Genomic DNA, 228,240 nt, shown 5'->3' with positions numbered 1-228,240 from the left:
CTTGAACACCCCGGCACTGCGCCCGACAGAGTAAATCGTCTTACTGGTCATCACATTGGCCAACACCTGCCCACTGCGCACATCGACAGCACGAAGGTTCACCGACACCTGATCCACCCGATACTCCCGGGAGATATCGATCCCCAAATACCGCGCCCCTTCCCCACCGCTGCGCACGTTGGTGTCATAGGCAATAATCCCGCCCTCAAGCATCAAATTGGCCGCCTGCAACGGTGGCAACTCACCCTGGATATTCACCGGCGTATTCGGCTTTTTCTGCGAGGCGCGAATGATCTTGCGCTCGGTCAACAGGTTCTGCAGCCCCTCACGTTCCAGCACCACAAACCAGCCACTGGCCTGCAACGCATCCATCAACATGCTTGCCGCGCCCTGGGTCACGCTGGTGGAAAACGAACTGGCCGGGGTCGGTTTGTACTGCCCGGTCTGATCCCGGAAACCATACACCACCGCCATCAACCGGCCCTTGGGCCGTGGCATGTTCAGCAAGTCGTAATAGGTCGACGCCCGAGGTGTCAGGGTCGGTGATTCGGTGTCCTGCTCGGCCCCCATCGGCTCGCGCAAACTGCACCCTTGCAATGCCGCCAACATCAGCCCTAGCGCTATTATTTTTTTCATGTCCTTGACTCCCCATCGATCCATATCCCCGTCAAGGGGCCAGGCCATTCACCTGGATTTCGGAAACTTCACCGGTCGCTCGGTCGGTCACTTCAATAGTCAGTGCACCGGAGTCGTCGATGACGTTCACAACAAAAGCGTCGGTGGTCAGGCTCCCGGCATTGCCCGCGGAGATGTTGTCCATCAACTGCCCCAGCAACCGTGATTGCAGCTGACTGGTGAAGCGCTCCAGGGCCGACGTGCCGGCCGCGCTGGTACGGTTCTTCAAGTCAGGGTCGTCGTAATCGTTCTGCGCCTGGGCGTTGTTGAGCAACCAGGTCCCGTTCAACGGGTTGCCGCCAAACGACGGGTTGATCGGCGTGTAGACCAACTCCGTGGCCTGGACCAGCCCACAGCTGCCCAGCCCCAATAACCACATGCCCGTGCGTTTCGAGAAAGTTCCAGTGTTCATAGTTCGTCCCTCTCAAGGTCGGTGGTGTCCTGCAACAAGGTTTCCAGCTTGCGCTGGACGATCTGCACGCGGACCAGATCGGCAGCCTCGTAGGCCTCGTCCTTCAACTCCACGGTGTTCGGCGGCAGGAAGCGCCGGTAAACCAATCGTTGCTGATATTCCACGGTCACCAGGCTGCCCCAGCGTGCCGAAGGTCGTTCACGCACCACCAGGTTGAAATCCATCGGGCTGGTGGCGCGCAGGCGTTCACTGAACGAGTAGTAAAAGTCGTGGCCGATGTGCGAGATCGTGTCGTCGACGATAAAACCCAGCATTTCGTCTTCTTCGGCAGCCGACACGAAGGACGTCATCAGCATCAGGACCAGGGTCGGTAGCCAGTGTCTGTTCATGGCCTCACTGCCCCAGCGCCTGAGGCGTTTTGGATTGGCCTTTGGGCGCGGACGCGCCATCGAGGAAGTCTTTCTCGGCCACGAACTGCCAGTCCTTGTAGCTCGCCATGCCGGTGAAGTCCGACCATTGACTGGGGAAGTCCGCCTGCTTGAGCGGCGTGTCCGTGGAGGGACTGCTGAGGCCGGTGATGCGCCCGTCGAACCCGCGCATCAACGTCCATTCGCCGCCACCAATCGGGTCTGGGTACAGGTTGCGCAAGTGGTGTTTGGGCGATGGAAAACGCTCGTCCTGCAACAGGTCCGCCAGCTCTTTCGGGTACTGGGCCAGACCAGGTGAACTGCGGTAGTAACTGCGTAATGCCTGAGCGTATTGAGTGCCGACCCAGAGCAACTGCCGTTCACGATCACGGCGCGACGCGGTGGACCACAACTCGCCGGCGCTGGCCAGGCCCATGCCGATCAACATGATCAGAAACAGCACACCCAGGTAAGTGAACCCGGCCTCGTTCGAGGGCTTACCACTCGGAATAAAGGCTGCCATCACGCGCCCTCCCTGTGGCCCCGCTTTTGATATCGGCGACTCCGCCCGGGACGCCGTCAGGTGGCGCCACCAGCACCCAGAGGTCTTTGCGTTCGGCAATCGGGTCCATTGGCGGGTTGCGCAGGTAACGCTGCTCGACCAGTTGTTCGATGGAGTCTGGATAACGCCCGGTGTCGCCGTAGTAGTGGTCCAGCGCTTCGCGCATGGCCGACAGGCTCTGGCGCAGCGTGGTCTCTTTCGAGACCTCGAGGCTGTTGAAATAGCGTGGCAAGGCGATGGTCATCAGGGTGGCGATGATTGCCATGACCACCATCAGTTCCAGCAGGGTAAAACCCTTTTCCCGACGCATATGCTCACCACTCCTTGTACGCGATGCCGTTGAGCCCCTTGCCGCGCGCCTTGGAGTAAACGTCAAAGACGTCTTCGCCCTCCCGCGGGTTTTGAGCCGTACTGTCGTAGGAGCGCACGCCCCAGCCGCCTTCGTCGTCACGTTTGACCGGCGCCAGCGGGTCATGGGGCACGCGCCGTAAAAAGAAGAACTTGGCGCCCTTGGCGCTGCGCACATCGCGCACACCGTCCACCAGCACTTGCAGGTTCGGCGGGTAGCCGCTGCTGTTCAGGGATTTCTCGATGTAGCCGGCGTCGAATGCACGCTTGTAGGCGTCGATGGCATCGCGAATCTGATACAACGCCGTGCGCAATTCCTGCTCCTTGCCCCGGCGCACCACGGTCTCGGTCAGCGGTGCGGCCATGCCGGCCAGCAGGCCGATCAGGGCCAGCGTCACCACGACTTCGATCAGGGTAAAACCGCGTTGCGAGGCGTTCATGATCAACGCTTCTCGACGACAACAGTGGTGGAAGTGGAAGCAACCGGCCGATCGATGTGTTCGTTCTGGATCGGCGCTTCCATCCGACGGTCCGGCGCCTGGATGTGCATGCTGGTTTCGGTACCGGTGGTGAACTCCATGTCCGACGGGCTCTGGTACGGCAGGTTGCGCACGATCCGCGGCGTAATCGACAGCACCAGCTCCGACTTGCCGACGGTGTCCTTGTTGCTGCCGAACAAGCGGCCAAGACCTGGAATGTCGCCAAGGCCGGGGATTTTGTTGCCGGTGGCGCCATGGTCGTTGCGCACCAGGCCGGCGAGGATCTGGGTTTCGCCGTCATGCAGACGCAGGGTGGTCTGGGCGTTGCGGGTATCGACCTGAACCGGAATCGTGCCTTGGCGGGTCGGTTCCAGCGGCGTGGCGTTACTCACCTCCAGGGCGATTTTGATTGCCACTTCGTTGTTCAGGTGCACGGTCGGCTGTACTTCAAGTTTAAGACCGACATCGAGGTAGGTGACGCTTTCGGTGATCACCGGGCCTTGAGTCGAAGGCACCGAAGTGGCGCTGATAATCGGTACGCGCTGACCAATGTGGATGCGCGCCTGTTCGCGGTTGCTGACGCGAATCACCGGGCTGGCCAGGGTGTTGATGTCGTTGTCCTGGGCGTTGATCTTGGCCTGCGGCGACGGCGAGATGGAGATCCGGCTGGAGTTGATGCCTTTGAGTTGATCGAGCAGGGTCACGGCCGAGCCGTCGCTGTTGACCACGCCGAAGGTGTTCGGCCATTGCAGGCCAAGGTCGAGAATCCGCTGGGTGGCGACTTCCATCACCTCCACTTCCAGTACCACTTCAGGGTTGGACTGGTCCTGCGATTGCAGGAGTTTTTCAGCCATGCGGACAGCGTCTTCAGAGTCGCGCATGGTCAGGGTATTGAGGCGTTCGTCGACGAACACATCGCGGGTCTTGAGCATGGTTTTGATCATGTTCAGCGCGGTGTTGGCATCGATGCTGGTCAGGTAGAAGGTGCGCATCACCAGCTCTTGGTAATCCTTGAGCTTCTGTGGTGAGTCCGGGTAGATCAGCAAGGTGTTTTCGTTCACCACTTTCTGGTGCAGCTGGTTCTGTTGCAGCAGCAGTTCCACCGCGTCTTCGATGCGCACGTCACGCACGAAAATGGTGGCTTTCATGTCCGGGCGCAGGTCCTTGTCGAAGATGAAGTTCAAACCGGCGACCTGCGACAGCACTTCGAAGATGGTTTTCAGGTTGGCTTCGCGAAACTCCAGGGTCACCGGCCGATCGAGACGGGTCCGCAGTTGTGGGTATGGAATCACGTTGCGGCTTTGCACCAGGCGGACGTTGCTTTGCAGCTCCAGCGCCCCTTCATTATTCGGGTCCAGTTCGAGGATCTGTTTCACCTGGCGGTCGGCACCGTAGATGTCACCCCGACGCAGGTCACCACGGGCCAGTTCGAGTTTTTCATCCAGGCTGCGCATGTGATCGAGCTGACGCAGCGAGTCCTGGGCACGGCGGTTGTTCGGTTCGATGGTCAACACCCGGCCGAAAGCCTGGCGGGCAGACGCAAAATCACGCTGGGCGCGATCCATGTCGCCCTGGGTCAACAGCGCCGTCACTGCACGAGCACGGCCGCTGTTCAGGGCCAGGTGCAGCTCGGTGTCGCGAGGGTTTTCCTTCAGCCCTTCCTCGATGCGAGCCAGGCCGGCTTCGTACTGTCCCGACTCCATCAGGTCGGTCGCCTCTTGCTTGGCAACCTGCGCCGAACTGCACGCGGCCAGTCCTGCACAAAGGCAAAGGTTCATCAGCAAACGGGATCTGTTCATTGCGTGCTCCCCACAGACAAAGTCTGAGACAAATGCAGAGGCAGGTAGACAAAGCTGAGTTCCACGTCGGAAATCCCCTCGATCCGCCAGGTGTCGTCGATCACATCCCCCTTGCGCACGACGTATATTTTTTCGCCGCTCTGCAAAAACACTTGCAGGTCGGAACGGTCATTCAGCTTGCCAATGAACTGGAAAGGCATCGGTGGTGCCGTGGGGACTTGCACCTCCGTGGTCAGGTTGACGGGTTGTTCGTTGACGGTGGCGAGCTGCGGCGCTGCCGTCCAGCTGCGGGCGGCGAACAGGTCACCCGCCGGGCTCAGGTCCTTGATCGCTGCCGCTGTTTTGCCGGCGGATGCGGCGGGCAGCGCACCACGGGTTTTGCTGTTGGTCGGGGTGGTCACGGCGGCCACCGACGTATCGCCCTCCTCTGACGACGTGAAGTATTCAGGCAACCAGGTCAGCGCCGCCGCCACACCGAAGAACGCCACCCAACCCACTGCGCGTTTGGTATTCATCATGACCTCGACAAGTAAAGGGTCATGCGGATCCGCCCGGTCAGGTCGGTGTCGGCGATTTTTTTACGCTGGAACTCCACGTCCTCCACCACCACCGCCGGCAACTGGCCGAGCAAGGCGTGCAGGAAGCGCCGCAGTTGCGGGTAGCTGCCGCGCACTGGCAGCAGAATCTGATAACGGGCCAGGTGAGTCTTGGGGTCGATGCCCAGGGAATATTCGCCACGGGCCAGGGTGATGTGCTCCTGCGCCGCCAGCGCGTAAATCTTGTCGATGGCCACGGTGGCCTGCGGCTGGGACGGCAACTTGCTGCGGAAGTCGTCGAGCTGACGTTGCGGCACCACCGGCGCGGCAACACTGCCGTCTTCGACTTTGGCCAGGTACTCGCCGGCTTCGCGCGTCTGCTGGCTGAGCGTTTGCAGCGACTGCCAGTCCGGCATCAGGCCCACCAGGCCATACACCAGCGCCAGCAGCAACATCGCCAGCCCTGCCAGGCCGGGAATGCCCAAGCCTTGCAGGTATTCGTGGACGATCAATCTAGGGATTTGCATCGCCAATCTCCCAGCTAGCCGACAGGTTGAATTGCACCGGGTGTTCCGGCACGTTCGCGACGATTTCGTGGCTGAGCAGCGACACATCGGACAGCTCTTCGCTGGCTTCGAGGCTGCGGTGGAAGTTGAGCATGGCTTCCAGATCCCGCGCTTCGGCGCTGATTCGCACCTGGCCTTTGCGGGCATCCGGGGTCAGGGTCAATAACGCAATGTCGTCCCGGGGCATGGCTTCAAGCATGGCGAACAGACGCTCCCAAGGTCGGCGCAACTGCTGGGACACCTTGCGCATCTCGGCCAGGTTGTGCGCCTGTTCACGGGTTTCGGCCGGGGTCAGGCTGACCTTGCCGCCCGTGTCGCCGGTGAGTACGCGCTGAGTGGTTTGCAAATGGCCTTGCTGTTGCGCGGCCTGTTCACTGACATGCTGCTGAACAAAGAAGCAGGTCAGCGTCAGCACCACGCCACCGACCAGCAGGCTCCAGCCCAAAGGGCCCGAGCGACGGCGCGGCTGGAAGTCGAGCATCAGGGGGCGCATGTCAGGCCACCGCCCGGGACATGACGTACAAGCCATCGCGTACGGATGTCCGGTGTTCTTCGAGGGTGCGCAGGTGCACACCGGGTACGTCAGGGTGCGAGTCAATGCGTGCCGGCGCGTGCAGGTAAACGTTCAGAGGTCGCTCGCTGGTGGACGCCTGCAATTGGCTTTCACGACCGATCAACGCGGTCAGCGCGACGTCGCTGTCGCTGCTGCCCACCGAACGCACCGATGCCCAGCGCCCTTCCCGCGCCAGCAACAACACACTGCGCACCGGTTCGGCGACGACGAACAGGAAGTCGCCGGCGTCGAAGCTTTTATCGAAGTGATTGAACGCCGCCATCAGGTACGGCTGCACCGAACGCAGGCGCAGGCCACGCCCCGTGACCAGCGTGCGCAGATGCGTCAGCAAGTCTTGCGGCAGCGCGGTGGCGACCCGGTCATAACCCGCCGGCTCAGCCGACAACACCATGCTCCAGGGTTGCGCCGGTACGCCGTAAAGGTCTTCGAAACACAGTTGGGCAAACCCGAGCAATTCAGCAGGGCTGCTGATTTGTTCGCTCCAGGGCACCAGACAGAAGCGGCTGAAGTGCCCGGAGATCACCACACTCAATTCGGCACCGGGACGGGTGTGTTCGCCCAGCAGACGGTCGAGGGTTTCCAGCGCCACGGCCCAGGCATGGAAGCCTTCGTCGATAAAGCCGACGCTGCCCAGCCACAGGGTTTCACTGCCACGACGCTGGCCCAGACCGACACCACTGGCACCGAGCACGGCGACAAAACGATCACGAGATAAAAGTGACACGATTGATCTCCTCGAGCGTGGTCCGCCCCTCTGCAACCAGTTCCAGTGCCGACTCGCGCAACAGGCGCAAGCCACGGCTGCACGCCAGGGCCTTGATTTTCGAAATGGGTTGGCGCTCGACGATCATTTGCCGCAGCTCGTCGTCGAGGTGCAGCAGTTCGGCAATCGCCGTACGCCCGCGGTAACCGGTGCCCCGGCAATGACCGCAGCCCTTGCCGTGGACAAAGTGGTAGTGATCGACCTGTTGCGGATCGAGACCCGAGAGGCGCAATTCTTCATCGGTCGGGTAAGCCGGTGCGCTGCAACTGGCGCAGACCAGGCGGATCAGCCGCTGGGCCAGCACCGCATTGAGTGCCGACACGAGGCTGTAAGGGTCGATTTCCATCTGGGTGAACCGGCCGATCACGTCGAACACGTTGTTGGCGTGAATGGTGGTGAACACCAGGTGCCCGGTGAGCGCCGATTGCACGGCGATCTGCGCGGTGTCGGGGTCGCGGATTTCACCGACCATGATCTTGTCCGGGTCATGGCGCAGGATCGAGCGCAAACCACGGGCGAAGGTCAGGCCTTTCTTTTCGTTGACCGGGATTTGCAGCACGCCCGGCAGTTGGTATTCCACCGGGTCTTCAATGGTGATGATCTTTTCCACGCCGTGGTTGATCTCGGTGATCATCGCGTACAGCGTGGTGGTTTTGCCGCTACCGGTGGGGCCGGTCACCAGCACCATGCCGTAAGGTTCGGCCGCCAGCCGACGCAGATGGCGCAGGGTTTCTTCTTCGAAGCCCAGGGCTTGCAACTGCACGCCGCAAACCTTGTCGGCCAGGTCCTGTTTGTCGAGGACCCGCAGCACCGCGTCTTCGCCGAAAATGCTCGGCATGATCGACACCCGAAAGTCGATCTGCCGGCCGCTGATGCCGATCTTGAAGCGACCGTCCTGGGGCACGCGTTTTTCGCCGATGTCCAGTTCGGCCATGACCTTGACCCGGGAAATCACTTGCTCGGCGAATTCGCTGCCCTGGATTTTGCTGATGTTGTTCAGCACGCCATCGATCCGGTACTTGATCACCAGACCGCTGCCGGTGGTGCCCAGATGGATATCGCTGGCGTGCATTTTCAGCGCGTCGTAGAGGGTCGAGTTGACCAGTTTGACGACGACGCTGGCGTCTTCGCTGATGCTGGTCAGGGACAGGCTTTGCAGGGTATCGATTTCGACATTGGCGTCGGCCTGGGCGTTGAGCGATTCCACGGCGTGGAAGCTCTCTTCGTGGCGTGCCAGGTAGGCCTTCAGGTCGTCGGCATGCACCAGGTACAGCGGCGCGCCGTGCAGGCAATCGTCGATCCAGGCCAGGCGTGAAGTATCGAAGGGGTCGGCAAAAACGCCAATGACCGCATCGTCGTGACGCAGCAGGATGAATTCGCGTTTGAGGCATTGGGCCAGGGTTACCCGGTCGAACACCGGAGTGGCTTTGAACAGGCTGTCGGTGTCGAGCACCGGATAATGCAGGGTCGCGCCGAGGCACTGGATGAAGGGCATGGGGGCCAGTTCGCATAACCCCCCGAGGGCTTCCAGTACCCGTTCGCCGGAACTGGCGGCGAGCGAGCGTGCCAGGGCCAGTTGCTCACTGGAAAAGCGCGACGGTACACAGTCCGACAGCGCCGGTTCGACGGCAAGGAATAGACGGTCCATGGCATGCTCTCCAACGCCGGGGGCTTTGAGCCCTGTCGACGCGGCAGGCCATTGCGGCGGAAGCCGGAACGTCTTGTCGCGCCACTACTCCCCGGTGAGCAATTGTTCGTCGTCTGGTGCCTTGGAGGTCGATGTGTTTCGTCGACGATCTGCCAGCACCCAACTGCCGTCGTACAACTGCAGCGGGAAACTCTCGGACCTGCTCTGGCGTCGTTCGACAAAACCTTGCGAATTGCTCATGCCTGCTTTGGGTTCGCGCTCCATCCCCAGAAGGTCGCAGACTGCTCGGGCCAATTCCGCCAATGGAAACGGTTTGAACAGGATATGGCTGACTCCCAGTTGCCGGGCCCGCTCACAGACTTCAGCGGTTGGGTGCCCGGTAATCAGCACAAAATGACACTTCCTGTTCTGGCGGACAGCATCGAGCACCTCAAAGCCTTCCATGTCGGGCAAGCGGTAATCGAACACCATCACATCGGGTGAAAAACGCTCGGCCTCGCCGATTGCCATCGCACCGTCGTGAGCTATCCGGACGTCCAGCGCTTGCGCCTGAAGGTAATCCTTGAGGTTTTCGGCAAGCAGCTGTTCGTCTTCGACAACCAGTATTTTGTTTAACAAGGTCGACTCCTTGAAGCCGCAGGTCCGATGTTCCAGCCCTGGGAGTACGCGCCTTCACTGAGGCTAACGCACACTTCATGCCAGGCTGAGCGTCGGTTTTTTACCGTTGCACGTCTTTGATTTTCATGAAAAAACCATTTCGTCCAGAAACTCCATCCCCCAAAGGCGGGGAAGCACTCGGATGGACCTTGAAGCATTTCCCCACTATTGGGGGGGGGAACCCTCAATCATCGTCAACCCGTTCGATTCGATTGCTTGATCGCAGTTGCGCGAGAACCTGTAGACGAGCCTGAGCCTGTTGCTGTCGGGCAAGGTAAGCCCGGACCATTTCAAGCCCTTGCACCTCTGAGACATCGGTCGCCTCCAAGTGGTTCTGCAGGTAAATCAAATGCCAGCCCAACGCTGTACGCACCGGTGTACTGACAGCCCCCGGTGCCAGGGCAAAGGCCGCGGCTTCGAATTCAGGCATCATCCGTCCACGAGGAAAATAGCCCAGATCACCGCCCTCGCTGGCGGAAGCATCTTCGGAATCGGCCCGGGCCACGCTGGCAAAGTCCTCACCCGCACTGATTTTCACACGCATCTCCTCTAAGCGTAGCCGGGCCGCTTCAACCGCGGCGGCATCCGCGCCTTGGGGCACTTTGATCAGGATGTGCCGTGCCTGGATGTGTTCCGGCCGGTTCATCTCGGCGCGATGCTCTTCATAGAACGCGCGGACCTGTTTTTCGTCAGGCCCGGCGACCTGCGTGAGGTCGGCAAACACTTGCTGGGCCGCGAGCTCACGGCGGGTGTACTCGGTGTAACCGACTTCGTCAAAACCGGCGTCTTCCAGGCGTCGGGCGAACACGTCGGCACCGCCCATGGCCTGCCGGGTCTGATCGACCTGACGTTGCACCACCGCGTCACTGACCACCACCCCGCGCTTGACGGCTTCTTGCCACAGCAACTCTTTGTCAATCAAGGCTGTCAGTGCCGCCTGACGTAAGTGTTTGTAGGCCTTGGGGTTGCGGAGGCTGCCCACCGCCCGGCCCTGATCCTCCAGGTATTCGGCGAAATAGCGCTCCAGGCGAAGCTCGGAAATTTCCTCGCCATTGACCCGCGCGGCGGCCGGGCCATTGCTGCAGAACGCCACGGGAACCCACAGCGTGAGCAGGAGCAACAGAGTCTTGAGCGGCATGATCGAGACCTCCAGTCAGGGTGTAGCGGCAATGGGTTTATAGGGCGCGACCAGATAAAAGCGCTGGCCGGGCAAGTCCACGGTGACGATATGCGCGCCACGCAAGCCGAGGCGGCGGCCCGGACCGAAGCTGATCAGCGGGGTCAGCCCGGTATCGAAGTCATGCAGGCCTTCCAGCGCACTGATGAGTTTCTCGCGGCTGGCGTCGCGCCCGGCCTGTTTCATGCCTTCGCTGAACAGCAACATCGAACTGAACGCGCCGACTTGCAACATCGCGTGCTGACCGCCGAGCCCCTGGCGTTGGCGCACTTGGGTCAGGGCCAGACGTCCGGCCAGCGTCCAGTCACTGGGCACGAACGGATAAGCCAGAAACACCCGCCGGGAAAAATCACTGGGCACCTGCAACAGATCACCCGCCACCTGGTTCGACGCAGCGAACAGATAAGGCACCTGCCCCGCCGCCTGCAAGCGCTCGGCGAGGCGACTGAAACCGCCGCCGCTGCCCAGGTAAAACACCGACCGCGAGCCCAGTGGCAGTTCGTCTTGCGCCGAGTCGTAAACTTTCAGACTGACCTTTTGCCAGTCGTGATCCTGCAAGTACTGGCCGAGGCTCTGCGCCGCCAACCGTTGACTGGGCTCGTCCGGGTAAGTGATCAGCGTCGGCCCCTGGAGCACCCGTAAATTAATGGTGGCGTAATCGGCCAGGGCGATCAGTTGCTCGCGCAACCCCGGCAGCGGTTCGAAAATCTGCCGACTGGCCTGCGCCGTGCCCAGCAATGACAGCGGTCCGATCAGCGGAATGCCGGCCCGTTCCAGGCGCGCGGCCAGGTCCGAGTCCAGTGCCGGCGCCAGCGGCGCGATCAGGGCGAACACCTGTTCCTGCTCGATCAATCGGTCCAGCGCCTGCTCGGCACTGGCGCGGTCTGGGCCCGGATCGACGATGGTCAGGCGCAACTGCCGGCCATGAATCCCGCCCGCTTCGTTGATTCGCGCCACGCTGCCCCGGAGCACCGCTGCCACCGTGGCGCCCTCCTCGCTCAACGGCCCCTGGCTTGGCAACAAGGTGCCCAGGTGCAGACTGTCGGGGGTCAGGCCGGGGTCGCGGTCCTCGGCTACGCGTTTGAGGTAGGCCGTGAGGTTGCGCTGATCATTCATCGACAGGACGAAGCGCGGCATCGCCGGGTCGAGCCGATTGTTGCCCGGATCACGCCCTTCCTGGATAGCCCGCGCCAAGGTGTCTTCGGTGTACGCCGGGTACGCACGGCCATTGATGTGCTGCTGGCCGTAGGTGCTGGTGAGCCGCGACCAGCTGAGATCCGGCGGTCGCACCCCGCCTTCGGGCCGCCCGAGGCCATCGGCGCCGTGGCAGTTGGCGCACGGCAGGCTGGTGGCGGGCAACAGTATGTCCGCCGCCCCGACCCGCGCCATGATCGGCTCGCCACTCGCGGACACACCCTCGCGATACAGCCGTTTACCGGCGCTTTCGCTGGGGCTCAGCGGCAACGCATCAGCGGCGAAATGCAGGCCGCCAAGCAGTAGCAGGCCGAGAGCGAGTGAAGTTCTCATGGCGCGGGCTCAACGACCGGCCACGGGCATTGTCAGCAACTGCAAGCGCTGGGCAATGGCGGCGGCCGGGGCATCGGGACGGATTTTGCTCCAGCGTTTATTGGCCACGTCACCCACGATCAGTTGTGTTGAATGCTGCTCGGGGGTCGGCACGATCTGGCCGATGCGCCCCAATACAAGGTCCATCTGTGCCTTGTCGCCGGTAAGAAAAAGCCAGTGGGGGCCATCGACGCCCTGCTTCAAGGTGTAAGCCTTGAGTACCGCTGGCGTGTCGCGCAGCGGATCACTGGTAAGGGAGATAAACGTGATGCCGTCAGCTTTGTCGCCCAGCAACTCACGCACTTCCTTGAGCTTGCGGGTGATCAGCGGACAGGCATCGTTGCAACTCGTGAAAATCACATTGAGCAGCACCACGCGGTTCTGCAGCGCGTCACTGTAGAAGCGCAGGGTCTCGCCGTTCTGGTCCTGCAACGGCGTGTCGGTGAACCAGGTTTTCGCATCGCGGGTGCCAGTGCTCGTAACCAAGCCGGGCGGTGCGGCAACGGCGGACACCTCAGGTGCCGGCTCTTTGTGCCCTTCGTGGGCGGACGCCAGCGAACTGAACAGGCAAAAGCAAACCGTCAGGGAGATCCAGTCGAGGGCTCTCATGGCTGCTGCTCCATCGCGATGGCCGTGTGCTTGGCGTGGACGTTGCGCTGCCCGCTGAGTTTCTCCACTTCACGGGCCAGCACCGTCGGGTCGGTGAAGCCGTAATAGCGGGTCCAGTGGCGACTGTTGCCGTCCCCCACCAAAATCAGTGGCTGATGGTTTTTGAAGTCCCCACTGAAGGTGCCCAGTCCCTTGAGGGTTTCGTTGATCGACTGCGAACTGCCGGTCAGCCAGCTCCAGCCCGGGCCGTGCTGGAAGTGGCGGGCGTAGTCGTTCAGGCGTTTGGCGTCATCGCGCTGCGGGTCGATGCTGATCGACACCAGTTGCACTTCGCCGCCGACCCGGGCACCCAGCTGTTTTTGCACCTTGCCCATGATCGACGACACCACCGGGCAAACCGTGGTGCAGCTGGTGTAGATGAAGCTCATGACCACAATCTTGTTGGTCACCAGGTCTTTTTCCAGGCGCACCGCTTTGCCGTTCTGGTCCACCAGCGTCACGTCGGCGAACTTGATTTGGGCGCTTTCCGAACGGGCGCTGCTGGCCGGCATTTCGTGACCGGCGTGTTCATCCGCCGAGTGGGCCAAGGCCTGGCCGATACCGGCGGCCAGCAGGCAGAACGTCAGCAGTCCACGGTGTGCGAATCGGTTCATGTCGAACTCCTTTTAGTGGGCATCGCCGGGCAGGACCCGAACGCTGGCAAAAGTTTTGTCGTCGAAACTCGCGCCCAGCGACGCCGCGCGAACGTGCAGGTACCAGGCGCCGTTCTGGTCGAGGGTCACCGGGGCTTCATAAACGCCGTCGCCCACTTCCAGCGCGGCGACTTGCCGGACCCTGGACGTCGGGGCCCGGAAGTAGCGCACCTGAACGTCCTTGACCCCGCTGCGCTGTGCTTTCTGCTTGCCCTGAACGATGCGAAAACGCACCACGTAAGGACTGCCGAGGGCGGCCGTTGACGTGTCGAGCATGAACTCCACCTTCGGCACACCCGGGTGCCGGATGAGGGTTTTATCCGGCTCAACCAAAGCCGTGAAGCAATGGATGATGTTCGGCTGGTTGAGCAGGAAGGCCACGTCGAAGCGTCCGGCGGCGGGCAGTTTGATCCGGGCGCTGTACAGTCCCGGCTCGACTTCGCGCAGACTGCGGTCGATGACCATCGCCGCCCGCGCCACCTGCCCGCGATTGGGGTAGCCGGACATCGGCGCGTTCATGCCTTCGGCGTAGAAGTAGGTGGTGTTGTCCACCGGGTTGACCACAAACACCGCGTTGTCGTCCCGCGACACCGCCAGGCTCGATGCCAGCGGCAGGTCACCGGCCAGCCGTGGCGCCTGAGGCCCGGCTTCGAAACCCTGGCTGATCGGCGTGCGGCCTTCACCCAAGGACGACAGGTTGATCATCGTGACTTTGGCCGAGGCCAGTCCGCGAATGTAGGCGTAGGCCTTGGTGAACACCACTTGATAGGGTTCAGCGGACACGTCCAGTTCATGGATCAACGAGTCGGTGGCCGCGTCGATCACCGAGGCCTGGTTCTCCAGCGTGTTGAGCACGATGCCGAAACGACCGTCAGCGCTGAAACCCATCGGGCCCAGGCCCTGTTTCATCTTGATCACCCGCCGGACTGCGAGGCTGGCGGTGTCGACCACGGTCACCGTGCCGTCCTTGCCATCGGCGACATACACCGCCTGAGACAGCGGCGAGTACGCCACGGACAACGGGTGCGAGCCGGTCTTGAGTTGCTTGCTGATGGTCAGGCTGGCGATGTCGATGAGGCTCACCGTCCCGTCATCGCGGTTGGTGACGAAGGCAAAACGACTGTCCTTGCTGAAGGCAATTTCGTGATGCCCGGCACCGGTGGCCAGGTGTTTGATCGTCTTCAGGCTGCGCGTGTCGATCACCGTCACCCCGGACGCCTCGGCCGATTTCGCGTTGTTGCCGACCCACAGCAGACGCTCATCCGGTTGTAATGCCAGCCGTACCGGGTTGCTGCCGGCAGCCACCGAGTCGATCAACTTGAATTGCTCGCTGTCGATCACCGCAATCTCATCTGCGGTTGGCATTGAGACAAACGCCCGCTTGTTGTCTCTGGGCGTGACCCAATCCATCGGCGGTTGCTTGATGTCGATCCGCGCCATCGTGCTGGTGATCCCGCCCACCGACACCGACGGATCGACCACCGAGACGCTGGCATCGCGGTTCATCACCAGCAGGAAGTAGCTGTTCAGATCGAGCAACGGCCGCGCGCCGATGCTCGATTTCAGAAACACCCCGACCCGGGATTTGCAACTGTGTTCGCGGCCCTGGGCCTGGTCGGCGGCGACGGTTTCCGGATCGAGCCAGGCACCGGGTGCGACACCCGACAGTGGCTGGCCCGAAGCGCTGTCAGTGACCCGAAAGCGCACGTCGGCGAATCCACCCTCGCGCAGCACGCCGTCCTGCGCCAGCGGCCGCACCTCGAGCGCCACCGACACCCCGTCACGCTCAAGCGTCTGGCCGCCCCAGGTGTTCGGCAGCGCGACCTCGCTCAGCGTGGCCGCAGGCGTCGTGCGCCATACCCCCAGCCAGATCAGCGCCAACCCTACAACGAGCGCACATCCGGCGATTTTGATGGTCCTGTTCATAACACTTCTCCCCTTTCTAATCTGAGCCTGCCGTAACGCCCCCCTGTGGGAGCGAGCTTGCTCGCGATAGCGGTCTGACAGTCGACATAAATGTTGAATGTGCTGGCCTCATCGCGAGCAAGCTCGCTCCCACAGGGGTGGTGCCATCCACCACCCCATCCCGACACCTACGGTGCCGGAGCCGGTTCAGGTTCGTTGGTCACCCGCAGCAATCCCCAAAGCCCGGCGGTGTTGCCGTAAGCGCCGTAGTCTCGGAACAGGTAGTCGCCCGGTATTGCATTGCTGCCCCCGGCGCTTGGGTGCATGAAGCTGAAGTGCGCCGCCGGCAAGATGCTTTCGTGGGCGCCGATGTACATCGACATCGGGTTGTAGCCGAACCGCACCGAGCCCACCCCTGGCGTGCTCATCGGATAGCCGCCGGTATCGCTCTTCTCCGACTGGAACGGGTTGACCGACCAGACGTGACCGTCCAACTGAAAGGTCGAGCCGCGACTGCCACCCGTAGGCATCATGATGTGCGTGCGGAACGGTTGCCCCGGTTTCACATAGAGCACCGGCGTTTGCGGATCGCCCCCCACCAGCGCATTGCTGAAGGCCATGTGCGCGTTAGGCACGTCGCCGTAACCATGGCCATCAGCGTGGCCAAACGGCGCATCCGGTGGCAGGCCGAAGCGGTACCACATCGGTTCGGTTTTGTAGTTGATGGCCATGCTCGAGTTGTCCTGCGGATCGGTCGGTACACCGGCCTCCGAGGCAATACCTTCCACCGGACGACCATTGGCCCAGCGCATGTTCAACGCCTTCTGCCAGACCATCGCAAAATCGCGGTAGGTGGTTTGCCCCGGTGCAGTGACCGTCGCCGAGACTTTGCGTGCATCGTCAACCCAGGTGGCGCCGACCGGCAGGATGCTCATCGCACCGCCCAGGCCTTTTTGCGGCTGCTTGATGACGTCCGCCGGGGTGAAATTCAACCCGCCGAACTCCACCGCCGTGGCGTTGATGTTGTCGACACTGCGGCCCAGTTGCGTGATCGGCTTGCCTTCACGCTCCAGGTGCCCGGCGTAGTACTGATAAGTCCGCGTCGGGTACGCGCCGACATTGCCGACACGCGGCGGCACGGTCTGGATCGGGTTGGTGCCGACGTTGGTCCCGTCGGATTTGGTGATGTCGTACGCCAGCAATTGTGCGTGCAGGCCCACCGTGCTGGATGGCCGCATCAGGTTATTGCTGAAGGTGGTCGAGCCCTCGCCATGGTTGCGGTCACGCTTGACCATGCCCATCACCGAGGCCGTCTGGGTCAGGTCCGGCATCACGCTGGGCAGACGGTTTTCCAGGGTGATGTTGATGCAGTCACCCGCCGCTGCGCGCAGCACCAGCGGTTCGACGGGCACACCGGGTTTGAGCTTGCCGGTGATCGGATCGAGATCGCCCTTGCGCACATAAAGGATCGCCGTCGGGTCATGCAACGGGCCGCTTTGCCCGCCGATGGTGAAGGTCGTCCCGTCCTCGGGGTCGTTCACCGTGACCTGAGGAATGCTCACTGCCCGCGAGTTGTAGACCAGGGTGCCGCCCGCCGGCTTCAACGGCCCGCCGACGTGTTGCCCGATGCCGGCCGGATCGGCCATCGACAGGTTCAACGGATTGCCAAGGATGTCGTTGGCCAGTGCCGCGACCACTTCATAGTTGCGTTGTGGTGTCGGCCGGGTGCCGATGCCATTGGGGTTGGCGCCGATCCGTGGGCAGATGCCATCGAACGCCACGGTGTTGCGCATACCGGCTGGTTTTGCGTTGTTCGGCAGCGCGAACAGGTCGCTGCGCTGGGCCGTGTAGTTGCGCATCACGCCCCAGATTCCGCTCCAGTAACCTTCCAGGGAGGCGTCCATCGAGTACAGGTAGTCCCCGGTGGTCGCGGCCGCGCTGGAGATCATCGACACCGGCGCATTGAAGCCCATCTGCTCGGAGATCCCGATCATTTGCGACGAACGCCAGCCGGAGTTGGAGCTGTTGCCGAAACCGGAACCGCTTTGCAGCCACTTCACGCCGTGCAGGGTCACGTTGTGCTCTTCTTCGTGGCCACCGGCATGCACCCGCAGCCGCACGTTGTCACCGGTGTAGGTGCGCAGCATCGGGGTGAACGGGTCACCCGGTTCGGCGCCGCCACGGTTGATGTGTGGCGGGAACAGCGTAGTACCGCCGGTTGGACCGGTGGCCGCGGTGACGAGGTTCGGTGCCAGGTTCATCGCTGGGATGGCGCGGTCGGTACGGCTTTGCATGGCGTACGCCAGGTCACCGCCGAGGCCGTCGGCCTGCATGCCGCGCTTGCCGTCCGGGCCGACCTTGTTCGGGTCGTACACCCGCAGGGCCAGCGGTTCGTTGCGGTAATTGACCACGAACATGCCAGGGTCATCGACCGAGATGGCTTGCGGGCATGGCCGGCTTGGGCAACCGGGCATCAGTCCACCGCGGGCTTCGACCACCTGTTCAAGCAGGGTCTCGGCTTCTTTGCGCACCGGCGGGTTGATCGCGTAACGGAAGCTGTCAGCGGTGGCCGGGAAGGCTTGCGGATTGGGCACGCCGTTGGGGCCGGCGCCGACGTACACACCGGCTTCATAGGCGTGCTGGAAGTCGCTGTATTCGAGGAAGAACTCACGGAAGCTGTCGTTCTTGCCGTCGCCGTCCAGGTCACCGGTGGACACCACCGCTTGCCACGAGGTTGGCCCGCCGTCCTGCCGCGCGCCGCTGTACAACGGCTCGCCGGTTTCGGCGTGGAACCAGGTCGAACCGGCCGGTTCAGCCAGCACGGTGGCGTACAGACCGATCTGTTGGTGAGTCGATGGCCCGAGATGGTCGTGGGTGAAAATGGTTCCCAGGCCACGGTCGACGCCTTTGGCGTTCACCACCGGATCGACAAACCAGCGTTGCATCGCCGTCCGCGCTCCGACCCAGTCGGCCCGGCCGTATTGGCCGAAGAACGGGTGAGCCTTGGCTTTCGGACAGGCCGGCGTGCCGTCACGCGGATCGGTGCCTTGGCACTGGTTGAACTCGCGAATGGCGCGGATGCGTTCTTGCACCGCACCGGGGGAAAGCACGCCGTCCTCGTAGTTCCAGCCATTGGCCGAACCGTCGGCGGCCGTCAGGTCCCATTTCGGCAGGTGAATGTGCTGACCGATTACATCAGTCGGCGTGCGCACCTGATAGTCGTCCATTTCATAAGTGGCCGGCACCAGGTTGGTTTGCTGGTACTGCACGCAGTCGAAGGTGTTCATGCGCATCACCAAAGGTTCTGGCGGACGCTGTTTGGTAATCACCGGCCAGGCGTCTTCCCACAGCGCGAGAATGCGCGCTTGCGGGAAGTGGTAACCGACCTTGTTGTAGACCGCGTCGAACTGGATGTTCGCGGCTTTATAGACCCGTGGACGGTCGGCGGTGAACGTCGAGGAACCGCTGAAGGACATGCCGTCAACCCGTTCACCGCTGTTGAACTCACCGGTCCCGGCGCTGCTGGTCAGGCGTTTTTGCCGGTCATCCATGCACGGTTCGTAATACGGTGCGCCTGCGATCGGCAAGGCGCCGTTGGTGCGGAAGTTGCGCGCCACGATTTGATTACCGGGCAGCACGGCGAAGCTCGGATGGTCTTTTTTTGCGTGGAACGCCATGGCCGCCTGTTCGACTTCGGTGCCCTCTTCCGGCATGTAAATGGGTTTGGCGCGAGTCACTTCCTTGGAGAAATCCAGGGACGTGGTAATGGTGTGCGCCTGGCCGCCGGAGGAGAAACCGTCCAGAGAATGGCGCCCCAGACCGCCATCCCAACCACCGGACTGAGCCGGGTCGAGATTGGCCCACAAGGCGTTGCCGCTGGTTTTCAAGGCCTGCGCCTTGGCAGCGTCGAGCATGTCCAGCGGTGGGGTCGGTGGGCGTTGGCCGACCGAGCTTTCCATGCCGCCGATCCAGAACGGATAGCCAGGGTTTTTCAGGCTGCCGTCGGCATTGCGGTTGGCTTCACTGCGATCCACCAGGGCCAGGGAACCGATGGCCTGAGCGCCGCCGTTACCGCTGATTTGTTCGCCGTCGTCGTCATCCTCCTCGTCATCGTCGTCATCATCACCGGCCACCAGGGTGTCGCCGATTTTCGGCACGACCGCGACTTTGCCCGGCATCGGCGCCATGGCTTTGCCTGGCAGCGGCACAACGGCTGGAATCGGCGTACCGGCGACGATCTCGCCATCGGGCAAGGCCCGGGCGCCTGCCGCCGGTTTACCGCTGCGCAGTGCATAAGGTTCGCTGTGATAACCGTCGGCGCCCTGCTGGGACACCTCGAGTCTGGTGCCTTCTTCAAAGACGTCATGCACCCGCCACATGCTCCACATGCCTTGGGCAAAGTGCGGGTAGAAGTGGCAGTGATAGATCGCATCGCCCGCGACCCGGTTGCGGTTGCCCGACCCACCGTTGGCGATTTCGTAGGTGTAACCGGCGCCCGGACCGATGCCTTGGGCGTCCACATAGTCGGAGTTGTCGTCGTTGGGGTTGAACAACCACTGGTGCCCGTGCAGGTGGAAAATGTGCTGCTCGTGACCGTTGTGAGTATTGCGGAATTTGATGAAGTCACCGATGTAGCTGTGGTTGACGTTGGACGGCTCGGACGGGTACAGCGCCATGGTCGCCTTGACCCCGACCTGATCGGCGCTCGGCGTTTCACCGGGACGAATATTTTCCAGGCCAGCGTTGGCCGGCACGTCCACCAGCATCGCCACGTCGCCGACGGTGTGCGAGCTGAGGAAGAATTCTTCATAGGCGCACGACAGACAATCGTGCATCGGCCCGACGCCCAAACGGTTGGCAACCACTTCGGCGCCCATGCCACCGGAGCCATAGTTGATCATGAACGAGTCGCGGGTCGGCTCCAGCACGTGGGCCATCACCGGGTCCGCCCAGTAAGCGGGGAACGCCTGGGTCGCGGCGGTTTCATCCTGGAACTGCGAGGCGAAATCACGGAACGGTTCCAGACGATTCGGGATCGCCGGGTTGCGTTTACCGATGGCTTCCAGCGGATAAGTCGACGGCGGGAAGCTGCCGTCGGCGTTGCTGCCCATCACGATCGCGTCGCTCTCGCTGGAAATGATTTCATTCCCGTCGACCATGTTGATGATCGGCGTGCCGGCCTTGCCTTCACGTATCCACGGCGCGCGTTGCGGGTAGCGCGCCTGGTAATCGACAATCGGTTGACCGGCCGGGGTGCGGCCGACGCTGGCCAGGCGCATTTCCTCTTCGGTCACGGTGTTGCGATAGGTACGGCCGCCCTTGGGCACCACCACCACTTGGCCGAATAGCCCGTTGGCCACGTTGCCCGCATCCCCTTCACCGCCGAAGGTCGCGCCGCGGCTGCTGGCGGCAAACGCCCCTTCGCGCTCGGCGTACAAGGTGTAGGAACGGGTGGCGCCGGGGGCAATCAAGGTATTGGCGTTACGCCCGGTATAGGACGCAATGTCGTCGATGCTGTTGACCGCTTGCATGCCGTTGACCTGGAAGCCGACGTGGCGGTCGGCGACCTGCTCATCGACCTTGAATGGGTCCATGTTGCCGATGGCGACTTCGCCCTCAATCTCTTCCTCCCCTTCGTTTTCATGGCTGCCGGGGTTGGCCTGGTAGGCGAGCAAGTTCTGCAGGTTGATGGTCAAGCAGTCACCGGCAGCGACGCGCAGCACCAGTGGACGCGGACGCTTGTCGGGCCGCAGCGAGACTTTGCCCGGCACCGCCGCCCCGCCCTGGGCCAGGGACATCTCGTGATCATCGACCACATCGCGGCGCAGGGCGAACATCATGCCGTTGGCGTTCTGCGCGCCGAGGCGGTTGAACATCAGCGGCTGATCCAGCGCCACGATATTGGCCACCAGATTGCGCTCGCAACGCACGGCCGCTTCGGCCAGCTCGATGCCCAGCATCGACGCCACCAACAGCAGCAGATTAAACAAGGACGGAGCGTAGGGTATGCCGGTCATGATCACGGGCCTCGCTGTGGTACTCATTAGGAATAAGTCTCGACAAATCCCCTTGAGCAATCCGCATGCCATAAATAATTTTGTTATTTTTCAATCGATTACATAAATGACTTAACAACTCGGGGGATATTCCCCACCCATTCCCCACTTTCCGGGCCGGGCGACGACTTCACCAAAAAACTCAAATTCCGTAGCAGCTGTCGAGCCTGCGAGGCTGCGTTCGACTGCGAAGCAGTCGTGAGATCCGGCAACTCGGTGTTTCAGGAAAACCTCATGCTCAGGTTTTACGACTGCTGCGCAGCCGAACGCAGCCTCGCAAGCTCGACAGCTGCTACAGGACGATTGTGGTCTTCGGTCGGCGGTACGGATCGGGTTGCCCCACAAATGGGGGGAAACCCCCAATCACAGCGGCGCATCCGCGGCCAGGCCCTGCAAGCGTCGGTATTGGCGCAAGACACTGGGCACGTAACGCTGGGTTTCGGCGAACGGCGGGATCACCCCGCCACGGCTGAGCACCGCTTTCGGCCCGGCGTTGTAGGCCGCCACGGCGAGGCTGATGTCGTTATCGAACAGGGTCATCAGGTGCTTCAGGTATTTGGCGCCACCCTGAATGTTGGCTTTCGGGTCGTAGACATTCTTCACCCCCATCTCCCGGGCGGTGTCAGGCATCAATTGCATCAACCCGCCCGCGCCTTTGGATGACTGCGCATGGGAGTCATACGCGGACTCGGCCTGGATCACCGCATGCAACAGCGCCGCCGGCAATTCATTGGCTGTGGCAGCCGCCGAAACCAGCTCGGCATAGGGCTGCCGGGCAATCATCTGCGGTTGCTGATCCATGCTGACCCGGGCGGTTTCAGGCTCGTGAATCACCCGTTCATAGGTGCGACCGGGACGGTGGACATTGGACAGAACGTAGCTGCCCTTGGCGTCCACGGAAACGAACACATCGGCCTGTACGACGCCGGCCAGCACAAGCAGGCCGAGCAGTCCTGTGGTGAGTGTTTTCATTTTTATGCCTCTCCTGCCCGGCCCCGAAAAATGGGGCTAATGCCCCAATGGCCGGTAGTAAACCAGTCATACGCAAGCACTGTGCCGGATGCGCGAAGGCCCGTAATTCAGGGGTTGCAGAGGAATGCCCGGGCATGTGCATGGCAATTGCATAAGCCTTCACGGCGACCCTTCTGCCGACTGTGTGAGGTCATCATGAATCAGCGTTTGCGTTCCGCCCCGCGTGCTCAAAGCGGGTTCACCCTGCTCGAACTGTTGGTGGTGTTGGTGGTGCTGGGGCTGCTGGCTGGCATCGTCGCGCCGAAGTATTTCGCCCAACTGGGCCGCTCCGAAGTGAAGGTGGCCAAGGCGCAAATAGAAGGCCTGGGCAAAGCACTGGATCTGTACCGACTGGAGGTAGGTCATTACCCGTCGACCGAACAGGGTTTGCAGGCGCTGGTGACCGCGCCCAGCGATGAAACCAAATGGACCGGCCCTTACTTGCAGAAAAAACTGCCGCAGGATCCGTGGGGCCGTAACTACACCTATCGCTGCCCCGGCGAAAATGGCGAATACGACTTGCTGTCCATGGGCAAGGACGGGCAACCCGGCGGCGAAGGCGAAAACGCCGAAGTCACCAGCTGGCAATGACGGGAGGCGATCATGCGTTTTCATCTCAAAGCCGTTGGCAAGGCCGGCGTCGTTTCGATGACCGTCGAGGCGCTCGGCCACAGCGAAGCCCGGCGTATCGTTGAAGACCAGGGCTACCGGGTGATCAGCCTGTACGCCGAGCGTCACTGGCGTGCGTTGCGGGTTCGACAGCGCGAGACCTTCAACCTGGTGCTGTTCAGCCAGGAACTGACGACGTTGCTCAATGCCGGCCTACCGTTGATCGATGCGCTGGAAAGCCTGGCGGAAAAAGAGAACGCGCCCCAGGCCCGCAAGACCTTGAGCGAACTGGTGCGTCTGCTTTATGAAGGTAAATCGTTCTCCCAGGCACTGGCCCAGTTGTCGGCGGTGTTCCCTCCTCTTTACGTTGCGTTGGTACAGTCCAGCGAGAAGACCGGCGCCGTGGGCGATGCCCTGGGCCGCTATGTCAGCTATCGCCAGCGCATGGACGAGGTTCGGCAAAAAATCGTCAGCGCGTCGATCTACCCCATGCTGTTGCTGGTGGTGGGCGGTGGCGTGGTGTTGTTTCTGATGGGTTACGTGGTGCCGCGCTTCAGCCTGGTGTTCGAAGGACTGGGCTCGAACCTGCCGTGGCTGTCGCAGATCCTGATGAGCAGCGGGATGTTCCTGCACGCCCATCAGGGCGAATTCTTCGGCGCATTGCTGGCGATCATCGTCGCCCTCACCTTCCTCCAGCGCCAACCGGCCTTTCGTCGGGGCCTGGACCGTGTGATCGAAAAACTCCCGGCGGTCCATCAACGCATTTTCATGTACGAACTGGCGCGCTTCTACCGCTCGCTGGGGATTCTGCTACAAGGCGGCATTCCCCTCGTCACCGCCATGGGCATGGTTCGCGGCCTGCTCACCGTCGCCTCCCGCGCGCGCCTGGACCAGGCCTGCGAACGGGTGCGCGAGGGTCAGTCGCTGTCGACCGCCCTGGAACTCAATCACCTCGTGACACCGGTGTCCCTGCGCTTGCTGCGCGCCGGCGAGCAGTCCGGCAACCTCGGGCAAATGATGGAGCGTAGCGCCGACTTCTACGACGAAGAAATCAGCCGCTGGATCGAATGGTTCGTGCGGCTGTTCGAACCCTTGCTCATGACCTTCATCGGCCTGCTGATCGGGGTGATCGTGATCCTGATGTACATCCCGATTTTCGAGCTGGCCTCGAGTATTCACTGACCCCTAGAACAGGGTCGAGCGGCACGTTGCATTGTTCATCGACTTACAAATGAATAAATCGATGCGTTGAAGTGTTTATCAACTGAATCAAGCAGCACGTTGCATTGTTCATCAACGTTCCAACCCGAACAAGAAGACGGAGAACGACATGCACATCAACAAGCTTTTACTGGCAGTAGCGATTGGCGCAGTTCTGTCGGCGTCTACCGTATTGATTCCGGACAGCCTGTCCGGTGTATCGAGCGCACAGGCCAAGGATGGCGGGAGTGGCGGAGGGGGTGGCGGCTCTGGTGGCGGGGGCGGTGGAGGCTCTGGCGGTGGGGGTGGCGGCTCCGGGGGTGGCGGGGGCTCTGGCGGCGGTGGTGGAAGCGGTGGCGGCGGCAATGGCGGTGGTCACGGTGGCAGCGGCAGCGGAGGCAATAGCGGCGGTAACGGGGGAAGCGGCAGTGGCGGCAATAGCGGCAGCGGTCACAGTGGCAGCGACCATGGCTCGGGCCATTCCGGTAACACAGCCTCCTCCGGACGCAATGGCACTCACGCCGAGCCCGGTGATGATCATGGGGTTCATCGCGCCGGTGAAATTGGTGACGACCACGGCGTTCATCGCGCCGGTGAAGTCGGCGATGACCACGGAGTACATCGTGCCGGCGAAATCGGCGATGACCACGGCGTTCATCGCGCAGGTGAAGTCGGCGACGATCACGGCGTGCATCGCGCCGGTGAAGTCGGCGATGACCACGGCGTACATGTCGGCGGTGAACCGGGTGACGACCATGGTGTGCATGTTGGTGGCGAGCCAGGCGATGACAAAAGGTCCTGACAACCGCTGAACCCCAAAGCTCCACAAATCCCCTGTGGGAGCGAGCCTGCTCGCGATAGCAATCTGTCATTCAACATGACGTCGTCTGACACTCCGCCATCGCGAGCAGGCTCGCACACTGGCATGTGCTCATGCTCTACAACACACCCTCAGTCTGATCCAGGCGCTCGCGCAAAAACTCGATCAACGCCTGCACCGGCCGTGAACTCTGGCGGTGCTGCGGATACACCGCCGATAACGTCAGCGGCTGCGGACGCAACTCATCCAGCACCGGCACCAGCCTGCCGTCCTTCAACGCCGAACCGACAATGAAGGTAGGCAAGTAAGTAATCCCCATGCCGGCAATCGCCGCGTCCCTGAGCAATTCACCATTGTTGACCCGCATCCGCCCGGTGACATTGACCACCAACGGCTTGCCCTGCCCTTCGAAACGCCATTGCACTTGACGCCCGTGGCCGTAAGGCAGGCAGTCATGGCTGTGCAGGTCTTCGGGTTTGAGCGGCGTGCCGCGCTCGGCCAGGTAAGTCGGGCTGGCGCAGTACACCCGCTGAATGGAAGCGATGCGTCGGGCGATCAGCGTCGAATCTTCCAGAATGCCGATGCGCAGCGCCAGGTCATAACCCTCACTGAGCAAATCCACCGGCCGATCACTGAGGTCGACTTCCACCGTGACATCGCGATAACGCTGCAAAAACACCGGCAGCAAACAGCCCAAATGCGCCACCGCAAACGACAACGGCGCGGTGATACGAATAGTGCCGCGGGGCTCGGTGGTCTGGCCGGCGATGCCCTGCTCCACTTGCTCGATTTCGCCCAGCAGGCGCAAGGCTGACTCGTAATAACTCTGCCCCAGTGGCGTGACGTCCAGTCGCCGCGTGGAGCGATTGAGCAGACGCACCCCCAGACGTTCTTCGAGTTGCATCAAGCGCCGGCTGACGAACTGCTTGGACAGGCCCAATTGATCGGCCGCCGCGGTGAAGCTGCCGGAGTCCATGACCTGGCAAAAAATACGCATATCTTCGAATGGGTTCATTGTCACGCCTTGGTTGACAGTCAAACATTTTATAGCCGCTTTTTCCTTTTTAGACACCTTATTAATCTGTGTCCACGGTGCAGCGACAGCCGCTGCTTCTAACCCCAGACCGAACACACAATTAAAAAGGAATTAACCATGAACATCGTCAAAACAACCCTGACCGCTTCCCTCCTCGCCCTGGCCGTAGGCAACGCCTTTGCCGCTGGCAGCCCGGGTGTCGAACACAACACGCAAGCCTTCCTCGAAGCCCTCGCTGCCGGCGGTGGCAAGCCGCTTGAGCAACTGAGCCCTGCAGATGCCCGTGCGGTACTGACCGGCGCGCAAAACTCGGTGAAGGTCGATCTGTCAGGTGTGGACGTCAGCGACCGTGCGATCAAGGTCGATGGGCAAACCATCAACCTGAAAATCGTGCGGCCGGCCAAGGTCAAAGGTGAATTGCCGGTGTTCATGTTCTTCCACGGTGGCGGCTGGGTGTTGGGCGATTACCCGACTCACCAGCGTCTGATCCACGACCTGGTGGTCGGCTCCGGTGCTGTCGCGGTGTATGTCGATTACACGCCGTCGCCGGAAGCGCACTACCCGACTGCGATCAACCAGGCTTACGCCGCGACCCGTTGGGTGGCCGAGCATGGCAAGGACATCGGCGTCGATGGCAAACGCCTGGCAGTGGCCGGCAACAGCGTCGGCGGCAATATGGCGGCGGTCGTGGCCTTGATGGCCAAGGAACAGAAAACTCCGGCGCTGCGCTTCCAGCTGTTGATGTGGCCAGTGACCAACGCACAGTTCGATACCGGGTCGTACCAGCAATTTGCGGAAGGCCACTTCCTGACCAAGGGCATGATGAACTGGTTCTGGGACAGCTACACCACCGACACAGCCGAGCGTGCGCAGATCCATGCCTCGCCGTTGCAAGCCAGCGCCGAACAGCTCAAAGGTTTGCCTGCGGCCCTGGTGCAAACCGCCGAGTTCGACGTGTTGCGTGACGAAGGCGAAGCCTATGCCCGCCACCTCGACGCGGCCGGGGTGCCGGTCACGGCCGTGCGCTACAACGGCATGATTCACGACTTCGGTCTGCTCAACCCACTGAGCCAGATTCCGCAAGTGAAAGCAGCGGTTCGCCAGGCAGCACTGGAACTCAAGACGCATCTGAACTGAGCCCCCTCGCCTCGCCACGCAGAAATGCGTGGCGAAGCTGCTACGCGAATCGAAAGCAATCTTTAGCCGGAGTTTCCCCATGTCCTTTTTCCTTGCCCATCTGCTGTCGTGGAGTGCCCTGCTGCTGGTGATCGACGCCGTGCTCTGGCACCTCGCGCCGTTCAAGCATCGCGTCACGCGGGTCGGTGTGCGACTGACGCTGTTCGTAATGTTCAGCGCACTCGCGATCAATGCCGGCGTGAGTCCGTTGCAGGCGCCGCTGTTCGCCGAGGATCGCGTGGCGCAATCGGGCGCCACGGCGCTGGGGATTCTCTGGTGGCTGTACGCCGCACGGGTGCTCACCGAAGTCATCGGTCTGGTACTGATGCGCCGCATCGGTCACAGCGGTCGGTTGCTGCAGGATGTCATCGGCGCGCTGGTGTTTCTGATCGCCATCGTCGCGGCGGCCGGTTATGTACTGGAGCTGCCGGTGAAAGGTTTGCTGGCGACTTCCGGCGTCGTGGCAATTGTCGTGGGCCTGGCGTTGCAAAGTACCTTGAGCGACGTGTTTTCCGGGATCGTGCTCAACACCACCAAGCCGTATCAGGTGGATGACTGGATCATGATCGACGGCGTCGAGGGCAAAGTGCTCGACATCGACTGGCGCGCCACCCACCTGCTGACCAGTGCCGGCAGTACCGCGGTGGTGCCGAACTCGGTGGCGGCCAAGGCAAAAATCGTCAACCTCAGTCGGCCGAACAACATGCACGGCGTGTCGATCAGCATTCAAGTGCCTAACCACATTCGCCCGCGTCGGGTGCTGGATGCACTGGACCGCACGCTTCAGGGCAGCAGCAGTTTGCTGCTCAACCCGGCACCGAAAGCAGTGCTGAAAGAGTCTGGCGAAACCATGTCTGAATACGTAGCCAGCGGGTTTATCGCCGAGTTGGGTAAAAAAAGCGAAGTGCGCAATCAACTGTTCGACCTGGTGCATCGGCACCTCGAAGCGGCGGGGATTTCCCGGCAGCTCGATGGCGTGATTGAACCGACGACCCGCGCACGGGCGTTGCTCGATGAAGTGAAAATCTTCCGTTCCTTGAGCGAGGATGAGCGTGATCAGATCGCCCAGTCGATGGTCGCGCAGCAGTACGCGGCAGGTCAGGTGGTACTGGAATTGGGCGAAGTGCCAGACAGCTTGATGGTGATCGCCACCGGCGTGGTCAGCGCCACCGTGCCCAATGGCACTGGGCAAACCGAAGCCGGGCGTATGGGGCCGAGCGAAGTCATGGGCGAGCAAAGCATTCTCGCCGATACGCCCTCGCAGGCGACCTTCACCACATTGACCTCGTGCATCATTTACCGGATCGACAAATCCCTGACCCGTAACTGCATGGAACAACGTGTCGAAGTGGGTCGGGCGTTGAACAAGTTGCAGGCAGTCAGACAGCAGAGCAGTCGGTTGGCGTTGATGACCACACCGGTGCCGATCAGGAAAAGCGGATTCCTGAGTTGGCTGCACAAACGCCAACCGGTGTAACGGGCCACACGGTCCATGTAGCAGCAGCCTCGCAAGCTCGACAGCGGCTACAAAAAGCTCATTCGCCAGACGCAAAAATGCCCGCGCATTCGCGGGCATCTTTCTGTGCGATCGCAAACTTACTTCGAAGACAGCACCGAGTAGCTGTTCATCAAATTGCGGTAGTTCGGAATGCGCGGTGACAGCAGGTTCGCCAGGCCTTCCATGTCGTTGCGCCAGTCGCCCTGCAGCTCGCAGGCCACCGAGAACCAATTCACCAGTTGAGCACCGGCCGCCGCCATGCGCGCCCAGGCTGCTTGTTGCACGGTTTCGTTGAAAGTACCCGAGGCATCGGTCACCACGAACACTTCAAACCCTTCAGCCAGCGCCGACAGCGTCGGGAACGTCACGCAAACGTCGGTGACTACACCGGCGATGATCAGTTGCTTGCGGCCAGTGGCTTTAACGGCTTTGACGAAATCTTCGTTATCCCAGGCGTTGATCTGGCCTGGACGCGGGATATACGGCGCGTCTGGGAATTGCTCTTTCAACTCGGGAACCATCGGGCCGTTCGGGCCGTTTTCGAAGCTGGTGGTCAGGATGGTCGGCAGCTTGAAGAACTTGGCCACATCGCCCAGGGCCAGTACGTTGTTCTTGAATTCGTTCGGCGAGAAATCCTGAACCAGCGAGATCAGGCCCGTCTGGTGGTCGACCAACAGAACAACAGCGTCATCTTTGTTCAGGCGTTTGTACGGAACGTAGCTCATGTGAAACTCCTCGGTGGATGGGTGTTACATACGGCGCCGACGTGAAGGGTCGGCGCTTTTTTTGATCGTCAGAATGCGAAGCACGAGCAGCCAAACGCGCCCCAGAAACCCGCGAAATCGCTGACCGGCGCATTCGACAACCGCGCCTTTTCATGGCTATGGGAATGCACGCCGCACGGCCCGCTGCAATGGTGAACCTGCGCCTGCATCGGTGAGGTCGGACGCCAGTGCCCCGGCACTTTCACCACCGGCGACCAGTCCGGCAGCACCGGTACGCTGGCCGGCCCGAGTTTTTCGAAGTCACCGGCGGCGTACACCACCTTGCCGCCGACCACGGTCAACACCGACTCGATCCACTTGATCGCTTCTTCGTCGACGCTGAAAAAATCCGCGCTCAAGGCTGCGACGTCAGCCAGTTGGCCGACCTTGATCATGCCTTTCTTGCCCTGCTCGGAAGAGAACCAGGCGCTACCGTGGGTGAACAGCTCCAGTGCGGTTTGACGGGACAAGCCCTCGGCATGCAGTTCCAGACCACCGACCGTGCGACCGCTGACCATCCAGTACAGCGAAGTCCAGGGGTTGTAGCTGGACACTCGCGTGGCATCGGTGCCGGCGCCGACCGGTACACCTTCGGCCAGCATGCGTTTGATCGGTGGGGTCGCTTCGGCGGCTTTGGCGCCATAACGCTCAACGAAGTATTCGCCCTGGAATGCCATGCGATCCTGAATCGCGATACCGCCACCCAGCGCCCTCACCCGCTCAATGTTCTGCGGTGTAATGGTTTCGGCGTGGTCGAAAAACCACGGCAAACCGTTGAACGGAATGTCGCGATTGACCTTCTCGAACACGTCGAGCATGCGGCTGATGGATTCGTTGTACGTGGCGTGCAAACGGAACGGCCAGCGCTGCTCGACCAAGTGGCGCACCACCGGCTCCAGCTCGTCTTCCATGGTTTGCGGCAGGTCCGGACGCGGCTCGAGGAAGTCCTCGAAATCCGCCGCCGAGAACACCAGCATTTCCCCGGCGCCGTTGTGCCGCAGGTAATCGTCGCCCTGATGCAGGGTCATGCTGCTGGTCCAGTTTTTGAAGTCGGTCAGCTCTTCCTTGGGCTTCTGGGTGAACAGGTTGTAGGCGATGCGAACGGTCAGCTGCTGGTCCTTGGCCAACTGCTCGATCACCTGATAATCGTCCGGATAATTCTGGAAACCGCCGCCGGCATCGATGGCGCTGGTCAGGCCGAGACGGTTGAGCTCGCGCATGAATTGGCGGGTGGAGTTGACCTGATACTCCAGCGGCAACTTCGGCCCCTTGGCCAGGGTCGAGTAGAGGATCATCGCGTTGGGCCGGGCGACCAGCATGCCGGTCGGTTCACCGTTGGCATCGCGCACAATCTCGCCACCCGGCGGGTTCGGCGTGTTGCGGGTGTAACCGGCCACGCGCAACGCGGCACGGTTGAGCAAGGCGCGGTCGTACAAATGCAGGACAAATACCGGTGTATCCGGCGCGGCCTGATTGAGTTCTTCGAGGGTCGGCATGCGCTTTTCAGCGAACTGGAATTCGTTCCAGCCACCGACCACACGCACCCATTGCGGCGTCGGTGTGCGGTCGGCCTGATCCTTGAGCATGCGCAGTGCGTCGGCCAGTGAGGGGACGCCTTCCCAGCGCAGTTCGAGGTTGTAGTTGAGGCCACCACGGATCAGGTGCAAGTGCGAGTCGTTGAGGCCGGGAATGACGCAGCGACCCTTGAGATCGATGACCTGTGTGCCCGAACCGCGCAGGGCCATGGCGTCGGCGTCGGTGCCGACTGCGACAAAGCGACCGTCGCTGATCGCTACAGCGCTGGCGCGTGGGTTTTCACGGTCAACGGTATGAAATTGGCCATTGAATAAAATCAGATCGGCGTTCATCGCTTTTCCTTGGGCTGAGTGGAAGAGGACAGCCAGGGCGCGAACAAACGCGTCGCCATTGGCATGAACAGGTACACCACCGACACGACGATGGTCAGCGTGATCAGGAACGTCGCGACCACGTAATTGGACAGGAAGGTATTGAGCTGCAGCAGCGGCCCCCAGATCAGTGGCACCAGCAAGGTGTGCGGCAAAATCACCAACAACGTCACCACGGCCTGCTTCCAGCGCGGCGGTGGTGGCGAAGCGGCGTCGGCTTGCGGCGCGAACCAGAATTCGTTGACCGGATTGACCTCGGTCTGGTCGCCGTCAGCGAGCATCGGCGTGGCTTCGTTGACCAGTCCCAGCCGTTGCGGCGAATCGAGCCAGCGCTGCATCGATTCGGTCGAGCAGAAGCGCAGCACGCAGGTGTACAGGTCAAGACCGGCACTCTTGCCGCGAATCACATCGACACCCAAGTGCCCTTCCTGTTGCCCGGCAATGCTGACAATGTTGCGCAACCAGGCTTCGTAGGGCACTTCAAACCCCGCCTTGACCCTGTGCTTGATGACCAGTGTCACGACTTCCTCGAAACGATTGGATTCAGGCATAACGCAAAACTCCAGGGAAACGGACATTGAGCGCCAGCCGTCCCGGCCCGGCGATAAGAAGGCTGGTGAACAACATCATCAGCAGCCAGCCGAACTGCCCTTCATCGAGGCTCCATTGCGGATGCACAATCAACAGCGCGATCAGCAGCACACACAGAATCGGCAGGCACGCCAAACGCACAAAAACCCCGGCGACGATTAGTAACGGACACAGCACCTCGGCGAAAATCGCCAGCATCAGCGTGACGTTCGCGCCCAGGTGAAACGGGTCTTCGATGGTTTGCAGTTGAGTGCTGTAGTTAAGCAGTTTCGGCAAACCGTGCACCCACAGCAGAAACAAACCACCGCTGACCCGCAAAAAAAACAGCCCGAGATCCTGGGCTCGTTCATCCCATCGCGAAACGTTCATGGGCTACCTGCACTAATGAGAAACCACCGGCAGCGATGTGCCGGAACGTCATTCGATAGTGCCGGTGTGGGGAGGGGAAAAATTGGATGTACGTGCTCTTTTTGTGGATGAGCCCGGCGGTACGACCCACCGCAGATCCCTTGTGGGAGCGAGCCGGCTCCGGGCGGCGTTCCGACGATAGCGGTGGGTCAGGCAATATCAATGCTCAATGACACATCGCCTTCGCGAGCAGGCTCGCTCCCACAGTTGGACGGGGTACATCAGGATATAAACAGGTCGGCTGCCAGGCCGTCTTCGCGGGCAAGTCGGATCGCCGCACCGCTCGCTCCTACAGGGAATCGGGCAGGCGGGAATGTGGTCGGCCCGGAGGTCGCCATGTTCAAGCTGAAACAGGCAAAGGCTTTGACATGAACTCACTGATCCGCGACCGCAACCATCGCTCCGCCGGATCGTTGTCATGCACCCCGCTCCAGGCCATCGAAAGCTGCGCCGCATCGATGGGAAACGGTGGATCTTCAGCCCGCAACGCACACCCATCAACCAGCGCGCACGCCGCATAATCAGGCACGGTGGCGATCATTTCAGTGCCGGCAAGCAACGCGCGCAACCCGCTGAACTGCGGCACGCCCAATACCACGCGACGGCTGCGGCCGACCTTGGCCAGATCCAGATCGATGTTGCCGCTCAGGTCGCCGGAGAACGACACCATGGCATGCGGTCGTTCGCAGTATTCGTCGAGCGTCAGCGTCCCCGGTCGTTTGTCCCCACGCAGCACTTTGCAGGGAATGTCCCGCAACTTCTTACACTTGGCATTCGCAGGTAAATCCGTAGTGTAGCTTACCCCCACGGAAATTTCTCCCGAGGCCAGCAATGCCGGCATCAGCAGATAGTTGGCGCGACGCACCACAACGACGATCCCCGGCGCCTCTTCCTGCAGTTGCCGCAACAGCGGCGGAAACAAACCGAACTCGGCGTCATCCGACAGGCCAATGCGGAACACATCGCAGCTTGTAGCGGGATCGAATTCCTTGGCTCGACTGACCGCCCCGGAAATCACATCCATCGCCGGTTGCAGTTCCTTGAGGATCGCCAGTGCCCGCCCCGTCGGTTCCATCCCGCGGCCATTGCGCAACAGCAGCGGATCGTCGAACAGATCCCGCAACCGCCCCAGCGCCGCACTCACCGCCGGCTGCCCCATGAACAGTTTTTCAGCCACACGGGTGAGGTTCTTTTCGAACATCAACGCTTCGAAAATCACTAACAGGTTCATGTCGACGCGGCGCAAATCGTTACGGTTCACAGGCACGGTTCCTTTGTGTGTTCAGCCAGGCACTAAGCGGTGGACTTTACTCGATCAGCGGTACGTTGGCCGCACGTTTGTAAGGACCGTACTCCACCGGTATCCATTGGAAATGCTTGCCCTCTGCCGCGATATGGCCGATACCCGGAAACGGCAAATGCGCCGCTGTTACCCAGATTTTGCTCGCCGCTGCATCGCTGAAAACCTTGGCACGGCTCTTGATCGCTTGCTGACTGTTGACGTCAAAACCGATCGACACTTCAGGGTGCTCGAACTGCACCGCGAGGTTATGCACCAGGTCGCCCATGAACAGAATGCTCTGACCCTGCGAGCTGAAGCGGTACGTGGTGCTGCCCGGCGTATGACCGGCCTCGAGAACCGCCTCCATACCCGGCACGGGCGACTGACCGGCATCGAACGTCTTGAAGCGACCTGCCGCGACGTAGGGCGCGGTCGAGTCCTGGGCGATTTTGAAATACGGCTTGGCACCCTCGGGCGCCTTGGCTAGGGCCTGGGGATCAAGCCAGTAGTCAGCTTCTGCCTTCGCAACAAAGACCGTGGCGTTGGCGAAAACCGGTTTCTGTTGGCCGTCGACCAGTCCGCAGACATGGTCCAAATGCAGGTGGGTCAACAAAATCGTATCGACCTGCGCAGGCTCATAACCGGCGGCTTTCATATTGTCTGACAGCATCCCGGCTGTAGCACCAATGCACTGGCCGGCGCCGGTATCGACGAGGATCAACTGCTTGCCAGTGTTGATCAGAAAGGCGTTGAACGCGGTTTGTACGCCCGGCGTTTCAATCGAACGGCGAGCCAGCAGCGCGCGGATCTGACTTTGGGTCAGGCCCTTGAGCAGTTTGGGCGACAGATCGTTGTAGCCGTCGAACAACGCCGTCACCTCGTAATCGCCCACCGCCAACCGGTAGTAACCCGGCACTTGTGTGCCGACTTGCGCCGGTGCCTGAGCCGAGGAAATGCCGGACGCCAGCGCTACCGCGAGCCCCAACGCGCAAACCAGAGAATGTTTCATTCCACCACCTTGGTCGAGTCAGAAGAGCGGCCACGTACAACGCCGCCAGATGACGTCGATTTTGCACGGCTCGCCCCCGTAGAAATTGCAGCAATGTGCTGAGTTAGCGCCGTTGGTTGCCACCCACACCGACGGAATTAACAACGTTTAACTCGCCTGCCAGAGCCCTGCTGCCAAAAATGAAGCTCACCGACACGGACATTTGTCATGGCCCATTCTCAGCAAAGCGTCGCCCGCGCGACGGCCACTGAAACGCGAAAGAAAAACACCGGCGGCCTGACCCCTTGGCGCGAAAGCCTGGCCAAGCAACTGATCCTCGAGCGCCTTGGTGAAACCGTAGAAGTCACTGAACTGGCACGGGCCTGCGCCCTCTCACGCAGTCATTTCTCCCGCGCGTTCAAGTGCAGCACCGGGCTCTCACCTCAAGACTGGATTCGCAACCAGCGCATCGCCCGCGCCAAGCAATTGATTCAGAGCACCGACCTGACGCTGACGCAAATCAGTCTCGAATGCGGCTTCTGCGATCAGGCGCATTTCTGCCACATCTTCACTCGCAATGAAGGCATCACTCCGTTTGCGTGGCGTTGCCGCGCTGTGCGCGCCCTGCCCCAACGCCCCGTAGACCCGCCAACACATTTCCTGTAGCAGCTGTCGAGCCCCGGCGAGGCTGCGTTCGGTTTGGGCCGCATTCGGACGAAGCAGTCGCAAAATCCGAGAACGCAGCCTCGCCGGGGCTCGACAGCTGCTACAGAGCCTCCATGGCATAGGATCGGGACGCTTAGTCCTTCAAAAACGCCAACAGATCAGCGTTGAGCTGATCCTTGTGGGTATCCGTCAATCCATGGGGAGCGCCCGGGTAGACCTTCAACGTAGATCCTTTCACCAGTTTTGCAGACGCAATGCCCGCCGCTTCGATCGGCACCACCTGGTCAGCATCGCCATGTACCACCAGCGTCGGTATATCGAACTTCTTCAGGTCTTCGGTGAAGTCGGTTTCGGAGAACGCCTTGATGCAGTCATAAGCGTTCTTGTGGCCGGAGGTCATGCCTTGCATCCAGAACCAGTCGATCATGCCCTGAGATGACTTGGCGTCCGGTTTGTTGAAGCCGAAGAACGGACCGCTTGCGAGGTCGATGTAAAGCTGCGAACGGTCGGCCAGGGATGCCTCGCGAATGCCGTCAAACACTTCGATCGGCAGGCCCCCGGGGTTGGCTTCAGTCTTGAGCATCAGCGGCGGCACCGAAGAAATCAGCCCGGCCTTGGCCACGCGCCCGGTGCCGTGACGACCAATGTAACGCGCCACTTCGCCGCCGCCGGTGGAGAAGCCGAACAGCACGACGTTTTGCAGATCCAATAACTCGATCAACTGCGCCAGGTCATCGGCGTAGGTGTCCATGTCGTTGCCGGTCCATGGCTGGCTGGAGCGGCCATGACCGCGGCGATCATGGGCGATCACCCGGTAGCCTTTGGAGGCCAGGAAGATCATTTGCGATTCCCAGCTGTCGGCGTTCAACGGCCAGCCGTGGCTGAAGACAATAGGCTGACCGGTGCCCCAGTCCTTGTAATAAATCTCGGTGCCGTCTCGGGTCGTGAACGTACTCATGCGATGTCTCCTTAGCGAGTGTTGGGGTGTATCAAACCGGTGAGTGACTCATGCGTTCAGCCAGCCGCGCCACTCGCTCGCCCAGATGCGCGGCGGTGCAGCGGTCTTCGGGGGGCGGTGCGCATTCGGGGGACTGTTCGACATTCGACTGCGCCATGGCGCCGAGCGAGCTGCCCAGGCGATTCATTTGCCCATCGAACTCGCCCGTACTCGAACGCGCCGGCAGCAGGTCGAGGCCGACCCAGATCATTGAATGCTGCGCGGCGAACACTGCCATCTGCAGCAAGGTGTTGAGTTTGTCGCCGCACAGGCAGCCGGAATTGGTGAAGCCGGCCGCCAGTTTGTCGCGCCAGGGTTGGGCCAGATAGAACGCCGCCGTGGCTTCCATGAACCCCTTGAAGGGTGCCGACGCGCTGCCCATGTAAGTCGGCGCGCCGAAGATGATCGCGTCGGCGCTGTGCAAATGGTCCCAGTGCCGGTCCACGTCCTCGACCGAAATCAGCTGGCAGGTACTTCTCAAGTGCCTTTCCACACCTTGGGCCACGGCTTCGGCCATGACGCGGGTGTGCCCGTAGCCACTGTGATAGACCACCACCACGTTGCTCATTCCCGCGTCCTCATGACATGTTTAATCCCTACAGGGGAGAGTTTTGGGCGTAGACCAGACTCAGGACGAGTTAAACGTTGTTAATTTTCCCTGGTGCGCCAAAAGCCTCAGCGATATCTTCAAGACCGTCGCGCCCAATAAATACGGAACTCATGAACAGGGGCCGCAAACCAGCGGTTCAGGCGGACATTGAAGAGTCATCCGGCCAGCGCATTGCGCTGCCGTAAAAACCTGACGAATATGCTCGGAAACCGCGTACCAGACGGCGGCAAGCAGGAGTGACACGTTGACCCTTCCCCCCGAACAAGCCATCCATTTCGGCCCCTACCGGATCTATCCCGGACAACGTCTGGTCATGGAGGCCGATCAGCCCCTGCGCCTGGGTCGGCGTGCGATGGACATTCTGTTGATCCTTTTGGAACACGCCGGGAAGGTGGTCAGCAAACAAACGCTGATCGCCGGGATCTGGCCCAAAAGCGTGGTGGAAGACATCAACCTGCGGGTGCACATGGCCGCATTGCGCAAGGCCCTCGGTGACGGCCAGGCCGGCCAGCGTTACATCGTCACCGTGGCCCAGCGCGGGTACAGCTTTGTGGCGCCCTATTCGCTGGAGCACATCGAGCACCCTCCAGGGAGCGAAGCGCCCGCGCCGAGCGGTCACAACCTGCCCGTTCGTCGAACCCGCATGATCGGTCGCCAGTCCCTCGTCGATAGTCTGATGGTCCAGCTGTCACGCCAGCGTTTCATTACCCTGGTCGGCCCCGGCGGGATCGGCAAGACCACCGTGGCCCTGCGTGTTGCCGAACAACTGATCGGGCGCTACCGGGATGGCATTCGTCTGCTGGACCTGGCGCCGATCAACGATCCGTCGATGATCACCGTTCACCTGGCGACATTGCTCGAACTGTCTTTGCACGACGCCGAGCCGATGAGCGGCCTCGCCGCGTTCTTGCGCGACCGGCAGATGCTGCTGGTGATCGACAACTGCGAACACCTGGTCGACGCCATCGCATTGCTGAGCGAGAGCATCCTGCGCGCCGCGCCAGAGGTGCACATTCTGGCCACCAGCCGTGAGAGCCTGCGGGCCGAAGGTGAATGTGTCCAGCGCCTGGAGTCGCTGGACTGCCCTCCCCCCATCGCCGTACCAGACCGCACTCAAGCCCTTACATTTTCCGCCCTGCAGTTGTTCGTCGAACGCGCGATGGCCAGCCACGACAGCTTCGAACTGACCGATGACGAGCTGCCGCTGGCGATTGAAATCTGCCGGCGCCTGGACGGTATTCCACTGGCGATCGAATTGGCGGCCGCGCAAGTCAGCAGCCTCGGATTAAGCGGATTGCTGACCCAACTCCAAGGCAGTTTTCGCCTGCTCACCCAGGGTTGTCAGACCACGTTGGGCCGACACCAAACCCTGCGTGCCACGCTGGACTGGAGCTTCGAGCTGCTGAGTGCCTGCGAACAAACCTGTCTGCGCCGACTGGGTGTGTTCAGAGGCGGATTCACCCTGGAATCGGCGGCGGTGATCGTCGGCGAACACATCGAACCGCAGGCAGTGTTTGGCTCGATTACGCAACTGGTGGCCAAATCGCTGCTGAACGTGGAAGTGGGTGACGAAGAGGTGTTCTACCGATTGCTCGACACCACCCGCAGCTATGCCCTGGAAAAACTCGACCAGGCCGCCGACCTGCCCGATACCCGCAAACGTCACGCCGAACGCTGCCTGGCGTTGATGAATCAAGCCCAGCACGAGTGGGAGCTGATCCCGACAAGCACGTGGATCGAGCGTTATGCCCGCAGTCTGGAAGACATTCGTTCGGCCCTCGACTGGGGCTTGGACGCACAAGGACCGCAGGCATTGGCGATCCGCCTGACGGCCACTTCCGCGCCGCTGTGGCAGGAACTGTCGCTGCTCAAGGAGCACGGCCTGTACGTGCGCAAGGCGCTGTCACTGCTCGATGCAACGTCCGATCCTTGCCCGCAGCTGAAAATAGCCCTGCATCTCGCCCTTGGCAGCGCCTGCTATCACACTCAGGTCGGCACGACGGAAACCGTCGAGGCGTTCGTCAGCGCCAGAACCCTGGCCAAACATTGCAACGATTTGGCCGGTCAGTTGCGGGCGGTGTCCGGGCACATGGCGGTCAACCTCTGTTGCGCCAACTATCAAATGGCCTTGGAACAGAGCCGGCAATTCGATCGGTTGGGGCTGCACGGCGATGCGGTGGTGTCCCTTAGCACGCATCGCTTGCGGGTCCTCGCGTTGCACTTTGCCGGGGACCAGCAGCAGGCGCGGGTGAATGCCGAACAGGTCCTTCAGCGCATGGCCCAGAGCGGCCACCTCAACCGCTTCACCTACGGTTTTGGCGTGCACTACGATCAGAGCGTCGCCGCCCTGACGATTCTGGCGCGCATCCTCTGGTTGCAGGGGCAACCGGAACAAGCCTGGCGCACCGCCCGGCAAGCGCTGGACATTGCGATCCAGATCAACCACGGCACGTCCATCTGCTACACCCTGGCGCTGGCCGGTTGTCTGATCGCTCACTACAACGGCGATACCCATACCGCTCGTGAACTCTTGCGCCTGCTGCTGGAACAAGCACAGAAACACTCAGTGCTGCTGTTCTACACCTGGGCCCGGCACTATGCGCAGGTGATCGACCGCGCCGAGGCGCACTTGCCTCTTCAGCCAGGCGTGGGGCTGATCAAGGACATCATGGTCACCCTGGATTGCGGTTTCGTCGATGACGCCCTGTTGCAACGGGCCGACACCGGTACGGCCGGCTGGAGCACGGCGGAAGTTCTGCGGGCCCGGGCTGATGCACTGCTGGCCGAGAATTGCCCACTGAAAACCGAAGCGGCCGAGGCCGTGCTGATCAGGGCATTAAATGTGGCGAAACACCAGGGCGCCCTGGCTTGGGAACTGCGAAGCGCCACCTCGCTGGCGCAACTTTGGCAGCGTCAGGGCTTGTATCAGCAAGCACATGAGCTGCTGGCACCGATCTACCATCGGTTCACCGAGGGATTTTCTACACCGGACCTGAGCAAAGTCCGTCGATTACTCGACGAGCTCCATGGGCAACTGCACGCCTGAGACCCAGCGCGCCCGGCTGATGTAGTGCGAATAGCGCCGCTCAAACGCCCGCAGATGGCCGCTGTGTTCGAGCTTCTCAAGGGCATACGTGCGCGTGGTGTTGAGTAAGCGATAACGGGCTGTGCCGTTGACCTGATCCATCGAGAGCAACGATTTGGCGACCAATCGCTTCACCAGTTCCGCCAGTTGATCGGGCTTCAGCTCCACGCAACTGCACACGCCAATCGCGGCATCGAGGGTGAAGGACATTTTGAACACCGACAGGCGCTGCAACACGGTTTGTTCCAGCAGGCTCAGCCGCTCATAGCTCCAGTCCAGCGCAGCTTTGAGCGTCTGATGTCGGGGCACCGCCGTGCGCCGACCTTGGGTCAGCAGCTGAAGACAGTTATCCAGCTGAGCTTGCAAACCGACCAACGCCAGCGCGTGGATCTGCGCCGCTGCCAGTTCAATGGCCAGTGGCAACCCATCGAGCCGCCGACAGATTTCACGGACCGCCTGGAGGTCTTGTTCGCGCAAGGCAAACCCTTGTTGACGGGTTCGGGCACGACTGACGAATAGCTGCACCGCCGAATACCCCATGGCTTCGGCGACACTGTGCAACGCCGACACGGGCGGCACCGCCAGAGACGGCAGACGCTGGACCGTTTCTTCTGCCGCCTGCAAAGGCTCGCGGCTGGTCACCAGAATGGACAACCGAGGTGCCGACATCAGCACATCCTCGACCAGGGTTCGGCAGTGTTCCAGCAGGTGATCGCAGTTGTCGAGCACCAGCAACGTGTGCCGGTTTGCCAGCCCGTCCAGCGTCGTGCCGATCTCTCGTTCAAGGGTCTGGGTCAGATGATCGACCACTTGAGTGGGGTCATCGATCGCCGCGAAATCAACCAGCCACACGCCATCTTCATAGTGCTGCAACAGCAGTTCGGCGACACGCAACGCCACCGTGGTCTTACCGACGCCGCCGGGGCCAACCAGGGTCATGAAACGCCGAACCGGCAACTGCCGGACGAGACTGCCGACCATCGAATCTCGGCCGGTCACCGGCGTGAGTCGTGCAGGCAGGTTGTGCTGATGTTTTTGAACGGTCTCGATCAAGACCTGCGTGCCCGCGGGCGCAGGCTGCACCGGGGCGATAAAGCTATAACCGCGTTGGGGAATGTTGACGATGTAGCGCTGGCCATTCTGCCCGTCGCCAAGCGCCCGACGCAGGGCCGCAATGTGCACGCGCAGGTTGATTTCCTCGACCACGGACGTCGGCCAGACGTGAGCAATCAGTTCGTCCTTGCTGACCACGTTGCCGGCGCGCTCGACCAGCACCTGGAGGATATCCAGTGCCCGACCGCCCATGCGCAGCGGTCGATCACCGTCAAGGATCAGCCGTTGCCGCAGGTGGAATGCATAAGGCCCGAATCGCAGCACCGCATCGCTGTTTAAATCTCTGAGGCTGTTCATGCACATTCACGTGCTGAAACCTGGCCCGGCTCACAGTGCAGCAACATCCCTTGCACCCGCCCTCCAGGCTCCCGCACCTCCATTGCAAAGCGTTCAGGGTATCTTGGCAGGCATCAGTGACGGTACAACTGCCACGGTGGGAGCGTCACAGCCATCACGGTGCGCATAACGGACAAGAAGGCTCTAGCTGAACTGTTCGCGGTATTGGGTCGGGGTCAAACCGAGCTTCTCACTGAACAGAAAGCGCATGTGCCGCACGCTGCCGAAACCACTTTTGAACGCCACTGTCTTGAGCGGCAAGTCGCTGGTTTCCAGCAAATTCCTGGCGCAATCAATTCGTGCGCTTTGCAGAAACTCCATGGGTGTCAGGTTCACTTCCCGAGCAAACATCCGGGCGAAGTGCCGCGCACTCATGTTCGCGAGGCTGGCCATGCGTTCAATGCTGAAGGCTTCATCAAGATGCTCAAGCACATGGTTTTGTACTCGGGTCATCGGCGTTTGATGGGGCGCGACAGCGGTCATCAGCGGACTGAACTGCGCCTGGCCACCCTGACGTTTCATCACCACCAGCAGCACTTTGGCCACGTCCTGGGCGACTTTCTTTCCATGGTCTTCGGCCACCACCGACAACGCCAGGTCGATACCCGCGGTGACACCGCCGGAGGTGATGAGATTGCGGTCCTGCACGTAAATCTGATCGGTCTCGACGGTGGCCTTCGGGAAGCCTTTGATCAGTCGTTCGGTGTAATGCCAGTGGGTGGTCACGCGATAACCGTCCAGCAAACCGGCATGCCCCAGCACAAACGCGCCGGTGCAGATCGAGCCGTATCGCTCGGCGCGACCGACCGCGGCTTTGAGCCAACACAACAACGGTGGATGTTTTTCGTTGTAGGCACCCGGACCGCCCGGCACCAGCAACAGGTCAAACGCCCGATCCGCCTGATCGATGTGCAAATCGGCCTGGACGCTGACGCCGTTGGAGGCACGCAGTGCGCCATGTTCGGTGCCGATGGTCGACAGTTCGTAACGATCATCCGCTGCCAGATAGCGATTGGCGATGGAAAACACTTCCATCGGGCCTGCCATGTCCAGCAGCAGAAAGTCCGGAAACAACACCATAGCCACGGTTTTCATGGGTTCAAATCACTGAAGTCATAAGAAGGTCCGTCTGCCAAATACCGGCATCCGAAGAGTGCGGTGCATTATGGCCAAATGTGGCATCAGCGTCGGAGAAGAATACGTGATCGCCAGTCGATTACTGTCAACTTAAAAGGGACAGTATTTCAGTTTCTATCTACTTATTGCATCAGCCAGTAACCATTAACCTTCTCCTCACTCGGACGAATCAACGTCCCCACAGGAGATTTCATCATGCTGACCCTTCGCAAAGCTTCGGATCGCGGCGCGGCCAATCACGGTTGGTTGAAGTCGTTCCATACCTTTTCCTTCGCCAACTATCGCAACCCTAAAGAGCAGGGTTTTTCCGACCTGCTGGTGATCAACGATGACCGGGTTGCCGCCGGTAAAGGCTTCGGCCAGCACCCACACCGCGACATGGAGATTTTCTCTTATGTGCTCGAAGGTGCTTTGGAACACAAAGACACCCTGGGTACCGGCTCGGTGATCCGCCCCGGTGACGTGCAATTGATGAGCGCCGGCAGCGGCGTGGCGCACAGCGAATACAACCACTCGACCACCCGGCCGGTGCACTTCCTGCAAATCTGGATCGTGCCGGAGGTCAGCGGCGCCAAACCGCGTTATCAGCAAGAGCACTTCAGCACGCAGAAGAAACGCGGCCGTCTGCAACTGATCATCTCCCCCGACGGGGAGAAGGGTTCGCTGAAGGTGCGTCAGGATGCACGGGTGTATGCCGCGTTGATCGACGGCAAGGAAAGCGCAACGCTGGAGTTGGCCTCCAATCGCTATGCTTATGTACATGTGGCCCGCGGCAGTGTTGAACTCAACGGCGTGCCTTTGCAGGAAGGTGATGGTGTGCGGGTTCGCGATGAACAGGTACTGGCCCTGAGCAACGGAGTGGATGCCGAAGTGCTGGTGTTTGACCTGCGGCCCCAAGAACTGCCGGAAATGCCATAAAGATCAAGAGATCGCAGCCTCGTTTCACTCGACAGCTCCTACAGGGATTTGCGTACACCTGTAGGAGCTTGCGATCTTTAGCTTTAGTCCCGAGTGCCAGAAAACACCGCAACAATCTCATCAATCACTACACGGACTCTGGCGGTATGCCGCAGGTCTAACTGATCAATACCCCTCACCTGCCGCCTGGGCGCCGCTGATGATCGCGATGCCCGAGCTGGTGCCCAGTCGCGTGGCGCCGGCTTCGATCATCGCCAGCGCGGTCGGGTAATCACGCACGCCACCGGAAGCCTTGACCCCGATGACCGCGCCGACGGTGCGGCGCATCAGGGCGACATCTTCCACGGTGGCGCCGCTGCGGCTGAAGCCGGTCGATGTTTTGACGAAAGCGACATTCAGCTCCCGGCAAATCTCGCAGGCCTTCACTTTTTCGGCGTCGGTGAGCAGGCAGTTTTCCAGAATGACTTTCAGCGGCACACTGCCGCAGGCCTGTTTGACCAGGGCGATGTCGTCCCGCACCTGATCGAACAAGCCGTCTTTCAACCCGCCGATGTTCAACACCATGTCGATCTCCCCGGCACCGGCGGCAATCGCCCGCTCGGCTTCGAAGGCTTTGGTGTCGCTCAGGCCGGCACCCAGCGGGAAGCCGACCACTGCGCAGATGTTGACGCTTTGCCCTGCAAGGCATTGAGCCGCATGAGGGACCTGCCCCGAGTTCACGCACACCGAATAGAAGCCGTGTTCTACGGCTTCGCGGCACAACGTTGCGATTTGCTCGCGGGAAGCATCAGGCGCCAGCAAGGTATGATCGATGTACTGCGCCAACGCTTGGGGTTCGAGGTGTGCCATCGCAAAAACTCCTGTTTGTATATTCAAATGCCCCTGCGCCACAATCGAGGGTGATCCGCGCAAAAACGTTACAAAACTCACAAATAATGTTACTTAAATAACACCAACAATCAACCCCGGAATGCCTGTGGACAGTAAAAAAGCCGAGCGTCTCAAGCTGATTCAACAAGCCCTGCAAGACCAGAGCGCCATTCATCTGCGCGAGATGGCGGCGTTGCTGGACGTGTCCGAGATGACCCTGCGCCGCGACCTGAGCAAGTACACCGACCATCTGCGGCTGCTCGGTGGCTACATCACGAAAATTCACGACGGCAGCGAGCCCGGCGATTACCGCGTGGCCGAACAGGACACCCGGCACGTCGAAGAAAAACGCCGTATCGGCAAACTCGCCGCCGGGTTTATCCAACCGGGCGACACGGTGTTCTTCGACTGCGGCACCACCACACCTTTCGTGGTCGACTTCATCCCCGACGAACTCGAATTCACGGCGGTGTGCAACTCCCTGAACGTGCTGCTCAAACTCTCGCAAAAGCCCAACTGCCACATCGTGATGTGCGGCGGCACGTTCCACCGCAAGAACCAGGTGTTCGAGAATCAGAGCGAAACCGGCATCCTCGACAGCGTACGCCTGACCTGGGCTTTCGTTTCCGCTGCTGGCATCAGCCAGGACTTCGGCGTGACCTGCTTCAACTTCAATGAAGTGGAGGTCAAACAGAAGGTCCTGCGTCAGGCGCAACAGCGGCTGCTGCTGGCCGACCACAGCAAATTCGACACGGTGCGCACTGCGCATTTCGCCAATCTTGAAGACTTTCAGTTCGTGGTCAGCGACAAGAAAATCCCCAAGGCCTACCGCGACGCCATTACCGCCAGCGGCGCGCAGTTGATCATCTGATCAGGGCCTGTTGTTCCGCTGCACTGAGGTAACCGGTGGTGACGCTGAAATCAGCCGTCGCCCCCGCTGCCAGTGACCGCACGTGGCCCTTGGCGGACTCGGCGCGATAGCCTTCCGGTTCGCATGTAGCCGGCAGCACGAACGCCGACACTTGCTGATCGGCGTTATGCAGAATCCAGCGTGCTGCATGGTCGAATTGGTCGGGGCGGTAGCGGGTATAGAACGCTGCGCCGTCCGGATGGCTCAGCAGAAAGTGCGCGTGGCCACTGTCATCCGCCCGCACGCCGTCGAAGAAAAACACGATCTCAGGATCGTAGAGCCGCGGCTGATCCAGGCATGTGAACTGCTCCGGGTCTTTCGCCAGCACCTGCATGTATTCAGTCCAGACCGGCGTCGGTTTCACGTGGGCCGGCACGCTGCTGCGCAAGCGCACCCGCTCGAAACCCAAAGGCTCGATGAAACGAGCGCCTTCGACATAGGCGTAATTCATGTGCGCCATGTACATCAGGTCCATCGGTTTGCCCGCGAGATTGGTCACCTGCATGGCGATGTCGAACAGCCCTGAGTCAGCCCGTAAAGTCACGCTCGGGCTGGCACGATAACGGTCACCAAAACCCTGCACGTATTCGTACTCGCCACCCAATCGCAGGTATTGACCGACGCTGTCTTCACCGACCTCCAGCCAGGCGCGATCCATGGTCGCGCAGGGCATCTCGCCGTGTAGCGGATGATCATCCTCGGGACTCGGGCAACCGTTGCGCAGCAGGCCGCTGTGAAACATGAAACAGCCGTAGGTGCCGATCACCGTCGGGCTGGGTTTGGGCTGGCTGAACAGGTTGCGCATGGTCAGGTCGCAACCGTCGAACACGGCGGACCAGATCATTTGCCCCTGATACGGCAGCACCACGAGACGGCCGCGATGGTTGGCCAATTCCACGGCCAGCACGCCACTGGGATAGACCCAGGCGCTGACCGTGAACGCCTCGGATTCCAGCAAGGTTTTGCGCCCCTCGCCGAACTGCGACGGATGAAGATTGATCCGCGTATTCATGACACGACCACCGCACCCACCGGTGCCCGCTCGCTGTCGGAATGACGCAGGCAACGCATCGCGTACATCACGATCACGATGAAGCACAGCAGCGGCACGCTATAGGCCAGTTGCATGTTGCCGCCGCTGTAGTCAGACAGCAGCCCCTGGAAGATCGGAATCACCCCGCCACCGACGATGCTCATTACCAGCAGCGAACCGCCGACACCGGTGTCTTCACCCAAGCCGTCAATCGTCAGGCCGTAGATAGTCGGCCAGCACGGACCGAGGAACACGCTCACGCCAACGGCTGCGTATACCGCCGTGATGTTCGGCACCAGAATGGTGTACGCCAGCAACGCGATGCACAGCACGCCGTACACCGCCAATACCTTGGCCGGGTGCAGTTTGCGCATCAGCACGTTGGCGATCAGCTTGCCGACAAAGTACGCGGCAAACGTCGTCAACAGAAACCACGAGGCACTGCGCTCGTTCATGCCGCCCAACTGCATCGCCAAGCGGATGGTGAAACTCCACACCCCGACCTGGGCTCCGACGTACAGAAACTGCGCCAACACACCAAAGGTAAACCGCTTGTTGCGCCACAGCCGCGACAGGCTCTGGCCGAGGCTGGCAGTTTTCTTGCTGCTCGGTTGATTTCCTTTGCACGCGGGAAACCGGGTGATGGCGATCAAGATGAACATCAGCACCAGCACCGCGATCATCCATTTGTACGGCAGCAACGTGGACTGGATCATTTGTAGTTGCTGGATCGCCGCGTCCGAGGCGCTCATTTGCGTGAGTTGCTCGCGGGTGGCGTCGGTATCCTTGAACATCACAAAGCTGCCGACATAGACCCCGGCCATCGCACCAAACGGGTGGAAAGTCTGGGAAATATTCAGGCGACGGGTACCGGTTTCACGCGGGCCCATCAGCGTCGAATAGGTGTTGCACGCGGTCTCGAGAAACGACAGGCCCGCCGCGATCACGAACAGCGCCAGCAGGAACATGCCGTACTTGGCGGTCGATGCCGCCGGGAAGAACAACAGGCAACCGAACATGTACAGCATCAGGCCGATCAGGATGGTGGTCTTGTAACTGAAACGGCGGACCACCAGCGCAGCCGGAATCGCCACGAAGAAATAGCCCAGATAAAACGCCGACTGCACGAACGCGGTCTGGAAATCGCTGAGCAAAAAGGCCTTCTTGAAATGCGCGATGAGCACGTCGTTCATGCTCGCGGCCGCCGCCCACAGCGCAAAGATGCTGCACAGCAAAATGAAGGCGAACCAGGGCGTACGGTTCAGGTAGAAACCATCGGGCGTCTGTTGGAGCGGAGGCTTTGTCATTGTTGTTCTCCGTGGTGAGCTTCGGGATGGTGGAGCGGTTGAATCACCTCAACGTCAGGCGTCGAGGCTGCGCTGGAATTCAGCGAATGTGTGGGCGTCCGGGTAGGACGTCTGGGTGCCAAGGCCCGTGACCGAGCAGGCGGAATACGCCACGGCCTGAGTCATGGCGGCGCGGATATCACGGTCGCGGCTCCAGTGATGAATGAAGCAACCGATAAAAGCGTCTCCTGCCCCGGTGGTGTCGCGTGCGGCGACAGACAGGCCGGGAATCTGAAACTCGCCCTCCTCGCCGACATACAGCGCGCCTTGCTGGCCGAGGGTCACGATGACGTGGCGGATGCCGCTGGCGACCAATGTCTGGGCGGCGCTATGGGCCGACTCCGGCGAGTCCACGGTCTGGCCCGTAATCAACGCCAGCTCGGACTCGTTGGGCACCAGGAAATCCAGTTGCGCCAGGTGTTCACGGCTCAGGCCCGCCAACGCTGGTGCCGGGTTGAGCAGCACCGGAATGTTGTGTGCGCGGCCGAACTCGATGGCGTAGTAAACGGTGTCGACGTTGATTTCCAGCTGCAGAACGATCAGCGAACATTCACGCAACGCCTGCGCGGCCGCGTCGATATCTGCCGGGGCGAGATGCGCGTTGGCGCCTTTGACGATGAGGATGCTGTTGTGCGAGTCAGCCTGAACGAAGATCGGCGCCACCCCGCTGGACACGCCGGGGACACGCTGCACGTAATGGGTGTCGATGCCAAAGCGCTGGAAGTTGGCCAGCGTGTTGTCAGCAAACAGGTCATCGCCGACCTTGGTGAGCATCAACACATCCGCCCCAAGCTTGGCGGCGGCAACCGCCTGATTGGCGCCCTTGCCGCCACAACCGAGGGCAAATCCCGGCGCTTCGAGCGTCTCGCCCTGGGCCGGCATGCGATCGATGTAGGTGATCAGATCCACCATGTTGCTGCCGATGACTGCGATCTTGCTCATTGCTATCTCACCTTGAGGCGTTTTTGTGTTGTTATTTAAATAACATTTTGTGTGATTATTCAATCTTTTTTATTGGGTGGCGTATGAAGCAAAGACGAATGGCTTTGCGGATGGCTATAAAGCTTTATGGGCAGTAATGGCCTCATCGCGAGCAAGCTCGCTCCCACATTGGAATGCGTTCCCCTGTGGGAGCGAGCCGGCTCCGGGCGGCGTTCCGACGATGAGGCCCTGAGCATCACCGACTGATCCGGGCTATTCATACGACTGTCGAATTTATCCCCACCTTTCCCCACGCTTCTGTTAAAACCCGAGCTTTCCTTTTCATCCTCCGGACCCCTGCATGATTTCGAATGTGATGAGCCGCTTGAGCCGACGCTGGCTGCCGCTGCTGTGCATGGCCGTACTAATCGTCGGCTTGCCGGTGAGCTGCGGCGTGCTCAAGTACACAGAGCGAGAGCTGCTGTTTCGTATCGAGCCGGGCAACGCTGGCTGGTATCGCGGCCTGCCGCAAGACGTTCAGGAGTTCGACATCAAGCCCGCCAGCTTCAAGGCCGGGCAAAGCCTGCATGCCTGGTGGTGGCCGGCCGCGCGTCGTGATGCGCCGTCGATCCTCTATCTGCATGGCGTGCGCTGGAACCTGACGGGCCAGGCGTTCCGCATCGAGCAATTGCGCGCCATGGGCTATTCGGTGCTGGCCATCGACTACCGCGGGTTTGGCCAGAGCAAGGGTGATCTGCCATCGGAAGCCAGTGTTTACGAGGACGCGCGAGCCGCCTGGGAGCGCTTCACCCAGATGCAACCGGACGCCAACAAGCGCTTGATCTACGGCCACTCACTCGGTGGCGCGGTGGCTATCGACCTGGCAGCAGACCTGGCCGCGCAGGCGAAAAAGAACCATGGCGTGGTGCCGGTGCGCGGTCTGGTGATCGAGTCCACCTTCACCTCGCTGGGCGATGCCGTGGCGCAAGTGGCCGACAGCAACCTGCCAGTGAAATGGTTGCCGGTGCGCTGGCTGCTGTCGCAGAAATTCGATTCCATCGACAAGATCGTCGACATCAACATGCCGTTGCTGGTGGTTCATGGCTTGGCCGACCCGTTCATGCCATCGCGGTTCAGCCAGCAGTTGTTCAATGCCGCCAGCGAGCCCAAGCGTCTGCTGTTGGTACCCGGCGGTACGCACAACAACAGCATGAGCCTGGGGGGTAGCCAGTATCGCCAGGCACTCGACGGCTTGATGAAAACAAAACCAGCGCAGATGGCCGGGCCGGCAGTGACGCGGGTTTCTCGGGAGTCTTGAGATCTATCGGTAACCGCGGGCCTGCAAATCAAACAACTGTGCATAGCGCCCGCCCGCGGCCACCAGACTGTCGTGATCGCCTCGCTCAAGGATCGCTCCCTGGTCCAGCACGATGATGTGGTCGGCATTGCGCACGCTGGAAAACCGGTGAGAGATCAGCAACGTCATCCGGCCTTCAGTGTGCTCACTGAAGTGCTCAAACACCGCTGCTTCCGCCGCCGGGTCGAGTGCCGAGGTCGGCTCATCCAGAATCAGGATATCGGCGTTGCGCCGCATGTAGGCGCGCGACAACGCGATCTTCTGCCATTGCCCGCCGGACAGCTCCTGGCCGCCGGCAAACCACCGCCCCAATTGCGTGGCATATCCTCGATCCAACCCTTCGATAAAGGGTGCAGCCATGCCCTCGGCGGCGGCGGCCTGCCAGCGCTGTTCATCGTTGAACGCCAGTGTGTCACCGACGCCGATGTTCTCGCCGACGGAGAATTGGTAGCGGATGTAGTCCTGAAAAATCACCCCGATGCGCCGCCGCAGCGCGTCTTCTTCCCACGCTTGCAGATCGCTGCCGTCCAGCAGGATACGGCCCTGATCAGGACGGTACAGCCGCGTCAGTAATTTGATCAGCGTGGTCTTGCCCGACCCGTTCTCCCCCACCAGCGCCACACTGTGGCCGGGCACAAGGTGAAGATCGATGCCTTCCAGCGCGGCGCGACTGGCACCTGGATAACGGAAACCGACGTTCTCGAAACGCAGGCCATCGCCGGGTACCGCGCCCACGGTGAGGTTGCCGGTATCCGCCACAACAGGCTCGGCCAGGTATTCATAAAGACTGGAGAGGTAAAGGCCATCTTCGTAGAGACCGCTGATGGCACTCAGGCTGCTGCTCACCGCCGTCTGCCCCTGCTTGAACAACACCAGGTACATGGTCATCTGCCCGAGGCTGATATTGCCATGGACGGTATCGACCACCACCCAGGCATAGGCCAGATAAAACGCACCGGTGCCCAGTAGACCGAGGACAAATCCCCAGCCATCCCGACGTAATGTCAGGCGCCGGTCTTCGGCATAGAGCCGCGCGAACGTCTCGCGATAACGCTTCAACAGCAGCGGCGCGAAGCCGAACAGTTTGACCTCTTTGATGTAGCCCTCGTGAGAGAGCAGCGTCTCGATGTAACTCTGTTGCCGACTCTCCGGCGCGCGGCGAGTGAACAGTCTGAAAGCATCACCGGAAAAATGCGCTTCGGCAAAAAATACCGGTAGTGCGCCGACCACCAGCAGCACCAGCGCCCAAGGCGAAAAATGCACCAGCAACACACCGAAGCTGATCAACACGATCAGGTTCTGGATCAGCCCCAACGACTTCATCACCAGCGCCAACGGCCGAGTCGAAGCCTCGCGGCGCACCCGAATCAGCTTGTCGTAGAACTCCGAATTCTCGAACTGCACCAGCGATAACGTCTGGGCCTTCTCCAGAATCATCGTGTTGACCTTCTGCCCCAACTGCACCCGCAATAGCGATTGCTGGACCGACAACGCCCGTTGAGTCCCGGACAGCAACGCGAGCACGCCCGCTTCAAACAGCACATAACGCACGACCGGCCACAACGGCGCACTGCCCTGCTGCGCGTGCAATTGCATGGCAGTGACCACCGCATCGACGATACGTTGGCCTAACCAGGCGGCCAGTGCCGGGAGTACGCCGGCGATCAGCGTCGCCAGCACCAATCCCAGAAACAGTCCGCGTGACGTTGCCCAGACCAGCAGCAAGGCGCGTCTCGCCTGGTCGAGTAACGAGGTGAAACGATCAAGAACAGGGTTCACTCCGTGAGCTCCCCCTGATACCTCGCCCGATACCGTCCCGGACTTTCCCCCGTCCACTTCTTGAACGCCCGGTGAAACGCGCTTGGCTCCTGAAAGCCAAGCTGCTCGGCAATGTCACTGATGCTCGCTCGGCTCTGGCGCAGCTGTTCGAAGGCTACGCCACGCCGCACCTCGTCCTTGATCTCCTGATACGAACACCCTTCACGCTCCAGCTTTCGGCGGAAGGTGCTGGGGCTCAGGTGCTGTTCCAAGGCGAAGGCCTGCAAGGTCGGCCACTGGCTGTAATGACTGTTGCGCAGGCGCTGGTGGACCTGCGACGCCAGGCCATGCTGATTACGAAAACGGATCACCAGCCATTGCGGCGCGGTGCGCAAAAACACTTTCAGTGAGGCCAGATCCTGAACCACCGGCAGACGCAGATAGTGGCTGGCGAATTCGATTTCGGTGCGCTCCGCGCCAAAGGTCAGGTTCGGTCCCCAGAGCAAACGGTCATCGCTGAGCGACACACGTTCATGGCGAAAATCTGCGCGGTCGATGGGGATGCGCCGCCCGCCCAGCCAGCAGAGCAGACTGATCATCAACACCAGAAACGTCTCCTCGCCCAAACGACTGACGTCGCTGTTTGGCGAGTGGTTCTGCAGGCTGATCACCGCACGTTTTCCGCGCACCGTCAGCGTGCCGCGAAAGTCCTGGAGGAATAGCGCGAAATTGGCCAGGCATTGGCGCATGGCTTTGTGCAGGTCAGGTTCCTGAATCAATGCCCGGCAGATCAGGGCGAAACCGCCCGGCGGCATGCCATGGGAGTCGAGCCCGAAAAACTCATCGTTGAGCTCGCGGATCTGAATCAACCACAACGCGGCAAACGCACTCGCCGGTACACGTGCAGTGGGCTGCTCCATCAACGCCGGATCGATGCCGGCCTGTTCAAGCGCAGCCCTCTGACGTTGCGGATTGTTGCCCAGCCCATGGATCATTGCCTGCACGAAGTAGGCAGAAACCGAGTCCTTTTCCCGCATGTGAACGCTTCTCTCCCCATCACCCGAATGGCAAAAAACACCAGTGCCGTTGAACAGTTTCGGCATAGGACAACCGCCCTGCCGGCTCTAGACTCGCGGCCAATAGTACGCCTTCGGCCACTACGGCGGCCAAGGTATCGCGGGATTTGATCGGAAGGACAGAACATGAATCTGCAAAACATTGGCGTGATCGGCGCAGGCACCATGGGCAATGGTATTGCGCAAGTCTGCGCCTTGGCCGGTTTTAACGTGACCTTGCTCGACATCTCCGAGAGCGCCCTGCAAAAGGCCGTCGCGACCGTCGCCAAAAACCTCGATCGGCAGGTTGCCAAGGAAACGCTGACGCAAGAGCAAAAGCTCGCCGCCCTCGATAAGATCCGCACCAGCACCGACTACACCAACCTGCAGAACGTGCAACTGGTGATCGAAGCCGCGACCGAAAACCTCGAGCTGAAACTGCGCGTGCTGCAACAGATCGCCGCGCAGGTCAGCGACGATTGCGTGATTGCCTCCAACACGTCTTCGCTGTCCATCACCCAACTCGCTGCCAGCGTGAGCCAGCCTGAGCGTTTCATCGGTCTGCACTTCTTCAACCCGGTGCCGGTGATGGGCCTGATCGAGGTGATTCGCGGTTTGCAAACCAGCGACGCCACCCACGCCCTGGCGCTGGACATGGCGACCACTCTCGGCAAAACCGCGATCACCGCGGGCAACCGTCCGGGTTTCGTGGTCAACCGGATTCTGGTGCCGATGATCAACGAAGCGATCCTGGTGTTTCAGGAAGGCCTGGCCAGCGCCGAAGACATCGACGCCGGCATGCGCCTGGGCTGCAATCAGCCGATCGGGCCGTTGGCGTTGGCGGACCTGATCGGTCTGGACACCGTGCTGGCGATCCTCGAAGCCTTCTACGATGGCTTCAACGACAGCAAGTACCGCCCTGCTCCACTGCTCAAGGAAATGGTCGCCGCCGGTTACCTGGGGCGCAAAACGGGGCGTGGCTTCCATGCCTATGCCTGAGCGTTGCTCGCGCTTTGCCGAGTACCGGGACAAGGTGCTGGAGCTGTTCGCCTGCAAAGGTTTCGGACAGGTCGGCATGCGTGAGCTCGCGACCTGCCTGGGGCTCGCTCCCGGCTCGTTGTATCACCATTACCCCAGCAAACAGCACTTGCTGCTCGACCTGATCGAAGAGTTCTACGAAGAGCTGCTGGCAACCTTGGGGCGTATCGAGCAAAAGGCGCCGGCAAAACGTGACAAGCTCCATGCCCTTATCCGAGCGCATTTGAACCTGCATCAGGAGATGCCCTGGCATTTTCGTCTGGCAGAGCGTGACAGCGGCTGCCTGAATGAAGAGCAACAGGAACGGGTTCGGCAGCTGCGCGAGCAATACGAGCGCAAATTGCTGCTGATGCTCGGGGCCCGATCCCGCTTCAGTGAACAGGGTTTGCTGGCCGCCGGACATGCCATCGCTAACTTACTCAACAGCGCACCCGGCTGGTTGGCGCAACATTCGCTGGATGAGCAAGAGCGCGTTGAGCTGTTGGAGAGTCTGGTGAGTGGAGCCATCGAACGTTTGCTACGCCCCGCGGCTCCACGGGCAGTAGCTTGAGGAACCGGGATCACTACTGAGGCGCTAGAAGCCATAAGCCACGCCGCTTCAATAGAAAAAACATCTAAACGATTCCTGCCAATCACGATATCTAACGCTTTGCTAAAGGGAGCCCAATCACTGCGGAGCCGGAGGTGAATTCAGCCTCCCTCCGCTTCTTCGTTACCGGGAGCAAAGCATGAAAATCAATCCCTACTTGATCTTCAACGGCGACTGCAAAGCCGCCTTCACCTTCTATGCCCAAAGCCTGCCAGGCCAGATCGAAGTCATGATGACCTTCGGCGAAAGCCCCGCGCGCGAGCACTTTCCGACGGACTACCACAACCTGATCATCCACACCCGCCTGCTGGTGGGCGATCAGGCGATCATGGGCTCGGACACAACACCTGATCGCCCTACTGACGAAATGAGCGGCTGTTCGGTTTCGCTGAATGTCGACAGCATTGCGGAGGCTGAACGGGTCTTCGCTGCATTGTCGGAAGACGGCAGCGTTCAAATGCCACTGGAAGCGACGTTCTGGGCAGCACGCTTCGGCATGTTGGTTGATCGGTTTGGTGTGTCGTGGATGGTGAATTGCGAAAAGGATCAGTGAAACTCACTTTCTCAAGGCATGAAAAAAGCCCAACCTGGAAAGGTTGGGCTTCTGGCAACTGCCGGACCGTCTGCTACCGTCAACACGCTACCTCGTACAACTGCGGATTGTTCGGAGGAACCCCACCATGCCTGCCCATGATGTGCCTTGGTCCACTCGTTTCAAACTGTCACTGCTGGCCGGAGGACTCACCGCCACTCTGCTCGCGCTGAGTGGCTGCGCCACCGTCGACGCCCAGACCACCGCCTATGTGGGCGTAGAGCATCCCGCACCGACGCTCGCCAGCGAGGTCGTGGTGCTGCGCACCGAGCCTCTTCGCCCTCACGTCCGATTGGGTGAGGTGGTCATCGATGCCAGCGTCGAGCCTGCTCCTCCCATCACTCAGGTAGAAGAAAAACTACGCGACGAGTCCGCCAAGCTCGGCGGCGATGCCGTGGTGGTGGTCTACGACCATATCCAACCGGTGGGCGCCTATGTCAACGGTCCACTGTGGGCTCGCGACGTAAAAACCATCGAAGGTCGGAAACTCAAAGGGATTGTGATCAAGTACCGGTAATGTCCGTTCGCACTTTCCTGCGAGCAAAACAAAACCCCTACCTGCATACGCAGATAGGGGTTTCGGAATTTAATCTTGACGATGACCTACTCTCACATGGGGAAACCCCACACTACCATCGGCGATGCATCGTTTCACTGCTGAGTTCGGGATGGGATCAGGTGGTTCCAATGCTCTATGGTCGTCAAGAAATTCGGGTACTGAGTCGTGACCTGTTGGTCTCGCTTCAGCAAATTGGGTATGTGACAGCAGGTGTTTTGTGAGTATCTCGAACTTTCGGTTCGTTTCGTCTTCACACACCGCAATCTGGTGCCTTTTCAGGTCAGCAAATTGCTTGGGTGTTATATGGTCAAGCCTCACGGGCAATTAGTATTGGTTAGCTCAACGCCTCACAGCGCTTACACACCCAACCTATCAACGTCGTAGTCTTCGACGGCCCTTCAGGGGACTCAAGGTCCCAGTGAGATCTCATCTTGAGGCTAGTTTCCCGCTTAGATGCTTTCAGCGGTTATCTATTCCGAACATAGCTACCCGGCAATGCCACTGGCGTGACAACCGGAACACCAGAGGTTCGTCCACTCCGGTCCTCTCGTACTAGGAGCAGCCCCTCTCAAATCTCAAACGTCCACGGCAGATAGGGACCGAACTGTCTCACGACGTTCTAAACCCAGCTCGCGTACCACTTTAAATGGCGAACAGCCATACCCTTGGGACCGGCTTCAGCCCCAGGATGTGATGAGCCGACATCGAGGTGCCAAACACCGCCGTCGATATGAACTCTTGGGCGGTATCAGCCTGTTATCCCCGGAGTACCTTTTATCCGTTGAGCGATGGCCCTTCCATACAGAACCACCGGATCACTAAGACCTACTTTCGTACCTGCTCGACGTGTCTGTCTCGCAGTCAAGCGCGCTTTTGCCTTTATACTCTACGACCGATTTCCGACCGGTCTGAGCGCACCTTCGTACTCCTCCGTTACTCTTTAGGAGGAGACCGCCCCAGTCAAACTACCCACCATACACTGTCCTCGATCCGGATAACGGACCTGAGTTAGAACCTCAAAGTTGCCAGGGTGGTATTTCAAGGTTGGCTCCACGCGAACTGGCGTCCACGCTTCAAAGCCTCCCACCTATCCTACACAAGCAAATTCAAAGTCCAGTGCAAAGCTATAGTAAAGGTTCACGGGGTCTTTCCGTCTAGCCGCGGATACACTGCATCTTCACAGCGATTTCAATTTCACTGAGTCTCGGGTGGAGACAGCGCCGCCATCGTTACGCCATTCGTGCAGGTCGGAACTTACCCGACAAGGAATTTCGCTACCTTAGGACCGTTATAGTTACGGCCGCCGTTTACCGGGGCTTCGATCAAGAGCTTCGCGTTAGCTAACCCCATCAATTAACCTTCCGGCACCGGGCAGGCGTCACACCCTATACGTCCACTTTCGTGTTTGCAGAGTGCTGTGTTTTTAATAAACAGTCGCAGCGGCCTGGTATCTTCGACCGGCATGGGCTTACGCAGTAAATGCTTCACCCTCACCGGCGCACCTTCTCCCGAAGTTACGGTGCCATTTTGCCTAGTTCCTTCACCCGAGTTCTCTCAAGCGCCTTGGTATTCTCTACCCAACCACCTGTGTCGGTTTGGGGTACGGTTCCTGGTTACCTGAAGCTTAGAAGCTTTTCTTGGAAGCATGGCATCAACCACTTCGTCACCCAAAGGGTAACTCGTCATCAGCTCTCGGCCTTAGAATCCCGGATTTACCTAAGATTCCAGCCTACCACCTTAAACTTGGACAACCAACGCCAAGCTGGCCTAGCCTTCTCCGTCCCTCCATCGCAATAACCAGAAGTACAGGAATATTAACCTGTTTTCCATCGACTACGCTTTTCAGCCTCGCCTTAGGGACCGACTAACCCTGCGTCGATTAACGTTGCGCAGGAAACCTTGGTCTTTCGGCGTGGGTGTTTTTCACACCCATTGTCGTTACTCATGTCAGCATTCGCACTTCTGATACCTCCAGCAAGCTTCTCAACTCACCTTCACAGGCTTACAGAACGCTCCTCTACCGCATCACCTAAGTGATACCCGTAGCTTCGGTGTATGGTTTGAGCCCCGTTACATCTTCCGCGCAGGCCGACTCGACTAGTGAGCTATTACGCTTTCTTTAAAGGGTGGCTGCTTCTAAGCCAACCTCCTAGCTGTCTAAGCCTTCCCACATCGTTTCCCACTTAACCATAACTTTGGGACCTTAGCTGACGGTCTGGGTTGTTTCCCTTTTCACGACGGACGTTAGCACCCGCCGTGTGTCTCCCATGCTCGGCACTTGTAGGTATTCGGAGTTTGCATCGGTTTGGTAAGTCGGGATGACCCCCTAGCCGAAACAGTGCTCTACCCCCTACAGTGATACATGAGGCGCTACCTAAATAGCTTTCGAGGAGAACCAGCTATCTCCGAGCTTGATTAGCCTTTCACTCCGATCCACAGGTCATCCGCTAACTTTTCAACGGTAGTCGGTTCGGTCCTCCAGTTAGTGTTACCCAACCTTCAACCTGCCCATGGATAGATCGCCCGGTTTCGGGTCTATTCCCAGCGACTAGACGCCCTATTAAGACTCGCTTTCGCTACGCCTCCCCTATTCGGTTAAGCTCGCCACTGAAAATAAGTCGCTGACCCATTATACAAAAGGTACGCAGTCACCCAACAAAGTGGGCTCCCACTGCTTGTACGCATACGGTTTCAGGATCTATTTCACTCCCCTCTCCGGGGTTCTTTTCGCCTTTCCCTCACGGTACTAGTTCACTATCGGTCAGTCAGTAGTATTTAGCCTTGGAGGATGGTCCCCCCATATTCAGACAAAGTTTCTCGTGCTCCGTCCTACTCGATTTCATGACTAAGAGATTTTCGCGTACAGGGCTATCACCCACTATGGCCGTACTTTCCAGAACGTTCCGCTAATCTCAAAGCCACTTAAGGGCTAGTCCCCGTTCGCTCGCCACTACTAAGGGAATCTCGGTTGATTTCTTTTCCTCAGGGTACTTAGATGTTTCAGTTCCCCTGGTTCGCCTCTTAAGCCTATGTATTCAGCTTAAGATAACCATCTTATGATGGCTGGGTTCCCCCATTCAGACATCTCCGGATCAAAGTCTGTTTGCCGACTCCCCGAAGCTTTTCGCAGGCTACCACGTCTTTCATCGCCTCTGACTGCCAAGGCATCCACCGTATGCGCTTCTTCACTTGACCATATAACCCCAAGCAATCTGGTTATACTGTGAAGACGACATTCGCCGAAAATTCGATAATACTCAATTAAGAGCAACTCACAAATTTTACCTTAGCCTGATCCGTTACCAGTGAAAGTAACGTTCAGTCTATCTTTCTATCACATACCCAAATTTTTAAAGAACGATCTAATCCAAAGACTAGAAATCAACATTCACCATCATCACGATGGAATGCTCATTTCTAAGCTTTCAACAAACAGAAGCAGTTAGTGGTGGAGCCAAACGGGATCGAACCGTTGACCTCCTGCGTGCAAGGCAGGCGCTCTCCCAGCTGAGCTATGGCCCCGTATTTCTACAGGTTCCCACACAAAATTGGTGGGTCTGGGCAGATTCGAACTGCCGACCTCACCCTTATCAGGGGTGCGCTCTAACCAACTGAGCTACAGACCCAATTTCGAGCTTTAAGGCCGACCTCACCCTGCTCTTTACCACAGAGCATGGGGTGCGTTCCAACCAACTAAGCTACAACCTGTTAGGGCTGCTTCTTATCGTCTTCTTCAATGAATCAAGCAATTCGTGTGGGAGCTTATGGAGCAGCTGATGTCGTCGACTAAGGAGGTGATCCAGCCGCAGGTTCCCCTACGGCTACCTTGTTACGACTTCACCCCAGTCATGAATCACACCGTGGTAACCGTCCTCCCGAAGGTTAGACTAGCTACTTCTGGTGCAACCCACTCCCATGGTGTGACGGGCGGTGTGTACAAGGCCCGGGAACGTATTCACCGCGACATTCTGATTCGCGATTACTAGCGATTCCGACTTCACGCAGTCGAGTTGCAGACTGCGATCCGGACTACGATCGGTTTTCTGGGATTAGCTCCACCTCGCGGCTTGGCAACCCTCTGTACCGACCATTGTAGCACGTGTGTAGCCCAGGCCGTAAGGGCCATGATGACTTGACGTCATCCCCACCTTCCTCCGGTTTGTCACCGGCAGTCTCCTTAGAGTGCCCACCATTACGTGCTGGTAACTAAGGACAAGGGTTGCGCTCGTTACGGGACTTAACCCAACATCTCACGACACGAGCTGACGACAGCCATGCAGCACCTGTCTCAATGTTCCCGAAGGCACTCCGCTATCTCTAGCAGATTCATTGGATGTCAAGGCCTGGTAAGGTTCTTCGCGTTGCTTCGAATTAAACCACATGCTCCACCGCTTGTGCGGGCCCCCGTCAATTCATTTGAGTTTTAACCTTGCGGCCGTACTCCCCAGGCGGTCAACTTAATGCGTTAGCTGCGCCACTAAGAGCTCAAGGCTCCCAACGGCTAGTTGACATCGTTTACGGCGTGGACTACCAGGGTATCTAATCCTGTTTGCTCCCCACGCTTTCGCACCTCAGTGTCAGTATCAGTCCAGGTGGTCGCCTTCGCCACTGGTGTTCCTTCCTATATCTACGCATTTCACCGCTACACAGGAAATTCCACCACCCTCTACCATACTCTAGCTTGTCAGTTTTGAATGCAGTTCCCAGGTTGAGCCCGGGGATTTCACATCCAACTTAACAAACCACCTACGCGCGCTTTACGCCCAGTAATTCCGATTAACGCTTGCACCCTCTGTATTACCGCGGCTGCTGGCACAGAGTTAGCCGGTGCTTATTCTGTCGGTAACGTCAAGACACCAACGTATTAGGTTAATGCCCTTCCTCCCAACTTAAAGTGCTTTACAATCCGAAGACCTTCTTCACACACGCGGCATGGCTGGATCAGGCTTTCGCCCATTGTCCAATATTCCCCACTGCTGCCTCCCGTAGGAGTCTGGACCGTGTCTCAGTTCCAGTGTGACTGATCATCCTCTCAGACCAGTTACGGATCGTCGCCTTGGTGAGCCATTACCTCACCAACTAGCTAATCCGACCTAGGCTCATCTGATAGCGCAAGGCCCGAAGGTCCCCTGCTTTCTCCCGTAGGACGTATGCGGTATTAGCGTCCGTTTCCGAGCGTTATCCCCCACTACCAGGCAGATTCCTAGGCATTACTCACCCGTCCGCCGCTCGCCACCAGGTACAAGTACCCGTGCTGCCGCTCGACTTGCATGTGTTAGGCCTGCCGCCAGCGTTCAATCTGAGCCATGATCAAACTCTTCAGTTCAAACATCTTTGGGTTTTTAAGAAACCCTAAACTTGGCTCAGCAATCGTTGGTTACATCTTTGATTTCTCGCGGAGTAACTTGCGATGCTGATAATCTTGTTGACTATCAGTCTGACTCCACAAGCACCCACACGAATTGCTTGATTCAGTTGTTAAAGAGCGGTTGGTTAAGATCTTTCGTCTCAACCGAGGCGCGCATTCTACAGCAGCCTCTGTTGCTGTCAAGCGGTTATTTTTCGAAGTTTTCAAAGTTTCCTTTGCAACTTCAACCACTTGCGCTTGCGATCTCTCGTTAGCGGGAGGCGAATTCTACAGCGTTAGTCGCTGCTGTCAACACCTCTTTTACACCGCTTTCGACCGAGAAGATCGAATCGTCAATCAAGCTAAACCACCCTGCCTGACCGACTCCTTCTGGACTTCGATGACCTGAAGCAACTCGCTGTCGAAAACTGCGTAACTCGTTGTTTACCAAGGAGTTTTCCGTTTCGACTGCGCCGGAAGTGGGGCGAATTATAGACTTCCAGAATCTGCTGTCAACCCTTAATTGAGTTTTTCTATCAATCACGTGCAGAACGCCGGAAAACAGCCCGTTTCTCCTCTATATAGAAGAGCAAAACGAATCCTTCTATATAGAGGGCGGCCCAATCAGCTGCCATACACTTTCGCAGCGGGCACCGCCCGGGCCATCAATTGCTCTACTGCCTGCCCCACCTCGCCCACCGCCCAACGCCCTTGCCTGTCCAGTTCCGGACCTCTACGCCAGCCGTCGGCAATCGACAACTTGCCGCCCTCGACTTCGAACATCTGCCCGTTCACCGCACTGGACGCTTGCGAGCCGAGCCAGACCACCAACGGCGCAACGTTTTCCGGAGCGAAGTAGTCGAAGCCCTCTTCGGGTTTTTTCATGCTATCGGCGAACACTTGCTCGGTCATGCCGGTGCGCGCGGCCGGGGCCAGGGCGTTGACGGTTATGCCATAGCGACCCAGTTCGGCCGCCTGCACCAGCGTCAACGCAGCGATACCGGCCTTGGCAGCGGCATAGTTGGACTGACCGATGGAGCCCTGCAAACCGGCCCCGGAACTGGTGTTGATGATCCGCGCACTCAGCTGCGCCCCTCCCTTGGCCTGCTCGCGCCAGTAACGCGCGGCGTGGCTGGCGATACAGAAGTGGCCTTTGAGGTGCACGGCCACCACCGCATCCCAGTCGGCTTCGGTGAGGCTGGCGAACATTCGGTCGCGACAGATGCCGGCGTTGTTGACCACCACGTCCAGGCCGCCGAAGGTTTCGATGGCCTGGCGCACGATCAACGCCGCATCGTCGTAGCGGGTGATGTCGTTGCTGTTGGCCACGGCGCTTCCACCCAGCCCAAGAATTTCGCCGACCACGGCCAGCGCCGCTTCACGATTGATATCGTTGACCACCACGTTAGCGCCCTCGGCGGCGAAGGCCAGCGCGTAGGCCCGGCCCAGACCACCGCCGGCACCGGTGATGATCACTACGCGGTTCTCACAGATTTTCATGTTCCTGCTCCCTTCAAATACATCGCTTACAAGCGTTCGATAATCGTCACGTTGGCCTGGCCGCCACCTTCGCACATGGTCTGCAAACCGAAGCGTCCCCCGCTGCGCTCCAGTTCATGCAACAGCGTGCACATCAACCGAGTGCCGGTGGCGCCCAACGGATGGCCGAGGGCAATCGCCCCGCCGTTGACGTTGGTCTGTTCATGGGGATAACCCGTCTCCTTGAGCCAGGCCATGGCCACCGACGCGAAGGCTTCGTTGATCTCCACCCGATCGATGTCTTCCAGCTTCATCCCGGCTCGCTTGAGTGCATAAGCGGTGGCCGGGATGGGAGCGGTGAGCATCCAGATCGGGTCTTCGGCGCGTACGCTGAGGTGGTGGATACGCGCGCGCGGTGTCAGCCCATAGCGTTTGAGTGCCGCTTCAGAAACGATCAGCATCGCGCTGGCCGCGTCGCAGGTCTGGCTGGACACTGCCGCGGTCACCCGGTCGCAGCCAAACAGCACGTCCAGTTCGGCCATTTTCGCCAGACTGGTCTGTCGCGGCGTTTCGTCGTGCACGACCCCGGCCAGTGGCACGATTTCCCGGTTGAACCGTCCTTGCTCGATGGCCCGCAATGCCCGCTGATGGGACTCCAGTGAATAGGCTTCCAGTTGTTCGCGGGACAGCCCCCACTTCTCGGCAATCATCTGCGCCGAACGGAATTGAGTCGGCGGTTGTGCGCCATAGCGCCGGACCCAACCTTCGGAGCCGCTGTACGGATCACTGAAGCCCAGTGGTTCGGCAGCGATCATGGCTGAGGAAATAGGAATCTGGGTCATGGTTTGCACGCCGCCGGCGACGACCACATCCTGAGTGCCGCTCATCACCGCTTGGGCGGCAAAGTGCACCGCTTGCTGGGACGAACCGCACTGGCGATCGATGGTGGTGCCGGGTACTGCATGCGACAGGCCCGCGGCCAGCCAACAGGTGCGGGCAATGTCCCCGGCCAGCGGACCGATGGTGTCGACACAACCGAAGATCACGTCGTCGTAATCGTCATCGGGGATGTCGTTGCGCTCGACCAGCGCACGCAAGACGTGGGCGCCCAGATCGGCGGCGTGAATCTGGCTCAAACCACCTTTGCGCCGCCCAGTGGGCGTGCGCAGGGCGTCGACAATATAGGCTTCAGGCATGGTGTACCTCGGGGTAAATGTTGACGTCAGGCACAGTCGCCGTCAGAAAGTTTTACCAGCACCCAGTGCTGGATTGCCGTCGAACAAAGCCGCGCGGATCCGCCCTTTATGATGGCCGCGATCACCCCAGACCTTGTCCAGCGCCCAGGCGCGTTTCATGAACAAATGCAGGTCGACTTCCCAGGTGTAACCCATGGCGCCATGGGCCTGAATGGTGTTTTTTGCGGCCAGCATCGCCGCTTCCGCCGTCGCCAGTTTGGCGTGGGACACCAGCACGTCTTGCCCCGGTTGCTGCTCGGCCACTGCGTAGGCGGCGCGATACAGCGGCCCTTTGGCGAACTCGATCTGCACCGCGACGTTGGCCATCAAATGCTTGACCGCCTGAAACGAACCCACCGGTTTGCCGAACTGTTTGCGTTCAAAGGTGTAATCCACCGCGAGGTCGACCATGCGCTTGGCCAGCCCCAGCATTTGCGCAGCACAGCCCAGCGCGCCACGATCAAACGCGGCGGCCCACAAGCGCCGACCCTGTTCGCCAGCGGCCACGCAGGTGGCGGACGTTGGCGTCCAGTCGACCTGAAACAGCTGACGACTGGGATCGACCGACACATTGCGGGTCAAGCGCACCGCGCCAGGTTCGACCGCATGCACCTCATCGCCATGGGCCAGCAACAACAAATCGGCGACATGAGCATCGCTGACCAGCGGGTTACCCGGTTCGGCAATCGCCAACCGCGCACGGCCTTCGGCGACGCGCGCCAGCCAGTGCTGTTTGAGCACCGCGTGGCTTTCATCAAGGGCGGCGAGCAACGGCACGCCGATCAGCATCGTGTCCACCAGCGGCTCGGGCAGACCGGCATAACCACATTCCTGAGCGAGCAGAATGAAGTCCAGCTCATTCATGCCCATCCCGTCTTGCTCTTCGGGAACGGTCAGCGCGGTCAGGCCCAACTCCACCAATTGGGCCCAGAGCTGATCGCTGCGCCCGCTGTCGCTGAGCCACAATTCGCGAATGCGCTCTGGAGTGACCTCGTTGATCAGAAAACTTCTGACGTTGTCCTGAAACAGCAATTGGTCGCGGCTGAAACTAAAGTCCATGGTCTATTCCTCAGGCACGCGGCATGCCGAGCATGCGTTCGGCAATGATGTTGCGCTGGATCTCGTTGGTGCCGGCGTAGATCGGCCCGGCCTGGGCAAACAGAAAGCCTTCCAGCCAATGGCCGACATCGCCCGCAGCAGGTGCTTCGGGCAGCAGCTCGCCACGCAAGCCGAGAATGCTCATGGCGGTGTCGTGCATGCGCTGATCGAGTTCCGACCAGAAGATTTTGTTGGTCGAAGACTCTGGCCCGATCTTGCCGCCCTGCACCAGTTTCGAGGCGGTCATGTAGGTGCTCAGGGTGTAAGCCTCGGCGTCCAGCCAGGCGCGCATCACCGACTCGCCAATGGCCGGATCGCGGTCAGCCTGCTCGCGGTTGGCCTGGTACAGCTGCACCAGTCGCCGAGCGGTTTCCTGAAAACGTGCGGGTGAACGCAGCAGCAAACCGCGCTCGAACCCGGCGGTGGACATCGCCACATGCCAACCCATGCCCTCGCCGCCCAGCGCGTTTTCCACCGGAACCTTGACGTCGTCGAAGAAAATCTCGGCGAACCCGGGCAAGCCATTGAGCTGAGGAATCGGCCGAACCGTGATCCCCGGACTGTCGAGCGGTAGCAGAATAAACGTCAGGCCCTGATGGCGCTGCGAATGGGGGTCGGTGCGGAAGATACCGAACACCCAGTCGGCCCACACGGCGCGAGTCGACCAGGTTTTCTGGCCGTTGATCACGTAATGGTCGCCCACCCGTTCGGCCTTCGAGCGGATTGCCGCCATGTCGGAACCCGCGCCCGGTTCGGACCAGGCCTGGGCCCAGATGTCTTCGCCAGTGGCCATGCGTGGCAGAAAGCGCGCCTTCTGTTCCTCGCTGCCATATTCCATCAGCGTCGGGCCGAGCAGGAAGATGCCGTTCTGGTTAACCCGTGCAGGCGCGCCAGAGCGGTAGTACTCCTCCTCGAAGATCAACCACTCGATCAAGTCGCAACCGCGCCCGCCGAGATCGATCGGCCAGGTGACCATGCCCCAGCGACCGTCGTTAAGCCGGTTTTCCCAGGCACGGTGCTCGGCAAAGCCTTGCTCGGTGTCGAACGATTGCAGCGGTTCACGGGGTACATTGGCCGTCAGCCAGGTCCGCGCCTCGGCGCGAAAGGCCTGCTGGGCCGGGGTGTATGTCAGGTCCATGAGAGTGCCTTCAGCCGTTGAAGTGGGCATCGCGCTTCTCGACGAACGAGTCGCGTGCTTCCTGTGAGTCCAGTGAGCGATAAGCCTCGAGCGTGAAGCCCTGCTCCCAGCGATATTTGTCTTCCAGATTGCCGTCTTCGATACCGCTCAGCGCTTCTTTGGCGAGGCTGATCATGGCCGGGCTCTTGGCGGCGATGGTGCGGGCGATCTGCAGCGCGGCCTCACGCAAGTCCTCGCGCTTGACCACACGCTCTACCGCACCCAGGCGCCAGGCCTCGGCGGCGTCGATCATTTCGCCGGTGAAGTACATGTGACGGACTTTCTGTACCGGGAACAGCCGCTGCAAATGCGCGCCGCCACCCATGGCACCGCGATCGACCTCGGGCACGCCGAAACTGGCGCACTCGGAGGCCACCAGAATGTCGGCCGCGCCGCAGATGCCGATGCCGCCGCCGAGCACGAAGCCGTGTACCGCGACGATCACCGGTTTCGGGTTGCGGTGGATCGCCTTGAAGCTGTCGTAGTTGCCTTTGTTCACCGCCACGATCAGGTTGCCGTCGGCGGCCAGTTCCTTGATGTCGACCCCGGCACAGAAGCCGCGCCCTTCGGCCCGAATCACGATCACCCGCACGCTGGCGTCGCGACCGAGGCCTTCGATCTCGCTGGCGATATCGGCCCAGCCCTGACAATTGAAGGCGTTGACCGGTGGCTGGTTGAACACCAGTTCGGCGATGCCGTTATCGATACTGACGCTAAATGGTTTCATGCCTTTCCCCTTCACGACACACGGCGGCACAGCTCGCCCAGACGCGCTTCGGCGTCACGGACGATCTGTTCAATCAATTGGGCGCAGCTGGGCAAGCTGTCGATGGACGCGGCGATCTGGCCGGCGGGCAGTACACCTTCGGCGGGTAACCCGTCGACCATGGCTTTCTGGATCACCATCGGCGCGTTGGCGGCCATGATGCTTTGGGCGGCCGTCAGCTCACCGCTGCCGCGCATTTTCAAAACGCTGCCGAGCAGTTGCGTCAGGCTCATGCCACTGTGGCGGCGGTACGCCAGGCCACTGCGGACCGCCAGCAACAAGCGTTTGAGACCACCACTCGCTTCAAGCTGGTTGAGCAATTCGTTGCGAATCATCCGTTGCGGCATACCGTCGATGGCGCGACTGATGATGATCGCCGCCGGGTCCTTGACCGCGAGGTAACGCGACAGGGTCGCCTGCGGCACCGGACTGTCGGCGCACATCAGAAAGCGCGTGCCCATGGCGATGCCTTCGGCGCCATAGGCCAGGGCCGAGACCAGGCCTTTACCATCCTTGAAACCACCGGCGGCGACCACGGGCACCGAGACCGCATTGACCACTTGATCGAGCAGCAACGAAGTGGGCACCGACCCGGTATGCCCACCGCCCTCACCGCCTTGTACGGTGACCGCATCGGCACCCATTTCCACGGCTTTTTGCGCGTGCTTCAGGGCGCCGACCGTGGGGATGCACACCACACCGGCGTCCCTCAGACGGCTGATCATTTGCTTGCCGGGCGAGCGGCTGTAGCTGACCGCCCTGACGTTGTGGCGCAGCACCAGCTCGACGATCTCTGCGGCGTTGGCCTGGTACATATGAAAATTGACCCCGAAAGGCTGATCGGTCAGACGCCGGGTTTCAAGGATCGCTGCCTCCATCCGCTGAGGCTCGATGGTCGCCCCGGCGAGAAAGCCGAAGGCGCCGGCATTGCCGGTGGCCGCCACCAGCTTCGGGTCGGCGACCCAGCCCATTGCGGTCTGGATGATCGGATAACGACAGCCGAGCAATTCGGTCAGACGGGTATTCAAAGAGATCGCCATGCTCACGCCCCGCCCGAGGTGCGTTGCGAACGGGCCATGGCCTTGGCGTCATATCCGCCCAGTCGGTCACCCGACATCAGCTCATTGTGCGCATGGGCGAAGTGGTGCAGGCCGAAGACCATGTCCATGGTCGCGCGCTTGCCCATCAGGTCTTCGGCGTTGTTGACCGCCTGCTTGCTCAGTTGCAGACCGAGGCGCGGCATCTGTGCGATGCGTCCGGCGATGTCGAGGGTTTCCTGTTCCAGCAGATCGCGGGCAACCACCCGATTGAGCATGCCCATCTGGTAGGCGCGCGCCGCCGGCATGCGCTCGCCGAGGAACAGAAACTCCTTGGCGATGCGCGGGTTCAGCTCATGCACATGGGCGAAATACTCGACCCCGGGAATGCCCATGCGCACCACCGGATCCGCGAAGTATGAATCCTCACTGGCGACGATCAGGTCGCACACCCAGGCCAGCATCAGCCCGCCCGCGATGCACGCCCCCTGAACCATGGCGATGGTCGGCTTGGGCATTTCGCGCCAGCGCCGGCACATGCCCAGATAGACTTCCTGCTCTCGGGCATAGAGAAACTCGCCGCCCGGCTTGTTGGTGTGGTCGTACCAAAGGCTCGCGCGGTCGAAGGTCTGATCGACGTCGCGACCCGGCGTGCCGATGTCATGCCCGGCGGAGAAATGCTTGCCGGCACCCCGCAGCACGATGACTTTCACCTCATCGTCATCGCAGGCCTGGCGAAACGCCGCGTCCAGCGCGTAGGTCATCTGCGAGTTCTGCGCGTTGTGGTATTCGGGGCGGTTCATGGTGACCAGGGCCACCGCACCGCGCACCTCGTAAAGCACCACGTCAGCCTCGTTCTTGTCGTAATGTTCAGCCATCACTTTTCTCCGAAACGGGGGCGCTCAGCGTTGGCCTGGCGGGTTGTCTTTGAGCTGGCCGGCACGCAGGTTGTGCGGGTCCAGGCGCTGTATCAGCTGTAATTGCTCGATGGTCGGGGCGGCCGTGGTCGGGCAGTCTTGCGGCACATGCAGGGCAAATCCGGTGTTGTCCTGAACCTCGGCCACCGTCACGCCGGGGTGCAGCGAGCGAATCCGCATTTGCCGCTGCGGGCCCAGGAAATCCAGCACGCAGAGGTCAGTGATGATCAGGCGGATATCGATCTCGTCCAGCGACCAGCCGCGCGCCAGACGCGCCGGGTTGTAGCCAACCGAGGCGACCATATCGACCTCGCCTTCGACGAACACCCGACGGTTGTGGCTGGGCACGCAAAAGGAGTTGGCGTGGCTGATGGAGTTGCCGGGAAAACCGCGCACGCCGAGCATTTGCGCCTTGGGTTTGGCGTAATTACCAATGCATGAAATGTTGGCCTGGCCGAAGCGGTCAATCTGGGTCGGGCCGACCAGCGCATGGCGCTTGCCGCCCCAGACATTGTCGAAAATCCGCGAGAAACCCATCCAGCTATCGCGCTTGGGTTGATAACCGTTTCGCGCGCCCAGCGGCACCGGTTCGGCAACCATGTAGGCTTCGGAGTCGGTCATCAGCAGCTGCGGATTGCTGCTGAGCATGGCTAGTGACGCGGCGAGGCGTGGGATCACGCCGATGCCGCTGGCCAGAACCTCACCATCTTCACGCCAGGCTTCGGAGGCAGCGCAGATCATCAATTCGGCGAGGCTGTAATTGGTAGTGCTCATCGCAAGGCTCCCTTAAAAAATCGGCAACGGCAGTTGGCGGATCGCAGCCAGGCCGCCGACCTTGTCCAGGTACTGTTCGTGGGTGCAGTCGACGTAGTCCCGGACGTAGCCCTGCCAGCCATCGACGGCCTGGGCTGAAGCGTTGTAAGCCTTGAAGTGCGCCACGTCGAAACCGTACAACGGCGCGCAGGAAGACGGATGCGCGCCGCCCGGCACGTGGGCCACGCCGGTGGTCAGGTTGCGTTCCCAGAACACTTGATGTGCTTGCCCGGCATCGGCGTGAAAATACTCGCTGTCCACCCGTTCATCGCAGGTCACGTAGCTGTGAGTCGCGGCACGCACGAACAGGTCGTCCATGTAGTGATCGGGGCCGCTGATCTGGCAGACACCGCGCGCATCGGCACGGTCGACGTGAATCAGCGCCGCATCGAGTTTGAGCGCCGGCATGGCGACCCAGTCCTTGCCGTCGGCATAGGGCGAAGCGATCAATTTGATCTGCGGGTTGTGCCGCAGCACATCGGTGCCCAGGCCTACCGCCGTCGGAATAAACGGCACATTCATCGCAGCAGCCCGAAGACCTAGCAGCAGCATGCCTTCGTCGATTTCCATCACCTCCAGCGCCGCCTCTTGGCGTGCCTTGCGGAAGTACGGCTCCAGTGGAATGAAATCCAGGGAAACAAAGGCGAACACCAGTTTCCTGATCTTGCCGGCCGCGCAGAGCATGCCGACATCTGCACCACCGTAGGCGACGACGGTGAGGTCCTTGAGGTCCGAGCGCAGAATCTCCCGCACCAACGCCATGGGTTTGCGTCGCGGTCCCCAGCCACCGATACCGATGGTCATGCCGTCACGCAGTTGGCCGACCATCTCGGCCGTGGTCATTCGCTTGTCCATCGTCATCGTCCTCATTGGCGACCGACACTGAAGTCGTGGCCCCAGTGGCTGACCACGGTGCTTTCAAAAGGTGTGTGGCAATCCCAATCCACCACCAGGCCATCGCAGCCGTACTCCAGGTCAAACCCGGACGGCGTCTTGATGTAGAACGAAATCATCTGATCGTTGGTGTGCTGGCCCAGGGTGGCCGACAGCTTCACGCCGTTGGCGTGCACCCGGTCCAGCGCTCGACCGACTTCGTCCAGCGCGTTGACCTCGACCATCATGTGCACGCAGCCGTGGGGCATCGGGCACTCGAAGATCGCCAGCGAGTGATGCCGACCGTTATTGCAGTGCAGGAAGTGGATGCGCTTTTGCGGCTCGGCCAGGTCCGGGGTGAAGCGGACTTTCATCAGGTCGGACAGTCCGAAACCGAGTACTTGCTCGTAGAAATCCCGGCAGCGCTCGAAGCTCGGCGCCGGTAGTACCACGTGGCCCATGCCCAATTCGTTGGTGACGAAACCCTTGACGCCGACCGGCGAGACGAAGCGTGCGAAGTCCTGCAACGGGCCCCAGAACAGTTCGTGACGGTTACCATCCGGGTCGCTGAAGTGCACCAGTTCCTGGACCTTGCGAACCTCGGCCTGGGCCACGGTGCCGCGGGTAACTTGCACATCGGCCTGTTCCAGAACGCTGACGGCGTGTTCAAGCGCCGCTTTGCCAGGCACTTCCCAGCCGCACGCACCGAAGCCGTTCTCAGCGCTTTTCTCCACCAGAATGCGGTAATGGCGCTCGTCCATTTTCAGGTGCAGCCGCTCATCGTCATCGCTGCCGACCACCATCATGCCCAGCACCTGGCTTGCGTACTGCCGCCATTGCGCCAGGTCGCTGGATAACAGGGTGACGTAACCCAGACCACGGATATCCATGGATGCACTCCTCGTTCTTTTTCTAAGGCCCCGCCGCACTCGGCGGCTGCCGGGGGAGACTTTATGCAGGGCTATTCAAGCGGGTTTGCGCGGGGGCAACATCGTCCAATGGGACTAGCGGAAATGACGGGGTGAGCGCATAAAAAACTGTGGGAGCGAGCCTGCTCGCGATGGGGTCATAACAGTCAACATTGATGTTGAATGTAAGACCGCTATCGCGAGCAGGCTCGCTCCCACAGGGGGTCATGCGGTGTTCAGTTGTTTATATGGCAGGTCTCAGCCTTTACGGAAATGCGGGATCACTTTCTCGCCAATGTTGCGCAGGGTCTCCAGTTGCGCCCATTGCGGCACGGTGCCCATCTGGCAGATGAACAGGATTTCGTCGGCACCGGCGTCGATCAGCCGTTGCACGTAACCGATGCAATCCTCGACGGTGCCGTAGGCGTGGTTGGGGTTCATCATCGCCATGGTCGGGTCGGAGAAATCGACGCTGACTTCTTCCGAAGCGAAGCGCGACTTGATCACGCTCTGGCCGTTGCCATCGACGAAGGTATCGTCCTTCCACTTCTCCGGGTCCGGACGCTCGCCACCGCCGTACCAGTAACCCAACGACTCCATGAAGTAGCGCTGGCCACGAATGCCGATGCGGCGCGCCTCTTCGTTGTCTTCAAGCACGATGGCCGGGCACAGGGCGGCGATGTGGCGGTTGGGGCGGAAGCCCACCTGCTGCTTCTCATCGCGGTTATCAAAGGCTTCGTGATAGACCTCAACCTTCTTGGCGATTTCTTCCGGGCCACCGAAGCCCAGCACCAATGCACCCATTGCGCGACCACCAGCCTTTTTCAGCGACTCGGTATTGGTGCAAGCCAGGTACATCGGCGGGTGCGGATCTTGATAAGGCTTGGGATGGATCGGTCGTTTGGGAATCTGCACGAAGTCGCCGTTGTGTTCGATTTCGTCCTGCACGAACATTTTCGGGATCAGGTACATCATTTCGTCGATCTGCGGCTGCAACGTGGCCAGGTCGTAACCGAAGGTGCCGGCCTCCTGCTGGGTGCCGCCCTTGCCTACGCCAAAATGCACCCGGCCCTTGGACAACAGGTCGAGGGTCGCGATGCGTTCCGCGACTTTCACCGGGTGGTTCATCGCTGGCGGCAAGCAGACCACGCCGTGGCCAATGCCGATGCGTTCGGTTTTGCCAGCGACGAAGGCCAGCATGGTTTCCGGCGCGGACATGTGCGAGTAGTTGCTCAGCGCCGTGTGTTCTACGCACCAGAAGGTGTCGAAGCCAAGCTTGTCGGCCAGCACAGCTTGCTCGACGGTATCTTCGAAAATCTTGCGGTCGCCTTCGCGGCTGGAGTCCACCGTCTGGGCTTCGTAAATCAGTGAAAATTTCATGGTTGATCCTTGTGTTTATTGGATGCGCAGTCGGCGCCAGAGACCTGTGCCTTGCCCCCATGCTCGGGCATCGACGGGGCGCTCGAATCACGCAAACGGACTAGCTGACTCAAAGGGAAAGTCAGAGAAAAAAGTCGTTACTGTCCTGTCCCATGCTGACCCCGCCGAGATTCCAGGCGTACTTGGCCGGGTTGTTCGCGACGTGGGCGCGGCCGGTGTGAATGTCGCGGAATGCCCGGTTGATTGCGTGGCTGCGGAAGATGGTCGAGGCGCCGCTGTTGAACATCAGGTCGGCAACCGCTTTGGCGCACTTGTCGGCCACCAGCGCCGAGTCGTAACGCATCTTCACCCGCTCGGGCATGCTCAACGGCTCTGCGCTTTGGGCCCGTTGCATCATCAGAGCGAAGTTGCGCAGCAGGACAGTTTTGCACTCGTCGACGCAGACCATGGCGTTGGCCAGCGCGGATTGCGCGGCCGGGTCCTGAACCATTTTGCGACCGTCGTTGACCCCGACCCGCGCGCGGTTGTGCTCGACAAACTGATCCACCGCGCCCTGCAGGGCACCAATGGCCGAGGACGACACAGCCCGCACAAAAATCTGCCCGAATGGCAGGCGGAACAGCGGCGCGGTGTTCACTGCGTTACCCGGACTGTCCTGCATGAAACCGTCGAACGCCCGATGAGTGCGGTACTCCGGAACAAAGGCGTTCTCCACCAAAATATCGTGGGAGCCGGTGGCTTCCAGGCCCATGACATTCCAGTTGTCGAGCACCTGATAGTCGCTGCGCGGCACCAGGAAAGTCCGATAATCCGGCGCCCCGCCCGCCTCCTCTGGCGGCACCAACGCCCCCAGGAACACCCAGTCGCAATGCTTGCTACCGGAAGAAAACCCCCAGCGCCCGCTGAGTTTGAAACCATTATCGACCCGCTCGACCTTGCCCACCGGCATATAGGAAGAAGAGATCAGCACACTGGAGTCGGCGCCCCAGACATCCTGTGCCGCACGGTCATCGAACAGCGCCAGTTGCCAGTTATGGATCGCCACCACCCCCAGCACCCAGGCCGAAGACATGCACCCTTCGGCGAGGGTCATCTGCACCTCGAAGAAGTCCTTGGGTTCCAGTTCATAACCTTCCCAGCGCGATGGCTGAAGAATGCGAAAGAACCCGGCGTCGTGGAAATCCTTCAGCGTTTCTTCAGGCAGCTGGCCGGCTTGCGCGGCGTTCTGGGCGCGTTCACGCAGGATCGGCACCAGCTCGCGGGCACGTTGGCTCAGACGCTGGCGAATCAGGTCTTGGTTGAGCATTTTTATTGTTCTCCTCGGTTCACCCCATCCGCCGGGGCGCGCGTGCAGCGGGGCGGATGCAGCACCGGTGGTGCTCGCCTCCACAGCGGCATTCAAGCAATGCGTGCGGCGGTGGGCATCCCTCAAACGGACCATGCGCCTAAGAGAAGAGCGAAAGAATGCAGCCTCCAGTAATTCCTGAAGTCGTTGAGTCAACCCTGAGAGATTGGCTGGCAGATAGACCGCCATCGCGAGCAAGCTCGCTCCCACAGAGGATCGGTGTTCACCCGCCGGGATTGGTCGGCTGACAGACCGCCATCGCGAGCAAGCTTTGCTCCTACAGAATCAAAAGCAAACCAGACGCACGCCTTCCGCTCCTCACCACTCAACAGGCCGAGCGTTAGCTCGCCTGAAGCTCTTGATCTTGATCCACCCGCCCCTTCGGGAGGCTGAGTGGAGGTGTGCATCCGGGGAGTGGCGCGCAGCGCCGTTCGACGCAGTCGAACACGCTGCATGTAGGTCGTCGCGAAGCAGACCGGAGGGCAGTGTCCCCGGATGGATACCGGAACGAAGGAACGCCGAGCCTAAGCGAGGGGCCGGACGCTCGGGGCGAGACTTTTTGGTTCCTTTTGTGGCGTTCCCTCCGTGTCAGGCTACCTGTCGCCCTTGTTGATTGACTCAATCATTCAAGAGGGCGAAGGTGCATAACAATGTCCAAAATGGGCAAGCGATACGAAAGCGACTTCAAAGACTGGGTCGTTCTGCAAATGATGCCGCCCCTCAATCGATCAGTGGCAGAACTTGCCGTTGCGCTCAATCTCACGCCACAGTCACTGCGAAACTGGAGGCAAATGGCTAGAGATAAGGGCTTGATCGTTCCGGGAAACGGCAAGACCAGTGATCAATGGTCAAGCGCCGATAAATTCAATGCGGTCATGGAAACCGCGCCATTGAGCGAGGTTGAGATCTCTCAGTACTGCCGAATCAAGGGCATTTACCCTGAGCAAATCCAACAGTGGCGAGTGGCTTGCCAAAACGCCAATCCGGTTGTTGATCTCAACTCTCGAACCTCCAAGACAGCCGAGGAACGGCGCATCAAAGTACTTGAGCGTCAACTGATCCAGTCTGATGCCGGTCGTGCGGAGGCGGTGGCCTTGCTGGAGCTCAGAAAAAAAGCCAATGCGATCTGGGGCAAGGACAAGGAAGACTGATCAACGCCTCTGATCGTACGCACGCCATGAAGTTGATTGCAGACGCGGTGCTGAATGGTGCTCGTCGATATCGAGCCTGTAATGAGCTGGGGCTGAGCCTGCGAACAGTTCAACGCTGGCGACACGCTGACTGTGATGGGCGACTGCTGGCTCAGCGGGCAATGCCGACGAACAAGCTCAGTGAGGCAGAGCGCCAAGCGGTTCTTGATGCTGCCAATCAGGCTGGCTACGCCAGCCTCACCCCGCACCAAATCGTTCCTAAGCTGGCTGATAAAGGCATCTATCTGGCTTCGGAGTCGACGTTTTATCGTGTGTTAAAAGCCGCCAATCAAAACGTGCGTCGTGGCCGTACCAAAGCCCCAAAACGCAGGGTGCTGACGACGCATCGCGCTGACGCTCCCAATCAAGTGTGGTGTTGGGATATCACTTGGCTGCCCAGCACTGTCAAAGGTCGTTTTTTCTACTGGTACATGGTCAAGGATGTCTTCAGCCGCAAGCTGGTTGCCAATGAAGTGCATGAGGTTGAATGCGCTGAACACGCGTGTGAGCTGCTCAGAAAAGGATGCTTACGTGAACACACAGCAGGTCGTCCGTTGGTGCTGCACTCGGATAACGGCCACGTTATGAGAGGCTCTTTGTTACGTGAAAGCATGATCGCCCTGGGCGTCGAACCCTCTTTTAGCCGGCCAAGGGTGAGCAATGATAACGCCTATGCCGAGGCACTTTTTCGCACCGCAAAGTACTGCCCACTCTGGCCGGATCAACCATTTGATACGGTCACGGAAGCAAGGCTTTGGGTACAGAAATTTATCGAGTGGTACAACGAAGATCACCGCCACAGTGCTTTGAAATACGTGACACCAAACGAACGCCACGAAGGCAAAGCTACAGCTTTATTAAAAGCTAGAGCAGCGCTGTATGAAGATGCGAGGGAAGCTAATCCGAGCCGCTGGAGTACTCGGACACGGAACTGGAAGCTCGCAGATGCGGTGTATTTAAACCCGGAACGCCCTGAAATTAGGGGCGCAACGGGCTAACAACTGTAGGAGCAAGGCGACAGGTACCTTGACACGTACCGCGTTTGACAAAAGGGACTCGCCGTAAGGGCGAAACCGCCAGCCGCCGTTACCGCAGCAACGGATATGTACACCACCAACAGGAACATGGTCGGCCCAGAGGCCGCCAAGGCCTAGTCCCCTCGGACGATGTTACGGAGGGGAGTCAGAGCAAGAATCCATCGCACACCATGCACAACGAAAGGGCAAGTGCGATGAACGACATCAATCTGAAAGCCGACATGCTCCAGGCCATGCGCCGCCTGGCCAAGTCAGTCACCATAATCAGCACCAGTAACGGCTCCGAGCGCTTCGCCATGGCCGCCACGGCAGTCGACTCCCTCAGCACCGAACCCCCATCACTACTCATCTGCATCAACAAAACCGCCTCCCCCCACGCCGCACTGGCGACCGGCGCAGACTTCTGCGTCAACATCCTCGGCGTCGAACAACAAGACCTCGCCCACCTGTGCAGCGGCGCAATCAAAGGCGAAGCACGATTCGACCGAGGCAACTGGCTGACCAGTGCCGGCGGCATTCCCTACCTGGGAGACGCCCAATCGGCAATCCTCTGCCGGCAAGACGGCCACTTCAGCTACGGCACCCACACCGTCTTCATCGGCCGCATCCTGCAAATCCACACCAGCGAAGCGATCACCCCGCTGGTCTACCTCGACGGCACCTACACCACCACCGCCAAACCCGTACCCTCCTTCGCTGTCGCCGGCTGAGGCCTGAAAAAATGGACAGCCTGAACGGGTTGACGGCGTTGCGAGTCAGCAGCGCCGACCAGCTGCAATGGGATGATCGCTGCGACTTGCTGGTGGTCGGTTTCGGCGGCGCCGGCGCCTGTGCCGCCATCGAAGCGGCCAGTCGCGGATTGGCGGTGCTGGCACTGGACCGCTTTGAAGGTGGCGGCGCCACCGCGCTCAGTGGCGGAGTGGTGTATGCCGGTGGCGGCACGCCGTATCAGCGCCAGGCTGGCTATGAAGACAGCAGCGAAGCGATGTTCAACTACCTGCGCCGGGAAGTCGGCGAGGCTGTCAGCAGCCAAACTTTGCGGGACTTCTGCGAAGGCAGTTGTGAACAACTGGCGTGGCTTGAGCGTCAGGGTGTCGCGTTCGAATCCAGCGTGCCACCGCACAAAACCTCGTACCCAAGCGACCAGTACTACCTTTATTACTCCGGCAACGAAGCCGTGCCGGCCTATGCCGCCGTTGCCAAACCGGCACCTCGCGGTCACCGCACCAAAGGCCCCGGCATGTCCGGCGCCAGTCTGTTTGCCCCGCTCAAGGCCAGCGCCTTGCGTCACGGTGCGCGCCTGCGCAGCCAGTGCGAAGTGCGGCGGCTGGTGCTCGACACCAGCGATCACGTGTTGGGGGTCGAAGCCTGGCACCTGCCGCCCGGTAGCCGCGCAGCCCGTCAACATGCCCGGCTTTCGCGCTGGGCCAGCGCCATCCACATGTACGCCCCGGCATTGGCCGACCGTTTGCGCGCTCGCTTGCGACGCATCGAACAAACCAGTGCCGAACGCCAGCTGATTCGCGCCGAACAGGGTGTGTTGCTGAGCAGCGGCGGTTTTATCTTCAATCGCGGCTGGGTCCGCCAGCATGCGCCGCAGTATCTGGCCGGTTTGCCGCTGGGGACCACTGGCTGTAACGGCAGCGGAATCGCCCTGGGCCAGAGTGCCGGTGGCAGCGTGGCGCGGATGGACAAGGTCAGCGCCTGGCGCTTTATCAATCCACCGCTGGCCTGGGCCCGAGGGCTGATCGTCAACGCTCGGGGTCAGCGTTACGCCAACGAAGAAATCTACGGTGCGACCCTCGGCCACGCGATGGTCGAAGAGCAGGACGGCCGCGCGATTCTGATTCTCAACCGGGCGCTGGTGCGCGAGGCATTGCGTCAGGTCGGGCCGGGCAAGGTCTGGCAATTCCAACGCCTGCCGGTGCTGCTCAATTTGCTGTTCAACGCCCGGCGCAGCAACAGCTTGACGAAGCTGGCCAAGCGTTGCGGGTTGCCCGTCGAGGCCCTGCGACAGAGCGTAGAAACTTATAGCCGCGCCGCGCGGGGCGAAGTCGTTGATACGTTCGGCAAGTCGCAAGCCATGCTCGCCGACATGGACCAGGGGCCGTGGTGCGCCCTCGATCTGTCCTTCGCCAGCCGCCTGTTTCCCTGCCCGGTCATCACCCTTGGCGGGCTGAAAGTCTGCGAGCACAGCGGTCAGGTGCTGGACCACGCCGGTCAGCCGATCCGTGGTCTGTACAGCGCCGGCCGCAATGCAGTCGGGGTCGCTTCCAACCTTTATGTCTCCGGCCTGTCGCTGGCCGATTGCATCTATTCCGGTCGCCGGGCCGCTGCCCATCTGGTCGATCAAGTCGCACTTCAAACCACACGCTCAGGAGAACAACAATGCAACGTGTAGAAGGCAAAGTCTGCATCATCACCGGCGCCGCCAGCGGCATCGGTCGCGAAGACGCCCTGCTGCTGGCCCGTGAAGGTGCCAAAGTGGTGCTGACCGATCTCAACGAAGAAGCCGGTCGCCAGGTCGCCGCAGAAATCGGCAGCAATGCGCTGTTCATTCGCCATGACATCGCCAGCGAAAGCGACTGGCAACAAGTGATCAAAACCACCCTGGAACACTTCGGACGCCTCGACGTGCTGGTGAACAACGCTGCGATTCTGGCCTTGGGCAGCATCGAAGACACCACGCTGGAACTGTGGCAGAAGGTGCAGAAAATCAATGGAGACGGTTACTTTCTCGGCTGCAAATACGCGATCCAGGCCATGAAGGAAACCGGCGGCGGCTCGATCATCAATATGTCGTCGGTGGCCGCGCTGGGCGCGATGCCGATGTTCTGTGCCTACTCGGCGTCCAAGGGCGCGGTGGCGGCAATGACTCGCTCGATTGCCTTGCACTGCAAGCAACAGGGCTACCGCATTCGCTGCAACAGCGTGCACCCGGATGGCGTCAACACGCCGATGACCCAGGCCTTGACCGGCGGCCAGCCGATCCCTCAGGAAGCCCTCGACCAAGACCCGATGAACCGCATGTGCGCGCCCCGGGACATTGCCAATGTGGTGCTGTTCCTCGCCACTGACGAGTCACGTTTCGTCAACGGTGCCGAGATCCGCGTCGACAACGCCCAATTGATCAGCGGGCTCTGAGGCCGAGGTGAACATGGGCACGCAACAGCAGAACCTGACACCGGCCGAATCAGCGACGGGAAGCTACTCATTGCAAGTGTGCGCGGTGATCGACGAGACCTTTGATGCGCGCTCGCTGGTGCTGGATATACCGCCAACCTTGCGTGAGCGCTTTCGTTACAAACCGGGCCAGTTCCTGAGTTTTCGCGTGCCTTGCGCCGGCAAGCTGTTGACCCGCTGTTACTCCATGGCCAGCTCGCCGCTGTCGGATGCGCTGCCCAAGGTCACGGTCAAACGGGTCGAGGGCGGCCGGGTGTCGAACTGGATGAACGAGGTACAGGTCGGTGACTGGCTGGAGGTGTTGCCGCCAGCCGGGCATTTCTGTCTGAACGAGGAGCAATCGGTTGATAGACCCCTGGTGCTGTTCGGCGGAGGATCGGGCATCACCCCGGTGTTTTCGATCCTGAAATCAGTGCTGCACAGCAGCCGGCGGCCGATCAAGTTAGTCTACGCCAACCGCGATGAAGCCTCGGTGATTTTCAAGGATGAGCTGCGTCAGTTGATCAAGGCGCATCCTGATCAACTGCACGTGGTGCATGTCCTCGACTCGGTTCAGGGTTTCCTGACCGAGGCTCAGGTGCGTCATCTGCTGCGCGGTTCGGCTGGTGGTGACTACTTCATTTGCGGACCGGCGCCGTTCATGGACACCGTGGAGCGCACGCTGCTGGGACTGGGCGAAGCCGCCGAACGCATCCATGTCGAGCGCTTTGTCTCGCCTCCGGATCCCGACGAACTACTTGCTGAAGCAACCCTGGCTCGGGCCGCGGCCCTCGGATCACGGTGCGAGGCGTTGATTGTCGAGCTCGATGGTCAGCAACACGAAATTGCCTGCCGCCCCGGCGACACCCTGCTGCAAAGCTGCAAAGCGGCAGGCCTGGACGTGCCCTCCTCTTGCGAAGAAGGTTTTTGCGGGGCCTGCATGTGCGTCGTCCAGGAAGGTGAGATTCAGTTGGCACGCAACGATGTGCTCAGCCCCAAAGAGTTGGCCGAAGGCTGGACGCTGGCCTGCCAGAGCCGTCCAACCGGTGCCCGAGTACGGTTGAAATTCCCGGACTGAACGTCCGTCAGCCATAGTCTCAACGGACGATCACCTTGGCCGGGTCTGCGGTTAGACTCGGCCACAGCATTAGCCCACAACAATAAAAGAGGTGCAGTTATGGCTCGTTTGCAGAACAAGGTCGCGGTGGTTACCGGCGGCGCTTCAGGGATCGGTCTGGCCTGTGTGCGTCGCTTCGCCGCTGAAGGCGCGCAAGTGGTGGGGCTGGACATCGGCACCGCACCGGCGGATTTCCCTGGCCTGTTCATGACCCTCGATGTGCGCGATGAAGCGCAGGTCCAGCAGGTCATGCAAGAAGTCATCGGCCACTTCGGGCGCATCGACGTGCTGGTCAACGCAGCCGGCGTTGCCGATCAGGGCAGCGTGACCCAGACCACCACCGCCAACTGGCAACGGGTGATGGACATCAACCTGACGGGCAGCATGCTCACCAGCAAATACGCGCTGGAATCTATGGTGTCCCAACGCAGCGGTTCGATCATCAACATCGGCTCGATCTTCGGCCTGCAAGGCTGCGACGGCAACGTTGCTTACAACGTCTCCAAGGGCGGCATCAACCAGCTGACCCGCTCGATGGCCATTGATTACGGCTACGCCAATATCCGCGTCAACGGCTTGTGCCCCGGCCTGATCGAAACGCCGATGACCAGCATGGTCCGCGAGCAGGAAGCCTTCCACGCCTTCTTCGCCTCGCAGCACATGCTCAATCGCTCCGGGCAACCGGAAGAAGTGGCCAGCGTCGCGCTGTTCCTGGCCTCGGACGAGGCGTCCTTTGTCAGCGGCCAGATGATCGCCGTGGACGGTGGTTTCTCCGCCGGTCGCCGCTTCGCCCCGCCCGCCGCGTAACATCTATCCGGCCGGGCACCCTGCCCGGCCTCTCCCCTTTTCGCACTTGTCCTCTAGCCGAGGAGGCCCCATGCCGCCTGTCGCAAACGCACTGACCATCGCCCAACTGTTCGCCAACGCTGCCCAGGCCTACGGCGACCGCCCGGCCATCGAGGATGACGGGCGCTCGATCAGCTACCGAGAACTCGACCAACTGCGCCGCCAAGCCGCCCGCGCGCTGCTGTCAATGGACGTTCAAGCCGGGGATCGGGTGGCGATCTGGGCGCCTAATATGTGGGAATGGATCGTGGCCGCCGGTGCGCTACAAAGTGTCGGCGCAGCACTGGTGCCACTCAACACCCGCATGAAGGGCAGCGAGGCGGGTTACATCCTTCGCGAAAGCGGTGCCTGCATGCTGTTTGCCATCGGTGAATTTCTGGGTGCCGATTACCCGCGCATGCTGGCGTCTGAAGATCTGCCGGCGCTGCGCCAGATCGTCACCTTGCGTAGCGGTGGGTCGGGCACCCTGAGCTGGGATGACTTCCTCGACCTGGGCGCAGACGTTTCGCAATTGTCCCTGCGAACCCGCGAACAAAGCTTTGGCCCGCAAGCGCTGTCTGACCTGCTGTTCACCTCGGGTACCACCGGCAAGCCCAAAGGCGTGATGACCAACCACAGACAAAACCTGCGGGTGATACGCGACTGGAGCGAGGTGGTGGGTTTGTGTGAGGGCGATCGCTACCTGATCGTCAATCCGTTCTTCCATTCCTTCGGTTACAAGGCCGGTTGGCTGGCGGCGCTGATGCGCGGCTGCACCATCGTGCCGCAACAGGTGTTCGATGTGCAGGCGGTGCTTGAATGCGTCGAGCGCGAACGGATCACCGTGCTGCCCGGCCCGCCGACCCTCTATCAGTCATTGCTCGCACATCCGCAACGCAGCGAATTTGACCTGACGTCATTGCGGGTAGCGGTGACGGGGGCCGCGGCGATTCCGGTGAAGATGATCCGGCGCATGCGCGACGAACTGGGATTTGCCACCATCGTCACCGCCTACGGTCTTACCGAAGTCTGCGGTTTTGCGACGATATGCCGTCCTGGTGATTCGCCGGAATTGGTCGCCAACACCAGTGGCCGGGCCATGCCTGGCGTGGAAATCCGCTGCGTTGGCAGCACCGGTCGCAGCCAGCCGGCCAACGTTCCCGGCGAGGTTCAGGTGCGCGGCTACAACCTGATGCAGGGTTATTTCAATGATCCGCAGGCCAGCCGGGAAGTCCTCGATGCCGACGGCTGGCTGCACACCGGGGACATCGGCGTGCTCGACGAACAGGGTTACCTGCGCATCACCGACCGCCTCAAGGACATGTTCATCACTGGAGGTTTCAACGTGTACCCGGCGGAGATCGAACACTGTTTGCTGACCTACCCCGGCGTGGCCCAGGTCGCGGTGATCGGCATCCCCGATGAACGTCTTGGTGAAGTGGCAATGGCCTTCTTGCTGCCGGCTCCAGGCATGGAAATCGAGCAGGCCCGATTCCTCGCCTGGTGCCGCGAGCAGATGGCCAACTACAAAGTCCCGCGCCGGGTGCGGGTGCTTGAGAGCATGCCGCTCAACGCAGCGGGCAAAGTGACCAAGAATGTGTTGCGTGAGTGGGCATTGCAGCCAGTCAATTAAACGCAATCCCTGTGGGAGCGAGCTTGCTCGCGATAGCGTCAGGTCAGTCAACATTGATGTCGGCTGACACTCTGCTATCGCGAGCAAGCTCGCTCCCACAGGGGCTTGTATTTGACCTGCCGAATGTGGGCTAGACCACCCGTGCCGGATGCTGCTGGCGCGGGTCGCCGAGCATGGCGATGCCGCTCAACGCAGCGGGTAAAGTGCCCAAGAATGTGTTGCGTGAGTGGGCATTGATGCCTGTCAGTTAAACGCAATCCCTGTGGGAGCGAGCCTGCTCGCGAAAGCGGTGTATCAGTCAGCATCAATGTTGAATGAACAATTGCCTTCGCGAGCAGGCTCGCTCCCACAGGGTTTTGTGATTGACCTGCCGAATGTGGGCTAGACCACCCGTGCCGGATGTTGCTGGCGCGGGTCGCCGAGCATGGCGCGGTGGGAAGGTGGCTGGCGGCCGCCGGCTTCGCTGATGCCGTAACCGGCGGCGATTTCGGCGGTGATTAATGTCTGCCCGGAGAACGTCATCAACTGCGGGTCATTGAGCAATGCGTGAATCACCCGGCCATTGAATTGCGGGGTTTCGGCATCCGCCAGAAAGGCCTTGTATTGCTCGCCATGTTGCTCGCCGGCTATCCGGGTGCGTTCGGTCAGTTGCGGGCCGAGCCATAGCGATAACGCCGCCACGCCTCGCCCCTCGAAGTCGATGGCCATGTCGGCCGCCAACTTGTCGCAACCAGCCTTTTGCGCGCCATACGCAGGACCATGCATGTAACACCCGGCACCGAATGACGAGGTGAAACAGATCAGCCCTCGACCGCTGCGCAGCAACAACGGCGCGGCGTGATAACTGGCGATATAAGCCGAACGCAGACCGACGTCGAGGATCCGTACCAGGTCCAGCGGTTTCTCCCAGAAAGGTCCCGGCTCGATCAACTGGTCATGAATGAACGCGGCATTATTCACCAGCAAATCCAGTTGCCCGCATTCCTTTTCAACCCGCGCGAACAACGCCTGGACCTGCGCATCATCGGCATGATCGCAGACCACCGCGATCCCCCGCCCACCCGCCGCAGTAATCGCGTCAGCCGTGTCCTTGAGTGAGCCGCGCAATGCATGCCCATACACATTCGATCCACCGTGCTCCGGCGCACGTCCGGTGACAAACACCGTCATGCCCGCAGCGCCAAGGGCCAGGGCAATGCCCTGACCGACGCCGCGACTGGCGCCGGTCACCACCGCGACTTGTTTAAGTGGCTGATTCATTCGACGCTCCTGAACAGGCTTTTGGCCGAGCTGGTCTCGCTCTGACACTTGATGTGATTGGCCGCCACGTAACCGAAGGTCATTGCCGGGCCGATGGTCGAACCGGCGCCCGGGTACGTGCGCCCCATCATCGAAGCGGCGCTGTTGCCGATGGCATACAAACCGTTGATGGGTTGCCCGTCCTCATGCAATACGCGGGCGTGAACATCGGTCAGCAAACCACCCTTGGTGCCGATATCCCCGGCATCAATGCGCACGGCGTAGAACGGACCTTTGAGCAACGGCGCCAGGCAAGGATTGGGCTGCACATTCGGGTCACCGTAGTAGCGATCGAACAGCGATTGACCTTTATGGAAATCTGCGTCGACACCCTGCACAGCCATGCCGTTGAAACGCTGGATCGTACGGACCAGACCGGCACCGTCGACGCCGATTTTTTCTGCCAGCGCCTGCAAACTCGCAGCCTTGTAAAAGTACTCGCGCAGTTGCTCGGGCAGCTGCCAATCGGGCTGCGCATAGCCTGGTAGTAACGCGCCGCAGGGGTACTTGCGGCGAAATTCGGCGTCGAACACCATCCAGCACGGCACACTCACCGCGCCTTCGCGATTGTTGGCGTACATCGCGTAAACGATATCGGTATAGGGCGCGGCTTCGTTGACGAAGCGCTCGCCGGCAGAGTTGACCAGCACGCAGCCCGGCAAGGTCCGCTCGACGAACAGTGCACGCTGTTTTTCTTCGCCCTGGACATGAGTGGTCGGCGCCCACCAACTGTGGTCCATCAGCGCGGTGCGAGCACCGATTGCCTGACCGGCGCGAATGCCGTCACCGGTATTGTGCGGCGGCGTGGCACTCCAGGTGGCCTGGGACGGCTGTGGCAGATACTGCGTACGCATCGCCTGATTACGCTCGAAACCACCGGCCGCGATGATCACGCCGTAGCGTGCCTTGACGTTGAGTAACTGCCCGTCGCGACAGACGCGAGCGCCGCCAACCCGATCACCCACGAGCAGCAGTTCTTCCAGTGCACAGTTCAGCCAAAGGGACTTGCCGCGATCCTGCAACGAACAGCGCAAGGCGCCGATCAAGGCATTGCCAAGGGTCAGGAAGCGGTCGCGGCGTGACAACCGCCGCCCCTCGCGGTCACGCCAGTAACGCCACATCACCCGCAGCGTCAATCGCAACCAGCCAGGGCCACGGCACAACAGCACCTGCGCCTCTTTCATGGTCATCGCCATGCGTCCCATCATCAGTGTTCCGGGGGATGGCGCACGCATGCGCAGAAATTCCTCACCCAGTTCGGCAGCATCAAACGGTTGTGGGTCCATGGAGCGGTAACCCGGTTTTCCGCCTTCGACTTCCGGGTAGTAATCGGCATAAGCGGGTTGCGCCTCGAAGCGCACGCGGGTCTGTTGTTCAAGGTATTCGACCATCTCGCGGCCGTGTTCGACATAGGCTTCGATGCGCCCGTCATCGATCTCGCCATGGGTCACCGCACGGATATAGGCGATCGCTTCTTCCGCCGAATCACTGCCGCCCAGAGCTTTGATCCGGTGGTTGTCAGGTATCCAGATGCCGCCGCCGGACACCGCCGAGGTGCCGCCGTACTCGGCGCTTTTCTCGATCAATAGCGCATTGAGCCCCAGGTCATGGGCACGCAGCGCCGCAGTCATTCCCCCCGCTCCGGAGCCAATCACCAGTACATCGCAGCACTCATCCCATTTGATCCCGGCAGCTTTCATGCGATCACCCTTGCTCAGCGCCCATCAGGCAAAAACCGCCGCCGCCAGATCTTCGCCCGGTGCAGTCGGTCTCGGGATTGTTCGCCGCGTGCCCTGAACGGTCATCGTCCGATGGGACTAAGGCGATGGGCGCCCCAGCCCCGTGCAAATCGCTTAGTCCGCTTGGACGATGTTGCGCCCCAAAGCTGACTCCATAGTCGCCCACAGCACCAATCACCCCCCTGAAATGCAGGTCGGGCAGGTCTGACCTGGGCATGAGGACGACATGATAAAAACAATAATCGCCCCACAATCGCTGCACACTCGCGTACAGCTGGCCATGCTCTTGCTGGCTGGTGGACTGGGCAGTCAAGCCAGCGCCATGAGTTTCCAGCCGAACGAGGATTTGAGCGTCGACTGGGATACCACACTGACGTACAGCCTGGCCTGGCGGACCGAGTCTCGCGATCACAAGCTGACGGCCAATGCCAACGGCAACGATGGCGACAACGCGTTCGACAAAGGCAGCCTGATCAACAACCGCAGCGGTTTTCTCACCGAGGCCAACATCAAATGGCGTGAGGACTACGGCGTGTTCCTGCGGGGGACGGGCTTCTACGACAACGTTTACGATCAGGGCAACGACAACGACACAGGCACCTCGAACTGCTTCGCCGGCGGTCATTGCAACCGTCCCGACCGATTTTCCCAGGACACCATCGACCAGCATCGCAATGAACTGCGCATGCTCGATTACTACGCGTACGGCACCTGGGACATCGGTGGCCACAACTTCAACGCACGTCTGGGTAATCAGGTGGTGAGCTGGGGTGAAAGCCTGTTCTACCCCGGCATTTCCGCCGCGCAGAGCCCGGTGGATGCGACCAAGGCGACCACGCCGGGCGTCGAGGTCAAGGAGATCCTGTTGCCGGTCGGTCAACTGTTCACCCAGTTCAGCCTGACCGACAGCCTCGATATCCAGGCCTACTACCAATACAAATGGGAGAAGACCGAGCTGTTCGGCGTGGGTAGCTACTTTTCCACCACCGACTTCATCGACGAGGGTGGCTTCAACGACGCCAGCGGTTTCCTGACACGCCTGGGTGACGACAAGCCGAGCGACAGCGGCCAGTACGGTGTCGCGTTTACCTACGCCGCCGCGTCGCTGAACAACACCGAGTTCGGTCTCTACTACTCGCGGTATCACGACAAGACCCCGTCGCTGGATTTCCAGACCGACCTGGGGCACTACCGGGTGCGCTATTTCGACAACATCGACCTGTTCGGCGCGAGTTTCGCCACCGTACTGGGCAGCGTGAGTTGGGCCGGTGAAGTTAGCTACCGCGACGGTTCGCCGGTGATGGTCGACAACGGTTTCTCCAGCCCCGTGCGTGGCAAAACCCTGCAGGCGCAGACGTCGATGATTTACGTGGTCGGCCCGACTTCATTTGCCGATAACACCACCCTGACGGGTGAGCTGGTCTACAACACCGTGCTCAGTAACGACAAGTCCGCCCCGGTAAACCTGGCCCCCGGCTTCTCGCTGCCGGGCACTGACAGCCTGGTCTACGACCGCGATGCCTGGGGTTATACGGTGCAAGCGAACTTTGACTACAACGACGTGTTCAGCGGTTGGGACATGTCGGTGCCAGTCACCTTCAGCGCCGCCGCACACGGTGACAGCTCGTTGGTGGGTTCCATCAACTCTGGCCAAAACGACAACCGCGCCAGTATCGGCAGTTCGTGGCGTTACCTCGGCAACTTCACCGTCGAAGCCCGTTACAACGCCTACCTCGGCAACGCCAACAACAGCCCGTTGGCCGACCGCGACAACGTCGCGCTCAACTTCAAGTACCGGTTCTGATTCCCCTGATGGAGGAGCACAGCATGTCTAGATTCACCCACACATTGTTGGGCACGGCGTTGGCCGTCAGCCTGCTCGGCAGTGGCCTGGTTCAGGCCAAAATCAGCAATGAAGAAGCCGCACGTCTGGGTCAGGACCTGACCCCGATGGGGGCCGAGAAAGCCGGCAACGCCGACGGCAGCATCCCGGCCTGGACCGGTAAATGGCGCGGCCTGCCACCGCAGCTCAAATACGCCGGCCCCGGTTCGCCGTACCCGGACCCGTACGCGGCCGAAAAGCCGTTGTTCGTGATCGATGCCAAAAACATGGACAAGTACGCCGACAACCTCACCGATGGCCAGAAAGCGTTGCTTAAACGCTACCCCGCGACCTTCAACATTCCGGTGTACCCGAGCCATCGGGACTTCCGTTTCGATCAGCGCCTGGAAGAGGCCGTGAAAAAAAACGCGGTCACCGCCGAACTGTCCAACGACAATAACGACACGCAAAACGCCTGGGCCGCTTCACCGTTTCCGATTCCGAAAAACGGCAGTGAGCTGATGTTCAACCACACCCTCGCCGGGCGCGCCAATACCGAAGAGGCCAACTACCAACAAGCGGTGGTCTATTCCAACAAGGAACGGGTACTGGAAGAGGTCAATTACAAGATCTACTCGATCTGGTCCAGCCCGGACAAAACCCTGGACAGCGCCAACGGGATTCTTACCAACTTCCTGATCACCACGCTGGAACCGGTGCGCAAGAAAGGCGAGATCGTCGTCGGTCACGAGTTCATCAACCCCACCGCGTCGCCGCGTCAGGCCTGGCAGTACAGCCCGGGACAACGTCGGGTCCGTCGTGCGCCGACAGTAGGTTATGACTCGCCGACCGGGGCCGGTGGCTTCCGGGTCTACGACGAGGACCGCTTGTTCAACGGTGCGCCGGATCGCTACAACTGGACCATCGTCGGCAAGAAAGAAATCTACATCCCGTACCACAACTACAAGATCGACGACCCGAGCGTGACCTCGGACCAGATTCTGGCCACCACCGGTCACGTTGATCCGCAGTACATGCGCTATGAGAAGCACCGCGTCTGGGTACTGCAAGCCACCCTCAAGGAAGGCGCGCGCCACGTGTACGCCAAGCGCGTGATGTACCTGGACGAGGACACCTGGGCCGCCACCCTCGCCGACAACTACGACAGCCGTGGGCAACTGTGGCGCACCAACATGCAGACCTCGATCTACGCCTATGAGATGCAGCGCTACCACGCTCGCCTCGGGATCTACCACGACCTGATCGCTGGTTCGTATCTGGTGGACCGCATGCTGGTCGATCAAAAACCGGCGAAGCTGAATGCCACTGCTTTTACTGACGACGAATTCACCCCCGGCAACCTGCGCAAACTCGGCACCCGCTAACCCCTCCGCGCCCCGACCGATTTATTCGGTCGGGGCGTTGTGCTTTTTCAAAACCATCCTTTCACGGAAGACTCTCCCATGAACAAACTGCTTGTTGGCGCTCTCGCCCTGGCCAGCGTCGGTCTGTCGATGCAGGCCAACGCCTTGAACATTCTGCTGACCAACGACGATGGCTGCCGTGCCCCCGGGATCGATGCGATGTACCGCGCCCTCACCGCCGCCGGGCACAAGGTCACGCTGGTTGGCCCGTTGAACGACAGCAGCGGCATCAGCGCCGCCAGCGTGGTCGTGCCCGGGCAGGCGTTGGCAGTGACCGAACTGGCGCCGGGCAAATTTTGCGTCGGCCCACCCGAGGGCTACACCCCGCCCCCGGGCAAGACTTCCGCCATCGGCACCCCGGTGGATGCAGTCAATGTTGGCCTGGACGTGCTGCTCAAAGGCAATCCGCCAGACCTGGTGGTGTCGGGCAGTAATTTTGGCGAAAACGTCGGCCCGCTGACGCAAATGTCCGGCACCTTGAACGCAGCGGTCCGCGCGATGTTCAAGGGCATTCCGGCGGTGGCGGTGTCGACGGCCATCGACATGGACCTGATCATCCGCGACCAACCGGCCGGCTACCGCAAAACCCTCGGTGCCATGGACGACACCGCCCGGTTTGCGGTGAAGGTCATCGAGCAGGCAAGCCTCGCGGGTGCTCAAGCCAAACAGGCCTGCGAAAAAAACAACCTCGGCTGCGAATTGAATGTGCTCGGTTTGCCGGGTGTCAGCGGGTTGAATATCAATTACCCGGCGCTGGCCGCCAGTGAGGTCAAAGGCGTGAGTTTTGTCCCGATCGGCAATTGGGATCGCGTGAACTTCACCTCCCAGCGCGGCGCCGACGGCGTGGTTCACGTCAACCTGGTCGCCCCGCCGACACCGACGGCCGCCCAGCAACAGGCCGATGCGTATCAGTTGTGGCAGGGGCACGCGGTGATCACCGTGATCGACGGCAACATGAGTGCACCAGTTGCGGTGCAGGATCAGGCGAAGGAAATGTTGCGAGACGTTAAACCTTGAGACAGCGCAAAACCTGTGGGAGCGAGCTTGCTCCGGGCGGCGTTCCGACGATGAGGTCAGCACATTCAATATTAATGGTGCCTGCCAAACCGCTATCGCGAGCAAGCTCGCTCCCACAGGGTTACTGGGTGTACACAATATCTGCGAACACCCCGAACTACTGTGGGAGCGAGCTTGCTCGCGATGACGGCGACACGGTTTCTGATCAAACCCAGATCGCATCCCACAGAGGATACTCGCCGAGCCGCTCTACCAGCCCGGCCCGTAACGGGTTAGCGATGACATATCGAGCAAATTGCACCAAGTCCTCATCTCGCCGCAGCGCCCGATCGTGATAACCCTGTTGCCAAAGGCTGCCTCTTCGACCGGAGGACATGTTCACCGAGCGCGTACTCAATGATTTGGTTTTTTGCATCAGTTCACTCAGTGAGCACTGCTGCAATTCGATCAACCAATGAAAATGATCGGGCATGACAACCCAGGCCAAAGACTTCGCCCAGCCTTGCTCCTGTGCACTTCGAAATTGGTCGACGACCATCCTGCCCAAGCCGAAATCCTTGAAAACAGGTTCTCGGTCAAGCGTGTTGGTGGTCAATAGATAAATCCTGCTGGGTTCGGGATAGCGGCCGACGCGTAGACGATGTGAAGCGGGTAAATCAGGCATTCCTTTGCCTCTCTCATGCTGATGTCATGAGAAGGCTAGACCTGTAAATGCCAGAGGGTGAGACAGACTTTAAGCTAAATGTGTCTGATAGATAGCCATCGCGAGCAAGCTCGCTCCCACAGTGGTTTTGGTTGTTCTCGGATTTTGTGTACACCCACTACCCCTGTGGGAGCGAGCTTGCTCGCGATGACGGCGCCACTGTCAACATCAATGTTGACTGACAGTCTGCCATCGTCAGGACGCCGTGCTCGCTCCAGATAACGCCCTGCGCAGGTCTGCCGCGGCATCGGACAAGGCTTGCGCAGCGCGCTCGACAAACGGCGCCATGCTGATAAATCCGTGAATCATGCCCTCGCAGCGCTGCACGCGTACCGACACGCCGGCTTCTCGCAGGCGCAAGGCAAACGCCTCGCCCTCATCCCGCAAAGGATCAAACTCGGCGCTGATCAAGGTGGTCGGCGGCAAGTCCACCAACCGGTCGGCGCGCAACGGCGAGGCCAAGGGATCATCCCCCTGATCGGCATCCTGCAGGTACTGCTGCCAAAACCAGTACATCATTCCAGCGCTGAGGAAATAGCCCTCGGCAAAATCCTCATAAGACTGACTGTCGCAGCGTGCATCGGTGACCGGGTAAAACAGGCACTGATAACTGATTTTCGGCCCCTGGCGTTGCGCCGCCAGGCGACTCACGGCGAGCGCCAGGTTGCCCCCGGCGCTGTCCCCGGCCAAGCCCAGTCGGCTACCATCGACGCCCAGTTCAGACGCGTGCTCGACCAGCCAGCAGGTGGCCGCATAACAATCGAGCGGGGCCGCCGGGAATTGGTTTTCCGGCGCCAGTCGGTAGGCGACCGACACCACCACCGCCTCCGTCAGACTGGCGAGTGAACGGCAAAGGTTGTCGTGGGTGTCGAGGTTGCCCATGACAAAACCGCCTCCGTGGAAGAACACCAGCAGCGGCAGGTTGTCCTGCTCCAGTGGCCGATACAGCCGCGCATCCAGCTCGCCCGCCGCGCCGGCGACCCGCAAGTTACGCACTTCGATCATCGGATCGCCGGGGATGGCGGGCAGCAGGTTGTCGCAAAACTGCCGATATTGCTTGGCATCGAGCTGACTGAAGTCGGGTTCCGGCAGGTCGCGAAACTGCTGGAGCACTGCGGCGATCTGCTTATCGAGCGGCATGGGCATCTCCCCCTACATCGGTCATTTGAAACTGCGGATTGGTTTCTTCCAGGATGCTTTGCACACGTCGCTCCAGCGCCGGTTTGAAACCTTTGTGAGGAAAGACCCAGAAGCGTTTTTCGGCGATGGCGGCGAACACCTGCTCCGCCAGTTCGCTCGGCGTCATGCCTTGGCGGATGCTGCTATCGAGCAATTGACTGAATGACGAACCGGCCGCGTCCACCACTTGATTCGACGCCATGATTTCGCTGGCCACCGGCCCTGGGCACACCACCGAGACCGAGACCGGCACACCGAGCATGCTCAATTCGTAATGCAGGGTTTCCGAGAGTGCGACCACTGCCTGTTTGGTCACGTTGTAAGGCGCCATCAACGGGCTGCTGAGCAAGCCCGCGAGGGACGCCGTGTTGATCACATGGGCCGCCCGCCCCTGGCGCAAAAACAGCGGCACGAAACTGCGAATGCCATTGATCACACCGGTGAGGTTGACGTTGAGCATTCGTTGCCATTGCTGCGCAGTGATTTCCCAGCTGTAGCCGGTCTGCATCACTCCGGCGTTGTTGAACAGCAGATCAACCCCGCCAAAGTGTTCGAGGGCGATGTCGCGCAAGCGCTCGACTTGCGCCAGATCGCCAACATCTGTGACGCAAGCAATCGCCTGCGTACCGCCCGTCTGTAGTTCATCGCACAGCGCTTGCAACCCCGGCCCATCGAGATCGGCCAGCACCAGGCGCATCCCCAACCTTGCCGCATGCTCGGCCAAACCCCGGCCAATACCACTGGCGGCCCCGGTAATCACCGCGACCGGCCCTTGTTCATTGCTCATCGCCAACTCCTGCACTGGGTCCAATGGCGTCAGTAGAGCGGGCGGGCGTAAACCGGCCATCGTCCATTCAGACGATGCCCGCTTCTACAGGGGCGGCAGAATCCGTGACAGGCGCCAAACCCGTGAACCCTGGGAGAATAATAAGATGAGTACCTTGCACCGCATCGAAGCCAAACTGCTGGAAGACCGCTACGCCCGTGGCTGGCATTGTCTGGGTCTGGCCACCCAATACCGCGACGGCAAAGCCCATCGCCTGGAGGTGTTCGGCACCCGGCTGGTGGCCTTTCAGGGCGAAGACGGCGAGCTGCATATTCTGGATGGCTATTGCCCGCACATGGGCGCCGACCTCAGTACCGGTTGTGTTGAAGGCAACTCGATTCGCTGCCCGTTCCACGCCTGGCGCTGGGGTGCCGATGGTGTCTGCGATGACATTCCTTACGCCAAACGCATTCCGCCACGGGCACGGCTCAAGAGCTGGCCACTCATGGAGGAAAACCAGTTGCTGTTCGTCTGGAATGACCCGGAAGGCAACCCGCCGCTCCCTGAGCAGCGCATCCCGCGCATTGACGCTTGCTTCAGTGACGAGTGGGCCGCGTGGGAAGTCGCCGAACTGCAGATCGGCACCAATTGCCGCGAATTGATCGACAACATCGCCGACATGGCGCACTTCGGCACGGTGCATGGCGCACCCGTCGAGGCGTTCAGCAACGTCTTCGAAGGCCATCTGGCCACCCAGATCATGAGCGCCCGCAGTGAGCGCTTGTCCGGCGACGGCGCGTTGAGCACCGTGGCCACCTACTTCGGCCCGGCCTACCAGATCACCGAAATGACCGGCGCGATGAACGGCCAGCCGATCCATTCGATCCTGCTCAACTGCCATGTGCCGATCGACCTCGACAGCTTCACCCTGCGCTATGGCGTACTGGTGAAAAAGATTCCGGGGCTGAGCGAAGAACAGAATCAGGCGATGGCCAAGGCCTATGTGCAGCAAGCACAGGAAGCCTTCTACGAAGACGTGACGATCTGGCACAGCAAGACCCGCGTCGACAACCCGTTGCTGTGTGACGGCGATGGCCCGGTCTATCAGCTGCGCCGCTGGTACGAGCAGTTCTACACCGACGTCGCGGCGCTCTCGGCCGACGTGCTGGAGCAAAAACGGTTCGTCGTGCGCACCACCGAACAGGCCTGAACACCGCGGCCTTTTGCGCTTCCTGCGCCTGACCGGCAGCCGCCCGTCAGGCCTTGAGCCCGAGCGTTGCATGGAGTCGATATCGGCGCTTATTCTCGGCCACCGCCAACGCTAATAATAAAAACGGTTTTCCCTATGCAGCAGAGCCTCAGCCTCGATACGTTCAGTGATTTGATCGGCAACCTCTATCAGGGACCGCTGGAAACCATTCCCTGGGCGACCTTTCTCAACCAGCTCAACGTGTACCTGGAAAGCAAGTACGTGACCTTCATCCTGCGTCCGCCCAGCGCGCATGTGGATGGCTTGATGGTCAACACCACCGGCACGTCGACCGAGGCGACCGCGTCGTATAACAAACACTTTTTCACCCTCGACCCGTTCGTCGACCTGCCCAACCGCCAGGTGGTGACCCTCGCCGAGTTCGTGTCCAACGACGATTGGCAGCACTCGGAGTTCTACAAGAATTTCCTCGAACCGGTGGATGTGTTCCACATCCTCGGCGCCGACATCAACACCTGCGACGGCGCCCAGTGCCGTATCCGCATCAGTCGCGGACGCGATGACAAGGCCTTCGGCAACGAAGAGAAAGCCTTGCTGACGCACTTCATTCCGCACCTGGAACGCTCGATCAAGATCCACATGCAGCTCAATCGCATCGAAGCCGAGCGCAACCTCTATGCCGGTGCGGTGAATCAGTTGGCGGTCGGTACGATCATCCTCGACGAGGCTGGCAAAGTGCTGCAAACCAACCAGGTCGCCGATCGGCTGATCCAGGAAAAGGACGGCATCAAACTGGTCAACGACGGCCTGCAAGTCGGCACCGCGCGAGACACTCAAGAGTTCCGGCGCCTGGTGAAGCAATCGCTGCTCTCGCAAAAAAGCAGCAACCCGTCGGTGGTCGAAGCCCTGCGCGTGCAACGACCGTCCGGGCGGGCGGACCTGGGGATCATCGTGCGCTCGGTGCCGTTGTCGGACTGGAGCGAAGGCAAACAATGCCCCACCGTGGTGATTTTCATCAGCGACCCGGAACAGCAATCCACCGCACCACAGGAGATCGTCCGCGCGCTGTTCGACTTCACCCCGGCCGAAACTCAACTGGCCATGTTGTTGGCCAACGGCTTAACCCTCGACGAAGCCTCCGAGGAGCTGGGCATCAGCCGCAACACCTCGCGGGCGCACCTGCGGTCAACCTTCTCCAAGACCGGCGTGACCCGCCAGACCATGCTCGTGCGGCTAATCCTGCGCAGCGTGGCGACCCTCGGTTAGCGTTCAAGCTCCGCCCTCGTCCGCTCGGACGATGGCGGCCATCCCGGCACGGCGCACAGTGGCTTCATCCCAACCAGGGGCCTGACCATGCGCAACTGTCCAACCATCCTCAAGACTGAATTGCTGGCTGAAAGCGGCTATTTTCAGATCGAAGCTTTGCACCTGCAATTCAGCAACGGCCAACAGCGGGTTTACGAGCGTCTGCGCGGCACCGGTTATCGCTCGGTGATGCTGGTGGCGATGCCTGATCCGCTGCATGTGTTGCTGGTGCGTGAATATGCGGTCGGTGTCGAAAAAACCGTGCTCGGCCTGCCCAAGGGCGGCGCGGAGCCTGATGAAGACTATCTGCAAGCGGCGCAACGTGAACTCTGCGAAGAAGTCGGGATGCGCGCCGCACGCCTCAGCGAACTGGGCGAACTGACCCTGGCACCGGGTCACCTGTGCCATCGCTACCGGGTGGTGCTGGCCGAACAGTTGAGTCCCTGCCAACTGGTCGGCGACGAGCCCGAACCGCTGGAATGCCTGCGCGTGCCACTGGCGCAGATCCCCGACCTGGTGGCCCGCGGCGAACTCAATGAAGCGCGGGCCATTGCTGCACTGTTCATGGCCATGGGCGCCCTCGCCCGGCGCGGCTGACCCCAATCCCAGACAACACTCAAAACCTGTGGGAGCGAGCCTGCTCGCGATGAGGCCGGCACATTCAGCATCGATGTCGTCTGACACACCGCCATCGCGAGCAAGCTCGCTCCCACAGGGGATCGAGGTCGTACGCAAATACCCGGGCTGACCCTTCCACAGGTCATTGCCGATCGGGACGAATGTCATCGGCTAGTCCATTCGGACGAAGCCACGTTCCGCCAGCCGCAATACCTTGCCTCTACAACAATAAAATCCGTGTCGAGGCTCGCTATGCGAAAAGCCACCTGTGCCCTGTTCATCATCGTCTGCGCCGGCAGCACCGCCAGTCTGTGTCAGCTGTTCAAGAATGAAGCCTACCGACCGACCACCGCGTTCTTCAGTTGCTCGGCCAGTGCCATCAATTGCTATCCCCCGCTGGTGCGTAATCTGCTCCCATAAAAAAACCACCGGGCCTGCAAGCAAGGCCGGTGGCTTTTTGTGCTGTCGCCAGATCAGGTTGGCAAGACACCCCGCGAACGTGACAGGGTCAGCGCCAGGTCTTCGATCATGTCTTCCTGACCGCCGACGGTGCCGCGTCGACCCAGTTCCACCAGCAGCTCACGTGCGGCAATGCCGTACTTTTGCTCGGCACGTTTGGCGAACAACAGGAACGAACTGTAGACCCCGGCGTAACCCAGGGTCAGCGCATCGCGGTCGAGGCGGATCGGCTGGTCCATCATCGGCACTACCAGGTCCTCGGCAACGTCCATGATCCGGTACAAGTCGATGCCACTGTTGACGCCCATCCGCTCAAGCACCGCGACAAACACTTCGAGCGGCGTATTGCCCGCCCCTGCGCCCAGCCCCGCTACCGAACCGTCGATACGTGCGGCGCCCGCCTCGATCGCGGCAAGGGAATTGGCAATCGCCATGCCCATGTTGTGGTGACCGTGAAAACCGACTTCGGTCCCGGCACTCAGCCCTGCTCGCAATGCAGCGATTTTCTCAGTGACTTCATCAGGCAGCATGTAGCCAGCCGAGTCAGTGCAGTAAATGCAGTTGGCCCCATAACTCTCCATCAACCGCGCCTGCTCCAGCAGTTTTTCTGCGCTAACCATGTGCGCCATCATCAGAAAGCCGACGGTATCCAGGCCCATCTTCGCTGACATGCCGATGTGCTGGCCGGAGACGTCCGCCTCGGTGCAGTGGGTGGCCACACGAATGGTCGACACCCCGTGTTCATGGGCCATTCTCAAATGATCGAGGGTGCCGATACCCGGCAACAACAGCGCCGAGACCTTGGCCTGTTTCATACGCGGGATCACCGCCGCGAAGTACTCCTCGTCGCTGTGGGCGGGAAAACCGTAGTTCAGCGACGCACCGCCCAGGCCATCGCCGTGGGTGATTTCGATCAGCGGCACGCCGGCCGCATCGAGACCGGTCGCTACCGAGATCATCTGTTCCAGGCTGATTTGATGCTGTTTGGCATGCATGCCGTCGCGCAGGCTCATGTCGTGCAGACGGACGCTCTTACCTTGCAAATTCATGGCAATTCTCCACTCAACGGACGGGCAGTTGCAGGGTGCCCTTGTGGGCTTCTTCGGCGAACATCTCGGCGGTACGCAGCCCCGCAGCGGTCATGATGTCCAGGTTGCCGGCGGACTTTGGCAGGAAGTCGCCGAGGCCTTCGACTTCGATGAAAATCGACACCTTGTGCCCATCGAACACCGGGCCATTGATCAGCTTGTAGCCGGGAACATAACGCTGCACTTCCTTGACCATCTGCAACACCGAGGTGCGAATGGCGTCCTGATTCGGTTCGTCATCCGTCAGGCAGTGGATGGTGTCGCGCATCATCAGCGGTGGCTCGGCCGGGTTGATGACGATGATTGCCTTGCCGCGTCGGGCGCCGCCGATTTTCTCCACCGCACCGGCCGTGGTGCGGGTGAATTCGTCGATGTTCTGGCGAGTGCCCGGGCCGACCGAACCGGAGGACACGGTGGCGACGATCTCGCCGTAACTCACCGACTGGACCCGCGACACGGCCGCGACCATCGGAATGGTCGCCTGGCCACCGCACGTCACCATGTTGACGTTCATTGCCAACGTTGCCGCGTGTTCCTTGAGATTGACCGGTGGCACGCAGAACGGGCCGATGGCCGCGGGCGTGAGATCAATCATGATCACCCCCAGTTCGTTGAGCTTGCGGCTGTTTTCCGCGTGTACGTAGGCCGAGGTGGCATCGAAGGCGATGCGAATATCATCGTCGAGTACATGGGGCAGCAGCCCGTCGACGCCCTCGGCCGTGGTTTTCACGCCCAATTCACGGGCGCGTTTAAGGCCCTCGGACTGAGGGTCGACGCCGACCATCCACACCGGCTCGATCCATTCCGATCGGTACATTTTCATCAGCAGGTCAGTGCCGATATTGCCCGGGCCGATAATGGCCGCTCTGAGTTTCTTGCTCATCCGGTTAAACCCCACAGGTCAGGCGCAGAAGGACACCTGGGCACTGCCCAGGCCATCGATGGTCAGAGAAAAAAGGTCGCCCGCACGCGCAGGCTCCAGCGGCACCAAAGAGCCTGAGAGAATGATTTCCCCGGCCTTGAACGGAATACCGAAGGCGCCCAGGGTGTTGGCCAGCCAGGCCACGGCCGTCAGCGGATTACCCTGCACCGCCGAGCCCAAACCTTCGCTGAGAGGCTCGCCATTCTTGAACACACGCATGCGCAAGTTGGGCAAATCCAGCGTCCGTGGATCGACCTGAACATCGCCCAGCACGAACACACCGCAAGAGGCGTTGTCGGCGACGGTGTCTTGTATGCGGATCCGCCAGTCATGAATCCGTGAGTCGACAATTTCGAAGCACGGCATCACGTATTCGGTCGCTTCCAGCACGTCGGCTTCGGTAACACCGGGGCCGATCAGATCGTGCTTGAGCTTGAAGGCAATCTCGCCCTCGGCGCGCGGCTGGATCAGCTTGTTCGCTGCGAGGGAGATTTTCGCGTCATTGGCGAACGACATCTGCCGGGTGATGAAGCCGAAATCCGGTTGATGCACATTGAGCATTTGCTGGACCGCTGCGGAGGTCACGCCGATTTTCTTGCCGACAATCCGGTCACCGGCGGCCACCCGGCGTTCGATGCTGTAGAGGGAAATATGGTAGGCGTCTTCGATACTGATCGATGGCCAGCGCTCGGTCAGCGGCGCCAGGGTGGTGCCGCTCAGCAACGCCTGATACAGCTCTTCACCGTATTGATGGCGCAGTTGTTCACTCATGAGCGAGCCTCCTCAAAGAACGCCAGGCACTCGCGGTTGAACAGTTCACGGTGCTCGACCATCACCCAATGCCCGCATTCGCTGAGCAGGACAAAGCGAATGTTCTGGCAGTGCTGCATCATCGTTTGCGCGCCAGACACCGGGCAGAATTTGTCGTTCATGCCCCAGAAACCGAGGATCGGACACTGCAACTCGCCGAGGCGCGAGGTCATGTTCGGCACTTGCATGGTCGACAACACGCAGACCGGTTGCTGTCGCACCACTGCGACCCGCTCATTGACCGTCTCGTCGCTGATCAAGGCCTCATCGAACAGTTGCAGCGCCAACAGCCGGCGCATTCCGCCCGCATCGTGCAGTTCACCCTTGGCGAAGGCCGCACCCATTTTCTGGATGCCTTCCATCTGCAAATAATACTGTTCTTTTTCCATCAGGCCACCGGGCGCCATCAGCACCATCCGGCTGACCCGCTGCGGCTGGTCGAGGGCCAGTTTGATCGCGATCGCACCGCCCAGAGAATTGCCGACCAGCACGCATCGCTGGATATCCAGGGCATCGAGCAAATCGCTCAAGGCGGCGACAAAGAAGTCCAGGGTGTAGAGGGTGTCTGGCTTATCTGAAGCGCCATAACCCGGCAGGTCGGGAACGATAGTCCGGTAACCGGCCGCGGCAAACACCGGGTAGTTCTGCTTGAAGTTGCTGTGACCGCTGGCGCCCGGCCCGCTGCCGTGAAGGAAAATCACCGGCTCGCCGCTGCCGATGTCCTGCCCGCCGATATCCAAGTAGTGCAGCTGCAAACCCTGCGGCAGCGTAACGAAGTGCCCTTGCGCTGATGCGCTCATAAGGTGTCCTCCCGGCCTGTTGTTGTCGCCGGATTATTCCGAGCGCCCGGGCAAACAACATCGTCCGACAGGACTACGCCCAGGGGGCGTTCTCAGTTAGTTTCCCCGCCGCGTTGTCGCCTTAAAGCGGGCCAGGCAAGGCGCAGGCCGCTGGAAATGGTTGTTCCCTTTCCAAGGCCTGCAACGCAGCCTGGCCCGCTTTAAGGCACAACCCGAAGGGCCGGGCCTGCTGTTGTGCAGGGCTGCGTTGCTCGAAGCTTATTTGGAACGACCAAACCACGCTTCTCGCGCCTTGCCCTGCACAACAGCAGACCCGGCGCGGTGTGGAAACTAACTGAGAACGCCCCCTAGTCTTTTCGGACGTTGGCTGCCGGGTGCCACGCACCTAGCATCGACAGCATTCCCGAGCGACAGAACGAGGCATCCCATGCTTGATCCGATGGACTTTCGCGGCAAAGTGGTACTGGTCACCGGCGGTGGCAAAGGAGTCGGTCGCGGCATCAGTCAGCGTTTTCTCGACTGTGGTGCCGACGTGGTGATCTGCGGTCGCGAAGCACCGGACACCCTGCCTGCCAGTGCTGGGCGCGAGGCGCTGTTTCTGCCCTGCGACCTGCGGGATGTCGAGCAGTCCGCGCAGTTGATCGACAGTATCGTCGAGCGTTTCGGTCGCCTCGATGTATTGGTCAACAATGCCGGCGGTTCACCGAATGCCGAGGCGGCCAGTGCCTCGCCGCGCTTTAGCGAAGCGATCATCCGCCTCAACCTGTTGGCGCCGCTGAATCTCTGTCAGCAGGCCAACAAGGTGATGCAGGCGCAAGCCGACGGTGGCGCAATCATCAATATTTGCAGCGTCAGTGCGACCCGCCCTTCGCCCGGCACTGCTGCCTATGGCGCGGCCAAGGCCGGGTTGCTGAACCTGACCGGTTCGCTGGCGGTGGAATGGGCGCCCAAGGTGCGGGTCAACGCTGTGACGGCCGGGTTGATTCTCACCGAGCAGGCGGCCATGCATTATGGCGATCAGGCGGGCATTGCCCGGGTGGCGGCCACCATCCCGCTGCAACGCCTGGCGGCTCCGGAAGACATCGGCGATACCTGTCTGTACCTGGCATCAACGCTGGCACGTTATGTCAGCGGCGCGGACATCACCGTGCACGGTGGTGGCGAACGCCCGGCGTTTCTCGATGCGGCACAATCCCATTGAACAAGAGGAATTCCAGCATGCCCGCGATTGCCCGCCACAGCGTCCTGCTCGACCTCACCCCACAAGCCGCGTGGGCCAAACTGCGCGACCTGAGCCTCGCCCCGCATTACGTGCCGGGGTTGACCGGTTGCCAGTTTCATCCCGGTGCACGCGAAGGGATTGGCGCCAGTCGCCGGGTATTTCGCAAGGGTGGTCAGTGGCTGGATGAAAGCGTGGTGCAATGGCAGGACGGTGTCGGTTTTGTGCTGATTTTGCACAAGGCCAGCGGCGGCGCGCCCTTCCCGTTCCGCGAGGCCAGCTTCAGTTATGCCTTGCAGGCCGAGGGTGATGCGACGCGCATTACCACGCAAATGAACTACAGCCTGCGCGGTGGCCGGCTGGTGGAATGGTTGCTGGCGAAGGCGTTCAACAACGTCGTGCGCCAGATCGCCGAGAACCTCAAGGCCTACTACGAAACCGGGCAGACGCAGAATCGCGACTTGCTCACCGCCACACCTCAGGAACGCGCCCTGTAGCAGCTGCCGAGCCTGCGAGGCCTGTGGGAGCGAGCTTGCTCGCGATAGCGGAGTGTCAGGCGAAATCGATGTTGAATGTGCCGGCTTCATCGCGAGCAAGCTCGCTCCCACAGGCCTCGCAGGCTCGGCAGCTGCTACAGGGGTTTATGCGTGGCTTTGGGGGATTAGGTTCGCCTCGCTCCAATAGGCTTTCATCGAGCGGATCTTGCCGTCGGCATCGAACTCCATCACGTCGATCACATGGATCGAGCACGGCTGCCCGGCCCACTCCATGTCGACACGAAACGGCATCGCCCCACAACCGTTGAGTGTCGCCCGAACCGGGCCGGTCAGGGTCGCCGAGACTTTGCTCGCGCCCAGCCCTTCGCGGTAGAAACGTTCTATATCGACGATCCCCTGCAACGGCAGCTGACCGACCGGGTCTTCGACCACTGCATCCTCGCTGTAAAGCGCAATGATCCCGTCGATGTCACCGGCGTCCACCAATGCCACATAACGCGCCATGGTTGCTTGAATCTGTTGTGCACTGATCACTCAGACCACCTCGAACAGTGCGGCGGCACCCATGCCGCCGCCGATGCACATACTCACCACCACGTAACGCAATCCACGGCGCTGCCCCTCGACCAACGCGTGACCGACCATCCGCGCACCGGACATACCGAAAGGATGGCCCACCGAAATCGCACCACCGTTGACGTTCATGTGTTCAGCGGGAATGCCCAGGGTGTCGCGGCAATACAGCACCTGACAGGCAAACGCCTCGTTCAACTCCCAGAGGCCAATGTGGTCCACGGTCAGGCCATGGCGCTTGAGCAGTTTCGGGATGGCGAAGACCGGGCCGATGCCCATCTCGTCGGAATTGCAGCCAGCGACCGCCATCCCGCGATAAATCCCCAGCGGCTCCAGGCCACGCTTCTCGGCCAATTTGGCACTCATCAACACCGAGGCCGAAGCACCGTCGGACAGTTGCGAGGCGTTGCCGGCCGTGATGAAGCGGCCCTTTTCACTCCATTGACCGCCCGGCCACACCGGCTCCAGCGCACTCAGGCTTTCGCGGGTGGTGTCGATGCGGTTGCACTCGTCGCGCAGCAAGGTGACGGATTCGTAGCGGGTTTCGCCACTGTCCTTGTCGAAGATCGCCTTGCGACTGGTCAGCGGCGCGAGTTCACGGTCGAACAATCCATTACTCTGAGCCAACGCGGTTCGCACCTGGCTCTGGTAGCTGTATTCATCCTGTTCCTCGCGGGAAATCCCGTAGCGTGTGGAGACGATCTCGCCGGTTTCGATCATTGGGATATAAGCGTGCGGATCCAGCTCAATCACCGAGGCTGACTGATTGCGGTACAGGTTCTTGTGCTTGTTCTGCACCAGCGAAATCGACTCCAGGCCACCGGCCACGGCGATGTCGATTTCATCGCACATGATGCCTTTGGCAGCCATGGCAATGCTCATCAGCCCCGATGAACACTGGCGCTCGACCGCCATCCCGGCGACCGAGGTCGGCAAGCCGCCGGCAATCGCGCACAGACGCCCCAAGTTATAAGACTGCGTGCCCTGCTGCGCTGCCGCGCCGATGATCACATCGTCCACTTCGCCCGGCTCGATGCCGGCGCGACGCACGGCTTCGCGCACCACATGGCCGCCGAGCTGCGGCGCGTCAGTGTCATTGAATGCACCGCGAAAGGCTTTGCCGATCGGGGTACGGGCGGTCGAAACGATGACGGCTTCTTTCATGCTGGATTCCTCGAATGTTCTGTTAAAGGGTTCACGCGGGGTAGTAACGGCTGATGGTGTCGACCACACAGCCGGGACGCTCCTCGCCGTCGATGTCGACGCTGACGCGAATGGTCGCCTGAACGCCGCCCTTGACCTCCTCGACCGCCATCAATTGCGCACTGCCGCGCACCCGCGAGCCAACACGCACCACCGTGGGAAAGCGCACCCGCTCGCAGCCATAATTGACACCCATGGCAATGCCGCGTACCTCGACGATCTGCGGTAAAAACAGATTGACCAACGCCAAGCTTAGATAGCCATGGGCAATGCAGGCGCCGAAGGGACCGCTGGCTGCCTTGACGGGATCGACGTGAATCCACTGGTGATCACCGGTCGCCTCGGCGAACAGGTCGATGCGGTCCTGCGCGAGAACCAGCCAGTCGCTGACGCCCAGCACCTCTCCCACGGCATCGTGCAAGGCGAGGGGCGTGTCGAAAATACGTGGCATGTTCACGCCCTCTGACTGGAAACCGACAACACTTCGCCGGTCATGTAGGAACTGTAGTCGCTGGCCAGAAACATCATCACGTTGGCCACTTCCCAGACCTCGGCGGCACGACCAAACGCCTCGTTGGCGGCGAGTTGATCAAGCACTGCCTGAGGGGCGGACTTACGCAGGAAATCGTGCAACGCAATGCTCGGGCTCACCGCGTTGATGCGGATTCCGTAGTCGGCGGCCTCGACCGCGGCGCAACGGGTCAACGCCATGACCCCGGCCTTGGCCGCGGCGTAGTGCGACTGCTCTTTCTGCGCCCGCCAGCCCAGCACCGAAGCGTTGTTGACGATGACCCCGGCACGCCGCTCGATCATCTTCGGCAACATCGCACGGGTCATGCGCATGGTGCCGGTGAGCGTCACATCGAGGACCCGGTTCCACTCCTCATCCGTCATGTCCACCAGCAGCCGTGAACCACCAAGACCGGCGTTGTTGATCAGTACATCGACGCCCTGCAGATCGCGCTCGGCGCAGGCGATCAGCTGTTGAACCTGAGCTTCGTCAGCGACATTGCAGACCTGACCGAAGACCTGTTGCAGGCCGGTCGCTTCGCGGATTTTCAACACCGCTTCCGCCAGCCGGCCTTCATGGATATCGCTGATCATCAAGGCGCGACAACCCTCCTCGGCGGCACGCACCGCGGCGGAAAACCCGATACCGGCCCCGGCCGCGGCCGTGATCAGCACTGACTTGTCACGCAGCAAACCGTGACCCGCAACATAGTGAGGAACAGACATGGAAAACTCCTTGGTCAGGTGCGCAGGCGCGGTTCTTTGGGCATTCCCAGGGCGCGCTCGGCGATGATGTTGCGCTGGATCTCGTTGCTGCCGCCGTAGAGGGTGTCGGCGCGACTGAACAGGTACAGCGATTGCAAACGGGTGAGTTGATAGGGCGCGGCTTCCAGCAGCTCCGCCTCGGCGCCGAGGACGTCCATCGCCAGCTTGCCGAGGCTGGCGTGCCAGGTGGACCAGAACAGTTTGTAGATGGTCGCTTCCTTGCGCAGCGAACCGTCCTGCGCTCCGGACAGCATGCGCAGCGAGTTGTAGCGCATGATCCGCAGCCCGCTCCAGGCTTCGGCCAGGCGCTGGCGCAGGATCGGGTCGCGTGCGGCGCCATTGGCCCGGGCGATGGCGATGATTTCATTCAGTTCATTGTGAAATTGCATCTGCTGGCCGAGGGTCGATACCCCGCGCTCGAAACCGAGCAACGCCATGGCGATCTTCCAGCCCTCACCCGGCGCGCCGATGATATTGGCGGCGTCGGTGCAGGCATCATCGAAGAACACTTCGTTGAACTCAGAGGTGCCTGTGAGCTGCTCGATCGGCCGCACGCTAATCTCCGTCTGGGCCATGGGCACCAGCAAGAAGGACAAGCCGCGATGGCCAACGCTGCCCGGTTCCGTGCGGGCGATCACAAAACACCAGTCCGACTCATGGGCCAGGGAGGTCCAGACTTTTTGTCCGTTGATCACCCAAGTGCCGCGGGCTTCATCAAGCACCGCGCGGGTCTTGACGTTGGCCAGGTCGGACCCGGCCCCCGGTTCGGAATAGCCCTGACACCAGAAGGACGTGCCGTTGACGATGCCCGGCAGAAAGCGCTGTTGCTGCTCGGCAGTGCCGAACGCGGCAATGGTCGGTCCGGCCAGCCCTTCGCCGATATGCCCCATGCGTCCCGGGCCGCCAGCGCGGGCGTACTCTTCGTGGAAAATCACTTGCTGGCTGATCGACAGTCCACGCCCACCGTGCTCCGGCGCCCAGCCCACACACGTCCAGCCGCCCTCGGCGAGTTTGCGTTCCCAGGCTTTGCGTTCCTCGGGAAACATATGTTCGTCACCCGGGCCGCCGCGAAAACGCAGGGGCTCGAATTCACCGCACAGGTTAGCGCTCAACCAGTCGGCTACTTCCTGACGGAAGCGCTCGTCCTGCTCACTGAAACTGATTTTCATGGCTGCTCCCCAAGAATCGCCACGGCAATGCGCTCTCGATGCCAGGCAGGTGCGCCGAGAAAGCTTTCACTGGCGCGAGCGCGTTTGAAGTAGAGGTGCGGATCGTATTCCCAGGTGAAACCAACGCCGCCATGCAACTGGATCGACTCGGACGCGCAGTGGAAATAGGTTTCAGAGCACTGCGCCTTGGCCAGCGCCGCCGCCAGCGGCAGCTCGGCGGCCACCTGCGGGTCGCCTTCAGGATCGAGGACTTCCTGGGCCACGCAGGCCGCGTAATAACTGGCCGAACGTGCGCATTCGACCTGCAGCATCATGTCGGCGGCACGGTGTTTGAGCGCCTGAAAACTGGCGATGGGTCGACCGAACTGCTGGCGTTCCTGCATATAGGCAACGCTCAGGTCGAGCACCTGCTGCGCGCCACCGGTCTGTTCGGCAGCCAGGCCGATGCAAGCCAGTTGCAGCACCCGCTCCAGGTGTGGCCAGCCCGAGCCGAACTCACCGAGCAGGCAGTCAGCGCTGAGGTACAGACCCTTGAGCTGAACCCGTGCCTGACGACGGGTCTGGTCCATGGTCGGCAACATTTGACGCTCGATCCCCAACCGGTCCGCGTCCACTGCGAACAGGCTGATGCCCGCCTCGCCGGTCGATCCGGGAACCCGTGCGGCGATGATCAAGAGCTCAGCGCTGTGCCCGTCGAGCACATGATTGAGGGTTCCATCCAGCACAAAACCCTCGCCCTCAGTCACCACCGTGGCCTGAACATCCTTGGCCGCCCAGCCGTTGGCGCTGCTGAAGGCCAGCGTAGCGGTGAGGCTGCCGTCGGCGATCAAGGGCAACCAGCGTTGTTTTTGTTGTTCATTGGCGGCCAGCAACAGCGCTGGCGTGGCCATGCAGGCGGTGGCGAAGAACGGCGAACACAGCAAGCGCCGGCCCATCTGTTCCAGCAAAATCGACAGTTCGACAAAGCCCAGTCCCAGGCCGCCGTACGCTTCGGGAATATGAATCGCCGGCCAGTACATTTCGCGGCACAGACGCTGCCAGAGCGCCTCGTCAAAACCTCGCTCGCTGACCATCGCCGCTCGCACGGCGGCAGAATCCGAGACATCGGCGAGAAAGCCCTCGGCCGATGCGCGGATCATTTCCTGTTCGTCGCTGAATGCAAACTCCATCGCGGCGCCTTCTGCTCGTTAGGCGGGGCACGCATGAAGCGACACCCCTCTGGCCTTCGAGTTTGGTGCCAGCGGCACACGACAGAAACGTCAGGGCTGCCTAGTCCAAATGGGCGATGCCGAGCCGGTTACGAGCAAGCCTTCACTCTGACCTCGGTATCGGTTCAGCCGATAGAAGCCTGCGAATTATCGATTTGAGCTGGCGTCGGCGTCCCCGGAGTATGGGGCCACCTCCAACAACAAAAACAAAGGACCCGCCATGACTGCCCGATTCCACAATCCAGTTGATACACGTTTCGGCTGGGGCAGCCTTCTCGAGCTTGCCTCTATCACCGAAAACCAAAAGGTCGCCCTTGTCACTTTTCCCGAAGCTCGCGGGCTGGGATTGGTCGATCGTATTGAGGACCTGCTGGGCGACCGATTGGTGTACGTCATCGAGGACGTCCAGCCCAATCCGGACGTGGCTCAACTGCGCGATACGTATGAGCGCTTTTGGCAGGAGGCCGGCGAATGTCACACAGTCATCGCTGTGGGCGGAGGCAGCGCCATCGACACCGCCAAGGCGTTGATCGTGGGCACTGAGTCGGGTCGTTTTGATGAATTGCTCGCGTTGCTGGCAACGGGTAAACCCTTCGTCCCGGCGCGTAGCAAGTTACTGATTGCGGCCCCGACCACGGCGGGTACCGGCAGTGAAGTTACCCCTTGGGCCACCATCTGGGACTCGGCAAGCCACAAGAAATACTCTCTGCACCTGGACAGCACCTGGCCGAAAGTGGCCATTGTCGATCCGCAGTTAATGCTGACGGTTCCGGCGGGGGTCACTGTTTCAACGGGCCTGGATGCCCTGTCTCATGCGCTGGAGTCGATCTGGAACATCAATGCCAACCCGATATCGGACACCTTCGCCATCTCCGCCATCGAGGACATCCTGGAATGCCTGCCGCTGCTGCGTCATGACTTGTCCAGCAGGGAACTACGTTCGCGCATGGCATTGGCTGCACTCAAGGCAGGGTTGGCTTTCTCCAATACCAAAACTGCACTGGCCCATTCGATTTCTTACGAAATGACCCTGCGCTACGGCCTGCCGCATGGTATCGCCTGCTCCTTCACTCTGCCGCTGGTGTTGGGCCTCGCCTGGGGCCACGACGAAGCGCGCGACCGAACCCTTCAGCGAATATTCGGCAACGACCTGCAGAGCGCTCAAGACCAATTGCGCGAGTTCCTGCATAGCCTGGGAGTGAAGACGGAGTTTGCCGACTACGGTGTAACGCCATCGGAAGCCGAGGAAATGATCAATTTCGCCATGCAGGGCGCCAGAGGCAAAAACTTCATCGGCTCACAGGCGGCCTAGCGCCTGCCAACCCCAACCAAGCACTGTCAGCGGCGTGACGAGCCGCGACGATTTCCTGCCGCACCCACAAAAGAGTGCACCCTCCGACACCATTCGGGGGGACCGAACAATAATAAGGAAAAGATCATGAATCGTGCCCAAACCATGCCTCGACTCGCAGTGCGCACCTCATCGTTCCGAGTAGCCCAGTGGCGCATGCTGCTGGCGGCGATGTTCTGCTATCTGTTTTTCTACACCGGTCGGCAGACATTCGGTTTCGCCATTCCGGGTATCCAGGCCGAGTTCGGCTTTACCAAGGAGCACCTAGGGTGGGCTTCGGCGGCCATGCTCTGGGCCTATGCCATTGGCCAGGCCATCAACGGCAACCTCGCGGACAAGTTCGGCGGCCGACGCATCATGACCGCCGGTGCCGTACTGTCCTGCGCCGCCAACTGGGTGACCAGCTTCGCCAGTGGTTTTACCGCTCTGATCTTGCCTTGGGGTCTCAACGGTTACTTCCAGGCCTTGGGCTGGGCGCCCGGGAGTCGACTCATCTCCAATTGGTGGAGTGCCGGCGAGCGCGGCAAGGTGTATGGCTTTTACGTGTTTGCCGCCGGTTGCGCCTCTGTCCTTTCTTACGTGACCTCAATCGTTGTGCTTGAGGTGATGCATCTGGAGTGGCGCTGGATCTTTCGGTTGCCCGTGCTGCTGATGCTGGCTGGCGGCATCATCTTCTACCTGGTGGCCCGTGAACGTCCGCAGGACATGGGTTTCGAACCGCTCGCCGATACCGGCGTAGCCAATGCCGATGACAAAAACCACGAAGTGGCACACGGTGAAGTCGAATCGTCCGCGCAACGCTACAAAGCCGTTCTAAAGAACTTTCGTTTGATCATCGCCGCGGTATCCCTGGGATTCCAGAACGCTGCTCGCTATGGCTTGATCGTCTGGGTGCCGGTGCACTTTCTGGGTGCCAACTGGAAAAGCGGCGACAGCATGGTCGATCCGAAGTGGATTACGGTTGCCCTGCCGGTGGGCATGGCCATCGGCGCCCTCAGTAATGGCTGGGTTTCGGACAAGCTGTTCGGCTCCAAACGCTACCTGGCGATCATGCTCTACATGTTCCTCGGTGCAGCGACCAGCCTGTGGATGTGGAGCCTCCCGCCTCATAGCGCAATTGGCCTGGTGGCGCTGTTCCTCTGTGGTTTCTTCGTTTACGGCCCGGCGTCGAGTTTCTGGGCGCTCTGCCCAGACCTGGTCGGCGCAAAGCGAGCTGGCACGGCAACCGGCGTGATGAACTTCTCGTCCTATCTGTTCGCCGGCCTGGCGGAACCGTTGATCGGCAGTATGCTCGACAGTACCGGCAACACTTCATTGATCTTCATCGTGGTCACCGCTGCATGCCTGTGCAGTGCGGCGGTCGCGTTGTTCATCAGACGCTGATTACGCAGCATGGATGCTGGTAGACAGGCAACGACTCAGGAACAGGACCTTCTATGTACCAGTACCACAAGTGGTTACGTTCCTTTCATGCGGTGGCGAAGACCGGCAGTTTCACCCTCGCCGCCGAGTACCTGAGCGTTGGTCAGCCGACTGTCAGTGAACAGGTCAACGCGCTGGAGAAGAAGTTCTCCGTGGAACTCTTTCATCGTCGAGGCCGTTTTATCGAAATGAGTTCGGCGGGACACAAGCTCTATGCGATCACCCAGGGGCTATTCGGCCAAGAGGATGAAGCCGTGCAACTTCTGCAAAGTTTCAAGCAACGCAAGACAGGCATGCTGCGCTTGGGGGCGGTCTCTCCTCCCATTGCGATGAACCTGACTTACGAATTGATGCAGCGGCATCCGGACATCGAGCTGGAAACGTCGTTCTCTCCTGAAAAAGAAACACTGGATCGTCTCTTCAACTTCGACATCGATGTGGCGATTCTTGCGCTCTCCGAATTCGACCAGCGCTTTGATACTCAGCTTTATCGACGCTATCCGATTATTGCCGTCGTCCGCGACGACCATCCCTGGGCCAGTCAGAAAGAGGTGCATGTCGAGCAGATCAGCAGCGAGAAGTGGGTCCTTCGTGAAAAAAGCTCTCGCACACGCCAACTGGTGGAAGAGAGCTGCAAGCGCCTGGACGTCGCCCTGAACTGCGTCATGCAGTTGAACAGTCGTGAAGCCATTGTCCATGCCATCGCCAAGGGCATCGGCATCGGTTTCGTTTCGGCCGTCGAGTACGCCGAAACGCCGGGCACCAAGCCGATCACCTTCGTCAATCATCCGTTTTCGATCGATTACCACCTGTGCTGCCTGGGTATTCGAAGAAACCGGCCAATGATCGCGGAGTTGTTCGACTCCAGCCCAATACCGACAACCTGATTCCGTAACGCGTTTTAACACTCAATAGGCTTACCTCCTGGTGACGAGAGGGACGGCCTACCCATACCCAAAAATGGAGATTCGTCATGCACTACAAACAACCCACTCACCTGCAAGCCGTTGTTCTGGACTGGGCGGGCACCGTCGTTGATTTCGGTTCCTTCGCCCCAACCCAAATTTTCGTCGAAGCGTTCGGCGAGTTTGGCGTAGCCGTTTCGCTGGAGGAAGCACGTGGCCCCATGGGCATGGGCAAGTGGGACCACATCCGCACGTTATGCAACCAGCCACAGATCGCCGAACGCTACCGAGCGGTCTTTGATCGCCTGCCGACCGATGATGATGTCACGGCGCTTTATGAGCGCTTCATGCCGCTGCAAATCGAGAAGATCGCGTTGCATTCCGCCGTGATTCCCGGAGCACTGGATGCCATCGGTGCCTTGCGCGACAAGGGCCTGAAAATCGGTTCGTGTTCCGGTTACCCGGCAGTCGTCATGGCAAAAGTGGTGGAGCTGGCGCGCCAGAACGGCTACGTCGCCGACCATGTGGTAGCGACCGACGAAGTACCCAATGGTCGCCCGCACCCGGCTCAGGCCTTGGCCAATGTAATCGCTCTGGGGATCAGTGACGTCGCGGCTTGCGTGAAGGTCGACGACACGTGGCCCGGCATTCTCGAAGGTCGTAGCGCAGGTATGTGGACAGTCGCATTGACCTGCTCCGGCAACGCACTGGGCTTGACCTACGATCAGTACAAGGCATTGCCCTCCGACAAACTGGCCGAAGAGCGTGCCCGCATCATCAAGATGTTCGAAGGCTCTCGCCCGCACTATCTGATCGACACCATCGTCGAGTTGCCGGCAGTCATCGAAGACATCAATGCCCGCCTTGCGCGCGGTGAAACCCCTCAGGGTTCCTGACGCCATACGGCGGCTGAAGCTGACAGTGGCCGTCCACGGACGGCCGCAACGGATAACAACAAGAGAGACTCATCATGATCTACGCCCAACCTGGCACTCCCGGTGCCATCGTTTCCTTCAAGTCCCGTTATGGCAACTACATCGGCGGTGAGTTCGTTGCGCCGGTCAATGGTCAGTACTTCACCACGACTTCTCCCGTGAATGGCCAACCGATTGCCGAATTCCCGCGCTCCACGGCCGAAGACATCGAAAAGGCCCTGGACGCTGCCCACGCGGCCGCCGATGCCTGGGGCGCCACGTCCGCCCAGGCTCGCTCGCTGGTGCTGCTGAAAATCGCCGACCGCATCGAACAGAACCTCGAAGTCCTGGCAATCACCGAGTCCTGGGACAACGGTAAAGCCGTGCGTGAAACCCTCAACGCCGACATCCCGCTGGCGGCGGACCATTTCCGCTACTTCGCCGGTTGCATCCGCGCTCAGGAAGGCAGCGCCGCCGAGATCGACGGCAACACCGTGGCCTATCACATCCATGAACCACTGGGCGTGGTCGGCCAGATCATCCCGTGGAACTTCCCGATCCTGATGGCCGCCTGGAAACTCGCCCCGGCCCTGGCGGCTGGTAACTGCGTGGTGCTCAAGCCCGCCGAACAAACCCCGCTGGGCATTACCGTGCTGATGGAGCTGATCGGCGACCTGTTGCCGCCGGGCGTGCTGAACGTCGTGCAAGGCTTCGGCAAAGAAGCCGGCGAAGCGCTGGCCACCAGCAAACGCATCGCCAAGATCGCCTTCACCGGCTCGACCCCGGTCGGCTCGCACATCATGAAATGCGCCGCCGAAAACATCATTCCGTCCACCGTGGAGCTGGGTGGCAAGTCGCCGAACATCTTCTTCGCCGACATCATGCAAGCCGAAGAAACCTTCATCGAAAAAGCCGCCGAAGGCCTGGTGCTGGCGTTCTTCAACCAGGGCGAAGTCTGCACCTGCCCGTCCCGCGCCTTGGTGCAAGAGTCGATCTACGACGACTTCATGAAAGTCGTGATGAAAAAAGTGCTGTCGATCAAACGTGGCGACCCGCTGGACACCGACACCATGGTCGGCGCCCAGGCGTCCGAGCAGCAATTCGACAAAATCCTTTCATACCTGGAAATCGCCAAGGGCGAAGGCGCCGAGCTGCTGACCGGCGGCAAGATTGAAAAACTCGAGGGCAACCTGGCGACCGGGTATTACATCCAGCCGACCCTGCTCAAGGGCACCAACAAAATGCGCGTGTTCCAGGAAGAAATCTTTGGCCCGGTGGTGAGCATCACCACCTTCAAGGACGAAGCCGAAGCCCTGGCCATCGCCAACGACACCGAGTTCGGCCTGGGTGCCGGTCTGTGGACCCGCGACATCAACCGCGCCTATCGCATGGGCCGCGCGATCAAGGCCGGTCGTGTGTGGACCAACTGCTACCACCTGTACCCGGCGCACGCCGCGTTCGGCGGTTACAAAAAATCCGGTGTCGGTCGTGAAACCCACAAAATGATGCTCGATCACTATCAGCAGACCAAAAACCTGCTGGTGAGCTACGACATCAATCCGTTGGGCTTCTTCTAAAAAGCATGGGCGATGCAGATGTTTCTGCGTCGCCCTTTCAATAGTCATCGCGAGCAAGCTCGCTCCCACAGTGATTTTGGCCAGTTCCAAAAGGTGGGGTTCACTTCACAACCCTGTGGGAGCGAGCTTGCTCGCGATGGCGTGAAACAGGCCGAGCGTTAGCTCGCCTGCAGCTTTTGATCTTGATGCACCGCCCCCATCACTTCTGATACTAACCCTGTAGCACTCGGTAACATCCGGCGCTGTTACGGTGCGTCTTTTCAACGACTCGACGTCACGCGCCCCGCTCTACAAGGCCAAAAACAGCCATGGCGCAAATTGTGCATCTAAACGCAATCCAATCCTGCTTGAAGCCGCCATGCGCCCCAAGGAACTGAAACTCTGGACTACCGGTGTTGCCCATTTACTGGACCTTCCTCCCGGGCATGCGCGGTTAGCAGGCTTAAGTCACTGGTTGCGGCAAGTATGCCCGGTCGATCACTTCGTTCTGTTCGTCTACGAAGGCAATCATCGGCCGTTGGCGCTGTTCGACACCTTCGCAGCCGACAAGCGTGCGGTGTATGTCGATGACTATCAGTGCGGGCCCTATTTACTTGATCCGTTCTACCTGGCTTGCACTCGCGGGCAAGCGCCTGGACTGTGGCGTTTGCGACAGTTCGCACCCGACCACTTCTACCTCGGCGAGTATTACCTGACGTATTACCAGCAAACCGGGCTGGCTGAAGAAGTGGCGTTTTTCGTCGACCTCGGCGGCGGCGCCATGGCCGTTCTGTCGTTGATGCGATCCACCGCCAGCTGTGCTTTTGGTCGTGACGAGATGCAGTTGATCGAGTGTGCGCAGGCTGTGGTTGAACAGGTCATCAATGAAGCTTGGCGTTTGCGTCAAGCCCTGCAACCACGCCCGGCGCAGGACCTGGACTTCAAGATCCGCGAAGCCTTCGATCAGTTCGGCGCGCACATCCTCACCCACCGCGAACAAGAGATTGTGCAGTTGCTGCTACGCGGTCACTCCAGCGCCTCGGTCGCCGAACAACTGGGCATCAGTCCTGGCACGGTGAAGATTCACCGCAAGAACATCTACGCCAAGCTCGGCATCGGCAGCCAGTCCGAATTGCTCGGGCTGTTTATCCGCGACCTTACCGGTCAGGAACTGGTCGTCGAAGCCTGACACCTGAAACCGACTCTATCCCCCAAGGGATATATACAGCGCAAAACCCCGATTGCTAGTTTGGCCCCCGACGCACTGATTCATCACTGCAAGGGAGCCCGCCTCGTGAACAACAGCGTGAACGACACTTCGCCAAGCGATATCGAATTCTGCAACGTGGTCAAACGCTATGGCGAGGTGTCGGCCGTCAATGGCCTGAACTTCGCGGTGCGTCGCGGCTCATTCCATTCCTTCCTCGGCGGTTCCGGCTGCGGCAAAACCACCACCCTGCGCATGATAGCCGGCTTCGAACAGCCCAGTAGCGGCGAAGTGCGCCTGTCGGGCAAGAACGTTGCCGGAGTGCCGGCGTTTGAGCGGCCGGTGAACATGGTGTTCCAGCATTACGCCCTCTTCCCGCACCTGACAGTGGCGCAGAACATCGCCTATGGGCTGCGTTATCGCACCCCGCGACCCGACAAAAAAACTCAACTGCGCATGGCTGATGAAGCGTTGGAAATGGTGCGCCTGAGCGGCTTCGGCCAACGCAAGCCGAGTGAACTTTCCGGCGGCCAACAGCAGCGCGTGGCCCTGGCCCGGGCGCTGGTGAACAAGCCGACCGTGTTGCTGCTGGACGAGCCGCTGGCGGCGCTGGACCGCAAGCTGCGCAAGGAAATGCAATCCGAATTGCTGCGCCTGCAACGCGAAGTCGGCATCACCTTTGTGCTGGTCACCCACGATCAGGAAGAAGCCTTGTCGATGAGTGACAGCATCAGCGTGATGCACAACGGTTCGATCATCCAGACCGCCACCCCGGAACAACTGTATGAAGCGCCGGCCAGCCGTTACGTGGCCGACTTTATTGGCGAATCCAATCTGTTCAACGGCACGGTTCGTCAAATGCAGGGCGATTCAGTAGTGCTGCGCACCGAGCAAGGACTGGAACTGACCAGCCCATTGACGCCCACCGGCAAAGCCTTAAGCGCAGACGTCGCCGGTTGCATCGCGGTGCGCCCTGAGCTGATCAGCATCGCCAGCGCCAACGCCGACATGACCCGAGAAGTGAAGCTGCAAGGCCACGTGGAAGACCGCATCTACCTCGGCAACTCCACCGAATACCGCGTGCGCACCCAAGCCTTTGGCGTGGTTTGCGTGCGTGTGCCGCGCCAACAGGATCACGGCGCCAATGCATTCGAACACGGCGCTGCAGTGAGCGTCGGCTGGGATCACGCCAATGGCCTGGCCATGGCGTTGTAAATCATCGATTCGTTTCATCAACCGAATGTGGAGCGTGCTATGGACCAGAAGACGTTTATCAAAACCCTGCGTAGCTGGCAGAACGGCTCGATCAGCCGCCGCGAGTTCCTTGGCCGCACAGGCCTGGGAATTGCCGCAGCGGTGGTCGCAACCAACATGCCTGGCCTGCTGACTTCCACCGCCGAGGCCGCCGAGCAGGCCAAGCTGGGCGATCGCCTGTCGCTGGCGACCTGGCCGAATTACCACAGCCAGGAAAACCTCGACACCTTCGCCAAAACCACCGGTGCGCGCGTTTCGATGAGCGTGTTCGGTTCCAACGAAGAGATGCTTGCCAAATTGCAGGCCGGTGGCAGTGGCTGGGACGTACTGGTGCCGACCAACTACACCATCAGCACTTACGTTGGCCTGGGCCTGATCGAACCATTGGACTTGTCGCGCATTCCCAACTTTGAGGCGTCGGCTTTCCAGCAAAAGTTCATGGCCCAAGGAACGGTGGACGGCAAGGTGTATGCGGTACCGAAAAACTGGGGCACTACCGGCATGCTCTACGACGCCGGCAAACTGAAGAACGGCCCCGCCAGCTGGAAAGAATTCTGGGCAGCAGCTCAAGGCCCCGCCAGCGGCCGGACAATGGTTCACGATTACCAACTGACCGCCATCGGCAACGCGCTGAAAAGCTTCGGCTATAGCTTCAATTCCCTGGACCCGAAAGAACTGGCCGATGCCGAAAAACTGCTGATCGAGGTCAAGCCGCACCTGTTCGCCATCAACTCCGACATCCAGCCGTCAATGCGCAGCGGCGATGCCTGGCTGGCGATGTCCTGGACCGGCGATGCCTCTCAGTTGCACCGCGACAACGCGCAGATGCAGTTCGAACTGGGCAAGGAAGGTGGCGAACTGTGGAGTGACTTCTTTGCCATACCCAAAAGCTCGGAGCACAAGGACGCGGCCTACGCCTTCATCAACTACCTGCTCGATCCGCAGCACAACAAGCTCGAAGTGTTGAGCCACGGCTACCCGAGCGGCGACAAACGCGTCGATGCGTTGCTGCCCACCGCCATGCTCGACGATCCGATCATGTACCCGGCCGCCGAAGCGCTCAGTCCTCTGGAGTTCGGTGCCGCGGCGACGCTCACCAGCCCGGCGCGCGCCGAATTGATGGCTCGCTTCAAGTCCGCCTGATCGCCTGGCCATGGCCAATGAGGAGTCCCCCATGAACGCCACCACCCACCCGCAAACGGTGCGGCCGGGCAATGCCCTGTCGGTCGAGGTTCGCCAACGGCGCAGCCTCGGCCGGCGGATCACCCTGCTGATGCTCTTGCCCTCGACCTTGTGGTTCCTGCTGCTGTTGTTGATGCCGCTGGTGATCATCCTGGTCTTCAGTTTCGGCGAGCGCAGTGCCGTGGGCGGTTACGCCGGTGGCTTCACGCTGGCCAACTACTTGAACCTCGGTTCCCGTGGCGCGGCGTTCAGCAACACGCTGATGTTGGCGCCGCTGGGCACGCTGGTGTGCCTGGTGGCGGCTTACCCGCTGGCGTATTTTCTGGCGGTCAAGGTCAGCAAGAACCGCTCGCTGCTGCTGACGCTGGTGATTGTGCCGTTCTGGACCAGTTTCCTGATCCGCACTTACGCCTGGATTTTCATCCTCAGCGGCAAGGGCATTCCGGCCCTGCTCGCCAGCCTTGGCCTTGAAGACGTGCGGCTGATCAATACGCCGTGGGCGGTGCTGATCGGCATCGTTTACGGCTACTTGCCGCTGATGGTGTTTCCGATTTACGTCAGCCTGGAAAAACTCGACAAGCGTCTGCTCGAAGCCTCGGCGGACCTGGGTGCCAGCGCTTTCGAAAGTTTCCGGCGGATCACCCTGCCACTCTCCGCGCCCGGGATCATCACCGGGGTGATGTTGGTGTTCATCCTGTTGATGGGCGAGTTCCTGATCCCGGCCATTCTCGGTGGCGGCAAAGTGTTCTTCGTCGGCAACGCACTGGTCGACCTGTTTCTGCAATCGCGCAACTGGCCCTTCGGCAGCGCGCTGGCGATGACCTTGGTGGCGATGATGCTGCTGATCATCGGCGTGTATTTGAAACTGGTGGCGCGCTATGGCGGCCGCCCTGCCGACGGAGGGTTGTGACATGTGGCTGCGCAGCTATTCGACTTCGCTGTACCTGTTTCTCTACGCACCGATCGCGTTGATCGTGCTGTTCAGCTTCAACGCCGGGCACAGTGGCCTGGCGTTCGAATGCTGCTCGGTGCAATGGTTTGGTCGCGCGTTTGGCAACCCGTTCATCATGGAGGCACTGGGGCATAGCGCGTTCATTGCCTTCACTTCAGCGGTGATTGCCACGCTGTTCGGCACGCTCGCGGTGTTCGGTTTGCAACGTGCCGGCGCCAAAGTGCGGCTGCTGTTCGATGCGCTGACCTATTGCGCAATCATCGTGCCCGGGATCGTCATCGGTATCTCGACACTGATTGCGTTCATTAGCCTGTTCGACCTGATCAACCCGTTGCTGGCGAGCTGGATACCGAGCGTTCCACGGTTGAACATGGGCTTCTTTACCGTGATCGCCGCGCACTCGCTGTTCACCATGGCATTGGTCATGGTGATCGTGCGCAGCCGCGTCGACTCACTGGACAAGGCCTTGCTGGAAGCCTCGGCCGACCTTTACGCCCCCCCAATGCAAACGTTCTGGCGGGTCACCCTGCCGCAGATCGGTCCGGCGATCATGGCCGGGTTTCTGCTGGCGTTCACCTTCAGCTTCGACGATTTCATCATCGCGTTCTTCGTCGCCGGTTCCGAAACAACCTTACCGATCTACATCTTTTCATCCATCCGCCGCGGCGTGACCCCGGAGATCAACGCGGTTTCGACCGTCATCATCTGCGCGTCGCTGGCGCTGCTGTTCACTTCCCGTCACCTGCAAAACCGCCGCACCGGCGTCCAGGAGTCTCACCATGCGTGATCAGCTTTACATCAACGGCGAGTGGGTCAGCCCGGATCTGGGCGGTTACCTGGACGTCATCGACCCGGCCACCGGACAGGCTTTCCATCGGGTCGCCGCGGGCACCGAAGAAGACGTCGATCATGCGGTGCGCGCCGCCAGGCGAGCGTTCGATAACGGCTGGAGCCAAACCACTGGCGCCGAGCGCGCGCAGTGGCTGGAAGCGTTGGCTGATGAACTGGACAGCGGTCAACAGGCGTTGGCTGAACTGGAAGTGCGCGACAACGGCAAACCGTTGCCCGAAGCGCAGTGGGACGTTGGCGATGCAATCGGCTGCTTTCGTTACTACGCCGGGTTGGCCCGGGAACTGGATCAGCAGCAAGACCAACCGCTGGCGCTGCCGGACGAACGCTTTCGCTGCCGCATCCGCCATGAACCGATCGGCGTTGCCGGGCAGATCATCCCCTGGAATTACCCGCTGCTGATGGCCGCGTGGAAGGTCGCACCCGCCTTGGCCGCCGGGGCCACGCTGGTGTTGAAACCGTCCGAACTGACACCACTGACGGCGCTGGAACTGGCCGCGGCCGCCGACCGCATCGGTCTGCCGGCCGGGGTCCTGAACGTCGTGACCGGTCTTGGAGCCGACGCCGGCGGTCCGCTCACCGAACACCCTGGCGTGGACAAACTGGCCTTCACCGGCAGCGTGCCCACCGGGGCAAAAATCATGTCGGCGGCCGCTCGCGACATCAAGAACATCAGCCTGGAGCTGGGCGGAAAGTCTGCGTTCATTGTGTTCGACGACGCCGATGTCGAAGCGGCGGTGGAGTGGATACTGTTCGGGATTTTCTGGAACCAGGGCCAGGTGTGCAGCGCCACTTCACGCTTGCTGGTACAGGAAAACATCGCCTCGCGGTTGATCGAGCGACTGGTTGAGGAAACCCGCAAGATCACCATCGGCCCAGGGCTGGAACCCGGCGTGTTGTTGGGCCCTTTGGTCAGTCGGGGTCAACACGACAAGGTCCTCGGCTTTATCGATCAGGGACTGGCCAGCGGCGCACGCCTGCTCACCGGAGGTCGGCAGCCGGCGTATCTGCCAGAGGGTTATTTCATCGAACCGGCCATCTTCGACGAGCCCGGACACAGCAGCATCCTCTGGCGCGAAGAGGTGTTCGGCCCGGTGCTGTGCATCAAGCGCTTCAAGACCGAAGAGCAAGCTTTGCAAATGGCCAACGCCAGCCGCTTCGGCCTCGCCGCCGCCGTGATGAGTGCTGATTTGCAACGTACCGCCCGCGTCGCCAACCAACTGCGCGCCGGGATTATCTGGGTCAACTGCTCGCAACCCACCTTCGTCGAGGCGCCGTGGGGCGGCATGAAACACAGCGGCATTGGCCGGGAACTCGGCCAATGGGGGCTGCACAATTATCTGGAGGTGAAGCAAGTGACCGAATACGTCAGCGACCAGCCATGGGGCTGGTATCTAAAATAGACGGTCGGCGCTTCAGTTCAAATACCAGCCCCAGGCCCCGCCGTTGTACCGGGTGATCTGCTTGGTTTCGAGGTAGTTGTTGTAGCCCCACTCACCCAGCTCGCGGCCAATACCGCTCTGCTTGTAGCCGCCCCAAGGCGCTTCCACGAAGGTCGGTTGCGAGCAGTTGACCCAGACGATCCCGGCGCGAAAGCGTCGGGCGACCCGTTCGCAGCGTGGAATATCACGGGACATGACGGCCGCTGCCAGGCCGAAGGGCGAGTCATTGGCCAGGCGTATCGCTTCGGCTTCCGTGTCGAATGCGCGCAGGCACACCACCGGGCCGAAAATCTCCTCGCGCCACACCGAACTCTGTTCCGGCACATCGGCGAAAATCGCCGGGGTCAGGTAGTAGCCCTTCTGTAGATGGGCCGGACGAGCGCCGCCCGACACCAGTCGCGCACCCTCTTCCTGACCGGCCGCAATCGCTTCAAGGACTTTGTCCCGTTGCCCTTGGCTGACCAGCGGCCCGAGTTTCACACCGTCGGTAAAGCCTTGGCCGATCCGGATCTGCTCGGTGGCAACGATCAAACGCTCCAGCAGCGCCGGGTATAACGCGCGCTCCACCAATACGCGCGAGGTGGCCGAACAGACCTGGCCCTGATTCCAGAATATCCCGAACAGAATCCACTCCACCGCCGCGTCGAGGTCACTGTCGGCGAAGATCACGAAGGGCGATTTACCGCCCAGCTCCAGACTGATGTTTTTGATCTCGGCCGCTGCCGCTTGCATGATCTTGCGCCCGGTCGGCACGCTGCCGGTGAAGGCGATCTTGTCCACGTCCGGGTGCCCGGCCAGCGATGCGCCAGCCTCACGCCCCAGTCCCGTGACGACATTCAATACCCCCGCCGGCAAGCCTGCCTGATCGGCAATGCCCGCCAGTTCAAGGGCGGTCAGCGGTGTGAGTTCCGACGGCTTGAGCACCACGGTGCAGCCAGCCGCCAGTGCTGGAGCGACTTTCCACGACGCCATCAGCATCGGGAAATTCCACGGAATGATCGCCGCGACCACACCCACCGGCTCCTTGATCACCGAAGAACTGAAGCGCTCATCCGGCACGCTGATCGCCTGCTCGCTGTGTTGATCCGAACCTTCGGCGAGGCCTGCATAGAAGTCGAAACAACCGGCCGTGTCGGCAATGTCCCATAGCGCTTCGGGCAGCGGTTTGCCGTTGTCGCGTACTTCGATGGCGGCCAATTCGTCCTGACGCGCACGAATGCCATCGGCGATTCGCCGCAGTACGTGTGCCCGCTGCGCGCCTGTCCAGCGTGGCCAATCACCTTCGTCGAATGCCGTGCGTGCAGCGCTGACAGCCAGGTCGATATCGTCCGACGTGGCGGCGGCGACCTGCGCCAGAACCGATTCATCGCTCGGGTCAACGGTCTCGAAAACTCCACCCTGTACCGGCGCGATCCATTCGCCGCCGATGTACAGCCGTAGATAATCACGCATGGCAAACTCCTTCATTCAGCGGCTGCTCCAGCCGAATATTTTCCAGACGACTGAAAGCGTCGACCCGCACCCCGCTGCCCACGCTCACCCCCGGTCCAAACACCACGCAAGGTTCGATGCATACGTCCCTGGCCAGCTGCGTATCAGCACTGAAGAACACCGTATCCGCCGCCATCAGGCTGACGCCCGACTGCATGACGGCTTGGCGTCGACGCTGCTGGAAAAGCTGTTCGGCAGCATGCAATTGCTCGCGATCATTGACCCCGAGCACGTCGTTTTCATCGACCTCCACCGCCGTCACTTGCAGCCCGGCGCTGTTGGCCACGGCCACTGCGTCGGTGAGGTAGAACTCGCCTTGCGCGTTTTGGTTGCCTATGCGTTCCAGCAACCAGAGACAGGTGTCGGCACGCAAGCCCATGACACCGCCATTGCAGAAGCCGACTTCCAACTCTTGCGAGCTGGCGTCCTTGGCTTCGCGGATTGCCAGCAAGCGACCCTCTTCCACCAACAGTCGCCCATAAGGCCCGGGGGTTTCAGTGTGAAACCCGGCAACCGCAACCGCTGCACCGTCGATCAGCGTCTGACGTAGCTGCAACAACGTCTGCGCACTGATCAACGGTGAATCACCAAACAGCACCAGCACGCAGCCCTGCTCATGAGCCTGTAACGCGGCGCGAGCGGCGAGCAACGCGTGCGCCGTGCCCAATTGTTCGTGCTGGGTAAACAACTGCGCCGTGGGCGCAGCCTGTTGCAAGTAATCGGCAACCGGTCGACTGCCAGCACCCAGCACCACCGCCACTTGCTCGATGCCCGCCGCCTCGACCGCCGCCAGCACATGGCCGAGCAGCGGTCGATTACCCACCGGGTGCATGACTTTCGGCAGCTGCGAACGCATGCGAGTGCCCTGCCCGGCCGCGAGAATCACCGCCAGGGTTGACCAGGAAATGTTGTCGCTCATTGCGATCCTCCCAAGTACCGCGGCGTTAAACCTGATCGCGATAGAACACGTCGTCGGCATACGGATACCACCAGTCCTGAATCTTCGGCTGGTGATCGATGATGACCATTTTCGAGCGCCGGAACGCTTCAAGGCCCTGACGCCCTAGTTCGCGTCCCAGGCCCGACATCTTCCAGCCACCAAACGGCAGCGCGTCGTTGTCGATCAGTGGGTTGTTGACCCAGACCATCCCGGCTTCGAGACGTTCGGCGGCCTCCATCGCTTCGGCAAGATCGGTTGTGAACAGCGATGCACCGAGACCGAACGGCGAGTCATTGGCCAGACGCACCGCTTCGTCGAAATCGCTGACACGGCAAATCGCCGCGACGGGGCCGAAACACTCTTCCTGGAGAATCGCCATGTCGCGGGTCACGCCGGTGAGAATGGTCGGTTCGTAGAACCAGCCCACCGTGTGCTGTGGCGGAATCCGCCCGCCGCACACCAGCGTCGCACCTTTGGCCAAGGCGTCGTCGACCAGGCGCATGACTTTGTTGCGTGCGGCTTCGCTGACCATCGGCCCGACTTCCGTACGCTCCAGACCATGGCCTATGCGCAAGGCGCGGGTACGTTCGGCGAACTTCTCGACGAACTCATCGTGGATCTCTTCGACCACGTAGAAGCGCTCTGCCGAGGTGCAAATCTGCCCGCTCAGGTGGAACGCGGCGGTCACAGCTCCCGCCGCCGCGACGTCCAGTGGCGCGTGTTTTGAGATGATCAGTGGGTCGCTGCCGCCGGCCTCGATCACGCACGGTTTCATCTGTTCTGCACAGGCCACCGCCACCGCTTTGCCCGCCGCGACGCTGCCGGTAAAAGCCACGGCGTGAGTCCCGGTCGACTTCACCAGCAGCTGTGCAGTCACCGCATCGCCCGGTACGCAAGACACCAGACCCGGCAACAGCGAAGTGAAATGCTCCATGAATTTGAGTGTGCAAAGGGTTGTGGCTTCGGCCGGTTTGACGATGCAGGCGTTACCCGCCGCCAGCGATGCAGCGACCGTCCAGCACATCAACAGGATCGGAAAGTTGAACGGCATGATGTGCACGCTGACGCCATACGGCTCATAACGCACATGCTGGAACGAGCCGATCTGCGTGGTGCCGGCGACCTTGCCCGCATCGTCCCGGGCCATTTCCGCGTAGTAGCGAAAGATCGGCGCGCAGTTCGCCAATTCGCCCATGGCTTCGGGAAACGGCTTGCCCATTTCCAGGGTCATCAACCGCGCCACTTCGCGGTTGCACGCGACGTCCTGCTCGATGGCATTGGCCAACTGATGCAAGCGCGCGGCACGGCTTTTGGCGTCGATCAACCGCCATTGTTTTTGTGCGGTGGTGGCGGTATCGACGGCGGCTTGCACGTCGGCGTCGCCGCATACGCCGACTTGCCCGACAGGTTGCAGCGTCGCCGGGTCAAGCACTTCGCGGGCGCGGGTATTCGTCAGGGGCAGGTACTCGGCGTTGATGAAACGCAGGGCAGTGTCAGTGTTAAACGTGGTCATGGGATGATCCTTGATCCAATCGATAAGGGGTTTCGCGCAACGTCGCCAAGGTCGCGGGCGGTAGATCCTCGCGCCAACCCGGTACGTGCCGGTTGAGCCAATCGCGCAGCGGAGCAAAGGCCTCGGCGTCCAGCGCTCGAACAAACAAACCGAGGGTGCGTGGCAGATGCGCCAGGTAACCGTGCTTGCCGTCGCGGCCCGCCAGGCGCACAAAAATCCCCAGCACCTTGGCGTGACGCTGGGCGGCCAGCCGCCGGTAATCCTCGAGAAAACGCGGCGCATTGAGCTCCGGACGTTGCATCAGGTAGTGCGTCAGCAGCGCCACGCGCAATGCTTCGGGCACGTCGCGGCGAGCATCTTCGAGCAACGACATCAAGTCGTACGCCGCTGCACCGATCAGTGCGTCCTGAAAATCCAGAAGTCCGCAAGCGGCGACGCCTTCGCGGCCTTCCAGCAGCATCAGGTTGTCGACGTGGAAGTCGCGCAACACCAAGGCTTCGCGACGTTGCGCGACATCGCTGCAAGCTTTGGCGAACAGCGTCAGAAACGACTCGCGCAGGTTGAGCGCCGCCTCCTTGCCAATCAGCAGCGGGATGTACCAGTCGATCAGCAGCGCACACTCGTCACTCAGTTGTCGGGCATCGTAAGGCGCCATTTCTGCCGCCGGTGGTACGCGATGCAACGCCACCAGCGCATCGACGGCCAAGCGATACAGCGTCGCTTCCGGATGCCCCGCCGCCAACAATCGGGTGTAGGTGTCGTGACCGAAATCTTCGATCAACGCCAAACCCGCTACTTCGTCAACCTGCACCAGGGCCGGCGCGGAAAGCCCCAGCCCGTGCAAGTGACGGGCGACCTGCACAAATGGACCGATCGGCTCACTGTGCGGTGGCGAGTCCATCAGCAGCAAACCTTCACCGTTTAAACGAAAGTAGCGCCGGGTCGAGGCATCTGCTGGCAATGCAACCAGCTGCGCCTCGGCGAAGCCGGCGCGTGCCAGAAAGGCTGAGCGCTGGTCCTCACGCGTTGGTGATAACGCACGTGTTTCAGTCATGGCATTCACCGGATCATGTAGACCTTTTTCACCGTCTCGTGGACGGTGCATACGCCTTTCCAGTCCTTGCGGAAAAAGGCGGCCGTGTCGGGTTTGATCTCGATCACTTCGCCGGACTCATGGACGTAAGTGCAGCGGCCTTCGAGGAAATGGCAGAACTCGTCGCTGGTGACATGGCAAAACCATTTACCCGGCGTGCAGATCCACACACCGCACTCGGACTGGCCTTCGTGGCCCTTGTGCAGCACCACGCCAGAGACATGGGATTGACCTTCGAGCATGGTCGGGATCACGCCCCAATCCTTGACGTCGGTGATGCTCAGCGGGTCGTACAGAAACGGGGTAGTCATGTGTTGCTCTCCAAAAAAAATTCAGGCTCAAGCCAGCATGTAAACGTTGCGCAGGGTTTCCCGGACGTGGCATTCACCGGTCCAGCCAGCCGGGAACAACACCAGTGTGTTGGGACGCACTTCGATCACTTCACCGTCGTCATTGCGGTAAGTGGCATGGCCTGCGATGAAATGGCACAGCTCGTCACGGGGAATCGACAGTCGCCAGCGACCGGGCGTGCAGACCCAAAGTCCGGTTTCCGGACTGTTATTCGGGCCTTTGAACAACAGTCGGCCGCTGGAGTGCGAGACGCCTTCGACGGCGTCGCTCTGCACACCCCAGTCCACCAGATCGGTGCGACTGCTGACGGCTTCGAGGTACGGCGTAAAACCCGCCGTGGTGTTTTGATCAGGCATTGTTAAGCACCTTGTCGAGAATGTCGGCCGCGTCCGCTGGCCCTTTGCGTGATTGCATTTGCACGCTGGTGTGCTGCAAGCGTTGGCGCATCGCCTCGTCGTTGAGGCAGGCGGCGAGTTTTTCCGCCAACTGCGCTTCGCTCCAGTCGTAGCGATCGAGCTTGAAACCGTGACCGCTTTCTTCGGCGCGCATGGCATTGTCGTGACCGTCCCAGACGTACGACATGACAATCGCCGGTTTGCCGAAGAACAGGCACTCGGTAAAGCTGTTGTTGCCGCCGTGGTGGATCACCGCATCGACCTGGGCAATCACCGACGGCTGCGGGAACCAGTTGGAGATCAGCACGTTGTCCGGCAGGTCCGGGTATTCATCGAGGTGCTCACCGACATTGAACAGTGCGCGGTAAGGCAACGTGCCTACCGTCGCAATCAGGCGCTTGAGCAAATCGACATCGCCGGAACCGAGGCTGCCAAAACTGACGTAGAGCAATGGCTTATCGTTGTTGGCGCGGAACTCGGGGATCTCGTACGTCGTATCGTGACGCACGCACCCTTGCAGGTAGTGGAAACGCTCGGCCGGCAACGGATGACGGCGCTCGAACTTGACCGCGTCCGGGTACAGCAACAGGTTCATGTAAGGAGAGGCTTCGAAGAACGTGCCGAGCGGATACGGCTGCTCGCCATGAGCTTGCAGGAACTGGTTGAAGTCTTCGTGGATCGGCCCGATCTCGTCTTCAAAACGCTGCCGAAACTGTGCGTGACCGGCCTTGTCGTCGATGCTCATGCCCGACAGGTGCGGCGGGATATCCGGGTCTTCGATTTCGTTTTCCGAGCAGGAAATGATCCGCACCCAGGGCTTGCCGTATTGCTTGATCGCCGGGAACAGGATCACGTTGTCGACGCAGATCAGGTCAGGTTTGACCTTGTCCAGCACCGCTGGCAGATCCTTTTGCGCCCACTTCGCGGTGTCGACGATGGCGGCCCAGCATTCCTTTACGTAGTTGTCGATTTGATCGAGTGGCGATTTGCGAAAGTTGGGAATGTGGCCGTTGATGAAATCGACCCAGTAACGGGCCATTTCTTCGGCCGGCATGGGCGCCGACATGTTGACCATGTGCTCTTCAAAACCATACCCGGCATACACGCCACTCATGCCCGGGTCGGTGAGGAATACTGCTTTGTGGCCGAGGGCTTCGCACGCCTGGGCAATACCAACTGAATTCAGCGCCGGGCCATAAGCGGCTTCCGGAAAGAAGGCGATCACTTTCTGTTTCATTGAGCGGTACTCCTGCCTGGTCTTTTTTTATTGTTCAGCGCGTCAGAACACGGGCGTGGCGAGCCTGCCAGCCGAGCCGGACGCTCATACCGATAGCAAAATGAGCAAATTCGAATTGCGAGGACGGCACCCGGACGATCAAGGCCTTGTCGCTGAGCGCCGTCTGCACATGCACGTTGGTGTCGAGGCCGTGATAGGCGATTTCGACGATGTTGCCGGTCACCCGATTGGCGCAGTCGTCGCCCTCCTCCACCAGCACCTGTAAACGTTCCGGGCGAACGACGACGGCAACCTTTTGCCCCGGAATCAACGGCGCGTCGGTCTCGACTACTAGCTCCTGGCCGTTGACGCGCACCGAGTGCTCGCCCGAACGTACGCCTTCAAACAGATTGCTGACGCCGATAAAGTTGGCGACAAATCGGCTGTTGGGATTTTCGTAGAGTTCGGTCGGGCTGCCGCACTGACAGACCTTGCCGCCATCGAGCACGGCCATGCGATCCGACATCACCAACGCTTCTTCCTGATCGTGGGTGACGATGATGAAAGTGATGCCGCTCTCGAGCTGCAGGCGTTTGAGTTCGAGCTGCATTTTTTCCCGAAGCTTTTTGTCGAGTGCGCCCAACGGCTCATCGAGCAGCAACACCCGCGGCCGTTTAACCAGCGCCCGCGCCAGTGCGACACGCTGACGTTGACCACCGGAGAGCTGATCCGGTTTACGGTCCGCCAGCTCACCGAGCTGCGCGGTGCTCAGCACTTCATCGACCCGGCGACGGATCTCCGACTCCGGCAGACGCTCCATCTCCAGCCCGTAGGCGATGTTCTTGCGCACGGTCATGTTGGGAAACAGCGCGTAAGACTGGAACATCAGGTTCAGTGGACGCTTGTTGGCCGGCAGCGGCGAGATGTCTTTGCCATCCAGATAAATGCAGCCGGCGCTGGGTGTTTCGAAACCGGCGAGCATACGCAGCAGTGTGGTCTTGCCGCAGCCGGACGGACCCAGCAGCGCAAAGAACTCGTTCTCGCGGATGTTCAGCGACACCTCATCGACCGCCAGACCGTTGCCATAAGACTTGCTGACCTTGTCCAGGATCAGTACCGCAGATGAATTATTCATGGGTGCGAGGAGCCTTGTTGAGACGCTGCGAAGCCAGCAGCGCGGTGATGCTGACCAGCATCACCAGCGTCGCCAGAGCGTTGATTTCCGGGGTGACGCCAAATCGGATCATGGCGTAGATCTGCATCGGCAACGTGGTGGACGCCTGGCCGGAACCGGAGTTGAAAAAGGCGATGATGAATTCGTCCACCGACAAGGTGAACGAGAGCAACCCACCCGCCAGCACGCCGGGGAAAATCGCCGGCAGCAGCACCCGGCGAAAGGTGGTGAACCAGCTCGCCCCCAGGTCGATCGAGGCTTCGAGAATCGAATAGTCGAAGTGTTTGAGCCGCGTGCGCACCACAGCGCAAACGAATGCGATGTTGAACACGGCGTGGCTGATGATGATCGAGTGCAGACCCAGCCCAACCTTGAGCAGGTTGAAAAAGCTCAGCAGCGCAATCGCCAGGACGATGTCGGGAATGATCATCGGCGCCATCAGCAAGGTGTCGACGACTTGTCCCTTGTCATTGCCCTTGCGGCGCAACTCGATGCCCAGCGCCAGGAACGTCCCGAGCACGCAGGCAATGAATGTCGCCGACAGCGCGACGATCAAGGTGTTGAGGGCCGCCGACAAAATGGCCGAGTTATGCGCCAGCGCCACGTACCACTTCAGCGATACGCCGCCCCAGGCCGTGGGCAAACCGGACTTGTTGAACGACAGCAGGATCAACACCAGGATCGGCACATAAAGGAAGGCGTAAACCAAACCCAGGTGTGTGCCGAGTACCGTGCCGCCAACCGAACGTGACTGACTCATGCGCGGCCCCCTTCTGCACGGCGGGCAACCAATGCCTGAACGAACAACAGAATCAGCATGATCGCGATCAGGAAAAAGCTCAGCGCCGCACCGAACGGCCAGTCCCGCGCCGTCAGGAATTGCGAGTAGATCAGGTTGCCGACCATCTGCACCTGCTTGCCGCCCAACAGGTCGGCGGTAATGAAGTTGCCGATGCTCAGGACGAAGACAAACACGGCGCCGGCCGCAACCCCGGGAACGCTCAACGGCAGAATGATCCGCCGAAAAGTCATCCAGCCTGAGGCACCAAGGTCTTTTGAGGCATCCCAGAGTTCGTTGTTGATCCGTGACAGCGAAGAGAAAATCGCCAGGATCACAAACGGGATGTAGTTGTAGACCAGCCCCAGCACCACCGACGCTTCGGTGTACAGCAAGCTGATCGGTTCGCCGCTGTAGCCGAACATCTGCAGCATCCGGTTGATCAAGCCTTCGCGATTCAGCAGGACGATCCAGGCATAGGTGCGGATCAGGTAGTTACTCCAGAACGGCAGCATCACCAGAAACAGGAACACCCCTTGCCGGCGCCGGGGAGCACGCGCAATGGCGTAGGCGGCCGGGTAGCCGATCAGCACCGCAAACACCGTCGCCAGACCGGCGATCTTTGCCGATTTGAGCAAGATGCCCAGGTACAGCGGATCGAACGCACGCTGGTAGTTTTCCCAGGTAAACAGCCAGTCGATACCGCCATAAGCTCCGCGCTCGACGAAGCTGTAGACCAGCACCAGCAGGCACGGAATCACCAAAAAGGTCAGCAGCCAGCCAAAGCCGGGCGCAAGAAGCCAGGCCGACAGACGCCTGTCAGCATGCAAAGCACTCATTACCCATATCCTCCCGCCCCGGAACGGAGGCGGCATGCGAGCGTGGCGAGGCATGCGGGGCATGCCTCGATTCGGTGCGGCTTACGTTTTGTGAGGCTTAGTTCTGTGCTGCCATGATTTCGGTGACGGCCCGGGTGTAGGCCTTTTGCGTCGTGCCACCCAGATCGCGCAACTGTTCCATCTTCAACAGCTCGCTCGGGGCGATCGTCAAGTTGGGGTATTGCTTGAGCAGGTCAGCGGACAAACCCGCCATTGCGGCCTGGTTGGGGATTTTGTAGAGGATGTTTTCAGCCACCCATACGTGGTTTTCCCTGGCGAGCATGAAGTTGACGAACTTGAACGCCTCCTCCTGATGCTTCGAGCTTTTCAGCACGACCATGGTGTCCACCCAAAGGTCGGAACCTTCCTTGGGCACGACAAACTTGATGGCCGCATTGGCTTGGGTGCCGTAGTTGCACCAGCCATCCCACGCGTGCGCCATCAGCGATTCGCCGGAAGCGAGCTTGGAGTAGAAGGTGGTGTCGTCGAAGGAGAGGATGCGTTTCTTGGTAGCGATCAACTGATCGCGGACGGCGGCGATCTGTTTGGGATCGTTGTCGTTGACCGACCAACCCTTGGCCAGAAAACCGGCCCCGAGCATCCAGCGGTCAGTGGCGAGCATCGTCACTTTGCCTTTGAGCGCATCGCTCGGGTTGAGCAGTTCGTTCCAGCTCGTCGGCGCCGGCGCGACCTTGTCGGAGCGGTAGCAAATCCCGGTCGTGCCCCAGGTGTACGGCACCGAGAAATGGTTGCCCGGGTCATATTCCAGCTGGGTGGCTTCGGGATAGAGGTTTTTAAGATTGGGGACTTTGACGGGATCGATATCTGCCAGCAGGCCTTGCTTGTGCAGGACTTCGGCGAAGGGAGAGGAGACAAACACCACGTCATAGCCTTCACCGCCAGACGCCATCAGCTTGCCCATGATTTCTTCGTTGGTCGCGTGCAACGCCTTGTCGACGTCAACGCCGCTGGCCGCTTTGAACTTGTCCAGCGCCTCCGGGGCCATGTAGCCGTCCCAGATCGAAATCACCATGTCTTTTGCACTTGCGGCCTGTGAAGCGATCGCCAGGGAGACACTCAATCCCAGACACATAAGGCCTTTCAGCTTTCTCATAATACTCACCCGACGATTGATTATTTTTGTGTTCGAAGGCAGTACGGTGTAAAGAGAAACGATTGCGTGTGTTTTTTTTTAGAAATTAGGACCAGCGCGATTCGATGTCAACGGTTTTTTTTGCGCCTGACGGTTTTGCGATGCATGACATAAGATGAGCACCTGAGTCGACGCGCCCAAAAGAGATAGACGCTTGAGCACAACACCCGAGAAGAAACCCCGCACCAACCACCTGGAACTCGCCCGCCGGATTCTGGAGCACACCCAGGAAACCGGGCTGGTGGCCGGCGACCCGGTCGCCGAACAAGCGCTGGCGCGAACATTCCAGGTGTCCCGCACACTCATTCGTGGCGCACTTAAAGTGCTGCTGGAAGAAAACCTGCTGAGTCATGAGGCCGGCAAAGGCTATCGACTGATCGCGCCGCCGAGCGGCCAGGCGTTCAATGCCGCATTGCCACAAGCCGAGGAAGAAGAGCTGGCGACCTCGGTGCTGCGCGACCGCATGGCCGGACGCCTCGGGGACAGCATCAGCATCAGCGAATTGATGCGTCGTTACGATATCGGCCGGCCGGCCGCTCAAAAAGCCCTGCAACAATTGAGTGAAAGCCAGGCCATCGAGCGCGGCCCCGGCCAGTCCTGGCTGTTTCGCCCTTCACTGAACAGCCTCGCCGCCCTCGAAGAAAGCCTCAAATTCCGGCTGATTCTGGAGCCGGAAGCCCTGCTCAGCCCTAACTTCAACGCCGACCCACAACGCCTGGCGTTACTGCGAAGCGCTATGCAAACCTTGCTCTCGAGCCCCGTAGAGCATTTCGATACCCAGCAATTTCGCGAACTGGATATCAGCTTCCATGAACTGCTCGGCCAGAGCTGCGGCAATCGTTTTATCGGTGACGCCCTGCTCCAGCATCAGAGCCTGCGGCGCCTGCCGAATCTGTTGCTGACCGTCAGCGTGCACCGCCTCCAGGAAGCCCTGCGCGAACATCTGCAAATCATCGCGCACATCGAGCGTGGCCAGCTGGAGATCGCCGCCGACCTGCTGCGACTGCACCTGCGCCTGAGCGCCGCCCAGCGCCCGCAAACCGCAAACCGCGGCATCCCGCAAGGCCAGTTGTTCGGGCGTCGCTGAACAGCTCAAAAAACATGATGATTTTTTTTATAAAATAAGACAGGATCCAGTCATCTTCAGGCACGGCGGGCTGTACCCGCCTTGGACGTCCTCGCCATGCACACTCAAAAACTTATCGCCTTGTTTCCGGAAGCCAGTTTCGGCGCGGCCTTGAACTGCATTGGTATCGCCCAATCGCTGCGTGAGCTGGGAGCAAAACCGGTCTTTATCTGCCACGAACATTTTCAGGGACTCTTCGCCGAATACGGCTTCGACGAGTACCCGATTCCACAAGCCAGTCCGTTGTCGGCAGCGGAACACCAGCATTACTGGGAACGGTTTATCGAGCGCAACATTCCCTACTTCGACCAGACTCCGCTGGCACAGATCGACAGTTATGTGGCGCCGGCCTGGGAAGCCATTATCGACACCGCGATAGAAGCGGAAAAACCACTGCAACAGTTGCTCGGGCGCCTTAAACCGGACGTCATCGTCCTCGACAACGTGGTCATGTTCCCCGCCATCGCCAACGCGGGATGCCCGTGGGTGCGGATGGTTTCCTGCGCTGAAACCGAACTGCCGGATGCCGCCGTGCCGCCGTATTTGTCGGGCTGCCTGGCGGACGACGTAGATGCCCGCGAACGTTTTACCGAGCATTACCAGAAAGCCGTCGCGCCGGCCCATGAACGCTTTTCGCAGTTTCTCGCGAGCAACGGCACAGCGCCCTGCCCACCCGGTCAGTTCCTCAACGATTCACCGTGGCTCAACCTGTTGCTGTCGCCGACGCCGGTGCGTTATGAACGCCAGTTGCCGCTGGACCCGCAGCGCTATGTGTACCTCGACGGTTGCGTACGCCGCGAGGCGCCTTACATCGTTCCCGACTTCCCACGGCACAACGACGCGCCACTGATCTACATCAGCTTCGGCAGCCTCGGTGCCGCCGACACCGACATGATGAAACGCCTGATCGGGACCATCGAAACCCTGCCCTATCGCTTTCTCATCAACGTTGGCGCCTATCGGGACATGTACACCACCGTCCCGGACAACGTGTATCTGGACAGCTGGTTTCCACAGCCGGCCGTACTCAAGGAGTGCCAGCTGTTCATCCACCACGGTGGCAACAACAGCTTCTGCGAAGCGCTGTACTTCGGCTTGCCGTCACTGATCATTCCTTACTGCTGGGATGGTCACGACAACGCCGTACGCGCCGAGGAAGTCGGCGTCGGCCGTTACTTGCCGCGTTTTGCCGATCCGCTGTCCGCGCTACCCGGCGCACTCGAACAACTGCTGGCCGATCAGTCGATGAAACAGCGCCTCGAAGCGTTCAGCAAAAATATGCAGGCGACTCGCGGCACTGACATTGCGGCGCGAGCGATCATGTCGTTGCCTGACGCCTAGCGGTTTCGACGCCACCCCTGAGGATCATGAACACCTTGCGCACCGGCGTCAGGTTTTCCCAGGTGCCTTTGAAGCCCGCGGCGACCACAAACGTGGCGCCGGCCTTGAACTCCTGGCTGACACCATTGCTGTCGGTCAGACGAACGTGTCCTTCGAGTAAATGACAGAGTTCGTCGTAGTCGCATTCACATCGCTCGAGGTGCTCCGGCGCTTCCCAGATGCCACCGACCGCTTTTTTCTCCGGCGCCACAAAGTGCCGCCAGCTACGGCTGCGATACGGGGCGTCGACCACTTCGGGATCGCTGGTTTCCAACTCGACCACGGGCAAATCGGGGTTGGCAAAATCGATGATGTGATCAGGTTTACTCATGGTCATTCTCACTCCAGTTCAAGAATCAAAACCGATACCCAGCGCATCAAACCCTTTGAGCAGCCAGTCGCGGTGCCCGGTAAGGTCTTCGCGGGCCAGTGAACGCTGCGCCAGCGAGACGCTCACATAACGCAGGGGCTCGGGGGGAAACGGAAAAGGTGCTGTCGAGGTCATTGCCAGTTTCGTGCGCTCGGTAGATTTGCCCTCGAGCAAATCAAGCAGGGTCAGTGCCGCGAAACGACTGGCGGACACGCCCTGCCCCGTGAAGCCCTGGGCGTAGGCAATGCGGCCGCCCGACGAGGTGCCGCAGAACATGGTGGTGCGCGCGGAGGTATCGATGATGCCGCCCCAGGCATGGCTGAACATGACGTCCGCCAATACCGGAAAAGCCGATTTGAATTGCCGGGCGAGTGTCGCGAAGCTTTCCGGACGTTGCGTCAACGCCTCATCGCGCCGGCTCCCGAAGTGATAGATGGCGTCGTAACCACCCCAGAGGATGCGGTTGTCTTCGGTTTTGCGCAGGTAATGAAACTGATTGCCACTGTCGGCAATCCCGTAGCGGCCGACCCAACCGATGGCGCGCAGCTGAGCATCGTCGAGCGGCTGAGTCGCTAATGCGTAGTCATAAATGGGAATGACCTTGGACTTCAACTCCCCCAGCAACGGCGGCGCAATGTTGGTGCCGAGTGCGACCTTGACCGCTTTGACAGAGCCCAGTCCGGTTTCCAGTACCTGATGATTGCCATCTTGATGCAGTGCGATCACCGGCGAATGCTCGAACAGCTGCACACCTTGCGCAAGGCACACGCGCCGCAGTTCCGCGACCATCTTCACCGGGTTCAGCAACGCATAATTGGGCTCGAAAACGCCCGCAACATAGGCCGGCGAGTCGAGGTGTGACTTGAGCGCCGCGCCATCCAGAAATTCGCAGGCGATGCCAAAGCGCTCGTAGTTACGCTGCATCGACCTTAGCCCTTCAACCTGCCAGGGCTGACTCGCGACATTCAATTTTCCGGAGCGCTCAAACGCTACGTCCATGCCATAGCGCTGCAGATCTTCCTCAAATGCCACCAGGTTTTCCCTGCCCAGTCGCACCAGTTGCTCTGCTTCCTTGGGCCAACGCTTCAGCGCATTGGAAACACCGTGGGAAATACTCGGCGCACAGAACCCGCCATTGCGCCCACTCGCCTCGCCACCGCACTGCCCGGCTTCAAGCACAACGATGGTTGCTTCAGGCCAGCGCTGACGCGCCATCAACGCCGTCCATAGCCCGACAAATCCGCCGCCCACAATCGCAATATCACACGTCACTTCACCCGTGAGCCTCGGCGCGGCGGTCACTGACGTTCGTGTTTCCTGCCAGACCGGATAAGGTCGAGCGTCCGCCAGGGACTGGTTCGCGATGTGAAGTGTCATGCGCTCATGCTCCGTAAAATTCTTGGGCTGACGCTAAAGCAATAACCGACGCTTTCACAGGCACAACGGGCAGGCAAACATCGCAGCGGACACGGGCGGAAAAGTACGGCTTCTGGAATACTCTGGGCTTTGCCCTGATCTGCACCCTGGAGTTCGTCGTGGAAGTACCTGATTTACCCACCACCCCAACCTTCCTGGCGGATCCTTCGAGCACGCAGACTCATGAAGTTGCGGTGCATTATCACGAGGCGTGGAAGCGGCGCGACCTGGACGCGGTGATGGCGCTCTATCACCCGACCATCGAGTACAACGATTTTTTCCAGAACCGGACCATCGAGTACTCGCAATTGCGCGACTATCTCGCGGCAAGCATGCCGATGGGATCAGAAGAGTTTCAGATTTACACCGATCGCTTGCGCATCGATGGCGACACCGCGTTCCTGCAGTACCGGGTGACGCTCAATGGCAGCGAGGGTCTTGTTTCATTCCGCACTGTTGAAGCGCTGACGGTACGGGACGGGTTGATCATTAAAGTCAACGAACACGCGATGCTGGTCAGCCAAGCCCCAACGTTAACCCGCCCGGCCTATAGCGCTGAGGCGGTCAGTCGCTTGGGATTATCAGCCCGCCAGGTCGGGGCGCTTGCCAATGATTTGCAGCAGTACTTCGAACAGACCAAGCCCTACCTCGATCCGCGGCTGGACCTGTCTCATGTCGCGGCATCGACTGGCTACACACGCAACCAGATCTCGTTCTTTCTCAATCAGGTTCGGGGACAAACGTTTTATACGCTCCTCAATCAACTGCGCCTGGATGAAGCCCTTTCACGTTTGAATACGCAACGCCACGCCTCGCGCATTGACGAGATTGCCAGCGCCTCAGGCTTTAACTCGCTGTCCACGTTCTACCGTTGCTTCAAGCAAAAAACAGGGTGTTCGCCGAAGGCCTATTTGCAGCAACTGTCTCGTCCTGAGTAAGGTTTACACCTTCTGGAGTGGTGCGGTCGCCCCATCCAAAAGCCTTTAACTGTCCATCCAAAACCTGCACAATCGGCGGCTTTTTTTGCGACAGGAAGTCCCCATGCAACGGATTGTAATTCTGGGCAATGCCGGTAGCGGCAAATCTACATTCGCCCGCGCCCTCGGCAAGCGCCTGAGTCTGCCCGTGGTGCACCTGGACACGCTGTTCTGGGAGCCCGGCTGGGTCGAACCCGACGCTGAGCAGTTCCGCGCACGGGTCGGCGAAGCGATCGCACCGGATGCCTGGATTTGTGAAGGCAACTATGCGCGGCGAACCTTCGACCTTCGCCTGCCCCGTACCGACCTGATCATCTGGCTCGATACGCCGCGGCTCACCTGTTTCACCCGGGTGATCATGCGCAGCGTAATGAACCGCCCTCGCCCTGACCTTGCCGCAGGCTGTACAGAGGAGCTCGACCGGGCGTTCCTGACCTTTCTGAACTTCGTGTGGAGTTTCGATCGTGGCTATCGCCCAGGTATCGAGGCGGTGCGCCTGGCCATAAGCCCGCACATTTCTACGGTGCACTTGCGCGGTAGCCGGCAGATTTCCGCATTTCTCGATAGTTTGCCCTAGGCCCAGCAAGGGTTGCGAGAGAAAACCCTCGGGGTCGCGAAGAAGTCCGTGTGTCGCACAAAGACGAGTCAAGTTTCGATGTGGCTTTTTTACGACTACCTTTATCCGTCAGAACTACCTCTGCATCCATAGACAAGCAGCTAGCGGCACGAGTGCATACGAATACATGCTCCCCACTTCGAGGATCAGACATGCATCCATCCTTTCTGCAGCGCATCGATGAGCTCGGCGCCCTGCTCGTCCACTCCAACGCAGCATGCATCGATTTCTTCCGGCGCACTAATCGACTGAAGTCGCGCCGCGGTGTTCGCTTCCAGGTGGTGACCATGAAGCTCGGTATCTTCCAGGTCGTCGAGCGATACACTGGCAAGACCTGGGCCTACCGTTTCAACTACCGAGAGGCCATGGATTTCGCCATCCAACTCGAGGAAAAGTCCAACCGTCGGAAGGGCGTTGTGACGTACTGCTATCACCCCTTCGGTCAGGCTGGAAACGGCCCACCATGACACCTCCTCGGGCAGGTCCTGGTATTCCGCAGCCATGAAGCTGGACAAACACATCATGCATGGCATGCCAGAATGAACGAGCGATCAAGCGTCCAGGAATGGCGCGCCATGGTGAAACAAGGCGAGCCAGAAAACTGAGAAAAAATGCATCTGGGTATGCACTGGTAACGACCGGCGCGACATGGTGCGCCGGTCACTTCCACCACCGCTAATTCACTTTTTTATTGAAACAATCGCCGCTCTGCCACCCTCGACTCGAAATGAAAACGACACTCGGTCTCCAGCCTTCAGCCCTGTCAGCTGATCGTCCGTCACAGAAAAGGCCATGGTCATCGGCGGCCATTGCACAGCTGGAACAGCGCCGTGAGAGATGGTCACCGTATGCTTCACAGTATCGATAGCCTTGATCGTTCCGTCGGCGGTGGCGACTGGAGCCTGCGTTGTTTCCTGCTTCATCTGCATGCCCTCCATTCCGTCCATTTTCATGCCCGGCATGTCCTCTGCCAGGGCAGAAAAAGACAACGCTACTACGGTGCTGGCAACTGCAATCAGGGTCAGTTTCATACGACTTTTCCTTGAGGGTTGATGGGTTCAACTGAGAGGTGGCGGCGACGCATCAGGCGATAGGCCGCCGGAATGACAAACAGGGAAAGCAAAGGTGCCGTGACCATGCCGCCGACCATGGGGGCAGCAATTCGGCTCATCACTTCGCTGCCGGTCCCGCTGCCCAGCAAGATGGGTAACAAGCCAGCAATGATGACGGCCACGGTCATGGCCTTAGGTCGAACACGCTGCACGGCGCCTTCACGAATCGCCGCAACCAGACCGCGCTCAGTGCTGTCGCCGAGGTCTTCACGTTCGGCCCAGGCGTTCTTCAGGTAGAGCAGCATGATCACGCCAAACTCGGCGGAAACACCGGCCAAGGCGATAAAACCGACCCCGGTGGCGACTGACAAATTGAATCCCAACAGATAGAGGAACCATGCCCCGCCAGTAAGGGCGAATGGCAGCGTGGCCATGATCAGCAGGGCCTCATCGAAGCGGGCAAAAGTCAGGTAGAGCAGCACGAAGATGATCAACAGCGTGGCTGGCACCACCAGTTTGAGTCGTGCGTTGGCCCTTTCGAGAAACTCGAACTGCCCTGAGTAACTCAGGCTCATGCCGGGCTGCAACTTGACCTGCTCATTGACGACCCGTCGTAGATCAGCGACCACCGACGCAATGTCCCTCCCCCGCACATCGATGTACACCCAACCGGAGGGTCGTGCATTCTCGCTCTTGAGCATCGGTGGACCGTCCGTGACGTTGACCTTCGCCACTGTGCCGAGGGTGATCTGGCTACCTAGCGGGGTATAGATCGGCAATTGCTCCAAGGCACCGAGCGAGTCACGCCACTCCCGTGGGTAACGCACGTTGATCGGGAAGCGTGCGAGCCCTTCAATGGTCTCACCGACATTTTCACCGCCGATAGCGCCGGCCACGATGGACTGCACATCGGCGATATTCAGCCCGTAGCGGGCGGCGGCTTTGCGGTCGATATCCACATCGATATAGCGACCACCGGTCAGACGCTCGGCCAGAGCCGAACTGACGCCGGGCACGTCCTTGGCCACTCGCTCAACCGCCTGAGTCGCGGCATCGATCTCCGTCAGGTTGGTGCCGGCAACTTTCACTCCGATGGGACTCTTGATCCCCGTGGCAAGCATGTCGATACGGTTGCGAATCGGTGGTATCCAGATATTCGTCAGCCCAGGGACTCGTACCACTCGATCCAGTTCTTCCACCAACTTTTCCTGGGTCATGCCAGGACGCCATTGTTCATGTGGTTTGAACTGGATCGTGGTTTCGAACATCTCCAGCGGTGCCGGGTCGGTGGCGGTTTCAGCGCGCCCCGCTTTACCGAAGACGTGTTCGACTTCAGGCACGGTCTTGATCAGACGGTCGGTCTGTTGCAGCAGTTGTGCCGCTTTCTGCGCCGACAATCCCGGCAGAGCTGAAGGCATATAGAGCAGGTCGCCCTCGTCTAACGGGGGGAGAAACTCGCCACCCAAGCGAGACATTGGCCATAGCGCACTGACAAAAACCAACAGCGCCACCAGCAGCGTGATCTTTGGTCGACGCAAGACTGCGTCCAGGGCTGGCTGATAGATCCGAATCAACCACCGGTTCAACGGGTTCTGATGTTCACTGGGAATTCGTCCACGAATCCAGTAGCCCATCAGCACGGGCACCAAGGTCACTGACAATCCCGCCGCTGCGGCCATGGCGTAGGTTTTGGTGAAAGCCAACGGGCCAAACAACCGCCCCTCTTGAGCTTCCAGGGTGAACACCGGAATGAACGACAGAGTGATGATCAACAAACAGAAGAACAGCGCCGGGCCTACCTCTGCCGCCGCTTCGGTCATTACATGCCAATGACGCTCACCCTTCAGTTCTTCCCCCGGATTGGCCGCGTGCCAGGCCTCAATCTTCTTGTGCGCGTTCTCGATCATCACCACGGCGGCATCGACCATGGCGCCGATGGCGATGGCTATCCCGCCCAAGGACATGATGTTGGCGTTGATGCCCTGATAGCGCATGACGATGAAGGCAATCAGCACCCCCACCGGCAGCGAAATGATCGCCACCAGGGATGAGCGCAGGTGCCAAAGAAAGATCCCACACACCAACGCGACGACGATGAACTCTTCGATTAGCTTGTGGCTGAGATTTGCCACCGCGCGGTCGATCAGCTTGCTACGGTCGTAGGTGGTGACGATTTCCACCCCGGCCGGCAGACTGCTTTTCAGTTCGTCGAGTTTGGTTTTGACCGCCGCAATGGTCTCGCGAGCATTCTTGCCGCTGCGCAATATCACCACGCCGCCGACGGTCTCGCCTTCGCCGTCGAGTTCAGTAATGCCACGCCGCATTTCCGGTCCCAACTGAATCGTGGCTACATCGCCAAGGGTCACCGGCACTCCTCCCGAAGCCAGCTTGAGCGGGATCGCACGGAAGTCATTGAGCGTCTTCAGGTAACCGGAAGCACGCACGATAAACTCGGTCTCTGCCATCTCCAGCACCGCGCCACCGGTTTCCTGGTTGGCCTTGCCGATGGCTTCGGTCACCTCAGCCTGAGTGATACCGAGGCTGGCCAGTTTGAGCGGATCAAGCTGCACCTGGTACTGCTTGACCATGCCACCCACGGTGGCCACTTCTGCAACGTTGGGCAGGGTCTTGAGTTCGAACTTGAGGAACCAGTCCTGAAGTGCGCGTAGCTGCGCCAGATCGTGCCCGCCACTGCGATCCACCAGCGCGTATTGGAAGATCCAGCCCACGCCCGTCGCGTCTGGTCCCAACGCCGGCTTGGCGCTGGCCGGCAACCGACTTTGTATTTGGCTCAGATACTCCAACACCCGCGAGCGAGCCCAGTACAAGTCAGTGCCGTCTTCGAACAGCACGTAAACGAAGCTGTCACCGAAGAAGGAATAGCCACGCACCGTCTTGGCACCCGGCACCGAGAGCATGGTGGTGGCCAACGGATAGGTCACCTGGTTCTCGACAATCTGCGGTGCTTGTCCCGGAAAAGGGGTGCGGATGATCACCTGAACATCCGAGAGATCTGGCAGTGCATCGATGGGCGTGCTCTGCACCGACCAAATGCCCCAAGCCGTGACAAACAGCGTCGCCAGTAGCACCAGGAATCGGTTGGCCACTGACCAACGAATCAGGGCAGCGATCATGGCTGGCTCCCCGATTTTTCCAGGCGCTCAACACGCAGGCCATCGTCGGTCTGACTCACCGCAACCCGAACCTTGTCACCCGTTTTGAAGCCCTGCATCAGCGCCGGGTTGGCGAGTGGGAACGTCATCGTCATACCCGGCATGCCCAGCGTCTTGAAAGGACCATGGGCGAGCGTGACTTCTTTGTGGTTGATCTCAACGATCTGCCCATCCGCTTCATGAAAGCTGGAGGCTGCTGCGCTGGGTGGTGACTCTTCCTCCGAGCTTGCGACGATGCCCTTAAGACTGGCCTCCGAGTCGAGCAGGAACTGGCCAGAGGTAACCACCTTCTGGCCTTCTTCCAGACCTTTCACTATCGCCGTCTTGCCGTCGCTTTCCTGCCCGGGTTGTACCGCCACGGGACGGTAGCGGCCGGCGTCTTCGGCGAGCATCACCAGAGCACGTCGGCCCGTGCGAATGACGGCTTCGCTCGGCACCCACAACACACTTTGCCCGGTCGAGCGGTTCAGGCGTACCTGCGCGGTCAAACCCGGCCTGAGGCGCCCGTCCGGATTGGGTAGTTCCACCCGCACACGAAGGGTGCGGCTGTCCGGATTGGTCTCGGGCAAAATCGCGCTGACCTTGCCATTGAGCGTTGTCCCTGGGAAGGCTGGCAGACGCGCTTCGACCGCCTGCCCCACGGTGATCGATCCGGCATCCGATTCTGGAACGGCCACGGCTAGCCAGACACTGCTCAAGCCATTGACGCGCGCCAACGTATCGCCAGTCGCCACGGTCATGCCCGCACGTACATTCAATTCTTGCAGCACACCGGCAATGGGGCTGGTGAGCGTCAGGTAGGGCTGAACCTTACCGCCACGCTCTACCTGAGTAATCAGTGTTGCCGGCATCCCTGTGAGTCGTAGTCGCTGGCGAGCCGCAGCCAACAGGTCAGCATCCCCGTTGCGCTTCAGTGCAAGAAACTCTGTCTGGGCAGCGGCCCACTCAGGCACCAGGATATCTGCCAACGCCGCGTTGGCTTTGAGTACATCGCCGGGAGCATGGGCATAGACCCGCTCCACAAAGCCAGTGGTGCGTGCCTGAATCACAGCGACATCACGTTCGTTGAACGTCAAGGCACCTGTCACATCGAGGCTCGACTCAAAAATCCCACGAGTGACAGTCGCAAAACGCAGACCGAGATTCTGGGTCAGGCTCGGATCGATACTGACGCTCGCACGATCCCCTGTGCCGCTGGCGTACTGGGGGATAAGTTGCATGTCCATGAAGGGCGACTTACCCGGCTTATCGAACTTTTGCTGCGGGTACATGGGGTCGTACCAATACAGGGCCTTGCGTTCATCCGGTGAATTGTGGCTCTGTTCCGGGGCGGTACCTGGTACTCCGCTCATGCGCTGGTGAGCGAACCAGTAGCCACCGGCAACACCCAAACTCAGCGAGATACCTACCAGTAATGCCCAGTTCCATTTTCTAAGGATCATTGGCTGGACTCCCCATAAGCAAAATACAGACGCGCACTGGTCAGCGCTCGCTGCTCTTCCACGTCGATCTGTTTGAGGCGGGCCTCGATGAGTTCACGTCGGGCGGCAACAACGGCGCTTAAAATGCCTTTGCCGGAACGATAACTGGCCATGCTGAGCTCGACCTTTTCCTTGGCCAGCGGCAACAGGCTTTCCTGGTTGCGGCGCACGGCACGATTCAGGCGCTCATAGTCAGCCAGTTCGTTTTCCAGTTGCTGGGTGTGCTCGCGTGACAGGGCTTCGCGCTCGGCCTCAAGCTGGCTGAGTTCAGCCTGTTTGGCTGCGATTTTGGGGTTTTGGCGAGAGTCAGGAAACAGCGGCAGGTCCCAGGAAAATTGCACGCTGACCATATCGCCAAACTCACGGCCACGGCGCTGGTAATCCAGTTCCCAGCTCCAGTCCGACTGCTTCTCCGACACGGCTTCACGAACCTTGGCTTGCGCTTCGCGGGTCATCGGTGCAAACGCTGCCAACTCGGGATGGTGTTGCAGTTTATGAGAGTAGTTTGAGGGATCGACGGGCCATTCAGGCAAGCTGCCCGCAGGCTTGTCGTTGGCGGCGGAGCCAATCCAGCGTTTGAGGGCCGCTCGGGCCTGCGCTCTCTGGAGAATCAGATCGTCCTGTTGCTCCGCCAGTTGAGCCGCTTCTTGCTTGGGCGTCACTGCATCGGCGGGTTGAGCGCGGCCACCGGCAATCTGGGCCCGGACGGTATCGCTCAGCAGGCGGTTTTCTTTGTAGAAGTCCTGGAACAGCGCATCTTTGCGCTCAACCGAGTAGCTACTGATCCAGGCCAACGCCGTGGACTGGCGTACCTTCAGACGTTCGACTCGATGCTCCGCAGCGGCGCGATCAATGGCCGCATCGGCGACCTCGACGCGCGCTTTGCGCTTGTCGCTATTGGGCATTTCTTGCCTGACTCCAACCATTTGCATGGTCATGAAGTCCTGGTCGATGCTCCAGCGGTCCGGACCGCCAATGGGGTAGTTCTGCACACCTAGCAGCAGTTTGGGGTCAGGTAGCTCACCGGCTGGAATAGCCTCGCTGCTGGCAGCCTGAATTTTGGCGTCTTGTGCGGTCAGCGACGGTGCATTGTTTTCGGCCAGCCGCAACGCTTCATCGAGTGTCAACGCGGCAGCAAGGCTCGGCAATGCCAATACGCTTGCCGCCAGACCGGCCGCGAGGGACCAACCTGTGCAATAGCACTTGGAGTTCATGTTTACGATTCCTGTGATCATCCACTGCGCGCGGCAAAAGACACGCGCGCAGCTAGTCCATCCCGCTAATGCGGAATGAGGCTCAATGTGGGACAGGAATCAAACGCGAGGCGGTCGCCATACCCCGGACGGGGTCTGTACGGGTAGGGAATCGCTGAAGAAGGAAATCACAACGGGGCTGAATACGGTTACAGGAGGCTTGAAGATCGAGACTTGCAGCATGCCGCCTGTCTTGCATTCCTGGCCCGGCTTACAAGGTTTGCCGTGCTCGGAAGGACTTTTCATGTCGGTGCAGCAGTCCATCCCCATGTCGTCCATCATCGCCATGCCCATTGTCTTCATTGGGCAAGGTTCTGTCGGTGCCTGAACGCCCGCCATCCCGCTGAGGGGAAGCGCCAGGCTAATCATGAAGATGATGCAAAACCGCAGATAGCGTTTCATGGGCTGGAGTGTAGTCTTTGAAAACAGCGGTTAACATTCGAACAATGTCTTTAGCTATCTACTGAAAGACGCTGAAGAAGCGTGATCTCACCATCGCTTGATTAAGCCAGTGTTACGGATAAAAACCGGAACTCATACAAGCACCGAACGCCGATTTTTCCGGGGTTACAACGCCAAACAAGTGCCGGTATTGCTGCCTCATACACATTCTGGCTGCTTTAGGCCTTTCAATGCGTCCATGGCAGTCTTCAATGAAGAGTCACAACCCTGCGGCTTTCGCCAATCCTGATCCGGTCCAGTGCCCTGTTTAAAGCATCCAAGGCGTCAAGGAGGGCTTTCGCCTCGATCTCTCGACCATCTCCCCAGAGGCGTTCAGCCATTCTGTTCAGGGCTTGGATGGCGTGCTCAATTTCATTAGCAGTAGCCGTCGCTGCTACTTTACTTTCTGGCTTTTTCTTCGGCATTCAGTAACCCTTCTGCAGGGCATAGCTCTGTCTTTCAATTGTTAGTGCGAATACATCGCCCACCGGAACAAGTGTCGCTCTGAGGCTCGGTGAAGCTGTTGCCGTCGTCCGAGCCCAGGATTAGGCGCGCCCTTCTCGCCCATGCATCTTGCTAACGACTCGAAATTTATCATCATTGAATCGCCGTTTCGACTGCATTGTCCTCAACTCTGTCGCCGGGACTGCGAACGACTGGCGCTTCACCCGAAATGGCAAAGTCGAAAGTTACAGGGTCCCGTTTGCAAACGCTCGCGAGACGAATGATGGCGCGGTCGCTCGAGAGTGGGCGGTTCACGGTCAGGCTCTGCGACACAGAACCTCTGCGCCATACTAGCCAGGTGAGAAAATAGCGGAAGGGTTCCGACAACGGCCAGACGTTGACCGTGGTGCATCCGGGCATGCTTTCGAGCATGCCGGCGGAGTTATACCTGAATGAGTATAAGGAAAATGGCAGGGGCGGCTGGATTCGAACCAACGCATGGCAGGATCAAAACCTGCTGCCTTACCGCTTGGCGACGCCCCTGTATCTGTTGCTACGAGTGCCCAGCACTCTCTTTCTGATTTTGCAGCTTGCGAGCAACATCGAGATGCTGCGTCCTTACGCTATAAGCCCTGTAAGGGCCTCTGTAAGATGCGCGGGAATTTATCAACTTTCGCTTCATCTGGGAAGATCAAAAACAAAAAATTAGCTACAAAACAGCCACTTACTGTTGATCCAGGTTAGATCCAATCCTCTCCGGAGCTTTTGAGTTTTTCAGCAGTACCACGAAGGTGGCCGGTGACAGTTCCAGCCCCAGCATGTCAACCATCAGGTTGCGAATGGAAAATCGAGATAGTCATTTTCGATGATCGGTCCGCGGAAGGTCTTACGCAGCGTGGTGGCTGCCACGTGTTCCTCCGTGCCTTTGATGCGCGGCTCGATGATGTGCAGGTAAGCCAGTTCATACTCATTGAGCCGCGCGGCGAAATAGCCAAAAGTCGCTTCAGGGTTACTGTCCGAGATATTCCCCTCCTGCCCGCTTGGCGAGACGCAGATACCTACCCGGCCAGGGCCCCACACCGAGATCATCGCTTCCAGTATTTCGAGAGAAAAACGGACGCGATTTTCCAGACTCCCACCATAAGCATCAGTGCGTTTGGGCCAGGCGGGCATCGAGGTCGGCGAAGAAGTTCTTCACCCGCAGCTTGCTGCGCTCGGCCATGTCCCTGGTCGCCTCCACCCGCGGGCTTGCGCTGATGCTCGCCTATGCCAAGAACCGGCTGCCGTGGTCTGTCGTCAGCCGTCCGCTGGAAGGCGACGCACCGACGATCGATATAGCGGTGGTCTACAGCAAGTCGAACACCTCGTCGATTCTTAAGCTGTTCCTGTCGCGGCTCGACGAACTGATGGCGACGAAGTAAAACCTATAGGAAACAACGGAAGGTCAAATCGGATTAACCCCATCGCCCATAAAAAGCCCACTGATCGTTACCGGTTCAGGCCTTTTATTGGAAACGGCTTTACGTGGTGCAGAAGAAGACGTCCAAGGCCAGTGACGCGGCATGGATTCGCTTTCGGGTGACGCCAGAGTTGCAAGCGGTCATCAGCCGGTGCCGCGACAATGTCGCCTCACCATACCTGGTGCATCGCAAGCCCGATCGCCTGAAGCAAAAACAGGCGCAGACCAAGGACCACTGGACAAAGGTAGAAGGGGCACGCGGTTGTTCGGCACATGGAATAAATTTGACTGGAGCTGGGATCTGATGAAGCAGATGGGCCATATGGCCAGCGCCGACATCGACGCCTGGGCGGTTTCCAGCGACAGCGGTTATACCTTTGCGGGCCCCTGGAAAGCGCGTATGGGTTTGCGTGTCGATGCCGCGAGCGGTGATAAGGAGGCGATCAGAGTGCCGGTACTTTCGATCCAATGTTTCCCAAGAACGCCTTCTACGGTCAGGCCAGCCTGACAACGTTGTCGAACATCATTCTGGTAGGCCCGACACTCAGGTTCTCTCCCTTCAACAAGTTCCGTTTCGAACCGGGCATATTTGCTGCCTGGCGAGAAAGCAACGATGACGGCGTCTATTTGCCAGGCATGACCACAGCCCCCGGAACAACCACCAGCAATGGAAAACGCTTGGGCACCCTGTATCAGGCCAACGCCAATTGGACGCCGACCGCTAACGTTTCCGTTGATCTCGACTATTTGCTCTACGACATCGGTTCGGCGATCAAAAGCGCCGGCGGCGGCAACTCGCAAATACTGGTGCTGCGCTCTACGTTTCGCTTTTAGGCGTCAAGAACATCCGGCAGCAACGCTGCTCGACAATTCATTAAGTTTGACGTCGACAAAGACGTTGACTGCGCGCACCAGATTGATATCGGTGAATCGTCGAGACTTTCCGACAGCAAGGTGCTTTGGCCTCGATATTCACCTTGAATACAAGTGTTTTAATGCATCACCCTAAAATCCATCTGATACGGTTTTTTTTCGATCACCTGAGCCTTTTTCGTCAACCTACAGCCTATAAAGTGCATGCCCGATGTTCTTTCAAACAACAAAAAGCAGCCAACTAGTTTTGGCTCTTGGGCACACTGACGCGCTCAAGAATTTAGACCATCCCAGGATCAACAATAGAACCCTGTTTATCAGAAAGAAATGGGACAAATAACTATTCACTTGATTTGGAGATGGCCGCTGTGCAAAAGCTTGGCTTGGGCTTCCTGGTAACTGGCGTTTTGGGGCAACTATCAGCACTCCTATGGACCTACATGTCTACAGGACCAATTTGTCAAAATAACGTCGACAATTCATACATCCAGCAAAAAGTGACAAAGTTTGAACAGCTCATCGATGACACCGCTAATAAAGTTGTGACAGAGCTCAGTACAAAACACTCCGACGGGCTAACGCCCCTTGCGAAAAACGGATCCCACATACCCGATTCAACGGAGGCTGACGCCGTACAGTTTTTGGTCGAAAAGCCAGACGAAACTCCAGTACTTACGCTGCCTTCATTGCCCGCACAGGCACACAAATGGACGATTATTCTCAGCGGTCTGATCACTTTTACCGGCCTGCTCTTGGCCGTATTCGCCCGCAAAAAAACCATTGATCCGCAATGGCACGTCTTTCGCACCGTGCCAGGCTCGACAATCACGCTGGAACGCCCGTGTTTGACGTGCGGCGGCTTCATTTCCCACACTGCAAAACCCGCTTCAGCCACGCCTTCATCCGGCTTGTGGGTGATCGAAATAGCGTTGAACACACCCAACCGTCATCGCGCCACAAAAGCCATTAAGCAGCTGGAGTTGCCGGTAGCGCGTAAAGAAAACAACTTTGTCGTCATCGGCCCGTATAAACAGAAGCAGGACGCGGCTCGAGTCGTGAAAGAGTTGAGTGAAAGTCATGGCGTTAGAGGATGGATGATGGCGGGAAATTGACATAGCCCGATTTAGCACTGGGCCGACCTCGAACAAACGGCTACTTACTTATGACACAAGAGCGCATTCATGATCGCAAAAGAACTTAGGGCCGAACTCGCCCTGAAGAAATTCCTGGCCGCCAACTTATGGATCCAACTTGAACTCAGCGAGCCGAACTACAGCCTCGCTGAAAACTGCGGGCTTTCGCCAGAAGAGTATCGCCTGAAATTTCTGCAAGAAGCATTTGAAGCAGAAGCAGACGCAGACGCTCAAGACTGCGATTGCTGGGACTTCATTCTTCAGTGGGTGGCCGACACTAAGGAAGAGCTTGAGTTGATGCGCGAAGAACGCATGAAAGAGATTTATGACTTTCTGGACGATTAGTAGACCCTACAACTTTCGTAGCCTATACAAGCCGCCAGTTTCAAGATGAAAGACTAACTTCATAGGCGGGAGGGTTGCCCAATACCCCCCGCCCTCCTCTCGGTTCAAACCGCCGCATAACAATCCACTACACGCCGATATTGGCTGGGAGAAGCTCCGATGTGCTGACGGAAAAACCGTGTGAAATGACCTTGCTCGGAGAACCCGAGGTTCTCCGACAACAGGCCCAACGTCCCACTGCGCTCTCGCTCCAGCCAGGCAAAAGCCCGGCGCATGCGCGCGTCGTTAAGCAACAGGGTCGGCGTCATGCCGGTATCTTTCTTGAACAGTGCAAAGAAGTGCGCCCGAGACAGACCACAAGCCCGCGCGGCATTGTCGATCGGGTTCGGATCATCGAGGTGCTCAAGCAACCAGGCGGTGCCACGGCGCACGCGCGCGTCCCGGAACTCAGCTGAGTTCGGCGCACCCAGTAGCGACAAATGCCGCCAGCTGGAAAAGTCCTCGATCAGTTCGATCAGGAAGTCGAACAGCATGAATTCCATGCGCTCTTTCGGCACGATCCCGCAGCCATGCGCTTCGGCGACCAGGATGTCGGCCAAGGTGCGATTACGACTCGACAGCTCGATGCACGACTGGGCAAAAAAGTCCGGCCGACCGCTGAGCGCCAGCGACTGCTGGGCAGTGGCCAGCCAGGCGGGCTCGATGTAGAGCGCCAGGATTACGGTGGCACCGGCACCCGGCTGCGGATCGTAGAAATGCGGCTCCCAGGCGTTGACCAGCACCGCCGTGCGATCGCTGAGCGGAACCCGCCGACCGTTGACGTTGAAGTAAGTGTCTTCGCCAGACACTTTGACCAGCACATGGCATTCGGAATGGGTGTGGGTGACCAGCGAACGATCCATATTCAGCAAGGCGACCCGGCCAAACCTGCCGTGGAAAACCCGTTGGGCAATCGACATCAGATTCCTCCGCTCGCTAGAAGCGATATTGTTTTCGGCCACAATGCAGGATTATCGCGGCGTCTATGTGTTTCTGGACCCCGGCGGTCACTCAATGGTTCAGCAACACGTGGCTGGCTACTATCGCGCGCGAAGGATTGAGGGTCTACCTCGACTTTCGCAGCCCCCACGCTCATCGGATAAACCGCCTTACAAGGCATCGCGTTCTTTCCCGTGATAAACGCGCAGGATATCGGCCACCACCGCCAGAGCGATTTCCGCCGGGGCCTTGCTGCCCAGATCGAGGCCGATGGGCATGTGCAAACGGGCAATCTGTTCATCCGTCAGACCACCGATGCGTTTGAGCCGCTCGGCGCGTTTGGCCGAGGTTGCCTGAGACCCCATGGCGCCGATGTAAAACGCCGGAGTGTGCACCGCTTCCATCAGCGCCAAATCATCGATTCGCGGATCGTGAGTCAGCGCCACCACCGCGGTCGCCGCATGGCAACCACCGGCGGCGATGAACATCGAGGGCAGCACGCGTTGCATCTCCACGCCTTCGAGCTGGATATGCAGCATCTCTTCCCGGGGGTCGCAGGCGATGACTTCGCAGCCGATGGCGCGGGCGAAACTGGCGCAGACTTCCGCGACCGGCGACAGCCCGGCCAGAATCAGTCGCAACGCCGGGCCAACGCTGATGCGCACCGTCTCGTCGACGACTTGCACCCGCTCGCTGCCGTGTCCGGTGTCTGGGTCCAGGCGCAAGGCACCGCTGCTCAGCTCGACATGACGCAGCAGACGGCGCTGACCGAGTAACGCCGCTTGCAGACTCTCCAGGTGCACGGTCCATTCGAGACTGGCAGCGCGGTGCTCGACCAGCACGATTAGCACACCGCCACAGGGCAATCGTAGACGGTGGCGTTGCTCGACGTTGTCGCCATAACTGACGATCTGCGCCGGTTCGCGTAATTCACCGCGCGCCAGGCTGTCGAGAAACTCCTCTTCGACGCAGCCACCCGACAGCGAGCCGACGTGGTCGCCCGTGCCATTGGTCACCAGCATCGCACCCGGCGCACGCGGCGCCGAGCCATAGGTGGAGAGCACTGTGCACAGCCACTGGGCCTGCCCGGCGCGAGCCCATTGCAGTGCCTGGTCGATCACCTGAACATCAAGATGACGCATGTTTTCTGTACCTCAAGCAAAGCGTGGTGCTGCATGCAGGGTTACGTTTACGGTAACCTTGGAGCAATCTTGTTCAATCGTTGATTCAACATGTCGCCACAACAATTTTTGCAACTTGGGCCGCTGCGCCTGGAATATCGCCAACTGCCTCCGGCTGACCCGTCGCGACCGACGCTTGTGCTGTTGCACGAAGGCCTCGGCAGCGCCGACCAATGGAAAGACTTCCCCCTGCGCCTGGCCCAGGCCAGCGGTTACGGTGTGGTCACTTACAGCCGTCAGGGTTATGGACAATCGAGCCCGGTAACCCTGCCGCGTCCGCTGAACTACCTGAGCAGCGACGGCCCTCGTGAACTGCGGCAATTGCTCGATGCCTTGCAACTGCCGCAAGTGGTCTTGCTCGGTCACAGTGACGGTGCATCCATCGTCCTCGCCTATGCCGCCGCCAACGATCCACACGTGTTGGGCAGCATTGCTCTGGCGCCTCACGTGATTGTCGAGACTGAGAGCCTCGATGGCATTCGCCATACCACCGAGGTTTGGCATCAGGGCGAATTGCGCGAACGCCTGGCACGCCACCATGGGACGAATGTCGATGGTGCTTTTCACGGCTGGAGCGACAGCTGGTTGCACCCGGACTTTTCCTTGGACGATCTCGAAGCGCAGTTGGCTTATATCGAAAAGCCGCTGCTGGTCATTCAGGGTCGCGAAGACCACTACGCCACGCCCGAGCAACTGGTGGTCATCCAGCGACAGGTGTCTGGGCCGTGCCGTTGTGTGTTGCTGGATAACTGCCGGCACTTTCCCCAGACCGAAGCGACCGAGCGGACCTTGCAGCTAATCTGCGAATTCCTGGAGCGCCTCCCCGCCTTTATTTGAAATTGCCTTGGGTTTCCGGAATCACCACGCTACCGATCAGGTAGATCACCGACAGACCGGCGGCGAAAATCGCCAGCACCATGGGGATCTGCGCCGGGCTGCTGCTGACCAGGGACACAAAGGTCGGCATGGTTCCGCCGAGGGCGAAACCGATGTTCCAGGACAACCCGGTGCCGCTGGCTCGCAGCTCGGTGGCAAAGCGTTCATTGAGGAAGATCAGAATCGGCGCGATGATTGCCCCGCCCATGAAGCCTATGCCCACGCAATACAGCGCAGTGCGGGTCAGCGAACCCGGTTCGGCGACACCAAGGAACATCATGGGCAGGCTCACCAGGTTGATCACACCCAGCAGCATGAAGGTCTTCTTGCGACCGATCAGGTCACTCAGGTAACCGAAGGCCAGTGCTCCGACAATTGTTGCCACCGACCCGTACATGAGCATCTGCGAAGTCTGCGTATGAGGCACTTTAGCGACCACGTTGAGCAATGTTGGCAGATAACCGCAGGCCAGGTAATACGTGGCACCGCCTCCGAACGTAATCAGCAGATTGACCATCATCACGCCGCGGTACTCGCGACCAAACAAACGCTTGAGCGGCGACACGACCACTATTGCCGGCCCCTTGGTTTTGCGGGCTTGTTGCAGTTGCTGCCAGACCGGGGTTTCTTCCAGGTAACGGAACATCACCAGACCGAAAAACGTGCTGAGCAGGCCGCAGAAGAACATGAAGCGCCAGCCCCAGACGTCAAATTCTTCCCCTGGAAAAATCTCCGACAACACCAGATAAGTGACTGACGCCAACAGCGCGCCCATGCCGGCGCCAGCCCCACCGATCAACCCGGACATCAACCCGCGATAGCGCGGCGAGATGGATTCGGTGCCGATGGTGTGAGTGGAGGCGACGATGCCGCCAACGAAAACGCCCTGAATCACCCGCAATACCAAAAACAGTATCGGGGCCAACACCCCGACCTGGTGAATGGTCGGCAACGCGCCAAACAGTGCCGTAGAAATACCGACGCCGACCATCGACACCATCAACGCACGCTTGCGGCCGTGTTTATCGGCATACGCGCCGAAGATCGCCGAGCCCAGCGGACGCACCAGCAAGGCCACGGCGAACGAAGCATACACGGCGGCCAGCGAGAGTGTCGGGGTGTCCGAGGGGAAGAACATGCGGCCGATGATCGGTGCCACGTAGAGCAGAATGAACAGGTCAAACAAATCCAGCGCCCAGCCGAATGTCGAGGCAAATGCCGCGAGCAAGGCCTTGCCCGGTGGAATCTGCGGTGTATCGGTAGTGGCGCAGGTTGGTGGTGCAGTTGTTGTTATTGTTGTCGTCGTGGTCATGATTGCCTCACACAAGCGATGAATCGAAACGTTCTGCATCCCGGTGCGCGGGTTGCGGCTAATCAGCAGGCCAGCGTTGATATTTTGATGTGCCCTATCAGTTGCATTGAAGGGGCGGCAGGCCCTGCTCCGTAGAGGCGCACGCCGTTACCGACATACTCCCAGGCCTGCTCGCCGGTACGCGTTTACTCGCCGGTGAACACTGCCGTACGCTTGCTGTGAAACGCTTCGACGCCTTCCTTGAAGTCCTTGGAGCTGCGCAGACGGCTGTAGCAGTGACCCTCCATTTCGATAGCGACGGTCAGCGACGCATCTTCGTTGTCGTTGATCAGTTTTTTTGCCGTGCGCTGAGCCAGCGGCGAGAAGCGCCGCAGTTCATCGACCAATGCATCGACGGTGCTTTCCAGTTCGGTATCCGGCACGACTTCGGTAGCGATACCCCAGGCATAGGCCTGGTCGCCCGTGATGCGTTTGGCGCGCATCACCATGTGCTTGGTGCGGGTGATGCCGATGATTTTCTGCAGGCGTGCGGAGCCACCCGAGCCCGGGATCTGACCCAGGTTCTGCTCAGGCAAGGCGTAGCGAGTGGTTTGCGAAGCAACGCGGAAATCGCAGGCCAGGGACAGCTCGAAACCGACGCCGAAGGTGTAACCACGGTTGGCAACGATCACCGGTTTTTCGCAACGCGCCGGTGCCGCAACGTTCCAGGCCAGCTTCGAAACGTGCTCCGGCGAAGCTTCAAGGAAGCCCTTGATGTCGCCGCCGCTGGAGAAGTGTTCACCCACCGAGCGCAGCACGATGACGCGCACGTCTTTGTGTGCATCGAGGGCTTCGAAGACCAGGCGTAGTTGATCGCGCTGGCCCATGGAAATGACGTTCAACGGCGCCCGGTAGAGGATGATGTCAGCGCGCTCGCGGGACACATCGACTTCAACCTGGAAGCCATCGAACTGAGTGTCGAGAAATTGCTGGATCGCTTGTTGTTGCATGGGAGTGTCCTCTGGATGATTAGCTGATGGCCTTCAAGGCCTGTTCCTGAAATTGGGCCAGCAGCACGCGCCGCAGCACCTTGCCAACTGGAGATTTGGGAATCTGATCGATGAACTGGTAACGCCGTGGCCGCTTGAATTTGGCCAGGCCCGAAGCGATGCAATGGGCATCGAGGTCGCATTCCGACACCTCGGCGCGCAACTTGATAAACGCTGCAATGATCTTGCCCCACTGCTCGTCGGGCAGACCGACCACCACCACTTCTTCCACTGCCGGGTGCAGAGAGAGCATGTTTTCGATTTCTGCCGGGCTGACGTTTTCGCCGCCGGTGATGATCAAGTCATCGACACGCCCCGTGACGAACAGATCGCCTTCCAGATCGAAGTAGCCGATGTCACCGGTGAAATACCATCCGTCACGCAACGCCTTGGCGGTTGCTTCGGGGCGGTTCAGGTAGCCTTCGAACGCCTCGTCACTCGCCAGGTCGGCGATGATCTGGCCCTCCTCCAATGGGTTGACCTGCACGTCCACAGTTTCGGCATCGATCGGCACCACACGCACTCGCTGGTTCATTGCGCTGCGCCCTGACGAACCGGGTTTGCGGTTGGCTTGCTGGTCGATGGTGAAGGTGTAAATCTCCGAGCTGCCGTAATGATTGACGAACAATTGCGGCTGGAATGCCTGCTCGACGCGACGCATCAAACCGTCGCTCATCGGCGCACCGGCAAAACCGATTTTCTCCACACTGGCAACTCGCTCGCGAGCAAAGGCCGGGTGTTCGATGAGCATGTGGTAGAGCGTCGGCACCAGGTACAGGTTGCTGACCTTTTCCCGCTCGATGGCCTGCAGCGTGGCTTCCACGTCGAACTTCGGCACACAGACGAAATGTCCGTCGATCAGCGCCATGGACAACAACGAACGCACGCCCATGGTGTGGTAAAGCGGCATGACACCCAGCGTGCACTCGCTCTGGCGGTAGAGGTTTTGCGCTACGTGGGCAACCGCCGCGGCGCGTTCGCTACGGTGGCGACGGGGCACGCCCTTGGGCTTGCTGGTGGTGCCGGAGGTGTACAGCAGCAGTGAAAAATCTTCGGCGTCGGCCTGCAAAATGATGCCGGAGGGGGTCTGCGAACACAGTTCCTCGAAACTCAGGTCGGTGTTGGCGGTACGGAGTCCCGCGGCGATCCGTGGCAACCTTGTGGCGGCGCTGCAACCGGCCACGGCGGTCACGGTCGCGTCGTCGTAAGCCACTGCACGGATTTGCGCATCTTCGATGCAGTAGCCCAACTCCTCGGCAGTCGAACGCCAGTTCAACGGGGTCATGACGATGCCCGCAAACTGACAGGCCCAATGCAGGGTCGCCATCTGCCAGCGGTTTTGCATCGCTACCAGCAGTCGATCGCCGCGTTGCAGCCCCAGGCATTGCAAGCCCCAAGCGGCGCTCTGGATATCGACGAACCAGTCTTCATAGGTTTTCTTCAACGCACCGTCACTGACTGCCACGGCGTGCGGTCGGCGTTCAACGGCAGCGAGGAAGCTGCGTCCGAGATCGAACATTATTGTTATACCCCTTTGTTCGTTTGGCGCTGGGCAGCGACTTCGAGCACGGCCTGGACGATGCCGGTGTAGCCCGTGCAGCGACATAGATGCCCCGAAAGCATGTCGCGTACCTGGGTCTCGTCCGGGTTGGGTACCCGTTCGAGGAAATCCACGCAGGACATGAGAATGCCCGCAGTGCAAAAGCCGCACTGCAAGGCGTGATGACGGCGAAAGGCTTGTTGCAGGTCGCTCAGAGTGTCGTCGTCGGCCAGGGACTCGACGGTCTCGATACGCCGCTCGTGCCCCTGTACCGCGAGCATCAGGCAGGAACGCATGGCAACCCCGTCCACCAGCACCGTGCAGGCACCGCAGACACCGTGTTCGCAACCGACATGGACACCGGTGGCTCCGAGGTCGTGGCGCAGGAAGTCGCAGAGTTGGGTCCGCGGTTCGGCCAGCGCTTCGCGGGAGCGGCCATTGAGTTCCAGGCGAATTGCAAAGGTTTGGTCGGCAGTTACACGCATGTTCAGACTCCTTCGATCAGCTGATGACCCAGCTCGCGAATCAGTTGGCGGCGATAGGCAGCGCTGGCCTGCACGTCGTCTTGTGCATCGAGCGACCAGGCGGTTTGATTGAGCGCGTCTGGCAGCGCCGCACCACGAGGCAGGCTGCGACGTTGCGGACGGTCGGCGACCCCGCCGATGCCAAGTTCGACCTGGTCCGTGCCGATGGCCGCGGCCAGGGAGACAATTGCAAAGTCGCCGTGGCGCATGGCGATTTCACGGAAGCGATAGGTGATGCCTTCGCGCTTGAGCGGAAAACGCACCTCGACGACCAGTTCATCCGCACGCTTGTCGGTGGTGAGAATGCCTTGGAAGAAGTCGGCAGCCTTGACGATGCGCTTGCCTTTTTTCGACTCGAGAACGATCTCGCCGCCCAGCGTCACCAGGCACAGCGGCAACTCGGCGCTGGGGTCGGCGTGAGCCACCGAACCGCAGACTGTGCCGCGATTACGCGTCTGGAAGTGACCGATCCAGGGCATCGCCAGTGCCAATAAAGGCACCTCGTCCATCAGGGTCGAACGCGCCAGCAACTGCGCCTGTCGTACCCCGGCACCTACCGCCAGGCAATCCTTGCGAAGTTCGATATAGGCCAGCTCAGCCACATGATTGATATCGATCAGCAACTTGGGTTGAGCCAGACGCATGTTCAGCACCGCCATCAGCGATTGGCCACCGGCGATGATGCGAGCTTCCTGGCCGTACTCGGCGAGCAACTCAACCACCTGACGACGGGTGTCAGCCCGAACGTAATCGAAAGCAGCCGGTTTCATTGAGCACCTCCCTTGCCAAACAGCGCGCCAAGCGAGGCACGCAATCGCGCCCACCAGCCTGTGGAGATGGCTTGGCCGCTGACCCGTTGCGACAGGCGAGTAAATATTTGTCCGATGATCACTTTCGAGGCCCCTTGCAACATTCGGCCGCCGACCGCGGCGACTTTGCCGCTGACCGCTACCTGGTATTGGTATTCCAGACGTGTGTGGCCATTTTCCAGTTCGACGAAACGCACCTTGGCCTGACCCTGGGCCGAACCCATCGAGCTGCTGCCGGAACCGGACAGACGCAATGAATGCGGAGGGTCGAGATCACTCAGGGCAACCTTGGCCTCGAAGCGCGCACGGATCATGCCGACGCCGACGGTGACGTCTGCGCGGTAACGGTTTTCGCCTTCAAGCACGAGGTCGTGACAACCGGGAATGATCGCCGCCAGCGTCTGCGGGTCGAGCAAGGTATCGAAGACCTGTTGCGGCGAAGCAGGAATCACCACCGAGTCGTTGGCCCGCAGTGCCGGTCCTCCAGCAGGTGCTGCGTCCAGGTTTTCATCGGGCTCCATACCGGCGGGCCGTGGCGGCTCGTCGATCCCGATTAACGTGCGTACTTTCGATGGCGTCAGTGGCAGACGGATGTCGGAGCGATCGAGGGCATCGGCCACCGCGTTGGCGATGCACACCGGCGTGCTCATATTGTTGCCCTCGCCCACGCCCTTGGCGCCCAGCGGGGTGAATGGCGATGGCGTTTCCATGTGCAGGATCACCGGTTCGATCACTTCCGGTGCGGTCGGCACCAGATAATCGGCGAAGGTCCCGGAGAGGAAGCTGCCGTCCTCGCCGTAGGCGAATTCTTCCATCAGCGCCGCGCCGAGGCCTTGGGTGAAGCCACCACGAATCTGGCCATCGACCAACGCCGGGTTGAGCAGGCGGCCGGCGTCATGGCAGGTGACGTAGCGATCGATGTGGATCTCGCCGGTCATGCGGTCGATTTCCAGACCACAGATGTCGAAGACAAAGCCGTAGCACAGCGAGCTATTGACCTGATCCTGGTCGTCCGGTGCCACCAATTGCGGCGGGCTCCAGAACGCGGTTTCGCGCAGACCGCCGCTTTCACCTTCCGGCAGCAGGCCCGGCGACCAGTGGGTCGCACCGGCAATCCGATGGAATGGCGCCACCGCCCCGCCATTGACCACAAAAATCTTGCCGCCCGCGAAACGAATATCCTCGGGACTGGCCTGCAATTGCTCGGCGGCAATCGCGGCGAGGCGATCACGGATCTTCAGCGCTGCCTTGTAGACGGCACCAGCCACAGCACCGGCAAAACGGCTGGAATAGTTGCCCGAGGCAATCGACCAAGCGTCCTTCTGGGTATCCAGTTCGACGTTGACCACGATGGACTCCAGCGCAACCCCGAGCACTTCGGCGACGACCTGAGCGACCGTGGTTTGATGGCCCTGCCCTTGCGGTGCAGAGGACACGTGCACACTGACGTCACCCAACGGGCCGACGTTGATGGTTGCGGTTGCGACAGCGCCGTTTTTCGGACCGGCCTTGCGTCGCTCTTCGGGTGTCATCGCGGTGGTGATGTAACCCATGTTGGAAATCGACGGTTCGATGACGGCGGCATAACCGATGCCATAGATTCGGCCTTCGGCACGCGCCTGATCACGACGCTTGAGCAACTCGTCGAGACCGCCATCAGCCGCCGCCAAGGCAATGCCTGCCTGGTAATTGCCGGAGTCGAGCAACGCACCGGCGGCCGCGCGATAAGGGAAGGCATCGGCCGGCACCAGGTTGCGGCGGATCACGTCCAACGGATCAAGCTTCAACTGCACGGCGATGTGTTGCAGCAGCCGCTCCAGGGCAAAATACACCTGCGGGCCACCAAAACCACGGTTCAGGCCTGAAGGGGTTTTGTTGGTCAGCACCACCCGGTTGCGCACTTGCAAATTGCGGATTGCATAGGCCCCCGTCAGGTTGCCGTGCATGCGGTAGAACGTCGCCGGTTCGGGCGCTCTCAGGTAGGCACCACAGTCGTCGATCTGGTCATAACGCAAAGCGGTGATACGGCCATCGGCTTCTACTGCCGCTTCAATTTCGGTCACCCGATTGGTCGCCGAAGAAGCCCCCTGAAGATGTTCCAGACGGTCCTCGACCCATTTCACCGGTGCGCCGACCTTGCGTGACGCCAGGCCCATCATCACCACGTAAGGGAACACGCCCTGCTTGATGCCAAAGCTGCCGCCGGAATCTTTCGGCGTGCGCAAACGCAAGCGGTTGCCGGGCACATTCAGCGCCCGGGCCATGACCGTGTGCAACGCGTAGGGTCCCTGGAAGTTGGCCAGCACGTCATAAATGCCGGTCGCACGCTCGTACTGAGCCAGCACCACATAGCATTCGATGGGTGTGCAGGAACTGCGCGGAAACTTCACTTTGAGCGAGACCTTGTGCGGCGCCTGTTCAAAGGCCTGCTCCGGTTCGCCATAACGAAAGCGCCGTTCGTTGACCACGTTGCTGCCGACAGCTTCGTGCAGGATCGGCGCCTGTTCGGCGGTGGCCAGTTCAGGATCGATGATCGGGGGCAGCGGCTCGTATTCAACGCGCACACCTTCGATGGCGTCCTCGGCCAGGTAGCGGCTCTCAGCGATCACCACGGCCACCGGCTCTCCGACATAACGCACCTTGTCGACGGCGACGCACCAGTGCTCCATCGGCTGACGCACACCCACCGGAAACGGCAGCGCCCAGCGTTTGACGTCTTCGCCGACCAGCACGCCGTGCACGCCTTTCATCAGCAGCGCACTGGAAAAGTCCACCGAGGTGATCCGCGCATGAGCGTGGGGTGAACGGATGATCGCCGCATGTAGCGTACCCGGAGGGATCGCAGCGTCATCGGCATAGCAGCCGAGGCCGCGCAACAACGCGGCGTCCTCGACACGGGTCTGACGGGCGCCGATGTGGCCGGTCTGGCTTTCGGTAGCAGGTTGGAAACTAGTCATTTTTTTCGCGGCTCTTGTTGTTATGCAGCGCGATAGCGTTAGAGCCGAGTGTGTGAGAAAGGCGCAGGGAGCGCCTTGCCTGGGGAGAGGGAGTTCTGCGCTGGAGTCTGAAAATTTGCCTTAGCGTCTGATTTTCAGGACTGGGACCAGACAGCATTGCCGGTCAGGGATGGGACGCGGGATGGCTCAGGAAAGCTTCGATTTCTGCATAGGGCATCGGTTTGGCAAAGTAATACCCCTGAAAAATATCGCAACGACTGCCCTTCAGGAAATCCACCTGAGACGCAGTTTCCACGCCTTCGGCGACCACCGTCAGGCTGAGGTGATGGGCCATGGAAATAATGCCTTGGGTGATCGCTGCATCGTGATGGTCGGTGGTGATTTCCTGGATGAACGAGCGGTCAATCTTGATCTTGTCGATGGGCAACCGCTTGAGGTAGCTGAGGCTGGAAAAACCGGTGCCGAAATCATCAAGAGCAATGCGCCCCCCAACGCCTTGAGCCGGTGCAACGTGTCGATCGCCTGTTCAGCGTTATGCAACAGAAGCGACTCGGTGATCTCCAGCTCCAACTGGCAGCATTACATCCCACTCATCGAGCGCAAGTCGGGTGCACTGCGCAATGGCGCACCGTTTGACGATCTGCCCAATCCGTTGCGGCTTCTCAAACGGGGCCTCAGACGTCACAGCAACGGTGATCGAGTCATGACGCAGGTGCTGGTAGCGGTAGAGCTGGAGTCGGGAAGTCTGAGCGCCGATCACATCTTAAATGTTCTCGCCCGGCTCACCGCTACTTCACCGCCTCTTACCGTAGAAACCAGCCTGCAACTCAAGGTGGCTCCCGTTGCCAACACGGCCCGATATGACCAACTCCGTACAACAGATGAGGAGAGCCGCAATGCGTGACTTGATGGCAGAACTTAAAGAACTGCGCCTGCATGGCATGGCGCAGGCTTGGGAAGAGCTGGCGGCCCAGGGAGAAGCTTCAACGGCATCTTCGAAATGGCTGCTTGAACATGTGCTCCAACAGGAGCAAGCAGATCGCGCCGTGCGCTCTCAGTCCTGTTGAGTAACGTGAGAGCCTGGGGCTCGCGGCATAACCAGTCCAAGTTTTTTGCCGCACCCCCGGTGGGTCAGTTTTCAATCAGCGCCAACAGCTCACGCCATCTCGGAGGACCGTGCCAGTGCTTGCGTGTCGATATATTCGCGGATGTTTGTCACTTCGCCATTCCGAACAGTCATAGCGAAGACAAAATGGTCCTCGAACGTCCTGTTCGTGGCCTTAACTTTCCCCTTGGCGAACCCGACCATCAGAACCCGGTCTCCCTGCGCTATAAATTCGGGGGGCTCCTGGAATGAAGTTTCCATTTCGGAAGCCTTCTGAAGCAAATCCGCCAATCCCTGGTGCCCGCGGTGCGTGCCGGCCAGCGGCCAGTCCTCGCCCGGAATGATCCACTCGATATCTTCGGCAGACAACGCCAGCAGACCTGGCTTATCGCCGCGGACCATGGCTGCAAAAAAATTATTCACAGTCTGGACATTCTCTTGTGTGCTCATCGAAATCTCTCCATTTCCTTTACCTAGGAACGTGTCCGATCTAATCGGACACGTTGTGGGCCTGCTGGTGAGGACGTGGTGTCGGTGATTCAGCCGATATCGACATTCATGGCGATGTCCCAGGTGCCGGCGCCGTTTTTAGCCAGGCCGATCATCATCAGGCCGAGGGCCTCGAGCGTCTGGGCCATGTGCAGGCCACCGACATCCAATGGACGCAGCCCGAGACTTTCGATGAACGTCGAGACGCGCGCCTTGGCGTCCGGATCGTCGGCGGCGATGAACGCGTCGAGGCGCCCACCCTTGGCAAGGACGTGGCCGAAGAGGGTGTTGAACGCCTTCACGACATGCGCGCCGGCGGGGGCGATCTTGGCGATCTCCTGGGCACCAGAACTTCCGGCGGGAGAGACGAGGCCCGTGAGGTCCGGGGAGGCCGTGTTGGTGATGTCGATGATCACCTTGCCGTCGAGCGCGTCCCCGTACTCGGCCACCACCGACGCCGCACTGGCGTAAGGAATGGCGAGGATGACGATGTCGCCGGCCGGCGCTGCCCCGTACGTCCCTGTGGTCGCTCCGGCTGCGAGTTTGTCGGCCAGCCCTTGCGCCTTGGAGGGGTCGCGGCTGATCACCTCAACGGTGTGTCCAGCTTTGGCGGTACGACCGGCGATCGCCGCGGCCATGCCGCCTGAACCGATGATGCTGATAGTGCTCATGTGTAATCTCCAAATGAGTTGGGGTATTGCCCGCAGTCTCTGAACAGGCTTCCCCCGGTTAGTATCCCGTGTGTGCCGGGCCGCATCCGCCTCCCTTATGCATGCTCGGGTCGAACGGACCACGGCAGCGCGACGTTGCTGTTCGCCGGGCTCGTTGCGACCCGGCGAACAGCCTCAGCTCACTCAGGAGGCAGGGAAGTAGTGGCCATTGTCCATATCGGCAAACAGGCCGGGCTGCATTGGTGTCCAGCCGAGCGTCTGGCGCGTGATATCGTTCGACGCCGGGGTATCTAGCGTCACCAAGTTCGCGAGGAAGCCGAAGAAACCCGGCCCCATCATTACGTCCACGGGAATGGGCACGGCGGGAAGGTTCAGACGGCTGCCAATGGCCTCCGCGATCTCGCGGTACGGGATAGACCCTTCGGCAACCGCATGCCAGCATCTGCCAGCGGGCCCCTTCTCCAGCGCCAGGCGGAACAGGGTAGCGAGGTCGCGGGCATGCACTGCCGCCCACCGGTTGGAGCCGTCGCCGGGGAAGCCAACGACGCCCTTTTCCTTTGCTTGCCCGATTAGGACCTGAAGGAAACCGGCCTTGTCGGTTGAGCTGTGCATGATTTCAGAAATGCGCACGACCGAAGACCGCACGCCCCGCTCTGCGAGTCCGATTACGGTAAGCTCCACTATGTTACGAGCCCGCAGGGAGCCCTTATATTGATCGCCAGCCGGAGAAAGAGCCGGATCCTCCTCGGTCGCCGGTCGGCTCTGGAGCGGCCCAGGAACCGGCCAACCCTCGTTAGTCGGCGAACCGATGCTTCCCGACACGACCAGCGGCTTTCCCGTTCCAGCCAGAGCATCACCGTATGCGAGCATGATCTGGACCTCCGCTGCGGCAACAGCGTCGATCCCACCGACCGGAAGCAGGTCTTGTCTGTGCGCGACGTGGATCACGCCGTCGGCGGCCGCAGCCGCCTCCTTGAGCCCGTCGAGATCATCGAGATCACCGCGACGCACCTTTGCGCCGAGCGCAGTGACTGCCTCCGCCGCACTGTCCGACCGGGCCAAAGCGGTGACCTCGTGGCCGGCGGCGATGAGGTCGGAGATGATGTACGGACCGGAATGGCCGGTCCCGCCAGTGACGAATACGTGCATGTTGGTGCTCCTTGTAAGTGATGTGATGCGAGAAGTTCTGCGAGTGCGCTTAGCCGAGAAGGCTGGCGCCGAGTGCGAAGGTGGCGGATTTTGTAATGTTCATAGGCTGTTTACTCATAACTTTGGGTATGATGGCCGGGGGCGTTGCTACCGGCTCCCTGCCGTCAGCTTGTCAGCCGGCAGGGAAGTAATGACCGTTGTCCAAGTCCTCGATCAGACCGGGCTGAACGGGGTTCCAGCCAAGCGCCTGGCGGGTGATGGCGTTCGACGCGGGGAGGTCCAGCGTGGCCACTGCCGCCAGGAAACCAAAGTAGCCCGGCAGCATCAGTTCGTCCGCGGGGATACTCACGGCGGGTATTGCGAGGCGAGTGGCTATAGCTTCGGCGATCTCGCGGAACGGGATTCCCTCGTCGCCGATCGCGTGCCAGGTTTTGCCTGCGGCCCCCTTCTCGAGCGCCAGGCGGAACAGAGAGGCAAGATCGCGGACGTGCACGGCGGGCCACCGGTTCTTGCCGTCTCCCGGATAGCCGGCGAAACCCTTTGTTTTCGCGAGCATGATCAGCTGCAGGCGACCGGTCGAACTGTGTAAGAGAGTGGGAATCCGCACGACCGACGATCTAACACCTCGCTCGGCGAGGCCCACGACAGCGGTTTCCACGATATTGCGTGCCAACAGAGTGCCTGAATTGATCGGGCCGCCAGGTAGAGCGGGATCATCCTCGGTCGCCGGGCGGCCCAGACTGACCGGTGCGCCGATAGGCGCCGCCCTGCCCACGTTCATGGGCGTGCCGATACTGCCTGCAACGACCAGTGGCTTATCCGTGCCCGCCAGCGCCTCGCCGAACGCGAGGACGGTCGCGAGTTCCGATTCGACTAAGGCGGCGATCCCGCCGGACGGAAGCAGTTCGGCCCTGTATCCGAGGTGGATGACGCCGTCGGACTCGACCGCCGCCGCCTTGAGCCCTTCGAGGTCGGCAAGATCTCCACGACGCACCTTGGCGCCGAGCGCGGACGCCGCTGACGCGGACGCGTCTGACCTTGCCAGAGCGACGACCTCGTGCCCGGCTGCGATGAGGTCGGGGATGACGTACGAACCGACGTGGCCGGTGCCACCAGTGACGAAAACGAGCATGTTATTGGCCCTTCTGAGCAGAGTGATACGAGACGTGCTGGTGCGCGTGCGCTAAGCCGGGAAGGCTGACGCCGATCGCGAAATGGGTGCTTTTGACCGAGTGGGTCATGAGGCCCAGCGACAACAGGCAGACGTGCTCCAGCGTTCGAGCCATAAGCAGCGGCCCAGTGTCCATCGGGCGCAGTCCAAGGCTTTTGATGAACGCCGAGACGCGTACCTTCGCTTGCGCGCCGTCCCCGGCGATGAACACGTCCAGCGGGTGACCCTCGACAGGACCGGCGGCCAGGACGTGGGAAAAGTGGGTGTTGAACGCCTTGACGACTTCCGCGTCGGTAGGGGCGGCGTTGGCGATCTCCTGTGCGCCGAAACTGTCCTCAGGGGTCACAAAGCTTGTGAAGTCGGGGGCGACGGGGTTGGTAATGTCGACAAGAAGCTTGCCGGCCAGTGCTTCCCCGTATTGCTTCACCACGTCGAGAACGGCGGCGTAGGGAACCGCCAGGATGACAATATCCCCAGCCGGCGCGGCGCCGAACGTTCCTGTCGTGGCGTCGGCTCCGATCTGCTCGGCCAGCGCCCGCGCCTTGGCGGCGTCACGACTCATCACCTCGACGGTGTGTCCGGCTTTGGCAGCAAGGCCGCCGATCGCTGCGGCCATGTCACCTGAGCCGATAATGCTGATAGTGCTCATGCGCGGTTTCCTTGCAGGTATGGGGTAGATCATTCCAAGGCTGCTGGTGCGATCCGGCGAACTCATCCAACGTGAGATCCATGCTGGGCGCTTCACTTGCAAAAAGCAAGCGATCTACTGAGTTTTACTTGCGACATGCAAGCGATGCTAAGATCCAGCCATGAAGACAACTCTTAAAGAAGACTTTCGGTCCCATTGCGCGGTGAACTACGGCGTGGAGATTTTCGGCGACCGCTGGTCGCTCTTGATCATTCGCGACATCGTTTTTGTGGGAAAGAAGACGTATGGCGATTTCCTGAAATCGGAAGAGGGAATCGCGACCAATGTGCTTGCTTCGCGACTTGCCTTTCTTGAGAAGCAAGGCGTTCTCTCGAAGGCGCCAAGCCCCGACGACAGGCGCAAGGACTTTTACACGTTGACCGAGAAGGGTCTGGACCTCATTCCCATTGTGATCAACATTGTGCTCTGGAGCGCGAAGCATGATTCGAAGTCGTACGTGCGGCGCCGTGAGGAGTTTGTGGCTCGATTAAGTCAAAACCCGATGCAGGTGAGCGAGGAAGTAAAGGCGCTGGTCCGCAATGGCGGGTGCATCTTTCCTGAGAGCGGGGGATGAACAAGGCGGCAAACGCCGCCTGCCTATCAGCGAGGACCTGAAGCCGCCCTTTTCCACGAGGGAGATCGCATCAAAATTTGCGATTACGATCCATCAGTCGAACTTGACCAAGTCCTTAAAGATCAGCTGACCCCAGCTGTTTCCGCGCGCCTGCACAAGCAGTCCACCTTCCGAAAGCCCGCCCAGTTTGATCGGCGAGAAACCGAGATTTTCCGCCAGCGTACCAATCTCCGCTGCGGCGGCGTCGTCGTCGCTCGCCAGGAACACGACTCTCCTGCCACCCTGTACGGCCGGGTCCTGATCAAGAACGCCAGCGACCAAATGGTTGAAGCCCTTAACCAGTCTTGCACCCGTGAAGGCCTGCGCGACGACCTTGGAAGAAGGCTGCCCTCCCAGTTCCTCAGGGGGCACGCCGTAGGCATTGGTCACATCGATGAGGGTCTTGCCCTTCCAGGTTGGCAGCGCCTTCGCGACTTCCCGGTGCGACTCAAAACGGACAGCCAAAAAGATGATGTCCGCCGTGAGCGCTTCCACCAGTTTTTTGGGGATGATCGAGGGTCCGATCGCGGCCGCATCGGCGGCAAAACTTTCCGGGTCGCGCGTGGTTGCAACGGATACTTCAATGCCTTTGCGGGCAAACGCCTTGGCAAGCGCCTGGCCGAGTTTGCCGAAGCCGATAATTGCGTAGCTCATAAAAATCTCCTTTGGTTTGCCACGCCTTGCGGGCTCCGAATATGAAATGGAGTGACCGCTCGGGCGTAGCGAATCAGATTTGCGCCAGACCGCCGTCGACGGCGACTTCACTGGCGGTCATGAAGCTGCTGTCCTGCGACGCTAGAAACGCGGCTGCCGCTCCGATCTCCGCCGGATCGGCCATGCGCTGGAGCGGATTCATCGAAGCGAAGACCTTCATGCCTTCTTCGCCTAGCGCTGCCTTCGCGAGTTCGGTCGCCGTCGGCCCGGGCGACAGCACGTTGACCCGGATGCCGGTGCCCTTCAGGTCCTCCGCCCAGGTCCGCGCGAGATTGCGCACTGCCGCCTTGCTTGCGCTGTAGACGCTGAATGCCGGGGCGCCCGTGGTGCCGGCGCTCGATCCGGTCAGGATGATCGAACCGCCCTGCCCCATCAGAGGCAGCGCCTTCTGGACCGTGAAGATCAAGCCCTTCACGTTGGTCTCGAAGGTTTCGTCAATGTGCTCGGCGGTGATCTTGCCGAGTGCAAGTGGGCTTCCCGCCCCGGCATTGGCGAAGACGATGTCGAGGGTTCCGCGCTCGACCTTCACCGCCGCGTAGAGTCGGTCGAGGTCGGCCTGATCGGAGACCGAGCCCTTCACCGCACGGGCATTGGGCCCGAGCTCGGCCACGGCGGCGTCGAGCGCTTCCTGGCGGCGGCCGAAGATGAAGACGAAGGCGCCTTCCTCGATGAAGCGCTTCGCTGCGGCGAGGCCGATACCGGTAGCACCGCCGGTGATCACGGCGGTCTTTCCATTCAGTCTGGTCATGACGTGCATCCTTCGTTGGAGTTGTACCCAAGCAGGAAATTGCTTGCTTGAGACGAGGATGCAGCGCTGATAACCTAAGGACAAGTATGCACCTTTTGGTAAGTATCAAAAAATGACGACGACATCTGAAATCTGCGACACCGGCTGCGGGCTCAACGCCACGCTGCGCATCATCTCGGGCAAGTGGAAACCGCTGGTCTTGTTTTTCCTGCGCGGCGGCCCGAAACGCTATGGCGAGCTCAAGCGTTTGATCCCTGGCGTCAGCGACAAGGTGCTGATCCAGCAGTTGAAGGATCTGGAAGCCGATCAGGTGCTTGCACGGACCGACTACAAGGAAGTGCCCCCGCGCGTGGACTACACGCTGACCCCGCTCGGTCGTAGTCTGGCTGATGCGATCATCCCGCTGTGCACCTGGGGAACCGAGAACGCGGCGCAAATGGCAAGCATCTTCGCCAAGCGCGACGCTTTGGCCTAGCGGGATGCTGACGAACCGCTGAGTGGGACGATTTTGCGCAGGCGCGCGCCGTATTTTCGCCGAGCGAACACCTGAGCCGCCAAGCCAACAACGGGCGCAATAGCTAAAAAAACCCAGCGCACCTTAGTAATTCCACATCCGAAAGCCCATTCAAAGCAGGCTGTCTTGTGAGGGATAAAAATGCAGGCAAATAAAAAGGGCCGCGAGATAAATCTCGCGGCCCTTTTGAATTATATGGTCGGGACGGAATGATTCGAACACTCGACCCCTAGCACCCCATCTCCTTTTTCATACTTCTTGAAAGCCCCCAATCCAAAACAGAATCATTTGCTTGCCGCATTGCCGGCGCAAGTTCAGAGCCGTCTCCTGCGCCATCTTGAACTCGTCACATTGCCGCTAGGTAATGTGTTGTACGAGTCAGGTGACACCTTGCGCCACGTGTACTTCCCAACTGATGCCATCGTCTCATTGCTTTGCGTGATGGGGAGCGGGGCCACGGCAGAGATATCGGTAGTGGGTAACGAAGGCATGATCGGCGTCGCCGTGTTTATGGGCGGTGAAAGCACACCGAGTAGTGCGATTGTCCAAAGTGCTGGGCATGCATACCGGCTACCCCGGCGCCGGCTGAAGGATGAGTTCAATCGGCATGGCGACATGCTCCTGCTGATGTTGCGTTACACCCAGGCACTTATTACCCAAATGGCGCAGACCGCCGTTTGCAACCGCCATCACTCGATCGATCAGCAGTTGTGTCGTTGGCTTCTGTTATACCTCGACCGTTTACCGGGCAACGACTTGTCCGTGACCCAGGAAATTATTGCCAACATGCTTGGTGTGCGCCGCGAAAGTGTGAACGAGGCCGCCGGCAAACTACAAAGACAGGGGGTAATCGAGTACAGCCGCGGTCACGTCAAAGTCATAGACCGAGCGCAACTCGAGCAACTGAGCTGCGAGTGCTATGCCGTCGTGAAAAATGAAACTGAGCGGTTGCTGCCATACCTGCCAGCACACCAACACCCGTAATTTGGCGAATCAAGATCAGCTGCTGGGGTTCGTCAGCAAGGCCACCTACCGCACGTGGCGCTTGTATATGACGGCGTGCGCACTCGAATTCGAAGGCGGTGATCTGGGGCCTACCAGATAATGTCGAGTAAACGTGCCGGCAGCTTTTCAGCCCTTCCCTTGACGCGTAATCATCTAATGGCGAAGGAAAAAAAAGGCTGCAGGTGCAGCCTCAAGGATGGGGGGGCAGAGATGACTAAGCATCACTCATGTTTTCTTATAGAGCGTAGCTTTGTCGGCCAGGCAACAAGATCAATCGACTACATGGAACCTGGGTAGCATCCATTTCCAACGAATGGCGGCAATACGGCTGACAAAAACGAACGCAATGGCGATTGCAGACGCCACTTCAAGAGAAATCTGCAAATCCAACAGCGTGATGTAGGCGACGGCACCCAAAATACTGATGGATGCATAAACCTCACGCTTAAACACCAACGGTATTTCGTTACACAACACATCACGCATCACACCCCCAGCGACTGCGGTAGCTACACCCATGATCACTGCGATGCTGGGAGGGAGGTTTTGCTGAAGAGCCATATCTGTTCCTCTGACCGTAAATACAGCCAATCCAAATGCATCGGCTACCAACAACACCCTCTCGTTGAAGGTTTTCAAGGTCCTCGCCCAAATCATGGTTCCTAGCGAAGCACTAACCCCTACCAAAAAGCCATTCTCATTGGAAACCCACTCGATCGGATAATGTGCTATCAGTACGTCACGCAAGGCACCGCCGCCTAAAGCGGTGACTAAACTGATGGTGATTACACCGAACCAGTCCAACGATTTTCGCCCTGCCATCAGGGTGCCTGTCACTGCGAAGGCTGCAACGCCTGACAACTCACAGTAATAAATCACCCAACCAGCGTGGTAAGCCTTCATCTACGGAACCAGCCTGTACTGCAAATGGGAGAAGTTCTTGAAATGAAGCGCCCTCAAAGACACACATCAAGGTCTAATTACATTATCATAATATGATAATAAAAGTACAATTGAGGCGTGCAATGAATACAGGGCAAAAAACACAGCCGCGTATCGTCACCAGGGTTATCCACTTGGAAAAACCACTGTCGAATCAAGGGTGCGGGTCGAAACGGTAGGTGACCTGGCAATGGCGTACAGCCCAGGGGTCGCGCAGCCCTGCTTGGCGATAGCCAAAAATCCGGACGACGTTTACCGCTTTACAGGTAATCAGCCGCAACGAGCGTGCGGCGACCGAGTGTGTGAGGCTGCTGCTGAACGTGGGTGCGCACTCATCTCGTATGGACCCACGCAGTACTCGCCTGCAGCGGTGCTGGGGAGGGATTACATTATTCCCAAGCCGTTGGATGGGCGCCTGCATTCGGGGGTAGCTGGAGCAGTGGCTAGAGCGGCAATTGATTCGGGCGAGGCCATCTATCCCTTCTTTTACCCGTTTCTGGTAGACGTACCGTCGCCATTTTCTGATCACGGTCAATCCAGTTAACTGTAACGAACCTAATCGGTGACAAATAAATCCCCGACCATTACAATTTGATTAACATCGACCGTTTTAAGGTACTGGCAATTCCATGGAAAATAAGACTGCACGACTAACTGTGCTCATTGATCCCGTCAAGAAAAAAGCACTTGAAGAACTGTGCGCATCTCAGGATCTGACGCCCTCTCAGGTCGTTCGTCAGCTTATTCGGGACTATCTGGAGACGCATGGCGTGTCCTACGCCACCAAAAGCAAAACTGCGGCCAATGGTAAGTGATTCATCTGCGCATGAGCGGGCACGACGAATGCCTGCTCATCGCTCCTTGTACTCTCTTGCACCTCATCTCTAGCCCTGGGGCTTGTCGATCTCGGCGTAGCTGCCCAGTGCACCACTGAAGTCAGCATGATAATGCTGTGAGCCGAGTGCCTGAAGAACCCCTGCCTTATCGAGCTTGCCAAGGACTTTTTCGTTGGCTTCACACAACTTCACGACGATGCTGCGTTTACGCAACTGCTCAATAACTTCGAGCAGCGTTTGTAAGCCCGTGATATCCATGAACGGCACCCGTTTCAGACGAATAATCAACGTCCCGGGATCGGTGTGCGTCTGAGCCAAAACGCGCTCAAAGGTTTCTGCTGCGCCAAAGAAGAGAGGCCCCTCAATGGTGTAAACCAAAACACCGGGTGGAAGATGTACATGCCCATTCAAGCGTAACTCTGCCTCCAGCTCTTTTTCGACCATTAACTGCACCTCTACAGATGCAGCCATCCGACGCATAAACTGCAGCATGGCGAGAATGACCCCGATATTCACTGCAATCGCCAGATCGCTGAAAACGGTCAGGCTGAAAGTGATTAAAAGGATCGCAACATCCGCTTTTGGGGCTTGTTTGACCATGCGGGTGAAGTGCTTCAGTTCGCTCATGTTGTAAGCGACCACGAATAAGATCGCAGCCAACGCGCACAGCGGGATATCCGAAGCCAGAGGTGCCAGGAAGAAGATCAATAAAATCAACGTGACGGCGTGCGCAAAACCCGCAATGGGGCTGTTGCCACCGTTGCGGATGTTGGTCGCTGTTCGAGCGATCGCGCCTGTCGCAGCAAAACCACCAAACAGAGGAGTGACCAGGTTGGCAATGCCTTGTCCGATTAACTCCTGATTGGAGTCATGTTTGGTGCCGGCCATCCCGTCGGCGACAACAGCAGACAACAGCGACTCGATCGCCCCCAGCATCGCGATCGCGAACGCAGGACCAATCAATTCAATGATCTGCGGCAGCGTTATTTCAGGAGGGCCAATTTTGGGCAGTCCTTGAGGAATCCCCCCGAATGCACTCCCGATCGTTGCCACGCCATCGAACTTAAAACAGGAATGCAACGCCGTCACAACGACCATGGCAATCAGAGGACCAGGAACACGCCTTACGCCTGGTACTTTAGGCGCGAGTATCACCAACAGCAGGCTCAAAAGGGCTAATAGGGTCGTGGGCACATGGAGTCCGGGCAGAGCCTGGATGAGGTGCCAAAGCCGCTCATGAAAATGGTCGCCACTGATGTTCGGCAAGCCCAAAAAGTCTTTCCACTGCCCGACCCAAATGATCACACCGATGCCGGCGGTGAACCCAACGATCACGGGATCGGGAATGAACTTGATAAGTGCGCCAAGCTTGGTGATGCCAAGCAGTAACAATATTGCACCCGCCATCATTGTCGCGATCTGCAAGCCATCAACGCCGTACTTGGCTGTCACGCTGGCCAAAATGACGATGAACGCCCCAGTAGGGCCGGCAATCTGTAGTCGACTCCCGCCGAAAAGCGAAACCAATAAGCCACCAACAATTGCCGTGTAGATTCCTTGCTCCGGCTTGACGCCCGAGGCGATGGCAAACGCCATGGCCAAGGGTAACGCCACGACACCGACGATGACCCCCGAGACGATATTTCGAAGCCAGTGCTTGCGCCCTAACAAGCCCGCTTTCCAAGCTTCTCGTATGGCAATCATGACTAGCCTCGCGCTGGTGGCATGTGCATACTATTCACACGTAGTGATAATAGTAAAGCAATTGGCCTAGCCTCGTACGACACCAGCGACCCTGTAGATACAGTGTCGAGAGCGCAGAAACATATGCCCGGAGACCCCGAATGAAACGCGAAGACGTCAAAACCAAACACGGTGAAGGCATGCACTTCGACACGCACGTGATAGCCAACCCGGCCAATACGCACGAGTGGATCATTCTTTTCAAAAAGGAAGCAGGGAGAAGCTATTTCCTGGTCAATGACAATGAGGAAATTGAGTCATTTGGACACCTCGATGAACTGATCCGCGAGCTTCGAGAGCTGGGTATCAAGTCCGCCGAAGTTCATTTCTGATTGTTCCACTTAGAGAGTTTGACCCTGTCAGTAAAAGTCGAGTATCTGTCCGGTCAGAGCGAAGCGCTTTGGTCTGTTTGTTTCGGTAGCCGCTGCCAATTTCGGACTGAGCAGGGAGCAAAGGACTATGCCGCCACACTCAAAGAAAGAATCGACGCACCCCATGCCTTCCCGCGAACCCACCACGCCTCTCACAGTCAAGACCACTGATCAACGCAGACCCAGGTCATTTCCTTCCATTGGACAGGCTCGACGTTTGGCTAACAGGAACAGAACACCAAACACCTTGAAGATGGACCGCATCGAAAGACAGCTCAGCACAACACCTGAACTGTTGCCTGTTAGTTGATGGCCGGCTAAACCTCTCTCAGCGCCTTTGTCATGGCCTGCTCCCCTTTCGCCCCCTGCTATTTTGATCACCGCGTTCATTTGAACCACGTCCATCACCTCAGCGTCTTGACGCTGGGGACATTCGAGCGCGCAAAAAAATGGCCACACGAGATGGCCTAATACGGGTTCAAGCATAGGAGGATCTCTATTGACCAACAGATACAGGCCCGCCCTGAAGTCTTAGGGCCAATAGAGTGGGTCCGCTGGCTGATAAACCCCTTCATCAGCAGCGCGCAACTGGCAATTTGATCCTGGTCTGTGGGTCAGGACCTCGTTGCCTATCATTATAATAGTGTTAGCATGTGATTGTAATCAACATCTAATTAGGTGATCGCATGACTACCGACTTCAAGAAGGCTGCACTGGATTACCACGAATTCCCAACCCCAGGAAAAATCAGCATCGCGCTGACCAAGCCTGCCGACACAGCCGCCCAACTCGCACTGGCCTACAGCCCAGGCGTAGCGGAGCCTGTACGCGAAATTGCGAAGAATCCAGAGAATGTTTACCGCTTCACCGGTAAAGGCAATCTGGTGGCCGTGATCACCAACGGTACGGCCATTCTGGGCCTCGGCAATCTAGGCCCCTTGGCCAGCAAGCCGGTCATGGAAGGCAAAGCATTGCTGTTCAAGCGTTTCGCCGGAATCGATTCGATCGATATCGAAGTCAATGCCGAGAGCTCCCAGGCCTTTATTGAGACCGTCGTGCGCATTGCCGACACCTTTGGTGGCATCAACCTGGAAGACATCAAAGCGCCTGAGTGTTTTGAAATCGAAGAAGCACTGATCGAACAGTGCAGCATCCCAGTCTTCCATGACGACCAACACGGTACGGCCATCGTCACTGCCGCCGGCATGCTCAATGCACTTGAGATTCAGGGCAAAACCCTGGGTAATGCGAGAATTGTCTGCCTCGGCGCCGGTGCAGCTGCCACTGCTTGCATGCGCCTGCTGCTTAGTCTCGGCGCTCAAAAAAGCAACCTATACATGGTCGATCGTGTCGGTGTTATCCACTCCGCTCGGGAAGGCCTCAATCAATACAAAGCACAGTTCGTTAACGACGGTGGCCCTCGTACGCTGATGGAAGCCATGACCGGTGCTGACGTGTTTGTCGGCCTGTCTGGAGCCAATCTCCTCCCGGCAGAAGCATTGGCAGCGATGGCACCTAACCCGATCGTGTTTGCCTGCTCGAACCCGGACCCTGAAATCAGCTACGAGCTGGCCATGGCCACACGTGATGACCTGATCATGGCGACCGGTCGCTCTGATTACCCTAACCAGGTCAATAACGTTCTGGGCTTTCCGTTCATTTTCCGCGGGACGCTTGATGTTCGCGCAACCCGGATCAACGAAGCGATGAAAATTGCGGCGGTGGAAGCACTGCGCCAATTGGCCAAAGAGCCGACACCGGTGGAAGTGCTGCAAGCGTTCAACGTCGATAAGCTTGAGTTTGGGCGCGATTACATCCTACCCAAAGCGCTCGATGCTCGCCTGCTCGGTGCAATAGCCGGCGCGGTGGCCAAGGCCGCTATCGACACCGGCGTTGCGAAGCTGCATTACCCGGCGCACTACCCGCTCTAAGCTGACGTCAATCATGCTGATGTGTCGCAGCTGCACAACCTATTGCACGGTTGGCAGCTGCCGCACTTGGGACTATCCAGTCGTTGCACCGTCTGCTGCTCCAGCAGGCGATCCTGTTCACCGACCAGTAGAAACAACAGCCAACGGCTTCAACACTCAACGAGCAGCCCCGTCTAAATTGCGAGGACCTGGTGATATCAGACATACATAATCGGTTGGCTTTTTTGCTCCTCATATGTTTGAGACAAGGGTGAATAAATGCCGATCAAATATGTCAGGAGTCTCACCGGGCGAAGGCGTACCACCGCCGCAAACCGACATCTTGGCTTTGCCTTGGCCTTCGTCGCGGGAGCAATCAACGCTGGCGGTTTCCTGGCAGTGCATCAGTACACCTCACACATGACGGGCATCGTCTCTTCGATGGCAGACAACAGTGTGCTGGGAGCCTACGACCTGGTACTTAGTGGCGCCGGCGCATTGTTGTCTTTTCTGGTTGGGGCTGCGTGCTCTGCGGTCATGGTCAATTACTCCCGACGCAGACGGATGCACAGTGAGTTTGCAGTGCCACTTTTGGTCGAGGCCTTTCTGCTTATCTGCTTTGGCTTTCTGGGCGCCCAACTATCCACCGTGGATGGTTTGTTCGTGTCAGTCACCGTGATGCTCCTGTGCTTCATCATGGGGCTACAAAACGCGGTGATCACCAAAATTTCAAAAGCCGAAATCCGAACGACACACATCACCGGCATCATCACGGACATCGGAATTGAGTTGGGAAAACTCTTTTACTGGAATGCCGCCAGCACATCAACACACCCAAAAGTTCTCGCCAATCGGACCCGGCTCAAAATACTGATACTGCTGGCGCTGAATTTTTTCTTCGGCGGCGTGATGGGGGCATTTGGGTTCAAGCACATTGGTTATATCTCAACGGTACCGCTCGCGATGGTTCTGGTGACGCTGGCAATCGTGCCTGCCTTTGATGACGCCAGGCTTTTTGTCCGCCGCGTCATGCGAAAGTGAGCCAATGACTTTTGCTGAGCGCGCCTACCGCAAACATTAACATTGTATGTTAATGTTATGCGCATATTCGGTGGAGCAGTGACAGCACGCTTGATCCGGTAGCTCGCCCCGTAACAGCAGCATCCTCGAGTAGTTCTGTGCGGCGCGAGATCTGACACCCGTCTCAGGACGCCCGTCATTTGATCCGCGATGACCTGCGCAGTCACGGCGCGGAGGATGAAACACAGCACACTGGCGCGGTGAAAGCCGTCCGACAGTCAATGCCTATCAGCAGACTCGTGACACCAGTCTCAATGACCCAATCAATACAGCAGGCTGACAAAGCTCTGTTAAGGAAGAGACCATGAGCAGAACAATCGCAATCATCAAGGGCGACGGCATCGGCCCCGAGATCATGCAAGCGACGCTACGCGTACTCGACGCCCTTGACTGCAATCTTCGCTACGACTTCGTTGAGGCCGGCCTGGAGGCGTTGCAGCAACATGGACAGCTGATGCCACCCGCCTCTATCGATACGATCGCCAAACATGGCATCGCACTTAAAGGCCCTTTGACGACACCGATTGGCCGTGGGTTCTCATCGATCAACGTTCACCTTCGCCGCCATTTCGACCTCTACGCCAATGTCCGACCAGCGATCAGTTTCCCGGGGACCCGTTCGCGCTTCGAAGATATCGACATCATCACAGTGCGCGAAAATACCGAGGGGGCTTACTTACCCGAAGGACAGAGTATTTCAGAAGACGGCGAAGTCGCTTTGGCGAGTATTCGCGTAACACGCACAGCCTCCGAACGCATCGTGCGATACGCGTTCGAGCTGGCTCGTAGCAAAGGCCGCAAGAAAGTTACCGCGGTGCACAAGGCCAACATCATAAAGTCTTGCTCCGGTTTGTTTCTTGAGGTTGCGCGTGAGGTCGCTGCGGATTATCCGGAAATCGAATTCCACGAAATGATCGTCGATAACGCCTGTATGCAGCTGGTAATGAATCCCCATCAATTCGATGTCATTGTCACCACCAACTTGTTTGGTGACATCCTTTCAGACTTGTGCGCAGGCCTGGTGGGTGGATTGGGCTTGGCGCCCGGGTCTAACATCGGCGCCGATGCGGCCATCTTCGAAGCGGTCCACGGCTCGGCACCGGACATCGCTGGCAAGAACATCGCGAACCCTTGTGCATTGTTGTTGGCTGCCGCGGACATGCTTGATTATCTGGGCATGGTGGACAAGGGGACACGCATTCGTACCGCTATCCGCGTTGTTTTGAAAACCGCCTGCGATCAGGTGACACCGGATATGGGGGGAACCGGAACGACTGAGTCCTTCGCTGACGCCTTGGTGGCCTACTTGCGTGACTAGATAAACGTAATCGCCAGCTCAGTCAGAGCTGGCGTTTTTATATCCTGCGCCACGCCTACCGCCCCTCTTTGATTGAAGAGAAATCAAAATGCCCAAGAGGGGTAGATCTTTACCCATCAGCACCGACCCCAGGCAAAAACGCCCAGGAATCACTGGCGCCCCTTCGCAACAGGAAGACAGGCCAACCGATTAAAAAATCTCCTGGTGTTCCTCTGATTGGGACTTATAACTCGTCGAGTCTTGCATCACCCTCAAGCAGGGAATCTTGTTATTTTTTGTTATGTTTCAATCTTTATAATAAAACAAGGGCAACACATTTAATTACTTACTGCAGTTTCTGTCGCCGGTTGCCGGCACTGCATACGGGTATATATGTGGAGCTTCTATACGCTCTTTCAGCTTTGCCGCATAGTCCTTTGCACCCTGCTCATTGCGGAACTGAATTCGCCGGGCACCTACACACACGGACCATAGATCTTCACTCTGACTAGACAGATGTTCGACCCTGACAGACATGACGACACTCCAAGAAAAAAGAATTCAAAAATGAATTTCAGCCACCTTGATACCGATTTCACGCAGCTCATGAATCAAATCATCAAGGTGTCGGAAGGGTTCAATTTCTTCATTGTCATTGACCAGGAAAAAGCTTCTTCCTGCTTCCTTTTTAAAGAAGGCGATCCACTCCTGGGTGTTGGCCGGATTGGCAATTAAATGGGTGTCAAACTGAATGCCTTCAGCGTGTTTGATTTTTACGTCCTCACGTTTCATGCAGCTCTCCAAGCGCTCACATCTTTCTGTTCTCATGCGTGATTTTGCCTCCCGGCAGTTGAGCAAAAAACGTCGCTCCTGCCTGAGGCAAGGTCGAGCAGATTGCCTTTCTATTATCACTGCATGATAATATTATGCACATATGAACCCTCGGAGGCTAGTCATGAACAGAACCACTGAACTCTATGAGGTACGCCGGCCTGAGCGCTCCCACCCAATGTTTTGTCTTTGAAAGCCCACAACCTTGCGGGTAAGCGTCAAGTGATAAAGCTCTGACGGCCAGATCGAGAACAAAACCGAACCCAAAAAGCTCTCACGATCAGCAATGAGCTATCAGCTCCACACCCTGAAGGTAATTGCCTGTACGGGTTCAAAGTGACTACTTCACCGTAATGATTGCACCTTGAAGTGCACATAGGACGTCATGTTCAAAGACATGAGACGAGTCCCTCACCGCAACGGATCGCCTTTGCTTTTGATTTACCGCGTACGGTTTCTGAATTTTAAGGACGAAAGTCATCATGCGAAAAACAGAAATTAATATGTGTGTCCCGCTCAATGTGCCGACACTAGAGCCCGGGCAGCGATTGTTGGTTTGCCTTGAGCAATGCGTCGTCGTCCAGCAGCGAGAAACAAAAATCTATCAGGTTGTTTTTGACTGCAAAGCACCTAAAACAACACGAATTCTTTGGACAGAGGACGAGTGGATTTTCATCGGCAGGCACAAGCAAAATGCTGAAAAAGATCCTTTGCTGGCTACATTTGTATCAACACTAAAAACTGAATAGAGGGTTTCCTACATAATGCTAAAAATAACTATTAGCGTAGGGTATTAACTGCTTCAAGACGCTTAACGCCGATTACTTGCAGGGGAGTACTTTAAATATTCTCTCCAATCAAGCCCACGGCCATTGATCACCAACAATGGAACTCCCATGGAGCGCTCATAATCTGCGCGAAGCGGGAAGAAGCTGCCCTCCGGCCGGCCGTCGAGGAGCGGCATCGGGTCAGTTTCTGTGCATAAAGAAAAGCTGCCCATATCTCACACGCCAGCTTTGGCGCCTGGCAGCTTCCCCCATGGATAACCGGAAACCTGCAGGGCTGATACGAGCATCATCATGTGGTTTGGGAATGACGATCGGTTTCGCTCTAATGGAGCTGACTGTCGATCCATTGCTCAGCCGCCGCCATCGCCTCGGCCAGCGCACTGGGGCCGAGAAAGCCATCAGATGCGGGGGTGTAAAGCTGTATGGATATCGTGAAGTTTCTACCTAGAGCCAGTCGTTTTGTGGGGGTAAAAACGTCCAAAAATAAAAAAGGGTCGCGAGATAAAATCTCGCAACCCCTTGAATTATATGGTCGGGACGGAGTGATTCGAACACTCGACCCCTAGCACCCCATCTCCTTTTTCATACTTCTTGAAAGCTTCCAAAATTTCACTCTAGATTTTTCTAAGCTAGTATTTACTTGAGCTCCAGCGGTGTTCTGCTCTACGAGAGTCCAGTAACGCCCATCAAGAGCCGACGTTTTTGTGGGGGGAAAAGTAGGGGGAATCCATTTCATGGCCAAAATCACCATCAAAGAACTCGAGTCGCTCACCGCCAATGATGCCGGCCGGTTCCTCAGGGAGGATGGCAATCTGGCTGGTCACGTCTCTGTCCGTAAGGACGGCGTGTCGGTCAGCTTTTTCTACCGTTATCGGTGGGGAAACCAGAGCAAAGATTACGCCTGTGGCTCCTGGCCGCGCAAATCCCTGACGGACATCCGCAAGGCACGCAACCAGGCCCGAGCGCTCATCGATGAGCAGATCAATCCCAATGAGCACAAGAAAACCGCCAAGGCACAGGCGCATGCCGCGGAAAAGGCAGCAGCCGAACAAGTAAAGACGACGAAGGTGCAAACACTGACTGTCCAGGATCTGACCAAGGCCTGGCTGTTGGATGGTGTTGCACGAAAAGACGGCAATGCCGAACTGCAGCGCCGTTTTAACAAGGACCTTTTTCCGGCACTTGGCAAGACGTCAGTCCGTAATGTTTCCGAGCACGATGTTCGGGCATTGATCCGGGCAGTCGTCAGCCGCGGCGCTCACCGGCAAGCCATCAGTTTCTTCGCCGACCTCACCCAGATGTTCAGCTGGGCCAGAAAACGCCAACCCTGGCGGGCCTTATTGGTCGAGGGCGATCCGACTGAACTGGTCGACATCACCCCATTGATCCCTGCCGACTACGAAGCAGAACGAAGCCGCATCCTTTCGCCGGCTGAGCTATTGGAACTGCATAACCGCTTCCAGCAAATGACCGCCGATTACAACGCCCTCCCCGCCGGTCAAAAGTACGAGGGTATTCGTCCATTAAAGAAGGAGACTCAACTCGCGCTATGGATCAGCCTGGGCACACTGTGCCGGATTGGCGAGTTGCTCCAGGCCGAATGGAAAAATGTCGATCTGGACCGGCAGACGTGGTTCCTCCCCAGTGAAAACGTCAAAGGCACCCGGGGCAAAAAACAGGATCACCATATCTTCCTCTCCCCCTTCGCACTGCATTTCTTTCAAGAGCTGAAGACTCTGACGGGACATTCCCCATGGTGCTTTCCGAACAAGCAGGATGATGGGCATGTGGACGTGAAAGTGGTGAGCAAGCAGGTGGGTGACCGCCAGGCCCGGTTCAAAAACCGTAAAGCCCTCTCCAGACGGCGTCACGACGATACCCTGGTCCTTGCCGACGGCCAAAACGGTGACTGGACACCGCATGACCTACGCCGTACAGGCGCGACCATGATGCAAGCCTTGGGGGTCAGCCTGGACCTCATCGACCGCTGCCAAAACCATGTGCTGGCCGGTTCTCGGGTGAGACGCCACTACCTGCATCACGACTATGCGGAAGAAAAGAAACGCGCTTGGAACCTGTTGGGCGATCGACTCAGTGCCGTGCTGTCCTCAACCTACGAGCATCCGCCGATCGAGTCGATGATGTCTTTTCCAGCCTACACCGCCACTGAATCCTTGCCGCCTTCATAAGTAGGATTCTTTAGTGCTGAGTCCTCATAGCTTCGTAGACATCTCCGAGCGATTTCTTCAGGTCGATTCCGGCCCGTCATGACCGGCAGAAATCGGCCAGAAATGGTCAGTCAGACTTGTATCGAAAAGCGGACAAACAAGCGAGTTGGCGAGCAAACCAAAAACTGCGCGGTCGCTCTCCGCAGGTGCAGCGAGACGTGTACTCCTAAGCGCTCTTCTATTGAGAGGCTAGAATCGAGACGATCGTCTTGCGACTTTTTTCGAATGTAAGAGGTCATTTTCGGGAGGAGCCTATGGCGCTGGCGCGTCTGTCGTCAGCGCCAATGGGGGGAGATGCCGCTTCATAAAACATGCTAGGTCATACATTCCGTGCGCGTGTACAGAACCGGACGGGAGCAATGTTCTCCACGTCCAATTGTCCTTATATCGAATGTCGATCCAAGTTTGCCCCTGCTCTCCGGAATTGCTTGTGTTGGAGAACTGCAAGATAGACCGGACACTCGCGAGAATTTCTCCCCGGTTGTAAATGCGGTAGATGGTCAGTCCATCGGCCTGCTTCTCGAAGCCTGGGACGCTACGCTTACCCGACACAGGAGACGGATCGAACGCGTACACTTCGCTTACGCCGGGAACACCTGAATCTCGGTTCAGCGAGTACGCAAATCTTTGGGCCAAACCGCCCCCTAGGGAGTGTCCAGTAGCAACCACCTGCGCGGTTTTGAGCCATTCGCCGCCCGGCTCTTCGCTCTTCCTCTTATATTCCTTTACAAATTCGGGTACGAAAACATCGGTCAATACTTCGTACTCGTCGTGCGGATGAAATGGTGCCAAGAACCAGTGGAGGTTAGATTTCCAGTCATCAAGGCTAGAGGCCGCCGTACCTCCAAAGGCAACAATGACCTTGTGGTGCTGGGGGCTTGACCACACCTCGGCACGAAGGTGCGCGCGGCGCATCTGGTCAGCAGCCGGTTCTGTCTCGTCTTCCTTTTTTCGCAGCAACGGAAGTTTGTCCCAGTGCGTCCAACCTTGGCCCGCTAAGAAGTCGTGCGGTTCAGGGCATTCGGCTGTGGTATCCAACGGCTTGCGCTTGGGGTCATCGGAGTCCTGATAGGCAGCCACAGCCGCCCACGCGTAAGGCCAGTGCAACAATGCAGCGTCCTGCACTGATAACCACGGCTCGAGCTTTTCGCCGCTAAGGCGTCTGTAGACCTGCACGTCAGTCTGTTCAAAGCTGGCGCATCCACAGAGAAGCACCATCGTCGAAATCGCCATGAACCGCCTGGAGTGCATGCATACCTCCCGTACCCATGTTGTTCGCTGGCATACTTCCAGTCTCGGATATGCTCGTAATGATCTTCACAGTGCCGAGGTCCGCATGGTGAATTGAGACAAGATTTCATGCGGCTCGACTTTTACACAATAGCTAACGAAGTAGAACGCCAGCGGCCCACGGCTCAAGCCTGAATGTCCGCTATTTCGCTAGCCGATTGACCGCTTCGGGTCCAGGCTGTGAGAAAACGCATGCACCGTTTTGAAGTCTGCGTTGCTACGTAAAATCTGCCAGCGTTTGGTTGGTCAGCAGACCTGTAATTTACGTAAAAACGGGATTTTCGCCCCGAATTCGACTGTCAAACTTGCTCTAAAACGTTTTCACACAGCCTGGGTCGATTGCAGACCTTCGCAAGAGGCAGCAACCGGCCAACAGCGGGCATGTGCGTTAGCTAAGTTGGCCGTGAAAATTAGACTTCTGTGAATCACTCAGGGGCCGTTACTCCGCCAAGACACATAAATATATTTATGGCTAAGGCAAATAATGATGATTTTATTGATTTATTAACGCCTCCCACACTCCGCGGCAGTTCTCACTTTCTGCGGAGTTAAAACATGCCATTCGTCATCTACATTTTCACCCTAAGCGCTTTTGCGCTGGGCCTTGCGGAGTTTGTACCGATAGGTTTAACCGACGTCATGGCGCAAAGCCTGAATGTCGATATCGGGCAGACCGGTGCAACCATTACCGCTTATGCCCTCGGCGCGACTGTTGCAGCACCGATCCTCACAGCACTGACCGCGAACTGGTCCAGAAAAAGCGTGATGTTGGCCACGGCGCTGGTTTTCACGGTCGGCAGCCTGGTAGCGGCTTTCGCCGGCACCCTGACATTGATGCTGGCTGCCCGGTTTCTCGCCGGAATGGGCCACGGACTGTTTCTCGCCGTGGCATCAAGTACTGCGGCTCGCCTGGCAGGACCGAACCGTGCAGGCAGCGCGGTAGCCGTGGTGTTTGGTGGCTTCACTTTGGCTATGGCGATCGGCGTGCCAATCAGCACGTACCTGGGCGGCATCGTGTCCTGGCGCCTGGTGCTGGCTGCGATCGCCGTGTTTGGCGCCATCGGTTTCTTCGGTCTGCTGCTTGGCATGCGTGATCCGCTGCCGACTCCGGCGGCGAACAAAAACTCTGCACGGCAGAACCTGTCGGCGCTGCTCAACGGCAAGCTTTTGCTCGGTGCACTGGTCACAGTGCTCGGTTATGCCGGCTCTTTTGCCGCCTACACCTACATTGCCCCCGTATTGACTCAGGTGACCGGCACCAGCGCCAGTACGGTCGGAATTTTCATGCTCGTATACGGCGTGATGGCTGCGATCGGTAACGTTCTCGGCGGCAAACTCACTGATAGCCTGGGGGTGGACCGCTCCAGTGCCCTGCTGATTACCGGGATCGTGCTGGTGGTGTCGGGGATGTGGGTCATGTCCGGTTCTGCCATTGCGATGGGTGTGTTGGTCGCGCTGCTGGGTATGTTCACGTTCGCCGCAGTTCCTGCGCTGCAAGCCCGACTGATCGGCATCGCCGAGCAGCATGCACCACACGCCCAAGGGGTGGCGGCCGGTTTGAACATCGCGGGTTTCAACTCCGGTATCGCCCTGGGTTCGGTGCTGGGCGGCATGACGATCAGTCATATCGGCATCGCCTATGTCGGCCTGGCCGGCGCGGCAGTGGCATTGCTCGGTCTTCTGCTGGTGCTGATACAGATCATGGGTGTTAACACGAGCAGCTATCGTTCGGTCAACACCTCCTCGAACTGAACAACTGGAGGAGAAGCTTATACTGTCCCATGACAAACCTGTACAAAAGCTGGCGAGTGCACTCGGCGCTCGTCATGCTACAAATGAGTACTGCTTCCCAGATGCCATCGACTCATGAGCCACCTTACCCACCTGCGCACCTTCCTTGAAATCTATCGCTCGAAGTCCATTACGAGGGCGGCGGAACATTTGGGTATCACCCAACCCGCCGCCTCGATGCACGTGCAAGCGCTCGAAGCCCTGGTCGGTAAGCCATTGTTCCAAAGATTGCCTCGTGGCGTAGAACCCACGGACGCCGCCGATGAACTGGCACGCTCGGTCGCACCGTACCTCGATGGCCTCGAAAGCAAAATCGCCTCCTTGCGGCCCGGTCTGGTCAAAGGTGGAACTGTCCATTTGGTGGGGCCTTCGGACTTCATTCACTCACAACTGGCGCCGCACCTGGCGCCGCTGATAGAGGATGGGTTTGTCCTGCGTTTCCATACCGGCAACAAGAAGCGCATCTATGAGCTGTTGAGTTCCAACACGATCGACTTTGCAATCACCGCCTCGATACCGGACGAGCAATCCCAGGGCTATGCGCACTTACTCACTGAACGCATGTTGCTGGTGTTTGCGCCGAGTCTGCGGGAGCGATTGGGGCGCCGGCCCGGCAGCGAGCAATTGGCGCGAGAACCGCTGATCGCTTATGACGAGGACCTGCCCCTGGTACGCCCTTGGTGGACATCGATGTTTCAAGTCGCCCCGCAATTGCAAGCTGCGCTGACCATTCCGGATTTGCGCATCATCATGGACATGGTGCTCGCCGGGCACGGTTGGACGGTGCTGCCGGATTACCAGTGCGCTGAGGCCATCAGCGCAGGCCGCCTGATTTCTCCGACACTGCCGGACGAGGCCCCGAGTAACGTGCTGTACCTGGTATGGAATAAACGTGCACTCAAAAGCCCGAACATGGTCTATGTGCGCGATTACATCCTGCAACTGTTCAGGTAACAAGAAACAGGTTCGACGCTTTGGCCTTATCGCTGCGTCAAAACACCAAGAAGTGCATCTATAACTCTGCCGGGCGCGTTCGGCGCGTCGGCGATACCAGCAGGTTGCTGGAGCGTCAAACCATGGGCCAGCGCCGTCATTGTTGACGCAAGAGTGAGTGCGTCGATCGGCAAAGCAACTGACAATGCGTCGAAATAGGCCTGCAATATGCGGGCTAGTGCTTGGGTCTGCTGCTCCTGATATACAGAGTATTGCACTGCGAATTCTGGACTCCTGCGCGCATGTAATTGCAGCTCGGTCGCCAGGAGCGGGCAGTCGCTGTCAGCAAACACAGTATTGAGCCAATCGCTCACAGCTCCGTGCATTTCTTCTGGTTTGAGACTGAGTATTTTCTCAAGCTCGGCCATGTCGCGCTCCATGTTGAGGCGCAACAGCTCCAAAAGAATCGCTTCCTTGTTCGGAAAGTTGGAATAGATCGCGCCCTTGGAATAGCCCGCCTCAGCGGCTATCAAATCAACCGAAGCCCCCCCATATCCCAGCCGGGAAAATACCTCTTGGGCGGCCACAAGCAATCGCTCGCGGGTAATCGCCTGCTGCTGGGGACGAGATAAACGGATAGGTCTCAAAGATACCTCTTGCGATTGGAAAACGACTTAGAAGCTGGATTGATCCTAGGGGAGCCCGGATTAAGTGTCTAGCTCCTCCGCAGCCGACCTAACAAGGTCACATGCAATGCAGCAAGATACCATCTATACTTCACATACCAACTGGTATCTAATGTGCGTCCAGCTTCGCGAGACGACCTCGCCAGCACCTGAACGGGTAGCCACCGACATTGGCCCCCCAACAATGCGGAGTTTATGTCCCATGCCTATTGAACCCGTCCGGACTGCCGCCGATGCGACACCTGATGCTGCAACTGTTTTGAATACTCCGCTGACGCTGCCCTGCGGCGTCACGCTCCCAAACCGTTTAGCCAAAGGTGCGATGTCGGAGCTGCTCGCCGACTCAAGCAACCAAGCGACGGTAAAGCACCAAACCTTGTACCGCACCTTCGCTCAGGAAGGTCCCGGCATGATGCTGACCGGTAATGTCCAGATCGATCGCTTCCACCTGGAGCATGGTGGAAACGTGGTCATCCAAGGCCCACAGTCACCAGCACAATTGAGCGCGTTAAAGGCTTGGTCTAGTGCCGCCAAGATCAACGGTGGACACATATGGATGCAGCTCTCGCATGCTGGCCGCCAGACCCAGAAATCCATCAACCCCACACCAAAAGCTCCCTCGGGCATTCAAGTCACCCTCCCAGGCAACAAGTTCGGAACGCCGGTCGCCCTGACACATGCGGAGATACTTGACCTGATCGAGCGGTTTGCCTTCGCTGCGGGTATCGCGCGCGAGACCGGTTTTGACGGCGTCCAGTTGCACGCCGCACACGGGTACCTGATCTCACAGTTCCTGTCGCCGCGTACGAATCAACGGAACGATGCGTGGGGCGGCGATCTGCCTGGACGAGCGCGCTTCCTTCTGGCTTCAGTCGCTGCCATTCGCGAAAAAGTCGGGCCTGACTACCCCATTGCAGTGAAGCTGAACTCTGCTGATTTCCAGCGAGGAGGCTTTAGTTTCGAAGACAGCCAAACCGTCGCCGGCTGGCTTGATGAAGCAGGCGTCGACCTCATCGAAATTTCGGGCGGCACCTATGAGCAACCTAAGATGGCCAATATCGAAGGGCTTGAACCGGCTTTCGATCCCACCATCAGCAAATCGACACGCGAACGCGAAGCTTTTTTTGCCCGCTTCGCTCCGGAAATCCGCCGCCATGTCAAACGTGCAAAGTTGATGGTAACCGGCGGTTTCCGCACCGCTTCGGGCATGGCTGATGCGATTACCCACGACGGTGTCGATCTGATCGGCATTGGCCGACCGCTTTGCGTATATCCAGGCGCACCCGCGGCACTGCTAAGCGGCAAGTTGTCAGCCTTTCAATCCTGGGAACGCCACCTGCGCCTGGGGCCTGGCCTTCTCGGCCCCCGGTCTTCCATCCCAATTATCAAGGCGATCAACGGGTTTGGAACAATGTCCTGGTACAACGAACAACAACTTCGCATGGGAGATGGTTTGGCACCCGATCCGAAGATGAACTTCTTGAGGGCCTTTCTGCGTGCCGTTTCACGCGAAAGCCGGGTGGCGCGTGAACTGGTCCGTGCGTGATCGCCGCTAAAAAGTCCTGCCACGCCGCCTCGCAGAAGATTTTCCGCTGGCGGCGTTCTCGCGACAGGAAATAAGAAACAGCGTCTGGATATGGCTAAGCCACATCTTGCGATCTGAACAAAGAGGATGATTCATCATGCTCCATACGGGTAACGACATCACACCTTTACGCACTACCGTACGTATTCCCACGGCTTCTGGCGATGAGTTAGAAGCCTGGATTTATCAGCCAGATGGAGATGGCCCGCACCCTGCAGTCGTACTGGCTCATGGGCTAGGCGCCGTAAAATCGGGTGGGCTCGCGCCGTTCGCAAATCGGTTCTGCCGTGAAGGCTTCGTTGCGATCGTATTCGATTACAGGCAATGGGGCGGCTCTAGCGGACAGCCTCGCGACGTACTCTCCGTCCCGCGTCAGCGCGAGGACTACGGCACCGTCATTGGCTGGGCGGCCGCGAATCCCCGTATCGACAAGAATCGGATCTTTGCGTGGGGCACATCGTTCGCCGGCATGCACATCGTATCGCTCGCCGCGTCAGATACCCGGCTTGCTGGAGCGATTGCCCAATGCCCCCTCGTCGACGGCCTTGCTGGCGCAGCGATGGTTCCGCTTGTGCAATCGCTCCAGCTGATGGGAGCGGCGCTTCTGGACGGCATTGGCTCGGTCTTTGGACTATCCCCACGTTATCTGCCCATCAGCGTAGCGCCAGGGAAGTTTGGCATATCAGCCACCGAAGATGCCCTCTACGGAAAATCGCTTATCCAGCCTAAAAACTCGACAGTATGGAAGAATCGCCTCGCCGCCCGTTCGCTCCTCAGCATATCCACACACCGACCGGTACGACAGGCTGCGGCCATTCGCTGCCCCATTCTGCTCATCGTCGCCGAACACGACACGATGGCGCCGGTCGGCCCTGCGCTGCGCGTCGCTGAACGAGCCTCCCGAGCGGAACTCCATCGCAGTCGCGGCGGCCACTATGACGTCTACAAGGGCGGGATAGACTACGACAACACGCTAAACATTGAGGTTGAATTCCTCCGCCGACATGCGGGATTGCCAGTGTGAGGTGATCCGCAAGGGGCTTGCCGAATTGGCTTTTCAAGGTCACTACCGACTGTGCTCATGACATATGGGTATCGCTGATCTGCTGGACTGCCAATTCGCTATATCCCACTCAGCAACTAGCCGTCCTGACAGCCAAAATCGCGCATTTGAAAGTGTTGACCAATGCCCTTCAAGCGCTAGCTCTGATATTCAATCCCGGTAGCATTTTCATCCTCGATTGAGTCTTCCACAAAGAGGACACAGGGAACAGGCGCGCCTGTTCACGCCTTTTAGTCAAGTCGGCCACCGCCTGCGGATTCGCCAATATGGGTCTAGACAGATCTTGCCGCTTGCGCCTCGGTAGCCGGGAAGTTCAGCTCAATGATTACGCCAGACGGATCCTCAATGAAGACCTGATGCAGTCCGAGACCAGGAACCGTACGATCGCGCCAGGCAATTCCTTCAGCCTTGAGGAGGTTCCAGAATTCGACCAATCCTGTCACCAGAAAAGCGATATGGTCAACCGTGCCAGTGCCTGTCAGCAGCATGTCTTTGTCGCCCAAATATTGTTTCAGGCCCTCTGGATTGGAGGGGTCAATGCCAATAATGTGAACTGTGCCAAAATCGGCTTCATCCCCCCCCATGTACAGCCAGGCTCCGGGAAAATCGAATGGGGGACGGTAACCGCGCGCGAAGCCGAGCACCCTTTCGTAGAAATGGCAGGACTTTTCCAGATCCAACGAGCGAATCGAATAATGAGCGAGTTTCTTGACGTGCATGATGCCTCCAGGTTGCTTTTATAGGTACACTGAATGGCCGTGCGACAATGATCGATGTACTATCATGTTCATTTGCACACCATGGCAGCTGACCGTAGGAATAAAATGAAACAGTGGAGCGCGGACAACCCCAAAGCGTCGTTGATGGAGCGTAAACGCGCCCTTATCGTGACCGCCGCACAACAGGCGTTTCTGGACAAGGGCTACGCCGAGTCGTCCATGGGCCGCATCGCCGAGGCTGCTGGAGTTTCGATCAAAACCGTCTACCGACACTTTGAAAACAAGGACGATTTGTTCAGCGCAGTCATGCATGCCGCGTGCAATACAAATGGCATGAGCGACACTGGCGAGGAAGCACCACAGCATCTCGAACGCCCTTGGTTCTCCAAAGAGCCCAAACAAGCCCTTCCCCTGGCCGGCATCGACTACCTCACCGACGTTCTCGGTGCCCAGCAACTAGCGCTCTATCGGGTGGTCACGCGCGATGCTCACCGGTTTCCCGAATTAGGCCAACGATACCGAGCGGAAGTGACTGACCGTCGCACTGCACTTTTCGCAGACTACCTCCGGCACTGGGCCCCATTGGAGCAATGGAAAATCAAGGATATCGAAGAAGCATCACGGACATTTCTGGCATTACTGCGCGTCGACCTGCTCGACAATGCCCTCTTCGGTACCCATCAACCAAACGATGAGGAAATAAGCAGTAGAGCCCACAGCGCAGCGGACAACATGCTGCACTTGCTACAAGCCTCTCGTTTCTGAGTTCCTCACTGATGGCGTTACAGGGACATGTAACGCCATCAAGCGCTGTGTTCAGGCGCCGTTGAGGAAGTCTTCAACCAGCGACGGACGACTGGGTGACCAGCCTAACCGGCGTGCGTTGACTGCACTCACGCGACTGTTGGATGCCGCTCCATAACGCGCAGCCTCACCGAAATTGCGCGTGACATCGTCCACATCCAGGCTCTGGGTTTTACCGCCCAACCCCAGTGAATCGCTGATCAATCGGGCGATTTCAAGAAACGAAGCATGACCGTTTTCGGCAAAATAAAACGAGCCTCCGGGGGCCTTCTCCAGGACCAGCAGATACAGGTCAACCAGATCGTCGATGTGGACGTTCGAGTAGCGGTTCAGTCCCTTACCCACATAAATACCCGCGCCCACCTGTGCCGAAATGGCTGTCATTTGCGGAATCTGTTCACTCTCTTGCTTGAGTCCGGCACCTACGCCATAGATCATTGACGGACAGATCACGACAGCGCGGACACCTTTGTCGATCGCGGCCTGGCGCACGTGTCGATTCATCTCGACACGCTGACGACGAAACGGGACCGGTTCAAAGTAGTCATCGTCGCTGTAAACTTTCTCACTGGCATATTCACCACACGCATCGTCGGCCACGATGGCGGAGCCACTTGTGTGGATAAGTAGCTTACCGCTGCGTTCAAGTGCTGCGATCAGGGTATGAACGGACGGCTCGTGATCGGCACTGGCAGCATGTATCACTGCGTCAGCCTCCTGAGCAGCCCTGGTCAATACCGCTGCGTCATCCAGCGTACCAATGATCGGTTCGATACCACGCTGACGCAGCAACTGTGCAGTGGCCTCGGTGCGTGTCAGGCCCGTTATGCTGTGACCCCATTGAAGCAAGCAATGAGCAACGGCTCCGCCTATGTAACCAGACGCCCCTGTAACAAATATCTTCATACCGAGTTCCTCGATGAGAAAACGAAATGGGGATCAGGACTTGAAAACTGCACGATGCTCAAGCAACTGGCGCATTGCGCGCTCTTCGATAGCGATGAATTCAGCGACCGCTGCCTCACCCGCCAACGTCAGATCCGGCTCGAGACCGTCGGCCAAACGCTCGATCTGTACGTTGAACCATGGCAACAAGTGAAATGGGTTAATAGCTACTTCGGGGGTCAGAGCAGTGATCCATTCGCCAGCCAGCAACCGTGCCGGAGTAAACGGATCCGAGATCAATGGGCGGCCCAGGCCGACCATGTCGACATCACCGCGATCGAAAGCTGAAAGCATGCCTTCAACGCTACGGAAGTTACCCGTCACCATCACCGGCATGTTCGCCACCTTGCGTACCGCACCGGCAAACTCGACAAAATAAGCTTCGCGTTGAATCGTGCTCGCGCGCGGCGCATCTTCACCCTCATCCTTGACTGCCAGCCCTACCACTTTCGGCTGCTCCATCGAACCACCCGATAGCTCCAGCAGATCCAGACTGGTTTGGTTGAGCAACCCAACCAGTGCAACGCATTCGGCATTGGTGAAGCCGCCCTTCTGGAAGTCAGAAGAGTTCAGCTTGATGCCAATCGGGAAGTCGTCGCCAACCTCAGCTCGCACTGCAGCGATGACCTCAAGCAATAGGCGCGCACGATTCTCCAGCGGTCCACCCCAACGATCTGTGCGCTGGTTGGACAGCGGGCTGAGGAACTGAGACAGCAGGTAGCCATGAGCAGCATGCAGTTGCACGCCAGTGAACCCCGCAGCCCGTGCCTGAGATGCAGCGAAAGCGAATTGATCGATAACGGTGTCGATCTCTTCCTCGGTCATGGCACGTGCCAACCCAAACTCCAGACCCAGCCCCGGTGGAACCTGAATCGCTACCGGCGAAGGCGCCAGGGGTTCGGGATTTATCATCTGGAGTACCTGGCGCCCGGTATGGCTCAACTGCAACCAGAAATCGGAGCCACCAGCAGTTCCGGCAGCAGCCATCGCCCGTAAAGCGGTCATATCAGTATCGGCATCAAGCACGATGTTCCCCGGGCGCTCCAGGTGCTGACGGTCCACCTGCACGTTCCCGGACAGCAGCAAACCTGCACCGGACGCGGCCCAACGCCGGTAAAGATTGACGTGGCGCGCAGTGGCATCATTTTTGTGGTCGGCCAGGCCTTCGCTCATGGCCGCTTTGCACAGTCGGTTTGCCAAAACGACGCCACAAGGCAAAGTCAACGGACTAGAGATTTGATCAGTCATAAATACCTTCAGCTACATGACAGGGGCGGCTTGAGCTGCTCGGTTGAGCTGCACGCGGCACACCAGGATATAAAGTACAACGATCGCTGTCGTACGTACGACAATGATAATTGTTGTTTGGCTGGTGTCAAGCGAAACCTCGGACTACGAGGCGCGCCTTTTCATGCCTTCTCCAGCACCACCTGCACCTCTTGCGCCCCCTCCTTTTGCCGCGCAGGCAAGAGCAGACAAGCGAGCGCCGGCATCATCAACAAGGCGCCAACCATGTTCCAAAGGAACATGAACAGCAGCAGTAGTCCCATGTCGCCTTGAAACTTGATTGATGAAAACATCCAGGTGGAGACCCCCAACGCCAGTGTAATTCCGGTGAGGGTGACGGCAGCGCCGGTGGTTCTCAGGGTTTCGTAGTACGCATGCTTGAAGCTCAAACCGCGCTTCATGAAATGTTCGATTCGGTTGTAGATATAGATGCCGTAATCGACCCCGATACCGACTCCCAGCGCGATGACGGGCAATGTGGCGACTTTCACCCCCATGCCCAGTTGGGCCATGAGCGCCTCACAAATCACCGAGGTGATGTAAAGCGGAATCATGATGCTGATCGCCACTCGCCAGGATGCAAACTCCCACCACACCAATAGCGCGACGATGCCGTATACCAGCAGCAGAATCCTCGGCTCGGATTGCTTGATCACCATGTTGGTGGCGGCCTCGATACCGGCGTTACCGGCGGCCAGCAAAAAGGTAGCGTGCTCATCGTTGTTCGCCTTCGCGAACGTCTGCGCCGCATCGACCACCTTGGATAGGGTTTCGGCCTTGTGATCGTTCAGATACACCATGACCGGCACCATTGAGCAGTCGCTGTTGTAAAGCTCGCTGGGAATTGTTTTGAACGCCGCATTTGCGATGTAGCGATTGCGAGTGATGGCATACCAGCGCAAGTCGCCACCGTTCGAACCCGCGGAGAACTTCTTCAGTTCGTCCACCAGGGAGTGGGTCGACTCCACTCCTGGCACCCCCTCCATCGTCCACTTCAAACGCTCGATCGCGCTGCTGACCGGGTACGAACCGCACTCTCCTGCCTGGGTCTTGACCATCACCACGAACACGTCCGGGCTGCTGGCGTAATGGTGGGCGAGAAAGTCATTGTCCTGGTTGTAACGACTGTCCGGGCGCAGTTCTGGCGCACCACGATCCAGATCACCGATCTTCAGATCCTGCTTCAAATACCAGGCGCCGCCGAACAGCATTGCCGAGAGCAACAAGCCGATCAGCGCCGGCTTCGGTTCGGCGGCATGCGATAACCAACGTGCCAGGCGATGCTCGCTGTTAGCCTTACGGGTCTGATAGCGCAAGGCAGCGGGTGCTACCCCGCACCAGGACATCAGCACCGGCAGCAAGAACATTTTGGTGAAAATGATCACCGCCACACCCACACTCGCGCTGATAGCCAACTCGCGGATCATGTCGATATCGATCAGCATCATGGTCGAGAAACCGACGGCGTCGCACAGCAGTGCAATCGACCCCGGAATGAAAAGCATACGAAAGGTTCGTCGTGCTGCCTGCATGGGGCTGTAACCGGCAGCGCAGTCGGCACTCATGGTGTTGATATTTTGCACGGCATGGCTGACGCCGATGGCGAACGTCAGGAACGGCACCAGGATCGAATACGGGTTAAGCCCAAAGCCCAGCAAGTTGACAATACCCAACTGCCACAGCACCGCGAGAGAGCAACACAACAATGTGACGGCGGTACTTCGCCAGCAACGCGAATACGCCAGAAGCAGCAGCGCCGTCAGGACAAAAGTAATCGCAAAGAATTCGAGGATATCGTGCGCGCCCTCAATCAGGTCACCGGCAATTTTGGCAAAGCCGGTGATATGAATGGCGTATCGATCGCTGTCGTACTTGTCGCGTACCAGTGTTTCCAAACGCTGGGAGAATTGACCGTAATCGAGTTTTTCGCCGGTCAGCGGGTCGCGCTCAAGCAAAGGCACCAGCACCACCGAGGACTTCTGATCGGATGCCACCAGACTCCCGATACGCCCGGAACGCTGAACGTTGAGCTGCACTTGGGCCAAGGTTTTGGCTGAGCCGTCGAAGCCATCCGGGATGATGCGGCCGACGGCAAAACCGTCTTCGGTGACCTCCTGCCACAAGACGTTGGGGGTCCAAAGTGATTTCAAGTTCCCACGATCAACGCCCGGAATGAAGAACACCTCGTCCGTGACGTTCTTCAGTGTTTCGAGATAGTCCTTGTCGTAGATGTTGCCCTGCCGTGCTTCAAGTGCAATACGCACCACATTGCCCAGCGGACGCAATTCGTTTTCATACTGCTGGTAGTTGACGATATACGGATGATGTCCGGGCACCATTTTCTGCAGGCTGACATCGAGCCCAAGCTTGCCGGCCTGATGGGCGAGAAACACCGATATCATCAAGAACAGCAGGACCACCGCGATGCGATGGTTAAACAGTAGCGGTTCTATGCGGGTCTCCAAAAAACCCGGCTTCACCGGAGCGGCGGTTAGATTGTCTTGTTTTGCGCTCATGGGGTCGGTCTCCGGATTCATTTGGCGTCTAGTGCGATCGGATGCGCGCCCGCAATACCAGCGGTCAGCACCGCTCCATCGGGTAGCTCAACCAGCGAAGCAACCCGCAAGCCGGGACTGGCCTCGGTCATCTGAAAATGCTGACCACCATCGACGCTGCGCAACAAGCTGGCGTCCTGACCTAACAGAACGATCTCGCCGTTATCACGCACCATGCCGGCCACCAGAGTGGGTGCCTTGGCGTTAGCTCCTACCTGCACCCAGGAGACACCCTGATCAATCGAGCGAAAAACATGCCCGCCGAAGCCATAGGCCAGCAGAACGTCGTGGTTGTCCTGACGCAATTGCAACACGCCATAGAGCGCACCGTTGTAGCCAACATCGAGTGTTGTCCAACTGCCGTCCGCAGCGCTGATGTATACCTTGCCCGCCTCTCCCGCGATGACTTGCTGCCCGGATCTGTCACCGCCGATCGAGTTGTAGTGCAGCGCGTCAGGGTTGTTGAGCCGCTGCGACTGGGATGTCCAGTGGACTCCACCGTCGGCGGTGGCAAATATCTGACCGTTCGATCCCACCACGTATCCTGTGATATCGCTGGTGAACCAGACACCGAGCAACGGACGGGAGGGCCCGAACTGGGCACCCGCATTGACATCATCGAGCCCGAACTGCGCTTGCTCGATCTCGCTTTGCAGCGCTGGATCATCAGGTGCCCCCTGCAGCGCCGTCTTGACACGCTCCAGCCGTGCTTCGGCGTCGATCCGTAGCAATGCGTTCAGTCGATTGCCGTCGGCCTGCTTGACCCAGGTCTCACCGCCATCGGTGCTGTGAAGGATCACGCCATCATGACCCACCGCCCAGCCGCTGGAGGGGTTGACGAAGTACAGCGCCGTCAGCGTGACCGAAACCGGCACTGCACTCTGATGCCATACGTGCGCGCCATCATCTGAATACAGGATGATGCCGCGCTCTCCCGCCAACACCACGCGGTTACCCGCATGAGCAGTGGCCATCATGGTCGCTGTGGCGGCACTGGCTGACTGCATGGCTGGCATGTCCAGAAGATCGGGCGCAGCCAAGGCCAACGGCGGCATCAAAACTGCCGCGCTCGCCAGAATCAGAACGACGCCCACACCGCTACAGCGCCGTATATTGCGATGGATCTTGACCATGTCTTCACCACGAGAAAAAACTGACGACAGCCGTAGGCAAAACCTTCTCTGGAAGGGATATGCCTACGGCGATTTACACGATCAGTTGCTGGATCGTCGCAAGTTGTCCACCGAGTAATAGGCAGCATTTCGCTTGACCTTGTACTCCGCAGGTTTTTCTTCGTTCGACAGGAACATCACGAAAGCACGACGCGATTGCAGGTCGTAATCGACTTGGCCTGCCGTGGTGCTGGCGAGGACGTCGTAAAGGTTAACCGCGTGGTTTTCCTGGACTCGCCAAAGATTGTCGCGAGTGTCATACAAGTCACCATGCACGATTTCCCAACTGTCCTCGTCGACGTAGAGCATGCGCCGACCATAGATGCTGCGAACCCCCGGTTTGAGTTGCGCTTCGACCACCCATACCCGGTGTTTCTCATAGCGAGGCAGATCCTGATTCAAGTGATTCTGCTGCACGATGTCGCGGTACTTGAGGGACTTCGAAGTGAGGTCGTAGTTGTTGTACGACACGAGCATTTCTTTCTTGCCCACCAATTTCCAGTCGTAGCGATCCAGGGCGCCTCCGAACATGTCGTAACTGTCGATGGTGCTCAGCCCGTCGCTGTTGAATTGCGGTGTGTCATACGCCACATCTGGTGCGCGCATTACGCGACGCTGGCCCGGGTTGTAGGTCCAGGTCTTGCGCGTTCCAGCTATACGGTCCGAGACGTCGACCAGCAGAACTGCCTCGCCGGCAACGTTGGACGGGCTCAACGTGCGCTGCCTGTAATAGGTGATCTGATTAGGAGGGTTGTCAGGTATTGCCTTGCCCGTCGTTCGTGATTCGGCCCATTTGATCGGCGTGAAATTGCCGTTGCTCTGCACCGGGAAAATGACGAACTCACGCTCCGTACTCAAGCCGTAGTAACGATATTCGTGGTTGTATATCACCTCCGAACCGTCTTTCGGCACAGGGAAAGGTACGGTTGACAGGAAGACATTGTTCAACCCCATACCACCTGCAACCGCCTTGACCTGCCCGGCCTCGGTCTTGATATCGCTGTATTCCTCTGGCGGTAATGCGGCCGTCCGGTGGGTGGGATAGACCTTCATTTTGTAGTCCGGGTAACGCTTGAGCATTTCGATCTGCCCTGGCGCCAGCAGGCTCTGGTATTGCGCCAGATTGGCGGCGGTGACCGTGTAAAGCGGCTTCTCTGCCGCGTAGGGATTGGCATACCCCTTGGTGTTATCGAATCCCGCCACAGGTTGGGTCAAACCGCCTTCCCAAGGCGGAATCGAACCATCCGCATTGCCTGCTTTTTCCGCCCCGACAGGTGTTAGATCCTTGCCCAGTCGGGCAAGGTCTTGCTCTGAGGTTTCGGCATGCGCGCCGAGGGTCACCCCGACAAACGCGCCCACGGCCAAGATACCCAGCACGCCTTTTAGTCTTTTGTTGTCCATGCTTTTACCTGCTTTGGTTAGAAGTTGATGCCAGCGACCAGAGAGAAGAAGTCACGATCATGGAACTCGTCGTATTTCGCCTCGTGGTTGAAACGCGAATAGCTGAAGTCGACGTAATACTTGCCGCTGTAGTCGAAACGCACTCCCGGCGCGATCACTCGTCGCCCTTCACTGAACAAACCATCAGCGGAGTAGCCACTTATGTCGTCCGACACGAAGATTCGCGGCTTGACGTTCACCCCGGCGAATACGTCCGGATAGCTGACCTCAAGTTGGGCACGTACACCCCAGATGTTGGATGTGGCGAAGCCTTCGTTTTCGCAATAGCTCGGATCGGGGTTAAGCGCCGTACACGACACGCCTGCGACCGGACCAGAACCGAACACAGCGGCGCGTCCGAAACGGGTCGAGTCGTTTGGATTGCCGATTCCACTCCAGTGCTGATAAACCACTTCCGCCGCCAGAGTGGCGGCCTCGGCGCCCAGGATCCGTGGCAATACCTGGATGGTCGACAGCTGCGCCTGAGTTTTGGATTTGCGCTCATAACCGGTCGCCATGGAGCCATCCGGAGTGGCAGCCAAATGGGCCTGCGGGCCAATACCAGAGACAAGGCCGTTAATCAGGTCGGAACCGTTGATCTGCACGGGCAGGCCAGACGTATGGCTGATTTCACCGAACACTGACCAACCTCCGATGACGGTAGAACCACTCAGGCCAACGACATGGATACCGTCAGCGCCGTAGTCGAGGGTCTGCTGCGCGGCGCGCACGCCTCCCGGCGGGTCGGTAGACCAAATCGAACCAGGCACCGTGGTGGGCACCAGCGTCGCGCTTACGTTAGGGACGCGGGTGTGATAACGCACATAGTAGAGCCCGAAATCAGCGTCCAGCGCATCGACTCGGTGACGCAGCGCGATGCCGTACTGACCGCTGTCTGGGGGCTCTCGGTCAGGCGTCAACTGCATCTGGAAATTGGCTCCGCCCAGCGCAGGAATTCCGGCGAAGGTTTCGCGGTCGGTAAACGGCCCCGCGCCCACTAGCGTTCCGCTGCTCGAGCAGTTGGCGACACTGGATGGGGACCAGTAGGTGCCACAGCCGTCCAGAACGGTTTTTTCCCAACGCAACTGGTAGAACGCTTCCACACTGGTGCCGTCGGCTACGCCGAAACTGGCAAACAACTGTGGCAACGGGAGGAGGATTTCTTTGACCTGAGCGCCGGGCCGGTGGGCTGCGGTGATGTCGAACGCACCATATTGGTTGATACCGGGTACAAACAGACTTTCCCCCCAGTTCACGACCTGGTTGCCCAACTTGAGGGTCAGAGGATGATCGCCACTTAGCTGGAAGGTGTTGTAAACATAGGCGTCGAGTAGTGCAACGCCGGAGAATTTGGACAAGTGATCGAAATCGGAGTCGTCCAGCCTTGCGCCATGCTCATAACCGTTGGCGTAGCTGCCATGGGGCACGCCACTGTTGTTGAGCGTGAAGTCGTCCCAGGCCTTGGCGCGTACAAACACGCCAAGATCGCCCTTACTGATATCGATGTCGCCCAGGACACTCATGACTGTTGAGTAGCGGTCACCCTTACCGTAGTTCAGATCGCCGTTATCGTTACCAGCACTGGCTTTACCACCATTTCCCACGGAAATCAGATGGGGATCGGCGCTGCTTGCTCGCCAACTGGTACCCAGCGAAGTGCCGAGCGACCAGCGAACATCGATCCCCTCTTCAGTGGTAAACGAGCCAGCCTCGGCGTTGCTCGCGGCCAGACCTGCAAGACACAACGCGACGCCCAGCCTGCCGGCGCGCACGGCGCCGGAATGGTCCTTGTTTTTCATAGTTTCACTCGTATTTTTGTTTTTGGAAGTTGCGAGGAAATTCGTAGATCAGTGCCCGCCTGCGCAGCTGGCAACTGATGTTTCTCAGGACACTGGGGTGCTTACTTCGGCACCTCGGGCTTGCGGACAGGGCCGGCGGTCACACCACCATCGATCACCAGTTCGGCGCCATTGACGTACTCGGCATCATCCGATGCCAGATAGACCACCGCGTTGGCGACGTCACTGGGCAAACCCAAACGCCCTGAAGGGATCAGCGCGCTGAACATCTCTTCAACACCCTGCCCGGCACCAAATCCGTAATGACTCTGCGTCATCGGCGTATGGATCACACCCGGCAGCAAGGAGTTGCAGCGAATTGCCAGACCCTCACTGGCAGCTTCAATCGCGGCGCATCGGGTCAATGCCCTGACGGCGCTCTTGGAAGCGCAATAGGCCATCTGGTTGGTTGCACCTATCAGCCCACCGATCGAGGACATGTTGATGATCGAACCGCCGTGCTCTGCCATGGCGACAAAGGCCGCCTTGATCCCCAGGAACACGCCGTCGATATTGATCGAGGTGACTTGTCGGAATTGTTCGAGGCTCGTGTCGCAGATCGGCTGTACCGCCAACACTCCGGCGTTGTTGACCAATACATCAAGCTCGCCGAAGCGTTGCTGAACCTGGGCCATCACCGCATCCCAACTCGCGGCATCGCTGACATCATGACGGAAGGCTTCTGCGGTCAAGCCCCGATCACGCAAACCTGCTGCCACCTGTTCAGCGGTGGTCAGATCGATATCGGTCAGGGCCACGTGGGCGTAATGACGCGCCAATGTCGCAGCGATTTCCGCACCAATGCCGCGAGCGGCGCCCGTAATCAGTACTACTTTGCCATCCAGTCTTTTCATTGCATCGCCCTGAATAATGCCGAGTGCGCCAGATCGCCATGAGGTTTTGGCAATTCTGAATTCTTATTGGTATTAGGATACCGCAAAGAATTTCTACACCTTTATTGGAGCGTCAGCCAGCGTTTTTTTATTTTTTTGCGACGTGTTCCTGTCTCTGGCACCAGGCATTTGCAACGCACAGGCTGGATAGGCGAATTCTCAGACTTCCTGCTATATTCCCGCGTTAACGACAGGAGAGCCCAATTCCCCCATGCGCCCCACCCGCCTAACCCGCCCTCAACAGCAGGCCCAGACACGTGAATATCTCCTGACTGCAGCCGAGAACGTCTTTTCTCGTCTCGGTTATGGTGGAGCCTCATTAGAGCTGATCGCCGCCGAAGCAGGCTTTTCAAAGGGCGCGATCTACTCCAATTTTCCGAACAAGGAAACGCTCCTCTTGACACTGCTGGAGCGGTACATGGAGCGCGACATGGCCGGATTGGCACAGCTCACGGCTAAAGGTCCTGACAGGATGTTCGAAGGGGTGACCGAGTGGCTGATGACCATGAACTCCGACAGCGAGTGCCCACTGTTGGCGGTCGAGTTACAACTTCATGCGAGCCGTAATCCCGAGTTCGCAGCCGCATACGACGCGCTGCATAAGCGTCAGACTGAAGGGCTGGCTAATATCCTCGACCTGTATTTCAAAGCCACTGGCACGAAAAGCCCTCTACCTTCGACCGATCTTGCCATCGCACTGACAGCCATGGTGCATGGCATCAGTCTCCAGCGACGCAACACCCACGATACAGGTCCCGTTGAAGCGGGTCGTATCGTCAACCAGTTATTGACTAGCCTGGTCTTCCGACAGCAAGAGGCGTAGCCATCTCTGCGCTCGAGCTTTTTCGCCGAAGCGCCTCTAATAACTGATTGCACAGGTGACCACGCTATTACCCGGTCCGAGCAAGAAATGGAGGCGCCCTCCCACCAGCCCCTACTCCAGGCGCGAAGCCTGCAGCAGGTATGTTCACTGGTGGTTGGGCAGACCGTTAGAGTCGCAGCCCACCATCGACCACAATTTCAGCGCCATTGACATAGCTGGCCGCATCGGATGCAAGGAACGCGACGACCTCGGCTACTTCCTTCGGATCAGCGATTCGGTTGAGCGGTACCATGGCTTGATACTTTTCATTTGCTTCCGCCGGGTTGTTGGCGATCATCGGCGTCTGGATCATGCCCGGGAAGACCGCGTTGACACGAATACCGATGCGCCCCAACTCGGCGGCGGCGCAACCGCTCATCCCACGTACCGCCCACTTGGACGCTGCATAGGCGAATTGCCCCGGAATATTGCGAATGGCCGAAAGCGAGGAGATGTTAATGATCGAGCCATTGCCTGTGCTTTGCATCGCCTCGGTCACTGCCTGCATGCCTAGCATCACGCCCAACACGTTGATCTGGAAATAGCGCTCCATCTCGCCCGGTGTGGTCCCCTGCATGTAATTGGGACTGTAGATGCCCGCGTTGTTGACGAGGATGTCGATCCGGCCGAACCGTTTCAGTGTTTCCTCGACCACCAAAGTCCAACCCTCGGCGCTCGAAACGTCATGCTTGATGAAGAACGCAGCCTCTCCGATCTCTGCCGCGACCTGTTCGCCGTTGTCTTGAACATCAGTCAAAACAACATTGGCGCCTTCGGCGGCGAAAAGCCGGGCCTCGGCCTCGCCCTGCCCACTTGCTGCACCCGTAATGATTGCAACCTTGCCGCTTAACCGTCCCATGCCATTTCCTCTTGTTAATTTTATTGTATGAATCGCAGCGCCTCGACGTTTTGGAGCAACTCCGAAAGGAGGTGGTTGTCTAGCGCAGGGCTGATTAGATACCGAATGGTTTCTGAAAATCAACCGGTATCTTTATTGCAAGAAGGGAGGGGGAAAATACCAGAGCCCCGCGCGGGGCTCATTTCGCATAGCGTCATACGGAGGGGTACATGACGGCCACAACTCGGGGCGCTTTTATATTGTTTCAGCTTCGCGCAGAGTCAGCGGGCTGTTCTGGATGTAGCGTGCAATCTCGTCCTTGCGCATGAACGCGCCCCCCGGCCGGCTCTTGGCGTAACGCAGAAACTCGTCCCAGACCCTCACCATCTGCGGCGAGCCGCTGATGCGGTCATGGGCGCTGACCGACATCATGCGGCGGCGTGTACCGGCTTCTTCGTAGAGCTGATCGAAGTCCAACTTGATCTGTTCCAGGAACTGGAACGGCGAATAATTGCGGCCTTCGATCAACAGAATGTCGTTGTTGCGCAGCGTATACGGCACCACGACGAAGTCCTTGCCGACAGCCCTTTCAAAGGGGGGATGAATAGGGGGTTGCCAGTACGTTGCATAGGGAATGCCTATACCGGCCAAAGCTTTTGACCCCCTTTAGCAAAGCCGTATACAAAGCGTCAGACCAAAGTGCTCCAGTATCAGATTGATGGTTTGCATCGTCGGGTTTCCACGATCAAGCTCAATCTGCCCAAGTGTCCGCCTGGAGATCTTGCAGAGCTTGGCAAAGTCGTCCTGGCTCAGTTTTGAGACCTCGGTACGCAGCCGTCGGATGGCATCCCCAAGGGTTATCGTCCCCGTGAGCAATCGCGTCTGGACTGATTGGCGAATCGAATTTGCCTCTTTCTCGCCAGCCATCGCGACAGCGCTATAAAAGAAAATTTGGGGTATTTCCCCCATGATCACCTCGGCAACTCTGGATCTGGCTTCGAGTGCCTGCGAGCCAGGTAGAGCTCGATGAGGTATCGCGAAATAGAACGTTGCGACGAAAGCTGTGGCAGGGCATTGAGATTGAACCAGCGTGCGTCCTCGATCTCCTCCATTTGCGGAGCAATTTCACCGGTCGAATATTCGGCATGGAAACCAAACATCATCGAATGGGGATAGGGCCAGGACTGGCTCGCCATGTACTTGATGTTGCTGACCTCAATCCCGACTTCCTCGCGAATCTCACGGATAACGCACTCCTCCATCGACTCACCGGGCTCGACGAAACCTGCCAGTGTGCTGTAGAGCCCAGGGGGGAAGCCTGGAGAGCGAGCGAGCAAGACTTCATCGCCACGAGTCACCAGCACGATCATGCAGGGTGAAAGTCTGGGGTAGTAATGCAGTTCACACGTTGCACAATGACTGGCCCTTTCATTAGCCAACACTTGAGTCGGTGAACCACAAGCACCACAGAAACGATGCTGGCGTGCCCATGTGCCGATCTGAGCCGCAAACCCAAGCATTTTGAAAGTTTCGAGATCGCGCTCCAGCATCAGTGGACGCAGCGCCTGCCATGAACAACCCGGTACAGGATCAGAGTGGCTGACTTCCAATAGGTGCACCGGCTGGCCGTCGTAAAAGCCAACGCCGTGCTCAGCGAAGACCTTCAGGCGTTGCGTGCAGACCCATTCATAACTGAACAACAGTCCCTTCGGCCCCACCAGAAAACCTTCGGGGCCATGCACGAGCACCTGATCCGGTGTCATTCGAGGGTCGAGTAAAGCCGGTGTCCAAAGACTCGACATGGATAGCCCTCTATTCGTCTGTTGAAGATAACGAAGATGAACTCATGTCAGCCGAACACTTACGTGGGAGTGTTCAGCTGATGAGTGACTCGACAAAAAAGCGTGACGGGATCAGTCCAGTATCTGATGGCCGGCGTCACGTAGCACTGCAAGCCCCTCGGCGAACTGGTCTTCTTTGAGCAACAGGAAGTCGCCATCAAAGGTGGACACCACAAACACGCCGAAGCCGGCTTCGCTCAGCGGGCGAACGACAGACAGAACAATACCGGTCTCATCAAACGCGAAGGGGCCAACGAACTGCACGCAACTCCAGTCGCGATCGATTTTGACGCCCTCAGGCACGCGACCCTGATGGCAAACAATGGACAGCTCATCGGCAGAGCGCGCGATGTTCACGAAACCCTCACCATCCGCCCAGACAGGGATCGGGGCTTTGCTGTCCAGTCGAGAAATCGAGTAAAGCTCGGGCAGTACTTTCAGGCGGATGCTTTTGACCAGTTTCATAGAGTCTCCAAATGGATGGGGTTTATAGAGGTGTCATGCGTCGGATCAACGTGGTTGCTCCAACGGTTTTTTCAGGGTGCCGTCCGAGAGCCAGGTTTCAGCCAAGCGAACCCAGTAAGTCGCTCCGATCGGCAAGATATCGTCGTTGAAATCAAAACTCGCATTGTGCAGAACACAAGGCCCAGGACCATGGCCGACACCACGATGAGCACCCTCGCCATTGCCGATGAATACATAGCAACCTGGTTTATGCTCGAGCATGTGGGCAAAGTCTTCCGCGGCCATGGTTGGCTTGCCGTCAGTGATGACCTGATCTTCACCGGCCAGTTTGCGTAGCACCTCGATGCAGATGTTTGTCTCGCGAGGGTGATTGATCAGGGGTGGATAGTCGGATTTGAACAAGGTTTCCACACGGCAGCCGAAAGCGTCGGCGACGCCGCTGGCGATCTCCGTCATGCGAGTTTCAATCAAGGTCATGGCATCACGGGAAAACGCCCTGAACGTCCCTCCCAGCCAGGCGTCATCCGGGATGACTGTCAGACTTTCATCACTTCCTGCGTGAAGGCATGTGACGGAAATGACTGCCGGATCCTGGGTGTCCAGATTGCGCGTGATGATGCTCTGTAAAGCTTGGGCAATGTGCATCAAGGGCTGCAAAGGATCAATGCACTGCTGCGGCAAGGCCGCGTGTCCACCCTTGCCAAACAGACGGATACGAAACTCCGTGTCGGATGCCATCATCGCCCCGGGATGAACAGCAAATTGCCCCGCACCCAGGCCGGGCCAGTTGTGCATGCCAAACACCGCATCCATCGGAAACAGTTCAAAAAGGCCCTCTTCGATCATGCGCCTGGCCCCGGCGTCACTTTCCTCGGCTGGTTGAAAAATGAAATACAGGGTGCCGTCTATTCGTCGGGTGCGCGCGAGTTCAAACGCCGCAGCCAACAACATTGCACAGTGTCCATCGTGGCCACAGGCGTGCATTTTCCCCTCATGGATGGAGGCATGATCGAACTGGTTAAGCTCCTGGATCGGCAGTGCATCCATGTCCGCCCGTAAGCCGATGGATTTGTTTCCGGTACCGCATCGCAAACTACCCACCACTCCGGTACCCGCAAGCCCCCGGTGGACCTTCAAACCCCACGACTCGAGCATGCAAGCGATCAGGTCAGAGGTTCGTTGCTCCTCGAAGGCCAACTCAGGATGGCGATGGATATCCTGTCTCAGGGCATAGATCGCCTCGGGCACTTTGATCCAGTCTGTGTTCTTCATGACCACTCTCCGGCCGATTGGATCATCGATCACTTGAGGTCTAACGCAAGAAACTGGCGCAGACGTGCACTTTGCGGGTTATCAAAGAGCTGTTCAGGTTTGCCCTGTTCTTCGATCTTGCCGCCATGCAGAAACACCACTTGGGTTGAAGCATGGCGGGCGAAGCTCATTTCATGGGTCACGACAATCATGGTTCGACCCTCCTGTGCGAGCTCCTGCATGATCTTGAGCACCTCACCCACCAATTCCGGATCCAGGGCAGAGGTCGGCTCATCGAACAGCATGACTTCAGGCTCGACCGCCAGGGCACGTGCTATCGCTACACGCTGTTGTTGACCGCCGGAAAGGTGTGCCGGGTAGCTGTCGTGGAAACGGGCATCCAGCCCCACTTTCTCCAGATAGACAATCGCTCGGGTACGAGCCTCTTCCTTACTGACGTTGAGCGCATGCACCGGCGCCATGCTGACGTTCTCCAGCACCGTCATGTGCGCCCAGAGGTTGAAGTGCTGAAACACCATCGCCAGCCGAGTGCGTAGCCCCTGCAACGCACGACGGTCCGGGCGGATCGGTTTGCCCGCGCCAATATCGATGGTCAAGTTGTCCAGGCTGACTCGACCGCTATCAGGCTGCTCGAGAAAGTTTATGCAACGCAGAAAGGTACTTTTACCGGAGCCGCTGGAACCAATAATGCTGATGACTTCGCCGCGCTTGGCGCTCAATGAAACACCGTGCAGGACTTTATGGTTGCCGTAGGATTTGTGGATGTTTTCAACGGTCAGGGCATTCATACCAGGCTGCCTTCTTTTATCAGGGGGACGGAGTGCTCAACGGCTGTTTTGGCCTTGCGTGGCTTGAGGTGTCTGAGCCAGCGTTTCTCGGCACGATTGAAACTGGCGATGATGCAGAACGAGATCATCAGGTACAGCAGGGATGCAAGACCGTAGGTGGTGAACGTCGCATAGGTTTCAGCGTTGACGTCACGGGCCACTTTTAGGATGTCCGGCACCGTGGCAGTGAACGCGAGCGTGGTGCCATGAAGCATGAAGATGACTTCGTTGCTGTAAGCCGGCAGCGCTCGTCGCAATGCGCTGGGCAGAATGACCTTGAGATTAAGTACCGTTGCACTCAAGCCAAAAGCCCTGCCCGCTTCGACTTCGCCCCGACTGCTGGCACGAATCGAGCCGACAAGTATCTCAGTCATGTAGGCGCATTCGTTGAGCACGAACGCAAACAACGTGCAGCAGTAGGCATCACGAAAAAAGCTATTGAGAACAGCGGTGTTCTGGATGAACGCCAAGCTGTACAAGCCGCTATAGATAATCAGCAACTGTACGTACAACGGAGTGGTCCGGAACGTGTAGGTGTACAACCAGATAACCGCGCTTAAGGGACGCGAGGATGAGACCCGGCCCAGCGCCAAAGGAATCGACAAAGCAAAGCCGCCAAGGGTTGAAACGATCAACAGCATCAAGGTGACGGCCACCCCGCTCCACTGCTGGCCATCGGTCCAGAGAAAACTCTGCCAATAGGTCTGAAAGAGATCGATCATAGCTCGGCCTCCCGTACCCAACCTGCAGAGCGGTTCTTGATCCAGTACAAGAGCAAGCTGGAAAAGCCCGACAGGCAAAAATAGACTCCACCGGCCAACACCATGAACATCAGCGTGTTGTGGGTGCTGCGACCCGCCTCCTGAGCCGCCATGACCAGATCGCTGAGCCCGATGATCGAAACCAGTGCGGTGGCCTTGACCAATACCTGCCAATTGTTACTGATGCCGGGTAATGCGAAGCGGATCAGCTGTGGCAGCAGTACTTTTTGAAAGGTTTGCCGAGACGAGAGCCCATAGGCACTGGCGGCCTCGGCCTGACCTCGATCGATGGCCAGAAACGCGCCACGAAAGGTTTCCGCGAAATACGCGCCGTAGATAAAACCCAGGGTCATAACGCCGGCGACAAAGGGGTCAATGTCGAAACGCCCCAACGCAAGCTTGTCGGTGACCTGGTTGATCCCGATCTGGATGGTGTAGAAGATCAGCAGCATCAACGCGAGATCCGGAATGCCACGGATCAGGGTGGTGTAGCACTGGGCGGGAAAAGTCAGCCAGGGTTTGCCCGACAGCTTTGCCAGAGCGGTAATCAGCCCAAGAGACAGAGCCAGCACCAGTGCTACCAGCGCCAGTTCGACGGTGCTCAAGGCGCCTTTCGCAATCAAGGGTAGATAATCAAGCCATTGCATGGCGCGTTACTCGCAATAGGTGAACAGGACAGGGCAACGCGGGGCCGACCATGACGAACGGCTAGCCGTCATGGTCGGCGAACCGTGCCGTCAGCCGCCGTAGATGTCGAAATCGAAGTACTTGCTGGCGATCTTCTGATAGGTACCATCAGCCAGCATCCCGGCAATGGCTTTGTCGATACCGCGTTTGAGGTCCTGATCTTCCTTGCGAATGCCTACCGCTGTACCACTACCCAAAACCTTGGCGTCGACAATAATCGGCCCGGCAAACTCATAACCCTTGCCTTGATCCGTTTTCAAAAAGGCGTAGCTCGCCTGCACTTCGTCCTGCAACGAGGCATCGATACGACCATTCAACAGGTCGGCGTACACCTGATCCTGGCTGGCATAGGCCTGCAACTTGATGCCTGGGACTTTCCAGTAGGCGCGGGCATAGGACTCTTGAATAGTGCCTTGCTGATAGCCCACGGTCTTGCCCTTGAGCCCGGCTGGTGTCGGCAAGATGCCAGAACCGGCACGTGCAACCAAGCGTGTGGAGGGGTTGGAGAGTTTGTCGCTGAAGTCGATCTGCTTCAGACGTTGCTCAGTGATGGACAGACTCGACAATACGCCGTCGAACTTGCGCGCCAGCAGACCGGGAATCAAACCATCGAAGCTGCTTTGAACGTACTCGCACTTGACGGCCATGCGCTTACAGATTTCGTTACCCAACTCGATATCGAAACCGATCATCTCGCCTTGCGGATCACGATATTCCAGCGGTGGATAGGTCGGGTCCACGCCCAAGCGCAGCACGTCTTCGGCCTTTGCTCCAGTGGAGCAAAGGAGCAACACTACACAAGCTACAACGAGATTCTTGTTCATGATTATTTCTCTATGAGGTAGTTGGCAGACTTCAGGGGTTGTTGATTTGGTTGTTGTTATCCATCGCCGGCCCCAGATCTGGCAGGCGATGGGTGATGCACTCAGAACAGTGTTTTCAGATCCGGGCAGCCCTCGACCAGCTCGCTGCTGCGGATCAACTCGGCAACGCTGGCCATGTCCGGCGCGATTGGCCGATCCACGTTCATTGCCGGAACTTTGCCGCGGATGCTGGCAATCACCGGAGCCAGGCGCGCGCTGTACAACTCGCCGCCGCGCAGATCAAGACCTTGGGCCGCACACAGCGCCTCGATAGAGAGAATCCCGCGCAAGGTACGCGTCATTTCCAGCAGACGGCGTGCGCCGTGGGTGGCCATCGACACATGATCTTCCTGGTTGCCCGCTGTAGGGATGGTGTCGATGGATGCCGGGGTTGCGCGTTGTTTGTTTTCGGAGGCCATGGCGGCAGCCGAAATATGTGCCGTCATGTAGCCAGAGTGGAGTCCGGCGTCGACGGTCAACATCGGTGGAAGACCTGAAAACGCCGGATCCAGCAGCAAGTTGCAGCGACGCTCGGACAGATTGCCGATTTCGGTAATGGCGATAGCCAACATGTCTGCGGCAAACGCTACCGGCTCGGCGTGGAAGTTACCGCCGGAGATCACTTCACCGGTGTCGACGAAAATCAGCGGGTTATCGGAAGCGGCGTTGCTTTCGATTTCCAGGGTGACACTGGCGTTGCGGATCAGATCCAGACACGCGCCCAGCACCTGGGGCTGGCAACGAATGCTGTAGGGGTCCTGAACCTTCCCGGAGGCTTCCGAGATCGCGCGCATCGGGCTGTCGTCGAGCAGGCGCTTGAACGCCGCACCCACGGCGATCTGCCCTGGATGACCACGCAATGCCTGGATACGCGGGTCGAACGGACTGGCAATACCCGCCAGCGCCTCGATGGTCAGGCAGCCGATCGCGATGGCGGCCATGAAAGCATTTTCCAACGCAAACAAGCCGGTCAGCGCGAGTGCCGTCGATACCTGAGTGCCATTCATCAACGCCAGGCCTTCCTTGGGTGCCAGCACGATGGGGGTCAGGCCTGCACGGGATAAGGCTTCACCACCGTCGAGCAATTCACCTTCATACCAAGCTTGCCCCATGCCGATCATCACTGCGGTCATGTGTGCCAGAGGCGCCAAGTCACCGCTGGCACCCACCGACCCTTGGGCAGGAATAAACGGGATGACGCCGCGTTCGCGCATGTCTTCGAGCAACTCCACGGTGCGATACTGCGCGCCCGAAGCTCCACGTCCCAAGCTGGCCACTTTCAATGCCATGACCAGACGAACCACATCGGCACCCAGTGCAGGGCCGTAACCGGTCATGTGTGACATCACGAGGTTCTTTTGCAGCTGGCAAAGATCCGCGTCGCTGATCCGTACATTGGCCAGTTTGCCGAATCCGGTGTTCAAGCCATACACCGCGCGACCGCTATCGACCAGCGTATCGACCATCTTCGCGGCAGCCTCGATGCCGGCCCGAGCGCTTTCGCACAGTCGAGCCGGAGCCCCGTTGTAAATGGCACGCCAGGTAGAAATACGTGTTTCGCCCGGGACAATTTTTTGTAGTGTGTTCATGTGTTTTCTCGCTGTTCGTAAATGAGTTGAAGCGAACTAAACCGGTTTGCTGCCCAGTCTGAATCGGTCAAATTGGTTGATTGAATGGCGCATGCCCTCCATTTGCGGGTCGTCCAGACAGTCTTGATAAGCGCCCTCCAAGTACGGCCGCAGGATTTCACTGGCGCTCTGCCCACCACGAACCCGTCCTTGCAGGGTCGGCATGCGCTCCATCAGCTCAAGCATCAGTGCCTCTTCATCGATGCGGGTGATGCGTCCCTGATCCACCAACTTGCGCCCCCCCACGTAGACGTCACGCACGGAGTTGCCCTGCTCGCAGAAGACGAGTTGGGTCAAGGCGTCATTGAGCGGGGTGAAGGCACTGGTTTTGAGATCGATCAGACAGAAATCGGCTTGCTTGCCGACCTCGATCGAACCCGTCTGGGCACCCCGTCCGATGGCTTTGGCGCCACCGAGCGTGGCCATGTTGAACGCCTGCATCGCATCCACCGGGCAGGCGTCGCTTTGATCAAGAAGTGCGTTGGAGAGTGCTGCCAGGCGCATGGCATCAAACATCGAGTTCAGGTCATTGCCATTGTTGTTATCGGTTCCCAGGCCGACGTTCACTTGGCGTCGCAGCATCTCGGCGATGGGCGCTACCCCACTTCCCAGCTTCATGTTGCAGGCCGGGTTGTGCACGACACTGGAGCCTCTTTTGGCAATAAGATCGAGTTCATCAGGTGAGAGCCAAACGCCGTGAGCCAGTACGCTACGGGGTGTCAGAAGACCCAAATCGTCCATATACGCGGCCATCGGCTTGCCATAGAACTTCGCTGCGGTGAGCGCCTGGATTCGGGTTTCCAGCAGATGTATCAGGACAGGGCGGTCGTATTGCTCGGCCAGCGCCCAGGTCTGTTGCAAAAAGTCGGCACTGCAGCGCTGTGGACCGGAAGGTGAAAATACAAAGCGCACTCGGCCGTTCCAGCTGCGGGCTAGCTCTTGCCAATGCTCAAGCACTCGATCCGCTGCCTGAGTCGGCACGCTGCCCTTGAGCTCGTTGGGCAACCGCTCGGTCAGGTAGGGGATACCTTCCTGAAACGGCCGGTCAGACCACGCCACACTCACGTCTGCACGAATGCCCAGATCCGAATAAGCCTGAAACGCCGAATGCACGACCTCCGGTTCCAGGTGCCCGCCGAAGTGAATGTCATCGACCACAGTGGTGATGCCACTTCGCAGCATCTCGATGCCGTTAAGCAATGTGCGCAGGTACACCTCGCGAGCAGTCCATCCACGTCGATAGGATGGCGGGTTGTACAAGCCCATCCAGATCTCCAGCGGAATCCCGGAAAAACGGCCCTTGTCGAAACGATCGTGAGAATGATGGTGAGCGTTGATCAGCCCGGGAATCAGTAACTTGCCCCGACCATCGGTACGTTCGTCGAGATTGACCGTCGACAGATCGATTCGCGGCGCCAGGCCAACGAAGCGATCGCCATCGATCAATACATCCACGACCTGGGCGGCCGCACGACCCATGCCGACCACGCTGACCTGTTCGATCAAATGAAGAAGGGCCATGACGATTTCCTATTTTCCGCGATACTGGGTGGCTTGAGGGGACCACCAGAGAGGAATTTGAATGGCGTTGTCGGTCAACGGCCCCTCCCCTTTGGAAACGGTTTTGGCCATCGGGTAACCGGCTTGTGCATGGCGCACGACACCAATGCCCGAGTCCGTCGTCAGGCACGCATCCAGGCGCAGATCAGCCTCTTCCGAGCCATCAGCAATCATGGTCACGCCGGTATGGGCGGATATCCCCATGGTGCCGTTGGACTGAATCGCCACCAGATCGGCCATTGCCGAGACGTTGAGCAAAGCATTCAGGTAAGGCCAGTCGGAAATCGCATCGGAGCCGTCCAGCATGTTTTCGGTTTCAAAAGCCGGGTTGGCAATCGAACCGGTGTCCAGGTTGTCTCGGGAGAAGGCCACCGGGCCAGTCAGTTCACCGGAACGCACCAACGCGTTGACGGCAAGACCGAAGGCTCGGCGCTGGCCAAAACCGAGGAAGCAGATACGTGCCGGCAAACCTTCTACAGGCAAGCGGTGACGGGACGTGGTGATCCAGCGAGTGACGAGACTATCGTCCTTGAACATCTCCAGCGCCAGATCATCCAGACGCGTCTGGTCAGAGACTTCACCGGAAACACAGGTCCAGCGGAACGGCCCGCGACCGAGGAAAAACAATGGCCTTACGTACTCGGCAATACAGCCCGGATAGGCAAACGCTTCCTCTTTGGACATCCCGGCATCCACCGCTTCCTTGCGCACGAAGGTGCCGTACTCGAACACCACCGAGCCCGCTTTCTGGAAACGTGTCATTGCTCGCACGATACGGATCATCGACTGGCGTGACGTGGCCATGTAGGCATCGCGGTCGGTTTCCAACAACGCGGCCGCTTCCTCCAGGCTCAACCCGGCAGGAATCAGCGCGAACGGGTCATGGCACGGGCACATCTCAGTGACGACGTCTGGCCGCCAGCCGTAGTCGAGCGCCTGTTCCAGGGCTTCGACCATGTTGCCGAGAACCACAATAGACAGGGCTCGTCCTTCGCGTTTGGCGGTCTCGGCCATTTCAATGGCTTCTTCCAGCGAAGCGGCCTGGACATCGGCATAGCCAGCGGCAAGACGTTCGACGATGCTCTGCTGGCGGATTTCCACGGTGACACTCACGCCGCCGTGCATGCTCATTGCCAATGGCTGCGAGCGTCCCATCCCACCCAGACCCGCAGTGAAGAAGATGCGGCCCTTCAGTTCACTGTCGAAGTGACGGTCTGCCACCAGCGCAAGGGTCTCGAAGGTGCCTTCGATCACCCCTTGGCTGCCGATGTATTGCCACGGGCCGGCGGTATACGAAGCGAACGCTGTCAGGTTTTGCGCACTCAGGTCATAGAATTTTGGCCAGTCGGCCTTGATCACGTTGCTGTTGGCCATGACCACCCGGGGCGCCAACCGGTGGGTCTTGAAAATGGCAACCGGCATGCCTGATTGAATCGCCAGGGTTTCGTCATTCTCCAGCGCCTTGAGCGACTCGACGATCGCGTCATAGCTTTCCCAGTTGCGCGCGGCCTTGCCGATCCCGCCGTAGACGGTCAATCGCGAAGCGTCCTCAGCGTTTTCCAGGTTGTTTTCCAACATCCGCAGGATGGTCTCCTGCTTCCATCCCTTGCATCGCAAAGTACTGCCACGCGCAGCCATGATTTGTTTGGCTTTTTGCTGAGTCATGTCGAGCCACTCTCGCTGAGGTTAATGCGGAAGCACCTTTGGCAGGCTTCCCCTTGTATGGCTCGAATTATTCAAACCTGAGCGACTTAGAACTATGCCAAATGCTGCAAGTGAAGTTGCTACTTGCTGCATGGTTGGCTCGTCATCCTCTGTCGATACTCGCTCAAAGCTTATTCACCTGATGACGAGGCTGATGTATGAGTGATTTTGATCTGGTGGTACGTGGACGCATCGTCGACAGCCAGCAAACAGTAGAAAACGGCTGGCTAGCCGTGAGCGAAGGACGCATTGCTGCTCGTGGAAGCGGCGAGCCACCAGCCGCCAGGGAAACGCTGGATGAGCGGGGGCAATGGGTTTTGCCCGGTGTAATCGATGGTCAAGTGCATTCGGGTAGTCAGGCCAACCAGGAAGGCCTGGGTTGGGCCAGCCGCGCCGCCGCTGCGGGGGGTATTACCGTCATGGTCGACATGCCTTATGACGACCCTGAACCTGTGGCCTGTGCTGAACAACTGATCCGCAAGGCCCGGGAGGTCGAAGACACCTGTCATGTCGATGTAGGTTTATTCGCTACGGTCAATGAAACCCACGGGGTGGCAGCCATACCTGGATTGATCGAGGCCGGGGCCTGTGCCTTCAAGTTCTCGACGTTTGAAGCTGCACCGGGCCGCTTCCCGCGAATAGAAGAGGACCTGTTGGCCGAGTTGTTCACCTTGATCGCACCTTCTGGTTTGGTGTGTGGCGTGCACAATCAGATGCAGGAACTAACTCGCAAAAACATCAGTCGTCTGATCGAAGCCAATGACACCGGCTGGGATGCGTTCCTTCGGGCTCATCCCCCCCTGGTTGAAGACCTCGCCACTGCCTTGATTTATGAAATTGGCGCGCAAACAGGCGCCCGCGCCCATCCGGTACACGTATCGACAGGTCGTGGCTTCGAGTTGTGCGAGATGTATCGCAAGGCCGGGCACAAGGCGAGTATCGAGACCTGCATCCAGTACTTGATGCTCAACCATGAAGAACATACGCGGCGCTTCGGCGCTAAAACCAAGCACTACCCTCCCATCAGACCCAAGGCAGAAACCGAGAAACTTTGGGATCACATCGCCAAAGGTCATTGCACCTTCGTTTCTTCTGACCACGTCAGCTGGGGCCTGGAACGCAAAGGCAATCCCAATGTGTTCCATAACTCATCAGGTGGTCCGGGCCTCGAAACACTACTGCCGGCGTTCTGGACCGGTGCCATGGCCAGAGGCCTGGCCCCTTCGCTCGTGGTCCAACAACTCAGCCACAACCCCGCAAAGCACTTTCTTCTAAACGACCGCAAAGGTGATTTTGCGATTGGTCAAGACGCCGATTTTGTGGTGTTGGCACAAGAGCGTTATCGCTACGACCCGTCCATCAGCCTGAGCGCGGTCACGTGGAGCTCATTCGAAAACATGGAGTTCACTGCCAGGGTCAAGACTACTTACTGCCGTGGCCAAAGCGTTTTCGATCAAGGAAAGATCCTCAACAAACCGGGATACGGCCGCTTCCTTCGCCCTAGCATGACAACAAAGAGCACGTACTGACATGACCGACTCACCGCTGGAACTGAACATTGAGCGTCTCTGGAATCGGGTCAATACCCTTTCGACGTTTACGCTGCCGAACGTGCCGTGGACCAGGCGCGCCTTTTCACCCGAGTTCGAACAAGCCAGGCACTGGTTGAAATCTGAATTTGAGTCGGCAGGCCTCACGGTGACTCTGGATGCCGGCGGCAATCTAATCGGTCAACTCGACGGTAGCGAGCCCGACCTGAAACCACTCATCAGTGGCTCGCACTGCGATACAGTAGTCGGTGGTGGCCGGTTTGACGGCATCATCGGCGTCTTGGCTGCTCTCGAAGTAGCCCACGCGCTGAAGGACACTAATCGACGCTTGCGCCATCCATTGCAAGTGATCGACTTTCTATCCGAAGAGCCGAGCGACTACGGTATTTCCTGTGTAGGTAGCCGGGCCTTCTCCGGGTTGCTGAGCTCTGAGATGCTGGCCTCGCAGAACCGTGCCGGCGAAAGCCTGGCACAAGCGTTGACACGTATTGGCGGTGCCCCGGAGGCCCTCGGCCAAGCACTCAGGGCTCCCAACAGCACCGCAGCATTTGTTGAACTCCACATCGAACAAGGCCCCGTTCTGGAAAGCCGCGGCTTGCCTATCGGGTCAGTCACCAACGTCGTGGGTATTCGTCGCGTCGGTATCACTGTCCACGGTTTACCTGACCATGCGGGTACCACCCCCATGGATCTGCGTCGCGACGCATTGGTCGGCGCGGCTGAGCTGATTCGCGAGGCTCGAAAAATGGCCGCCGTCATGAGCGGTAATCCTCACTACGTGGTTGCCACAGTGGGCCGAATAGACGTCAGTCCCAATGTGCCGAATGCCGTACCCGGCAAAGTGGAAATGGTTCTGGAAGTTCGCAGCGACTCGAAACAGGTACTGCTCGACTTTCCGGAGCAACTGCTTGATGGCTGTGCACCCGCGCTGGCGGATCTCAGATTGACAGTCGATTCAGTAGCGCTGACCTATGCCGATCCAACGGACTGCTCGCCAATCGTGATTGAAGCCGTCAGTCAGGTGGCTCAACGTTTGGGCTTCTCGCACAAGACCATGCCCAGCGGAGCCGGACATGACGCGGTTTACGTCGGTGCGACCGGTCCTATGGGGATGGTATTCGTCCCCTGCCTGAATGGTCGCAGTCATTGCCCCGAGGAGTGGCTGGACCAACAACAGCTACTGGATGGCACCCGAGTTCTGGCTGAAACCCTGATTCACTTGGATAGCCAACTCTCCTAAAAGATTGACTTGGTGTACAACACTAACAAAAGGCCGAGCGCGACACGTCTTGCTGACGCAAGCGCTCTACTCCCCGCACCTGGAGTATAAAAAAGTTGAACACCCCATCGGTTCCCCCTCTGCACGACATTGATTTGAAACACTGGCGACTGTTTAAGGCAGTCGTCGAATGCGGTGGGCTATCCGCCGCCGAAGAGGCTACTGGAATGGGCATTTCCGCCATAAGCCGACAACTGTCGGATCTGGAAAGTCGCTTCGGTAGTCAGCTTTGCCATCGTGGTCGTAGCGGTTTCCAACTGACTCAGGAAGGGCAAGTCGCTTACACGGCAATACTTCGCCTGCTCGACTCGATCGACGAATTTCGCGAAACCCTGGCCAGTTCAAAAGGTGAAGTCAAAGGTGAGTTGAGCTTGTGGCTGATCGATCACTGCGCCTTCACACCAAGCAACCCTATTGCCTCGGCCCTGCAGAGTTTTTGCACCCGTTATCCGCTAGTAAGCCTCAGCATCGGTGTGGCACCACCCGACGCAGTAGAGCGAGCGGTCGCGGAAAAAAAAGCCGGGGTAGGAGTAACTATCTGCAAATCGGACCTTCCGTCTCTGACCTATCAGGTAATTGGCAGTGAAGCCTCAGCGCTGTACTGCGGTCGTCATCATGAAGCGTTCGGCAAGAGCGAAGAAAAGGCCCGCCAGATAGTCGAGCAAACAGCACACTATGTTCGTCGTGGATACCTGGTGCAGGACGCGGCACCCGCCTCGTTCCTCCAGAACTCCTGTGCCCTGGCCCACCATGTCGAGGGGACTGTGCAGTTATTGTTGAGCGGCGGTTTTGTCGGGATTGTTCCCGACCACATTGCTCAGCCCTGGGTGGAATGCGATGCACTGTATCGCCTGCCACTACCAGAGTTCATGGTGGAGCGCCCCGTGTTTGTCGTCGCTCGTGAATCTCAAGGGGCGTCCAGAACAGCCAGCCTGATGCAGGAGGCAATCATGGACGCTTTCCGACTTACTCAAAGCTAACCCCCGCCCGTCAAAGACGGATTGACCTTGTGTGATCAGTCCGATGGATTCGTTTGCCCTGAATTTGCCTTTTACCGCCCATTTGACTCTTCCACGGACTACAGGAAACCTCGAATGCTACTCAAATTCCGCCACAAAGCACTGGCTGCAGCGGCGTTGGTGTCAATCACCTCATTCAGTCTGTTCGCCTTCTACAACGAACGGATGCAACGTCAATCAATACAAACCCAGCTACAAAACCAAATGCATCAAGAGGCGCAAGCCGCTGCGAAAAACATCCAGGATTGGCTCACCGGGCGAGTCTTGTTGATAGAGACGATTGCGGAGCTGTTCGAACATGATCGCTCGGAAGGACTGATTACAAAGGTGCTGGCTCAGAAGACGATGATGTCGGCATTCATCGCCTATTTTGGCGATACCGACGGCAAGATTTTCTTACGTCCCGGCGACTCGGTACCGGAGGGATACGATCCAAGAACCCGACCTTGGTACACATCGACGATCAACGCCAGCGGCCCGACTATCGGTGATCCTTACGAGGATGAAGGACCTGGCGGACTGATCGTCACCATCGCTGCCCCTGTAGGGCCTGCGCAAAAGCGTGGTGGCGTGGTGGCGGCAGATCTCAGTATCGAAAGCCTGGTGAAAACCATCAACGCGATGGATTTCGGTGGCTTGGGCTATGCCTTTCTTATCGACAACAATGGAAAAATCCTGGTCAGCCCGCAGAAGGACCAATTGCTCAAGTCGGTACTCGATATCTATCAAGACAGCACCCTTCTTTCGGCAAGCGGCACTCGCGAAGCTCAATTGGCCGGGAAGGATCGTCTGCTTCTATTCACCCCGATCAAGGACTTGCCGCTGGAAGGTTGGCGATTAGGAATTTCCTTGGATAAAGACAAGGCCTATGCGTCGCTCAAACAATTTCGGCTTACGGTGCTAGTAGCAATTATCGTCACGACATCGTTGATCTTCCTTGTGCTGAGCATGCTCATGAAGTTGCTGATGCGCCCATTAGCCAATATGAACGGCTCCATGACTGATATCGCTCAGGGCGAGGGAGATCTGACTCGCCGCCTTCCCGTTATCAATCAGGACGAGTTCGGCGAGCTGGCCAGCGCCTTCAATACCTTCGTCGATCGGGTACAGCAGATCATCATAGAAGTATCTTCCAGCACCACAGAGCTGAACAAGGTTGCCCAGAATGTCACCTTTTCCTCCAATGCTTCACTGGAGAGCTCGGGAGAGCAATCCCTGAGAACCAGCAGCGTGGCAGCCGCCATTAACCAACTCGGCGCTGCAGCTCAAGAGATTGCGCAGAATGCTGCCAATACTTCCAGGCAAGCCTCCACCGCTCGCAATGAGTCCGAGAATGCACGACAAATTGTTGAGCTGACGTTGGGCGCGATGAAAACCCTGTCGGAGAAAATCCGCCAATCCTGCAAAAACATCGAAGCGCTGAATACCAAAACAGCAGACATCGGCAAGATTCTGGAGGTGATCAAAAGCATCTCCTCCCAAACCAACCTGCTCGCCCTGAACGCAGCTATCGAAGCAGCAAGGGCTGGCGAAGCGGGACGAGGGTTCGCAGTCGTCGCAGACGAAGTCCGCAATCTTGCCCAGCGTACACAGACCTCTGCACAGGAAATCGAGCAGATGATTGAGCATTTACAGTTGGGATCACAATCGGCTGTCAACACCATGCTCGAAAGCCAAGATCAGAGTGAGCGTAGTGTGGCGATTGCTGCCAAGGCTAGCCATGAACTGGCGAGCGTGGTCCGACGGATCGGTGATATCGATAATATGAACCAGTCCGTCGCCGCCGCGACCGAGGAGCAATCGACGGTAGTCGAGGCGCTTAACATCGATGTCGACGAAATCAATCAGCTCAATCAAAGCGGTCGCAAAAACCTGACGCATACATTATCGGCGTGCACCGAGCTTACTGATCAATCGCGTTACCTGGGTCAATTGGTCAATCGCTTCAAAACCTGACTCATGTGCGTAAGGGCGATGGCTGCCACATCAGCGCTGAGTGTTAGATCTGTCCTTCCAGACGGCAAATTTCATCCACCAACACCTTCAACGCAGACTCATCGAAAAGCACCTGCAACTGGCGCCCTTGCGCAGCCCTATGAGGATTCTGGTAGATCACCCGCAGCGCCTGATTGACGGGGTCGTAGGTAACCTGGATCGGACCGTGAATATGAGCAACGGTAAATAGCATGCACACCTCCCTTGGGGCGAAAGCCCATGACCAGAGAAACGCCCACTGCGCTGTCGATCCGCAAGCCGCCCCCTGATCCAGGCCACGCATCTTGGAGGCCCGGCAGAAACACTCATCACAAGGGGGGCTACAGTGACTGGCTCAGGGCGAATTTATGCTTTGTTCAAGACGTTCAACAGCAAAGCGCGCCCAAACGTAATCTCCTGATCGTTCACCAGGTGCTCCATTTGCGGATAGACCTCGAGCTGTACATCAGCCCCCATCCCGGCCAATACCGCGGCGGTCTGCTCGGTGCGCGCAAGCGGTACCCAGGTGTCGATATCGCTGTTGGCAAGAAACACCGGCGTGCCATGCAACCAGCCTGATACCGGCCATTGCATCTCGACCGGCCCGATCAACCCGCCGGTATAAGCGATGAGCCCGCCCCATCGCCCGGGATAACGATACAGGTACTCGCAAGCCAGACAGGCGCCTTGGGAAAACCCGAGCAGGACAATGCGCGAGCGCGAAATCCCCCGCCCTTCCAATTCTCCCACCAGAAGCTCAAGGCGAACGATGGCGTAGTCGAGTTGTGGCTGATTGTTCTCCAGGGGGGCCATGAATTTGTCGGGGTACCAGGATTTCCCCGCCGCCTCGACAGCAACAAAAGGCATCCCCGGCAGGTTCAAACGCTCGGCAATGGCAAACATGTCCGCCGGGCCTTGGGTACGCCCGTGCAGCAGAATAACAACCGCTCCTACGGCCTCAGGCGCAGGACCCAAGGTGTGGAGCGGCTGGCGCAGATGAAGGTTGTCGTTCATCACGCCCCCCTTCAGTACTTCAGAGGTTCAAGGTACGCGGCGATTTCCTCGGCGCGGGCCGCCATCTGCGGCGGCACCTGGATGGTCTTGCCAAGATCCTCGTAGGTCTCATCCACCAGGAACCCCAGCGGTTTCGACACCGTGGCCTCAAACAGCGCGCCTCCTGGGGTACGCACGTACACGGAGTCGAAATAGCCACGATCCTTGCGATCCGATACATCGGTGTAACCCATGCCCTCAAGGTGCAACTTCACATCGCGCTGCACCTCTAGGTCGGTCACCTCGAACGCACAGTGATGCACCACACCTTCGCCGTAAGTCCAGGAGCCCTGGGGCAGGTCCGAATCAAGCTCGAAATCGATAATGGTGCCACTCCCCCCCTTACCCACCTCGTAGCGACTGTAGATACCGTCAGTATTTTTCAGCGTGCCGCTCCAGCCGTAGTGCATGAACTCGGTGGAGTTCTCCAGATCACGCACAGACACTGTGATGCCGTGGGTACCACGGATGCCAAAGCCTTCGGGAACTACGCCGTTGGAGTAAGGCTTGCGGTCATCGTCCGCGATGCCGACCAACTCGTAGCAGATACCACAGGGGTGAGCGAAGTGCAGAAGCTTTTCACCGAATCGCTCTTGGAATTCCGGTTTAAAGCCATGGATCTCCAGGTGCTTGGCCCAGAACACCAGAGAAGACTCCGGAACCGACAGCGCCAGGGTCTTGATTTGGCCGCTGCCAGGGCGCGCCTTTCGACCAGACTGGCGGAACGGGAAGCAGGTGATCAGCGTGCTTTCTTCGCCCAGATCATTGCCGTAATATAAGTGGTAGATGGGGTCATCACCATCGTAAAGACCAGTCTTCTTGACGCTTTTGAGACCAAGCACCTTGGTGTGGAAGTCGTAGTCTTCCTGTGCACTGCCGACGTTGAGCGTGATGTGGTGATGGCGCTGGATGTGCGGATTGAGCTTCATGACGTTCTCCTATTGTTAGATTTTTGAACGTGCTTAAGGGCGGATGCCGGAGAAGGCGTTCTCGAGCAACTTACGAATCGCTACAGGCTCGATTGACCGCGGATTCCAATAGGGCGAAGAGCAAGCAATTTCTACAGCCCGAGCAAGGTCGATCTCTTTCATGCCGATGTCTGCGAGTCGGGTAGGCGCCCCATGTTTGTAAGCCAAATCGAAAACCCCTTGAGCCGCACTGTCAGCACCCAAGGCACGCGCGATTCTGGCCATCGCTTCGGGCGCGGCGTCGTTGTTGTAGGCAATCGCGTGAGGCAAAACCACTGTGTGCGTTTCTGCGTGGGGCAAATCAAAACTACCGCCTAACGTGTGGCACAACTTGTGGTGGATCGACATACCTACCGCCCCCAGGCAAACACCGCAAGCCCATGCACCAAAAAGCGCGTCGGAACGGGCCTGCTTGTCCTCGAGGTTCGCGTGAATGCGTGGCAGAGCGCGGCCGATGGCTGCAATTCCCTGCTCAGCCAGCATCGAAATGAGTGGGTTTGCATCTTTCGAATACAGCGCCTCTACCGCGTGGGCGATGGCATTCAGACCACTTGTCACAGTCATCAGCGCTGGGAGGCTTAGGGTCAGATCCACGTCGTAAATGATGACTTCCGGAAGCACCTTCAGGGTGCGCTGCGTGGTCTTCAAACCATTTTCGGTCTGGCCAATAATCGGCGTAGCTTCAGAGCCTGCGTAAGTAGTGGGAATTACAACCTGGGGCAGATCGGTATGCAGCGCGATAGCTTTGCCAAGCCCAATTGTGGACCCGCCGCCGAGGGCTACCACACAATCTGCACCCAGGCTCTCCACCACCACCAATGCCTCTCGCGTGACCTCCACAGGAGTATGCATGGTGGCATTGTCAAACAGGCCTACCGCTACGCCAGCGAGCTGACGTACCAGCGCTTCGCCCGAGGCACGCTGATATGGAGTGGTGAGAACTAACGCTTTGGAACAACCCAGAGCACGGATTTCGTCTGCGACCTGCGCAAGAGTGCCAAATCCAAAAACCACTCGTGAGGGTAAGGCGTTGTAAACAAACGGCTGCATGCATCTCTCCTAGCTAAAGCCGACCCCATAGGGAGCCGCTCTGATTCAGACATTAAGCACCCAATCCGAGAGCGCATAATTTGTACGAACAACTTAAAACCTGAACGTCTTTCATGTCAATTATTCTGTAGAAAAAAGCATCAGTACTGAGCTTTTTATTTTTTAATCAACGCCATAGTTGTACGAATCACTATAAAAAATAAAAAATGGAGAGACGCCAGCCCTGCCCCCCCAAAAAAAGGTGACAAGCTCGGTTAACTCAAACGCCTTACGCTTCCATCGCTTCAATACGCGCCACGAGCAACAGAACCCTTCTGGCACGGTAAGCAATCGGGTAATCCACGAGTAGGCCGTCGACCTGGATAGCCGCCAGCCCCTGCGACTCCGCCCGGCAAAAAGCCTCATCTATCCGGCGCGCCTGATCGACCACCTCCTGAGAAGGCTTCATGGCGGCATTCGCAAATCCAACCTGATTCGGGTGAATGCATAGGCGGCCCTGAAAGCCATGCATCCGCGTGCGCTCCACAGCTTTTTCATAGCCAGCTACATCGTTGACCCGCAGCCACGCAGCATCAATTGGTGCCTCTATACCCGCCGCGCGGGACGCATGAACTGCCAAATTCCGATAGTAGAAAATCTCCTCCTCGCCACCCGTCTGCTCCACGCCTATGTCGTAGGTAAGGTCGCCCGAACCAACCGCCAATCGCTTAACGCGAGGACACGCTGCAGCTATCTGGAAAATAGCGGCAAACCCTTTGGCTGTTTCAACCAGGGGAATCAGATCGAAACCACCTACCGGCATCTGGCGCTCTCGCTCCAGTTGCTCGATCACCCAATCCACCTGTCGCAACTGTTCGGCACTCTCAACCTTAGTGAGCATCAAGCCGTCGACGCTCGGCTGCACGACAGCCTGAATATCGCCATAGGCAAAGGCGGTTTCCAGCGAGTTGATGCGCACATAGCCCAGCGACCTTCTCGGCAAACTCAGGGCACCCACCACCATTTCCCGGGCCGCAACCTTCTCCGCTAATGGGCAGGCATCCTCCAGATCCAGAACCACCGCATCCGCCCCAAGCGTGAAAGCTTTTTCGCTGCGGCGCTGGTGATTACCCGGCGCAAAAAGCATTGACCTGATCATCATAATCTCCAATTTTTTGTACGTACAAATATCACAAACGATAGAATACTCAGTCAACTAAAATTATTAATTTTATATTTTTACTATATTAAACAGATAGTTATATACAAACACATGCTTCTTACCGGCTAAATTCGATTATCTGCCCACGCCAATAATCGCATCTATTTGTACGCAACATATTGACATTATAGAGCCTTCCCCCTTTAGATAGGCGGCATGTGAGTCGATGCGACTCTACCGCTCCCAGCTCCTAAACAATCACAAAAACAGGGCGAAACACATGAGCAATCGCGAAAGGTCATTTAAACCAGAGGACCTTCATGCCGCGTCCAAAACGGCCCTCAATCTGGCGGCACAGGGCAGTTTTTGGGTCGGTATCGATAGGCTGAGCACACCCGCCGGAACCTGCGCCGCCGGGCAGATGTATGTCGAGTACTGGATACCGGCAGAGCTGCGACATGGAACGCCTCTCGTGATGATTCACGGAGGTGGTGGCCAAGGCCTGGATTATCTGCAAACCGCGGATGGGCGCCCGGGATGGGCGCAATGGTTCGTGCAAAAAGGTTATGCCGTGTATGTGGTCGACCGCCCCGGACATGGGCGCTCTCCGTTTCACCCCGAGCTACTCGGCGCAATGAGCCCCCCCCCTTCTTATGAGTTCTTATCACATCTGTTTTCAGCGCCCGCAAAAGGTCCGATGGCCTGGCCTGGGGCCGATCTACATACTCAATGGCCTGGCGATGGCACCCTCGGTGACCCTGCCTTAGATCAGTTCACGGCCAGTGCCGGCCCCTCCCCGACCATGCCGCTCATGCATTCACTAATGCGCAAAGCAGGCGGCGAGCTCCTTGACCTGATCGGTCCGGCCATTTTGCTCACCCACTCGGCAGGTGGCCCTTGCGGCTGGATGATGGCGGACGAACGCCCTGCACTGGTCAAAGCCATCATTGCCATCGAACCGCTGGGCCCGCCTTTCGCTCAACGCCCTAACGGCACCCTCGATTGGGGGATTACCGCGGCGCCGCTTACCTTCAGCCCACCCGCAACGTCACCGGTCGATATAACGCGCGAAGAACGCCCGGCGCCTCCAGGCTGCATCCCTTGTCAGGTCCAGCAAGAACCGGCTCGGCAATTACCCAACCTTCAGGGCTACCCCATTGTTGTCGTTACGGCGCCGGCCTCATGGATGGCAATGGATAACCATGGCACGGTCGATTTCCTGGAGCAGGCAGGAGCCACTGTCGAACACCTAAGACTCGAAAACGCCGGCATTACAGGAAATGGCCACGCCATGATGCTGGAAAAAAACAGTGATTCGATTGCCGCGTTACTCGAGTCCTGGATAGCCGAGCACGTGAACTAACACCACTTCTAGCTGCTGGCCCTCATCCGGGCCGTCCATTGCGAACTGGAGATAATTAAAATGTCGGAAAGCAAAGTAATCGTCGTTGGTGCAGGTCCAACGGGACTCATCACTGCGCTGGGACTCGCAAAATCTGGCGTGGAAGTCACTGTACTTGAGCGCGAGCCCGCCATCGTCAACTCGCCCCGCGCGATGGTGTATCACTGGTCCGTACTTGCTGGTCTTGACCGCCTCGGAATTCTCCAGGATGCGGAAAAACTAGGCTTCAAGAAGCAAGAGTATTGTTACTTGGTATTCGGTACCCGCGAGAAGATCGAGTGGAGCCTTAACGATCTGGAAGCTCATACCCCCTACGCATACAACCTGCACCTCGGCCAAGACAAACTCGCCGAAGTAGCCCTGGCTCACCTACTTCGCTTGCCTAACGCGCAAGTTATTTGGAACACAAAGGTGGTTGGTCTTCAGCAAGACGAAACCTCTGTGACCTTAACCGCTGAGCGCGAGGGTGAGACTTGCACTTTTACGGCTGACAGGGTTATCGCCGCAGACGGCGCCCGTAGTCGAATACGTGAATTGCTGGATATCGACTTCGAGGGCACCACTTGGCCAGAACGTTTCGTCGCGACCAATATTCGCTACGACTTCGAGAAGCATGGCTACGCTCGGTCAACCCTTATGATCGACGCGAAGTACGGTGCGATCATTGCCAAGATCGACGACACAGGGTTATGGCGGTGCACCTACTGCGAAAGCGCCGATCTACCGGAAGATAAAGTGCTCGAACGCATGCCTGAGTTTTTCAAGGTGATCTTGCCCGGAGTCACGAATTACGAGCTGGTGCAGTACTCCCCTTATCGAATGCACCAGCGTGCCGCCCAGCGTTTTCGCTCCGGTCGAGTAATCCTCGCTGGCGATGCCGCCCACGCGACCAACCCTACAGGTGGCCTGGGGTTGACCTCGGGATTGTTCGACGCCTACGCGCTACACCCAACGCTTACTGCTGTCATGCGAGGCGACGCAGATGAAAGCGTCCTTGATCAATGGGCAGAAGAGCGCAAGGAGAAATTCCTGAAGATCGCTTCGCCCCAGGCAAGCGAAAACAAACGCCTGATCTATCACTCTGGCGACGCTCAACGCCTTGAGGAAGATCTTGTGCGCCTGCGCCGCCTGGCCAGCGATAAGGAGTTTCGACTTGAGCGACTGCTGTTCTCGCGCCAACTCGAGACTCAACCCTCTGTCCCGAATCGCTATTTCTAAGGAGCGCACCATGAGCACCGACAAGAACAAGGCGCTGATTCTGAACTACATGGAGCTTGTTGCTTCGGGCGACATTGATGCCGCTCTTGAATTGGCGGCAGACGACGCGACCTTTTGGCACCCAATGGCAGGTATCCACAGCAAAGAGCAACTGCGCGAGCAATTCAAGCAGTTCGCCACCCTAATGCAAACATTCTCCAGCAAAGTCGCCAGCATCACAGCAGAAGCCGATCGCGTATCCGTGGAGGTCGAGGCCCAGGCTGAAACCACTACCGGTCGCCAGTACAAGAATCTGTACCACTTCATGTTTGTGCTGCGTGACGGGAAGATCCGCGAGTCCCGTGAATACGTGGACAGCGCACCAGTCTTAGCCGCGTTCTTCTAAGCCACACCCCGTCGCAACCACAAATAAAAACAAAAAAAGGAGCTAGACAATGAGCAACCTAGCCGCGAAACACTCCGCCCCCGTGCAAGACCTCCCGTTTATCAAGGCGCAGATTAATTACGCTGGCCAGATTGCCGGCCGTGCGGTTTTTGACACGGTAGACCCCACCAACATGAACGTCGCCTTCCTGCCTAATACTGTTCAAATTCACGATGTACGAGAGGCTCGCGACAGTTTCAATCTGGACACCCACGGCTTCGCCTACGTACGCCACACGAGCGAAGCAGCGACCCGCGCCGAGCTTCGCGATCAGAACCTCACGCTTCAGGATGTGCACAGCGATATCAACGACATCTACCAGCGCGAGGTGGCTGCCTATATCCAGCAACTGACTGGCGCTCGCGAGGTAATTGCACAAACCAGCGGCCTGCTCGTGCGGACCTCCAACCGTGCCAAGAAAAAGTCCTGGGCCACTCCCGCCACGTTTGTGCATTTGGACTTCACCGAAGACTCGGCGAACAAGTTTCTGCGCTGGTCCCTCGAAGAAACCGGACTCACCCCAAAGCCCTACCGACGCTACATGGTGTTCCAAACGTGGCGGGTGATTTCCGGAGCGCCTCAAGACAGCACGCTGGCCATCTGTGACGGACGCAGCGCCTCGGGCACGGACGCAATTGTCATGGATTCGGTAATCGGCCCGCGGGAAAAACCAGGCGCTTTCTTTGAGTCTCGCCTGTGCATCGCCAATCCGGCACACCAGTGGTACTTCCTCTCGGACATGGAGCCCGAGGACCTGCTGATCTTCAAAGGCTTTGACAGTGACATTCCGAACTCGATGAACGCCATGCACACCGCATTCGACTCCCCCTCGAATGCTGCTGAGGCCATCCCCCGGGTCAGCGTGGAAGCCCGGTTCTTCGCCTTCTTCGATTGAATCACGCACATTCCAAGGAAAAGAAATGAATCAAAAATGGCTGGAAGGAAAGGTGGCTATTGTCACGGGCGGTGGTCGCGGACTTGGCCGAGCACATGCTTTGGCTTTAGCGGATGCGGGCGCGAAGATTCTCGTCAACGACTTGGGCGGCAGCGATCGCGGCGAAGGCGCCAATGCTATCCCCGCCCAAGAAGTGGTTGAACAGATTCGTGCGTCCGGGGGCACGGCTGAGTTCAACACCGAGTCAGTGGCTGATTGGGATGGAGCCCGCCACATAGTCGAGGATGCCCTGAAGCATTTCGGGCGTGTGGACATTCTGGTGAACAACGCCGGGATCTCTCGGTTTGGTTCCGACATTTCCTCCATTTCCAGGGAGGACTGGGAATTAACGATGGGCGTGAACCTCACGGGCACCGCGGCTATGTCGCACTGGCTCGCGGCCCACTGGCAAGCGCAGGGCCCAGCCAGTGGCAGGGCCATCATCAACACCTCGTCTCCGGCAGGCGTGAACCCGATGCCTGGCAGTCCCGCGTACTGCGTTTCCAAGGCTGCGGTCGCTGCACTCACGCAAAGTTCGGCCGCAGAATTGGCCAGGCTCGGCGTCAGGGTTAACGCGCTCGCGCCAATGGCCCGTACGCGCATGACTGACGCCGTGCCTATTGTGGACGCAATGATGAAACGTACCGAGGCGTTCGACCCCTTCTCGCCCGACAACGTGTCACCACTGGTTGTTTATCTGGCGTCCTCGCGGTGCCGCTTCACCGGCCGGATATTCGGCATTGGTGGAGGACGTACCTATCTCTATAACGGCTGGAGCGCCGAAACCGAGATCGTCGTCGACAATGACCACATCAGCCTGGCCGAGCTGGAAACTGCACTAGGCACGAGCTCAATCTGCGAACATCCGTCCATCCTCATGCCTGGAATGCGCCTTGAGCAACCGTTCCCTGGGGACGACGTGCTTCAGGCCTTAGCCCAGGTCGAGGGGTAGGCTCACCTCCGGACTGGCTCGCCCGATCGGAAGCGACACGAACACTGCCTGTGTGCAGG

At 59.1% G+C, this 228,240-nt stretch carries 208 protein-coding genes, 3 tRNA genes, 3 rRNA genes and 6 pseudogenes (1 of these 220 only partly in view); 80 read left to right on the top strand and 140 right to left on the bottom strand.

Annotation, left to right across the window (positions count from 1 at the left end; all coding sequences use genetic code 11):
• From AC3IUE_RS12665 to AC3IUE_RS12570, 20 genes are all read right to left on the bottom strand, one after another.
• Positions 1-636, bottom strand: the 5' portion of a protein-coding gene (locus AC3IUE_RS12665) for a CsgG/HfaB family protein (RefSeq protein WP_056746588.1). It extends 231 nt beyond the left edge of the window; 636 of the gene's 867 nt are visible here — the first part of the coding sequence; its start codon is at positions 634-636; its stop codon lies off the left edge, out of view.
• A gap of 31 nt (positions 637-667) precedes the next feature.
• Positions 668-1,087, bottom strand: coding sequence for a curli assembly protein CsgF (locus AC3IUE_RS12660; RefSeq protein ID WP_056746587.1), 420 nt, complete (start codon positions 1,085-1,087; stop codon positions 668-670).
• Complete coding sequence (gene csgE / locus AC3IUE_RS12655) at positions 1,084-1,476, bottom strand: curli production assembly/transport protein CsgE (RefSeq protein ID WP_461997825.1); 393 nt, start codon at positions 1,474-1,476, stop codon at positions 1,084-1,086. Before csgE ends, AC3IUE_RS12660 begins: the two co-directional genes overlap by 4 nt.
• Before the next feature lie 4 nt (positions 1,477-1,480).
• Positions 1,481-2,017, bottom strand: a complete 537-nt coding sequence (locus AC3IUE_RS12650) for a type II secretion system protein (RefSeq protein WP_489267784.1) — start codon at positions 2,015-2,017, stop codon at positions 1,481-1,483.
• Positions 1,992-2,366: a type II secretion system protein gene (locus tag AC3IUE_RS12645; RefSeq protein WP_056746582.1), complete on the bottom strand. Its 375-nt coding sequence runs from the start codon at positions 2,364-2,366 to the stop codon at positions 1,992-1,994. Before AC3IUE_RS12645 ends, AC3IUE_RS12650 begins: the two co-directional genes overlap by 26 nt.
• Before the next feature lie 4 nt (positions 2,367-2,370).
• Positions 2,371-2,844 carry a type II secretion system protein gene (locus tag AC3IUE_RS12640; protein WP_489267782.1) on the bottom strand — a complete coding sequence of 158 codons (474 nt, stop codon included), beginning with the start codon at positions 2,842-2,844 and terminating at the stop codon, positions 2,371-2,373.
• 2 nt (positions 2,845-2,846) lie between these two features.
• Positions 2,847-4,682, bottom strand: a complete 1,836-nt coding sequence (locus AC3IUE_RS12635) for a secretin N-terminal domain-containing protein (RefSeq protein ID WP_489267780.1) — start codon at positions 4,680-4,682, stop codon at positions 2,847-2,849.
• Positions 4,679-5,197: a hypothetical protein gene (locus AC3IUE_RS12630; protein ID WP_489267778.1), complete on the bottom strand. Its 519-nt coding sequence runs from the start codon at positions 5,195-5,197 to the stop codon at positions 4,679-4,681. Before AC3IUE_RS12630 ends, AC3IUE_RS12635 begins: the two co-directional genes overlap by 4 nt.
• Positions 5,197-5,745: a GspMb/PilO family protein gene (locus AC3IUE_RS12625; protein WP_129443230.1), complete on the bottom strand. Its 549-nt coding sequence runs from the start codon at positions 5,743-5,745 to the stop codon at positions 5,197-5,199. The genes AC3IUE_RS12630 and AC3IUE_RS12625 overlap by 1 nt, the downstream gene beginning before the upstream one ends.
• Complete coding sequence (locus tag AC3IUE_RS12620) at positions 5,732-6,277, bottom strand: pilus assembly protein (protein ID WP_461997820.1); 546 nt, start codon at positions 6,275-6,277, stop codon at positions 5,732-5,734. Before AC3IUE_RS12620 ends, AC3IUE_RS12625 begins: the two co-directional genes overlap by 14 nt.
• Before the next feature lies 1 nt (position 6,278).
• On the bottom strand, positions 6,279-7,082 hold the full coding sequence (locus AC3IUE_RS12615) for a hypothetical protein (RefSeq protein ID WP_489267775.1): 804 nt from the start codon (positions 7,080-7,082) through the stop codon (positions 6,279-6,281).
• A complete protein-coding gene (locus AC3IUE_RS12610; protein ID WP_056746568.1) occupies positions 7,063-8,769 on the bottom strand; it encodes a GspE/PulE family protein in 1,707 nt (568 codons plus the stop codon). The genes AC3IUE_RS12615 and AC3IUE_RS12610 overlap by 20 nt, the downstream gene beginning before the upstream one ends.
• Before the next feature lie 84 nt (positions 8,770-8,853).
• Positions 8,854-9,387: a response regulator gene (locus tag AC3IUE_RS12605; protein WP_056746566.1), complete on the bottom strand. Its 534-nt coding sequence runs from the start codon at positions 9,385-9,387 to the stop codon at positions 8,854-8,856.
• Between the two features lie 223 nt (positions 9,388-9,610).
• Positions 9,611-10,564: a peptidylprolyl isomerase gene (locus tag AC3IUE_RS12600; protein ID WP_489267772.1), complete on the bottom strand. Its 954-nt coding sequence runs from the start codon at positions 10,562-10,564 to the stop codon at positions 9,611-9,613.
• Positions 10,565-10,579: 15 nt separating this feature from the next.
• Positions 10,580-12,130, bottom strand: a complete 1,551-nt coding sequence (locus AC3IUE_RS12595; protein WP_489267770.1) for a cytochrome c/ABC transporter substrate-binding protein — start codon at positions 12,128-12,130, stop codon at positions 10,580-10,582.
• Between the two features lie 9 nt (positions 12,131-12,139).
• Positions 12,140-12,778 carry an SCO family protein gene (locus tag AC3IUE_RS12590; protein WP_056746560.1) on the bottom strand — a complete coding sequence of 213 codons (639 nt, stop codon included), beginning with the start codon at positions 12,776-12,778 and terminating at the stop codon, positions 12,140-12,142.
• Complete coding sequence (locus AC3IUE_RS12585; protein WP_461997815.1) at positions 12,775-13,431, bottom strand: SCO family protein; 657 nt, start codon at positions 13,429-13,431, stop codon at positions 12,775-12,777. The genes AC3IUE_RS12590 and AC3IUE_RS12585 overlap by 4 nt, the downstream gene beginning before the upstream one ends.
• Before the next feature lie 12 nt (positions 13,432-13,443).
• The gene (locus AC3IUE_RS12580) at positions 13,444-15,396 is read right to left on the bottom strand and encodes a YncE family protein (protein ID WP_489267768.1); all 1,953 of its coding nucleotides are present in this window, start codon (positions 15,394-15,396) and stop codon (positions 13,444-13,446) included.
• A 167-nt stretch (positions 15,397-15,563) separates the two neighbouring features.
• Positions 15,564-21,392 carry a manganese-oxidizing multicopper oxidase MnxG gene (gene mnxG, locus AC3IUE_RS12575; RefSeq protein WP_489267766.1) on the bottom strand — a complete coding sequence of 1,943 codons (5,829 nt, stop codon included), beginning with the start codon at positions 21,390-21,392 and terminating at the stop codon, positions 15,564-15,566.
• Between the two features lie 402 nt (positions 21,393-21,794).
• Entirely contained in the window at positions 21,795-22,403 is a 609-nt protein-coding gene (locus AC3IUE_RS12570) for a lytic transglycosylase domain-containing protein (RefSeq protein WP_489267764.1), read from the bottom strand.
• A 195-nt stretch (positions 22,404-22,598) separates the two neighbouring features.
• Between AC3IUE_RS12570 and gspG the strand changes: the two genes are divergently transcribed.
• The 3 genes from gspG (at position 22,599) to AC3IUE_RS12555 (ending at position 25,053) form a co-directional block, all read left to right on the top strand.
• Positions 22,599-23,033 carry a type II secretion system major pseudopilin GspG gene (gene gspG, locus AC3IUE_RS12565; RefSeq protein WP_461997811.1) on the top strand — a complete coding sequence of 145 codons (435 nt, stop codon included), beginning with the start codon at positions 22,599-22,601 and terminating at the stop codon, positions 23,031-23,033.
• A 12-nt stretch (positions 23,034-23,045) separates the two neighbouring features.
• Positions 23,046-24,233, top strand: a complete 1,188-nt coding sequence (locus AC3IUE_RS12560) for a type II secretion system F family protein (RefSeq protein ID WP_056746548.1) — start codon at positions 23,046-23,048, stop codon at positions 24,231-24,233.
• Positions 24,234-24,381: 148 nt separating this feature from the next.
• Positions 24,382-25,053 (top strand): hypothetical protein, encoded by a 672-nt coding sequence (locus AC3IUE_RS12555; RefSeq protein WP_489267761.1) that lies wholly within the window; start codon positions 24,382-24,384, stop codon positions 25,051-25,053.
• Between the two features lie 136 nt (positions 25,054-25,189).
• Here AC3IUE_RS12555 and AC3IUE_RS12550 read toward each other — a convergent pair whose 3' ends face one another.
• On the bottom strand, positions 25,190-26,086 hold the full coding sequence (locus AC3IUE_RS12550; RefSeq protein ID WP_489267759.1) for a LysR family transcriptional regulator: 897 nt from the start codon (positions 26,084-26,086) through the stop codon (positions 25,190-25,192).
• Between the two features lie 138 nt (positions 26,087-26,224).
• On the opposite strand from AC3IUE_RS12550, the gene AC3IUE_RS12545 reads away from it, so the two are divergent.
• Together AC3IUE_RS12545 and AC3IUE_RS12540 are read left to right on the top strand one after the other, a co-directional pair.
• A complete protein-coding gene (locus tag AC3IUE_RS12545; RefSeq protein ID WP_489267757.1) occupies positions 26,225-27,244 on the top strand; it encodes an alpha/beta hydrolase in 1,020 nt (339 codons plus the stop codon).
• 79 nt (positions 27,245-27,323) lie between these two features.
• Entirely contained in the window at positions 27,324-28,760 is a 1,437-nt protein-coding gene (locus tag AC3IUE_RS12540) for a mechanosensitive ion channel domain-containing protein (protein ID WP_489267755.1), read from the top strand.
• A gap of 119 nt (positions 28,761-28,879) precedes the next feature.
• Here AC3IUE_RS12540 and ycaC read toward each other — a convergent pair whose 3' ends face one another.
• From ycaC to AC3IUE_RS12510, 6 genes are all read right to left on the bottom strand, one after another.
• Positions 28,880-29,506 (bottom strand): isochorismate family cysteine hydrolase YcaC, encoded by a 627-nt coding sequence (ycaC, locus tag AC3IUE_RS12535; protein WP_489267753.1) that lies wholly within the window; start codon positions 29,504-29,506, stop codon positions 28,880-28,882.
• Positions 29,507-29,574: 68 nt separating this feature from the next.
• On the bottom strand, positions 29,575-31,413 hold the full coding sequence (locus AC3IUE_RS12530) for an amidohydrolase (protein ID WP_489267751.1): 1,839 nt from the start codon (positions 31,411-31,413) through the stop codon (positions 29,575-29,577).
• Complete coding sequence (locus AC3IUE_RS12525) at positions 31,410-32,003, bottom strand: antibiotic biosynthesis monooxygenase (RefSeq protein WP_489267749.1); 594 nt, start codon at positions 32,001-32,003, stop codon at positions 31,410-31,412. The genes AC3IUE_RS12530 and AC3IUE_RS12525 overlap by 4 nt, the downstream gene beginning before the upstream one ends.
• Entirely contained in the window at positions 31,996-32,412 is a 417-nt protein-coding gene (locus AC3IUE_RS12520; protein ID WP_489267747.1) for a DoxX family protein, read from the bottom strand. Before AC3IUE_RS12520 ends, AC3IUE_RS12525 begins: the two co-directional genes overlap by 8 nt.
• Positions 32,413-32,791: 379 nt before the next feature.
• The gene (locus AC3IUE_RS12515) at positions 32,792-33,712 is read right to left on the bottom strand and encodes a LysR family transcriptional regulator (RefSeq protein ID WP_046049925.1); all 921 of its coding nucleotides are present in this window, start codon (positions 33,710-33,712) and stop codon (positions 32,792-32,794) included.
• 46 nt (positions 33,713-33,758) lie between these two features.
• Positions 33,759-34,742, bottom strand: coding sequence for an MBL fold metallo-hydrolase (locus AC3IUE_RS12510; protein WP_489267744.1), 984 nt, complete (start codon positions 34,740-34,742; stop codon positions 33,759-33,761).
• Positions 34,743-34,949: 207 nt separating this feature from the next.
• Here AC3IUE_RS12510 and AC3IUE_RS12505 point away from each other — a divergent pair, with 207 nt between their 5' ends.
• A complete protein-coding gene (locus AC3IUE_RS12505) occupies positions 34,950-35,387 on the top strand; it encodes a helix-turn-helix domain-containing protein (RefSeq protein WP_056746533.1) in 438 nt (145 codons plus the stop codon).
• Between the two features lie 133 nt (positions 35,388-35,520).
• Here AC3IUE_RS12505 and AC3IUE_RS12500 read toward each other — a convergent pair whose 3' ends face one another.
• Together AC3IUE_RS12500 and AC3IUE_RS12495 are read right to left on the bottom strand one after the other, a co-directional pair.
• Complete coding sequence (locus tag AC3IUE_RS12500; RefSeq protein WP_489267742.1) at positions 35,521-36,345, bottom strand: alpha/beta fold hydrolase; 825 nt, start codon at positions 36,343-36,345, stop codon at positions 35,521-35,523.
• A gap of 31 nt (positions 36,346-36,376) precedes the next feature.
• Positions 36,377-36,952 carry a flavodoxin family protein gene (locus AC3IUE_RS12495; RefSeq protein WP_489267740.1) on the bottom strand — a complete coding sequence of 192 codons (576 nt, stop codon included), beginning with the start codon at positions 36,950-36,952 and terminating at the stop codon, positions 36,377-36,379.
• Positions 36,953-37,238: 286 nt separating this feature from the next.
• Here AC3IUE_RS12495 and AC3IUE_RS12490 point away from each other — a divergent pair, with 286 nt between their 5' ends.
• Positions 37,239-40,040: an ATP-binding protein gene (locus tag AC3IUE_RS12490; protein ID WP_489267738.1), complete on the top strand. Its 2,802-nt coding sequence runs from the start codon at positions 37,239-37,241 to the stop codon at positions 40,038-40,040.
• Here the strand turns inward: AC3IUE_RS12490 and AC3IUE_RS12485 are convergent.
• Positions 40,005-41,489 (bottom strand): ATP-binding protein, encoded by a 1,485-nt coding sequence (locus AC3IUE_RS12485; protein WP_489267736.1) that lies wholly within the window; start codon positions 41,487-41,489, stop codon positions 40,005-40,007. The two genes, AC3IUE_RS12490 and AC3IUE_RS12485, sit on opposite strands and share 36 nt — an antisense overlap.
• Before the next feature lie 183 nt (positions 41,490-41,672).
• Positions 41,673-42,623, bottom strand: a complete 951-nt coding sequence (locus AC3IUE_RS12480; protein ID WP_489267734.1) for a GlxA family transcriptional regulator — start codon at positions 42,621-42,623, stop codon at positions 41,673-41,675.
• Positions 42,624-42,860: 237 nt separating this feature from the next.
• Between AC3IUE_RS12480 and AC3IUE_RS12475 the strand changes: the two genes are divergently transcribed.
• The gene (locus AC3IUE_RS12475; RefSeq protein ID WP_056746527.1) at positions 42,861-43,583 is read left to right on the top strand and encodes a pirin family protein; all 723 of its coding nucleotides are present in this window, start codon (positions 42,861-42,863) and stop codon (positions 43,581-43,583) included.
• 165 nt (positions 43,584-43,748) lie between these two features.
• Here the strand turns inward: AC3IUE_RS12475 and deoC are convergent, their stop codons facing one another.
• Positions 43,749-44,432 (bottom strand): deoxyribose-phosphate aldolase, encoded by a 684-nt coding sequence (gene deoC / locus AC3IUE_RS12470; RefSeq protein WP_489267732.1) that lies wholly within the window; start codon positions 44,430-44,432, stop codon positions 43,749-43,751.
• 121 nt (positions 44,433-44,553) lie between these two features.
• Here deoC and deoR point away from each other — a divergent pair, with 121 nt between their 5' ends.
• Entirely contained in the window at positions 44,554-45,324 is a 771-nt protein-coding gene (gene deoR / locus AC3IUE_RS12465; protein WP_489267730.1) for a DNA-binding transcriptional repressor DeoR, read from the top strand.
• On the opposite strand, the gene AC3IUE_RS12460 is transcribed toward deoR, so the two are convergent.
• Genes AC3IUE_RS12460 through rbsK form a run of 3 tightly spaced genes read right to left on the bottom strand, consistent with a single transcriptional unit; the run spans position 45,317 to position 48,684 of the window.
• Positions 45,317-46,375, bottom strand: coding sequence for an aldose 1-epimerase family protein (locus AC3IUE_RS12460; RefSeq protein WP_489267728.1), 1,059 nt, complete (start codon positions 46,373-46,375; stop codon positions 45,317-45,319). The two genes, deoR and AC3IUE_RS12460, sit on opposite strands and share 8 nt — an antisense overlap.
• Positions 46,372-47,703, bottom strand: coding sequence for an L-fucose:H+ symporter permease (fucP, locus tag AC3IUE_RS12455; protein WP_489267726.1), 1,332 nt, complete (start codon positions 47,701-47,703; stop codon positions 46,372-46,374). Before fucP ends, AC3IUE_RS12460 begins: the two co-directional genes overlap by 4 nt.
• 54 nt (positions 47,704-47,757) lie before the next feature.
• Positions 47,758-48,684: a ribokinase gene (gene rbsK, locus AC3IUE_RS12450; protein WP_489267724.1), complete on the bottom strand. Its 927-nt coding sequence runs from the start codon at positions 48,682-48,684 to the stop codon at positions 47,758-47,760.
• A gap of 340 nt (positions 48,685-49,024) precedes the next feature.
• On the opposite strand from rbsK, the gene AC3IUE_RS12445 reads away from it, so the two are divergent.
• The gene (locus tag AC3IUE_RS12445; RefSeq protein ID WP_489267722.1) at positions 49,025-49,981 is read left to right on the top strand and encodes an alpha/beta hydrolase; all 957 of its coding nucleotides are present in this window, start codon (positions 49,025-49,027) and stop codon (positions 49,979-49,981) included.
• A gap of 3 nt (positions 49,982-49,984) precedes the next feature.
• On the opposite strand, the gene AC3IUE_RS12440 is transcribed toward AC3IUE_RS12445, so the two are convergent.
• Positions 49,985-51,799, bottom strand: coding sequence for an ABC transporter ATP-binding protein (locus AC3IUE_RS12440; RefSeq protein WP_489267720.1), 1,815 nt, complete (start codon positions 51,797-51,799; stop codon positions 49,985-49,987).
• A complete protein-coding gene (locus tag AC3IUE_RS12435) occupies positions 51,796-52,815 on the bottom strand; it encodes an AraC family transcriptional regulator (protein ID WP_489267718.1) in 1,020 nt (339 codons plus the stop codon). Before AC3IUE_RS12435 ends, AC3IUE_RS12440 begins: the two co-directional genes overlap by 4 nt.
• 165 nt (positions 52,816-52,980) lie before the next feature.
• Here AC3IUE_RS12435 and AC3IUE_RS12430 point away from each other — a divergent pair, with 165 nt between their 5' ends.
• The 4 genes from AC3IUE_RS12430 (at position 52,981) to AC3IUE_RS12415 (ending at position 55,569) form a co-directional block, all read left to right on the top strand.
• Positions 52,981-53,832 carry a 3-hydroxybutyryl-CoA dehydrogenase gene (locus AC3IUE_RS12430; RefSeq protein ID WP_489267716.1) on the top strand — a complete coding sequence of 284 codons (852 nt, stop codon included), beginning with the start codon at positions 52,981-52,983 and terminating at the stop codon, positions 53,830-53,832.
• Positions 53,819-54,421 (top strand): TetR/AcrR family transcriptional regulator, encoded by a 603-nt coding sequence (locus AC3IUE_RS12425; protein ID WP_489267714.1) that lies wholly within the window; start codon positions 53,819-53,821, stop codon positions 54,419-54,421. The genes AC3IUE_RS12430 and AC3IUE_RS12425 overlap by 14 nt, the downstream gene beginning before the upstream one ends.
• A gap of 178 nt (positions 54,422-54,599) precedes the next feature.
• Positions 54,600-55,013 (top strand): VOC family protein, encoded by a 414-nt coding sequence (locus AC3IUE_RS12420; RefSeq protein ID WP_046048345.1) that lies wholly within the window; start codon positions 54,600-54,602, stop codon positions 55,011-55,013.
• A gap of 127 nt (positions 55,014-55,140) precedes the next feature.
• The gene (locus tag AC3IUE_RS12415; RefSeq protein ID WP_056746503.1) at positions 55,141-55,569 is read left to right on the top strand and encodes a YajG family lipoprotein; all 429 of its coding nucleotides are present in this window, start codon (positions 55,141-55,143) and stop codon (positions 55,567-55,569) included.
• Positions 55,570-55,642: 73 nt separating this feature from the next.
• Here the strand turns inward: AC3IUE_RS12415 and rrf are convergent.
• The 17 genes from rrf to AC3IUE_RS12330 all read right to left on the bottom strand — a co-directional run bounded on the left by rrf (position 55,643) and on the right by AC3IUE_RS12330 (position 73,947).
• A 5S ribosomal RNA gene (gene rrf / locus AC3IUE_RS12410) occupies positions 55,643-55,758 on the bottom strand.
• A gap of 156 nt (positions 55,759-55,914) precedes the next feature.
• Positions 55,915-58,806, bottom strand: a 23S ribosomal RNA gene (locus AC3IUE_RS12405).
• Positions 58,807-59,057: 251 nt separating this feature from the next.
• Positions 59,058-59,133 (bottom strand) — tRNA-Ala (locus tag AC3IUE_RS12400).
• A 27-nt stretch (positions 59,134-59,160) separates the two neighbouring features.
• Positions 59,161-59,237: transfer RNA gene (locus AC3IUE_RS12395), tRNA-Ile, on the bottom strand.
• Between the two features lie 161 nt (positions 59,238-59,398).
• Positions 59,399-60,937 (bottom strand): 16S ribosomal RNA (locus tag AC3IUE_RS12390).
• Together the 16S, 23S and 5S rRNA genes with 2 tRNA genes alongside form the textbook arrangement of a ribosomal RNA operon.
• Before the next feature lie 645 nt (positions 60,938-61,582).
• Entirely contained in the window at positions 61,583-62,458 is an 876-nt protein-coding gene (locus tag AC3IUE_RS12385; RefSeq protein WP_489267711.1) for an SDR family oxidoreductase, read from the bottom strand.
• A gap of 26 nt (positions 62,459-62,484) precedes the next feature.
• On the bottom strand, positions 62,485-63,633 hold the full coding sequence (locus AC3IUE_RS12380) for an acetyl-CoA C-acetyltransferase (protein WP_046049772.1): 1,149 nt from the start codon (positions 63,631-63,633) through the stop codon (positions 62,485-62,487).
• Positions 63,634-63,675: 42 nt separating this feature from the next.
• The gene (locus AC3IUE_RS12375; protein ID WP_489267708.1) at positions 63,676-64,731 is read right to left on the bottom strand and encodes an acyl-CoA dehydrogenase family protein; all 1,056 of its coding nucleotides are present in this window, start codon (positions 64,729-64,731) and stop codon (positions 63,676-63,678) included.
• A 10-nt stretch (positions 64,732-64,741) separates the two neighbouring features.
• Positions 64,742-65,908: an acyl-CoA dehydrogenase family protein gene (locus AC3IUE_RS12370; RefSeq protein WP_489267706.1), complete on the bottom strand. Its 1,167-nt coding sequence runs from the start codon at positions 65,906-65,908 to the stop codon at positions 64,742-64,744.
• A 10-nt stretch (positions 65,909-65,918) separates the two neighbouring features.
• Positions 65,919-66,674 carry an enoyl-CoA hydratase family protein gene (locus AC3IUE_RS12365; RefSeq protein WP_046049769.1) on the bottom strand — a complete coding sequence of 252 codons (756 nt, stop codon included), beginning with the start codon at positions 66,672-66,674 and terminating at the stop codon, positions 65,919-65,921.
• Between the two features lie 11 nt (positions 66,675-66,685).
• Positions 66,686-67,753 carry an NAD(P)H-dependent flavin oxidoreductase gene (locus AC3IUE_RS12360; RefSeq protein WP_489267704.1) on the bottom strand — a complete coding sequence of 356 codons (1,068 nt, stop codon included), beginning with the start codon at positions 67,751-67,753 and terminating at the stop codon, positions 66,686-66,688.
• Between the two features lie 2 nt (positions 67,754-67,755).
• Positions 67,756-68,628, bottom strand: a complete 873-nt coding sequence (locus tag AC3IUE_RS12355) for an enoyl-CoA hydratase (RefSeq protein WP_489267702.1) — start codon at positions 68,626-68,628, stop codon at positions 67,756-67,758.
• A gap of 24 nt (positions 68,629-68,652) precedes the next feature.
• Positions 68,653-69,441, bottom strand: a complete 789-nt coding sequence (locus tag AC3IUE_RS12350) for a CoA-transferase subunit beta (protein ID WP_489267700.1) — start codon at positions 69,439-69,441, stop codon at positions 68,653-68,655.
• A gap of 12 nt (positions 69,442-69,453) precedes the next feature.
• Positions 69,454-70,335 (bottom strand): CoA transferase subunit A, encoded by an 882-nt coding sequence (locus AC3IUE_RS12345; RefSeq protein WP_489267698.1) that lies wholly within the window; start codon positions 70,333-70,335, stop codon positions 69,454-69,456.
• Positions 70,336-70,346: 11 nt separating this feature from the next.
• The gene (locus AC3IUE_RS12340; RefSeq protein WP_489267696.1) at positions 70,347-71,243 is read right to left on the bottom strand and encodes a VOC family protein; all 897 of its coding nucleotides are present in this window, start codon (positions 71,241-71,243) and stop codon (positions 70,347-70,349) included.
• 276 nt (positions 71,244-71,519) lie between these two features.
• Positions 71,520-72,641: an LLM class flavin-dependent oxidoreductase gene (locus AC3IUE_RS12335; RefSeq protein WP_201118042.1), complete on the bottom strand. Its 1,122-nt coding sequence runs from the start codon at positions 72,639-72,641 to the stop codon at positions 71,520-71,522.
• 121 nt (positions 72,642-72,762) lie between these two features.
• Entirely contained in the window at positions 72,763-73,947 is a 1,185-nt protein-coding gene (locus tag AC3IUE_RS12330; protein WP_489267694.1) for an acyl-CoA dehydrogenase family protein, read from the bottom strand.
• Positions 73,948-74,645: 698 nt separating this feature from the next.
• Here AC3IUE_RS12330 and AC3IUE_RS12325 point away from each other — a divergent pair.
• The 7 genes from AC3IUE_RS12325 to AC3IUE_RS12295 all read left to right on the top strand — a co-directional run bounded on the left by AC3IUE_RS12325 (position 74,646) and on the right by AC3IUE_RS12295 (position 82,950).
• Positions 74,646-76,174, top strand: a protein-coding gene (locus AC3IUE_RS12325; RefSeq protein ID WP_185752810.1) for an IS3 family transposase whose coding sequence is annotated in 2 segments (ribosomal slippage) — positions 74,646-75,087 and positions 75,087-76,174 — 1,530 coding nt in all. Because the reading frame shifts where the segments join, the coding sequence is not laid out codon by codon here.
• A 233-nt stretch (positions 76,175-76,407) separates the two neighbouring features.
• Positions 76,408-76,923 carry a flavin reductase family protein gene (locus AC3IUE_RS12320; protein WP_046049829.1) on the top strand — a complete coding sequence of 172 codons (516 nt, stop codon included), beginning with the start codon at positions 76,408-76,410 and terminating at the stop codon, positions 76,921-76,923.
• A gap of 11 nt (positions 76,924-76,934) precedes the next feature.
• Entirely contained in the window at positions 76,935-78,614 is a 1,680-nt protein-coding gene (locus AC3IUE_RS12315) for an FAD-binding protein (RefSeq protein ID WP_489267691.1), read from the top strand.
• On the top strand, positions 78,602-79,357 hold the full coding sequence (locus AC3IUE_RS12310) for a glucose 1-dehydrogenase (RefSeq protein WP_046049827.1): 756 nt from the start codon (positions 78,602-78,604) through the stop codon (positions 79,355-79,357). The genes AC3IUE_RS12315 and AC3IUE_RS12310 overlap by 13 nt, the downstream gene beginning before the upstream one ends.
• 13 nt (positions 79,358-79,370) lie before the next feature.
• Positions 79,371-80,453, top strand: coding sequence for a 2Fe-2S iron-sulfur cluster-binding protein (locus AC3IUE_RS12305; protein ID WP_489267689.1), 1,083 nt, complete (start codon positions 79,371-79,373; stop codon positions 80,451-80,453).
• A gap of 99 nt (positions 80,454-80,552) precedes the next feature.
• Complete coding sequence (locus tag AC3IUE_RS12300; protein ID WP_095128519.1) at positions 80,553-81,299, top strand: SDR family NAD(P)-dependent oxidoreductase; 747 nt, start codon at positions 80,553-80,555, stop codon at positions 81,297-81,299.
• A 70-nt stretch (positions 81,300-81,369) separates the two neighbouring features.
• Positions 81,370-82,950 (top strand): FadD3 family acyl-CoA ligase, encoded by a 1,581-nt coding sequence (locus AC3IUE_RS12295; protein WP_489267687.1) that lies wholly within the window; start codon positions 81,370-81,372, stop codon positions 82,948-82,950.
• A 381-nt stretch (positions 82,951-83,331) separates the two neighbouring features.
• Here AC3IUE_RS12295 and AC3IUE_RS12290 read toward each other — a convergent pair whose 3' ends face one another.
• Positions 83,332-84,210: an SDR family NAD(P)-dependent oxidoreductase gene (locus tag AC3IUE_RS12290; RefSeq protein WP_489267685.1), complete on the bottom strand. Its 879-nt coding sequence runs from the start codon at positions 84,208-84,210 to the stop codon at positions 83,332-83,334.
• Entirely contained in the window at positions 84,207-85,949 is a 1,743-nt protein-coding gene (locus tag AC3IUE_RS12285; RefSeq protein WP_489267683.1) for an FAD-dependent oxidoreductase, read from the bottom strand. The genes AC3IUE_RS12290 and AC3IUE_RS12285 overlap by 4 nt, the downstream gene beginning before the upstream one ends.
• 265 nt (positions 85,950-86,214) lie before the next feature.
• Here AC3IUE_RS12285 and AC3IUE_RS12280 point away from each other — a divergent pair, with 265 nt between their 5' ends.
• The 3 genes from AC3IUE_RS12280 to AC3IUE_RS12270 all read left to right on the top strand — a co-directional run bounded on the left by AC3IUE_RS12280 (position 86,215) and on the right by AC3IUE_RS12270 (position 90,251).
• Positions 86,215-87,792 (top strand): DUF1302 domain-containing protein, encoded by a 1,578-nt coding sequence (locus AC3IUE_RS12280; RefSeq protein ID WP_489267681.1) that lies wholly within the window; start codon positions 86,215-86,217, stop codon positions 87,790-87,792.
• A gap of 23 nt (positions 87,793-87,815) precedes the next feature.
• On the top strand, positions 87,816-89,195 hold the full coding sequence (locus AC3IUE_RS12275) for a DUF1329 domain-containing protein (RefSeq protein ID WP_056744741.1): 1,380 nt from the start codon (positions 87,816-87,818) through the stop codon (positions 89,193-89,195).
• 78 nt (positions 89,196-89,273) lie between these two features.
• Positions 89,274-90,251 carry a 5'/3'-nucleotidase SurE gene (locus AC3IUE_RS12270; RefSeq protein ID WP_489267679.1) on the top strand — a complete coding sequence of 326 codons (978 nt, stop codon included), beginning with the start codon at positions 89,274-89,276 and terminating at the stop codon, positions 90,249-90,251.
• A 205-nt stretch (positions 90,252-90,456) separates the two neighbouring features.
• On the opposite strand, the gene AC3IUE_RS12265 is transcribed toward AC3IUE_RS12270, so the two are convergent.
• The 3 genes from AC3IUE_RS12265 to AC3IUE_RS12255 all read right to left on the bottom strand — a co-directional run bounded on the left by AC3IUE_RS12265 (position 90,457) and on the right by AC3IUE_RS12255 (position 92,920).
• The gene (locus AC3IUE_RS12265) at positions 90,457-90,915 is read right to left on the bottom strand and encodes an REP-associated tyrosine transposase (RefSeq protein WP_489267677.1); all 459 of its coding nucleotides are present in this window, start codon (positions 90,913-90,915) and stop codon (positions 90,457-90,459) included.
• A gap of 234 nt (positions 90,916-91,149) precedes the next feature.
• Positions 91,150-92,094 (bottom strand): alpha/beta hydrolase, encoded by a 945-nt coding sequence (locus AC3IUE_RS12260; protein WP_489267675.1) that lies wholly within the window; start codon positions 92,092-92,094, stop codon positions 91,150-91,152.
• Complete coding sequence (locus AC3IUE_RS12255) at positions 92,081-92,920, bottom strand: SDR family NAD(P)-dependent oxidoreductase (protein ID WP_489267673.1); 840 nt, start codon at positions 92,918-92,920, stop codon at positions 92,081-92,083. Before AC3IUE_RS12255 ends, AC3IUE_RS12260 begins: the two co-directional genes overlap by 14 nt.
• A 145-nt stretch (positions 92,921-93,065) precedes the next feature.
• Between AC3IUE_RS12255 and AC3IUE_RS12250 the strand changes: the two genes are divergently transcribed.
• From AC3IUE_RS12250 to AC3IUE_RS12235, 4 genes are all read left to right on the top strand, one after another.
• On the top strand, positions 93,066-94,109 hold the full coding sequence (locus AC3IUE_RS12250; RefSeq protein ID WP_489267671.1) for a 3-ketosteroid-9-alpha-monooxygenase, oxygenase component: 1,044 nt from the start codon (positions 93,066-93,068) through the stop codon (positions 94,107-94,109).
• 135 nt (positions 94,110-94,244) lie between these two features.
• Complete coding sequence (locus AC3IUE_RS12245; protein WP_046054842.1) at positions 94,245-95,375, top strand: helix-turn-helix transcriptional regulator; 1,131 nt, start codon at positions 94,245-94,247, stop codon at positions 95,373-95,375.
• Between the two features lie 87 nt (positions 95,376-95,462).
• On the top strand, positions 95,463-96,011 hold the full coding sequence (gene nudE / locus AC3IUE_RS12240; RefSeq protein WP_403144318.1) for an ADP compounds hydrolase NudE: 549 nt from the start codon (positions 95,463-95,465) through the stop codon (positions 96,009-96,011).
• A gap of 273 nt (positions 96,012-96,284) precedes the next feature.
• A complete protein-coding gene (locus AC3IUE_RS12235; RefSeq protein ID WP_177338880.1) occupies positions 96,285-96,452 on the top strand; it encodes a hypothetical protein in 168 nt (55 codons plus the stop codon).
• Between the two features lie 53 nt (positions 96,453-96,505).
• Here AC3IUE_RS12235 and dmpG read toward each other — a convergent pair whose 3' ends face one another.
• Genes dmpG through AC3IUE_RS12215 form a run of 4 tightly spaced genes read right to left on the bottom strand, consistent with a single transcriptional unit; the run spans position 96,506 to position 100,111 of the window.
• Positions 96,506-97,540, bottom strand: a complete 1,035-nt coding sequence (dmpG, locus tag AC3IUE_RS12230) for a 4-hydroxy-2-oxovalerate aldolase (RefSeq protein ID WP_046054844.1) — start codon at positions 97,538-97,540, stop codon at positions 96,506-96,508.
• 13 nt (positions 97,541-97,553) lie between these two features.
• The gene (locus AC3IUE_RS12225) at positions 97,554-98,462 is read right to left on the bottom strand and encodes an acetaldehyde dehydrogenase (acetylating) (protein ID WP_095128530.1); all 909 of its coding nucleotides are present in this window, start codon (positions 98,460-98,462) and stop codon (positions 97,554-97,556) included.
• Between the two features lie 18 nt (positions 98,463-98,480).
• On the bottom strand, positions 98,481-99,272 hold the full coding sequence (locus AC3IUE_RS12220) for a fumarylacetoacetate hydrolase family protein (protein WP_489267667.1): 792 nt from the start codon (positions 99,270-99,272) through the stop codon (positions 98,481-98,483).
• On the bottom strand, positions 99,269-100,111 hold the full coding sequence (locus AC3IUE_RS12215) for an alpha/beta fold hydrolase (RefSeq protein WP_489267665.1): 843 nt from the start codon (positions 100,109-100,111) through the stop codon (positions 99,269-99,271). The genes AC3IUE_RS12220 and AC3IUE_RS12215 overlap by 4 nt, the downstream gene beginning before the upstream one ends.
• A 427-nt stretch (positions 100,112-100,538) precedes the next feature.
• Between AC3IUE_RS12215 and AC3IUE_RS12210 the strand changes: the two genes are divergently transcribed.
• A complete protein-coding gene (locus tag AC3IUE_RS12210; RefSeq protein ID WP_489267663.1) occupies positions 100,539-101,312 on the top strand; it encodes an SDR family oxidoreductase in 774 nt (257 codons plus the stop codon).
• 17 nt (positions 101,313-101,329) lie between these two features.
• Entirely contained in the window at positions 101,330-101,827 is a 498-nt protein-coding gene (locus AC3IUE_RS12205) for an SRPBCC family protein (RefSeq protein ID WP_489267661.1), read from the top strand.
• A gap of 144 nt (positions 101,828-101,971) precedes the next feature.
• On the opposite strand, the gene AC3IUE_RS12200 is transcribed toward AC3IUE_RS12205, so the two are convergent.
• From AC3IUE_RS12200 to AC3IUE_RS12175, 6 genes are read right to left on the bottom strand one after another with little or no spacing between them, the layout of a single operon-like run.
• Complete coding sequence (locus AC3IUE_RS12200) at positions 101,972-102,361, bottom strand: steroid Delta-isomerase (protein WP_489267659.1); 390 nt, start codon at positions 102,359-102,361, stop codon at positions 101,972-101,974.
• Positions 102,362-103,564: an acetyl-CoA C-acyltransferase gene (locus AC3IUE_RS12195; protein ID WP_489267657.1), complete on the bottom strand. Its 1,203-nt coding sequence runs from the start codon at positions 103,562-103,564 to the stop codon at positions 102,362-102,364. It abuts the gene before it with no gap.
• 31 nt (positions 103,565-103,595) lie between these two features.
• Positions 103,596-104,054 (bottom strand): MaoC family dehydratase, encoded by a 459-nt coding sequence (locus AC3IUE_RS12190; RefSeq protein ID WP_489267655.1) that lies wholly within the window; start codon positions 104,052-104,054, stop codon positions 103,596-103,598.
• A 2-nt stretch (positions 104,055-104,056) separates the two neighbouring features.
• Positions 104,057-104,839 (bottom strand): SDR family oxidoreductase, encoded by a 783-nt coding sequence (locus tag AC3IUE_RS12185; RefSeq protein WP_134418707.1) that lies wholly within the window; start codon positions 104,837-104,839, stop codon positions 104,057-104,059.
• A 14-nt stretch (positions 104,840-104,853) separates the two neighbouring features.
• Positions 104,854-106,047 carry an acyl-CoA dehydrogenase family protein gene (locus AC3IUE_RS12180; protein WP_489267653.1) on the bottom strand — a complete coding sequence of 398 codons (1,194 nt, stop codon included), beginning with the start codon at positions 106,045-106,047 and terminating at the stop codon, positions 104,854-104,856.
• Positions 106,044-107,216: an acyl-CoA dehydrogenase family protein gene (locus AC3IUE_RS12175; RefSeq protein ID WP_489267651.1), complete on the bottom strand. Its 1,173-nt coding sequence runs from the start codon at positions 107,214-107,216 to the stop codon at positions 106,044-106,046. The genes AC3IUE_RS12180 and AC3IUE_RS12175 overlap by 4 nt, the downstream gene beginning before the upstream one ends.
• A gap of 259 nt (positions 107,217-107,475) precedes the next feature.
• On the opposite strand from AC3IUE_RS12175, the gene psrA reads away from it, so the two are divergent.
• From psrA to AC3IUE_RS12120, 11 genes are all read left to right on the top strand, one after another.
• Positions 107,476-108,567 carry an iron-containing alcohol dehydrogenase PsrA gene (psrA, locus tag AC3IUE_RS12170; protein ID WP_415760016.1) on the top strand — a complete coding sequence of 364 codons (1,092 nt, stop codon included), beginning with the start codon at positions 107,476-107,478 and terminating at the stop codon, positions 108,565-108,567.
• Positions 108,568-108,693: 126 nt separating this feature from the next.
• Positions 108,694-109,989 carry an MFS transporter gene (locus tag AC3IUE_RS12165; RefSeq protein ID WP_489267649.1) on the top strand — a complete coding sequence of 432 codons (1,296 nt, stop codon included), beginning with the start codon at positions 108,694-108,696 and terminating at the stop codon, positions 109,987-109,989.
• 53 nt (positions 109,990-110,042) lie between these two features.
• Positions 110,043-110,915 (top strand): LysR substrate-binding domain-containing protein, encoded by an 873-nt coding sequence (locus AC3IUE_RS12160; RefSeq protein WP_056744707.1) that lies wholly within the window; start codon positions 110,043-110,045, stop codon positions 110,913-110,915.
• An 86-nt stretch (positions 110,916-111,001) separates the two neighbouring features.
• Positions 111,002-111,829, top strand: coding sequence for a phosphonoacetaldehyde hydrolase (gene phnX, locus AC3IUE_RS12155; RefSeq protein ID WP_056744705.1), 828 nt, complete (start codon positions 111,002-111,004; stop codon positions 111,827-111,829).
• 74 nt (positions 111,830-111,903) lie between these two features.
• Positions 111,904-113,424 (top strand): acetaldehyde dehydrogenase ExaC, encoded by a 1,521-nt coding sequence (gene exaC / locus AC3IUE_RS12150; RefSeq protein ID WP_489267646.1) that lies wholly within the window; start codon positions 111,904-111,906, stop codon positions 113,422-113,424.
• 358 nt (positions 113,425-113,782) lie between these two features.
• The gene (locus AC3IUE_RS12145; RefSeq protein ID WP_461997753.1) at positions 113,783-114,592 is read left to right on the top strand and encodes a response regulator transcription factor; all 810 of its coding nucleotides are present in this window, start codon (positions 113,783-113,785) and stop codon (positions 114,590-114,592) included.
• Between the two features lie 105 nt (positions 114,593-114,697).
• On the top strand, positions 114,698-115,825 hold the full coding sequence (locus AC3IUE_RS12140) for an ABC transporter ATP-binding protein (RefSeq protein ID WP_403144341.1): 1,128 nt from the start codon (positions 114,698-114,700) through the stop codon (positions 115,823-115,825).
• Positions 115,826-115,864: 39 nt separating this feature from the next.
• Positions 115,865-117,007, top strand: coding sequence for an ABC transporter substrate-binding protein (locus AC3IUE_RS12135; RefSeq protein ID WP_461963421.1), 1,143 nt, complete (start codon positions 115,865-115,867; stop codon positions 117,005-117,007).
• A 31-nt stretch (positions 117,008-117,038) separates the two neighbouring features.
• Positions 117,039-117,956 (top strand): ABC transporter permease, encoded by a 918-nt coding sequence (locus AC3IUE_RS12130; RefSeq protein WP_489267643.1) that lies wholly within the window; start codon positions 117,039-117,041, stop codon positions 117,954-117,956.
• Position 117,957: 1 nt separating this feature from the next.
• Positions 117,958-118,785, top strand: coding sequence for an ABC transporter permease (locus AC3IUE_RS12125; protein ID WP_489267641.1), 828 nt, complete (start codon positions 117,958-117,960; stop codon positions 118,783-118,785).
• Positions 118,778-120,250, top strand: coding sequence for an aldehyde dehydrogenase family protein (locus AC3IUE_RS12120; protein WP_347805013.1), 1,473 nt, complete (start codon positions 118,778-118,780; stop codon positions 120,248-120,250). The genes AC3IUE_RS12125 and AC3IUE_RS12120 overlap by 8 nt, the downstream gene beginning before the upstream one ends.
• Positions 120,251-120,262: 12 nt before the next feature.
• Here AC3IUE_RS12120 and AC3IUE_RS12115 read toward each other — a convergent pair whose 3' ends face one another.
• The 11 genes from AC3IUE_RS12115 to AC3IUE_RS12065 form a co-directional block, all read right to left on the bottom strand.
• Positions 120,263-121,741, bottom strand: coding sequence for an aldehyde dehydrogenase family protein (locus AC3IUE_RS12115; RefSeq protein ID WP_489267639.1), 1,479 nt, complete (start codon positions 121,739-121,741; stop codon positions 120,263-120,265).
• Positions 121,734-122,699 carry an NTP transferase domain-containing protein gene (locus AC3IUE_RS12110; RefSeq protein ID WP_489267637.1) on the bottom strand — a complete coding sequence of 322 codons (966 nt, stop codon included), beginning with the start codon at positions 122,697-122,699 and terminating at the stop codon, positions 121,734-121,736. The genes AC3IUE_RS12115 and AC3IUE_RS12110 overlap by 8 nt, the downstream gene beginning before the upstream one ends.
• Before the next feature lie 25 nt (positions 122,700-122,724).
• The gene (locus AC3IUE_RS12105; protein ID WP_489267635.1) at positions 122,725-124,233 is read right to left on the bottom strand and encodes an aldehyde dehydrogenase family protein; all 1,509 of its coding nucleotides are present in this window, start codon (positions 124,231-124,233) and stop codon (positions 122,725-122,727) included.
• Positions 124,220-125,287, bottom strand: a complete 1,068-nt coding sequence (locus AC3IUE_RS12100) for an aminoglycoside phosphotransferase family protein (RefSeq protein ID WP_489267633.1) — start codon at positions 125,285-125,287, stop codon at positions 124,220-124,222. Before AC3IUE_RS12100 ends, AC3IUE_RS12105 begins: the two co-directional genes overlap by 14 nt.
• 5 nt (positions 125,288-125,292) lie before the next feature.
• Positions 125,293-125,637, bottom strand: coding sequence for a cupin domain-containing protein (locus AC3IUE_RS12095; RefSeq protein ID WP_489267631.1), 345 nt, complete (start codon positions 125,635-125,637; stop codon positions 125,293-125,295).
• Positions 125,638-125,664: 27 nt separating this feature from the next.
• Positions 125,665-126,033, bottom strand: coding sequence for a cupin domain-containing protein (locus tag AC3IUE_RS12090; protein WP_489267629.1), 369 nt, complete (start codon positions 126,031-126,033; stop codon positions 125,665-125,667).
• Complete coding sequence (locus AC3IUE_RS12085; protein ID WP_489267627.1) at positions 126,026-127,309, bottom strand: nucleotide disphospho-sugar-binding domain-containing protein; 1,284 nt, start codon at positions 127,307-127,309, stop codon at positions 126,026-126,028. The genes AC3IUE_RS12090 and AC3IUE_RS12085 overlap by 8 nt, the downstream gene beginning before the upstream one ends.
• A gap of 34 nt (positions 127,310-127,343) precedes the next feature.
• Positions 127,344-128,423, bottom strand: a complete 1,080-nt coding sequence (locus AC3IUE_RS12080) for an ABC transporter ATP-binding protein (RefSeq protein WP_489267625.1) — start codon at positions 128,421-128,423, stop codon at positions 127,344-127,346.
• Positions 128,416-129,222 (bottom strand): ABC transporter permease, encoded by an 807-nt coding sequence (locus tag AC3IUE_RS12075; protein ID WP_134101625.1) that lies wholly within the window; start codon positions 129,220-129,222, stop codon positions 128,416-128,418. The genes AC3IUE_RS12080 and AC3IUE_RS12075 overlap by 8 nt, the downstream gene beginning before the upstream one ends.
• Positions 129,219-130,079: an ABC transporter permease gene (locus tag AC3IUE_RS12070; RefSeq protein ID WP_489267622.1), complete on the bottom strand. Its 861-nt coding sequence runs from the start codon at positions 130,077-130,079 to the stop codon at positions 129,219-129,221. Before AC3IUE_RS12070 ends, AC3IUE_RS12075 begins: the two co-directional genes overlap by 4 nt.
• A gap of 97 nt (positions 130,080-130,176) precedes the next feature.
• A complete protein-coding gene (locus tag AC3IUE_RS12065; protein WP_489267620.1) occupies positions 130,177-131,151 on the bottom strand; it encodes a polyamine ABC transporter substrate-binding protein in 975 nt (324 codons plus the stop codon).
• 274 nt (positions 131,152-131,425) lie between these two features.
• Between AC3IUE_RS12065 and AC3IUE_RS12060 the strand changes: the two genes are divergently transcribed.
• Both AC3IUE_RS12060 and AC3IUE_RS12055 read left to right on the top strand, forming a co-directional pair.
• On the top strand, positions 131,426-132,358 hold the full coding sequence (locus AC3IUE_RS12060; RefSeq protein WP_489267618.1) for a GntR family transcriptional regulator: 933 nt from the start codon (positions 131,426-131,428) through the stop codon (positions 132,356-132,358).
• 96 nt (positions 132,359-132,454) lie between these two features.
• Positions 132,455-133,738, top strand: coding sequence for a nucleotide disphospho-sugar-binding domain-containing protein (locus AC3IUE_RS12055; protein ID WP_489267616.1), 1,284 nt, complete (start codon positions 132,455-132,457; stop codon positions 133,736-133,738).
• Here the strand turns inward: AC3IUE_RS12055 and AC3IUE_RS12050 are convergent.
• Both AC3IUE_RS12050 and AC3IUE_RS12045 read right to left on the bottom strand, forming a co-directional pair.
• Complete coding sequence (locus AC3IUE_RS12050; protein WP_489267614.1) at positions 133,716-134,108, bottom strand: cupin domain-containing protein; 393 nt, start codon at positions 134,106-134,108, stop codon at positions 133,716-133,718. The two genes, AC3IUE_RS12055 and AC3IUE_RS12050, sit on opposite strands and share 23 nt — an antisense overlap.
• 18 nt (positions 134,109-134,126) lie before the next feature.
• A complete protein-coding gene (locus AC3IUE_RS12045) occupies positions 134,127-135,524 on the bottom strand; it encodes an NAD(P)/FAD-dependent oxidoreductase (protein WP_489267613.1) in 1,398 nt (465 codons plus the stop codon).
• A gap of 158 nt (positions 135,525-135,682) precedes the next feature.
• Here AC3IUE_RS12045 and AC3IUE_RS12040 point away from each other — a divergent pair, with 158 nt between their 5' ends.
• Together AC3IUE_RS12040 and AC3IUE_RS12035 are read left to right on the top strand one after the other, a co-directional pair.
• Positions 135,683-136,501 carry a helix-turn-helix domain-containing protein gene (locus AC3IUE_RS12040; RefSeq protein WP_489267611.1) on the top strand — a complete coding sequence of 273 codons (819 nt, stop codon included), beginning with the start codon at positions 135,683-135,685 and terminating at the stop codon, positions 136,499-136,501.
• Positions 136,502-136,604: 103 nt separating this feature from the next.
• Positions 136,605-137,117 (top strand): P-loop NTPase family protein, encoded by a 513-nt coding sequence (locus tag AC3IUE_RS12035; protein ID WP_489267609.1) that lies wholly within the window; start codon positions 136,605-136,607, stop codon positions 137,115-137,117.
• Positions 137,118-137,302: 185 nt separating this feature from the next.
• Here AC3IUE_RS12035 and AC3IUE_RS12030 read toward each other — a convergent pair whose 3' ends face one another.
• From AC3IUE_RS12030 to AC3IUE_RS11985, 10 genes and pseudogenes are all read right to left on the bottom strand, one after another.
• Positions 137,303-137,680 (bottom strand): hypothetical protein, encoded by a 378-nt coding sequence (locus tag AC3IUE_RS12030; protein ID WP_489267607.1) that lies wholly within the window; start codon positions 137,678-137,680, stop codon positions 137,303-137,305.
• 156 nt (positions 137,681-137,836) lie between these two features.
• On the bottom strand, positions 137,837-138,187 hold the full coding sequence (locus AC3IUE_RS12025) for a copper-binding protein (protein ID WP_489267605.1): 351 nt from the start codon (positions 138,185-138,187) through the stop codon (positions 137,837-137,839).
• Positions 138,184-141,342 (bottom strand): efflux RND transporter permease subunit, encoded by a 3,159-nt coding sequence (locus AC3IUE_RS12020; RefSeq protein WP_489267603.1) that lies wholly within the window; start codon positions 141,340-141,342, stop codon positions 138,184-138,186. The genes AC3IUE_RS12025 and AC3IUE_RS12020 overlap by 4 nt, the downstream gene beginning before the upstream one ends.
• A complete protein-coding gene (locus AC3IUE_RS12015) occupies positions 141,339-142,823 on the bottom strand; it encodes an efflux RND transporter periplasmic adaptor subunit (RefSeq protein WP_489267601.1) in 1,485 nt (494 codons plus the stop codon). The genes AC3IUE_RS12020 and AC3IUE_RS12015 overlap by 4 nt, the downstream gene beginning before the upstream one ends.
• Positions 142,820-144,076, bottom strand: coding sequence for a TolC family protein (locus AC3IUE_RS12010; RefSeq protein WP_489267599.1), 1,257 nt, complete (start codon positions 144,074-144,076; stop codon positions 142,820-142,822). The genes AC3IUE_RS12015 and AC3IUE_RS12010 overlap by 4 nt, the downstream gene beginning before the upstream one ends.
• Positions 144,077-144,175: 99 nt before the next feature.
• Positions 144,176-144,517 carry a hypothetical protein gene (locus AC3IUE_RS12005; protein ID WP_489267597.1) on the bottom strand — a complete coding sequence of 114 codons (342 nt, stop codon included), beginning with the start codon at positions 144,515-144,517 and terminating at the stop codon, positions 144,176-144,178.
• Between the two features lie 248 nt (positions 144,518-144,765).
• Positions 144,766-144,981, bottom strand: coding sequence for a hypothetical protein (locus AC3IUE_RS12000; protein ID WP_056744523.1), 216 nt, complete (start codon positions 144,979-144,981; stop codon positions 144,766-144,768).
• Between the two features lie 301 nt (positions 144,982-145,282).
• A pseudogene (locus AC3IUE_RS11995) lies at positions 145,283-145,432 on the bottom strand (LysR family transcriptional regulator); the annotation flags it as partial.
• A 36-nt stretch (positions 145,433-145,468) separates the two neighbouring features.
• Positions 145,469-145,543, bottom strand: a tRNA-Gln gene (locus tag AC3IUE_RS11990).
• Positions 145,544-145,828: 285 nt separating this feature from the next.
• Positions 145,829-146,173: an oxidoreductase gene (locus AC3IUE_RS11985; RefSeq protein WP_489267595.1), complete on the bottom strand. Its 345-nt coding sequence runs from the start codon at positions 146,171-146,173 to the stop codon at positions 145,829-145,831.
• A gap of 47 nt (positions 146,174-146,220) precedes the next feature.
• Here AC3IUE_RS11985 and AC3IUE_RS11980 point away from each other — a divergent pair, with 47 nt between their 5' ends.
• The 6 genes and pseudogenes from AC3IUE_RS11980 to AC3IUE_RS11955 all read left to right on the top strand — a co-directional run bounded on the left by AC3IUE_RS11980 (position 146,221) and on the right by AC3IUE_RS11955 (position 148,810).
• Positions 146,221-146,421, top strand: a complete 201-nt coding sequence (locus AC3IUE_RS11980; RefSeq protein WP_489267593.1) for a hypothetical protein — start codon at positions 146,221-146,223, stop codon at positions 146,419-146,421.
• A 97-nt stretch (positions 146,422-146,518) separates the two neighbouring features.
• Positions 146,519-146,710 (top strand): annotated as a pseudogene (locus AC3IUE_RS11975) (integrase); the annotation flags it as partial.
• 53 nt (positions 146,711-146,763) lie between these two features.
• Positions 146,764-146,967, top strand: a complete 204-nt coding sequence (locus AC3IUE_RS11970; RefSeq protein WP_489268805.1) for an alginate export family protein — start codon at positions 146,764-146,766, stop codon at positions 146,965-146,967.
• The gene (locus AC3IUE_RS11965) at positions 146,928-147,293 is read left to right on the top strand and encodes an alginate export family protein (RefSeq protein ID WP_489267591.1); all 366 of its coding nucleotides are present in this window, start codon (positions 146,928-146,930) and stop codon (positions 147,291-147,293) included. The genes AC3IUE_RS11970 and AC3IUE_RS11965 overlap by 40 nt, the downstream gene beginning before the upstream one ends.
• 407 nt (positions 147,294-147,700) lie before the next feature.
• Positions 147,701-148,444 (top strand): SPOR domain-containing protein, encoded by a 744-nt coding sequence (locus AC3IUE_RS11960; protein WP_489268803.1) that lies wholly within the window; start codon positions 147,701-147,703, stop codon positions 148,442-148,444.
• A gap of 69 nt (positions 148,445-148,513) precedes the next feature.
• Entirely contained in the window at positions 148,514-148,810 is a 297-nt protein-coding gene (locus tag AC3IUE_RS11955) for a DUF6388 family protein (RefSeq protein ID WP_489267590.1), read from the top strand.
• Positions 148,811-148,914: 104 nt separating this feature from the next.
• Here AC3IUE_RS11955 and AC3IUE_RS11950 read toward each other — a convergent pair whose 3' ends face one another.
• Together AC3IUE_RS11950 and AC3IUE_RS11945 are read right to left on the bottom strand one after the other, a co-directional pair.
• Positions 148,915-149,769: a helix-turn-helix transcriptional regulator gene (locus AC3IUE_RS11950; RefSeq protein ID WP_130206882.1), complete on the bottom strand. Its 855-nt coding sequence runs from the start codon at positions 149,767-149,769 to the stop codon at positions 148,915-148,917.
• A 189-nt stretch (positions 149,770-149,958) separates the two neighbouring features.
• Positions 149,959-150,930 carry an XdhC family protein gene (locus AC3IUE_RS11945; RefSeq protein WP_489267587.1) on the bottom strand — a complete coding sequence of 324 codons (972 nt, stop codon included), beginning with the start codon at positions 150,928-150,930 and terminating at the stop codon, positions 149,959-149,961.
• Positions 150,931-151,020: 90 nt separating this feature from the next.
• Between AC3IUE_RS11945 and AC3IUE_RS11940 the strand changes: the two genes are divergently transcribed.
• Positions 151,021-151,806 (top strand): alpha/beta fold hydrolase, encoded by a 786-nt coding sequence (locus AC3IUE_RS11940; protein WP_489267585.1) that lies wholly within the window; start codon positions 151,021-151,023, stop codon positions 151,804-151,806.
• Here the strand turns inward: AC3IUE_RS11940 and AC3IUE_RS11935 are convergent.
• From AC3IUE_RS11935 to AC3IUE_RS11905, 7 genes and pseudogenes are all read right to left on the bottom strand, one after another.
• A complete protein-coding gene (locus AC3IUE_RS11935; RefSeq protein WP_489267583.1) occupies positions 151,799-153,157 on the bottom strand; it encodes an MFS transporter in 1,359 nt (452 codons plus the stop codon). The two genes, AC3IUE_RS11940 and AC3IUE_RS11935, sit on opposite strands and share 8 nt — an antisense overlap.
• A gap of 185 nt (positions 153,158-153,342) precedes the next feature.
• Positions 153,343-154,146 carry an enoyl-CoA hydratase/isomerase family protein gene (locus tag AC3IUE_RS11930; protein ID WP_489267581.1) on the bottom strand — a complete coding sequence of 268 codons (804 nt, stop codon included), beginning with the start codon at positions 154,144-154,146 and terminating at the stop codon, positions 153,343-153,345.
• Positions 154,147-154,165: 19 nt separating this feature from the next.
• On the bottom strand, positions 154,166-155,704 hold the full coding sequence (locus AC3IUE_RS11925; RefSeq protein ID WP_489267578.1) for an AMP-binding protein: 1,539 nt from the start codon (positions 155,702-155,704) through the stop codon (positions 154,166-154,168).
• 5 nt (positions 155,705-155,709) lie between these two features.
• The gene (locus AC3IUE_RS11920; RefSeq protein WP_076385042.1) at positions 155,710-156,210 is read right to left on the bottom strand and encodes a (2Fe-2S)-binding protein; all 501 of its coding nucleotides are present in this window, start codon (positions 156,208-156,210) and stop codon (positions 155,710-155,712) included.
• Positions 156,211-156,212: 2 nt separating this feature from the next.
• Positions 156,213-157,019, bottom strand: coding sequence for an FAD binding domain-containing protein (locus AC3IUE_RS11915; RefSeq protein WP_201180117.1), 807 nt, complete (start codon positions 157,017-157,019; stop codon positions 156,213-156,215).
• Complete coding sequence (locus AC3IUE_RS11910; RefSeq protein WP_489267575.1) at positions 157,016-160,015, bottom strand: xanthine dehydrogenase family protein molybdopterin-binding subunit; 3,000 nt, start codon at positions 160,013-160,015, stop codon at positions 157,016-157,018. Before AC3IUE_RS11910 ends, AC3IUE_RS11915 begins: the two co-directional genes overlap by 4 nt.
• 163 nt (positions 160,016-160,178) lie before the next feature.
• Positions 160,179-160,588: pseudogene (locus AC3IUE_RS11905) on the bottom strand (EAL domain-containing protein); the annotation flags it as partial.
• Between AC3IUE_RS11905 and AC3IUE_RS11900 the strand changes: the two are divergent.
• Both AC3IUE_RS11900 and AC3IUE_RS11895 read left to right on the top strand, forming a co-directional pair.
• Positions 160,578-160,919, top strand: a pseudogene (locus AC3IUE_RS11900) (IS21 family transposase); the annotation flags it as partial. The pseudogenes AC3IUE_RS11905 and AC3IUE_RS11900 overlap by 11 nt on opposite strands.
• Positions 160,912-161,070, top strand: a pseudogene (locus AC3IUE_RS11895) (ATP-binding protein); the annotation flags it as partial. The pseudogenes AC3IUE_RS11900 and AC3IUE_RS11895, both read left to right, overlap by 8 nt.
• Positions 161,071-161,171: 101 nt before the next feature.
• Here AC3IUE_RS11895 and AC3IUE_RS11890 read toward each other — a convergent pair.
• The 5 genes from AC3IUE_RS11890 to AC3IUE_RS11870 all read right to left on the bottom strand — a co-directional run bounded on the left by AC3IUE_RS11890 (position 161,172) and on the right by AC3IUE_RS11870 (position 165,249).
• On the bottom strand, positions 161,172-161,570 hold the full coding sequence (locus AC3IUE_RS11890; RefSeq protein WP_489267573.1) for a nuclear transport factor 2 family protein: 399 nt from the start codon (positions 161,568-161,570) through the stop codon (positions 161,172-161,174).
• Between the two features lie 89 nt (positions 161,571-161,659).
• Positions 161,660-162,280 (bottom strand): NADPH-dependent F420 reductase, encoded by a 621-nt coding sequence (locus tag AC3IUE_RS11885; RefSeq protein WP_489267571.1) that lies wholly within the window; start codon positions 162,278-162,280, stop codon positions 161,660-161,662.
• 183 nt (positions 162,281-162,463) lie between these two features.
• Complete coding sequence (locus AC3IUE_RS11880) at positions 162,464-163,429, bottom strand: SDR family oxidoreductase (RefSeq protein WP_489267569.1); 966 nt, start codon at positions 163,427-163,429, stop codon at positions 162,464-162,466.
• Positions 163,430-163,601: 172 nt separating this feature from the next.
• The gene (locus tag AC3IUE_RS11875) at positions 163,602-164,561 is read right to left on the bottom strand and encodes an SDR family oxidoreductase (RefSeq protein WP_489267567.1); all 960 of its coding nucleotides are present in this window, start codon (positions 164,559-164,561) and stop codon (positions 163,602-163,604) included.
• Position 164,562: 1 nt separating this feature from the next.
• Positions 164,563-165,249 (bottom strand): NADPH-dependent F420 reductase, encoded by a 687-nt coding sequence (locus AC3IUE_RS11870; protein WP_489267565.1) that lies wholly within the window; start codon positions 165,247-165,249, stop codon positions 164,563-164,565.
• A 160-nt stretch (positions 165,250-165,409) separates the two neighbouring features.
• Between AC3IUE_RS11870 and AC3IUE_RS11865 the strand changes: the two genes are divergently transcribed.
• Entirely contained in the window at positions 165,410-165,862 is a 453-nt protein-coding gene (locus tag AC3IUE_RS11865) for a winged helix-turn-helix transcriptional regulator (RefSeq protein ID WP_056744510.1), read from the top strand.
• Positions 165,863-165,955: 93 nt separating this feature from the next.
• Here AC3IUE_RS11865 and AC3IUE_RS11860 read toward each other — a convergent pair whose 3' ends face one another.
• Positions 165,956-166,555, bottom strand: coding sequence for an NADPH-dependent F420 reductase (locus AC3IUE_RS11860; protein ID WP_477754386.1), 600 nt, complete (start codon positions 166,553-166,555; stop codon positions 165,956-165,958).
• Between the two features lie 73 nt (positions 166,556-166,628).
• Positions 166,629-167,363, bottom strand: coding sequence for an SDR family NAD(P)-dependent oxidoreductase (locus AC3IUE_RS11855; protein ID WP_489267562.1), 735 nt, complete (start codon positions 167,361-167,363; stop codon positions 166,629-166,631).
• A gap of 112 nt (positions 167,364-167,475) precedes the next feature.
• Here AC3IUE_RS11855 and AC3IUE_RS11850 point away from each other — a divergent pair, with 112 nt between their 5' ends.
• On the top strand, positions 167,476-167,838 hold the full coding sequence (locus AC3IUE_RS11850; RefSeq protein WP_210639524.1) for a winged helix-turn-helix transcriptional regulator: 363 nt from the start codon (positions 167,476-167,478) through the stop codon (positions 167,836-167,838).
• 297 nt (positions 167,839-168,135) lie between these two features.
• Positions 168,136-168,861: a Crp/Fnr family transcriptional regulator gene (locus AC3IUE_RS11845; protein ID WP_046047627.1), complete on the top strand. Its 726-nt coding sequence runs from the start codon at positions 168,136-168,138 to the stop codon at positions 168,859-168,861.
• Positions 168,862-169,152: 291 nt separating this feature from the next.
• Here AC3IUE_RS11845 and AC3IUE_RS11840 read toward each other — a convergent pair whose 3' ends face one another.
• Entirely contained in the window at positions 169,153-169,785 is a 633-nt protein-coding gene (locus AC3IUE_RS11840) for a trimeric intracellular cation channel family protein (protein ID WP_489267559.1), read from the bottom strand.
• Between the two features lie 668 nt (positions 169,786-170,453).
• On the opposite strand from AC3IUE_RS11840, the gene AC3IUE_RS11835 reads away from it, so the two are divergent.
• On the top strand, positions 170,454-170,639 hold the full coding sequence (locus AC3IUE_RS11835; protein ID WP_045060687.1) for a ribbon-helix-helix protein, CopG family: 186 nt from the start codon (positions 170,454-170,456) through the stop codon (positions 170,637-170,639).
• A 69-nt stretch (positions 170,640-170,708) separates the two neighbouring features.
• Here AC3IUE_RS11835 and AC3IUE_RS11830 read toward each other — a convergent pair whose 3' ends face one another.
• On the bottom strand, positions 170,709-172,364 hold the full coding sequence (locus AC3IUE_RS11830; protein WP_489267557.1) for a SulP family inorganic anion transporter: 1,656 nt from the start codon (positions 172,362-172,364) through the stop codon (positions 170,709-170,711).
• Positions 172,365-172,504: 140 nt separating this feature from the next.
• Between AC3IUE_RS11830 and AC3IUE_RS11825 the strand changes: the two genes are divergently transcribed.
• Complete coding sequence (locus AC3IUE_RS11825) at positions 172,505-172,735, top strand: hypothetical protein (protein WP_046047630.1); 231 nt, start codon at positions 172,505-172,507, stop codon at positions 172,733-172,735.
• A gap of 210 nt (positions 172,736-172,945) precedes the next feature.
• On the opposite strand, the gene AC3IUE_RS11820 is transcribed toward AC3IUE_RS11825, so the two are convergent.
• Positions 172,946-173,260: a hypothetical protein gene (locus AC3IUE_RS11820; RefSeq protein WP_489267555.1), complete on the bottom strand. Its 315-nt coding sequence runs from the start codon at positions 173,258-173,260 to the stop codon at positions 172,946-172,948.
• A gap of 200 nt (positions 173,261-173,460) precedes the next feature.
• Between AC3IUE_RS11820 and AC3IUE_RS11815 the strand changes: the two genes are divergently transcribed.
• From AC3IUE_RS11815 to AC3IUE_RS11805, 3 genes are all read left to right on the top strand, one after another.
• Entirely contained in the window at positions 173,461-174,705 is a 1,245-nt protein-coding gene (locus tag AC3IUE_RS11815; protein ID WP_489267553.1) for a malic enzyme-like NAD(P)-binding protein, read from the top strand.
• A gap of 258 nt (positions 174,706-174,963) precedes the next feature.
• A complete protein-coding gene (locus AC3IUE_RS11810) occupies positions 174,964-175,725 on the top strand; it encodes a YoaK family protein (protein ID WP_134101586.1) in 762 nt (253 codons plus the stop codon).
• A gap of 343 nt (positions 175,726-176,068) precedes the next feature.
• On the top strand, positions 176,069-177,082 hold the full coding sequence (locus AC3IUE_RS11805) for an isocitrate dehydrogenase (RefSeq protein WP_046047633.1): 1,014 nt from the start codon (positions 176,069-176,071) through the stop codon (positions 177,080-177,082).
• Positions 177,083-177,622: 540 nt separating this feature from the next.
• Here the strand turns inward: AC3IUE_RS11805 and AC3IUE_RS11800 are convergent.
• On the bottom strand, positions 177,623-177,853 hold the full coding sequence (locus AC3IUE_RS11800; RefSeq protein ID WP_045060682.1) for a hypothetical protein: 231 nt from the start codon (positions 177,851-177,853) through the stop codon (positions 177,623-177,625).
• Positions 177,854-178,374: 521 nt separating this feature from the next.
• Here AC3IUE_RS11800 and AC3IUE_RS11795 point away from each other — a divergent pair.
• Both AC3IUE_RS11795 and AC3IUE_RS11790 read left to right on the top strand, forming a co-directional pair.
• Positions 178,375-178,641 (top strand): hypothetical protein, encoded by a 267-nt coding sequence (locus AC3IUE_RS11795; protein ID WP_076030514.1) that lies wholly within the window; start codon positions 178,375-178,377, stop codon positions 178,639-178,641.
• Between the two features lie 773 nt (positions 178,642-179,414).
• The gene (locus AC3IUE_RS11790; RefSeq protein WP_489267549.1) at positions 179,415-180,869 is read left to right on the top strand and encodes a tyrosine-type recombinase/integrase; all 1,455 of its coding nucleotides are present in this window, start codon (positions 179,415-179,417) and stop codon (positions 180,867-180,869) included.
• Positions 180,870-181,160: 291 nt separating this feature from the next.
• On the opposite strand, the gene AC3IUE_RS11785 is transcribed toward AC3IUE_RS11790, so the two are convergent.
• Positions 181,161-182,141 (bottom strand): Tle-like phospholipase domain-containing protein, encoded by a 981-nt coding sequence (locus AC3IUE_RS11785; RefSeq protein WP_489267547.1) that lies wholly within the window; start codon positions 182,139-182,141, stop codon positions 181,161-181,163.
• 612 nt (positions 182,142-182,753) lie between these two features.
• Here AC3IUE_RS11785 and AC3IUE_RS11780 point away from each other — a divergent pair.
• Positions 182,754-183,950, top strand: coding sequence for an MFS transporter (locus AC3IUE_RS11780; protein ID WP_489267545.1), 1,197 nt, complete (start codon positions 182,754-182,756; stop codon positions 183,948-183,950).
• A 114-nt stretch (positions 183,951-184,064) separates the two neighbouring features.
• Complete coding sequence (locus AC3IUE_RS11775; RefSeq protein ID WP_489267543.1) at positions 184,065-184,943, top strand: LysR family transcriptional regulator; 879 nt, start codon at positions 184,065-184,067, stop codon at positions 184,941-184,943.
• Between the two features lie 26 nt (positions 184,944-184,969).
• Here the strand turns inward: AC3IUE_RS11775 and AC3IUE_RS11770 are convergent, their stop codons facing one another.
• Positions 184,970-185,569, bottom strand: a complete 600-nt coding sequence (locus tag AC3IUE_RS11770) for a TetR/AcrR family transcriptional regulator (RefSeq protein ID WP_489267541.1) — start codon at positions 185,567-185,569, stop codon at positions 184,970-184,972.
• 241 nt (positions 185,570-185,810) lie between these two features.
• Between AC3IUE_RS11770 and AC3IUE_RS11765 the strand changes: the two genes are divergently transcribed.
• Both AC3IUE_RS11765 and AC3IUE_RS11760 read left to right on the top strand, forming a co-directional pair.
• Positions 185,811-187,154, top strand: coding sequence for an NADH:flavin oxidoreductase/NADH oxidase family protein (locus AC3IUE_RS11765; RefSeq protein WP_489267539.1), 1,344 nt, complete (start codon positions 185,811-185,813; stop codon positions 187,152-187,154).
• Between the two features lie 136 nt (positions 187,155-187,290).
• Complete coding sequence (locus AC3IUE_RS11760) at positions 187,291-188,217, top strand: alpha/beta hydrolase (protein ID WP_489267537.1); 927 nt, start codon at positions 187,291-187,293, stop codon at positions 188,215-188,217.
• A 311-nt stretch (positions 188,218-188,528) separates the two neighbouring features.
• Here the strand turns inward: AC3IUE_RS11760 and AC3IUE_RS11755 are convergent, their stop codons facing one another.
• The gene (locus tag AC3IUE_RS11755) at positions 188,529-188,975 is read right to left on the bottom strand and encodes a VOC family protein (RefSeq protein ID WP_489267535.1); all 447 of its coding nucleotides are present in this window, start codon (positions 188,973-188,975) and stop codon (positions 188,529-188,531) included.
• Positions 188,976-189,080: 105 nt separating this feature from the next.
• Between AC3IUE_RS11755 and AC3IUE_RS11750 the strand changes: the two genes are divergently transcribed.
• The gene (locus AC3IUE_RS11750; RefSeq protein WP_489267533.1) at positions 189,081-189,740 is read left to right on the top strand and encodes a TetR/AcrR family transcriptional regulator; all 660 of its coding nucleotides are present in this window, start codon (positions 189,081-189,083) and stop codon (positions 189,738-189,740) included.
• Between the two features lie 51 nt (positions 189,741-189,791).
• On the opposite strand, the gene AC3IUE_RS11745 is transcribed toward AC3IUE_RS11750, so the two are convergent.
• The 7 genes from AC3IUE_RS11745 to AC3IUE_RS11715 all read right to left on the bottom strand — a co-directional run bounded on the left by AC3IUE_RS11745 (position 189,792) and on the right by AC3IUE_RS11715 (position 199,870).
• Positions 189,792-190,685 carry an NAD-dependent epimerase/dehydratase family protein gene (locus tag AC3IUE_RS11745; RefSeq protein WP_489267531.1) on the bottom strand — a complete coding sequence of 298 codons (894 nt, stop codon included), beginning with the start codon at positions 190,683-190,685 and terminating at the stop codon, positions 189,792-189,794.
• 33 nt (positions 190,686-190,718) lie between these two features.
• Positions 190,719-191,972 carry an NADH:flavin oxidoreductase/NADH oxidase family protein gene (locus tag AC3IUE_RS11740; RefSeq protein ID WP_489267529.1) on the bottom strand — a complete coding sequence of 418 codons (1,254 nt, stop codon included), beginning with the start codon at positions 191,970-191,972 and terminating at the stop codon, positions 190,719-190,721.
• Between the two features lie 161 nt (positions 191,973-192,133).
• On the bottom strand, positions 192,134-194,527 hold the full coding sequence (locus AC3IUE_RS11735) for an efflux RND transporter permease subunit (protein ID WP_489267527.1): 2,394 nt from the start codon (positions 194,525-194,527) through the stop codon (positions 192,134-192,136).
• Positions 194,528-194,544: 17 nt separating this feature from the next.
• Positions 194,545-195,699: a WD40/YVTN/BNR-like repeat-containing protein gene (locus tag AC3IUE_RS11730; protein ID WP_489267525.1), complete on the bottom strand. Its 1,155-nt coding sequence runs from the start codon at positions 195,697-195,699 to the stop codon at positions 194,545-194,547.
• An 81-nt stretch (positions 195,700-195,780) separates the two neighbouring features.
• Positions 195,781-197,139 (bottom strand): DUF1329 domain-containing protein, encoded by a 1,359-nt coding sequence (locus tag AC3IUE_RS11725; RefSeq protein ID WP_489267523.1) that lies wholly within the window; start codon positions 197,137-197,139, stop codon positions 195,781-195,783.
• Between the two features lie 17 nt (positions 197,140-197,156).
• Positions 197,157-198,977: a DUF1302 domain-containing protein gene (locus tag AC3IUE_RS11720; protein ID WP_489267521.1), complete on the bottom strand. Its 1,821-nt coding sequence runs from the start codon at positions 198,975-198,977 to the stop codon at positions 197,157-197,159.
• Positions 198,978-199,078: 101 nt separating this feature from the next.
• Positions 199,079-199,870, bottom strand: coding sequence for an SDR family NAD(P)-dependent oxidoreductase (locus AC3IUE_RS11715; RefSeq protein ID WP_489267519.1), 792 nt, complete (start codon positions 199,868-199,870; stop codon positions 199,079-199,081).
• A 250-nt stretch (positions 199,871-200,120) separates the two neighbouring features.
• Between AC3IUE_RS11715 and AC3IUE_RS11710 the strand changes: the two genes are divergently transcribed.
• Positions 200,121-200,732: a TetR/AcrR family transcriptional regulator gene (locus tag AC3IUE_RS11710; RefSeq protein WP_489267517.1), complete on the top strand. Its 612-nt coding sequence runs from the start codon at positions 200,121-200,123 to the stop codon at positions 200,730-200,732.
• A gap of 166 nt (positions 200,733-200,898) precedes the next feature.
• Here AC3IUE_RS11710 and AC3IUE_RS11705 read toward each other — a convergent pair whose 3' ends face one another.
• The 13 genes from AC3IUE_RS11705 to hutU form a co-directional block, all read right to left on the bottom strand.
• Positions 200,899-201,630, bottom strand: a complete 732-nt coding sequence (locus AC3IUE_RS11705; RefSeq protein WP_489267515.1) for an SDR family NAD(P)-dependent oxidoreductase — start codon at positions 201,628-201,630, stop codon at positions 200,899-200,901.
• Positions 201,631-201,864: 234 nt separating this feature from the next.
• A complete protein-coding gene (locus AC3IUE_RS11700) occupies positions 201,865-202,173 on the bottom strand; it encodes a hypothetical protein (protein WP_489267513.1) in 309 nt (102 codons plus the stop codon).
• Between the two features lie 102 nt (positions 202,174-202,275).
• On the bottom strand, positions 202,276-202,536 hold the full coding sequence (locus AC3IUE_RS11695; protein ID WP_489268801.1) for a helix-turn-helix transcriptional regulator: 261 nt from the start codon (positions 202,534-202,536) through the stop codon (positions 202,276-202,278).
• Between the two features lie 44 nt (positions 202,537-202,580).
• The gene (gene nudC, locus AC3IUE_RS11690) at positions 202,581-203,411 is read right to left on the bottom strand and encodes an NAD(+) diphosphatase (protein ID WP_489267511.1); all 831 of its coding nucleotides are present in this window, start codon (positions 203,409-203,411) and stop codon (positions 202,581-202,583) included.
• Positions 203,412-203,522: 111 nt separating this feature from the next.
• On the bottom strand, positions 203,523-203,915 hold the full coding sequence (locus AC3IUE_RS11685) for an ACT domain-containing protein (protein ID WP_489267509.1): 393 nt from the start codon (positions 203,913-203,915) through the stop codon (positions 203,523-203,525).
• A 45-nt stretch (positions 203,916-203,960) separates the two neighbouring features.
• Positions 203,961-205,187, bottom strand: coding sequence for a M20 aminoacylase family protein (locus AC3IUE_RS11680; protein WP_489267507.1), 1,227 nt, complete (start codon positions 205,185-205,187; stop codon positions 203,961-203,963).
• 29 nt (positions 205,188-205,216) lie between these two features.
• Positions 205,217-205,975, bottom strand: a complete 759-nt coding sequence (locus AC3IUE_RS11675) for an ATP-binding cassette domain-containing protein (protein ID WP_489267505.1) — start codon at positions 205,973-205,975, stop codon at positions 205,217-205,219.
• The gene (hisM, locus tag AC3IUE_RS11670) at positions 205,972-206,736 is read right to left on the bottom strand and encodes a histidine ABC transporter permease HisM (protein ID WP_489267503.1); all 765 of its coding nucleotides are present in this window, start codon (positions 206,734-206,736) and stop codon (positions 205,972-205,974) included. Before hisM ends, AC3IUE_RS11675 begins: the two co-directional genes overlap by 4 nt.
• The gene (locus AC3IUE_RS11665; protein ID WP_489267501.1) at positions 206,733-207,422 is read right to left on the bottom strand and encodes an ABC transporter permease; all 690 of its coding nucleotides are present in this window, start codon (positions 207,420-207,422) and stop codon (positions 206,733-206,735) included. The genes hisM and AC3IUE_RS11665 overlap by 4 nt, the downstream gene beginning before the upstream one ends.
• A 90-nt stretch (positions 207,423-207,512) precedes the next feature.
• Positions 207,513-208,286, bottom strand: a complete 774-nt coding sequence (locus AC3IUE_RS11660; RefSeq protein ID WP_489267499.1) for an ABC transporter substrate-binding protein — start codon at positions 208,284-208,286, stop codon at positions 207,513-207,515.
• A gap of 101 nt (positions 208,287-208,387) precedes the next feature.
• Positions 208,388-209,914, bottom strand: a complete 1,527-nt coding sequence (hutH, locus tag AC3IUE_RS11655; RefSeq protein ID WP_489267497.1) for a histidine ammonia-lyase — start codon at positions 209,912-209,914, stop codon at positions 208,388-208,390.
• A gap of 36 nt (positions 209,915-209,950) precedes the next feature.
• On the bottom strand, positions 209,951-211,474 hold the full coding sequence (locus AC3IUE_RS11650) for an amidohydrolase family protein (RefSeq protein WP_489267495.1): 1,524 nt from the start codon (positions 211,472-211,474) through the stop codon (positions 209,951-209,953).
• A gap of 9 nt (positions 211,475-211,483) precedes the next feature.
• Complete coding sequence (gene hutU / locus AC3IUE_RS11645; RefSeq protein ID WP_489267493.1) at positions 211,484-213,178, bottom strand: urocanate hydratase; 1,695 nt, start codon at positions 213,176-213,178, stop codon at positions 211,484-211,486.
• Between the two features lie 197 nt (positions 213,179-213,375).
• Here hutU and ertD point away from each other — a divergent pair, with 197 nt between their 5' ends.
• From ertD to AC3IUE_RS11620, 5 genes and pseudogenes are all read left to right on the top strand, one after another.
• Complete coding sequence (ertD, locus tag AC3IUE_RS11640; protein ID WP_489267491.1) at positions 213,376-214,746, top strand: hydantoin-5-propionate amidohydrolase; 1,371 nt, start codon at positions 213,376-213,378, stop codon at positions 214,744-214,746.
• Between the two features lies 1 nt (position 214,747).
• Positions 214,748-216,007: an N-carbamyl-l-glutamate amidohydrolase ErtE gene (ertE, locus tag AC3IUE_RS11635; protein ID WP_489267489.1), complete on the top strand. Its 1,260-nt coding sequence runs from the start codon at positions 214,748-214,750 to the stop codon at positions 216,005-216,007.
• 95 nt (positions 216,008-216,102) lie between these two features.
• Positions 216,103-217,026, top strand: coding sequence for a LysR family transcriptional regulator (locus AC3IUE_RS11630; RefSeq protein ID WP_489267487.1), 924 nt, complete (start codon positions 216,103-216,105; stop codon positions 217,024-217,026).
• A 114-nt stretch (positions 217,027-217,140) separates the two neighbouring features.
• Positions 217,141-218,166, top strand: a pseudogene (locus AC3IUE_RS11625) (HAMP domain-containing protein); the annotation flags it as partial.
• Positions 218,167-218,295: 129 nt separating this feature from the next.
• On the top strand, positions 218,296-219,021 hold the full coding sequence (locus AC3IUE_RS11620; protein WP_489268799.1) for a methyl-accepting chemotaxis protein: 726 nt from the start codon (positions 218,296-218,298) through the stop codon (positions 219,019-219,021).
• 43 nt (positions 219,022-219,064) lie between these two features.
• On the opposite strand, the gene AC3IUE_RS11615 is transcribed toward AC3IUE_RS11620, so the two are convergent.
• The 5 genes from AC3IUE_RS11615 to AC3IUE_RS11595 form a co-directional block, all read right to left on the bottom strand.
• Complete coding sequence (locus AC3IUE_RS11615) at positions 219,065-219,253, bottom strand: hypothetical protein (RefSeq protein WP_489267485.1); 189 nt, start codon at positions 219,251-219,253, stop codon at positions 219,065-219,067.
• A gap of 152 nt (positions 219,254-219,405) precedes the next feature.
• A complete protein-coding gene (locus tag AC3IUE_RS11610) occupies positions 219,406-220,053 on the bottom strand; it encodes an alpha/beta hydrolase (RefSeq protein WP_489267483.1) in 648 nt (215 codons plus the stop codon).
• 11 nt (positions 220,054-220,064) lie between these two features.
• Positions 220,065-221,021: a VOC family protein gene (locus AC3IUE_RS11605; protein ID WP_489267481.1), complete on the bottom strand. Its 957-nt coding sequence runs from the start codon at positions 221,019-221,021 to the stop codon at positions 220,065-220,067.
• Positions 221,022-221,054: 33 nt separating this feature from the next.
• Positions 221,055-222,110, bottom strand: coding sequence for a maleylacetate reductase (locus tag AC3IUE_RS11600; RefSeq protein WP_489267479.1), 1,056 nt, complete (start codon positions 222,108-222,110; stop codon positions 221,055-221,057).
• A 268-nt stretch (positions 222,111-222,378) separates the two neighbouring features.
• Positions 222,379-223,236, bottom strand: coding sequence for an HpcH/HpaI aldolase/citrate lyase family protein (locus AC3IUE_RS11595; protein WP_489267477.1), 858 nt, complete (start codon positions 223,234-223,236; stop codon positions 222,379-222,381).
• A gap of 295 nt (positions 223,237-223,531) precedes the next feature.
• On the opposite strand from AC3IUE_RS11595, the gene AC3IUE_RS11590 reads away from it, so the two are divergent.
• From AC3IUE_RS11590 to AC3IUE_RS11570, 5 genes are read left to right on the top strand one after another with little or no spacing between them, the layout of a single operon-like run.
• Entirely contained in the window at positions 223,532-224,614 is a 1,083-nt protein-coding gene (locus AC3IUE_RS11590; RefSeq protein ID WP_489267475.1) for an alpha/beta hydrolase, read from the top strand.
• A 60-nt stretch (positions 224,615-224,674) separates the two neighbouring features.
• Positions 224,675-225,871 carry an FAD-dependent oxidoreductase gene (locus AC3IUE_RS11585; RefSeq protein ID WP_489267473.1) on the top strand — a complete coding sequence of 399 codons (1,197 nt, stop codon included), beginning with the start codon at positions 224,675-224,677 and terminating at the stop codon, positions 225,869-225,871.
• 10 nt (positions 225,872-225,881) lie between these two features.
• Positions 225,882-226,256 carry a nuclear transport factor 2 family protein gene (locus AC3IUE_RS11580; RefSeq protein WP_489267471.1) on the top strand — a complete coding sequence of 125 codons (375 nt, stop codon included), beginning with the start codon at positions 225,882-225,884 and terminating at the stop codon, positions 226,254-226,256.
• Between the two features lie 49 nt (positions 226,257-226,305).
• Positions 226,306-227,190 carry a CmcJ/NvfI family oxidoreductase gene (locus AC3IUE_RS11575; protein ID WP_489267469.1) on the top strand — a complete coding sequence of 295 codons (885 nt, stop codon included), beginning with the start codon at positions 226,306-226,308 and terminating at the stop codon, positions 227,188-227,190.
• 25 nt (positions 227,191-227,215) lie between these two features.
• Positions 227,216-228,181 carry an SDR family NAD(P)-dependent oxidoreductase gene (locus AC3IUE_RS11570; protein ID WP_489267467.1) on the top strand — a complete coding sequence of 322 codons (966 nt, stop codon included), beginning with the start codon at positions 227,216-227,218 and terminating at the stop codon, positions 228,179-228,181.
• The last annotated feature ends 59 nt before the right edge of the window (positions 228,182-228,240 follow it).

This window comes from Pseudomonas sp. GL_093, assembly GCF_057837605.1.
This window is presented reverse-complemented; position numbering and strand designations above follow the sequence as displayed.

What these genes read in the sequence shown, in the direction of transcription:
- AC3IUE_RS11780 (WP_489267545.1), top strand. Translation starts at nt 182,754, where the DNA reads ATGCCATTCGTCATCTACATTTTCACCCTAAGCGCTTTTGCGCTGGGC.
- AC3IUE_RS11915 (WP_201180117.1), bottom strand. Translation starts at nt 157,019, where the DNA reads ATGAAACCGGCTGCTTTCGATTACGTTCGGGCTGACACCCGTCGTCAG.
- AC3IUE_RS12300 (WP_095128519.1), top strand. Translation starts at nt 80,553, where the DNA reads ATGGCTCGTTTGCAGAACAAGGTCGCGGTGGTTACCGGCGGCGCTTCA.
- AC3IUE_RS12045 (WP_489267613.1), bottom strand. Translation starts at nt 135,524, where the DNA reads ATGACACTTCACATCGCGAACCAGTCCCTGGCGGACGCTCGACCTTAT.
- AC3IUE_RS12210 (WP_489267663.1), top strand. Translation starts at nt 100,539, where the DNA reads ATGCTTGATCCGATGGACTTTCGCGGCAAAGTGGTACTGGTCACCGGC.
- AC3IUE_RS12650 (WP_489267784.1), bottom strand. Translation starts at nt 2,017, where the DNA reads ATGGCAGCCTTTATTCCGAGTGGTAAGCCCTCGAACGAGGCCGGGTTC.
- AC3IUE_RS12135 (WP_461963421.1), top strand. Translation starts at nt 115,865, where the DNA reads ATGGACCAGAAGACGTTTATCAAAACCCTGCGTAGCTGGCAGAACGGC.
- AC3IUE_RS12580 (WP_489267768.1), bottom strand. Translation starts at nt 15,396, where the DNA reads ATGAACAGGACCATCAAAATCGCCGGATGTGCGCTCGTTGTAGGGTTG.
- AC3IUE_RS12065 (WP_489267620.1), bottom strand. Translation starts at nt 131,151, where the DNA reads ATGGTGATTTCGATCTGGGACGGCTACATGGCCCCGGAGGCGCTGGAC.
- AC3IUE_RS12125 (WP_489267641.1), top strand. Translation starts at nt 117,958, where the DNA reads ATGTGGCTGCGCAGCTATTCGACTTCGCTGTACCTGTTTCTCTACGCA.
- AC3IUE_RS12660 (WP_056746587.1), bottom strand. Translation starts at nt 1,087, where the DNA reads ATGAACACTGGAACTTTCTCGAAACGCACGGGCATGTGGTTATTGGGG.
- AC3IUE_RS11595 (WP_489267477.1), bottom strand. Translation starts at nt 223,236, where the DNA reads ATGCTTTTTGCGCCGGGTAATCACCAGCGCCGCAGCGAAAAAGCTTTC.
- AC3IUE_RS11970 (WP_489268805.1), top strand. Translation starts at nt 146,764, where the DNA reads ATGAAGCAGATGGGCCATATGGCCAGCGCCGACATCGACGCCTGGGCG.
- gspG (WP_461997811.1), top strand. Translation starts at nt 22,599, where the DNA reads ATGAATCAGCGTTTGCGTTCCGCCCCGCGTGCTCAAAGCGGGTTCACC.
- AC3IUE_RS12165 (WP_489267649.1), top strand. Translation starts at nt 108,694, where the DNA reads ATGAATCGTGCCCAAACCATGCCTCGACTCGCAGTGCGCACCTCATCG.
- AC3IUE_RS12250 (WP_489267671.1), top strand. Translation starts at nt 93,066, where the DNA reads ATGAGTACCTTGCACCGCATCGAAGCCAAACTGCTGGAAGACCGCTAC.
- AC3IUE_RS11710 (WP_489267517.1), top strand. Translation starts at nt 200,121, where the DNA reads ATGCGCCCCACCCGCCTAACCCGCCCTCAACAGCAGGCCCAGACACGT.
- nudE (WP_403144318.1), top strand. Translation starts at nt 95,463, where the DNA reads ATGCGCAACTGTCCAACCATCCTCAAGACTGAATTGCTGGCTGAAAGC.
- AC3IUE_RS11855 (WP_489267562.1), bottom strand. Translation starts at nt 167,363, where the DNA reads ATGACCAGACTGAATGGAAAGACCGCCGTGATCACCGGCGGTGCTACC.
- AC3IUE_RS11795 (WP_076030514.1), top strand. Translation starts at nt 178,375, where the DNA reads ATGCGAAAAACAGAAATTAATATGTGTGTCCCGCTCAATGTGCCGACA.
- AC3IUE_RS12075 (WP_134101625.1), bottom strand. Translation starts at nt 129,222, where the DNA reads ATGAGTCAGTCACGTTCGGTTGGCGGCACGGTACTCGGCACACACCTG.
- AC3IUE_RS12275 (WP_056744741.1), top strand. Translation starts at nt 87,816, where the DNA reads ATGTCTAGATTCACCCACACATTGTTGGGCACGGCGTTGGCCGTCAGC.
- AC3IUE_RS11680 (WP_489267507.1), bottom strand. Translation starts at nt 205,187, where the DNA reads ATGAAGAACACAGACTGGATCAAAGTGCCCGAGGCGATCTATGCCCTG.
- AC3IUE_RS12540 (WP_489267755.1), top strand. Translation starts at nt 27,324, where the DNA reads ATGTCCTTTTTCCTTGCCCATCTGCTGTCGTGGAGTGCCCTGCTGCTG.
- AC3IUE_RS12225 (WP_095128530.1), bottom strand. Translation starts at nt 98,462, where the DNA reads ATGAGCAAGAAACTCAGAGCGGCCATTATCGGCCCGGGCAATATCGGC.
- AC3IUE_RS12025 (WP_489267605.1), bottom strand. Translation starts at nt 138,187, where the DNA reads ATGAAACTGACCCTGATTGCAGTTGCCAGCACCGTAGTAGCGTTGTCT.
- deoR (WP_489267730.1), top strand. Translation starts at nt 44,554, where the DNA reads ATGCCTGTGGACAGTAAAAAAGCCGAGCGTCTCAAGCTGATTCAACAA.
- AC3IUE_RS11880 (WP_489267569.1), bottom strand. Translation starts at nt 163,429, where the DNA reads ATGCACGTATTCGTCACTGGCGGGACCGGCCATTCCGGTCCGTACATC.
- AC3IUE_RS11890 (WP_489267573.1), bottom strand. Translation starts at nt 161,570, where the DNA reads ATGAGCACACAAGAGAATGTCCAGACTGTGAATAATTTTTTTGCAGCC.
- AC3IUE_RS12335 (WP_201118042.1), bottom strand. Translation starts at nt 72,641, where the DNA reads ATGAAATTTTCACTGATTTACGAAGCCCAGACGGTGGACTCCAGCCGC.
- AC3IUE_RS11790 (WP_489267549.1), top strand. Translation starts at nt 179,415, where the DNA reads ATGGCCAAAATCACCATCAAAGAACTCGAGTCGCTCACCGCCAATGAT.
- AC3IUE_RS11705 (WP_489267515.1), bottom strand. Translation starts at nt 201,630, where the DNA reads ATGGGACGGTTAAGCGGCAAGGTTGCAATCATTACGGGTGCAGCAAGT.
- AC3IUE_RS11940 (WP_489267585.1), top strand. Translation starts at nt 151,021, where the DNA reads ATGTCGCCACAACAATTTTTGCAACTTGGGCCGCTGCGCCTGGAATAT.
- AC3IUE_RS12315 (WP_489267691.1), top strand. Translation starts at nt 76,935, where the DNA reads ATGGACAGCCTGAACGGGTTGACGGCGTTGCGAGTCAGCAGCGCCGAC.
- AC3IUE_RS11725 (WP_489267523.1), bottom strand. Translation starts at nt 197,139, where the DNA reads ATGGACAACAAAAGACTAAAAGGCGTGCTGGGTATCTTGGCCGTGGGC.
- AC3IUE_RS12500 (WP_489267742.1), bottom strand. Translation starts at nt 36,345, where the DNA reads ATGAGTACGTTCACGACCCGAGACGGCACCGAGATTTATTACAAGGAC.
- AC3IUE_RS11850 (WP_210639524.1), top strand. Translation starts at nt 167,476, where the DNA reads ATGACGACGACATCTGAAATCTGCGACACCGGCTGCGGGCTCAACGCC.
- AC3IUE_RS11945 (WP_489267587.1), bottom strand. Translation starts at nt 150,930, where the DNA reads ATGCGTCATCTTGATGTTCAGGTGATCGACCAGGCACTGCAATGGGCT.
- AC3IUE_RS12345 (WP_489267698.1), bottom strand. Translation starts at nt 70,335, where the DNA reads ATGGACAAGCGAATGACCACGGCCGAGATGGTCGGCCAACTGCGTGAC.
- AC3IUE_RS11730 (WP_489267525.1), bottom strand. Translation starts at nt 195,699, where the DNA reads ATGGTCAAGATCCATCGCAATATACGGCGCTGTAGCGGTGTGGGCGTC.
- AC3IUE_RS12640 (WP_489267782.1), bottom strand. Translation starts at nt 2,844, where the DNA reads ATGAACGCCTCGCAACGCGGTTTTACCCTGATCGAAGTCGTGGTGACG.
- AC3IUE_RS11935 (WP_489267583.1), bottom strand. Translation starts at nt 153,157, where the DNA reads ATGACCACGACGACAACAATAACAACAACTGCACCACCAACCTGCGCC.
- AC3IUE_RS12190 (WP_489267655.1), bottom strand. Translation starts at nt 104,054, where the DNA reads ATGCCACGTATTTTCGACACGCCCCTCGCCTTGCACGATGCCGTGGGA.
- AC3IUE_RS11860 (WP_477754386.1), bottom strand. Translation starts at nt 166,555, where the DNA reads ATGAGCTACGCAATTATCGGCTTCGGCAAACTCGGCCAGGCGCTTGCC.
- AC3IUE_RS12350 (WP_489267700.1), bottom strand. Translation starts at nt 69,441, where the DNA reads ATGAGCACTACCAATTACAGCCTCGCCGAATTGATGATCTGCGCTGCC.
- AC3IUE_RS11665 (WP_489267501.1), bottom strand. Translation starts at nt 207,422, where the DNA reads ATGCAATGGCTTGATTATCTACCCTTGATTGCGAAAGGCGCCTTGAGC.
- AC3IUE_RS12110 (WP_489267637.1), bottom strand. Translation starts at nt 122,699, where the DNA reads ATGAGCGACAACATTTCCTGGTCAACCCTGGCGGTGATTCTCGCGGCC.
- AC3IUE_RS12610 (WP_056746568.1), bottom strand. Translation starts at nt 8,769, where the DNA reads ATGGACCGTCTATTCCTTGCCGTCGAACCGGCGCTGTCGGACTGTGTA.
- AC3IUE_RS11950 (WP_130206882.1), bottom strand. Translation starts at nt 149,769, where the DNA reads ATGTCGATTGCCCAACGGGTTTTCCACGGCAGGTTTGGCCGGGTCGCC.
- AC3IUE_RS12130 (WP_489267643.1), top strand. Translation starts at nt 117,039, where the DNA reads ATGAACGCCACCACCCACCCGCAAACGGTGCGGCCGGGCAATGCCCTG.
- AC3IUE_RS12525 (WP_489267749.1), bottom strand. Translation starts at nt 32,003, where the DNA reads ATGCCTGAATCCAATCGTTTCGAGGAAGTCGTGACACTGGTCATCAAG.
- AC3IUE_RS12105 (WP_489267635.1), bottom strand. Translation starts at nt 124,233, where the DNA reads ATGACCACGTTTAACACTGACACTGCCCTGCGTTTCATCAACGCCGAG.
- AC3IUE_RS11820 (WP_489267555.1), bottom strand. Translation starts at nt 173,260, where the DNA reads ATGCTTGAACCCGTATTAGGCCATCTCGTGTGGCCATTTTTTTGCGCG.
- AC3IUE_RS12215 (WP_489267665.1), bottom strand. Translation starts at nt 100,111, where the DNA reads ATGAGCGCATCAGCGCAAGGGCACTTCGTTACGCTGCCGCAGGGTTTG.
- AC3IUE_RS11985 (WP_489267595.1), bottom strand. Translation starts at nt 146,173, where the DNA reads ATGCCCGCCTGGCCCAAACGCACTGATGCTTATGGTGGGAGTCTGGAA.
- AC3IUE_RS12020 (WP_489267603.1), bottom strand. Translation starts at nt 141,342, where the DNA reads ATGATCGCTGCCCTGATTCGTTGGTCAGTGGCCAACCGATTCCTGGTG.
- AC3IUE_RS12235 (WP_177338880.1), top strand. Translation starts at nt 96,285, where the DNA reads ATGCGAAAAGCCACCTGTGCCCTGTTCATCATCGTCTGCGCCGGCAGC.
- AC3IUE_RS12375 (WP_489267708.1), bottom strand. Translation starts at nt 64,731, where the DNA reads ATGGACTTTAGTTTCAGCCGCGACCAATTGCTGTTTCAGGACAACGTC.
- AC3IUE_RS12000 (WP_056744523.1), bottom strand. Translation starts at nt 144,981, where the DNA reads ATGCCGAAGAAAAAGCCAGAAAGTAAAGTAGCAGCGACGGCTACTGCT.
- AC3IUE_RS11660 (WP_489267499.1), bottom strand. Translation starts at nt 208,286, where the DNA reads ATGAACAAGAATCTCGTTGTAGCTTGTGTAGTGTTGCTCCTTTGCTCC.
- AC3IUE_RS12290 (WP_489267685.1), bottom strand. Translation starts at nt 84,210, where the DNA reads ATGAATCAGCCACTTAAACAAGTCGCGGTGGTGACCGGCGCCAGTCGC.
- AC3IUE_RS12180 (WP_489267653.1), bottom strand. Translation starts at nt 106,047, where the DNA reads ATGAAAATCAGTTTCAGTGAGCAGGACGAGCGCTTCCGTCAGGAAGTA.
- AC3IUE_RS12415 (WP_056746503.1), top strand. Translation starts at nt 55,141, where the DNA reads ATGCCTGCCCATGATGTGCCTTGGTCCACTCGTTTCAAACTGTCACTG.
- AC3IUE_RS12030 (WP_489267607.1), bottom strand. Translation starts at nt 137,680, where the DNA reads ATGATGTGTTTGTCCAGCTTCATGGCTGCGGAATACCAGGACCTGCCC.
- AC3IUE_RS12620 (WP_461997820.1), bottom strand. Translation starts at nt 6,277, where the DNA reads ATGCGCCCCCTGATGCTCGACTTCCAGCCGCGCCGTCGCTCGGGCCCT.
- AC3IUE_RS12280 (WP_489267681.1), top strand. Translation starts at nt 86,215, where the DNA reads ATGATAAAAACAATAATCGCCCCACAATCGCTGCACACTCGCGTACAG.
- AC3IUE_RS12365 (WP_046049769.1), bottom strand. Translation starts at nt 66,674, where the DNA reads ATGAAACCATTTAGCGTCAGTATCGATAACGGCATCGCCGAACTGGTG.
- AC3IUE_RS12070 (WP_489267622.1), bottom strand. Translation starts at nt 130,079, where the DNA reads ATGAGTGCTTTGCATGCTGACAGGCGTCTGTCGGCCTGGCTTCTTGCG.
- AC3IUE_RS12460 (WP_489267728.1), bottom strand. Translation starts at nt 46,375, where the DNA reads ATGAATACGCGGATCAATCTTCATCCGTCGCAGTTCGGCGAGGGGCGC.
- AC3IUE_RS12555 (WP_489267761.1), top strand. Translation starts at nt 24,382, where the DNA reads ATGCACATCAACAAGCTTTTACTGGCAGTAGCGATTGGCGCAGTTCTG.
- AC3IUE_RS11605 (WP_489267481.1), bottom strand. Translation starts at nt 221,021, where the DNA reads ATGAAGCTCAATCCGCACATCCAGCGCCATCACCACATCACGCTCAAC.
- AC3IUE_RS12570 (WP_489267764.1), bottom strand. Translation starts at nt 22,403, where the DNA reads ATGAAAACACTCACCACAGGACTGCTCGGCCTGCTTGTGCTGGCCGGC.
- AC3IUE_RS11865 (WP_056744510.1), top strand. Translation starts at nt 165,410, where the DNA reads ATGAAGACAACTCTTAAAGAAGACTTTCGGTCCCATTGCGCGGTGAAC.
- AC3IUE_RS11805 (WP_046047633.1), top strand. Translation starts at nt 176,069, where the DNA reads ATGAGCAGAACAATCGCAATCATCAAGGGCGACGGCATCGGCCCCGAG.
- AC3IUE_RS12530 (WP_489267751.1), bottom strand. Translation starts at nt 31,413, where the DNA reads ATGAACGCCGATCTGATTTTATTCAATGGCCAATTTCATACCGTTGAC.
- AC3IUE_RS12545 (WP_489267757.1), top strand. Translation starts at nt 26,225, where the DNA reads ATGAACATCGTCAAAACAACCCTGACCGCTTCCCTCCTCGCCCTGGCC.
- hisM (WP_489267503.1), bottom strand. Translation starts at nt 206,736, where the DNA reads ATGATCGATCTCTTTCAGACCTATTGGCAGAGTTTTCTCTGGACCGAT.
- AC3IUE_RS12080 (WP_489267625.1), bottom strand. Translation starts at nt 128,423, where the DNA reads ATGAATAATTCATCTGCGGTACTGATCCTGGACAAGGTCAGCAAGTCT.
- AC3IUE_RS12585 (WP_461997815.1), bottom strand. Translation starts at nt 13,431, where the DNA reads ATGAACCGATTCGCACACCGTGGACTGCTGACGTTCTGCCTGCTGGCC.
- AC3IUE_RS12520 (WP_489267747.1), bottom strand. Translation starts at nt 32,412, where the DNA reads ATGAACGTTTCGCGATGGGATGAACGAGCCCAGGATCTCGGGCTGTTT.
- AC3IUE_RS12145 (WP_461997753.1), top strand. Translation starts at nt 113,783, where the DNA reads ATGCGCCCCAAGGAACTGAAACTCTGGACTACCGGTGTTGCCCATTTA.
- AC3IUE_RS12095 (WP_489267631.1), bottom strand. Translation starts at nt 125,637, where the DNA reads ATGACTACCCCGTTTCTGTACGACCCGCTGAGCATCACCGACGTCAAG.
- rbsK (WP_489267724.1), bottom strand. Translation starts at nt 48,684, where the DNA reads ATGAGCAAGATCGCAGTCATCGGCAGCAACATGGTGGATCTGATCACC.
- AC3IUE_RS12360 (WP_489267704.1), bottom strand. Translation starts at nt 67,753, where the DNA reads ATGGCGATCTCTTTGAATACCCGTCTGACCGAATTGCTCGGCTGTCGT.
- csgE (WP_461997825.1), bottom strand. Translation starts at nt 1,476, where the DNA reads ATGAACAGACACTGGCTACCGACCCTGGTCCTGATGCTGATGACGTCC.
- fucP (WP_489267726.1), bottom strand. Translation starts at nt 47,703, where the DNA reads ATGACAAAGCCTCCGCTCCAACAGACGCCCGATGGTTTCTACCTGAAC.
- AC3IUE_RS12120 (WP_347805013.1), top strand. Translation starts at nt 118,778, where the DNA reads ATGCGTGATCAGCTTTACATCAACGGCGAGTGGGTCAGCCCGGATCTG.
- AC3IUE_RS11715 (WP_489267519.1), bottom strand. Translation starts at nt 199,870, where the DNA reads ATGAAAAGACTGGATGGCAAAGTAGTACTGATTACGGGCGCCGCTCGC.
- deoC (WP_489267732.1), bottom strand. Translation starts at nt 44,432, where the DNA reads ATGGCACACCTCGAACCCCAAGCGTTGGCGCAGTACATCGATCATACC.
- AC3IUE_RS11800 (WP_045060682.1), bottom strand. Translation starts at nt 177,853, where the DNA reads ATGAAACGTGAGGACGTAAAAATCAAACACGCTGAAGGCATTCAGTTT.
- AC3IUE_RS11685 (WP_489267509.1), bottom strand. Translation starts at nt 203,915, where the DNA reads ATGAAACTGGTCAAAAGCATCCGCCTGAAAGTACTGCCCGAGCTTTAC.
- AC3IUE_RS11875 (WP_489267567.1), bottom strand. Translation starts at nt 164,561, where the DNA reads ATGCTCGTTTTCGTCACTGGTGGCACCGGCCACGTCGGTTCGTACGTC.
- AC3IUE_RS12310 (WP_046049827.1), top strand. Translation starts at nt 78,602, where the DNA reads ATGCAACGTGTAGAAGGCAAAGTCTGCATCATCACCGGCGCCGCCAGC.
- AC3IUE_RS11925 (WP_489267578.1), bottom strand. Translation starts at nt 155,704, where the DNA reads ATGTTCGATCTCGGACGCAGCTTCCTCGCTGCCGTTGAACGCCGACCG.
- AC3IUE_RS12625 (WP_129443230.1), bottom strand. Translation starts at nt 5,745, where the DNA reads ATGCAAATCCCTAGATTGATCGTCCACGAATACCTGCAAGGCTTGGGC.
- AC3IUE_RS12510 (WP_489267744.1), bottom strand. Translation starts at nt 34,742, where the DNA reads ATGAAACATTCTCTGGTTTGCGCGTTGGGGCTCGCGGTAGCGCTGGCG.
- AC3IUE_RS11750 (WP_489267533.1), top strand. Translation starts at nt 189,081, where the DNA reads ATGAAACAGTGGAGCGCGGACAACCCCAAAGCGTCGTTGATGGAGCGT.
- AC3IUE_RS11980 (WP_489267593.1), top strand. Translation starts at nt 146,221, where the DNA reads ATGTCCCTGGTCGCCTCCACCCGCGGGCTTGCGCTGATGCTCGCCTAT.
- AC3IUE_RS12085 (WP_489267627.1), bottom strand. Translation starts at nt 127,309, where the DNA reads ATGAAACAGAAAGTGATCGCCTTCTTTCCGGAAGCCGCTTATGGCCCG.
- AC3IUE_RS12600 (WP_489267772.1), bottom strand. Translation starts at nt 10,564, where the DNA reads ATGCCGCTCAAGACTCTGTTGCTCCTGCTCACGCTGTGGGTTCCCGTG.
- AC3IUE_RS11650 (WP_489267495.1), bottom strand. Translation starts at nt 211,474, where the DNA reads ATGGCCCTTCTTCATTTGATCGAACAGGTCAGCGTGGTCGGCATGGGT.
- hutU (WP_489267493.1), bottom strand. Translation starts at nt 213,178, where the DNA reads ATGACTCAGCAAAAAGCCAAACAAATCATGGCTGCGCGTGGCAGTACT.
- AC3IUE_RS12480 (WP_489267734.1), bottom strand. Translation starts at nt 42,623, where the DNA reads ATGAAAACCGTGGCTATGGTGTTGTTTCCGGACTTTCTGCTGCTGGAC.
- AC3IUE_RS12005 (WP_489267597.1), bottom strand. Translation starts at nt 144,517, where the DNA reads ATGAAACGCTATCTGCGGTTTTGCATCATCTTCATGATTAGCCTGGCG.
- AC3IUE_RS11740 (WP_489267529.1), bottom strand. Translation starts at nt 191,972, where the DNA reads ATGACTGATCAAATCTCTAGTCCGTTGACTTTGCCTTGTGGCGTCGTT.
- AC3IUE_RS11720 (WP_489267521.1), bottom strand. Translation starts at nt 198,977, where the DNA reads ATGAAAAACAAGGACCATTCCGGCGCCGTGCGCGCCGGCAGGCTGGGC.
- AC3IUE_RS11765 (WP_489267539.1), top strand. Translation starts at nt 185,811, where the DNA reads ATGCCTATTGAACCCGTCCGGACTGCCGCCGATGCGACACCTGATGCT.
- AC3IUE_RS11885 (WP_489267571.1), bottom strand. Translation starts at nt 162,280, where the DNA reads ATGAGCACTATCAGCATCATCGGTTCAGGCGGCATGGCCGCGGCGATC.
- AC3IUE_RS12550 (WP_489267759.1), bottom strand. Translation starts at nt 26,086, where the DNA reads ATGAACCCATTCGAAGATATGCGTATTTTTTGCCAGGTCATGGACTCC.
- AC3IUE_RS11580 (WP_489267471.1), top strand. Translation starts at nt 225,882, where the DNA reads ATGAGCACCGACAAGAACAAGGCGCTGATTCTGAACTACATGGAGCTT.
- AC3IUE_RS12425 (WP_489267714.1), top strand. Translation starts at nt 53,819, where the DNA reads ATGCCTATGCCTGAGCGTTGCTCGCGCTTTGCCGAGTACCGGGACAAG.
- AC3IUE_RS11615 (WP_489267485.1), bottom strand. Translation starts at nt 219,253, where the DNA reads ATGCTATTTACCGTTGCTCATATTCACGGTCCGATCCAGGTTACCTAC.
- AC3IUE_RS12380 (WP_046049772.1), bottom strand. Translation starts at nt 63,633, where the DNA reads ATGCCTGAAGCCTATATTGTCGACGCCCTGCGCACGCCCACTGGGCGG.
- psrA (WP_415760016.1), top strand. Translation starts at nt 107,476, where the DNA reads ATGACTGCCCGATTCCACAATCCAGTTGATACACGTTTCGGCTGGGGC.
- AC3IUE_RS12305 (WP_489267689.1), top strand. Translation starts at nt 79,371, where the DNA reads ATGGGCACGCAACAGCAGAACCTGACACCGGCCGAATCAGCGACGGGA.
- AC3IUE_RS12055 (WP_489267616.1), top strand. Translation starts at nt 132,455, where the DNA reads ATGCACACTCAAAAACTTATCGCCTTGTTTCCGGAAGCCAGTTTCGGC.
- ertD (WP_489267491.1), top strand. Translation starts at nt 213,376, where the DNA reads ATGAGTGATTTTGATCTGGTGGTACGTGGACGCATCGTCGACAGCCAG.
- AC3IUE_RS12445 (WP_489267722.1), top strand. Translation starts at nt 49,025, where the DNA reads ATGATTTCGAATGTGATGAGCCGCTTGAGCCGACGCTGGCTGCCGCTG.
- AC3IUE_RS12255 (WP_489267673.1), bottom strand. Translation starts at nt 92,920, where the DNA reads ATGAGCAATGAACAAGGGCCGGTCGCGGTGATTACCGGGGCCGCCAGT.
- AC3IUE_RS11570 (WP_489267467.1), top strand. Translation starts at nt 227,216, where the DNA reads ATGAATCAAAAATGGCTGGAAGGAAAGGTGGCTATTGTCACGGGCGGT.
- AC3IUE_RS12160 (WP_056744707.1), top strand. Translation starts at nt 110,043, where the DNA reads ATGTACCAGTACCACAAGTGGTTACGTTCCTTTCATGCGGTGGCGAAG.
- AC3IUE_RS12195 (WP_489267657.1), bottom strand. Translation starts at nt 103,564, where the DNA reads ATGAAAGAAGCCGTCATCGTTTCGACCGCCCGTACCCCGATCGGCAAA.
- AC3IUE_RS12330 (WP_489267694.1), bottom strand. Translation starts at nt 73,947, where the DNA reads ATGCTCAACCAAGACCTGATTCGCCAGCGTCTGAGCCAACGTGCCCGC.
- AC3IUE_RS12435 (WP_489267718.1), bottom strand. Translation starts at nt 52,815, where the DNA reads ATGCGGGAAAAGGACTCGGTTTCTGCCTACTTCGTGCAGGCAATGATC.
- AC3IUE_RS12430 (WP_489267716.1), top strand. Translation starts at nt 52,981, where the DNA reads ATGAATCTGCAAAACATTGGCGTGATCGGCGCAGGCACCATGGGCAAT.
- AC3IUE_RS12385 (WP_489267711.1), bottom strand. Translation starts at nt 62,458, where the DNA reads ATGAAAATCTGTGAGAACCGCGTAGTGATCATCACCGGTGCCGGCGGT.
- AC3IUE_RS12630 (WP_489267778.1), bottom strand. Translation starts at nt 5,197, where the DNA reads ATGAATACCAAACGCGCAGTGGGTTGGGTGGCGTTCTTCGGTGTGGCG.
- mnxG (WP_489267766.1), bottom strand. Translation starts at nt 21,392, where the DNA reads ATGACCGGCATACCCTACGCTCCGTCCTTGTTTAATCTGCTGCTGTTG.
- AC3IUE_RS12270 (WP_489267679.1), top strand. Translation starts at nt 89,274, where the DNA reads ATGAACAAACTGCTTGTTGGCGCTCTCGCCCTGGCCAGCGTCGGTCTG.
- dmpG (WP_046054844.1), bottom strand. Translation starts at nt 97,540, where the DNA reads ATGAATTTGCAAGGTAAGAGCGTCCGTCTGCACGACATGAGCCTGCGC.
- AC3IUE_RS12420 (WP_046048345.1), top strand. Translation starts at nt 54,600, where the DNA reads ATGAAAATCAATCCCTACTTGATCTTCAACGGCGACTGCAAAGCCGCC.
- AC3IUE_RS12295 (WP_489267687.1), top strand. Translation starts at nt 81,370, where the DNA reads ATGCCGCCTGTCGCAAACGCACTGACCATCGCCCAACTGTTCGCCAAC.
- AC3IUE_RS12635 (WP_489267780.1), bottom strand. Translation starts at nt 4,682, where the DNA reads ATGAACAGATCCCGTTTGCTGATGAACCTTTGCCTTTGTGCAGGACTG.
- AC3IUE_RS11585 (WP_489267473.1), top strand. Translation starts at nt 224,675, where the DNA reads ATGTCGGAAAGCAAAGTAATCGTCGTTGGTGCAGGTCCAACGGGACTC.
- AC3IUE_RS11760 (WP_489267537.1), top strand. Translation starts at nt 187,291, where the DNA reads ATGCTCCATACGGGTAACGACATCACACCTTTACGCACTACCGTACGT.
- AC3IUE_RS12340 (WP_489267696.1), bottom strand. Translation starts at nt 71,243, where the DNA reads ATGGATATCCGTGGTCTGGGTTACGTCACCCTGTTATCCAGCGACCTG.
- AC3IUE_RS11825 (WP_046047630.1), top strand. Translation starts at nt 172,505, where the DNA reads ATGAAACGCGAAGACGTCAAAACCAAACACGGTGAAGGCATGCACTTC.
- AC3IUE_RS12595 (WP_489267770.1), bottom strand. Translation starts at nt 12,130, where the DNA reads ATGAGAACTTCACTCGCTCTCGGCCTGCTACTGCTTGGCGGCCTGCAT.
- AC3IUE_RS12560 (WP_056746548.1), top strand. Translation starts at nt 23,046, where the DNA reads ATGCGTTTTCATCTCAAAGCCGTTGGCAAGGCCGGCGTCGTTTCGATG.
- AC3IUE_RS12010 (WP_489267599.1), bottom strand. Translation starts at nt 144,076, where the DNA reads ATGAACTCCAAGTGCTATTGCACAGGTTGGTCCCTCGCGGCCGGTCTG.
- AC3IUE_RS11840 (WP_489267559.1), bottom strand. Translation starts at nt 169,785, where the DNA reads ATGAAGGCTTACCACGCTGGTTGGGTGATTTATTACTGTGAGTTGTCA.
- AC3IUE_RS12495 (WP_489267740.1), bottom strand. Translation starts at nt 36,952, where the DNA reads ATGAGCAACGTGGTGGTGGTCTATCACAGTGGCTACGGGCACACCCGC.
- AC3IUE_RS11835 (WP_045060687.1), top strand. Translation starts at nt 170,454, where the DNA reads ATGGAAAATAAGACTGCACGACTAACTGTGCTCATTGATCCCGTCAAG.
- AC3IUE_RS11745 (WP_489267531.1), bottom strand. Translation starts at nt 190,685, where the DNA reads ATGAAGATATTTGTTACAGGGGCGTCTGGTTACATAGGCGGAGCCGTT.
- AC3IUE_RS12100 (WP_489267633.1), bottom strand. Translation starts at nt 125,287, where the DNA reads ATGACTGAAACACGTGCGTTATCACCAACGCGTGAGGACCAGCGCTCA.
- AC3IUE_RS12185 (WP_134418707.1), bottom strand. Translation starts at nt 104,839, where the DNA reads ATGTCTGTTCCTCACTATGTTGCGGGTCACGGTTTGCTGCGTGACAAG.
- AC3IUE_RS11810 (WP_134101586.1), top strand. Translation starts at nt 174,964, where the DNA reads ATGCCGATCAAATATGTCAGGAGTCTCACCGGGCGAAGGCGTACCACC.
- AC3IUE_RS12220 (WP_489267667.1), bottom strand. Translation starts at nt 99,272, where the DNA reads ATGAGTGAACAACTGCGCCATCAATACGGTGAAGAGCTGTATCAGGCG.
- AC3IUE_RS11870 (WP_489267565.1), bottom strand. Translation starts at nt 165,249, where the DNA reads ATGAGCACTATCAGCATTATCGGCTCAGGTGACATGGCCGCAGCGATC.
- phnX (WP_056744705.1), top strand. Translation starts at nt 111,002, where the DNA reads ATGCACTACAAACAACCCACTCACCTGCAAGCCGTTGTTCTGGACTGG.
- AC3IUE_RS11785 (WP_489267547.1), bottom strand. Translation starts at nt 182,141, where the DNA reads ATGGCGATTTCGACGATGGTGCTTCTCTGTGGATGCGCCAGCTTTGAA.
- AC3IUE_RS12015 (WP_489267601.1), bottom strand. Translation starts at nt 142,823, where the DNA reads ATGATCCTTAGAAAATGGAACTGGGCATTACTGGTAGGTATCTCGCTG.
- ertE (WP_489267489.1), top strand. Translation starts at nt 214,748, where the DNA reads ATGACCGACTCACCGCTGGAACTGAACATTGAGCGTCTCTGGAATCGG.
- AC3IUE_RS12485 (WP_489267736.1), bottom strand. Translation starts at nt 41,489, where the DNA reads ATGAACAGCCTCAGAGATTTAAACAGCGATGCGGTGCTGCGATTCGGG.
- AC3IUE_RS12205 (WP_489267661.1), top strand. Translation starts at nt 101,330, where the DNA reads ATGCCCGCGATTGCCCGCCACAGCGTCCTGCTCGACCTCACCCCACAA.
- AC3IUE_RS11755 (WP_489267535.1), bottom strand. Translation starts at nt 188,975, where the DNA reads ATGCACGTCAAGAAACTCGCTCATTATTCGATTCGCTCGTTGGATCTG.
- AC3IUE_RS12115 (WP_489267639.1), bottom strand. Translation starts at nt 121,741, where the DNA reads ATGCGTGATTATCTACGGCTGTACATCGGCGGCGAATGGATCGCGCCG.
- AC3IUE_RS11930 (WP_489267581.1), bottom strand. Translation starts at nt 154,146, where the DNA reads ATGCAACAACAAGCGATCCAGCAATTTCTCGACACTCAGTTCGATGGC.
- AC3IUE_RS12260 (WP_489267675.1), bottom strand. Translation starts at nt 92,094, where the DNA reads ATGCCGCTCGATAAGCAGATCGCCGCAGTGCTCCAGCAGTTTCGCGAC.
- AC3IUE_RS11965 (WP_489267591.1), top strand. Translation starts at nt 146,928, where the DNA reads ATGTTTCCCAAGAACGCCTTCTACGGTCAGGCCAGCCTGACAACGTTG.
- AC3IUE_RS11815 (WP_489267553.1), top strand. Translation starts at nt 173,461, where the DNA reads ATGACTACCGACTTCAAGAAGGCTGCACTGGATTACCACGAATTCCCA.
- AC3IUE_RS11735 (WP_489267527.1), bottom strand. Translation starts at nt 194,527, where the DNA reads ATGAGCGCAAAACAAGACAATCTAACCGCCGCTCCGGTGAAGCCGGGT.
- AC3IUE_RS11575 (WP_489267469.1), top strand. Translation starts at nt 226,306, where the DNA reads ATGAGCAACCTAGCCGCGAAACACTCCGCCCCCGTGCAAGACCTCCCG.
- AC3IUE_RS11600 (WP_489267479.1), bottom strand. Translation starts at nt 222,110, where the DNA reads ATGCAGCCGTTTGTTTACAACGCCTTACCCTCACGAGTGGTTTTTGGA.
- ycaC (WP_489267753.1), bottom strand. Translation starts at nt 29,506, where the DNA reads ATGAGCTACGTTCCGTACAAACGCCTGAACAAAGATGACGCTGTTGTT.
- AC3IUE_RS12285 (WP_489267683.1), bottom strand. Translation starts at nt 85,949, where the DNA reads ATGAAAGCTGCCGGGATCAAATGGGATGAGTGCTGCGATGTACTGGTG.
- AC3IUE_RS12370 (WP_489267706.1), bottom strand. Translation starts at nt 65,908, where the DNA reads ATGGACCTGACATACACCCCGGCCCAGCAGGCCTTTCGCGCCGAGGCG.
- AC3IUE_RS11955 (WP_489267590.1), top strand. Translation starts at nt 148,514, where the DNA reads ATGATCGCAAAAGAACTTAGGGCCGAACTCGCCCTGAAGAAATTCCTG.
- AC3IUE_RS12175 (WP_489267651.1), bottom strand. Translation starts at nt 107,216, where the DNA reads ATGGAGTTTGCATTCAGCGACGAACAGGAAATGATCCGCGCATCGGCC.
- AC3IUE_RS11610 (WP_489267483.1), bottom strand. Translation starts at nt 220,053, where the DNA reads ATGAACGACAACCTTCATCTGCGCCAGCCGCTCCACACCTTGGGTCCT.
- AC3IUE_RS11775 (WP_489267543.1), top strand. Translation starts at nt 184,065, where the DNA reads ATGAGCCACCTTACCCACCTGCGCACCTTCCTTGAAATCTATCGCTCG.
- AC3IUE_RS11830 (WP_489267557.1), bottom strand. Translation starts at nt 172,364, where the DNA reads ATGATTGCCATACGAGAAGCTTGGAAAGCGGGCTTGTTAGGGCGCAAG.
- AC3IUE_RS12090 (WP_489267629.1), bottom strand. Translation starts at nt 126,033, where the DNA reads ATGCCTGATCAAAACACCACGGCGGGTTTTACGCCGTACCTCGAAGCC.
- hutH (WP_489267497.1), bottom strand. Translation starts at nt 209,914, where the DNA reads ATGAACACACTACAAAAAATTGTCCCGGGCGAAACACGTATTTCTACC.
- AC3IUE_RS12475 (WP_056746527.1), top strand. Translation starts at nt 42,861, where the DNA reads ATGCTGACCCTTCGCAAAGCTTCGGATCGCGGCGCGGCCAATCACGGT.
- AC3IUE_RS12320 (WP_046049829.1), top strand. Translation starts at nt 76,408, where the DNA reads ATGAACGACATCAATCTGAAAGCCGACATGCTCCAGGCCATGCGCCGC.
- AC3IUE_RS12645 (WP_056746582.1), bottom strand. Translation starts at nt 2,366, where the DNA reads ATGCGTCGGGAAAAGGGTTTTACCCTGCTGGAACTGATGGTGGTCATG.
- exaC (WP_489267646.1), top strand. Translation starts at nt 111,904, where the DNA reads ATGATCTACGCCCAACCTGGCACTCCCGGTGCCATCGTTTCCTTCAAG.
- AC3IUE_RS12355 (WP_489267702.1), bottom strand. Translation starts at nt 68,628, where the DNA reads ATGGCTGAACATTACGACAAGAACGAGGCTGACGTGGTGCTTTACGAG.
- nudC (WP_489267511.1), bottom strand. Translation starts at nt 203,411, where the DNA reads ATGTCGAGTCTTTGGACACCGGCTTTACTCGACCCTCGAATGACACCG.
- AC3IUE_RS11695 (WP_489268801.1), bottom strand. Translation starts at nt 202,536, where the DNA reads ATGGCTGGCGAGAAAGAGGCAAATTCGATTCGCCAATCAGTCCAGACG.
- AC3IUE_RS12505 (WP_056746533.1), top strand. Translation starts at nt 34,950, where the DNA reads ATGGCCCATTCTCAGCAAAGCGTCGCCCGCGCGACGGCCACTGAAACG.
- AC3IUE_RS11920 (WP_076385042.1), bottom strand. Translation starts at nt 156,210, where the DNA reads ATGCGTGTAACTGCCGACCAAACCTTTGCAATTCGCCTGGAACTCAAT.
- AC3IUE_RS12050 (WP_489267614.1), bottom strand. Translation starts at nt 134,108, where the DNA reads ATGAGTAAACCTGATCACATCATCGATTTTGCCAACCCCGATTTGCCC.
- AC3IUE_RS11590 (WP_489267475.1), top strand. Translation starts at nt 223,532, where the DNA reads ATGAGCAATCGCGAAAGGTCATTTAAACCAGAGGACCTTCATGCCGCG.
- AC3IUE_RS12265 (WP_489267677.1), bottom strand. Translation starts at nt 90,915, where the DNA reads ATGCCTGATTTACCCGCTTCACATCGTCTACGCGTCGGCCGCTATCCC.
- AC3IUE_RS12590 (WP_056746560.1), bottom strand. Translation starts at nt 12,778, where the DNA reads ATGAGAGCCCTCGACTGGATCTCCCTGACGGTTTGCTTTTGCCTGTTC.
- AC3IUE_RS11675 (WP_489267505.1), bottom strand. Translation starts at nt 205,975, where the DNA reads ATGAATGCCCTGACCGTTGAAAACATCCACAAATCCTACGGCAACCAT.
- AC3IUE_RS12245 (WP_046054842.1), top strand. Translation starts at nt 94,245, where the DNA reads ATGCAGCAGAGCCTCAGCCTCGATACGTTCAGTGATTTGATCGGCAAC.
- AC3IUE_RS12035 (WP_489267609.1), top strand. Translation starts at nt 136,605, where the DNA reads ATGCAACGGATTGTAATTCTGGGCAATGCCGGTAGCGGCAAATCTACA.
- AC3IUE_RS11910 (WP_489267575.1), bottom strand. Translation starts at nt 160,015, where the DNA reads ATGACTAGTTTCCAACCTGCTACCGAAAGCCAGACCGGCCACATCGGC.